We start from the raw sequence: 230,686 nt of genomic DNA, 5'->3' as shown, positions 1-230,686 counted from the left end.
GCGGGAATACAACGATCAGCCCTCCAATTTCCGCTATACCAAGACCCTGTCTGAGGTGCTGGAGGAATATGGAATTCCCGGTATCAGTGGGATTGACACCCGCATGCTCACCCGCATCATTCGAGACGAAGGCAGCCAAAAAGTGGGCATCTTCCCGGCGGATATGCCCTATGACAGTGCCTTGTGGCAGGTGAAGAATTACACTATTCCCACAGATATGGTATCTCGGGTCAGCTGCAAAAAGCGCTGGTATTCCCGCACCCCTAACCATAAGTACGATGTGGTAGCCATCGACTGCGGGATAAAGCTGAATATTATCCGCAAGCTGAACGAAAAAGGCTGCAATGTGACGGTCGTGCCTTATGATACCACAGCGGAGGAGATCCTGCGTATGCATCCGGACGGACTGTTCCTGTCTAACGGTCCCGGTAACCCGGAGGATGTGACCCCGGTGATCGAAGTGGTGCGGCAGCTGAAGGGCAAGCTGCCCATCTTCGGCATTTGTCTTGGGCACCAGATGATCAGCCTGGCGCTGGGAGCGAAGACCTTTAAGATGAAGTTTGGCCACCGGGGCGGTAACCACCCGGTGAAGCATTTGGAGAACGGCAAGATCGAGATCACCTCGCAGAACCATTCTTATGCGGTGGATGTGGCCTCCCTGGCCGGCACGGAGCTGGAGCTGACCCACATGAATCTGCTGGATCGCACAGCTGAAGGTGTGGCCTCCCCGGAGAACCGGCTGTTCTCCGTGCAGTACCACCCGGAGAGCGCACCCGGTCCCCAGGACAGTGCCTATTTGTTTGACCGGTTTATTGATTTGATGGAGGAGGCGCAGAACCATGCCTAAGCGTACAGATATTCATAAAGTATTGGTGATCGGCTCCGGTCCCATCGTTATTGGCCAGGCGGCGGAGTTTGACTATGCCGGCACCCAGGCCTGCCTTGCCCTGCGTGAGGAGGGCTATGAAGTCGTGCTCATCAACTCTAACCCGGCTACCATTATGACCGATACGGATATTGCCGATAAAGTCTATATGGAGCCACTGAATTTGGAATATGTGGCGCGTATTATTCGTCATGAGCGCCCGGACGCTATCTTGCCTTCCTTGGGCGGCCAAACCGGTCTGAACTTGGCGGTACAGCTGGCGAAAAAAGGCGTTTTGCAAGAGTGCGATGTAGAAATTCTCGGCACCAGCTTTGAGTCCATTGAGCGGGCTGAGGACCGAGAGCTGTTTAAGGAACTTTGCCAGGGACTGGGGGAGCCAGTGCTGCCCTCAGAGATCGCAGAGACCTTGGAGGACGGTCTGCGTGCTGCTGCAGAGATCGGTTATCCCGTTGTGCTGCGCCCGGCCTTTACCCTTGGCGGCACCGGCGGCGGCTTTGCGGATGATGAAGAAGAGTGCCGTGTGATGCTGAAAAATGCCTTGGCTCTGTCACCGGTGCACCAGGTGCTGGTGGAAAAGAGCATTAAGGGCTATAAAGAAGTAGAATATGAGGTGATGCGGGACGCCAACGATACCGCCATTACCATTTGTAATATGGAGAATATTGACCCGGTGGGTATCCATACCGGCGACTCTGTGGTGGTGGCTCCTTCTCAGACCCTCACCAACAAAGAGTACCAGATGCTCCGTGATTCAGCTTTGAAGATCATTCGGGAGCTGAAGATCGAGGGCGGGTGCAATGTACAGTTCGCGCTGGACCCTCACTCATTCCAGTATTATCTCATTGAGGTGAACCCCCGCGTCAGCCGTTCCTCTGCCTTGGCTTCCAAGGCCAGCGGTTATCCCATTGCCCGGGTCAGCGCCAAGATTGCCGTGGGTATGCATTTGGACGAGATTCCTATTGCCAACACCCCCGCTTCCTTTGAACCTACCCTGGACTATGTGGTCACCAAGATCGCCCGGTTCCCCTTTGACAAATTCGCCGATGCCAACAATACGCTGAACACCCAGATGAAGGCCACCGGCGAGGTGATGAGCGTAGGTCGCACCATGGAGGAGAGCCTGCTTAAGGCGGTGCGCTCCCTGGAGATTGGCGTTTGCCATCTGTATATGAAGAAGTTTGACGCTTACAGTCAAGAGGAGCTGCTGGACTATATCCACACCGGCACCGATGATCGGCTGTACGCCATTGCCCAGCTCATCCGGCTGCGCTGCGATTTGAACCGCATTTATAATGCCACGAAGATTGATATGTGGTTTTTGGAAAAGTTCAAGAACATTGTGGACTTTGAGGCGGTATTGCGAGCCAATCCCCGGGATGAACAGACCTTACGGGACGCCAAAAAAATGGGCGTGTCCGACAAATATATCGGCCAGCTGTGGGGTATGACGGAGGCGGAAGTCTTTAACCTGCGCAAGTCGATCAAGCTGTTCCCGGTGTATAAGATGATCGACACCTGTGCCTCTGAGTTTGACTCCTATGTGCCGTACTTCTACTCCACCTATGAGGAGGAGAATGAGTCCGTTGTATCAGATAAAAAGAAGATCGTAGTGCTTGGCTCCGGCCCCATTCGCATCGGTCAAGGCGTGGAATTTGACTACTCCACCGTGCACGCTATTTGGTCCATTCGGGACGCCGGGTACGAGGCAATTATCATTAATAACAACCCGGAGACCGTGTCTACCGACTACACCACCTCGGACAAGCTGTATTTTGAGCCGCTGACGGTGGAAGATGTGATGAATGTGATCGAGCTGGAGCAGCCCCTGGGCATTGTAGTGTCCCTTGGCGGTCAGACCGCCATTAACCTGGCGCCTCCGCTGGACGCGCTGGGTGTGCCCATCATCGGCACCGATGTGGCTGCCATTGACCGGGCAGAGAACCGGGACAGCTTTGAAAAGGTAATGGAAAAACAGGACATTCCCCAGCCTAAGGGCCTGGCGGTCACGGATATTGAAGAGGGCGTGCGCGTTGCCGCCTCCATCGGTTATCCTGTGCTGGTGCGCCCCTCCTTTGTATTGGGTGGTCGTGCCATGCAGATCGTTGCCAATGAGGAGAGCCTGCGCCACTACCTGCAAACGGCTGTGGAGATTAACACCGATCAGCCGGTGCTGGTGGATAAATACATTATGGGTAAAGAGCTGGAGGTGGACGCCATCTGTGACGGCACAGATGTGTTCATTCCCGGTATTATGGAGCATGTGGAGCGCACCGGCGTACATTCCGGCGACTCTATCAGCATCTACCCCACCTTCTCCGTCAGCCAGGCGGTCAAGGACAAGATTATTGATTATACCGTTAAACTGGGTACGGCCATCGGCATTGTGGGCCTTTACAATATCCAGTTTATTGCAGACAGCAACGACGATGTGTATGTGATCGAGGTGAATCCCCGTTCTTCCCGCACGGTGCCGTTCCTGTCCAAGGCCACTTCCGTGCCTATGGCGCACATTGCCACCCAGGTGATCCTGGGCCACAGCTTAAAAGAGCAGGGCATTACGGATGTGTATCCCACGGAGAAAAAGCGCTGGTATGTGAAGGCGCCTGCGTTCTCCTTTAGCAAGCTGAAAGGGATGGACACTTATCTGTCCCCGGAGATGAAGTCCACCGGCGAGGCGATCGGTTACGACAAGAGCCTGACCCGCGCTCTTTATAAAGCGTTACAATCCAGCGGGCTGCATGTGTCTAACTACGGCACGGTGCTGGTGACCATTGCGGATCAGGACAAGCCTACTGCGCTGCCGTTGATCCGTCGGTTCTACGACCTGGGCTTTAATATCGAAGCCACCGAGGGCACCGCCAAGTACCTGAAAGACCACGGCATTCGCACCCGGGTGCGGCAAAAGCTCACTGAGGATGACAGCGACGAAATCTTGATGGCACTGCGCCAGGGGCACATTGCCTATGTGATTAACACCATTGATATTAACCACGGCGACAGTCACTCGGACGGCTCTGAAATTCGCCGGGCTGCGGTGGAAAACAATGTGACCATGTTCACTTCGCTGGACACGGTAAAGGTGCTGCTGGATGTGCTGGAGGAGATCACTCTGGGCGTGTCTACCATCGACGCGGAGTAAGCGTATGTATAAACAAGGTATTTTTACAATAGAAGAAAATCGACCTCTGACCGCCAGCGTGTACCGTATGGTGCTGGCTGGGGACACCCGGTACATTACGGCGCCGGGCCAGTTTATCAACATTGCCTTGAAGGGCAAGTTCCTGCGCCGCCCCATCTCCGTCTGCGACTATGACAGCCGGACGGTGACCATCATCTATAAAGTTGTGGGGCAGGGGACGGCCCAAATGGCAAAGATGCAGCCGGGGGAGACGCTGGATGTGCTCACCGGCCTGGGCAACGGCTACACGATGGAGCCTGTGCACCACGCGCTGCTTATCGGCGGTGGTGTAGGTGTGCCGCCCCTTTACAATCTGTGCAAGTGCTTGCGGGCTGCCGGGCAGCAGGTGACGGTGATACTGGGCTTTAACACGGCGGACGAAGTGTTCTACGCTGAGGAATTCGCCGCACTGGGTGCGGAAGTGCGGATCACCACCGTGGACGGCAGTGTAGGCACCAAGGGCTTTGTGACGGACGCTTTCCCGGCGGATTATGATTACATTTATACCTGCGGTCCGCTGCCGATGCTGCGGGCGGTATATGACCGCTCTGCCACCTCCGGTCAGTTCTCCTTTGAGGAGCGCATGGGCTGCGGTTTTGGCGCTTGTATGGGCTGCTCCTGCAAGACAAAGTACGGCAACAAACGCATTTGCAAGGACGGACCGGTGCTGGTAAAGGAGGAGATCGTATGGTAGACCTGCGTGTGAATTTGTGCGGGCTGGAGCTGGACAATCCGGTGGTTCCTGCCTCCGGCACCTTCGGCTTCGGCAAGGAATTCAGCGAATTTTATGATATTAACATGTTAGGCTCTTTCTCCTTTAAGGGCACCACAAGGGATGCTCGTTTTGGCAATCCCACCCCCCGCATTGCAGAATGCACCGCCGGCATGATCAATGCCGTTGGTCTGCAAAATCCCGGGGTGCACCATGTGACCCAGCATGAACTGCCGGAGCTGAAAAAAATCTTTCACAAGCCGGTGATCGCCAACGTGAGCGGCTTCTCTGTGGAGGACTATGCCTATACCTGCCAGCTGCTGGACAAAGAGGAGCAGGTTGGGATTTTGGAAGTGAATGTATCCTGCCCCAATGTGCACGGCGGCGGTATGAGCTTTGGCACCGATCCGGCCTGTGCCGCAGAAGTGACCCGGGCGGTAAAGGCAGTGACCACCAAGCCGGTGTTCATTAAGCTGTCGCCCAATGTAACGGATATTGTAGCCATTGCCAAGGCTTGCGAAGAGGCCGGTGCGGATGGTATTTGTCTGATCAACACCCTGCTGGGTATGCGCATTGATCTGAACCGGCGTCGACCGGTGATTGCCAACACCATGGGCGGTTTTAGTGGCCCGGCGGTGTTTCCGGTGGCGGTGCGTATGGTGTACCAGGTGGCCAGTGCCTGCAACATTCCCGTGATGGGCTGCGGCGGCGTTACCAGTGCCCGGGATGTGGTGGAGATGATGATGGCCGGTGCCACGGCGGTACAGGTAGGCGCTGCCAATTTGGTAGACCCCTACGCTTGCAAAAAAATCATTGAGAATCTGCCGAATGTATGCGCAGACCTGGGGATTGATAAATTAAGTGATGTGATAGGAGTGGTAAAAAATGGGTAAAGATGTGATCGTGGCTTGCGATTTTGCAAGCGCAGAGGCAACCTTTGCGTTCCTGGACAAATTCACGGAGGAAAAACCCTTTGTGAAGATCGGTATGGAGCTGTATTACGCAGAGGGTCCGTCCATTGTGCGGGAACTGAAAAAGCGTGGACACAAGATCTTTTTGGATCTGAAGCTGCACGATATTCCCAATACGGTAAAGAAGTCCATGGCAGTGCTGAGCCGACTGGATGTGGATATGACCAATGTGCACGCTGCCGGTACAGTAGAGATGATGGAGGCCGCGCTGGAGGGTCTGACCCGGCCGGACGGCACGCGTCCGCTGCTGATCGCCGTGACCCAGCTGACCTCCACCAGTGAGGAGCGCATGCAAAAAGAACTGCTCATCAACGCTACTATCAACGACACCATTGTGCAGTACGCCAAGAATGCCAAGACCGCCGGTCTGGACGGCGTGGTGTGCTCGCCGCTGGAGGCGGGCATGGTGAAGGACGCCTGCGGCAAGGCCTTTATGACCGTGACCCCCGGCGTACGCTTTGCAGACGGCGACCTGGGCGACCAGGTGCGGGTGACCACCCCTGCCAAGGCAAAGGAGATCGGTTCCGACTACATTGTGGTGGGCCGCCCCATTACCGCTGCCGATGACCCGGTGGCTGCGTACAGACGCTGCTGCCGTGAATTTATAGATTAAGGAGTGTTATTATGACCATTACTAAGGAACAGATTGCAAAAGATTTGCTGTCCATTCGTGCTGTGTTCTTAAAGCCGGACGATCCCTTTACCTGGGCTTCCGGTATCCACAGCCCCATTTACTGCGACAACCGGCTGACTTTGTCCGCTCCTGCGGTACGGAAGGATGTGGAGGCCGGACTGGCTGAGATTGTAAAAGAGAAGTTCCCGGAAGCGGAGATGCTGATGGGCACCTCTACGGCGGGTATTGCCCACGCAGCCATTACCGCTACCATTTTGGACCTGCCCATGGGTTATGTGCGCTCCGGTCATAAGGACCACGGCCGCCAAAACCAAATTGAGGGCAAAATGGAGCCGGGCACGAAGGTCGTGGTGATTGAGGATCTGATCTCCACCGGCGGCTCTGTGCTGGAAGTGGTTGATGTGCTGCGCCAGGCCGGTGCTCAGGTGCTGGGTATTGCCTCCATCTTCACCTACGGTCTGCAAAAGGGCGTGGAGCGCCTGGCTGCTGCCGATGTGGTGAACTACAGCCTGTCTGACTTTGACACCCTGTCCAAGGTGGCTGCCGCCGAGGGTTATATCGCAGACAAGGATATTGCCAAGCTGACCGCGTTCCAGAAGAACCCCCAGGATCCGGCTTGGATGGAACTGTAAGCAAAGGAGTGGTCTTTATGCGCCATTGTTTAGATACAACGGACTTTACGGTAGAAGAGATTGACGATTTGATCCACTTGGCTACGGACATTATCGCCGACCCTAAGAAATACGCCCATGTGTGCGATGGCAAAAAATTGGCAACCCTGTTTTTTGAGCCGTCGACCCGCACCCGCCTGTCTTTTGAAGCGGCGATGATGGAGCTGGGCGGCAATGTGCTGGGCTTTGCAGCGGCCAATTCTTCCTCTGCCTCCAAGGGCGAGACGGTAGGGGACACGGTGAAGATCGTGTCCTGCTATGCGGATATTATCGCTATGCGTCACCCGCTGGAGGGTGCGCCCCGGGTTGCCAGCTTTAAGAGCGATGTGCCCATCATCAACGCCGGGGACGGCGGCCACAGCCACCCCACGCAGACCTTAACGGATTTGCTCACCATTTATCGGGAAAAGGGTCGTTTGGACCACCTGACCATCGGCCTTTGCGGGGATTTAAAATTTGGCCGCACGGTGCATTCCCTCATTAAGGCTATGTGCCGCTATACGGATGTGGAGTTTGTGCTGATTTCCCCCAAGGAGTTGGCAGTGCCGGATTATATCAAAACGGATGTGCTGGACGCCTCCGGTATGAAGTACACAGAGGTGGAGCACATGGAAGATGTGATGCCTCGGCTGGATGTGCTTTATATGACCCGTATTCAGAGAGAGCGCTTCTTTTCGGAAGACGAGTACCTGCGTCATAAGGACGCCTTTGTACTGGACCCGGAGAAGCTGGAAAGCGCAAAAAGCGATCTGACCATCATGCACCCGCTGCCTCGGGTCCATGAGATCACTGTGGATGTGGACGATGATCCGCGAGCCAAGTATTTTGAACAGGCCAAGAACGGCAAATACATGCGTATGGCGCTGATTATGACGCTGCTGAAGTGGGGAGGTGCACTGGAATGACCATTGATTCGATCCAAAACGGCTATGTACTGGACCATATCCCCGCGGGTATGGGTATGCGTATTTATAAGTTGTTGGGGCTGGACAAGACCGACGCCCAGGTGGCGCTGATCCAAAACGCCAAGTCCTCTAAAATGGGCAAAAAAGATGTGCTTAAGATCGCCACGGACAAGTTTGACTTGAACTTGGACGCGGTGGCGTACCTGGCGCCCCATACCACCGTGAATGTGATCTGCGGCGGAAAAGCGGCGGAGAAGCAGGCGCTGCGTCTGCCGGAAAAGCTGGTGAATATGGTGCATTGCCCCAATCCGGCGTGTATCAGCAACCACGAGCAGGTGGATGATGTGTTCACCCTGGTTGACCCGGACAAGGGCACCTACCGCTGCCTGTACTGCGAGACCGCAGCAAAATAAGAATAGACTATATAAAGAGAGCCACCGGCATTGCCGATGGCTCTTTTTTTGTTCTTATAAATCAGTCAATAAAGTTGGTGAGAATGGCTCGCTCCGTTTTGGGTGGCTCCACGCCAGCGGCGGCACCGGCGGCTTTGCATTTTAAGAAGTAGGCCATATTCCGTGCCAGTACCCGCATCACTTGCAGACCCTCCAGGTCTTTCATCACATCTTCCGGGGTAAAGCCGTGAACCATATTCCAGTACCGGGAGGAGATCACCGGCATTTGAGCAATGGTAAAGTACTTGTTCAGTTGGTCCAGGGTGGCGGTGGTGCCTGCCCGGCGGGCGCTGGCTACTGCTGCTGCGGGTTTTAAGTAAAAGGCTCTGCCTTTGCCGCAACCGTCGGAATAGAATACCCGGTCCATAAAGGCGGTCAGATTGCCGGTGGCCGCTGCGTAGTGTACCGGCGAGCCAAAGATGAACCCGTCCGCTGTCTTTGCCTTGGCTGCAAAGGCGTTCACCGGGTCGTCGTTAAAGGCACATTTGCCCAGCTTTACACAGCCGTGGCAGCCGATGCAGCCGCCGATGGGCTTGTTTCCGATCCAAAAGATCTCGCTGTCAATGCCTTCTTCTTGCAGTGTATGGGCGATCTCCGCCAGGGCTGTGTAGGTGCAGCCGTGTTGGTGGGGAGATCCGTTGACCAATAAGACTTTCATCCCTGTGCCTCCTTATCGAATTCGGTCAATGACCGTTTGCGCGTTCTTGTAAATTTCATCTGTATCTGTGTTTAAGAACCGGCCGTTTTCGTAGAGAATTCGTCCGTCTACCATAGTTAGGCGTACATTGGTTTTGGCACCGCTGTACACCAGGTTTTTGGTGATGTTGTTGATGGGCTGCATATTGGGCCGATGCAGGTCGATTACGGTTAGGTCCGCCAGCTTACCGGGGGCGATGCAGTCCGCCTCCGGCAGTCCCATACAAAGGGCGGAGCCTGCGGTGGCTGCTTTTAATATGGCGTTGGCGTCTGCCGCTGCGGCGTTCTTTTCCCGCAGTTTTTGCAGTACGCAGATCAGGTACATTTCCCGGAACATATCCAGTGCGTTGTTGCTGGAGGGACCGTCTGTGCCCACCGCCAGGGGAATGCCCATTTGCAACATTTTTTCCACCGGGGCAATGCCACTGGCCAGCTTGGCGTTGGAGCCGGCATTCAGCACTGCGTAAACGCCGTGTTGTTTGTAAATGTTCAGGTCTTCATTGCTGACCCACACACTGTGAAATGCACCGCCCCCGTAGTTCCACAGCCCCAGCTGCTCAAACAGCGCCGTAGGGGTCATGCCGTAGCGGCCGATGCAGTCCTGTACCTCGCTCTCCGTCTCACTGGCGTGCATATACACCGGCGCCTTGTACTTCTCTGCCAGCGCTGCAATGGCCTCCATAATGGAGCGGTTGGTGGTGTACTCTGCGTGGAACCCCAGCTGGTAGGACACCAGCGGGTGATAATTGTTGTAGGTGTTGTAGTATTCTTCCAGAAGTGCCGGGCTTTCCTTAAAATTATTGACCGCACCGCACATTACCGTGCGGAACCCGGCGTCCACCGCCGCTTTTGCCATGGCTTCCGGAAAGTAGTACATATCAAAGCAGGCGGAAATGCCGCTCTCCAAATATTCCAGGAATGCCAGTCGGGACAGATGATAAATATCCTCTGCGGTTAGCTTGGCTTCCAAGGGAAAGATTTTGTCATACAGCCAGCTTTGTAGGGGCAGATCGTCGCTAAAGGAGCGACCAAATGTCATGGCCGAGTGGGTGTGGGCATTCTTAAAGGCCGGCATCAGCAGATCGCCGTTCAGGTCAATCTCCCGGTCCGCTTTTGCCCCCGGGTTTGCCCCCAGGCACACAATACGGTTGCCGTCTACCCATACCTCTTGGTGCGAAATATTCATTTGGTCCTGTTGCAGTGTCAGTACAGGACCGTTATAGAATCGTATCATACTTCCTCCTGAAACAGGGCGCGCAGGCTCTCGGTGTACGGCGGGCGCAAAATGCCTTTGTCCGTAATAATGGCGGTGATCAGGTCATGGTCCGTAACATCGAAGGCAGGGTTGTAACATTTCGTTTGGGGTAGCGCCGTTGGGCGCTCAAAGTATAGCTCCTTGATCTCGTCCCCGGGGCGCTCCTCGATCTGAATATCTGCGCCGGTGGCACAGTGGGGATCCACTGTGGAGGTAGGCCCAAGCACATAAAAGGGAATACCGTAGTGCTTTGCCAGAATTGCCACCCCGGAAGTGCCGATCTTGTTGGCGGTGTCACCGTTCATGGCCACCCGGTCGCAGCCTACCAGCACCGCTTGGATCCAGCCGTTTTTCATCACCTGGCTGGCCATGTTGTCACAAATCAGGGTCACATCCACGCCGGCTTTTTCCAATTCATAGCTGGTGAGCCGCGCCCCTTGCAGCAGGGGACGGGTTTCGTCGGAGAACACCTTGAAGTTGTAGCCCTTTTCCTTGCCCAGCAGGATCGGTCCCAGTCCGGTGCCGTAGCGGCTTGTGGCCAGCTCGCCGGCGTTGCAGTGGGTCAGCAGACCATCGCCATCCCGGAGCAGGGACAAGCCGTAAGCGCTGATTTTGCGGCACATTTCTATGTCCTCAGCCTGCACCGCCAAGGCTTCTGCCACCGGGTCACCGCCATTTTCCATCACCTTTGCCAGCCGTGCAGTGGCCCAGCTCAGGTTCACAGCCGTGGGGCGGGCGCTGTCTAAGTAGGCTTTGCACGCCGCCGGGTCGTCCTTGCCAAACAATGCCATAGAGAATGCGGAGAAGATACCGATGGCCGGTGCGCCCCGTACTGCCAGCGTTTGTATGGCTTCAAAGGCCGCTTCCTTGCTGCCAATGGGCAGCCACTTTGCTTCATTGGGCAGCAGTCGCTGGTCGAGAATCTCCAGCTTTCCGTCTTGGTATTTCAAGTTTTCCATATTGTCACATCCGTTTCACAGTTTCAAGGATTAGGGATTGGAAATTCTCAGCCACCTTAGCGGCGGTTTCGCCCACCTCCTCGGAGGTTAAGGGACAATCCAGCAGACCGCTGGCCAGGTTGGTAATGCAGCTGATGCCGGCCACGCGCAATCCGCAGTGCCGGGCGGCCTGCGCCTCAATGGCGGTACTCATACCCACGGCGTCCGCACCCAGAGCGGCGCACATTTTGATCTCCGCCGGGGTTTCAAATGCCGGGCCTTGCAGTTGAATATAGACGCCGCTTTTCAGCGGAATATCCAGTGCCTTTGCTGTTTGGCGAAACAGGCGCTGCAAATCCTCGTCATACACATGGCACATATCCGGAAAGCGTACACCCAGCGCAGGGTCGTTCTCACCCCGCAGGGGAGAGGGGACCAAACTGGAAATGTGGTCCGTCAGTAGCATCAGGTCGCCGGCGTGCAGATCACGGCGAATACCGCCGCTGGCGTTGGTCAATAGGACGGTGTGAATGCCCATTTGGCGCATCAGGCGAATGGGCATCACCACCTGCTGGGGCGTATAGCCCTCATACAGGTGCACCCGGCCGTCCATGAGCACCACTTCTTTGTCGCCAATGGTGCCAAAGACAAATCGTCCTTTGTGTCCCGGCGCCGTAGAGACCGGAAAACCGGGTATATCGCTGTAAGGCAGAGCCTCTGCCCCTTCTATTCTGTCTGCAAGGGCACCCAGGCCGCTGCCCAGCACAATGCCGATTTGCGGCTTTCTGTCTCTTAGTACGCTTGCACTCAATGTGTCCATTATTTTCACCTCTCGGAATTTTTATGATTTCATTATAGTGTTTTTTCATCGCCAAATCAACAAAATCTATTGCATTGGCAGAAAGTTTTTGGTATCATTGAGTGGTAGTATTTTATTGTTGGAGGGACAATAGAGCGATGAAGAAGATCCTTTCCGTTTTGTTGTGTGTGACTCTGGTGGCAGTGGGCGTTTTTGCCTTTGCAGGGTGCACAAAAACATCAGATCTAAAGTATGATGTGGCGCTGATCACCGACGGTGGCAGTATCCACGATAAGGCCTATAACCAGTCCGCTTGGGACGGGGTGCAGACCTATGCCAATGAGAATTCCGCCAAGGCCGTCTATTACCAGCCGGCATTAGAGGAGAATCAAGAGCTGACCACCGATGTGGTGGAGCAGTATGTAAAACTGGCTGTGGACAAGGGCGCCAAGTACATTGTGTTGCCCGGCGAGACCTTTGCCGTGATCTGCTACGAGCTGGCCACCATGTATCCGGAGCTGCATTTTGTTTTGCTGGACGCTGTGCCCCATTCTGCCGGAGACAAGTCTGCGCGGCTGCTGCCCAATGTAATGAGCGCCAGCTTTGATGACCTGCAAAGCGGCTATTTGGCCGGCTTTTCTGCCGTGCTTCAGGGGAATACCAAGCTGGGTTACCTGGGCTCGGTGCAGAACGACCATTCCTCCAACTACGGTGCCGGATTTGTACAGGGCGCTGCCGCAGCGGCGGATACCCTGGGCGTACCGGTGCAGTTGGATTATGCGGATTATGACTCTCCGCTGCTAGATTATGACTACTCTGTGACTTTGACTCCGGTGTATAAGCCCATCAAAGAGGCAGACAAAACCTGCCACAAGGTGGTGGTGAAGAACGGCAACGGTAGCGGTACTTACAAAGAGGGCCAGAATGTGACCGTTTCCTGCGATCTGTTTAACGAGCAGGGGGAGAAGTTCGACCACTGGGAGGTTAAGAGCAACACCGAGGGTGTGAAGGACAAGAAAGTCAATGTGTCCAGCAAGAAAAAGACCGAGATTAACCTGATTGTGGAGAAGTGTGACTGTACCCTGACCGCCGTTTATACTAAGGCGGAGGGCAGCGTTGGCAGCGTGGCTGTTCTGAAAGCGGACAAATCCGCTACGGATAAAGTCTATGACAACACGGTCGGTGAAAAGGTGTGGGTCACCGCACCGGCAGCAGCCCAGGGTATGGTCTTTGATCACTGGGAGAGCACCGGCAACGCGGAGAATATTGAGAACGCTAAGGAAAAGTCCACCAATGTAACGGTGGAGGAGAACCCGGTGGTACTGACCCCGGTGTATGTGGCATCTACCGATCCTACATTTGCCGTAACGGTAGAGAACGGAACCGGCAGCGGCTACTATCTGCCCGGCGATACGGTACATATTACCGCTAACGTACCCAAGGACGGTTACTATTTTGACCACTGGACCAACAGCGATAAGGATGGCAATTCCGCCGGTCTGGCGCTGGAAAGTGAGTATTACTATGATACCACCTTTGAGATGGTGGATCGTTATGCCTCCATTGCAGAGAGCATGATTGACAAGGGCGACAAGGCGCTCTTTGCCGGCGGGTGCGATAAGTCCGCTTCTCTCTACACGGCGAAAAATGCTTTTGATCTCAGCGATGTGACTGTGATCGGCTCCGGTTTTAACGAAGAAGGCGCCGCCTATTCTGTGGTGAAGGAATACGGCACTGCAGCGGCTGCTTGCTTAAAGGACTTTAAGGGTGCGTCCATTTACAATGCCGGTTGCGCCAACAAGGCCATTACCTGCAACCTGCCGGACGGTGAGAAAAAGGAGGAGCTGCAAAAGAAGCTGGATGCTGTGTACACCCAGTTGGGCGACGGCACCATTCAGCCGATGGCCGCAGCGCCGGGCGCCGATGTGCGCAAGACTTTTGCCTCGAACTGTCTGACTCTGCACTACTGGATCTTGCAGTCCGTGAAGGTCAGCAAGTGATTTTGGAATAACAAACAAGAAAGAGCCTGCACCCGCCGGTGCAGGCCTTCTTTGTTTACTGGGGAATTGGTAAATCCCACCGGTTCGGAATTGACAAATCCCATCGGAATGAGTATAATTAGAGCATTACTCCGTAAAATAAGAGATATAGATTGGATGGTTTGATGGAAACAAAACAGAATCGAAGTACATTCTCCGGAAAAGTGGGATTTGTACTGGCAGCGGCAGGCTCGGCTGTAGGCTTGGGGAACCTGTGGCGCTTTCCCTATTTGGCAGCTAAGTACGGCGGCGGTATCTTCCTACTGGTGTATATTGTTTTGGCGGTGACCTTTGGCTTTACCCTGATGGTCACGGAGATCGCTATTGGTCGTAAAACTCGGCTTAGTCCTATGGAGGCCTTTGGCTCGCTGAACAAAAAGTGGAGCTGGATGGGCAAGCTGGTGACTTTGGTGCCGGTACTTATTCTGCCTTATTACTGCGTCATTGGCGGTTGGGTTACCAAGTACACCGCCACGATGATCTCCGGTGCAGTTCAGGACGCGGCCGGCGACAACTATTTTTCTACTTTCATTTCCGGTACAGGCGAGCCGCTTTTGTGGTTTTTGCTGTTTATGACCGCTACGGCGGTGATCGTATTTTTAGGCGTAGAAAAGGGAATCGAAAAGTTCAGCCGGGTATTGATGCCGGCGCTGTTGATTTTGACGATTCTGCTGTCTATCTTTGTAGTCACCCGTCCGGGCGCCGGCGCCGGCGTGGCTTATTATTTAAAGCCGGATTTCAGCAAGCTGAGCATGATGACTGTGCTGGCTGCTTTGGGGCAGTTGTTCTTTTCCATGTCCCTGGCTATGGGCATTATGATCACTTATGGTTCTTATTTGCGTAAGCAGGATCACATTGAGCAGTCCGTGCGCCAGATTGAAGTGTTTGATACTTTGGTGGCATTCCTGGCCGGTTTGATGATCGTACCGGCGGTGTTTGTGTATTCGGGAGGGGACGAAAGCGCCTTGGGCAAGGGCCCCAGCCTGATGTTTGTAACCCTGCCTAAGGTGTTTGCCGAGATGAAAATTGGCAGCTTGATCGGCGCCGGGTTCTTTATTCTGGTGCTGTTTGCGGCGCTGACCAGCTCCGTATCCGTGATGGAGGCCATTGTGTCCGGTTTGGACGATCGCTACCACTGGGGCCGCAAAAAGGCTACGGTGATCTGTTATATATATGCCGTGGCATTGGGCATTTGCTGCTCCTTGGGCTTTGGCAAGTGGTCCTCCTTTACGATTTTCGGTTTCTCCATTTTGGATTTCCTGGACTTTGTGTCTAACAGTCTGTTGATGCCTGTTGTGGGTATGCTCACCTGCATTATGGTTGGCTTTGTGCTGAAGCCCCAGCTGATCGTCAACGAAATTGAGCTGAACGGTCCCTTTAAGATGAAGAAGTTTTATTCCGCGATGGTTAAGTGGATCGCACCGCCTTGCCTGCTGGCCATTCTCATCAGTTCTATTTTAGATACGCTGGGTATCGTCAAACTGTAATAAAACATAATTTAAGCGCGTACAGAAATCTGTACGCGCTTTTTGCTGCCTTTCTTAGGCTTTAATATTCGATCTCTCCCTTATAGACGGTGTTGCAGTCGCCGGTAAGGGTAATACGGTCGTCGGTGTAGTTTACCAGCAGGTCGCCGCCACGCACCTTTACGGTAACATCAACGCCTTTTTTGCAGTAGTCGTTCTCCACCGCAGCTACAACGGCTGCGCAGGCGCCGGTGCCGCAGGCCGGGGTCTCGCCGTTGCCGCGCTCCCAAACCCGCATTTTAATGGTGCTCTCATTAACGACTCGCACAAATTCCGTGTTTACCCGTTCCGGGAATAGGGGACTGTTTTCAAATTGCGGACCGATCTGTTGTAAGTCCAGCTTGTCCACATTGTCTACAAATACCACGCAGTGGGGGTTACCGGTAGCCACGCAGGTGATGTTATATTCCTTGTTGCCGATGGTTACCGGATGACAGATGATTTTGTCGCCAGGCAGGTCAACCGGGATCTTGGCCGGGTTCAACTCTGCCTTGCCCATATCTACCGTTACAGAAGATACCTTGCCGTTGCGGGTAAACAGTTGCAGGTGCCGCACGCCGGAGGCGGTGGCAATGGTCATCTCGGTTTTAGGCACCATGCCGTTATCGTACAGGTACTTGCCCACGCAGCGAATGGAGTTGCCGGCCATACGGCCCTCGCTGCCGTCCATATTGAAAATGCGCATTCTGGCGTCGGCAATCACGCTCTTTTCAATCAGTACAATACCGTCTCCGCCGATGCCCTTGTGCCGGTCGGAGAATTCAATGGACAGACTCTCCGGACAGGTGATGATGCCGCACTGGTTGTTGAAGAAAATGTAGTCGTCGCCGCTGCCCTGCATTTTGGTGAATTTCAGCAGGCCCTTTTCGCTGCGCATGTGGTTGATGTCCACCAGCTCGGTGTTCATTTGATTGTAGCGAGAGGCGATAATATCTGCCAAGGCGTTGGCGGTGTCCAGGCTGGTCAGGGTGGCAATGCCCAGCTGATTGGCCCGGTTGTGCAGTTTAATATAGTCTGCAATGGACTTCTTATCGCTTTTGCCGGTGTAGACAATGTAGTCCAATTTGCCGCTCTCTACCAAGTCCATAATGGAGTTGTCCTGGCGCAGCTTGTTGACCACATGCACCTCAATACCCAGAGAGCGAATAGCCGCCGCCGTCTCCGGTGTTGCCCATAGCTCTGCGCCCAGGTCGTCCAGCTTTTTCGCCAGACCCACGATCTCAAACCGGTCTTGCTTGGTTACGGTGATGAGTACCCCGTGGCGACCCTGCTTTTGGCTTTCTACCTTATACCCGGCAGATACAAGCCCCTTAAACAGCGCTTCGTTCAAGTTTTTGCCTACGCCCAGCACCTCACCGGTGGATTTCATCTCCGGCCCTAACTGGGAGTTTACATCATTGAGTTTTTCAAAGCTGAATACCGGCACTTTTACCGCAAAGTACGGCGGCGTGCGATACAGCCCGGTGCCGTAGCCCAGGTCTTGCAGCTTTTCGCCTACCATAATTTTTGTTGCCAGTTCAACCATGGGCACGCCGGTGACTTTACTGATATAGGGAATGGTGCGGGAGGCTCTGGGGTTCACCTCGATTACATACAACTCGTTGCGATAAATCAGGTACTGAATGTTAACCAGTCCCTTGGTGCCCAGGGACAGCGCCAGCTTTTCGCTTACATCGCAGATCTTGTGGAGCATCACATCGTTCAGGTTGTAAGGGGGGTACACGGCAATGGAGTCGCCGGAGTGTACACCGGCCCGTTCAACATGCTCCATAATGCCGGGGATCAGCACATCTTTGCCATCGCTGATGCAGTCCACTTCCAACTCTGTGCCCATCATATACTTGTCTACCAGCACCGGGTTTTCGATCCCTTGTGCCAGAATCAGCTCCATATAGCGGCGCACATCATCATCCGTGTAGGCGATGGTCATATTTTGCCCGCCGATCACATAGCTGGGGCGCAGCAGCACCGGATAGCCCAGTTCGTTGGCTGCTACCAGTGCTTGGGGCATGGTCATCACGCTGGTGCCTTTGGGACGGAAAATGCCGAATTTTTCCAGCAATGCGTCAAACCGTTCCCGGTCCTCGGCAATGTCGATGGACTCGGCGCTGGTGCCCAAAATCGTAATACCTTTTTCGTCCAGGAATTTGGTTAGCTTAATGGCGGTTTGGCCGCCAAAGGCCACCACCACCCCAATGGGCTTTTCCACCTGAATGACTTGCATCACATCTTCCGGGCACAGCGGCTCAAAGTACAGCCGATCGCCGGTGTCAAAGTCAGTGGATACCGTCTCCGGATTGTTGTTAATAAGAATGACTTCATAGCCCAGTTCTTTCAGCGTCCACACACAGTGCACGGAGCTGTAATCAAACTCAATGCCTTGCCCAATGCGGATGGGGCCGGAGCCAAGTACAATGATCTTTTGCTTGCCGCTTTGGGGCAGGCTGCGGGCCTCGCAGTGGGCGTCATAGGTGGAATAGAAGTAGGGCGTCTCTGCAGCGAATTCCGCACCGCAGGTGTCTACCATTTTATAGACGCAGTCCTGATGATAGGGAATGGAGCCGCCGCTGATGCGCGCCAGGGCTTCATCGGTATAGCCGTAGTGCTTGCCCTGCATATACTGCTCCCGGGATAGGGGCAGCCCGGTGATTTCTTTTTCATAATCCGCCAGGTTTTTCAGCTTAGCCAGGAACCACTCGTCGATCATGGTGATTTGGTGAATTTCATCTACACTCACGCCCTTTTTCAGCGCAGCGAATACGGAGAACAGCCGCAGATCGTCCTGGTCGTGCAGCTTCTCGTGTATATCCAGTCCGTCCAGAGCCTTGTTATTCAGTGTGTCCAGCCCGATTTCTGCGCCGCGCACTGCCTTCATAATGGCGGCCTCAAAACAGGGTGCAATGCTCATCACTTCGCCGGTGGCTTTCATTTGGGTGCCCAGCTTGCGGGAGGCGTTGACGAACTTGTCAAAGGGCCACTTGGGTACCTTGACTACCACATAATCCAGGGTCGGCTCAAAGCAGGCACAGGTTTTGCCGGTTACATCGTTTTTAATCTCGTCCAGGGTATAACCCAAAGCGATCTTGGTGGTCACCTTGGCAATGGGATAGCCGGTAGCTTTGGACGCCAGGGCGGAGGAACGGCTGACCCGGGGATTGACCTCAATCACGCTGTACTCCATGCTCTCCGGGTTCAGGGCAAACTGACAGTTGCAGCCGCCCTCAATGCCCAGCTCGGTGATAATATCCAGAGATGCGGAACGGAGCATTTGGTACTCCTTGTCCGCCAGGGTCACAGCCGGGGCAATGACGATGGAGTCACCGGTGTGAACGCCCACCGGGTCAAAGTTCTCCATAGAGCACACGGCAATCACATTGCCGGCGCTGTCCCGCATCACTTCAAATTCAATTTCTTTCCAACCGGCAATGTACCGCTCCACCAGCACCTGGGTAATGGGGGAGAGCATCAGGCCGTTTTTGGCAATTACATCCAGCTGCTGCTCGTTATAAGCCACGCCACCGCCGGCACCGCCAAGGGTAAAGGCCGGACGAATAATCACCGGGTAGCCAATCTCTGCGGCAATCTGCCGTGCGTGCTCCGGGGTGGTGGCAATGTCGCTGGGGACCACAGGCTGGCCCAGCTTCATCATGGTGTCGCGGAACAGCTGCCGGTCCTCGGCTTTGTCAATGGCTTGGGCAGTTGTGCCCAGCAGGGTCACGCCCATTTTGTCCAAATAGCCGTCCTTTGCCAGCTGCATACTGATGGTCAGACCGGTTTGGCCGCCCAGACCGCCTAAGATGGAGTCCGGGTGCTCTTTTTCAATAATGCGCTTCACGGTCTCTTCCGTCAGCGGCTCTAAATAAATATGGTCCGCCAGCGCTTTGTCCGTCATAATGGTGGCCGGGTTGGAATTGACCAACACCACTTCCAGTCCGGCGTCTTTCAGCACCCGGCAGGCCTGGGCGCCGGCATAGTCGAACTCTGCCGCTTGGCCGATAACGATGGGGCCGGAGCCGATCACCAGTACCTTTTTGATATTCTTATTCAGCGGCATGGCTCTCGCCTCCCATCATCTGTAAAAATCGGTCAAACAAAAAGCGGGTGTCGTGGGGCCCGCTGCACGCCTCCGGATGGAACTGTACCGTAAAGGCGTTCTGGGCAGGGTAGTCGATCCCTTCGCAGGTGCCGTCGTTGGCGTTCACCCAGCGCAGGGTGCCGCCGCTGGCCTCAATGGTATCGTTCACCACCGCGTAGCCGTGGTTTTGACTGGAGATATAGGTGCGCCCGGTTTGCAGGTCTTTTACCGGTTGGTTCACGCCACGGTGACCGTATTTCAGCTTTTCCGTCTTGCAACCCATAGCCAGCGCCAGCAGTTGGTGCCCCAGGCAAATGCCAAAAATAGGCGCTTTGCCGATGAGCTTTTTCAGCTGAGCAATGGCAGCGGTGTTCCCTGCCGGATCTCCGGGACCGTTAGACAGCATAATGCCGTCCGGGTGCAGCGCTAAGATGTCCTCCGCCTTGGTGTCGTAGGGCATGACCGCCACATTGCAGCCTCGCTTGTTCAGCTCTCTTGCAATGTTGGCCTTGGCGCCGTAGTCCAGCAGCACCACATTGTGCTTGTGTTCGTCGGCAGACAGCAGTTGAGGCTTGGGAGCAGACACGCTTTTGACTGCGTCTGCGACCGCATAGTCCCGTACTTTGTTATAGTCCACCACACGGGGATCGTCACAGATCACGGCGTTCATTACACCGCTTTCCCGAATGGTCTTTGTGATCTCTCTGGTATCTACGCCGTAGACGCCGATAATGCCTTGGGATTTTAAGAAATCGTCCAGGGTTTCCCGGCAGCGGAAGTTGGAGGGTGCCTCGCAATACTCACGCACGATATAGGCGCTTACATAGCTTTTGGGGCTCTCCATATCTTCCGGGATAAAGCCGTAGTTACCGATGAGGGGAAAGGTTTGCAGCACGATCTGGCCGTAATAGCTGGGGTCCGTCAGGGTCTCGATATAACCGCCCATACCGGTGGTAAATACCAGTTCCCCCTGAATTTCGCCTCCGGCACCGAAACGATAGCCCTCAAAGGTTTGTCCGTTCTCCAGACAGAGATATACTTTCTGTTTCTTCATAGTTTAACCTAACAGCTTCACAAGCACGGCCTTTTGGGCGTGCAGGCGGTTTTCTGCCTCGTCAAAGATCTCATTGGCGTGGGCTTCAAACACTTTGGCGGTAATTTCTTCCTCTCGGTGTGCGGGCAGGCAGTGGAGCACCATAGCGTCCGGTTTGGCGGCGGCCATTACTTCGTCGTTGATCTGGTAGTTCTTAAAGATCTTTTCCCGCTCTGCTTTTTCTTCTTCCTGACCCATAGAGGCCCACACATCCGTGTAGACCACATCTGCGTCTTTGGCGCAGGCCAAAATATCATCGCTGCAAGTGAAGGTGCCGTTCTCCTTGGCCCAGGCCATGATCTGGGCGTCCGGTTGGTAGTCCTTGGGGCAGGCGATGGCGCACTCCATACCCATGGAGATGGCGCCTACGATTAGGGAGTTTGCCATATTGTTGCCGTCGCCGATAAAGCAGAATTTCAGCCCGTCAAAGCTCTTCTTATACTCGCGAATGGTCATCAGATCCGCCAGCACCTGGCAGGGGTGGCAGTAATCGGTCAGGCCGTTGATGATGGGAATGGAGCCGTACTCTGCCAGATCCTCCACCTCTTTTTGCGCAAAGGTGCGGATCATAATGCCGTCCAGATAGCGAGAGAGTACCCGAGCCGTGTCCTGTACCGGCTCGCCGCGGCCGATCTGCAAATCTCGGTTGGAAAGGAACAGTGCCTGGCCGCCCAACTGGTACATACCGGTCTCAAAGCTGACCCGGGTGCGGGTAGAGCTTTTTTGAAAGATCATACCCAGGGTCTTTCCCTTTAAGTGGTGGTGTTCAATGCCATGCTGGTTCTCATATTTCAGCTGGTCTGCCAAGTTGAGAATGTCCAGAATATCGCCTTTGTCCAGGTCCGCCAGTTTCAGTAAATGTTTCATGCTTCAAGCACTCCTTTCAGTATCTCCAGTCCCTCGTCCAGCTCCGCATCGCTGATGTTCAGCGCCGGCAGCAGACGAAGCTTTGTTTTTGCCGTTAAGATCAGCAGGCCGTTTGCCAGGCAAGCCTTGGCCACTTCTCCTGCGGGTTTGTCCGTTTCGATCCCCAGCATCAGCCCCATACCGCTGATGCTCTGGACGCCTTTCACTTTTGCCAGCGCCGTGCGGATCTTCTCGCTCTTGCGCTGTACTTCGCTTAGGAAGTCGTCGTCGATCCGCTCCACAATGGAGCAGGCACCGGCAGCCACCACCGGGTTGCCGCCAAAGGTAGAGCCGTGGGAGCCGGGGGTCATGGTGTCTTGCAGCTTTTCCCCAAACAGCACGGCGCCGATGGGAAGTCCGCCGCCCAGGCCTTTAGCCGTGGTTACAATGTCCGGCGTAATGCCGTATTGCTGGTAGGCAAAGTAAGTGCCGGTGCGCCCGTTGCCGGTCTGCACTTCATCTACCGCGATCAGAATGTCTTTTTCCTTTGCCAGCTTGGCAATGGCGTTTACGAATGACGGGTTCAGATTGTTCACGCCGCCTTCGCCCTGTACGCATTCAAACAGCACAGCGCACACATCGTCCGTGGCTGCCGCTTGCAGTGCCTCTATATCATTGGCCGGGCAATATTTGAACCCGGGTGTAAAGGGGTCAAACACCGTGTGAAAGCTGTCTTGCCCTGTGGCCGCCAGGGTGGTAATGGTGCGGCCGTGGAATGAGTTGACAAGGGTAATGATGGTGCTGCGCCCGGCGCCGTATTTGTCAAAGCTATACTTGCGGGCAAATTTGATGGCACCCTCGTTAGCCTCTGCCCCGGAGTTGCCGAAGAACACCTTTTTCATCCCGCTCTTTTCACACAGCAGCTGCGCCAGCTTGGCGCAGGGGGCGGTGTAGTAGAGATTGGAGGTGTGCTGCACCCGGTGCAGCTGTTCTTCCACAGCTTTGGTCCAGACCGGATCGTTGATGCCAAAGGCAGTTACCCCGATGCCGGATCCGAAGTCGATGTATTTTTTGCCGTCCTCGTCGTAGAGGGTAGAGCCTTGACCTTTCGTCAGCGCCACATCAAAGCGCCCGTAGGCGTGGGCTACATATTGATTATCCAGTTCTTTTGTGTTCATGGGTCTTCCTCTTTATCTGCTGCGGAACATGGTGCCCATACCTTCATCGGTAAGCAGCTCCATCAAGATGGAGTGGGGCACGCGGCCGTCGATTATAAATGCTTTTTTGACCCCGCGGCGCAGGGCCTCGGTCATGGAGTCGATCTTGGGGATCATGCCGCCGCCGATAATGCCGTCGGCAATCAGCGCCGGGGTGTCGCTGATATAGACTCTGTGTATCAGCGAGCTTTCGTCGTCTTTATCTCGCAACAGACCCACTACATCGGTCATGGAGATCAGTGCCTCTGCCTGCAAAGCCCCGGCCACTGCGGCAGCCACCGTGTCTGCATTGATGTTGTAGCAGTTGCCGTCTTCATCGTAGCCGATGGTGGAGATCACCGGGATGAAGTTCTTGGAAATGGCTTCTTCCACCACTTCCATATTGATGTCTGTGATCTCACCCACATAGCCATGGACGTCGTCTGCCGGCCTGCACTTTAGCATATTGCCGTCCAGCCCGCACAGGCCGATGGCATGGCCGCCCAGGTTGCCGATTTGGCACACCAGGCTTTTGTTCACCTTACCGGCCAGTACCATTTGCACCACTTCTGCCGTCTCTTTATCGGTAACCCGCAGACCGTCCACAAACTTGGAGTCCATGTGCATACGCTTCAGGGTCTTGTTGATCTCCGGACCGCCACCGTGCACCAGCACCACATGGATACCGATGGTGGACAGTAGTACCAGATCGTTCATGACGGTTTCTTTCAGTTCTTCATTGATCATGGCGTTGCCGCCGTATTTTACAACAATGACTTTCTTGCGGTACATCTGAATGTACGGCAAGGCTCTTGCCAGAATCTCCGCTTTTTGGTGATTTGCAATTTCCATTCTCTCACTCCGTTCGCTTATATTTCTTAGTAAAATCAGGTGCGGTAGTCGCCGTTGATTTTTACATAGTCGTAGGTCAGGTCGCAGCCCCAGGCGGTGGCTTTCTCGTCCCCCTGGTTCAGATCCACTAAAATATAGATCTCGTCCTCTGCCAGTACCTTGGCGGCCTCTTCCTCAGAGAAGTCCACACCGGCGCCGTTTTGGCACACGGTGACCGTACCGGCTGTGGATTTTAAGGCCACATCCACCTTGTCAATGTCGAATTCCGCCGGGGCGTAACCGATGGCGCACAGCACCCGACCCCAGTTGGCATCCTCGCCGAACATGGCACATTTGAACAGGGTAGAGCCGATCACTTCCTTGGCAACGATAATGGCGGTGTCCTTGGTGGGCGCGCCGGAGCACACGCATTCCAGCAGCTTGCTGGCGCCCTCGCCGTCCTTGGCCAGCATACGGGTCAGGTTGGCCATCACATCATAAAGGGCAGCCTTAAAGGTGTCCAGTGCCGGGCCGGGTGCGGTGATTTCCCCGTTGCCCGCCAGACCGGAGGCCATGATTTCTACCATATCGTTGGTGGAGGTATCGCCGTCAATGGACAGGCAATTGTAGGTGACTTTTACGATCTCACTTAGCGCCTGTTGCAGCATTTTTGCGCTGATGGCGCAGTCGGTGCTGATAAAGTTCAGGGTAGTGGCCATATTGGGGTGGATCATGCCGGAGCCTTTGGCCATACCGCCCAGGCGGCAGGTTTTGCCGTCCAGCTGGAACTCTACTGCATACTCTTTCTTCACTGTATCGGTGGTCATAATAGCGGTAGCCGCTTCTTCGTTTTTACCATAATCCAGTTCTTTCACCAGCGTAGGCACGGCAGTAATAATCGGCTCAATGGGCAGCACCTGGCCGATGACACCGGTGGAAGCCACCAGCACCTGTTCAGCAGGCAGACCCATTTCGTCTGCCACCAGCTGGCACATTTTGGCTGCTTTTTCTACGCCGTCTGCGTTGCAGGTGTTGGCGTTTTTTGAGTTGGCAATGATGGCTTTGGCCTTGTTACCGCTTTTTGCCAAGTGGTCTTTAGTTACAAGTATTGGTGCACCCTTCACTTTGTTTTGGGTATATACCGCAGCGGTGTTGCACAGCACATCACAGGCCACCAGGCAAATATCGTTTTTATGTACATAGTCCGGGTTTGGGTTTTCTACTGCCGGCTTTTTAATGCCGCAGTAGGTGCCGCTGGCTTTAAACCCTTTTGCGGCACAAATGCCGCCGTCAATCATGGTCATACTTTATTCTCCTATCGTCAGCCCGGTGACTTCATCCAGCCCCAGGGCAATGTTCATACACTGAATGGCAGCGCCGGATGCGCCCTTGCCCAGGTTATCGAACCGAGCAGTGAGTAGCAGCCTTTCGTCGTTGCCGTTGATCTCAATTTCCATGTCATCCCGACCGGCCATATTGTTGGCGCCGATCATACTTTCGCTGTAACCCAGGGGGCGTACCTTGACCACTCGGCTGTCGCCGTAGTGCTCTGCGTAGAACGCCTGCATATCTGCCGGGGTCATTCGCTTTTTCAGTAGGTTGGCAAACAGCGGCACGGATACGGTCATCCCGCAGGGATAGTCACAAATATGGGGGGCAAAAATGGGCGTGCGCGCCAAGTGGCTGATGGCGCCCATTTCTTTTAAGTGCTTGTGCTGCTGGGTCAGCGCGTACTGCCGGGGACTGTCCAGTTCAGGATCCCGATCTGCCGCTTCATATTGGGCAATGCCTTTGTTCCCTGCGCCGCTGTAACCGCTCATGGCGTAGCACACAATGGGATAGTCGGCGGGCAAAATGCCGCCGGACACCAGGGGATAGACCAAAGCGTTAAACCCGCTGGCGTAGCAGCCGGGCACCGCAATACGGTTGGAGCTTACGATCTTCTCTCGAAAGGCGGGTGCCAGCTCCGGAAAGCCGTAGGCCCAGTCCGGCAGGGTGCGGTGGGCAGTGGAGGTGTCAATCAACTTCACCTTAGGGTTGGTAACCAGTGCTGCCGCTTCAATGGCTGCCGGGTCCGGGAGACAGAGAAAGGTAATGTCCGAATCGTTTATGCACTTGGCTCGCTCTGCCGGGTCCTTTCGCTTGTCCTCGTCAATTTGAATCAGCTCCAGCTCCGGTCGGTTCTGGAACCGGGAAAAAATCTTCAGTCCGGTGGTGCCGGCTTTACCGTCAATGAATATTCTTGTCATTTTTATACAGTCCGTCCTTTTTTTAACTTCTATTTATTATACACGCATAGAAGACAATGTCAATAGAACGACGGAAAAAATATCATAAATATGCAAAAATAAGAATAAATATACATTATGTATTCAATTCCATAGACAAGGTGCTCTATAATCAAAAAAATATGGCCCTTTTTGGGGCCAATGGCTTGACAAATTACAGATTTTCTCTATTCTGTTAAACTGTCTTAGAGTGTGTAATTTTAGGCAAAGGAGGGTGAATATGCAAAAGGAAGTGATGGTGGCGCTGATCTCCTTGGCAGGTACCATTGCCGGCTCTTTTGGAGGCGTGCTCGCGTCGTCCAAACTGACGACCTATCGGTTGCGGCTGCTGGAAAATAAGGTGGACAAGCACAACCGCTTTGCAGAGCGGCTGCCGGTGGTGGAGGAAAAAATAAAGGTCCTCAACCATCGGGTGGAGGACCTGGAGCACGCCGAGGCGGCTCAATCTATGCGTTCAAAGTAAAGCAGGGTGTCTACCGGGCAGGGGAGGGTGACCGTTTCGTTTGAATAGATCTTGTCGCCCAGTCGCCATTTGCCGGTGGGTATGCGCACCTTGCGTCTGCGTTGCCCCTTTTTCAGTACCGGCGCCACTAAGATTCGGTCGCCCAGCAGGTATTGGTCGGTAATGCCGCCGTAGCCGCAGTGAGGATAGGCGTATTCCATGGCCCGCACCATGGGCGCTCCGGTTTGGCTGGCCGCTTTGGCACAGGCGATGATATAGTCGCCGTATTTGGCATGCAGGGCGCTCATTTCTCGGCAAATGCGACGGGTCTCTGGATTGCCCAGATCCCAAATGTTCAGGCTGTACTGCATCATGGGCATCAGCGCAGAGGCCTCGCAATAACGGGCAAACAACTCGTGATCCAACTTTTCTGCCGGGCCGCGAAAGTCAGTGATCTGCCCGCCGCCGATCATATCCGGGCAGCTGTAAGGATAACCGGACAGCCCCTGAATGAGCACATTGGGCAGCAGTGCGCCCAGTCCCAGGAAGTTCCAGCGGTGGCTTTTATCCGCCAGTCGCTGGGCAACGCCCATGCCGCCGCATTGGAAGCAGGCCCGTAGTTCATTAAAACGATAGTGCCGGGCAGACAACGCCCACAGCTTACTTTGACCGTTGGCGTCTACGCCCCCGTAGGTGCGGTCATCGTCCCGGTAATACATGGCGTCACCGGCGTCCTGCTTAAATCCGTCAATGCCCAGTTTATCGGTCAAATACCGGGTGCAGGCAAAGAACCAGTCCTGCGCAGCCGGGTTGGAGAAATCCAGCAGATAGTCGGCGCCGTTCCACCATTTCCGCTTGGCCGGTCGTCCGTTCTTGTCCAGCACCAGCAGGTTTTCGTCCTTCAGCTTTTGAAAGTCTGCTGCCTGATCGCTGACAAAGGGTGCGATCCACAAAATAACCTTGAAGCCTAAGGAGTGCAGTTCGTCTGTCATTTTTTTGGCGTCTGCGAATTTTGCCGGGTCAAAGCGCCAGTCTCCAAAGGCACGCTGCCAGCCGTCGTCAATGATCAGCTCACCGGCAGGCATACCGCAGTCCAGAATAGACTTGGCATAGTCCACAATGCCCTGTTGGGTCTGGTTGTGTTCAAACTGGATCCAGGTGCAATACTGGGGAATGCGGAACATTAACGCATCCGGGTAGGTGCCGTCCGGCGGCATAAAGTGATCCACCGCATAGTGATAAGCGCCGCGCAGGGTGTGGTCGTCTGCCTGGTACAGGCCGATCTTGGCTTTGCGGCCGGTGCAGGTGATGCGGCCGAAAATGAAGCGGGTCTGAAACCCGGCCTCCGACCATATAACCCGCCCCTTGTTGCTGACAAAGAGTGTGTTTGCCTGGCCGTATGAGCGCACCACCGTGGTGTCTACCAGCATCACTTTCTTGGCGTTGACCGGCATTAGGTAGCCGTAGTTGGTGTGGCCGCCGTACCAATATTCACCGGGCAGCATGGTCAGTTGCAGCTTGTGCATTGAATAAAATCCCCCAAAATATCGATTTTCCATAGCATACCATTCCGGCAGGGTTCTGTCAAATTCTGCCGGTGTGCATAGGATAAAATAAGAACTTGATCGGAGTGATAGAAATGAAAGTGACGAATATGACTGCCGGTACGCTTGTGCGTACCGTAATGCTGGTGGTGGCTCTGCTGAATTTGGTGCTGACCAGCTTTGGTAAAAACCCGCTGCCGTTCTCAGATGAACAGATCTATACCGGCCTGTCCGCTTTAGTAACGGTGGCAGCCGCCTTGGCTGCCTGGTGGAAGAACAACAGCTTTACCTGCTGTGCCCGCCAGGCTGATGAGGTGCTGCGGGTGTTGCAACGAGAGGGCGCCACAGAGGACGAGAGCGTGGCGGAGACCCTGGAACAGGAGGGTGACTGATGTCTGCACTTTATTATTGCCGGCAGACGACCACTGCCTGCAAGGGCATACCGTACCCCAGTAAGACCCATCCTTATCGGTACGGCACCTCCGGCTGCGTTTATACCAGCGGTTGTGGGGTGTGTGCTTCCTTAATGGCGCTGCGCAATTCCACCACTCGAGTGTTCAATACCCGGCAGTGGACCCATCGCTGCTTGGGTATGGGTGCCCGGGCGGCGGAAGGCACGGATATGGCCGTGGTGGCCCGGTATATGAAAGAAAAATACGGTCTGGACTACGCCATCACCACAGATATGGACCGGCTGGTGGCACATCTGAAACAGGGCTATAAGGCGATTATCAATGTAAGCGGCGGAGGCAAAATGCTCTTTTCCAACAGCGGGCACTATGTGCTGGCCGCAGGCATCGACAAAAACGGCAATTTAATTATTTTGGACCCGTATTGGTATGACGGCAAGTTCACTTTGACTGCCGCACGCCGCAAATACACGCGGGTGAAAAACGGCAGAGAGGTGTATGTTCGCCCGGCTGACTTGAAAGGCGATGTGCTTTCCCTGTGGTTGTTTACCCCAAAGCGCGATGTGCGCCTGGCGTATTCCACACAGGATATACATTACCGCAAGTCTGCGCCCACGGCACCCACCGTAAAACCCGGCACATATCATTTGACAGCTGTGCGGGGAATCTACAAGGGCGCAGGCGCTGCCAGTGGGCGAAAAACCGTGGGAAAATTGACGGAGAACGGCAAGGCCCACGCTACCGCGTCTAATCCTAAAGCAGACGCATATCTGAAGAAAGGTACCGCCGTTACCCTGACGGATATTCGTTTGCTGTCCACCGGCAATTTGTGGGGGCATTGCCCCTCCGGCTGGCTTTGTATTTGGGAGAAGCAGGGAAATAAGACTTTCATCAAGTAGGCACAAAGAAAAAGGTGTGCGCAGTTGCGCACACCTTTTTTGTTTTAGGCAAAAAAAGACGCTCAACGCAAATGCGTTGAACGCTTTTTGGAGCTGATAACCGGATTCGAACCGGTGACCTCGTCCTTACCAAGGACGTGCTCTGCCACCTGAGCCATATCAGCATATATTGGCGACCCGGAACGGGTTCGAACCGTCGACCTCCAGCGTGACAGGCTGGCGTTCTAACCAACTGAACTACCGGGCCAATTGGCTGTGTTGCGAGTTGTATTATAACCGCTACGAACGCACTTGTCAAGCACTTTTTGCAATTTTTTGAAAATATGGTGCTTTTGTTGAATCTTGATACCCTATGTAGTATAATAGAAACAGGTTCTGACTTGGAGGAACAAAGTATGCGATTGACTTCCGGTGCCTCGGACGGCACGAGAAATTATATAGTAGACGGTATTCGCTATGTGTGCGCCAATTTTAAGGAGCGGGCACCCGGTACCCATAGTGAGCGCAAAGCACAGTCTTTTCTGGCCGGTGAGCTGGAGCAGTGGGCGGACGATGTGCAGGTAGAGAATTTTGATGTGCACCCCCACGCCTTTATGGGTTGGATCCCGGCGGCCGGTGTGGTGGCTATGCTCTCCGTTCTGTTTTACTGGCTCACTTTTCGCGGCGCGGTGCACGGTGCTGCGCTGGCGGTGATTGCGCTGTTGCTTACCGTTTTGGCGGTAATTTGTTTGGTGGGGGAGTTTTTGCTGTATCGTGAATGCATTGATCCGCTGTTTCCAAAGAAAACCTCCCGCAATGTAATGGCGGTGCGCAAGCCCAGCGGAGAAGTCCGGCGGCGGATCATTTTTGGCGGACATACGGACGCAGCCAATGAGTGGACTTATTCTCTACACGGCGGGCTAAAGAGTCTGGCGCTGGTGATGGCAGGGTCTATCGGTGGGCTTCTGTTTGTGACTGTTTTTAACATGATTTGGCTTTGCAATGCCATTTTCGGCAGCGGTTACACCTCGGCCTTTTGGCTGGTGATGGGGGTGCTGGAGTTGGTGTTGGTGCCGTTTTTTGTTGCCATTCTCTTTTTTATTAACTGGCGTGTGGTGGTTGACGGTGCGAACGACAATTTAAGTGCGGATTTTATTGCTATGGGTGTTCTGCGAGAGATGGCGGAGCAAGATGTTCGATTTGAGCACACGGAGGTGTGTGCGCTGCTCACCGGCTCGGAAGAGGCAGGACTGCGGGGAGCCCTGGCCTATGCCAAGCGGCACAAGAGGGAGCTTCAGCAGGTGGAAACGGTATTTATCGCCATGGACACCATGCGAGAGATTGAACAGCTGCAGATCTACACCAGCGGCTGTACCGGTACCCAAAAGAATTCCAACGCCGTAGGCGAGCTGATTTATGAGGCCGGGGAGAACTGCGGTATTGAAATGCGAGAGACCGACTTATATCCCGGCGCCATTGACGCTGAGGGCTTTAGCCGCTATGGGTTGGAGGCTGCCGGCTTTTGCGGGGTGAACCACGACCCGCGCACATACTACCACACCCGGCTGGACACGCCGGATAATATCAGTGAGGCTTGTATCAATCTGTCACTGGATATTTGCCTGGAGGCCGCCGGTCTGTATGACCGCTCCGGCGGGCTGGACGCCTTCCGTGAGGAGGGCAAAAAACGCTTTAAGCGCGGCCACAATTAAGTCATTTTGCAGAGTGCCTGCCGTACCGGCACCGCTGCGAGTAATATAAGGGGGAACTGATTTATGCAAACCATTACACCAAACAGCAGTTTGGCCCAGGTGATTCAAAATCCACTGGGTCGGGATTTGCTGGAAAAAGTGCTGCTGAACTTCGGCTTTAAGCCGGAAGATTTTGAGCGCTCCGCATTGTCTAAGCTGAAAGTGAAAGCACTCAGCCCACTTACCGGCGGCGTGATCAAAAAGAGCACGGTGCAGATGTTCTGCGATCTGCTGAACAGCGAGAGCAACGCCATTATTGCGCCGGACGACAGCCCCATTACGCCACAGTGGTGGAAAGAGGCTGTGTTTTACCAAATTTATCCGCGCTCTTTTAAGGATTCCAACGGCGACGGTATCGGCGACATTAACGGCATTATCGAAAAGCTGGATTATCTTAAGGACCTGGGGGTGGACTGCATTTGGTGCAGCCCCATGTATAAAAGCCCCAATGACGATAATGGCTACGATATTTCCGACTACTACGATATTATGGACGACTTTGGCACCATGGCGGATTTTGACCGTCTGCTTAGTGAGGTCCATCAGCGTGGCATGCGGCTGATCATGGACCTGGTGGTGAACCATACTTCTGACGAGCACCCCTGGTTTGAGGCCGCCAAGCAGGACCGGCATAATAAGTACCATCAGTATTATATTTGGCGCCGGGACGACGGCAGCCACACCCCGCCTAACAACTGGGAAAGCCTGTTCTCCGGTTCTGCCTGGAATTATTATGAAGCGGTGGACAGTTGGGCTATGCACGCCTTTTCCAAAAAGCAGATGGACCTGAATTGGGAGAATCCGGCGGTACGCCACGATATTTATAAGATGATCAACTGGTGGCTGGACAAGGGCATTGACGGCTTCCGTATGGATGTGATCAACTTTATCTCCAAGTGGCCCAGTTTGCCGGACGGAGACCCGGTGGTGGGCAAGACGCTGGGCTTTTGCGGGGCGGAATTTTACTTCTACGGTCCCTGCCTGCACGAGTATTTGCATGAGATGAACCGCAACTGCTTTGGTCGCGGGGACAAGGAATATGTGACCGTTGGCGAGTGCGGCGGTTTAGGTATTGAGACGGCCAAACTGACAACGGCAGATACCCGCCAGGAGCTGTCTATGGTGTTTAACTTTGACCACTTGGATAATGCGGGGCATATGCGCTTTGACGAGTACCAGTATGATCTGCGCAAGGCGGTAAAGACCATACTCAAGTGGCAGGTGGAGTACACCAATCACTGCTGGCCTACGCTGCTGTTTGAAAATCACGACAATCCCCGGGTGACATCTAAAGTGGACCCAACGGATACATACACCTCGGAGATCGCCAAGCTGTGCGCCGTGCTGGAAATGACCTTAAAAGGCAGCCCCTTTATTTATCAGGGTCAGGAACTGGGTATGACCAACACCCATTTTGACAGTATGGATGACGTGCGGGATGTGGAGAGCATCAATTTTTATAATAAGCTGGTGGCCAAGGGCAAAAAGCCGGAGAAAGCGCTGCGGATCATTAACGGCGGCTCTCGGGACCACGGCCGAACCCCAATGCAGTGGACGTCAGAGCCGGGCGCCGGGTTTACCGACGGCACCCCTTGGATCGGAATCAACAAGAATGCCGTGCGCGTGAACGCTGCCGATGAGGCAAAGATGCCGGACAGCGTGCTCAATGACTTTAAGCGTCTGATTGCTCTGCGCCACGCCAATCCGGCGCTGGTGTACGGCGAGTTTACCCAATTGTGCCCGGAGGATAAGAATGTGGTTTGCTATAAGCGCACCTTGGACGGCAACACTTTCTTTGTGGAGCTGAATCTGACCGGTAAGCGGCAAAATCGTCCTTATGACCCGGTTGATTTCAAACGCTTGTATTCCAACTACCACGACCACCGGGATGTGCTGATGCCCTTTGAAGCCAATGTGTATTTGGCAGAGGGTGAGGCCAAGGCTTGATGCGGGACTGGCACATTCACCTGGAGCGGGGTCCGTACACCGTAGAGTGGGCGGAGCAGTTTGTCCGCCGGGCGGATAAACTGGGAATTCGCGAGATCTGCCTGTTAGAGCACTCGGTGCGCTTTTTTGAATTCCACCCCACCTTTGCACAGGCGCGGGCGTACAACGATTATCAGCGACATTGGTTTGACGAAAAAGTGCAGACCGCCCGCCATTTGGACGAATTCAAGCGATTCGGCGATAGACTGCGGGCAAAGAATTACCCGGTGAAGATCAAGCTGGGGCTGGAAATCTGTTATTTTCCCCAACACGCGGATGTGATCGAACAGGTAACCCGGGATGGCTATTTTGACCTGCTGCTGGGCAGCGTCCACTGGATCGACAACTGGACCTTTAACCAGCGGAAGAACCAGTGGCAGGGCAGGGATGTAAACGCCTTGTACCGCCGGTATTTTGAATTGCAAAACCAGGCGGCAGACAGCGGACTTTTTGATATTCTGGCCCACCCGGACCTGATCCGCTGTTTCGGATTTGCACTGGATTTCAACTTAAATGAGCAGTATAAAACCCTGTGCCAAAAGGTAAAGGCACAGGGTATGCTGCTGGAGATGAACGGCGCCAAGGGACCGGGTCTGCACCCGGATTTCTTGGCTGTCGCCAAGGCTTGCGGCGTGCAGTTCTCTGCCGGATCAGACGCGCATTGTCCGGAGGATGTGGGCAAAAATTTGCCTGCCATCTATCGCCGGCTGGCAGAGGGCTAAATGCCGTAGATCCCGCTTTGTTCGTCTAAGAACCAGGGGATTTTCGGCGGGTAAAAAGTAAATAACATAAACAGCGCACTGACTGCCAGGAGTAGGAAAACACCTGCGGTTTGTGCGCTTTTTCCTTGCAATTTGCCGTTGCGTGTCAGCACAGCGTCTATCCAAAAAGCGTTGCCTACGCCCAAGATAAAGGAAATAATATCCAGCGCCATAACATCCCTGCCGATGATCCCCTTATAGGTGAAGAAAAAGGCTGTGATCACTCCAATGCCGGTAATGGCGCCCACACAGTGCCGCGCCCAAGCGCCCGATTGCCCCTTGGTGCTGCGCAGGTTGATTAGGCACCACAGGAGAAAGGGAAACCATAAAAGTTTGAGATGCTCCCAGGGGCTTTCATTTACCGGGCACACCAGCGCCACCAGGCGGTTGTTTCCGGTCCATTGGTAGATAAAGTGCCACAAGGTGCCCACAACGCTCACAAAGGCAAAGCCGCACCATTGCAGCCCGGTTTTGTTTCTCATACAATCACCGATAGAAGTGTATGCAAATTTTGGGGTTATTATACTGTGGTGCCTTGATTGTTGTTGGGCGTTTTTGCGGTGCGGTGTGGGCACCGCACCCTACATTGCCAACAAATAGAGCGGGCGGATACTATCCGCCCCTACGGTCGATCGGATACAAAAATGCCCTCGTAGGGGCGGCAATCTGCCGCCCGCCATGTCCACCGGACTGTTTCTTCCAAATTTGTCTTCGCCAAATTTGGAGCAGCTTGTCGTTGGTTCGAGTCAATAAATAGTGAAAGAAAAGCCGATACGCAGAAGCGTATCGGCTTTTCTTTGGCTCCCCAAGTTGGACTCGAACCAACGACCCTGCGGTTAACAGCCGCATGCTCTACCAACTGAGCTATTGAGGAATATCAACACTCATAGTGTAGCAGAATTGGCAGGGCGTGTCAATAGAGAATTTGCGCTATTTTTCATTCTTTTTGCCTAACAGGCGGCGCTGCAAGGGCTGCATGATCCGATTATAAACAGGAATCAAAAGGCTAAAGATGACCAGCACCTCCACAAAGAGCAGCAAGGCGTACAGCCAATTATATGCCGTGGTGCCCACGGTCATCACTTTGCCCAGCAAACGGGGCAGGGGGTATGCCCAGAGGAAGAAGTGAAAAAGATAAATAAACAGTGTGTTCCGCCCCAAATACTCCAAATAGCGGCTTTGCAGGCAGTTTGACAATGCCGCAAAGAACAGACAGCCGCTAAGCGCACTCGCCACCATGGGCACCAGCTCGCCATAGTAAGAATATGCCATCACCAGCCCGTGGCCGTTGATGTGCAGATTGAGCAACCCAAAGCCAACGGATGGCACGATGAATAGTAAACCGGGGGCTTTTAATTTTAACACACTTTCTCGCAGCAAATACCCTACGGCCATAAAAAACACAGCCACCATGCCGTCTGTGTAGCGCCAAAACATCGCGGCGGAGTCACGGAAAAAGTGCGCATAGGTATATCCGGCAAGCAGAAAAATCAGCGCAGCCAGAAACAGCGGCGTGCGCTTGCCTTTTGTCCATTTCAGCAAGAAGTAGAACAGGATCTCCGCCACAAAAAAGCAGTAGATAAACCAAGCTCTGCCGGTGTATTCATTCATATTCGGCAGTCCGCTGACAGCGCCCAGCAAGAACGATTTGACCGGAAATGCAACGCCTCTTATCACTTGCTTGGCCACGCCTACAGCAGCGCAGCACACCAAATACAGCAAATAGGGCAGAAGCAGATAGACGCATTTCTTCTTTAGAAAAGCACCGAATTTAGGCTGTTTGGCGCTGAAAGTCAGCCCGGAGGCAAAGAAAAACAGCGGCATAAAGTAGGATCCGATCCAGCCGTTCACCACGGTTGGCAGTGCTTCCGTATGGTACAGGATCACCGAGCAAATGCCCAGTGCCTTGAGTATATCTACGCTGCCGATCCGCTTAGCCATCCCGGTTACCTGCCTTTCTGCTTCCACTATACCATAAACGGCTGCAATTTCCAAGTGGTACAAGTTGCTTTTTTGCCTTGCCGTAAGGTCGGGGGTGTGCTATACTACTTGCAAAGATCAAAAAGGGGGTGTCTGCTTGCAGAACCCATTGTCTATATTGCCTGCCCGGCTGCTGCCCTGGTTTGCTCAGAACGCCCGCCCGCTGCCTTGGCGGCAGGACCGCCGGCCGTACCATGTGTGGCTGTCGGAAATTATGCTGCAACAAACCCGGGTAGAGGCGGTTTGGAACTATTATTTGCGTTTTCTTGCCGCTTTGCCTACGGTGGAGGATTTGGCTGCCGCAGAGGAAGACAAACTGCTCAAATTGTGGGAAGGTCTAGGGTATTATAATCGCGCCCGTAATCTGCAAAAGTGCGCCCGGGTGATCGTCAATGACCTGCACGGTGCATTTCCTACGGATTATGACGGCTGGCTGGCGCTGCCGGGAATTGGGCCGTATACCGCCGGAGCGGTGGCGTCCATCTGCTTTGATTGCCCGGTGGCGGCGGTAGACGGCAATGTGCTGCGGGTGATTACCCGTTTTACGGAAAATGCGGCTCCCATTGACTTGCAGACCACAAAAGCCCGGATCAAAGCAGATCTGGAGCAGGTGTATCCGGCAGGGGCTTGCGGTACTTTCACGCAAGCGCTGATGGAATTGGGCGCCTGCGTTTGTACGCCAAAATCGCCGAAGTGTTCGGTTTGTCCCTTAGGCGATGTGTGTGCCGCCAATACTTCCGGTAGCCAGACGGATTTTCCGGTAAAGTTGCCTAAGCGGGCAAAGCGGCACCAAAACCGTACGGTGTTTTTTTTGACCTGCGGGGACAGAGTGGCCCTTTCCAAACGAGGCGATAAGGGGCTGCTGTCCGGTCTGTGGCAGTTGCCCGATACAGACGATTTTTTGAACGAGGGGTCCGCCATTGCTTACTTGCAAAATGTTGGTTTGGAGCCGCTGGAATTGCAAAAGATCGTACATGCAAACCATGTTTTTACGCATATTCACTGGGATATGCGCTGCTATTATATGACCGTGCGAGAGACCGCCGGGCGTTACACCTGGGTGCCGCTGGAGGAAGTGCGGCGGGACTATGCGCTGCCTACGGCTTATCGCCAATTTTTTGAGGTAGAAGATGACCACTGATTTTATACACGGCAGACCGATGAAGCAGATCGTTCTGTTTTCGCTGCCGATTATGCTCAGCTCCCTTTTGCAATACACCTATAATATGGTGGATAATATTATTGTTGGGCGCTATGTGTCTACAAACGCGCTGGCCGCCGTGGGCAATATTGCGCCCATCAACAGTTTTGCCATCGGCGCTGCATTCGGACTAACCGCCGGCTTTACCATACCGGTGGCGCAGTGCTTTGGTGCCGGGGATCAAGAGGAAACCAATCGCCAGGCCGGTAACGGTATCGGTTTGTCGCTGATTACAGGTGTGCTGTTTTCCGCGCTGGCGCTGCTGGTTCTGCACCCGATGCTGGGGTGGATCCATACCCCGAAAGAGATCTATGACCTGTCTGTGCAGTACGCGGCAATTATGTATCTGGGTGTGCCGGCACAGCTGCTTTACAATGTGTTTACCGGTATTGCCCGCAGCGTTGGGGACAGCAAAAAGCCCCTGTTGTTTTTGCTGATCAGCGTGGCTGTTAATCTGGTGCTGGACCTGCTTTTTGTGGCGCATTTCGGTTGGGGCGTGGCAGGCGCCGCTTGGGCAACTTTGATCTCTCAAATCGTGGCAGCTGTGTCTGCCGGGATTTATGTGTTCCGGGGCATACCGGTTTTGCAGCTGAAAGCGCGTATGCTGGTACCTACTGCTAAGCGTACCCGCCGCCAGCTGGCGCTGGGCATTCCGGTGTCCTTGCAGTTTACCATTACCAGTATCGGCTCTATGATTTTGCAAAGTGCTGTGAACGGCTTTGGCGCCAATGTGGTGGCGGCGTTTACTGCCGCCGGTCGTGCGGAAAGCATCACCAATATTCCTATGAGCAACCTGGCGGTGGCTGCGTCTACCTTTGTGGCCCAGAATTACGGTGCCGGGCAGTATCGGCGAATTCTCACCACCGTGCGCAAGGTGTTTGTGGTGGATCTGGGGTTGTCTGTTCTCTGCTCCCTGGTACTCTTTTTCGGTGGAGAGCAGATCGTGGGTCTGTTTATGACGGATTATAACAGCCAAATTGTGTACGCTGCAAAAGAATACCTGTTTGCCATCTCCCTGTGTTACAGCTTGGTCAGCGTACTGTTTGTGCTGCGTAATACCCTGCAGGGGCTGGGCTGTACCTACGCAAATGCAGTGGCAGGCGCCGGAGAGCTAATAGGCAGAATTGCCGTTTCGTATCTTTTCACACCGCTGTTTGGGTTCAAAGCTGTCTGTTTTGCCGGTCCTGTGGCCTGGCTACTTGCAGACCTACCCCTAATTGTGCTATACTGGAGGAAAGCCAAGCAAATGCGTAAGTTGTCAAATCAATAAGGGGGATTCATAATGACTTATTACATTGCTATGGGCATCGGCGTGGCCGTTTCGTTGGCCTTCGTCTTTGTCCGCTCCGGGGGGAACTCTGTTCGAAACCTGATTTTCAAATCCGTGTCCAGTCTGTTCTTTATGCTGTCGGCGGTGTTTGCTGTGATCGAGAATTACACCAATGCTGCCCAGTATGGCTCGCTGATCATTATGGGCGGTGCCTTGGGACTTGTGGGCGACATTCTGTTGGATTTGAAAGGGGTTTACAAAAAGGACGCCAATAATTATCTAAAAGGCGGCTTTATCTTCTTTCTGATCGGTCATGTGTTTTATACCGCGGCCTTGATCCATTTTACCAAGCTGGATTGGTGGAAGGTCCTGATCAGCGCAGGTATTGCCGTTGTCGTTGGCGTGGTTCAAATTGCCACAGCCAACATAATGCGGGTGCATTTTGGCAAGTATCGCCGCATTGTATTCTTTTATGTGTGCTTTTTGATCATGACCAATGTCACCGCTATTTTCGCCGCTTTTACTACCGGCGAAAAGTCCATGATCCTAATGGCCATCGGCGCAACGCTCTTTACCATTTCGGACGCGATTCTCAGCAATACCTATTTCGGTCGCGGGTTTGACGGTAGCATTTGGCTGTTCCTGAACCACTTTACCTACTACGCCGGACAGTATTTGATCGCTTCCTCTGTGTTCTTCTTTGGCAAATAATATCACTGCTTTTCGGCTCCTCTTGTGTGCAAGGGGAGCCGTTATTTTCTTTCATGGGGCGGGGGCTTGGTCACACTGTTAGGGTCGCCGAATTTGGTGTGGTTGTGACCCTCCGATTTTGCCAAACTTGCATTTTTTCTTCAAATGGCGTATAATGTTATCCGTTTGAGTAATCACTCAAAGGGGGAACTTTTATTTCTATTCAGAAAAAGAAATTAGCTGCGGCTGCCGTTAGCGCTTGCCTGATCCTGTGCAGCGCCGCGCCGGCATTGGCTTCGCCTGTTGCCGCTGCTACGGCGCAGACCCAGATTGCGCCCGGTCCTGCCTTGCCGGTGAACATTATGAACACCGAGCAGCAGACGAACGCGGTACACGCCAAAATCAAGGTCACCGACCTGACCGGCAAGCATGCCACCCTGTCCTGGGACAGCGGCAGTCCCTTTGCCATCTATAATGTGTACCAGTATGATTACATTCTCAAAAGCTGGAGCCTGCGTACGCAGGTGCGGGTAAATATGGTGGAATTGACGGACCTGACCCCGGCCATGTTCTATAAATTCAAGATCACTGTGCCCGGCAGCGACGGTCTCCAGGAGAGCACCGTGGGGGAGACGGATTTTTATACCCGACCCTCTGCCAGTAAAATGGCGTTATCCGTGCTGGGCGCCACCGAGGTGACCCTGAAATGGAGCACCAAGCATTCTCCTGCCTACTACGAACTGTACCGTGCGGAGAAGAACGGCAAGTACAAAAAAATCGCCAAAATCAGCGGCAAAAAGCGCACTTTTACCGATATAGATGTGTCGCCCAAGACCGTGTATTCTTACAAGATTCGCGGCGTGGTGGAAAACAGAGAAGCCAAGACCAAAAGCCGCTTTTCCGATCCGGTGACGGTGAAAACCACCAAGACCCTGAAGCTGCCGAAAGTCTCCGGCGCCTGTAAAACCTACGCTTATTATGATGCGGTAACAGATAAAACATCGCCTGCCTATGCGGTGCTGAATTCCGGCACCTACCGGGGCGTAACCTATAAGACCACCACTGACGAGACCACCGGTATTCGTATGGTAGGGGAATATTATTGCGCCGCCCTGGGCACCTTTTACGGCACCACCAAGGGCACCAAATATAAGGTCACCCTGGACACCGGCAAAACCTTTAAGATCATTTTGTGTGATACCAAATCCAACCGCCATACGGACAAAAAGCACCAGTACGCCAAGAAAAATAAGGATGTGGTGGAGTTCTATGTGGACCGCACCAAGATCCCCGCAGAGGTCAACGGCAATTATAACCGCTTGGAGCCGTTTCACGGCAAAATTCAGTCCATCGAGCTGTTGACGGAATGGGATAATGCGGAATCATAAAGGCATCAAAAAAGCACCCGATTGGGTGCTTTTTTTGTGGTTAAAATGATGTTTGAATTACAGAATTCTCTTGCGGCCGACATGTTTTAATCACCACTGTTTCATTAAATGTCTATTCGTTCAAAAAAAGCTTGTATTTTGTAAAAATGAGTTGACATTCCATTTATTAAAATATATAATACCCAATGGAAAAAGGAGGAGTGGGTGAATTATGCCCATTTCTCCTACTTTTATATCCTGCGGCGCAGGTGCGCTGCACAAAATGGAGCGTGAATCTTTATGGCAAAAAAATGGACAGCTGTGCTGATGGCCATTCTCATGGTGCTTACCGCATTTCCGGTGACCACCGCGATGGCAGCCGGCAGCAGCGAGGCAAGTAAGCCGGCAGACGGTACGACTCAGGGTCGTCCCTTTGTCAGCGATAATCCGTCTCATTGGTACCGTATTCCCAGTATGGTTACCCTGGATGACGGTACTGTCGTTGCAGCTGCTGACGCCCGTTGGGACGGCGGTATGGACGGCGGCGGTAACGATGTGATCACCGCGCGTTCTACGGATAACGGCGACACTTGGTCTTACACATGGGCCGGCTATTACGGCGATAACGGCAATGAGTTTAACAAGGCATCTACCAGTTATTGCGACAGCAATATTGCAACTGACGGCAAGACCCTGTATATGCTGTCTACCTTCTTTGCTTCCGGTGTTGCTATTAACGGCACTTCTGCGAACGCACAGCCTTCTAAGGACACCGGTTTGGACAGTCAGGGTCGTCTGCTGCTTGCTCGTAACGGCGGCGACTATGACTATTATGTGGGCGCGGTAGGTGCCGACGGCTATGCCAGCATTTACAGAACCAGCGACAGCACGGTTGTCAGCGGCTATAAGGTGAATGGCGAGTTTGAGCTGTTTAAGCATGACGCTTATGTTGGCTGCGTTTGGTATTCTAACTGTGAGTTCCAGGTCAAGAAGTGCCAGTACCTGTTTTTCCGTACTTCCACGGACGGCGGCAAAACCTGGAGCGCGCCCTCTCTGGTAAATGCCAGAAAGAGCGGCGAGAAGTTCTTGGGCGCTGGTCCCGGCCGTGCCGTTGTCACGGATGACGGCACCATTTGTATGCCGGTTTATGTTTACGGCGACAATGCTTGGGGCTCCGGCGACGCTTCTCAGGCAACCAGCTTTATTTACAGTAAAGACCATGGCAAGACTTGGAGCCGTACGGCGAACTTTACCAGCACGTCCTCTTTTGGCGGCAGCGGTTGGTCCAGTGAGGCGCAGCTTGTAGATTTAGGTAACGGCGTAGTACGCTGCTTCTACCGTAACGGTAAGAAAAAGATTATGTACTGCGACGCCACTTGGACCGGCTCTCTGTACAGATGGGGCGATGTGGTAGATACTGGTATTGACATTTGGGGTAACTGCCAGCTGTCTGCCATTATGTATCCCTATTTGATTGACGGCAAGCGTGCCATCTTGGTTTCTTCTCCCTCCTCAACAGAGGGTCGTAAAACCGGTGCCATCTTCACCTTGCTGCTGAATGACGACAATACTGTTTCTACCGAATATGCCAAAAAGACCATTACCGCAGAGGGCGCCATGTTTGCCTACTCCTGCTTGACGGTGCTGAAAGACGGCCGCGTGGCAGATTTGTACGAGACGGACGCCTGTGACTTTACCTATAAAGTTTTTGATATCCAATCCCTCACCGGTATGGATGCGGATGTTCCAACCACAACGGATATTCAGATGAATGTGGGTCAGAAGAAGACCTTAACCTTCTCCGAGCAGAATGTGAATAACTCTGCAAGCGATGTTGTGTCTTTGTCTGCTGCGAAGGAAGAACCCGGTGCCACTGCCAATAAGGCAACGGACGCCAATTACAGCGGCGATTCCGTTTCTGTAAAGCGTGCTTTGTACACCTTTACCTCTACCGGTACAGAGTACACCATTGCCCACGCAGGTATGTACTTAAGTGTGGGTACAAACGGTAAGGCCGGCTATCCCGGTGCGTCTACAGCTGCCAATGTTACATTGCGTGCAGTAGACGGCGGCTTCCAGCTGTTGCAGGACGGTCATTACGGCCTGTATTTTATGGAAAAAGATTCCAAGGGCAATGTGGTGAACCACTTTGAGCGTTGGGATTTTGAGGGTAAAGATAAGGATACCAAAACAGAGGAAGAAGTGCTGAAAGCCACCACCTTCCAGCTGTATCGCAGAATCCGCACCGGCGAGACCGGCAGCACGGAGTTGCCCGGCTACATTCAAGTGAATACTGTGGATGACGGCGAGGAATATTTGATTGTCTATCACGGTACGGACGGCTATTTCCTGCTGAATCCCTCTACCTCTACAACGAATATGTATGCCCATTGCTTAAAGGCAAACGGCGGCAGCACCATTGACGGTTACAATGTTACTGTTACCGCCAACGCAGTAGGTAATGCTGTGGTACAGGCAGGGCTGAATACTTATAATATAACGGTTGTGGACGGCGACTTGGCTGTGACCGGTGTGGTTAAGTATGACCCGGTGATTTATACCCACGGTGATGCTTCCCGTAAGGGGCAGCCGTATATGTATTGCGGCTCTTTGATTTCCGACGGTTCCCAGGCCGGCGAAAAAGAGACCCATTATACGGTTAATGACAGTCGTTATACCATTACCGGCATAAAGTGTGTGGAGGATTCCGCTGCGAATATTAACTATGCGCACGGTAAGCTCAGCGGCACTTTGCATATTGCAGATACTGCCGAGTATGCAAATTATAACAAAGGCGAAACGGTCACCATTGAGACCAATCTGACGGATACGGACGGCAATATTTGGACCCAGACGGATAAGCTGTATGTGGCTTCTAACCCGGTAGCGGGGCACTCTGTTGGTACACAGAATTTGTACACAAATGTAGTCGTTGCGTCTTCTGCTTTAGGCGCTATATATGTGGCAGAGGATTCTTATGGTAATACTGACAGAAAAAATTACACCGGCACAATGGGTATCGAAAATGCGTATAATATCGAAGATGCGAATGCTTTAACTTTTGAAGATAGCTGGGGATCAGCCCGCGGAAATTTGTATTCTACTAGTGCCGGTGATAAAATTGCCGGTCTGTCTGACAACTACAAGAAAGCCAGTGGAGATAATTGTCTTAAAGTGAAAGACAACTCAATGGTATCTGCGTACTACTATTATGATATGAGTAGTGATTCAAATGCAGGTATTACCCGGAATAATGCAGACGGCACCAGTTATTCCTTTAAGCTGGCCTATGTGCCTATGAAGAGTAGCGGTTCCCGTACAGACAGCAGCACGGTTTCTTTCCCGTCTGCAGATTCTCTGAACTATGTGACCGGTACCGGCTTCTCTGCCGATCGTATTTACTTTGACAATTACACCATGGGTGCCGGTGTTAAACAGTATCAGACCATAACCGGCACATCTTCCGTGCAGCCTAATCAGCAGGAAGAGCAGTCTGTGTTGGCTGAGACTCAGTCTTATTGCACGAATACTAAGAAATCCGGCCTGATTTCAAATACTGTTAAGAACTATTTAAACCTGGGTTTGACCCTACGTGTAAAGGTCTGCAACAAGAGCAACGAACGCACGCCATATAATGAAGCGGTGAGCAAGGTGCGTGTGTCCACGGACTACACCAAGGAGACTTGGGACAAGTACACCACTGCGCTGCTGAACACAGAGGCATACCTGAACAATTACACCCTGCTGACCACAGACGAGACCACCCAGGATGTGGGTACGGTTTTGGATTCTACTTATACCGGCCTGACCAAGCGTGCAGACTTTACGGAGCTGGAAAAGGTGGTAGAGCAGAACAAGGCGGCTTATGACAAGGGCTTTGCCGGCAATGTAACCGATACAGACCAGAATAAGTACACGGTGGACAGCTGGCAGAACTTTAAGAATGCCTATAAAGCCGGTACGGATTTGCTGGCGCAGTATCCGGAAAAGGGCAGAAATAATGTGGCAGGCTTTACCGTAGGTCCCGATTCTGCGGAAAAGACCACCCAAACCCAAATTGACGAAACCGCAACCCAGCTGAAAAACTCCGGCCTTGTGGTTGCCGCAGACGCCAGCGCCTATGAATCTGCCCGCAGCATCAGCGCCACCATCGACCGCACCGCGTTCCCGGACGGCGGTACCGCCATTACCAATACGGTAACCAACGGCAACGGTACCATTTATAAAGCCTACAACGGCAAGGATTATGTGAATGTACCTGCTGCCCAGCAGGGTACGGTAGACGGCTTTACTACGGATTTGCTGAGTAATATGAATGTAGGCGAATCCTCCGAAAGCGGCCGCACCTTTACCGTTGCCTGCACCGTCAACGGCAATGCCTTTGAAACGAAAGAGGGTAAAACGCTGTATTACTACGGCACCATTGCCCATTTGGATTTCTCTGCTTACAAGTCTCAGGATACCGTTTGCGTTGTGCATACGGCAAACGGCGATACAAAGATTGACCTTGCCAAGTGCAATTATCAGTTGTCGCTGCTGGTTCAGCAGGATACCACCATTACGGTGACCACTGCCACCAGACCCAATGTGATTGTTGCCGACTACTTTGGCACAATTTTGGGCGCATTTGAGGGCGCCACCAGTGTAACTGTAAAGGGCAACACCGTAACGGTGGGCGATACAGTGATTACCGCCAAGGATTCCCCCAAGTACACCTTTACCGGTTGGACTTGGAGCGAAGGCACCCATCAGGTTCCGGCGGGTCAGGTTGCGCAGATTGTGCAGAAAGGTACACGCACCGGCGTGGATGTGAACTACACCGTCAGCAACAGCGGCACGGCTGCCAACGCCTTGATTAACGGCGCTACCCAGTACACCGCACCGGGTATCAACAAACCCTTAGAGCTGACCTCTGACAACGCAGTGTACTGGACCCGTACCGTAAACGGTGTGGAGACTTTGGCTTCCTACGGGCAGAATGTTACCCTGTTCAGCGCCAATACGGATACCACTTACTCGGCATACGCCAGCTTAAATGATCTGCCCAAAAATTTGCAGGAGCAGGCAGAGAGCGGCACGCCGGCTTTGAATGGCGTAGGCTTCTTTGCAGACAAAAAGTTTACCATGTCCTGTGATTATTCTGCCGGTGCAGATGTGACCGTCTTGGAGGTGGGTGTGATTTACTCCGCCACTAAGAATGGAAAGGACACTCTTGTGAAGGGCGGCGACGGTGCGACAACGGTTGTGTCCCGCAATGTTGCCAACTGGACAGACAGTCCCAATTCCGGCACCTTTACCATGACCAAGAAGGGCAGCGATACGGGCAGCCATTATATGCGTATGTATGTGAGCTACCGTACTTCCCGTATGAACACCCAGGTACCCTTTGTGGTTTATGGTGATATTTATCAGTGCGTAAACGGCGTTGTTTCCGCAGTTAACTAAAGAAGGAGGACAATAGAATGAAAGCATACGATACTCCGACTTTAGATGTAGAGTGGTTCACCGCCCAAACAGCACTGAGCCAGAGCACCACGGACCCGGATAAGGAAAATCCCGGCACGGAGTTCTAATTTAAGCATAGAAAACACCCTCGACCATTTGGTCGAGGGTGTTGTTTTTGTTCGATACCGGGTTTAGCCGTTCACGACATTCTGCGGTTTGCCGTCTAAGTAAGCGGCAATATTCGCTTGCAGAATGCCAAGCAGTCTGGCGCGGGTCTCATAGGCTGCCCAGGCGATATGGGGGGTAATGCGGCAATTTTTTGCGTGCAGCAGGGGGTTGTCTGTTGCCGGCGGCTCGGTAGAGAGCACATCCAGCCCGGCGCCTGCCAGCTTGCCGCTGTTTAGGGCGTTTGCCAGCGCTTGCTCGTCCACCACCGGTCCGCGGCTGGTGTTGATAAAGATCGCGCCGTCTTTCATCTTGTCAAAGGCCGCCGCGTTCATCATACCCTGGGTGTCCGGTGTCAGGGGACAGTGGCAAGTGATGATGTCGCTGTTTGCCAGCACCGTATCCGCATCTGCAAATCGGGTGCTGTGCAGTCCGTCCAGGGGCTTTTCGTGTGGGGTGCACACCAGCACTTGCATACCGAATGTTTCTGCAATCTGCGCCACTCTGTGCCCGATGGCGCCAAACCCAAAGATACCCAAGGTTTTGCCGTCTAATTCCATCAGCGGTGTTTTCCAAAAACAAAAGTCCGGGCAACGGCACCATTCACCGTTTTCTACCGCCTGTGTATGCACTGCAACCTGGTTGGTAAAGGACAGGATAAAAGCAAACACCAGCTGCGCCACCGCATTGGTGGAGTAAGCGGGAATGTTGCACACGGTAATACCCAGTTCCTTGGCTGCCGCACAGTCCACCACATTGTAGCCGGTGGATTGCAGCCCAATGTATTCCAGCTCCGGGCGCAATGCTTCCAGTGTTGCACGGTCAAGGACGGTTTTGTTGATAATCAGCAAATTTGCACCTTTGGCGCGTTCTACCACTTGGTCAGCCGTTGTACGGTCATAGACCTTATAGTCGCCATAGTTGCCCATCCAGTCCCAGCTTTGGTCGCCGGGGTTGGTGGTATAGCCGTCTAAATTTACAATTTTCATAAAATCACGCCTTTCTGTCCAAATTATAACCCAGTCTGTCTTAAAATGCAACCTGTACTTGCGCCGGGCACGCCGGGCGGTTATAATAATAAGCAAGGACGTACCCGCATAGTATGTACGGGTGATTTTTGTGAAGCGTGTTTTTCCCGCTGCGCTGTGCGTGGCGTTTGTGTTTGTGACCTGCCTGTCTCTGCAAGTGCTGTTGCGGCAGTCTGTGCCCTCGGCGGTGCAGTACCCCAAGGCGCGCTACAATTTGGTCATCGACCCGGGCCACGGCGGCATGGATGTGGGCACGGTGGCGGCGGACGGCACGGCGGAGAAAGAGATCAACCTGGCCATTGCCCGGGATTTGTATGCTTTTGCGGTGATCAGCGGCATACCCGCCTCTATGACCCGCACCGGGGACTACCTGGTCTACAAGGCCGGAGACGACAAAAAACGCTCAGATTTGTATAACCGTTTTGACTATATTAACAGCGTGGATAACGCAGTGCTGGTTTCTATTCATCAAAACCATTTTGCCGATACCTCCCAGTGGGGGATGCAGATCTGGTACACGGTGAACGATCCGTTGAGCAAGGCACTGGCTGCTAATATTTTAGCTTATGACAAGCAGCACTTGCAGCCGGGGAATCGTCGGGAGAACAAGCCGTCGGACGACAGCTATTATCTGCTTTATAAAGCCAAAGCGCCCTCCGTGATGGTGGAGTGCGGCTTTATGAGCAATGTAAAAGAAAATAATCAGTTAAAACAGGATGTTTATCGGCGCCGCGTGGCCTTTTGCATTTTGGCTGGGCTTAGCGACACCATGAAAACAGGGGAGTTACCGTAATGGCAAAACAGAGGAGTATGTATATTTGCAGCGAATGCGGCTACGAGAGCGGCAAGTGGTACGGCAAGTGCCCTGGCTGTGGCGAGTGGAACACCATGAACGAGGAGACCCCGGCGGTCAAATCCACAGGCACCAAGCGCAGCAGCGGCGGTTATGTCTCGCGACCGTTAAAACGTTTGTCGGAAATTACGGAAGACGTGGAGCGGCGTATTTCCACCGGCATTCATGAGTTTGACCGGGTGCTGGGCGGCGGTATCGTAGAGGGCAGTCTGGTGCTCTTAGGTGGCGATCCGGGTATCGGTAAATCTACCATTTTGCTGCAAGCCTGTCAGCACTTGGGACAGCACCATACCATTCTCTATGTGAGTGGCGAGGAGTCTGCCAATCAGATCAAGCTGCGTGCCAATCGGCTGGGTGTGACTACGGACAGTCTATACATTTTGGCAGAGACGGATGTGGGCAGTATTGCCGAGACCATTCGCAGCGAAAAGCCGGATATTGTGATCATTGACTCCATTCAAACCATGGTGTACGATCAGGTGACTTCTTCTGCCGGATCCGTGACCCAGGTGCGGGAGTGCACCAATATTTTTATGCACACAGCCAAAACCTACGGTATCCCTATTTTTGTAGTAGGCCATGTGAACAAGGACGGCGCCATTGCCGGACCTAAGGTGCTGGAGCACATTGTGGATACGGTGCTGTACTTTGAGGGCGAGCGGAACTACTCTTACCGTATTCTCCGTGGGGTGAAGAACCGCTTCGGCTCCACCAATGAGATCGGTGTGTTTGAGATGACCCAAGAGGGGCTTTTGGAAGTGGAAAATCCCTCGTTGATGATGCTCTCCGGTCGTCCTAAGAACACCAGCGGCACCTGTGTGGCCTGTGTCATGGAAGGCTCTCGCCCCATTTTGGCTGAGGTACAGGGATTGGTAACAGCAACCGGCTTCGGCACGCCCCGGCGTATGAGTACCGGCTTTGATTTTAACCGTATGGCAATGCTCATTGCGGTATTGGAAAAGCGGGCGGGCTTTTTTTTCAACACCATGGATGCTTATATCAATGTGGTCAGCGGTCTGCGGTTGGACGAGCCGGCGGCGGATCTGTCTGTGGCAATGGCGCTGGTGTCCTCGCTGAAGGACGCGGTGATCGGCGACAAGGTGCTGGCCTTTGGCGAGATCGGTTTGGCAGGCGAAATTCGCGCTGTCAGCCATTGCGAACAGCGCGTGCAGGAGGCCGGTCGCCTGGGCTTCCAGCGCTGTGTGATCCCATTCCATAATTACAAATCCCTGTCCAAGGAACTAAAAAAAGAGTTGGATATTGTGCCGGTGCGCACCGTTCGCGACGCATTCAGTGCCTTGACGGTGAAAGACTGATAACGTTAAAAAAATTGCAGGAAATTTTATGTCAGAACAAGTTAGTTTTTCATTATCGCCAACAGTATTGGCTTTGATCTGTGTTTGTATTAAGTGCTTGACGATGAAAATGCTTATCGTTTTGGAACATACCGCGCTCAAAATGTAATGGCGGGAAAAGTGCAAAATATTAACAGTGTGTATTGGTTATAAAGTGTTTTCACCGGTACGGTGTATATCACTCCTATAATAAAATAAAAAAGACAGGAGAATAAAATTATGGCAAACATTTCATCCGGCATATTAGGTGACTCTAATTTGCTGAACTTAAAGGAGATCCCGGTTACGGATATGCGCTCGGAGGTAGCCAGTTTCTTTGTGAACGGCGAGCAGGCGGTGCAGTGCTTTAAGACGGTTCGGGATCAGGTGATTTTTACAAATAAGCGTATTTTTGTGGTCAATGTGCAAGGACTGACCGGTAAGAAAGTGTCTTACTTCTCTTATCCTTATGCTAAAATACAGTATTTTGGCGTGGAAACAGCAGGCGTTTTGGACATTGACAGCGAGTTAGTGCTGGTGTTTAATGACGGCAATCGATTGCAGTTTGACTTTAAGTCTAAGGTAGACATCCGCACTATTTGCGCGCTGATTTCTTCCTTTGTGTTGTAAATACGACAGAAACATACATAAACTAAAGAGGCACAGTCGACGAGGTCATCTCGACGACTGTGCCGTTTTGTTCTTTGTGCGCTGTTTTTACGCATTTGTCAGGTATTTTGCTTTTGTCAAGGGTAGGCTTATTGCCCGGCGGTTTGGGGCTGATTTTTGCCGGTGGCCACCGTGCCGTCGTCCATTTGGTGATCCAGCAGGATTTCCTCTTGGGTCAGCATAAAATAGCTTTGCCAGGCAGGGTCCAGCGGCGTGTTGCCGTCTGCATCGGCCCAGGTCAAATCTATATGGTAGGTGCCGCTTTCCAGTTTTACCAGGTTCCAGGCGTGGGCGGTGTCTTGGGACACGCCGCTGACCTGTGTGCACCACAAATTTGCCTTGCGGCAAAGGTATTCAAATCCGCTGGCATAGCCCTGACAAATGGACGACCCGCCCTCAATGGCGCCGTAGGCGGTGGCAGAGGGTTTGCCGCCGGCGGAGTCGTTGTCAAAAGTGGTGCGCAAGGAGATTACCGCTGCCAGGTAGCGGTACTTGTCGTAGGTGCTAAAGGTCTTTGGAATGGCGCTGACGATCAAATTGCATTCTTCTTCAAAGATCTGTATTTCCTCTTTTATCTGCTTGGTATCCGCTGCGGCGCCTGTTGCGTCGTAGGGCAAAAAGTAGCAGGCCCGCAGAGCCGTGGTGCGGTCGCCCTCTACGACTTCTTCTATATCAAAATAATTCTCATATTCCGGGTGGTCACGACACAGCGCGGATGCAGCCATCAAAACTGAAAATAAAAAAAGCCACTGTAACCGAAATTACAGTGGACTTGGTGGAGCATAGGGGATTCGAACCCCTGACCTCCACACTGCCAGTGTGGCGCGCTCCCAACTGCGCTAATGCCCCGTAGCTATCTTGCTTTGGTAGTATAGCATAGCGTATATGGGAAAGTCAAGAGAATTTTTACAAAAAATGCAAAAACACAGATTTTTCTCTTTTGCATAGAATGAGATAGGTTCGTAGGAGGGGTGACAGTGGCGAGTATCAGCCTTTGTATGATCGTGCGGGACGAGGAAGCGGTACTGGGACGGTGCCTGGAGAGCGTGGCACCGGCGGTGGATGAGATCATTGTGGTAGACACTGGCAGCATGGACGGCACCAAGGCGGTGGCGGCTGCCTATACCGATCGCATTTTTGACTTTGCCTGGGTAGATGATTTTGCAGCGGCACGCAATGCATCCTTTGCCAAGGCCACCGGGGATTATATCCTGTGGCTGGACGCAGACGATGTGCTGTTGCCGGAGGATCTGGACGCATTGCTGTGCCTGAAAAATCGGCTGGACCAGGTCCCGGCAGATGTGGTGATGATGCGCTACAACACCGGCTTTGACAGTCGTGGCAATCCCACTTTTTTCTTTGATCGAGAGCGGTTGGTGCGCCGTGCGGCGAGACCGGTTTGGCACGGTCGGGTACACGAATATATTCAGTGCCCGGGCACCAGAATTACAGTGAATATTGCCGTGACGCATCGATCAATCAAGACAGCGTACACCACCCGAAACCTACGAATCTATGAAAAGATGGCGGCGGCAGGGGAGTCGTTTACGCCCCGAGATCGATTCTACTACGGGCGGGAGTTATACTACCATCGGCAGTATGACCGTGCGGTACAGGAATTGCAGGCGTTTTTGGCGCCCGGCGACGGCTGGCTGCCGGATCAGTTGGAGGCCTGCAAGTTTCTGAGTGCAGCCCTGCACGTCCAAGGGGATCGGAAAGGTGCGTTTGCTGCATTGTGCCGGAGCTTTGCCTTGGGAGCACCTCGGTCGGACCTGGTATGCGGTTGCGGTGATTTGTTACTGGAACAAGGGGATTATCCGGCGGCGATTTGTTGGTACAAGTGGGCGCTGGAACTGCCCCAGGACCTGCATAGCGGCTTTGTAAACACGGATGACACCGGGTACTTGCCGTACCTGCGGCTTTGCGTTTGTTATGATCGTATGGGGGATTATGCAGCGGCTGCCCGCTGCAATGCCCAAGCCGCAGCGTACCGACCCGATGATGCCGCCGTGCAGCAGAACGCAGCCTATTTTGCCGCATTGCAGCACCCTGCCAACCTGCCGTCTATTGGAGAGGATAAGGAGCAAAACCGATGAATACAACGATTTATAAGAACCAACCTTGCTGCGACGCTTGCTGCAAGCCTGCCTGTTCCTGCTGTCCCACCGTTGTTGGGCCTACCGGTCCAACAGGGCCTACCGGTCCCACCGGCCCCACAGGTCCGGGTGTTGGCGCAACCGGCCCTACCGGCCCTATGGGTCCTACGGGCGCTACCGGTGCGGCAGGCAGTAACGGCCAAATGGGACCCACAGGTCCCACCGGCGCACCGGGTAGCAACGGGCAAATGGGTCCCACCGGTCCAACAGGTGCAACCGGAGCTGCTGGTTTTGCAGGCGCAACAGGACCTACCGGTGCCACGGGTGCTACCGGCGCCACAGGTGTTGCAGGTCCTACCGGTGCCACGGGTGCTACCGGCGCAACAGGCCCTGCCGGTACAGCGGGTGCAACAGGTCCTACAGGCGCAACAGGTCCCACCGGACCTACGGGTGCCACCGGTGCAACAGGTCCTACCGGACCTACGGGTGCCACGGGTGCTACCGGAACGGTGCTGCCCGGCGAATTGGTGACCAATGGCACTATGGAGCAGTTCACCGATACCGTTCCCACCGGCTGGACGGTGAACAACGATGCTTTGGCTGGGCAAGCCACTGCCGCCGGTCAGGTGCACAGCGGTTTGTCAGCGGTGCAACTGGCATCAGGTGCGCAAATGCGCCAGACGCAAGCAGCTGCCCCAGGCAGCTATTACCGGCTTTCCTTTTATGCCCAAGGGGTAGGGGATCAACCGGCAGTGACTGGCAGGATCATCTTTACAGACGCAGCCGGCGGCGAATCAAATGCGGCTGATGTGTCGGTGCGTTCTCAGGATATGGTTAAGACGGCGCCGAATTTTGGTTATTATCAGGTAATCAGTACGGTGGTGCCGGAGAATGTGACCACAGTGACAGTCTATCTGGAAGCAACCGGCGGCACGGATGACAGCGCAATTCTGGACGATGTATCTCTGACCGTGGTTTAACTGCGGGGGCTCGGTGTGCCTAGGCGCACCGGGCTTTTTCATTGCCAAAAAAGGCAAAAAAGTCTACTGCAAATGGTCTTCGGTCAAATCGGAAAAAACAAAATAAACGAAGGCAGTCGGAGACTGCTGCCTGTTTGTAAATCGGCTGCAATTTTTCGCCACAAGGCCGTCGGTATAACCGTTGGCCTTAATTTTTTAAAAATATTGCAATTTTTCTTTGTATTTTGCGAATCATCTGTTATAATAGGCACATTCCAAGGAGAGGATGTGGAGTAATGGGCGGATATTTTGCCGCAGTATCCAAAGAAGATTGCGTATTTGATTTGTTTTTCGGGGTGGACTACCACTCCCACCTGGGCACACGCCGGGCGGGAATGGCGGTGTATGACCCGGAAAACGGTTTTGACAAAGCCATACATAATATTGAAAACGCGCCGTTTCGTACGAAGTTCACCAAGGAGTCCCAGGAGATGCACGGCACCATGGGCATCGGCTGTATTTCTGATTTTGAAGCGCAGCCCATACTGGTGCGCTCCCATCACGGGACCTTTGCCATTACAACGGTAGGGAAGATCAATAATGCAGACGCTATTGTGGATGAGATTATCGGGACCAACGCCCATTTCTTTGAAATGCACAACGGCGAGATCAATCCCACGGAACTGGTGGCAGCGCTGATCGACCAAAAAGAGAATTTTGTAGAGGGTATTCGCTACGCGCAAGATGTGATCGACGGCTCTATGAGTATGCTGCTTTTGACCCCCAAAGGGGTGTATGCTGCCCGGGACAAGCTGGGGCGCACACCCATTGCGCTGGGCAAAAAGTCGGACGGTTACTGCGCCAGCTTTGAAAGCTTTGCCTATTTGAACTTGGGCTATACCGATGACAGAGAACTTGGCCCCGGCGAGATCGTGGTGCTAACGCCGGACGGTGTGCAGCAGTTGGTTGCACCGGGCAAAAAAATGAAAATTTGCACCTTCCTATGGGTGTATTACGGTTATCCGTCCTCGTCCTATCAAGGGATCAGCGTGGAAAAAATGCGTTACCACTGCGGCGAGCTGCTGGCAGGCCGAGACAACGCCAAGCCGGACATTGTGGCTGGTGTGCCGGACTCCGGCATTGCCCACGCCATCGGCTATGCCAACGCCTCCGGAATACCGTTTTCTCGTCCTTTTGTTAAGTACACGCCTACCTGGCCCCGCTCTTTTATGCCACCCAACCAGACTAAGCGCAATCTGATCGCTAAGATGAAGTTGATTCCGGTGCACGATTTGATTGAGGGCAAGAGCCTGCTGCTTATTGACGACTCCATTGTTCGCGGCACCCAACTGCGGGAAACCACGGAGTTTTTGTACGCCAGCGGCGCAAAAGAAGTGCATATCCGGCCGGCGTGCCCGCCGTTACTGTTTGGTTGTAAGTACCTGAACTTTTCTCGTTCCACCTCAGAGATGGAACTGATCACTCGTCGTGTGATCCTGGAACTGGAGGGCGGCGATCCCACAAAGGAAGTGCTGGCAGAATATGCCGACCCGGACAGCGAAAAATACGCCGCCATGGTGAAAAAAATCGGCGAAAAGCTGCACTTTACCAGCTTGCGCTATCATCGACTGGACGATATGATCGCTTCCGTAGGCATTCCTGCGGATCAGCTTTGCACCTACTGCTGGAACGGCAAAGAATAAATAGTGCAAAAGAAAAAGAACAGTTATCCTTGCGGATAGCTGTTCTTTTTTGCTATTGAAATAGATGCTATTTATAGATTTATATCAATAACCGGTTACTCTGCTTTCATGTTCGCAAAGCACTCGCTGCAATAAACCGGACGGTCTTCCCGCGGCTCAAAGGGAACCTTGCAGGCTGCGCCGCAGTTGGCGCAAACAGCGTCGTGCATTTCGCGGGGACCGCGAGCGGCGGCTTTTCTTGCGCTACGGCAAGCTTTGCAGCGCTGGGGCTCATTGACAAATCCCTTTTCAGCATAGAACTCCTGTTCACCGGCTGTAAAGACGAATTCGTTCCCACAATCCTTGCAGACTAATGTTTTGTCTTCGTACATTGGACCTTAACTACCTCTCATAAGATTTATTCAAAAAGAAGCGTCAACTTCTTACGAATACGCTGTAATGCGTTGTCTACCGCCTTTGGGCTTTTGTTCAGTCGTGTGGCAATATCCGCATATCGAAAACCGCTGATGTGCAGGCGCAGCACCTCATTTTCCATGGGAGATAACTGCTGCTCCAGCGCGCGGCTCAGGCGCGCCACACTCTCTGCGGCCAAAAAATCGTCCTCCGCGCTGACGGCTGTACCGGCATGGTCCAGATAGTCCTCCAAGGAAACCATATTATCCGTGGGAACATCTTTGCGCCGACTGAATTTTCGCAGCGCGGTTTGTATTGCATTTTCAATACAAGTGCCGGCAAAAGTGCGAAAAGCGGCGCCTCGTTTCGGTTGGTACGCACGCAGGGCGGCCAGCAGACCGATCATGCCCTCCTGGACCAGATCGTCCTTCTCCAGCGGAGAGTGAATGTACTTCATGGCAATCATCTCCACAGTGGGGCGCATGGCGTGGACCAGTGCATTTATGGCTTCTCCGCTGCCGCTTTGAGCGGCGGAAACCAGCGATTCAAAATCTGTTTTTTTTGTTGCTGACATAATTTTCCTGCCTTATGATTGATTATACAACGGTTATTGGTCATAGTCAACAATTTTTCATTCTGCAAGAAAAAATTATTATTTAACTTGGATAATAATGTGCAAAACGCGCAAAATGGTGATTAATTAAAAATGCTTATACATTAAAGCGGAACAGCACTACATCGCCGTCCTGCATCACATACTCCTTGCCCTCACTGCGGACCAAGCCTTTCTCTTTGGCAGCCGTCATACCGCCGCAGGCCACCAGATCGTCAAAGGAGACCACCTCGGCGCGAATGAAGCCCCGCTCAAAGTCTGTGTGGATCTTGCCGGCAGCCTGGGGCGCCTTGGTGCCTTTTTTGATGGTCCAGGCACGCACTTCCGGCTTACCGGCGGTCAGGTAGGAAATCAGACCCAAAAGGGAATAACTCTTCTTGATCAGCCGATCCAGCCCGCTTTTTTCCAGCCCCATATCACTAAGGAACATGGCCTTTTCGTCCTCGTCCAGTTGGGCGATCTCTGCCTCCATTTCAGCGCAGATGGGTAGTGTTTCTGCACCCTCTGCGGCAGCGATCTCCTCCACCGCTTTGTAGAACGGATTGCTCTCAATTCCGGCGTTAAAGTCGTCCTCGCCCATATTGCAGGCATAGATCACCGGCTTGATGGTCAGGAGGGATACTTCTTTCAGGTACTCTTGTTCCTCCTCACTGATCTCCACGCTGCGGGCGGTTTTGCCTTCTTCCATCTCCGCGGCCAGTCGCTCCAGAAACGCCACCTCCGGCGCCAGCGTCTTGTCGCCTTTCATGGCTTTTTTACGGCTGTCGATTCGTCGATTCAGAATATCCAGATCCGAGAGGATCAGCTCCAAATTGATGGTCTCAATGTCTCTTGCCGGATCCACAGAGCCGTCCACATGTGTGATGTCGTCATTCTCAAAGCAGCGCACCACATGGATAATGGCGTCTACCTCTCGGATATGGGAGAGAAATTTGTTGCCCAGACCCTCGCCCTTGGACGCACCCTTGACCAGCCCTGCAATGTCCACAAACTCAATGGTGGCCGGCGTGAATTTGTCCGGGTGGTACATTTCTGCCAGCTTGTCCAGCCGTTCGTCCGGCACGCTGACCATACCCACATTCGGCTCTATGGTGCAAAAGGGGTAGTTGGCGCTTTGGGCGCCTGCGTTTGTAATGGCGTTAAAAAGTGTACTTTTGCCAACATTTGGCAAGCCTACGATACCAAGTTTCATTCTTTTAGCTCCGATGTCTGAATTACACGTTTTTTAGTGCGAATATAAGTATATACCAATGCTGCTGTTTTTACAAGGATAAATTTTTCTTGACATAGTATCGCAAATATCCTAAAATATATATTAAATTTTTGTGATAGGAGAGGAATTTAATGGAACTCAATGGCTCTCAGATCGTTCTTGAAGTCTTGAAAGAACAGGGCGTAGATACCATCTTTGGTTATCCCGGCGGTACGATCCTGAATATTTTTGACGAGCTTTATAAATATGGCGACACCTTTAAGCATATTTTGACTGCCCATGAGCAGGGCGCCTCCCACGCGGCTGACGGTTATGCCCGCGCTACCGGCAAGGTGGGTGTGTGCTTTGCCACCTCCGGCCCCGGCTCCACCAATCTGGTGACCGGTATTGCCACGGCCTATATGGACTCTGTGCCGGTGGTTGCCATTACCTGCAACTATGCCACCTCCGGCTTGGGGCGAGACAGCTTCCAGGAGGTAGATATTTGCGGTATTACCATGCCCATTACCAAGCATAACTTCCAGGTAAAGTCTGTGGAGGAGCTGGCGCCCACGCTGCGCCGGGCGTTCCGCATTGCCCAGACCGGACGCAAAGGTCCTGTTCTGGTAGATATTCCCAAGGATATAACTTCTGCCACCTGTGCTTATGTGGCGGAACCGAAAGTGGAGATTGAGCCGTTTAAGATGCCCAAGCAGTCTTGCATAGATCGGGCGCTGGAATTACTGAGAAATGCCGAGAAACCGCTGATTTATGTTGGTGGCGGCGCCATTCTCTCCAAAGTGGGTGAAGATCTGATTACTTTTGCCGAGAAACTGGATGCACCGGTGGTGTCCTCTCTTATGGGTCTGGGTGCATTTCCGTACGGCCACCCGCTACACGTGGGGCTGATCGGTATGCACGGCCATTTTGAGGCCAATAAGGCGGCGCATGACTGCGATGTGCTCATCACTTGCGGCGCCCGTTTCTCTGACCGTGTGGCCGGCAACCGCAAGAAGTTTGCGCCTAACGCAGAGATCTTACATATTGACATTGACGCAGCGGAGATGGACAAAAACATCTTTTCCAACTACCACCTGCGTGGCGATTTGGCAGAAATTCTGCCCATGCTGACCCGTAATGTGGAGCAGATGGATCACAGCGACTGGAAAGCGGAGATCGAGGCCAGCCGCCATCCCTTTAAGCAGCTGCAGATCGGGGATTATGTAAATCCCCAGGTCTTAATTGAAAAAATTGATGAAAAGACCCCGGACGACACCATTGTGGTCACCGATGTGGGTCAGCACCAGCTGTGGGCGGCACAGTTCTATAAGTTCACCCGACCCCGCACCCTGCTGACCTCCGGCGGACTGGGCACCATGGGCTATTCCATGGGCGCTGCCTTTGGCGCGGCGATGGGCTGCCCGGATCAAACCGTGGTGATGTTTGCCGGTGATGGCGGCTTCCACATGAACCTGTCTGAGCTGGCCACCATGGCATCCTACAATATCCCGGTTAAGATGTTCATTATGAACAACACTGTGCTGGGTATGGTGCGCCAGTGGCAAAAGCTGTTTTATGACAACCGCTTTTCTGATACAGATCCCCACCGTGTTACGGATTTTGTGAAGGTGGCAGAAGCCTTTGGCGTAAAGGGGCTGCGTATCCATACCAATGATGATATTGACGCTGTGCTGGCAGAGGCGCTGGCTTATCCCGGTCCGGTGTTGGTGGACTGCCGTATTTCGCCGGACAGCAATGTGCTGCCGATGATTCCGCCCGGCGGCGCACACACGGACATTATCGAGCAGTTTAACTGATTGGAGGCAAGGAAGATGAAAGAGAAATTGGTTTTATCTGTTCTTGTGGATAACGAGAGCGGCGTGCTGCAACGGGTGGCCAGCCTGTTCTCCCGCCGTGCATACAACATCTCCTCTCTGACGGTAAGTGAGACGGAGGACCCGAACTTTTCCCGTATGACCATCGAGACCAACACGGAGCCGGAGAATTTTCGCCAGATCAAGCGCCAGCTGTTAAAGTTGGAGATCGTGGAGAAAGTATCTGAGCTGACTCCGGACAATTCCGTGTCCTCTGAGTTGCTGTTGGTGAAGGTGCACGCCCAGGGCATTCCGGAGAAAAACGCCCTTTTGGCATTCAACGCCGGTTATGGTGCTCGTGTGCTGGATATTTCTGCTGAGACGGTGACCCTGGAGTTCACCGGTGCGGGGGAGATGCTGGACGCCTTTATTCAGCGACTGGAGCAGCGCTTTAGTATTGTGGAAATGGCGCGTACCGGCGTGACCTCGCTGGAGCGCGGCGCCGGTTCCTTTACGGACGATATTTAAGGACGGTGACGATCATGGGAATGACAATGACGCAAAAGATCCTGGCGGCGCACGCCGGTTTGGATCATGTGGTAGCCGGTCAATTGATTGAGGCCAAGCTGGATATGGTACTGGGCAACGATGTGACCTCTCCGGTTGCCATCAATGAGATGAACAAATTTGGCAAGGACGGCGTGTTTGATAAGACCCGCATTGCCCTTGTAATGGATCACTTTACGCCCAACAAGGACATTCAGTCCGCGCAGAACTGCAAGCAGGTGCGTACTTTTGCCCGTGCCCATGGCATTACCCACTATTTTGATGTGGGCAACATGGGAATTGAGCACGCGTTGCTGCCGGAGCAGGGGATTGTGGCCTGTGGTGACTGCGTGATCGGCGCAGACAGCCACACCTGTACTTACGGTGCACTGGGTGCGTTCTCCACCGGCGTAGGCTCCACGGATATGGCTGCCGGTATGGTTACCGGTAAGGCTTGGTTTAAGGTTCCCTCCGCCATTAAGGTTGAGATCACCGGCAAAAAAGCACCCTTTATCAGCGGCAAAGATGTGGTACTGCACTTGATCGGTGAGATCGGTGTGGACGGCGCCCTCTACCAGTCTTTGGAATTTACCGGCGATGGTATTGCGGAGCTTTCTATGGACGATCGGCTGTGCATCAGCAATATGGCCATTGAGTGCGGCGCCAAAAACGGAATTTTCCCGGTAGATGATGTGACCTTGCAGTATGTGAACGGCCGCGCAGAGCGGGAATATACGATTTTTGAGGCAGACCCGGACGCAGAATACACCCGCACGGTAAAAATTGATTTGAGCACCTTAAAGCCCACCGTGGCATTTCCGCATCTGCCGGAGAATACCCATACCATTGATCAGGTGGACGGTGAAAAGATCGCGATTGACCAGGTGGTGATTGGCTCCTGCACCAATGGCAGAATGGAAGATATGCGCGCTGCCGCTGCAATTTTGAAAGGTCGCAAGGTGGCGCAGGATGTGCGCGTGATCGTGATCCCGGCCACCCAGCGCATTTACTTGCAGTGCATTGAGGAGGGCCTGACCCAGATCTTTATTGAGGCCGGTGCAGTCGTGTCTACACCTACCTGCGGTCCCTGCCTTGGCGGTCACATGGGTATTTTGGCTGCCGGTGAGCGAGCAGTTTCCACCTCAAACCGAAACTTTGTGGGCCGTATGGGTCACACGGAGTCTGAGATTTATTTGGCCTCTCCCGCTGTGGCTGCCGCCTCTGCGGTCAAGGGCTATATTGCCGACCCGGCTACGGTATAAGGAGGTACGGTATGATAGCAAAAGGTAAGGTACATAAGTTCGGCGACAATGTGGACACGGATGTAATCATTCCTGCCCGCTACCTGAACAAAAGTGACGAGGCCTGGCTGGCTTCTCATTGTATGGAAGATATTGACAAGGATTTTGTAAATAAGGTGCAGCCCGGTGACATCATGGTGGCCAAGGCAAACTTTGGTTGCGGCTCCTCCCGTGAACACGCCCCCATTGCCATTAAGGCCAGCGGCATCAGCTGCGTGATTGCCTCCACCTTTGCTCGTATTTTTTACCGCAATGCCATTAATATCGGCCTTGCGATCTTAGAGTGCGACCAGGCTGCCAACGAGATCAACCAAGGCGATGAAGTGCAGGTGGATTTTGACAGCGGCGTGATCACGGATCTGACTACCGGCAAGGTGTATCAGGCCCAGCCGTTTCCGCCGTTCATTCAGAACATTATCAAAAACGGCGGTTTGATGAAGTCCATTGGTTAATGATTGCAGCAAAGGGTTTAGTGATGAAGCAGTTTGTTTTGAACGAAGATAATTTAAGAAAAGGCTGGAGCGGCGCGTCGGAATTTTGGTTCTCCCGTCAGGATATGCAGGTGCACAGCATGGCGGAGTTGGCGGATTTGGATCACCCGGAGGATACCGGCACATCGGCGTATCTGCTGTCTTTGGGCTATATTCCGTACTTTTATGTAACGGACGGCGAAGTAATGCGCGCGTTTGTTCATTCTATCGGCAATGCCAAGATCAAGGCAGTGTTTGATCAAACGCCGGATGATGCCGTGGTTGAGACTTTTTGGAAATATTTTAATGCCTATAAGGAATTTTCCGAGAAGTTTGACGCGTTTCAGACCGAGTATGTGCGCAAAAAGGCTGCGGATTGGTGCTATGAAAACGGCATTGACTACACCTTTGGTACAAAGAATTAACAAAACAGCAAAACGCCCGACAGTTCCAAACTGCCGGGCGTTTTTCAATGTGAAAATCAGATGTACGAGTGCTCCATAGTCGCCACGACTCGCAGCCGGGGGTCACGCTGCTGCACGGCCGCTTGTACTTCCTTCAAAATTTGGCTGCGGTGCTTTTTGTGCTCTTTGGGCACCACAATGTCCATGATCAGGTTTATGTGGTCACTGCACTCCACCAGCCGAAAGTCATGAAAGCGCAGCTCAGGATCGTAGTCTTGGAGAATTTCCGCCATGAGTTTGCGGTATTTATCCACCGTGGCGTCATGAATTGCAATGGGATCCATGTGAATACAGATAACAATTTGCAGTTCTTTACTAATTTGGTGCTCCACACGGTCAATGGCGTTGTGCACCGCCATAATATCCTGATCTGCCGGTACTTCCGCATGTGCAGAGGCGATGACGCGCCCCGGGCCGTAGTCGTGAATAATTAAGTCGTGCACGCCTACAATCAGCGGTTCTGCCAGCATACGGCGCTCAATCTCATCCACCAGCTCTTTGCTGGGCGCCTGACCCAGCAGGGGACCCATAATGTCCTTTAAGGTGCTCACACCTCCGGCGAGGATAAATGCGGCGACCAGCAGCCCCATAATGCCGTCTGCCCGGTCAAAGGCGGTAAAGGCAGACAACAGCAGTGCCGCGCCGGCTGCGGCGGTGGAAATGCAGTCGTTCAGGCTGTCCTGGCGTACCGCTTTCAGATTGAGATTGTTGCTCTCTTTATACAGTACCTGATTAAAGTAAGCCATCCACAGCTTGACTCCAACGGACAGCACAAGCACCGCCACGGTCACGGCACTGAACCGCACCTCTTGGGGATGAATGATCTTTTCAATACTGCTTTTGCCCAACTCAAATCCCATTAGGAAAATAAAGAAATCGACGATTAGGGCACTGATGTATTCCATCCTGCCGTGGCCGAATGGGTGGTCGTTATCTACCGGCTTGCTTGCGATTTTTGCGCCGATTACGGTGACGATGTTGGAGGAAGCGTCTGACAGGTTATTGGCGGCGTCTGCGGTGATAGACACCGAGTGGCTCACCGTGCCGCAAATAAATTTCAGCACGCATAGGAGCAGATTGCAGAGAATGCCCACAATGCCGCTGAGTACGCCGTAGCGCTGCCGGTCTTTGGTGCTTTGCTTTGCATCCCGTGGAATGAATTTGTGTATCAAAAACTTGGTCATAGTCGAGGCCCTCTTTTTTGTGTTATTTTTAAGTTTATCACAATTACGACTTCAAAACAAGGGCAAAGTGTGGTAGAATAGGGGCGGTGATGAGATGAAGAAACTACTGATTATCGGCGGTTCGCCTCGGCCAAATGGGGTCAGCGAAGAATTGATCCGCCAGGTGAAGCCGTATTTTATCGACTGTAAGATCGTAGAATATAATACGTACAAGTTGGCGCCGGCGCCCTGTACCGACTGCCGCTTTTGCGAGCAGCATGCGGGCTGCGCCAACAAAGATCTGGATATTTTTTTTGAGGACTTTGAAGACGCGGACTATATTGCGTTCTTTACTCCGGTGTATAATAATTTTTTTCCGGCTCCGCTGAAGGCAGTGATCGACCGGTTCCAGCGGTATTACAGCGCCCGCTTCAAACGGGGCGCCAAGCCGCCTATTGCTAAGCCGAAAAGGGTAGGCGTGGTGATCGTAAGCGGCTCAAATGCGCGGCAGTGTGCCGACTATATGACTGCCACCTTGCGCCAGTCTTTTACGGTCCTTAATGGAGAAGTTACGGCACGGTACTATATTCCGGGCACGGACCGGGGGCAGTACACCTTTAACAACATTGAACTGCAAAAATTTATTCATCAGCTGCGGGGCGAGGGCGCCGGGCGATAAAGGAATAGGGGAGCGCTGCGGTGCTCCCTATCTTTCTGCGTGCATATATAATAATTTATATATTATATTGCAAGCCGTGCGTCTTTGTGTTATAATAATTTAAATTTATTATGGGATAGTGTCAGTATGCGTATTCTTGGTATTGACCCCGGGTATGCCATTATCGGCTGGGGCGTGCTTGACTATAAAGGCAATAAATTCTCTGTGGTGGACTACGGCGCCATCACCACGCAGGCCAAAACGCCGTTTCCTTTGCGGCTGCAAATCATCTACACGGATATGATCGGCCTGTTTGATACCTATCACCCGGAGGTGATGAGTATGGAGAAGTTGTTTTATAACAACAACGCCAAGACCGTGATTGATGTGGCGCAAGCCAGAGGGGTCATCACCCTGTCCGCCCAACAAAAAAATGTGCCCATCTTTGAATACACCCCCTTGCAGGTGAAACAGTCGGTGGTGGGCTATGGCCGGGCGGAGAAGAAGCAGGTACAGGAGATGACCCGCCTGATTTTGAATTTAGAGAAAATACCCAAGCCAGACGACACGGCTGACGCACTGGCTATGGCCATCTGTCACGGCCACGCCAGCGGCAGCCTGCTGGGGCGGTTGGGCAACCTGCGATAAGGAGTTACTTATGATTTACAGTTTGGACGGTACGCTCACTTATTTTGACCAGAATTTTGCGGTGGTCAGCTGCGGTGGTGTGGGGTTTAAGTGCTTCACCACGCTGACTACCTTACAGTCCCTGCCGGGCGTGGGCAAGCCGGTGCAGCTTTTCACTTACTTGTCTGTGCGGGAGGATGCACTGGATCTTTACGGCTTTGCCACCACGGCGGAACTGGATTGCTTTAAGCTGCTGATCTCCGTAAACGGCGTGGGACCTAAGGCGGCGCTGGCGATCTTGTCGGAGCTGTCGGCGGATCGATTGGCCGTTTGCATTGCCGGCGGGGACGCCAAGTCCCTGACGCGTGCGCCGGGTATCGGCAAAAAGATTGCCGAGCGCATTGTGCTGGAATTGAAAGATAAAATGGGCGTGCTGGATTTGGGCAGCAGCAGAGAGGTGCAGGCGGCAGCCGCTGCCAATACCGCCGGCTCTGTTGCGGCAGAGGCGGTGGAAGCGCTGGTGGCTCTGGGCTACGGTCAAAGCGACGCCGCTGTGGCCGTGGGTCAGATGGAACCCGGCCTGTCGGTGGACGAGATGATCCGCCGAGGGCTGCGCCAGCTGGCCGCCAATTTGTAAGCCTAAAACAGATTAGGAGTTGCCTATGGAAGATATGGATTTGGAAAATCGTATTGTGTCTACCGGCCTGACGGAGACGGATACGGATATAGAGAATTCCCTGCGTCCCAAGACCCTGGAGGACTATATTGGGCAAGATAAAGTGAAAGAGAACCTGGCCATTTACATTGAGGCGGCGCGCACCCGTGGCGAGGCGCTGGATCATGTGCTGCTGTACGGTCCGCCCGGATTGGGCAAGACCACGCTGGCGGGCATTATTGCCAATGAGATGGGCGTGAACATTCGCGTCACCAGCGGTCCGGCCATTGAGAAGCAGGGCGATCTGGCGGCACTGCTTACCAACCTGCAAGAGGGGGATGTGCTCTTTATTGACGAGATTCACCGTCTGAACCGCAGCGTTGAGGAAGTGCTGTATCCGGCTATGGAGGACCGTGCGCTGGATATTATCATCGGCAAAGGTCCGTCCGCCCGTTCCATTCGGTTGGATCTGCCCAACTTCACCTTAGTTGGCGCCACCACTCGTGCCGGGCAACTGTCGGCGCCACTGCGTGACCGCTTTGGCGTGATCTTGCGACTGGAGCTTTACACGGATGAGCAGCTTGCCACCATCGTTAAGCGCTCGGCGGGCATTTTGAATATTCCCATTGAACAGGACGGCGCCTTGCAGATCGCTTCCCGCTCCCGAGGCACCCCGCGTATCGCCAACCGTTTGCTTAAGCGCAGCCGTGACTTTGCCCAGGTAAAGTACGACGGTGTAATCAACGCTGAGGCGGCGGAGGATGCCCTCTCTCGTATGGAGATCGATCAGCTGGGACTGGACGGTATTGACCGTCGCTTGCTGACCACCATGATCAAAAATTATAACGGCGGACCTGTGGGACTGGAAACCATTGCCGCAGCCATCGGTGAAGAGGCAGTGACCATTGAGGATGTGTACGAGCCGTATTTAATGCAGATCGGCTTTCTCAGCCGCACCCCCCGTGGGCGCTGCGTGACCCCGGCGGCCTACCGGCATTTGGGATTCCAGCAGGACGGGCAGCAAACTTTACTTTAACCATCATAAATTGAAATTCAAACCGGTATAGACGGAAACACACAGTTCTTTTTAACAACAAAGGAGTATGGTATGGGCAGATTGTTTGGAACAGACGGCGTGCGTGGCATAGCCAATAAAGATTTAACCAACGAGCTGGCGCTCTCGATCGGCAAGGCGGCAGCCAAAGTTTTGGCCGGTGAGCTGGGCAGAAAACCCACGGTGCTCATCGGTAAAGACACCCGGGCGTCCGGCGATATGCTGGAGGCGGCACTCACCGCCGGGCTTTGCGCCGTGGGGGCGAATGTGCTCTCTGTGGGCGTAGTGCCTACCCCGGCTGTAGCCTACCTGATCGGCCGCTACGGCTGTGACGCCGGCGTGATGATCTCCGCTTCACACAACCCTTGCGAATACAACGGCATTAAGATCTTCCAGTCCACCGGCTACAAGCTGGATGACGCCATAGAAGAAGAAATTGAGGCTATTATTCTGGATGGTGCAGAAGAAATCCCGGAGAAGCTGGGCGGCGATGTGGGCAATCGGCTCTATTGCAAGACGGCCGTGGAGGATTATGTGCGCCATGTGGTGGAGACCGCCGATGTTCGCTTTGACGGGCTGAATATCGCTTTGGACTGCGCCAACGGCTCCGCTTCCGTTTGTGCCAAACAGATCTTTACCGCACTGGGTGCCCGGTGTTATATGCTTTCCGACACACCGGACGGTGTGAATATCAACGATCACTGCGGCTCCACCCACCCGGAGGAGCTGATGCAGTTTGTAACGGACAACGGGCTGGACTTAGGGTTGGCATTTGATGGCGACGCAGACCGTATGCTGGCGGTGGACGAAAACGGCCAATTGGTGGACGGCGACAAGGTGATCGCCATTTGCGCCAAGCGGATGCTGGACGAGGGCACTTTGGCTAAGAACACCGCCGTGGTAACGGTGATGAGCAATATGGGCTTCTTTAAGTTTTGCGAAGAGAACGGTATTGCCTGTGAAAAGACGGCAGTGGGTGACCGTTACGTGCTGGAGCGTATGCTGCAAAAGGGCTATAACATCGGCGGCGAGCAAAGCGGGCATGTGATTTTCCTGGATTATGCCACCACCGGTGACGGTGAGCTTAGCGGTGTGCAGCTACTTAAGACAGTGGTGAAAAGCGGCAAAAAGCTGTCTCAGCTGGCAAAGATTATGACCGTTTATCCGCAGGTGCTCATCAATGTGCAGGTGACACCGGAGGGCAAGCAAAAATATAACAACGACGAATATATTATCTCTGCCGTTCAACAGGCTGAGATGGATTTGATGGGCGACGGCCGCGTGCTGGTTCGGGTCAGCGGTACAGAGCCTTTGGTGCGGGTGATGTTAGAGGGCAAAGATCTGGAAAAGATCACCCGACTGGGCAATCGAATTGCAGATGTGGTACGGGAGAGATTGAGTTAATGCGTGTAGCCAGTGACTGGAAAGATTATGAACTGATAGACTGCTCTGCCGGCGAAAAGCTGGAGCGTTGGACCAGAGAAATCCTGATTCGTCCGGACCCCCAGGTGATTTGGAATGGCCCGCGGGAGAACCGCTTGTGGGCACAGCCGGGGGCACGCTATGTGCGCTCCCGCACCGGCGGTGGCAAGTGGCAGACCTTTAAGCGCATTCCTGCTGTGTGGCAGGTGCGCTATAAGGACTTGACTTTTAACATCAAGACCATGGGTTTTAAGCACACCGGCCTGTTCCCGGAACAGGCTGTGAATTGGGATCTGGTGCGTGGCATGATCGAGGGCGCTGACCGTCCGGTAAAGGTACTCAACCTGTTTGCCTATACCGGCGGTGCCACGGTTGCCTGCCTGAAATCCGGTGCAGAGGTAGTCCATGTGGACGCCTCCAAGGGTATGGTCCAGTGGGCCAAGGAGAACGCGGCCGCCTCCGGCGTGGCAGACGGCGCTGTGCGCTGGATCGTGGACGATTGTATCAAGTTTGTGCAGCGAGAAATTCGTCGGGGCAACCGGTACGACATTGTGATCCTGGACCCGCCCAGCTACGGCCGGGGGCCAAAAGGTGAGATCTGGCACCTGGAAGATAATTTATATGATTTTGTGACCCTGGTGCAGCAGGTGCTCAGTGAAAACGCGCTGGCTGTGGTGTTGAATTCTTATACCACCGGCCTGTCTGCCTCGGTAATGCAATATATTTTGGAAGATGTTTTGGTGCGTCAAATGGGCGGTTCTGTGTCTGCGGACGAGATTGGCCTGCCGGTGACAGAAACCGGCGGTGTGCTGCCCTGCGGTGCCACCGCTGTGTGGAAAGGCAAAGATGGCAATTCTTGAATTTAACGATGTAACATTTACATATCCTGCGGACCCGGACGCACCTAAGGACGCGCCTGCGCCCCGCCCGGTGCTCAGCCACCTGAACCTGCAGATTGAGAAGGGCTCCTTTGTGGCGGTGCTGGGGCATAACGGCTCCGGCAAATCCACATTAGCCAAGCTCTCTAACGGCATTTTGTTTCCCCAAAGCGGCCAAGTCATCGTAGACGGCACGCCGCTGACGCAAGACGAAGATGTGGTCTATAACGCGCGCCGCAAGGTGGGTATGGTGTTTCAAAACCCGGACAACCAAATCGTCTCCTCTATTGTAGAGGAGGATGTGGCCTTTGGGGTGGAGAATTTGGGCGTGGAGCCAAAGGAATGCCGCCGCCGGGTGGATGCTGCGCTAAAGACAGTTGGCATGTATGCGGAGCGGCTGAAATCGCCCTCCAAGCTTTCCGGCGGTCAAAAACAGCGGGTAGCCGTGGCAGGCATTATCGCCATGCGGCCTCTGTGTATTGTACTGGACGAACCCACGGCGATGCTGGATCCCAGCGGCCGCCGAGAAGTGCTGGACACCGTGAAGAAATTGAACAAAGAAGAGGGGATCACCATTCTGCTCATTACCCATTATATGGATGAAGCGGTGCAAGCCGATCGGGTGGTGGTGATGGACGACGGCGTGATCCGACTGGACGGCGCTCCCCGCGCGGTTTTTGCCCATGTAGATGAGCTGAAAGCCCTGGGCCTGGATGTGCCCCAGGCAACGGAACTGGCGGATCGGCTGGGCTTTGCCGAACACGCAGTTTTGAACACTGCAGAATGCGTGGATGTATTGATTTCCAACTTGGAGGAACAAAAACTTGGCTGTACTGACCTGTGAAAAACTCAATTACCGTTACAGTGTGGGTACGCCTTTTGAGACGGCGGCGCTGCAGGATGTGTCTTTCTCTGTGGAGGAGGGCGAGATTGTCGGCATTATTGGTCACACCGGCTCCGGAAAATCCACGCTCATCCAGCACCTAAACGGCCTGATAGAGCCCCAAAGCGGCAAAGTCTATGTGGACGGCGCGGATATTTGGAGTAAGCAAAACCGCAAGCAAATTCGCCGTGTACGCTTTCAAGTAGGGCTGTGTTTTCAGTACCCGGAGTACCAAATTTTTGAAGAAGATGTATATAAAGAGATCGCTTTCGGTCCCAAGCAAATGGGACTGGACAGCGAGGAAATTCGCCGCCGGGTGTTCCATTCTATGGAATTGGTGGGTCTGTCCCGTGATTTTGCGGAGCAATCGCCCTTTGATCTGTCCGGTGGGCAAAAGCGCCGTGTGGCCATTGCGTCCATTTTGGCAATGGAGCCAAAGGTTTTGATTTTAGACGAGCCTTGCGCCGGGTTGGACCCTCGTGGTAGGGATCAAATTTTAGATCTGATCCGTAGTTACCGGGACCGTACCGGGGCAACGGTGCTCTTCGTCTCCCACTCTATGGAAGATGTGGCGCGCATTTGCCGCCGCGTGCTGGTGATGCACCGGGGGCAGGTGGCCGCCTACGGCCCGGTTGCCGATGTGTACGCTAATGCGGAGGAACTGCGCCAAATGGGGCTGAATGTGCCCCAGGTAACGGATATTTTCTTAGAACTGCTGCGGCGTGGCGTACCGTGCCGCACGGATATTTTTACGGTTGACGACGGCGTGCGCGAATTTCAGCGCCTAAAGAGAGAGGGGGTTCGCCTGTGAATTCCAGTATGACCATTGGTCAGTATTTTCCCGGCAATTCCCCGGTGCACCGTATGGATGCGCGTATGAAGATCGTGCTCACCTTTTTGATGGTGGTGGCGGTGTTCTTGTGCAAGAACTTTTGGTCCCTGGGGCTGGCCATCGTCTTTATGATTCTGGCGGTGGGTCTGTCTAAGATACCGCCTAAAACCATCTTGAAGAGCATTAAGCCCTTGGTCGTGATTATTCTCATTACCGGCGTTATTAACCTGTTTTACGGCGAAGGCGAGCCGCTGGTGAGCCTTGGAAAGCTGAAGATCACTATGGATGGTGTGATGACTGCCGTTTTTATGGCTGTACGTATTATCGAGTTGGTGATTGTAGGCAGTCTGCTGACTTACACCACCTCGCCGACGGAATTGACGGACGCTCTTGAGCGGCTGCTTAAACCCCTAAAAGTGTTTAAGATTGATGTGCATGTGATCGCTATGACTATGACAATCGCCCTGCGGTTTATTCCCACTTTGATCGAGGAAATCGACAAAATTATGGCGGCGCAGAAATCTCGGGGCGCCGATATGGAGAGCGGGGGACTGATTCGCAGAGCCAAAGGATTGGTGCCCATCTTGATTCCTTTGTTCATCTCCTCTTTTCGCCGCGCCAATGAGCTGGCGGACGCTATGGAGTGCCGCTGCTATCGTGGCGGTGCCGGGCGTACCAAGATGAAAGAAATGCACCTGCATACCGGTGACTTTTTTGCGCTGGCGGCGGTGGTGCTGTATATTGCAGGCATTTTTGTGGTGAATCACTTTTTAGGTTCGGTACTTTAAGTTATGCGAAATTTGTTGTTAAACATTGGATATGACGGCGCAGATTACCACGGCTGGCAGGTACAAAAAAATGCCGTTACCGTGCAGGAAGTGTTCCAAAACGCAGTAGAAAAGGTGTTTGGCGCGCGGCTGCCGGTAAAGGGCTGCTCCCGCACAGACAGCGGTGTGCACGCAAATTGTTATTTTGTCAGTTTTCAAACAGAGCTGTCCATTGCCTGTGACGGTGTGGTGCGGGCGCTGAATACAGTGCTGCCCAAGGATATTGCGGTACTGGACTGCCGAGAGGTTCCTCTTGAATTTCACCCCCGGTACTACTGCCGAGAGAAAGAATATGTATATAAACTGTACAACGGTGCCATTCGGGATCCGTTTTTGCTGCGCTATGCGTACCAGTACCGCTACCCCATTCATTTGGAGCGTATGCAGCAGGGGGCCAAGGCGTTCCTGGGCACCCACGATTTTCGCGGCTTTTGCAGTGCACGCAGCGATGTGGAGGACACAGTGCGCACCATTACCGCCTTTACCGTAGAGCGGCAAGGGGATATGGTACTGTTTAAGGTGAGCGCAGACGGCTTCCTTTACAATATGGTGCGCATTCTCGTTGGCACGCTGCTTTTTGTCAGTGAGGGCAAGATTGACCCGGCGGATTTGCCGGCGATTATTGAAAGTGGGGAGCGCATTCGCGCCGGTAAGACGGCGCCGCCCCAGGGGCTGTACCTGAACCGGGTGGAGTACGACCCGGCAGACTTTAAAATGTAAACAGAAAGGCGGTGCTTTTGTGGAAGCGGAAGACCGGCAGGCGCTTCGGCGGGAACGCAAGCGCCTAAAAGATAAAAAAGTACGCAGGATCGTATGGATTGTGTTGGCTGTGTTGCTGGCGGCAATTGTGATCCTAAAGCTGTGCGAGGTGGATTTCGGCAGCCTGAGCGGCGGCAGCGGTACATCGTCCGTGCTCACCGGCAATTTTCCTTATGCACTGGATGGCTCCGATGGCGTTACGGTTCATAAGCAGGGCGCGAAACTGGCGGTGCTCACCGGCGGCTCCATAACAGTACTGAACCCATCAGACGGCAAGGAGGAATTCACCGCCGTGCACGGTTATGCCAATCCGATTACCGCTGCTTCTGACTCGTATCTGGTTACATACGATCAGGGCGGCTCCAAGCTGCGGCTGGATTACAGTGGTGAGAATTTGTATGAGATCGAGAGCAAGACCGGCCTGTTGTGCGCCGATGTGGCGGACGACGGCAAGGTGGTCTACGCCACGCAGTCTGCGGATAAACGCAGCGATGTTCAGGTGATCACCAAGACCCGCGGGGATAAGATGAAATACAGCCTGTCCTATGGCTTTGTGACCAACATTGCCATTCGGGACAACGGCAGTCAAGTCGCTTTTGTAGCCATGAACAGTAAGGATGCACGCTTGCAGCCAAAGCTCTATTTGATGCGTGTAAAGGACACGGAGCCTTATGCCAGCTTTGACCTGCCCGGCACCCAGGTGCTGGACATAGCCTATCGGGGCAGCAGCCTGTATGTGGTGGGCAGCAGCTTTGTGAGCGTGGTAAACGGAGATAAGCTGGAGACGGTGCTGAAAAACGGCGAAGTGCAAACGGTGGCCTATGATTATAGCGCCAGCGGCGATTTGGTGGTGGCGTACAGCTCTTATAGCAATGCCACGCAAAATACCGTAGCGCGGATCACCGCCGGCGGCAAGGTGCAAAAGCCCTTTACCGTGCAGGGCGCGATCAAGGATCTGTCTGCCTCCGGCAGTCGGGTAGCCGTGCTTTTTGCCGATAAAATCAAAATTTATAAGCTGTCAGACGGCAGTGTAGTACATACAGCGGATTGTACGGACGCAGTCCGGTCCATCACCATGATGTCCTCCAATGTGTTTGTGCAGCGCCAGTCTGTGATTGAGAAAGAAGAGACCAAGTCTTGAGTATTTTGGATTATATATTGATCGCCCTGGTGGTACTTATGGCGGTATGGGGCTTTCGACGGGGGCTGCTGTCCGGTTTGATCGGCACAGCCAAGTACGCTGTTGGTGTGCCGGTGTCCCTGTTCGTCAGCCATCAGTATTATCAAGTGGTGTATGACAAGCTGGTGGAGCCAAAGGCCCTTGCCAAGGTGCAGGAGAAAATCACCGGCGCCTCCGGCGTGGACACCTTTATGGCTGCCTTGCAGGACAAGATGCAGGCTCTGCCCCAGGCGTTGCAAAGGGATTTTGACTTCGCCGCGCTGAAAAAAGGCAGTGCCAAAACTGCTGCAGATTTTGTAATGCAGCAGTTGGTGGAACCGGCGGCTTGCCTGCTGGTAAAAATCGCATTATTTTTATTATCGTTCATAATTATTGCCTTGATTTGTTGGCTGCTTTCCGCTATGCTAAGGAAGAAGCAGGGTAAAAATACGATATTTACCCGGACCAACAGCCTATTGGGCGGTGCCTTTGGGCTGGTTAAGGGGTGTCTGTTTTTGGTGCTGGTCAGCGGCGTTTGGGCGTACCTGGCCGGTAACAACTGGCTGCCGAAAGATAACGGCGTATATGCGTTCTTTGCAGACAGCGCCATTTTAGAATATATGGAAACTTTGCTTCCCACACTATAGGAGGACCTGTTATGTCTACACTAAAAGAAAATGTGCACGACCTGTTTGACGGCTGGAATACCATTCCCAACTGGCTGTCCTTTATCCGCATTGCACTGATCCCGGTGTTTGCTGTGCTGTTTGTTCAGGGGCATCAACTGGTGGCGGTGATCGTGATGATTTGCGCTGCGCTAACCGACCTGTTCGACGGCAAGATTGCCCGCAAGTTTAATCAAGTGAGTAATCTGGGAAAGATCTTAGACCCCATTGCGGATAAGCTGTCCCAAATGGCGATTGTAATCGTGCTATTGTACACCTACTGGGAGAACCCCATTAAGTATCTGTTTTTCTTTTTTATTGTGAAAGAGGTGCTGATGTTGCTGGGCGGCGCGCTGCTGCTGTCCAAGGGTATGCGCCCCACCGCCGCAGAGATTTGGGGCAAGGTAGCCACCAATGTGTTTTACATTGCTATGATTATTATTTTAGCCTTTGGCGAGAACGGCGCTTTGTGTAATGTGACCCACTTTACGCTGCCGTCCGTGGTGACCTGGGTGCTGGTGGCACTGTCCGCCGTGTCTGCCTTGGTATCTCTCCTGGGCTATGTGCCGGGATTTTTGAAGCAGCTGAAAGAGAACAAGGCACAAAACACTGCCAAATAAGCAATATTCATCAGGAGATCGATTTATGAAACAACAGATGTGTGCCCGCTGCGGTGAACGCCCGGCGGTGATCTATATTCAAAAAATGGAGGGCGATGAGGTAAAGCCGGAGGGGCTTTGTATTCAGTGCGCCCGGGAGCTGAACATCGGCTCTATTAACCAGATGATTGATAAGCTGGGTATCTCTGACGAAGAACTGGAGCAGGCGTCTGAGCAGATGAGCCAGTTTATGGAGAATATGGGCGATTTTAACTTTGGCGATATGAGCGGGATGTTCAACGCGGAGAATATGGACGGCGCCCAGACCATGCCCTTTGCCAATCTTTTTGGCGACGCCGGAGAACTGGCTGTGGATGAGAATGAAAGCGGTCAAAAGCAGGGTAAGAAGCGTGGGAAAAAAGGCAACAAACGCCAAAAAGATGACGGCAAAAAGTACCTAAACACCTACTGCACCAACCTGACCGGCAAAGCCCGGGACGGTAAGCTGGACGCCATTATCGGCAGAGAACAGGAGATCTCCCGCACGGTACAAATCCTGTGCCGCCGTACCAAGAATAACCCCTGCCTGATCGGCGAGCCGGGCGTGGGTAAGACTGCCATTGCCGAGGGGCTGGCCATTCGCATTGCTAAGGGGCAGGTGCCTGCGCGCCTGGCAGACAAAGAGATCTATTTGCTGGACCTGACCGCACTGGTGGCCGGCACCCAGTTCCGTGGCCAGTTCGAGGGCCGGATCAAGGGCCTGGTGGACGAGGTGAAGGCCCAGGGCAATATTATTCTGTTCATTGACGAGGTGCACAATTTGGTGGGCACCGGCGACAGTGAGGGCACCATGAACGCGGCAAATATCCTGAAGCCTGCGCTCTCTCGCGGCGAAATTCAGGTGATCGGCGCTACCACCTTTACCGAGTATCGTAAGTTTATAGAGAAGGATGCGGCCCTGGAGCGCCGGTTCCAACCGGTGAAGATCGAGGAGCCATCCGTGGAAGACGCCTACAAAATGCTGCTGGGCATTAAGGGCTACTACGAGCAGTACCACAAGGTGCAAATTTCTGACACCTTGGTTTATAAAGCGGTGCTGATGAGCGAGCGGTATGTAACAGACCGTTACCTGCCGGATAAAGCCATTGACTTGCTGGATGAAAGCTGCACCTGCGCCAATTTGCGCAACCCGGCCATCAGCCAGGCGCAGATCCTGGAAGGTAAAAAACGGAATTTGCAGGAGAATATTGAAAATCTGTCTGAACCCACAGAGGAGGACCAGCAGATCGACTATGAGCTGATCTCCAAACTGAAAACCGAAGTGATGGCCATTGACGAAAAGCTGCCTGCTTTGCAGGAAAAGGCCAAAGACAATCAGGTGCTGGAGTCGGATATTGCCAGCGCGATCTCCATGTGGACAGGGATTCCTGCTGCAAAAATCGAGCAGGGGGATATTCAAAAACTGGCCGGTTTGGAGCCGGCGCTGAAAGCCCATATCATCGGCCAAGATGAAGCCATTGAAAAAGTTGCCGCAGCCGTGCGCCGAGGCCGCGTACAAATCAGTCCCCGCAAGCGGCCCCAGTCCTTTATTTTTGTGGGTCCCACCGGCGTAGGCAAGACGGAGCTGGTCAAGCAGTTGGCCGCCTATATGTTTGACACCCCGGACGCCCTGATCCGCCTGGATATGAGCGAGTATATGGAGAAGTTTTCTGTCTCTCGTATCATCGGCTCGCCTCCCGGCTATGTGGGCTATGACGATGCCGGGCAGTTGACAGAGAAAGTACGGCGCAAGCCTTACAGCGTGATTCTGTTTGACGAGATTGAAAAGGCCCATAAAGATGTGCTGAACATTTTGCTGCAAATTCTGGACGAGGGTCGGATCACAGATGCACAGGGCCGCACGGTGAATTTTGAAAATACCATTATTGTGATGACCTCTAATGCCGGATCGACCGACGCTGCCACTGTGGGCTTTGGCAAGTCCCAGGCGGATATGAACCGGGATGTGACCATGAAAGCCCTGGAGCGCTTCCTGCGTCCGGAATTCCTGGGTCGTGTGGACGAGGTGATCGTCTTTAACAAGCTGACCTTTGAGAACTTCCAGCGGATCGCCCGCTTGATGGTGGACGAACTGGTGCCCGGCATGCAGGACAAGGGCATTACCCTGACCTATGACGACAGTGTGCCGGTGTATTTGGCAAAGATCGCCTATGGTTCCAAGAAGAACGCCCGCGGTTTGCGTGACGCGGTGCGCCGCCAGGTGGAGGATCAGCTGGCAAGTGCATTGGTGTTCCATCAGGATCAGGACATACAGGCGATTGCTTTGACAGCAGGTGACGACGGCGTGCAGCTGCAAATCAATCCGTAAATGGAAACGGTAAGAGCAGAGAGTGTGACTTTCTGCTCTTTTTATATTGACAGGCAACCCACAGGGTTGTATCATTAAATCATAGAACATTTGTAGGAAATGGTGATATAGGATGAACAAAGAACGATTGGTGAAGACATTTATGGATCTGGTAGCACTGGATAGCCCCTCCTTTGACGAGCAGGCGGTTTGCCGTTACATTCAGGAACGATTAACTGCGCTAGGCGTGCAGGTGGCGGAAGACGACTCCGCCGCTGCCACCGGCAGTACCTGCGGCAACTTGCTGGCAACCATTCCCGGTGATCCATCGCTGGAGCCGGTGCTCTTTGCTGCCCATATGGATACGGTGGAGCCGTCCCAGGGCAAGCAGGCGGTCACAAATGAGAACGGGCGCATTACCTCCTGTGGTGATACGGTATTAGGTGCTGATGATTTTGCCGGTGTATCGGCAATCTTAGAGGGTGTGGCTTCTTTGTTAGAGAGCGGCGCAACCCATCCGACGCTGGAACTGCTGTTTACCACCGGAGAGGAGCATTTTTGCTTGGGTGCTAAGGCGTTTGATGCGGAGCGCCTGCAGTCCAAGACGGCGTATGTGATGGATTTGTCCGGCCCGGTAGGGGACTGTGCTGTGGCAGCGCCTACGCTGATTACTTTTTCCGCAGAGGTGGTGGGCAAGGCTGCCCACGCCGGTTTTGCGCCGGAGGACGGCGTGCACGCCATTCAGGTGGCTGCTGCCGCAGTTGCCAATCTTCCCAGTGGGCGATGGGGCGATGTGACGGTAAATGTGGGCACCATTACCGGCGGTCGCGCCACCAACATTGTGCCGGACAGTTGCACCGTCACCGGTGAAATTCGTGCCCTGTGCCACCAGGACGCCCTGGATCGACTCAACGAAATTCACAGCGAGTTTGTGGAGCAGGCACAGGCGGTGGACGCCAAACTGAATTTTAACCATACCATACATATTACCGGTTATCGAGTAGACACGGACGCACCTGTTGCCCAGCGGTTCAGACGAGCCTGCGAAGCTGTGGGAGTTGCGCCTCGGTTTACGGACACTTACGGCGGCAGTGACTGTAATATCCTGTCCGCGCACGGCATACAGGGTTTGGTGGTGGCTACGGCTATGAATAACTGCCACGCTGTGAACGAATACACCACTGTGGAGGAACTGTGCAAGGCAGGCCGGCTGGCGCAGGCATTAATGGAGAAGCAAGACTGATGAAGAGCCCTTTGCGTATAATCGCATTTTGCCCCAGTCTATGCTCAACGGAGAGGCGCAGACCTTGTATGCCTTTGCAGAGCAGGAGAGTAGGGAAGCGGTGGTGCTATATAATACGGAGACCATGCTCACTCCGGAGAACACCATTGAGTATATGATTTAAGTTCATTTGCTCGACGCAGCAGTCAGTTGATTAACTGGCATACCAACGGCTTCTTAACTGTGTATAATAGAAATAAAAAAGGAGACTCGCAGGAGTCTCTTTTTTGCTTTTAGATAGAATGTTCGCCCTGTCTATTGCAAGAGGCAAAGTCTTATGCTATAATAAAGTTTTAAGTTCACACACTTTTTAATGATTTTAGAAGGAGAGAAATGATGAAAAAGACTTTGTCCGTATGCCTGGCATTGCTAATGCTGCTTAGCTGCTTTGCCGTGCCTACCACCGCCTTTGCTGCAGCGCCCAAAAAGCCCACGGTGTCCTCCGTCAGCGCCGGTGCAGCTGCCTTTACCGTCAAGTGGAAGAAGGTCAGCGGCGTGACCGGATACCAGGTGCAGTACAGCACCTCCTCCAAATTCACTTCCAAAACCAGCAAAACCGCTACGGCCAAGAAAGATAAGACTACGGCCAAGACGGTCAGCGGTCTGAAAAGTAAAACCAAGTATTATGTGCGTGTGCGCACCTATAAAACCAGCGGTAAAAAGAAAAAGTACAGCAGTTGGAGCAGCGCCAAATCCGTTACCACCAAGGTGGCGAAAGTGAACTTTAAGTCTGTTTCTGCTGAGCGTTTGGGATTTACTGTCAAATGGAGTAAGGCGCCTTCTGTTTCCGGATACCGGGTGCAGTACAGCACCTCTTCTAAATTTGACAAAAAGGTGACCAAAGCGCTGAAGGTCACCAACGGCAACGCCACCTCTGCCACCATCACCGGCCTGAAAGCCGGCAAAAAGTATTATGTGCGGGTGCAGGCTTATGTGAATCAGGGTAAGAAGTCTTATTCCGGTGCGTACAGCCCCGCCAAGACGGTTACCACCGCCAAGGATCCGTTTAAGAAAGGCAAATACGCCGGTGTGCAGCTGAACACCACCGCGGACGCAGTACGGTACTACGTTAAGGCATATAATGCCACAAAGAAAGAGACCGCCAAGTATCAGAATAAAGAAACGGACGAAATCCTTACCTACTACAAACTGCTGGGCGTTAAGACTCTTGGCGCAGACAATGTGTACATTAACGGCAGCCGCAATAAGTTTATGGACAGTTATTTGGACTCCATGATCAGCGACACCAAAGTCGGTACCGGGCTGCCGCCCAGCACTTCTGTTAATAAGTCAGCAGATACGGACCTGAACGGCAAGTCTCTGATTACCTCCCGTCTGAGAGACACGGATGTCGCCAGCCTAAGCATTAAGGACAATAAAAACGGCACCGTCACCCTGACTATCAAGCCCAAATCGGTGCAAATGAGTTCTCCCGGTGCAGATGCCCAGGGCCGGTTCTTCAGCACCCTTGGCCCCATGTATGACACCTTTGACCAAATGCTCAAGCAAAATGGCGGCAAATGGACCACCGGTAATGCCAAAAAGAACTTGCATATGAATTACACCGGCGGCACCGGCACCATAACCATTAACACCTCCAGCGGCAAGATCACCAAGGCAACTTACAATATGAAGGTGAATGTTGATGTGCAGCATGTGACCATCTCCGGTATGAAGGACCAGCGTGTGCAACTGCGCGTAATCGTCAAAGACACATTTCCCATGAGCCAGGAGCTGTTCGACTCTTCCAACTTGGAGCGCCTATAAAACGATCAAGAAGCCACTGTCTGTAACAGACAGTGGCTTTTTTGCGCCGATCGGCTTACTTATTTTCTTGCTTTTGTGGGTCGGTACTGACGGAGTTTGCATAAATCCTGTGCATGCGCGCATCGTCAAAGTGTTCGTCCAGATAGCATTCAAAGGCATTACGAGGCGCTGCACCTTTGTCTCTTTGGTCCATACGCAGCGCAGCGGAGGCGGACAGAATGGCATCAAAAATAAAAAAGATGATAAATGCCCAAGTGAGCACTTTTCCAAGTTTTATAGGCAGTTTACCAATCAGCTTAGCCATAGGCGGGTAGATCAGCTTGATCCACGCAATACCCAGTATGCCCCAAAAGACGGAGTACAGTAGGCACACTCGACCATTGATATTCAGCGGTACATTGCTGTAATCCCAGGCAACGGACCCGAACACCAGCTCTTGCCCCAGAGAACAGATATATTCCGTAACCGTGCCTACCACAAAAGACACCAGAAAGATCTTCCACCACGGAGAATTTCGGAATTTATACAGCGCCATGGTAAGTACCACTGCACCCATACCATAGGCCACAGAAAGGGGACCGTACACCAAAGACTGTCGGCTTTCAATATAGCCGTGGCGTATGTAGCACCACAAGGTCTCTACTAAAAAGCCTACCACACAGGAGATCAAAAATACCCATACCAGTTTGCTAAAGCACAGACCGGGGGCAAAGGTTCGTCTTTCTTTTTTGTTTTCATTTTGTTCGTTCGACATAAAAATACACCTCTTCAAAAAGCTTACCAACTTTCGGAAGAGATGTAAATAGGCATTATATACGAACTGTCTAACAATGCTATACAAATAGTAACATTATAAATCCAGCTCCGCCCACACCTGGTGCAGCAGAGCAGCACCTTGATTTTTGCCGGCAATGGCTTGCAATGCCGCCGCGGAGTGGGTCCGATTGCGAAACAGTCCGCGACAAAATCGGTGTAGGTATGCAAAGGGAAGCAGACAGGGCTGCCGGATCAAATAAGGGAACTGGTAGGCCATATAATCCGCTTTTGGGAAGCAGTAGCGAAACAATGCGACCAAACGGGTAAAGGGTGTTTTGCTGCCATCTGCGGCCTTTTGCCGGGCCAGGAATACAGCACCGGTGTTGCCGTTGCCGTGACCGAACACGCCGCCGCCTAAAATCACGGCAGCGAACTTCTCTACCGTGTCCGTATCCAATGCCGGCACCGAACAGGGAAGGGGCGTATCCAGCCACTGCTTACACAGGGCAAGGATACAGCCAAAGGACCGCTCCAGTCCGCTGCGCTCGGCCAATTCCAGTACCTGTGGTGCAAGTGTCGGATCCTTGCGAAGGAGCAAGTCTGTGTCCAGCAGCATACGCACGCCGGCACCGCCGGTTTTGATGTGGTGCAGCAGGTGCAGCATGGTGTAATAAACGGCATATACCGGTTGCAGCACCCAGATATTTTTGGATTTATTGTATGCCACTTCCGGTGCAAAAGGGTTTGCCAGCAGGGCGCGAGAGCCGTCGTTAATGCTTTCCAACCGTGTGTGCAGTTCAAATTCAAATCCATGCAGGGTGAGCATCACCACATCGTCGTGGGTCACTTTTTTGGCAAAGCCACGCTGTTCCAAAGTCTGTACCGCTTCTCGCTGGTGCTCTGGCGTCAGCACAATATCCGTATCGCCGCAGGTGCGCAAGGAGGGATCCGGGTAGGCTGCCGCAGTGCAGGCGCCTTTCACCGTTAAGTAGGGGATGTGGGCGTCCGTTAGTGTTTGCTCCATCACCTGCACGGCCGCCATACGCTTTTCGTAAGCCATTAGGGTTTGACCCATCCCTTGGCGAAAGGCCACTGCAAGGGCTTTTGGAGGGCGATGATCGGTAGGAAGATCTGCCAAGATACGACCCACAAGACCGGTCACATTATGACTTTGCGCCAAGTTATACAGTGCCTGCCAGTCTACGGTGGGAAGGGCTTTTAATTTTTGTCCGCAAACATAATCCCGCAGCAGAGAGAGAAAGACCTGTTCTGTCTGGTTCATACCGTCCTCCAAAAAGAATAAGTCCCTATTCCGCAGAATAGGGACAAGAATTAGTGAATCATTTGGCTCATGTCATACAGCCCGGCGTCTTTTCCGCACATAAAGACGGCAGCATTCACAGCGCCTACGGCAAAGATCTCTTTGCTTCGTGCAGAGTGAGACAAAGTAATGATCTCGTCCCTGCCGGCAAAGATGATCTCATGTTCGCCTACAATGGTGCCGCCTCGTACAGCATGAATGCCGATCTCGTCCCGGGTGCGCTTTTCGCGCTTGGCGTGCCGGTCATATTCGTACTTCATGGGGTGATCGATCTCCTTGCACATGGCGTCTGCCAGCATCAATGCTGTGCCGCTGGGCGCGTCGATCTTCTGATTATGGTGCTTTTCCACAATTTCAATGTCAAAATCCGGTCCCAGTACATTGACCGCTTTCTGTGCTAAGGTCGCCAGCAGGTTAATGCCCATACTCATATTATAAGTGAAGAAGATGGGGCTCTTTTCAGCTGCGGCTTCAATCTTGGCCTTTTGCTCCGCCGTGTAGCCGGTGGTGGCGATTACCAAGGGCATAGACTTGGCGGCGGAATAGGTCAGCAGATCGTCTAAGAGGGCAGGGTTGGAGAAGTCGATAATCACATCCGCTTCTTCCTGCACCTCTGCAATCGTTTTATAGATAGGGAAGTCGGCCGCCTGGGTGTTAAAATCCACACCGGCTACTACCGTGCAGTCCTCCCGACCGGCTACAACGCTGCGGATCACATGACCCATTTTGCCGTTGGCGCCGGTAATAATTATTCTCGTCATAGCTTTGAACTTCCTGTGCTTTTTATTTGATCAGGCCGTACTTTTCCAGTGTTGCCTGCATCTTCTGCTGATTGGCCTCGCTCAAGGGTACCAGCGGCATACGGCAGGGACCGGCTGCGTAACCGATGCGGTTCACAGCGTCCTTAACCGGAATGGGATTCACATCGCAGAACAGGGTCTTTGCCAGCTCAAAATAGTGATCCATCAGTGCCTTGGAGCCGTCCACATCGCCGTCCAGGTACTTAGCCACAATGTCGTGGGTTTCCTGGGGGCATACATTAGACAGTACGCTGATTACACCTTTACCGCCGCGCTCCAGAATGTCTACAATCTGGTCGTCGTTGCCGCTCCAAATGTTCAGTGCGTCACCGCACAGCTCGTGTACTTTAGCTACCTGATCCAGGTTGCCGGATGCTTCTTTAATGCCGTTAATGCGGGGCAGCTTGGACAGCTCCAGCGCCGTCTCCGGCAGCAGGTTCAACCCGGTGCGGGACGGCACATTATAAAGCACAATGGGCTTATCCGTTGCATCGTGAATCGCAGTATAGTGGGCGATCAGACCGGCCTGGCTGGTCTTGTTGTAGTAGGGGGTCACCAAAAGCAGAGCGTCTGCGCCGTATTCGCAGGCTTCCTTGCTCATTTCAATGGCGCTGGCGGTGGAGTTGGAGCCTGTACCGGCGATCACCGGCACACGACCGTTCACATACTCGATGCACCACTTGATGCACTCCAGGTGCTCATCAACATCCAGGGTAGAGCTTTCGCCGGTGGTGCCGCAGATTACGATGGCGTCTGTACCGTTGTCAATCTGCCAGTCCACAAACCGGGCAAACTCGTCATAATTTACGCTGCCGTCCTCATGCATAGGGGTAATAATGGCAACGGCTGCGCCTGTAAAGATAGGATCCTTCTTCATATCAAAAATCTCCTTTTCGCTGTGTTATCAGTCCATATAACCCTCGGCTGCCAGCAATTCTGCCAGCAGCACTGCGCCGCCGGCAGCGCCGCGCAGAGTGTTGTGGGACAGACATACAAACTTGTAATCATACTGTGTATCCGGGCGCAGACGGCCGATGGACACGGCCATACCGTGCTCCAGCTCACGCTCGCTGTGAATCTGCGGGCGATCCGGCTCGGTAAAGTAGTGCAGGAACTGTTTGGGCGCGCTGGGCAGCTCCAGCTCCTGGGCACGACCGGCGTAGTTCTTCCACACCTCAATAATCTCTTCCTCAGAGGGTTTCTCACCTTCAAAGTCCATAAATACGGCGCCCAGGTGACCGTTGGTCACCGGCACGCGAATGCACTGCGCAGTAAAGGCCGGTGCATCTGCAGACACGATCTGGTCGCCCACAATGTGGCCCATCAGCTTCAGCGGCTCTTTCTCGCTCTTTTCTTCCTCACCGCCGATGTAAGGAATCACATTGTCGATCATCTCCGGCCAGCGCTCAAAGGTCTTGCCTGCACCGCTTATGGCCTGGTAGGTGCACACCAGCACCCGTTTAATGCCGTACTTCTGGTGCAGGGGGAAGATGGCGGGCACATAGCTCTGCAAAGAACAGTTGGACTTTACGGCGATAAAGCCGCGCTTGGTGCCCAAACGTTTACGCTGGGCGGGAATAATGTCAATATGCTGGGGATTCAGCTCCGGCACCACCATGGGCACATCCGGAGTGAACCGGTTGGCAGAGTTGTTAGATACCACCGGGCACTCGTGCTTGGCATACTGTTCCTCCAGCGCGCGAATCTCATCCTTTTTCATATCCACGGCGCAGAACACAAAGTCTACCATAGAGGTGATCTTTTCTATATCTGCCTGGGCGTCATACACCGGCAGGTCTGCCATGTTGGCGGGAATGGGTTTATCCATGCACCATCTGCTGCCCAGCGCCTCTTTGTAAGGCTTACCAGCAGAGCGTGCAGAGGCTGCCAGGCACACCACCTCAAACCAGGGGTGATTCTCCAGCAGCAGGGCGAAGCGCTGACCGACCATACCGGTTGCGCCGACGATACCGACTTTGTACTTTTTGTTCATTGTGACTCTCCTTAAAAAAATGCCTTGTAAAACGCAGCATTTTGCAATATAATATCTTACAGCGCCTGCGGTGGGTAAATACCGCTTGCTTTTAGATATAATATCACTTACTATATATATATGTCAAATACTTTTGCGGAGATAATTATGAAAACTTCTGATTTTTATTACGATTTGCCCCAGGAATTGATCGCGCAGACCCCGGTGGAGCCGCGAAACAGCTCGCGCCTGATGATCTTGCACAAGGACAGCGGCGAACTGGAGCATCGGATCTTTAAGGATTTGCCGGAATATCTGCGCCCCGGTGACTGCCTGATTCTCAACGATACCCGGGTCATTCCCGCCCGTATCTACGGCGTTAAGGAAGAGACCGGTGCGGTTGTTGAATTTCTGCTGCTGACTCAAAAGGAAAATAATGTGTGGGAGTGTCTGTGCAAGCCGGGCAAGCGCGCCAAGGTGGGTACCCGCTTTAACTTCGGCGAGGGCAAACTCTACGGCACGGTCATTGAGATACAAGAGGACGGCAACCGGCTGGTGCAATTCGACTGCCAGGGGAATATTTATGCGGTGCTGGACCAGATCGGTCAAATGCCTCTGCCGCCGTATATTAAGGAAAAGCTCCAAGATAAGGAGCGTTATCAAACGGTGTACAGCCGGGAGTTAGGTTCCGCTGCGGCGCCTACCGCCGGACTGCACTTTACCCCACAAATGCTAAAGGATATTCAGGCCATGGGCGTCAATATCGGCTATGTAACATTGCATGTTGGGCTGGGCACCTTCCGTCCGGTTAAGGTGGAAGATGTAACCAAGCACAAAATGCACACGGAGCACTACCACATGCCGGCAGAGACGGCGGAGCTGATCAACCGTACCAAGGCAAACGGCGGTCGGGTGATTGCTGTTGGTACCACCTCCTGCCGCACCATTGAGTCTGTGGCAACCAAGAACGGCTGTATTTGCGAGGATGACGATAACACCAGCATTTTTATTTATCCCGGGTATGAATTCAAGTGCATGGATGCACTGATCACCAACTTCCACCTGCCGGAGAGCACGCTGATCATGCTGGTTAGTGCTTTTGCCGGATTTGACCACATTATGCACGCTTACAATACCGCCGTGGCGGAGAAGTACCGCTTCTTCTCCTTTGGCGACGCAATGTTTATCTGCTGACGGAGAGAAAGTATGGCAAAATATACCTTATTAAAAAAAGAAGGCAACGCCCGCCGCGGCACCTTTGAAACGGTGCACGGCACGGTACAGACGCCGGCGTTTATGAATGTAGCTACCGCTGCGGCCATTAAAGGCGGTTTGTCCACCGAGGATCTGGAGCATATCGGTTGTCAGGTCATGCTGTGTAACACCTATCATCTGCATGTGCGCCCCGGGGACGATCTGGTGGCGGACATGGGCGGTCTGCACCACTTTACAGACTGGAAGCGGCCGATTTTAACAGACAGCGGCGGGTTCCAAGTATTTAGTCTGGCTAAGTTGAACCAGATTAAAGAAGAGGGCGTCACCTTCCATTCCCATGTAAACGGCAAGAAGATCTTTATGGGTCCGGAGGAGAGCATGCAGATCCAGTCCCATCTGGCATCTACGATCGCCATGGCTTTTGACGAGTGCGTGGAAAACCCGGCCACTTACAACTACGCAAAGCAGTCCTGCGCGCGCACGCTGCGCTGGCTGGAGCGCTGCAAGGCAGAGATGGAGCGATTGAATGCCTTGCCGGGCACCATTAACAAAGACCAGCTGCTGTTTGGGATCAACCAAGGCTGCACTTACGACGATCTGCGGGTATGGCACATGCAGGAGATCGCTAAACTGGACTGCGACGGCTACGCCATCGGCGGTCTGGCAGTAGGGGAGCCGGCCGAGGATATGTACCGCATTATCAGCGCCGTAGAGCCGTATATGCCGGCGGACAAACCCCGGTATTTAATGGGCGTCGGCACGCCCGGTAATATTTTAGAGGGCGTCAGCCGCGGCGTAGACCTGTTTGACTGCGTTATGCCCTCCCGCAACGCCCGCCACGGTCATCTGTTTACCAAGGACGGCATTATCAATTTGAACAACGCCAAGTATGCCCGGGACGACAAGCCGATTGATCCCAAGTGCGATTGCCCGGTGTGCCGCCGGTACAGTCGGGGTTACATTCGCCATCTGCTCAAGGCAGGGGAGATGCTTGGTATGCGCCTGGCAGTGATGCACAATTTGTATTTCTACAACAATTTAATGGTAGAAATCAGACAAGCGTTGGATAACGGCAGCTTTGCACAGTACAAATCTGAATATTGTGTGAAATTGGATACCAGAATATAGAAAAGGACTTGCAATTCGGTTAAAATTTTAATATAATAGTCGTACTATGTTCAGGAGGAATTAAAATGAACTTTATTTTGTTACAGGCCGCAGCCGGCGCCAGCGCTTCCGGTAAGGGCGGCGCCAGCCAGTACAGCTTTATCATCTTGATGCTGGTGATGGTGGTACTGATGTACTTTACCATGATCCGTCCCCAGAAAAAGCGCCAGAAGGAAGAGCAGGAGATGCGTTCTTCTTTGGAGATTGGCGATGAGATCATCACCATCGGCGGTATTGTGGGTAAAGTGGTCACCATTCGCGAGGAGGATCTGATCATTGAGACCGGTGCTGATCGCAACAAAATGCGGATCCAGCGCTGGGCTGTGAATACCAACAAGACCAAAGCCGAGCAGCACCAGAAGGAAGTGGAAGCTGCCAGAGAAGCTGCCAAGAATAAGAAGAACAAAAAGAATAAGGACGATGCTTTGACTGAGAAATCCGACACCGCCAAAGAGGCAGAGGAAAAAATCGAGAAATAAGCACACTTATAAAAAGGACTGCTCAAAGAGCAGTCCTTTTTTCGTTCTATTCCTTACTTGCGGCGCATACGGTATAGCGAGGGTGATGGTATGCCAAAAATTCAGGTAGGCAAAACAAAAACCGTATTGCTGCTTTATCTGCTTCGTGTTACGGCGGCCACCGTGTGCTGCTTTGGTGTTTGCTGCGCTTTAGGGGCACTGGTGGTGTACAAACTGGATCTGGACTTTAAGCTGATCGCGTATATCTGTGCGGCGATCGACTTTCTCTGTGCCTTTCTCATTGCAAAATGGGCGCTTCGCGGGGTGAAAAACAGCCGCTTGCCATTGGCATTGGCTGCCATTGTGCCTGCAATGGTCCTAATGGTGATACACTACTGTATGGCACCTTCCGGCGCTGGTTTATTGGTACTGCGCCTGCTGGGTATGCCGGTGTGCGCTGCGCTGGCAGTTGTCAGCAACAAGCGGGTGCACTTATGAGCGAGCCTCGGGAGAAGCGGGACCTGGCGGCGGCGTTTTCGGATGAGCTGCGCGCATTTCGCTGGGAGACCCATAGAACTTACATCTATTCCCTGGTATTTTACACCTGCGGGTTAGCGTTGGGCAGCGTACTGTACCGTCAAATTCGCTCCGACACAGTCAACGCACTGCTGAGAGTAGGGGAGAACCGCTTTTTACAGCTGTTTCTCAATGATTTTTGTTTGTATTTCAGTATATTTTTGGTAACGGTCTTTTTGGGCTTTTGTATGATCGGCTTTCCGCTAATTCATTTTGTGCCCATGACTTGCGGCTTTGCTTTTGGTATGCAGGTGTGCTACTATTATATGACTTTTCGCCTGAAAGGTGTGCTGTTTTGCGTGCTGATGGTGATTCCGGCGGCCTCTATTTTGCTGACGGTGGTCATGCTCACCATTAAAATCAGCACCGATATGTCCAAGTCCATCTTTCACCTGTCCGTCAAGCGAGACGATGCAACAGGGGAGTCCCCCGCTGAAATTCAGGTGCGGGATTATTTAAAAAAATATCTGATTTCCGCCGCTTTCGTGGCGTTGGCCGCCTTATGTAATGCAGGGCTGACCAGTTTGTTCAGTTCTGTGATCTCGATTTAGGCGCATTAAGATCGGCAAGGGGATTGGCCTCAATGGCGGCCTTGGCTGCGTCGTCGCTGATGTGGGTATAGATTTCCGTAGTACCCAGGTTTTCATGGCCCAGAATCTCTTTAAGCAGCAGCAGATCCACATGTCCATTTTGGTACATCAGTGTGGCTGCCGTATGGCGCAGCTTATGCACGGACAAGCCTCGATCGCCCAGCCCGGCCTTGTCCAAATAAGCGTACACCATGTGTTGTACCGTCTTGGGGCTGATCCGCTGGTTGCGGCTGCTTAGAAATAAAGCTTTGTCCTTTACACCGTCGTGCGGCCGCACCCGCATATAGGCCGTAACGGCGGTTTTGCAAGCATCGTTTAAGTACACGGTGCGCTCCTTGTTGCCTTTACCGGTGATCACCAATGTATCGTTTGATTTTATATCATTATAATCAATGGACACCAACTCGCTCAGTCGCATACCGCAGTTCAGAAGTAAGGTCAAAATGGCGTAATCCCGCTCTTTGTGTTTGCCGTCTACAACGGATAATAAATGGCGTGCTTCTTCCAAGGTCATGTACTTTGGAAGGGCTTTTTTTGTTTTCGGCGCGTCCAGCACTTTCATTGGATTTTCCTCCAGCAAGTGCCGGTTGTCCGTTAAATAGATAAAAAAGCGCCGTATGGCGATCACACGCCGCGCACGGGTGGCTTCCGCGTTGCCGCGTTGGTTCTTGCAGTAGATTAAGAACTGGTAGGCGTCGCTCAGTGTAATGGTCTTGATAAAGTCCATATTGATTTGTCGTAGATCCATTTGATCGTCCGGCGTGTCAGGCGGATACAGATTTTTTTCCTTGGCAAGGTAGCGAAAGAAGGTGCGCAAATCCGACGCATATTCGATCACCGATAATTCGCTATGACCTTTGATGGCCTCCAAATACAACAGATAGTCCTGTACGGGCATGGGTAATTGCCCAAATTCCGCTTTTTTCACTGTATCAACTCCCCTGAATTATACAAAATATTAATTTTGTATAATTATAGCATTATTTTCACCTATAGTCAACCCTACTTAAATATACCCTGCTCATAAAGAATGGTATTTGATTGAATACTGCCATCTGCTCCGGCGTAAACAAATTCCGTTGCGTTGCTATAAATTACTTTTGTATTTTCGTGAATATTCGAGTACATATCACGCCACTGACCTATATAGCCATCAGTTGTCAGCACCTCCGGCTTTTTCAAACCGCGCGACAAGTGGTAGCTATGTTTATGGTAAAGGTCAAACTCTTCTTTTGTTAGATATTTGCAGACATAAGCGCCAAGGTTTTTGATTGACCGAAGTGCTTTAATCTCTGTACGACCTTTACCCCAGCAGGCGTTAATCACATCAGCGCTGATAAAGTCATCTGTGAAAAGCACAGCGTGAATATGCAAGCACCCTTCATTGCCTTCTTTTAGTCCCCTTTTCTTTTGGTGCTCCGTAATGTAAACATAAGGGACTTTATATCCTTTTCGTCTTAAATTTTTAATAAATTGCTTCCAATCATATAAAACTTGATCTTGATCTAAAACTGTATCTTTATATGTAAGTGTCACAAACTTAGTATAATCTGTTGTATTGCACCATATCGCCCGGCGTAGATCAGCACGGGCACGGTATAAATTCCGATCTCTTTTTCCCTCCGAGGTCTCTCTATTCTTTTCTATATCATGCTCACGCGGTTCTACATTTAGGGGCTTCTGATACCTGTAATATTCTATCACATTACCGCTTATAACTATCTTTTCTATCCTGCGTTTAGGTACCTTCCGCTCCATAAAAAACACCCCCTATTTGGTTCTTATTTGAGCAATAGACAAGAGAAATAAAATAGACATCTTATAATCTAGTATAATCTTACTATATTATAAGACTTAAAGAGATTTGAACACTGGCGTATCGTTCCAGCTTTCCAGCTGCGGCTTTGGCTTTTCTCCAAATACAAAGTTGGAAATGAAGCTACCATAATAACTCTTACGCCAAAACAAGAAGTTTTTCAAAGGTACTTCACAGACATCCCAGGCTACTTTTCTCATACCTTTTTTAAACATACGGCCTTGCACCTCGGTTTGTTTATCTGCGACCTTACAGAGTGTTGTATGGCTTGATTCGATATGTGTAAAATGCCAAAAGAACTGGGTGAGATACCACACTTCATCAGCAGCACGCTTTACATTAAGGTCAAGACCATCATACGCTTGTGTAGCAGCGAATAAATGAATATCATTTTTACGGAGGAAGTTAAAGAACTGTTCATCTTGCATTGTCCAATCAGCATAGCCACGAGCAGGCCAAACGGTTTTAGCTTCATCAATTAAGAGTACACAGTGGTTAAAGTCGTGAGAGTATAGCCACTGTTTATCTATATCCAAGTAGGTATAGCCTTTCTTAGTGATATATGTAAGTGGGATTTGGTAACAATCTTTATAAGGGAATTGACAGAATACATCCAAGCCCTCTTTCTTAGCTGCTTCTACAATAAGAGCGAACAAAGTAGACTTACCTACTCCCCTATCGCCTGTAACGATCACACAATAAGGCTCTAAGCTATGTTTGGCGATTTTCTTATTAAACAAATTCACTTCTTGTAGTACCCCCTAAAAAATGATTGTAGAGCCGCAGAAAGGACGAGAAGCACACCCAAGGAAGTAAAAAGAAGTATAAAAGGGGAAAATACAAAAGCGGATTGAAAAAGGTAATTGAACAGCTGAAACAGCGTTTTAATAAATTCCATAAGTTAATCACTCCAAAAAAAATAAGGCGTGCCCCTACCACGCCTATATTTAAGATTTAACCGCGGCGGCGGCGCCGACCGCCCATACCGCGCACGCCCAGCTTACGAACGACTTTAACGCCGGCCATAATTAGGCCACCGCCAAATCCGCAGAGGACAGGCACGAACAGCAAAGGATTACTTGTGATCGTAGATACAGTCGTGGTAAACTGATCCATCAGCAGCTCAAAGACAGTAGTCATACTGCTGAAAATGTCACTTGTAGTAATCGCTGCGGTCAATGCAGCAGAAACAGGCATATATTAACTCCTTTCTAAATACTGATACGGTCCAACCCGGAGGCGGACAAGCCGCCCTCACGGGTTAAGACCGGCGGGACTTCATACCAAACTTACGAACAATGCGGATTGCAAGCGTAACAGCTGCAATCACCATACACAGCAGCACAGGATACAGCAGCAAATCGTTTGTAGAGATCGTGCTAACGATCCGAGCAAACAAGCTAAAGATCCAAGCAATAGCCGATTTAATGCCAGTGATCAGCGTATCAAGAGTAGCAAGACTCACGCCACCTGCGGCACCAGTATCAGCAAGAATAACAGGCATTGCATTTTCTCCTTTCTTTATAGTCTCTGTATGTCATGTGCTCAATCCACCTCAATATCCAACTCAGGGTGGTTACCGGGAGGAACAGGAGCGCCATTGACCCTTTTCGGTTTGTACGAAGCAGGAACGGCAGGCAAAGCAGAACCGCCGTGAAGCGCAGCCGGAGAACTACTATGATTTTGATACTGAGCAGCCACCGACTGGAAGAAATTTAGTGCTTCCTGCTGTTTACCAAACTTGTATTCTTGATAGTTTTTCAACTTATCTATGTTTTGGGAGAAGCGCGTAGACTGCTCCGTTTGCATAGCGTTTTTGATTTTTGTATGCGCCATCTGCTGTTGCAGATAGTCATGAGTATATGCGTGCTTCTTTTCTTGCAACTCCATAGCTTGATTATGCTTATAGTCTTGGTATTCCTTTAATGCTTTGAGGTCTACCCTACTCTGCCGAGGTCGGCCATAGCGCTGGAAGTGCTGCCGAAATGAAGAAGTATAATCTTCCAAGCGGTGGAAGTTACTGAACTCATCCCGGACATCAAAGACCCAATCAATGATCAAACACAAGGCACCGGCTGCGATCGGTGTAATGACGATCAGTCCGGCAATTATCGTATCTTCATTGAATTGGAACGGCAAATATAGCACACCACTAAGCACTTCAAACAGCCAGCCGATAGGCTCCATAATAGTATCATCAAATGTGTTATATAACATTATCTATACACCTTTCGGAGTACGAAACGAAGTACCACCAAAAGCAAGAACCCAGCAAAGCCAAGCAGGAACCAAGGGAACAACGGCCACTCATCAATAACAAGAGAAAACCAAGCTTCAGCTGTTATTGTTATAAATTCAATGGCTTTGTTAAAACATTCGGCAACCATTAGGTTCTACTCCGAATAAAGCCCAGAATTGTAGAAAGAAGCAAAGCACCCAAGGGCACGCAAATTAAAGCGAGAAAGTACCAATTTCCGGTCAAAAAAGTCCAGGCTTTGGTAAAAACAGAAGTAAACTCCGTAATAGCGTCAGCAGCGGAAGTTACTTCCATAGCAATCACAGACAAGGGCATATATTATCACCTCACTAACCCTTAAAAAAAGGACTGAAAAACACTTTTATCAATGTCAATATGACATACAGGCCAAAAACGACCAAGAAGAAAGAGAGTACATACACCACGCCATAAAGATAGCTGGGACACTCCCCTATCAATTTAGTAAAATACTCAATCACAAGAACTCCTCCAAGCAATATACATCAGCAGCAGGATTATAACGACAGTACAAGCCAGCCAGAGATAAGTAACAGGATCATAAGAAAACAAATCAATGATATTAGCACGATCATCTTTAAAGTCCTCAAACTTCACATTAGTATTATAGATTTTAGAGACATTAAGGTTTGTCCATTCATACCGTGTACTTGTCTCACGATAATACTGGGCTTCACCCATTGCATTTACCCTTGCATTATATTTTGCACCAGCTGCCGTATAGTAGGTGCCATTGATGGTACTACGCGATATATTAGCAGGGCTATAGCCACTGCCGTAAAAGCCAAAATAACCGTCTTTGTACTCACGCGCAAAGACAAGCGTCCCACGCCCAAGGGCACACTGAACCTCAATATACGCACCTCCCGACACCGGCACATAAGCCGGATATGTATTTCCGTATTCCTCTGCATAGGCTACTGACGGTATAGACAGTGCAAGCAGCAGAGATACGATAAAAACTAACTTCTTTTTCATTCTTTCTTACCTTTCAAAAAACTACCGATAATACCAAATATGGCTACAAGAACAAACCAAAACATAATAGGCATACCAAGAAGTTTTGCATTCCACAGTATAGAAAAGCCTTGACCAAACAGGCTTGCAAGATCTTCCATTAGCTTGCTTCTCCCCCCTCTCGACCGAGGACTTTATACAGAACACAAGCAACGACCAAAGCCACAGCAGGCACAGTAACCAAAGCGGGAAGTGAAGTAACTACGGAGATTAAAAACTTCCCTGCTTCCACCACGATCAATATTACGTTCCACAAGAGCAGTAAAATATCTTTAATGGCGGTAATAAGCCAGTCCGTAAAGACGATAATATAATCAATAATGTACTTCACCGACCTACCACCTTTCGCACCAGGACAAAGACGATACCAAAGACAATGAGTGCAGTAAATCCGGCACCGGTTACACCCACAACACCATTGACAAAGGAAGTACCAGCAGAGATATAGTTTGCTACATCACTGGCAGCGGAGCCGATAGTGTCAATAGTAGATTTTAGCTTCTCTTGGTAATCCTGGAGAGTGGCGAGAATATCAAGCAACTTATTGCTGATCGTCGGCTTTACATACTCACTCTCTCCGTTCTCATTACCCCACCATATCCTATTCCACAGCTTTTCAAAAAAGCCGGATATAGAATTACCAAGGTTTGTAAACCACTTGCCTACATTGGACATAAACTGCTTGATATTATCCAAGGTGTCTGACAGCCACTTATTGACACTATCAATCATAGACTGTACATTTTTAACAAGATTGGAAAACTGATTAGAAATCAATTTACCAAGATCATTAAAACCATTTACAATCTTATCACGAATTTCTTTAAGCCAAGTAAGCACATTGGTAAGGGCTTCTTTTACTGCGTTCCAAAAGCCTACTTCACCAGGCTCACATTCTACATTCCAATTAATAATACGAGCAGTAAATACATGAGAACTTCCACTTGATGAATCATAAGTCAGTTTTCCAGATATAAAGCCAAAATACCCTTCAACATCATTAGCAATCTTCACAGATAGCTTGAAGTTACGAGACCCGGACTTATCCATCAGCCGCGGAGTAATCAGCTGTTTACCCGCAGAATTGAAAATACAAAAGTACATATTGTACCCAGCATCATCATAATCATAAAGGGAAATTTGGGCTTTAACATTAATAGTATCGCCCGCATCTACCTTTTTAGAAGTCGTGCCACAAAACGCAATCGTAGATACCATAGCGCAGTTTTGTTGACGTCCCCATGTAATATCCGTAACAGGAATAGGATTATTATTATTACCGTCCCCACCAAAAGTCCAAGTCGAAGTTTTACTATTATATGCGTTATCATCACTTACACGGACATAAGTAGGACTAGCAGTAAATTGTGCCGCCTGGGCTTCTATCGGCTTTGCAAACAGAGCGGCAGGCATAAGAAAAGAAAGTGCCAGCAGGACGGAGAGGAAAGGGGTTACTTTCTGTTTCACTGCTGACACTTCCTTTACTATGGTGGTATATTACTTATCCGCGTTACGGATCAGCAAGCCGAATTTTGTTGAATGAATTTTTACCCGGATATTGACCGGATCAAACTTCTTTGTACCGGCAGGCGGGATATAGTCGTTGATTTGCACCACCGTATTATCCTCACACAAAACCTCACTATACGCGACCGTTTCGCCGGTCTTTCGGTTAAATGTACCCTGCTCCAGGAACTGTCCTTTAATCGTTGCTACCATTTTTACAACCTCCAAAATCGAATGAATTAAGAATTGATTGCCACTTTTCGGCATTATCTTGTAACTGTACTAACTCAAAGTCCCTATAACAATGAGTAAGCAAGCCATTATCACTCAGAAACTTAAAAGCCACTTCATGCGTAACCGAAAGGTCACTATACAAGTCAATGCACATATCAAGTGCAAGACGGTAACACTCCCTATCACGCAACGCCTTTACAGTTTCTATATCATACTGACTAAGGATAAAACCACCTCCTAAGCCGAACACCCGGGGAAGATAGGGGCTTCCCCGGAGGCGGCCATGTACTGGATCACTCCAGCAGTACGACACATCGTGTCGTTACAATTCATTATTAACAGACACGACATCAAATGTCAATAGAAAATTCAAAATAAACGACATACAGTGTCGTGGTGCACATTAAATCAATATGAGAGAATATATACGGTGATTAAAATGCTAAAGGAATACAGACAAAACAAAGGATACACACAAGAACAGACGGCAGAAATGATAGGCATTTCAGCAAGACAGTACCAACGAATAGAGAAAGACGAGGACAAGACCACATTAGAGACTATAAAAAAAGCAATATCCGTATTAGGGATACCAGATGATGAAATCATCAGGTATATGAGAAAACAGTGAAAGGAAGTGAATAATGAAGGCTTTAGCAATTTTTATATCAATGCTAATAGCTGCATTTTGCTACGCACGATTAAAATAACAACCGAATAATAAAAAAAGCACCCCCAGGAGGGGGTGCTTTTGTGTTATATAGCAGACCTGGTACGACAAGTAAAGGGTACGCAAAAACTCTTCCTTATGCCTTGTTGCAGACTTTTTGCTTTTCTCCCTTGACTTGCCGCACCCGGCCTACTTCCAACGGACTATGCAAGCGACGAGCGACAGCGCACGCACGCTTGCCAATTTCAAGTTCGCTACCTGGGACTGCAAGGAGGTGAAAAGAGTGTTCCGGGCAATAATAAAAGCCCTGCTGGCAGGCAGGGCAATCAAAAAGATCAGCTGGAAGTTTGAAATCCTATTCCGATAACGACCAACTGACACACGAGGGGCAGAGCCGCAAGGCTCTCCCCTTTTGTGCATTTTATGAGGGCAGAATATTAATTTTGTATAATTATAGCAAATTCAAAAGAAAAATGCAAGCCCCTGTTCTGAACAATATGAAAATCGCAAAAGGTACCACATCGGTGCCTTTTGCGATTTTCTTTTTTGAGTATGAATCTTCTGCCACCGACTGACCTTTCAAATGGAAAAGCGTTTTTCCTGTGGATAAGGCGTTTATATGCTGTTTTCTGTTTAGATCAAATTCTTTACAGCAGATATTCTTTTAGTGTCTGTATCTGCGGATCATCGGTTATAAAGCGATCTTCCTTCAGTTCTCCCTCCAGGAGCAAAGTGTTTACTCGCTTGCTATTGCGCACCTGCACACCATCATTTTCAATGGCAAGAATGTTTTGTAGACCGCCCAGTTCCTGTACCAGTGGGCGCAGATCTTTCGGCAGCCAAACGCAGCTGTGTTCCGCAATGCCGTAGCGTACCACGGTGTACCGGCTGACAAAATATGCCAGCACGCAAAATGTCACGCCCAAAAGATACGGCAGTGCGCCGCTGCTGTTGTGCAGGAGAAACTCCACGATTCCCCCATTCTGCAAAAATCCCCAGTGGAGACCCAGCAGCACAGACACCAAATAGCATCCGCCGGTCAGTCCGGCAAAGGCCAGCAGCAAAAACGGACTTTCCAGCGCCAAAAATAAGGTAAAAAGTTCCGTATGACCGCTGAGTACACACCCGGCGATGAACAGCGCCAGTGCGGCTTTGCTGCGCGTCTTGCCGCAGTCGGCCAGAGTTAATGCAAACCCGGGCAACAAGAACAGTTGCAGCCCTTTGCCGGACAAAAATAGCGCGGTTGCCAAACTATCCGGCTTGGCGGCAAAAATGTTCTTGGCGCCGGTTAAGATCTGGTCGTCCAACCACACGGCGCCACCGGCGCTGTGCAGATACACCGGCTGTTCAAACGCCCCGGACAACGGGCGCAAAAGTGTATTCAAGACGCCGAAGACTACGCCGGAAACGGCGGTACTACTCCCTAGCTTACCCAGCAGCCACAGGAGCGCATTCTCATAATAACCGTGCGCAGCACCCAAGAGACCGGCAAGCGCCAGCGTCATCACGGGCAGCAGCAATAGCCCTTGCTTCTCCCCTACTCTATCTACGCATAGCACCGTCGCCAGACCCAACAGGATCGGCCACAGTAATCCTGGTTCGCTGTTCGTAACAGCGGTAAACAAAGCAGTAAACAGGCCGTAACTCAGGGCGCTCCACACCCCGCACTTGGTGCGACTCCCTGGTAACAGATGATACGGCAAAGCAAAGGCAATTAAATAAGGCGCCATTTTTTCCGCCTGTCTGGCAAAGGTTGCAGCTATGCTGCTCCATGGATGATTCCATAAATCCTCGCTGATCTGCAGCAACTGGCAAAGGGCCAATAGGACAGCCACAACGCAGAACGCGCCCCATAGAGCTTGCAGCCATCGTCCGCTCTTTTCATAAAATCTCATACCCAAAGTATGGGCAAGGAAAAGGCGTTTCATTCAAGCAGCCCATAGAAAAAGCCGACCTGAATTCGTTCAAGTCGGCGTGAATCACCACATTCTGCCCTCTGTATGGGGGCAAGTACTGTCTTTCAGTGCTGCGCGAACCTCCACATAGCAGCCACATTTGCGACACATACCGGCGATCAGCTGGTCGCAATGACGGCATTGGCTTAGGCGACTGTTCCGCACAATCGGACTTGCCAGTTCTTCCGGTGGCACGGTTTCCAAATATGCTTGCACCTGTGTATAGGCTGCTCGTTCCCCTGCCTCATACAGCAGACAGCGTTTGCAAAGCTCCTCCATTATTTTTCGTTTATAACGAACTTTACTACACTGCAAGGGGGCAGTTCAGCTACAAAACCATCGGACAGCTTACGTACACCGTCAAAGGGACGCACCTGAACCGCGCCCGGGTTGGAAAAGTCATTTTTGTCGTGCATATCTCCGGTAAGAATTTCGGCATGTAAGGTAGAAACTTTGGTATCGGCGATCTGACACTTGATCTTGGCCTTTTTGGTGGCGCTGATGTTGGTGACCGTGGCGTAAATGGCGCCGTTCTCGTCCACAGAGGCGGACTCGATCATCTGGGGTGCACTGCACTCCTCGCACTCTACGGTATTGCTGTTGGTAAGGTAGGAGCCGATCAATGTGTTTTGTTGGTGGTCCTTATACATCTTAAACACATGGTATGTGGGGGTCAACACCATCTTGTCCCCTTCGGTTAGGATCACTGCTTGCAGTACATTCACCGTCTGCGCAATATTCGCCATCTGTACCCGGTCAGCGTGCTTGTTGAAAATATTCAAAGTCAGCGCAGCCACCATAGCGTCTCGCATGGTGTTTAGTTGGTACAGAAAGCCCGGATTGGTGCCCGGTTCCACATCAAACCAGGTACCCCATTCGTCTACGATCAGATCCACCCGCTTTTGGGGGTCCAGGGCATTCATAATCTCTGTATGGCGGCGAACCAGCTCCTCCATACGGTAGGCCTTGGCCACCGTACGGTCATAATCTTTCAAATTAAACTCTGTGGCAGAGCCTTTGTGATCCCAATTATAAGGTACGGTGTAGTAGTGGAGCGACAGACCGTCCGCCTGGCCGGGCACCTTGCGCATCACCTGCTCCGTCCATTTGAAGTCAAAAGCATTGGGACCGCAGGCCACACGGTAAATATGCTCACCGGCAGTATAATCCCGCACATAAGTGTTGTAGCGGCGGAACTCGTCCGCATAGTAATCGCCGTTCATGTGGCCGCCGCAGCCCCAGCTCTCGTTGCCAACGCCAAAGTAGCGCAGCTTCCAGGGCTTATCGGCACCATTCTTTTTCCGCAGGTCCGCCATAGGTGATACGCCGTCAAAGGTCATATATTCGACCCACTCGTTCATCTCCCGCACGGAGCCGGAGCCTACATTGCCGTTTACATAAGCGTCACACCCCAGCTGGCGGATGAGCTCAAAATACTCGTGGGTGCCAAAGGAGTTGTCCTCCACCACACCGCCCCAGTGGGTGTTGATCATCTTTTTACGATCCTTCTGTTCGCCGATACCGTCCGTCCAGTGGTACTCGTCGGCAAAGCAGCCGCCGGGCCAGCGCAGCACAGGAATGCCCATGTCTTTCAGCGCCGTGACCACATCGGTGCGCATACCGTTCACGTTGGGAATTTTAGAGTCTTTGCCTACAAAAATGCCGTCATAAATGCAGCGACCCAAATGCTCGCTGAAATGGCCGTAAATGTCCTTGCTGATGGTGGCGATCCGCTGGTTGGGATTGATCAAATACTTTTCCATAACTACCCCCGGAAGTGATAAGATTTTGTTACAAAGGAACGATAGCACACCCCCGCCCGCCTTGTCAATACTAAAGAAACAAATAAGACAAAAATTTGGAATTGACAAGTAAAAAATCTGTGCTATCCTATTGTGTAGGTGATATTATGCATACGAAAAAAATGATGAATTATGTAAAAACGGCCGGTGCAGACGCGTTGCTGCTGCTGGATGAAGCCAATATGCACTATGTGTGCGGCTTTTCCCCCAGCGAGGGCATGATTTTGGTGACGCCAACGGCTGTGTACCAGCTGGTAGACTCTCGCTATACGGAGACCGCCCGGCTCCACGCGGCGGACACCGACGTGCAGGTGACGGAGATTACCACCGGCTTTTGGGACGAACTGAACGCCCTGCTGGCAAAAATCGACTGCAAGATTTTGCTGTTTGAGGACCGTACCATTGCTTACCGGCAGTACACGCAGCTGCAAGGCATTTTCAGCGGCGAATTGCGCCCTGTCGGCAACGGTGTGATGGATCTGCGCAATGTAAAAGAGCCGTGGGAGATCGATCTAATGAAAACCGCCAACCGCATTGCGGAAAAGGCGTTTTTAGAGCTTCTTAACGATGTAAAGCCCGGCAAAACGGAAAAGGAACTGGCTGCCCGGTTTGACTATCTAATGGCGCTGGGCGGCTCGGACGGCGTCAGTTTTGACACCATTCTCCTGACCGGCGCCCATACCTCCATGCCACACGGTGTGCCGGAGAATCGGGAGGTGCAAAAGGGCGACTTTGTGCTGTTTGACTTTGGCGCCACCTACCGGGGCTACCATTCGGATATGACCCGCACAGTGGCCGTGGGCAGCGCCACTGCAGAAATGCAGGCGGCTTATGACCTGGTGCTCCGCGCGCAGCTGGCAGGTATTCAGGCGCTGCACGCCGGCGTGCCCTGCAAAGAGGTGTACCAAGCGGCCTACGATGTACTGGCAGCGGAGGATAAGGCGCAATATTTCCGCCACTCCCTGGGGCACGGCGTGGGGCTGGAAATACACGAAGGTTATAACGCCTCGCCCCGCAGCGGGGATGTGTACCAAACCGGCAATGTGACCTCTATGGAGCCTGGTATCTATTTGCCGGACAAATTCGGCATCCGCATTGAAGACGTGCTCTACCTGTCCCCCAACGGCCGAGAGAACTTATCCAATGTGACCAAAAAACTAATCGTGCTGTAAAGCAAGAAAACCCCGAACCGGAGTGGTTCGGGGTCATTTTTTATGTGATTTACAGGGACATTGCCAATTGGTAGGCGGCTTCTGTGGCGTTGTGGATTCGGCCGATTTTGTTGCTGTCGCCGATGTTATATACACGGCTGAAGCTGCTCTTAATGCTTTCATACAAGCCGTTCTCCGGGCGCACGCCCAAAGAGAGCACCACCAGGTCGCAAGGCACCATGGTTTTGCTGCCGGTGTCCACATTTTCCAGTTCAATGCTGTCCGGATGAACGGCTAGCAGTTTTTGTCCCACCATAAAGACAGTGCGTGCCGCCTGTAACTTAGGTAGCACATCGTCCACGTGCTGGAAGTATGCACCGGGTGCAATGCGGGGCGCCATTTCCACAATGGTCACATGATTGCCTTGGCTTACCAGCAGCTCGGAGGTTTCCAGTCCGGTCATGCCGGAGCCGATCACCGCCACCTTTTTGTCTTTCACTTTCACATTGCCGGTGAGAATATCCGTCACCGTACACACATTTTCGCCGCTGAAAGCCTTTGGGTGTACGGCGCTGCCGCCGGTGGCACAGATCACAGCGTAAGGATCATAAGCGGCAATGATTTCTTCTGTCGCTTCTACCTGGGTGCGAATTTCCGCACCCGCTGCCTGCGCGAGGGTAGTCAAATCCTCCGTGCACCAGGTCATGCGCTCCTTATGGGGCGGCTTGGCTGCCAACAGTACCTGACCGCCGGGGGTTTTGGCTTTTTCCAGTACGGTCACATCAAATCCCCGGCGAGCCAGCAGTTCCGCTGCCGTCAGACCCGCAGGTCCGGCACCGACAATAACCACCTTGCGCCCATTGCCGTTTTGTTCCAACATTGTGCGCTCTCGGCCTACAAACGGGTTCACGGAGCAATGACCGTGCTCGCCTTTATAGGCACCCTCCATCATACTCTCAAAGCAGTATAGGCAGTTGATACAGTGGCGAATTTCACCAGCCTTCCCCTGCTCTGCCTTGTCTGCCCAGTATGGATCAGCAATCAAGGGACGGCCAAGACCTACAAAGTCCTGAATACCTTGTGCAAGCTGTTCTTCCGCTTGCTCCGGGGTGCGAATCAAATTGGCGGCAATCACAGGAATGTTCACCACTTCTTTGACCGCTTGGGCCAGGTGCTTGCGCCAACCGCAAGGGAAAGTTACCGGCTCCAGCCAGTAATTGAATGTATCGTAGCACGCAGATGACACGTCAATGGCGTCAATGCGCTTGTCAGACAGAATTTTGGCCATTTGCAGGCCCTCTTCCAAGCCGTAGCCCTTGCCGGGCTGGCCGATGCGATCGTACATCTCATCTACCGACAGACGCACCACAATGGGGAAATCCCGCCCGCAGGTGATGCGAATGCCGTCAATGATCTCCGTCAAAAAACGCATTCTGTTCTCCAGAGAACCGCCGTATTCGTCCGTTCTCCGGTTGGTATTCGGTGACAGGAATTGCTGAATGAGATAGCCATGGGCGGCGTGGAGTTCCACACCGTCACAGCCGGCTTTCTTTACTCTTTGTGCAGCTTCAATAAACTGCATGATCAGCCGCTGCACACCCCGGTGGGACAGACCACGGTTGACGCTTTCGCTCATTTTGCTTTTTTCGCATCGGCTGGGTGCCACGGTGCGGGGCACAATGTCCTTATCCTGCAACTTCTTACCGGGAGGGATTACACTGCCGTACAGCAGCTTGGCATAAGCGGACCCGAGGAAGCGGTCGCCGGCTACGCAAATAGGCAGTGTGCCCACCATCAGCCCCAGATTTTGCCGCCCCGGGTGGTGCAGCTCCACCATCAATTTGGTGCCGTGACGGTGTACCCGTTGTGCCATGGTGCGCAGGGAGTCAATTTGGTAATCATGACTCATGCCCAGTTGACCGAAGGAGGACGCACCGGTCATATCGTTGACACGGGTAATCTCTGTAAAGATCAGTCCTACGCCGCCCTTGGCCCGCTCTTCGTAATAGTCCATCATGGTATCCGTGGCCCGACCGTCAAATTGACCGAAGCCAAGGCACATCGGCTCCATAATAATCCGGTTCTTTACCGTCACATTGCCGATTTTGGCGGGAGAAAACAATAAATCGTAGTTCATAAGCAAACCTCGCACTGCCATCGCAGACTTAATTCTTGTGTTTCTTTTTATCTTTTTCTCTGCCACCGTGGGCAGCCAGCATTTGGCGCTCCTCATAGCGGGCGTCCAGCCGATACCAAATATAGATCAGCACGCAAACGGCCACGGCCACCAACACCCAAAAGATAATGGTTACGGTCTTTTGAATGGCGACCACTTTCTCGGCGGCTTTGCCCAAAAATGCGATGAGCACCTGGCCGTTATTGCCGTTCTCTTTATAGGTGCCGCCGGGCAGATCCACTTCCTTGCCGCTTGCATCTTTATAGTAGCAGATGAACATTGGCTCGTTGGGTGCCTTCTTCTGGTCATAGTCCGGGTTGGTCTTAAGGTAAAAGGTCTTGCCGTAGTCCTCTATTTTATCCGGTGCCAACGCGATCACGACTTTATTGTAAAAGGCGTAGCTGTTTACATGGGTCACCACGTAACCGGCAATGCCTACCAGCAGTATCACTACGGCCACCACAACGCCGGCGATTATGCCTTTTTGTTTGCCACTGAGCTTCTTCTTTGCTTTTTTTTCTACGGTTGGGGTCAACTCTTGTTTGTCCTCTGCCATCATATCACTCCAGTTGTCGAATAGTCGAATAATCTCTTTTACATTATACCAAAACCGGCCTTGCCGGTCAAGGCAACAAAAAAGGAGCCGCAGGCTCGGCGATTTGCCGCAGCTGTGCCGCTCCTTTTGGTTTATTTCTTGTTCTTACGCTTTTCCGCTTTGGCAGCCAGCTTTCGCTTGGCTTCTTCCACCTTAGCTTTTTCTTCTTCCTGGGCTTTCTTGGCAGCCTGTACGCGCTCCAGTTCCCGTTTTTCTTCAGCCAGGCGCTCTTTTTCTTCTTTCGCAGCCACCCGCGCCAGGCGTTCGTTCTCCAACTGCTCGTCAGACTTGGCCGGCGCTTTAACAACGGCAATGTTCATGCCGGTGGCAACCAGCAGCAAAAGCAGCGCCACAAAGTAGCCCCAACCGATGGAACCGCTGGGTGCCAGAGCCGCGTTGCCGCCAAAGCTGAATGCACCCAGATCCGCGCCCCGCTGACCGCCAACGGTAAAGCAGATTACGGCGGCGACAGAAGCCGCAACAGACAGTACATCAAAAACAATGGTCGTCTTGGTCTTGGAATTCTTGCAGCGGATCAGTACCATAAAGAATGCGATCACAATAAATAAAGCGCTGAGTAAGAACAGGAAGTAGCCAATCACACCAAGGGTCACCGGACCGCCGTAGCCCTCCATACCCATAGTTGTGGTAAACAGTCCTACATCGCCAAAAAACGCCTTGAAAAAGTCAATCAGCGACTTGCTACCGTCAAAAGCGAGAATACTCAGCACAAAGCTGGAGCCGGTGCCTTTGATATTGGACCAGGGTAAAATGAAACCCACAGCCGGCAAAAAGGTCAGCACCAGGCGAGCAATGCGCAGCTTGGTGCCCCACATGGAATACGCCATACGGCTGAGGGTGCGGTTAAACACGCCGAAGGCTTTTTCCGCATTGCGGTTGTCCTCCTCCAGTCTGGCCTCCCAATCAAAATTAGGAATGCTCACACCGCAGGCGGAGCACTCCGCCTTAATGTTCCAAAAATGTAATTTTTTGCCGCAGTTGGGGCAGGTCGATGCCATAGTCTACATCCTTTCGGCGCCGTGGCGCTGGTTCTGTTATCAATGAAAACGAATATGGAAACGAATATCAGTCCGTTACAGCCATCATATTCACCAAAATATTTTATAATGTTTGGCGCCGGTTGTCAATAGAATTGCCGGCAAAAATCAAAAGCCAGGAGAAATGTTACACAACTTTTCTCATCGTGCATTATCTTGTTACTTTTGTACAGAAAAAAGTGTTGATTTGCTCTACTTATTATGCTAAAATTATATCGTTATGATTTTGTTGGGCTACGGCCCTGAAATGAGGGAATGTTTTGGCAGAAAAAGTTGAGTCTCAGCAGCTAAACGATTCTGAACTGGAAGAATTGGAAAGGCTGGCCTATACCAAAAAGCGCTACTTGTCACCGAAGGAGATCGCCGCCTTTGTGCTGGTGAACTTCGGTAAGAAGAACTTGGACCAGTTTACCAGTGCGTTCAAGGAATTCTTTATGATCCAGTTTTTAAAGCTGAACACCACCGCGTACGCAAACATCAACCTGTTTGCCTCCATTTATGATGCGGCGGACGATACCATCAGCGGACTGATCATTGACCGTACCCGTACCCGTTGGGGGCGTATTCGGCCGTTCTTGATCCTGTCCCTGCCTATGTGGCTCATCGGCGGCTATATGATGTTTACCGCTCCGGATCTGAATTCCACACAAAAGATCGTTTGGTCCGCCATAGGCATATTACTGTACGGTCTGGGTATGAGCTACTTCGGCGCCTACTGGCTGCTTGTTTATAACATAACGCCAAATAACGACGAGCGAAATAACTTAATTACCACCACCAAGTTTTTTGAGCTGTTCGGCACCTGGCTGCCCTCACTGGTTCCCGTGTTTGTACAGCTGCTGCCAAAGGTTAATAAGAACATTACCATGCAGGGCGTGTACTCCGGCTTCGCCTACTGTATGTTGATCCTTTGCGCCGGGTTCTCGGTGTTCGGGTTCTTCAATATGCGGGAGCGGGTGCCGCTGATGAGCCGCGAGGAGATGAACGAGACCTCTGTTCTCCAGTCCATTAAGGAGATCTTCTCCAACCGTCCCCTGTTTGCCATCATTCTGTCGGATTTCTTTAACAACTTTAAGGCCGTAGGCGGCTCCTCCGAGCAGTACTTCTGGCTAAACAATACCGGCGCCATTATGAACCAGACCATCTGCGGTCTATTTACCGGTATTCCCAACTACCTGATGGTGCCTATGGCTGCCAAACTGGTTAAGAGGCTGGGTGCTCGCGTAACGGCAATCTTGGCCGGTGTGTTTGGCGGTGTGGCTTACTTTACTCTGTTCTTTATCGGTTACCACCCCTTTGGCCAGACTTTCGGCGACCACAGAATTCTCAACTTCATTTGGGTGGTCTTCGGTCTGACCATTTGCGGCCTGCCCAATAAAGTCATTCAGGTGGTTAACCCCATTTTGACCGCAGAAGCTCTGGACTATATGGAATGGAAGCACGGTCTGCGTAACGAAGCGCTGGTAACCACCGTACAGGGCTACTTTCAGAAACTGGCAACTTCTATTACTTCTTGGATGTCCGGTATGGTACTGACCTGGATTAACTACATTCCCCTCACCGACTCCCTGGGCAACGCTGTGCCTCAAACGGATCCCGCTATTCTGTCCGGTATTTGGGCGGTGTTCTGTATCCTGCCCGGTTTGGCCCGTGGCCTTTACGGTCTGTCTTTCCTGTTCTACAACATTCACGGTGACCTGCAGCAGCAGATGATCGTGGAACTGGCGGAGAAGCGCGCTGCCCGTTTGGCAGAGCAGAACGAAAAAACTGCCGACTAAGTCTTACATACTATTTTATAGCGATAAAAACAGTACGGTTCTGCCGTACTGTTTTTTTATGCACACGCCGGACTGTTTTGGGCCGGTATACGAAATCTTATGCACTTATATCGCCTTTTTTGCATATTTTTGTCAAACATAAACAATTCTTAATAAACGGCGGCTATTTTGTTTGTTGACTTTTTCTTACAAGTATGGTAAAAATAGAATAAAGTATAAGAATTCTCGGCTTTGCCGGAATTCGGACCGGGAGTGGTTAATTTATGGAAAAGTTATTGTACCTTGTACCTGTGTGCGGTTTGGTGGCGCTGCTGTTCGCCCTGTTCACTGCACGCTATATCGGTAAGAAAGACGCCGGCACGGCAAAGATGAAAGAGATTGCCGACGCCATCGCCACCGGCGCTCGCGCCTTTTTGTTTGCCGAGTATCGAATTCTGATTGTTTTTGCCGTGGTACTGTTTGTAGTGATCGGCTTGGTGATCAACTGGCTCACCGCCGTTTGCTTTGTGCTGGGCGCTCTGTTCTCTACCCTGGCCGGGTTCTTTGGTATGACCGTGGCCACTAAAGCCAATGTGCGCACCGCCAATGCTGCGCGGGAGCGAGGCATGAATAAAGCACTAAAGATTGCCTTTAGCGGCGGTGCCGTGATGGGTTTGTCTGTGGTCGGCCTGGGCGTCATCGGCGTGGGTTTAATCTTCCTGTTCCTAAACAGTAAGTACGATCTGGTGAGCAATGCCTCTGCTCTGAATATTCTCACAGGCTTTAGTTTGGGTGCGTCTTCTATCGCTCTGTTTGCCCGTGTCGGCGGCGGTATTTATACCAAGGCTGCGGATGTAGGCGCCGATCTGGTGGGCAAAGTGGAGGCAGGTATTCCGGAGGACGATCCCCGCAACCCGGCAACCATTGCAGACAATGTGGGTGACAATGTGGGCGATGTAGCCGGTATGGGCGCCGATTTGTTTGAAAGCTATGTTGGCTCCATTATCTCTGCCATCACCTTGGCATTTGCGGCTACCACCGTCAGCAGTCGCCTGTATGCGGCGATCTTCCCGCTGGTGCTGTGCGGCGTGGGCATTCTCGGTTCCGTGATCGCCACATTCTTTGTACGCGCCAAGGACGGCACGGACCCGCAGCGCGCCTTGAACCGGGGCGAATATACGGCAACGGCGCTGGTGATCCTTGCCGCCGGGTTGCTGAGCCACTTTATGCTGGGCACCATGAACGGCTTTTGGTGTGTGCTGTGCGGCCTGATCGTGGGCACTGCCATCGGTAAGCTGACGGAAATTTATACTTCCGATCACTATAAATCCGTAAAAGAAATTGCAGAAAGCTCCAAAACCGGCGCTGCAACCAACATTATCAGCGGTATGAGCGTGGGCATGCGTTCCACCGCCATTCCGGTGCTGTTTATCGCTGTGGGTATACTGCTGTCTTACAAATTCTTAGGTCTTTACGGTATCGCACTTGCTGCCGTAGGTATGCTGTCTACCACCGGGATCACCGTGGCGGTGGACGCTTACGGTCCGATTGCGGACAATGCCGGCGGTATTGCCGAGATGAGTGAACTGGATGGCTCTGTGCGCAAGATCACCGATAAGCTGGACAGCGTAGGTAACACCACAGCCGCAGTAGGCAAAGGCTTTGCCATCGGTTCTGCCGCTTTGACGGCGCTGGCGCTGTTCGCCTCCTTTGCAGAAACTACGAATATCACCAGTGGCGGTATGAGCATTTTGGATGCCAAAGTTGTGGCAGGCTTGTTCTTGGGCGGTATGCTCCCCTTCCTGTTCTCTGCCTTTACCATGAGTTCCGTTGGCAAGGCTGCGAACAAGATGATCGAGGAAGTGCGCCGCCAATTCCGGGAGAAACCCGGCATCTTAAAGGGTACGGAGAAGCCGGACTACACCAAGTGCGTGTCCATCTCCACTACCGCAGCACTTAAAGAGATGATTCTGCCCGGCATTATGGCAGTGGTGGCTCCTTTACTGGTAGGCTTCCTGCTGGGTGTTGAGAGCCTGGGCGGTCTGCTGGCAGGTGCGCTGGTCAGCGGCGTTATGATGGCAATCTTTATGGCCAATAGTGGCGGTGCCTGGGACAATGCCAAAAAGTACATTGAGGGTCTGAAAGACGGCGGCAAAGGCTCTGAAGCCCATAAGGCTGCCGTGGTTGGCGACACCGTAGGCGATCCCTTTAAGGACACCTCCGGCCCGTCTATCAACATTCTTATTAAGCTGATGACCATTGTGTCTTTGGTGTTCTCCTCTGCCTTTATGGCAGTCAACGGCGGCGCAGGTCTGCTGAACTTCTAAAACCAAATCAGATACAAAAGACCCCGGAGTTTGTACTCCGGGGTTCATTTTATTTAGGCTTATTCGGTTTCATCATAACTGTCCAGGAACGAATGAAGCTGACCGTGCTGCTTGTAGCCGATCACTGTGTCAATATTCACATGCTCCACACTGCGGAAGATGTTGCTTTCCACCTGTGGACTTTCTGCATGCAGCATTTGGATCAGTTCCTTGGTACGCTTACGCTTGGAAGTATTGTCCGGGTTGCAAGAGGTGCAGGTGTCCGTAAACTTGCAGGCGCACTGGATAAAGTGCAGGCCGTTATAATCCCGCCAGTGTTCAATGCTGCTTTCCCGCACCAAGTACAGCGGGCGGATCAGTTCCATACCGGCAAAGTTGGTGCTGTGCAGCTTGGGCATCATGGTTTGCACCTGGCCTCCGTACAGCATGCCCATTAAAATCGTCTCGATTACATCGTCGTAATGGTGACCCAGGGCGATCTTGTTGCAGCCCAACTCCTTGGCCTTGTTATACAAATGCCCACGGCGCATACGGGCGCAGATATAGCAGGGCGACTTTTCAATATGCAAAACGGATGAGAAAATATCTGTCTCAAACACGGTAATGGGCAGTCCTAAGGTGCGGGCGTTGCGCTCAATCACCTCCCGGTTCTTGGGACTGTAACCCGGATCCATCACCAGATACACCACTTCAAAGGGAAAGCGACTGTGCTTTTGCAGTTCCTGGAACAGCAGCGCCATCAGCATACTGTCCTTGCCGCCGCTGATACAAACGGCCACCTTATCACCCGACTGCAACAGTCTGTATTCGTCCAAAGCAGCAGTAAAGCGGCTCCAAATTTCTTTATGAAACTTCTTGTGAATACTGTGCTGCACTTCTTTCGCTTTATCCGCCTCAAAGTGCAGGCTTTGCATCAGGTAGCCGTAGTAGCCGCCCTGTAAATTCATGGCCTGTACCCCACGGGTGCGCAGCTCCTCGGCCACCGCATCACTAAGGAGACCGCTTTTGCAGCAGATGATGACCGGCATGTCCTTCGGTAGGCTGTCCGCCGCTTCTAAGATCGCCGTCTGTTCTTTATGCTCTGCACCGGGAATGGCGCCGTAATCAAAGGAATAGCGGTCCCGCATATCATAAAGCAGGTAGCTGCCCGGTTCCAGCGCCAGCAGTTCCTCTATGGTGATTTGTTCTTTCATATACCCTCGTCCTGTCATAAAACTTCCCCGCTATTATACTACCAAATCTGCAGAAAGGCAACTGCGGTTTCACCGGGATAACAGACATTTGCGGATTATTTTGTCTGCTTATTTACAAATGAAAAGGTTTGTGCTACTATGAGGGCGTAAGGAAGTGAGAGGCAGCTGAAATTTTTATAACTTCAAACCCAATCTTACCGGCGCAGTACGGCCCAATCGGTTAGACCAGGATTGCCTGACCTGATTGCCGCCCGGGCGCTGGGTTGGACCTATTTTAATCTACTGCAAAAAATGATAGACACACGATGGAAATGTTAAGGAGAGTGATCAGCTTGAAAAAATCTGCATATAAACGTGCTTTGTGTGCCCTTTTCAGCGCTTTTTTGGTGCTAACCATGGTGTTCCCGGGTGAAGTGGCGCTGGCTGCTTCTGCACCCGGCAAAGTAGCCAGGTTCTCTATGACCGGCTGCTCTGCAAGCACCGTCAGCCTAAGCTGGAGTAAAGTGAAAGGTGCCAGCGGCTACCGCATTCGCCGGTATGACAGCAAGAGCAAAAAATGGAAAACGGTGCTCACCGCCACCAAAGGCAGCGCAATCAAAGGCACAGTCAAAAAGCTGTCCCCTGCCACTACCTATAAGCTTCAGATCCACGCCTACAAAAAGGCCGGAAAGAAAACATTATATTCCAAAAAAGCGAAAACCCTGACCGTCGCCACCAAGCCGGCAAAAGTTACCTTGCAGTCTGCAAAAGCAAGTGGTGCAAAAATAACCGTCAGCTGGAAAAAGGGCGCTGCCAGCGGCTACCAGGTGATCTACGCCCGCAATAAGCAGTTCAAAAACGGTGAGAGCATTTTGGTGGGCGGCAGCAACAAGGCGGCCACCTACTATGCGCCATACAGCGGCACTTATTATGTGCACCTGCGGCCTTATAAGAACTTAAACGGAAAGAAGTATTACGGCTCTTGGAGCAATACCAAGACTGTAAAAGCCAATATCCGCAAGCAGGCGTACCACACAGAGACGGTTTGGGCCAAACGGGGCAAGAACCGCATTTACGGTCAGGTCTATGTACCGGACGGCGTCGGTTATCACCGACCCACAGTCATTTTGTCCCATAGCTTTGGGCTGACCTACAAGTCCATGAACGCTTACTGTTCCATGCTGGCCAAGAACGGCTATGTGGCCTACTGCTTTGACTTTTGCGGCGGCAGCAAGAAGAGCAAGAGCAACGGTAAAACCACGGATATGACCGTCTTTACCGAAGTAAAGGACCTAGAGTCCGTATTAAGTAAGGCGCGGGCGCTCAAGCGGGTGGACAAGAACAAAATTTTTCTGTTGGGCACCAGTCAAGGCGGTTTGGTGTCGGCACTGACGGCTTCCAAGAACAGCAGCAAGGTGCGTGGACTGATCCTGATGTACCCGGGACTGAATATGGCGGACGAAATGACCAAGAACTACAAAGGCCATGTGCCCAAGACTGCCAACTTTCTGGTGATGACCGTGGGGCGCGATTATATTTCCACCCTGATCGATTATGATATTTACGGCAACATCAAAAACTTTAAAAAAGACGTGATGATCATTCACGGCACGGCAGACAGCCGCGTGCCCATCCGATACTCAGAAAAGGCAGTTAAGACCTACAAGTCTGCTACCCTGTATCGCATTAAAGGCGCAAATCACGGGTTTAACAGAGAGAATTACGCCATGGGTAAAAACTATGACAGCAAGGTCAATCCTCTGATTTTGTCTTACCTGAAAAACCATATCTAAAATATCGTTACAGAAAAAGCGGCAGCCGAACGGTTGCCGCTTTATTTCATTAAAGCATAAAACAACGCTCCGGAATACTCCGGAGCGCATATTTTTATTATGTAGGATTACTCGCCCTTCATTTCCAGCAGCTTTGCTTTACCCTCAAAGGAAGCCTTAGACAGAGCAATGGAATCAAAGATGGCAGCCTCAATATCATCGGGGGTGCAACCCAGTTCCTTGGTGTCATCCGTGGGAATGAACAGATCCATACCCATAATGTCAGCCAGACCTACGGGATCAATACCGGACTGTACATTGCGCTTTGCATATTCCTTGCGCATATGCAGACCAAAGGCCTGGAAAGTCCATTTCGGTACATCCACGATCTTACGATCCTGAATACCATCCATGGCACGGTAAACAATCTTCAGGAACTCTCTCCAGTGCATATTGTAGCAGGAGATGCCATAAGCACGGAAGCCCTGTACCTGCTCCGCAGCGCCAACGATGCACTCACCTACCTGACGCACGGTCAGCATAGCTGTACCGCCGGCCGGATACATAGTGAAAGGCAATTTCTCAAACCGCTGCAGCTGCTCGATCAAAATGACCCAAACAGGACGACGACCGGGCTGTGTACCAAAGATGTAAGGCAGCTCCAGCACGCCAACACCCATGTTCTCATCAGCATATTTTGCAGCCACTTTCTCCTGATCAATACGAGAGCGGATATAGGGGTGCTTTGCGCAAAGATCCATTTCCGGGTGCGTCTTAGCCAGCCAGGAGAAATAAGAACCCAGCACTACGCAACGCTTTACGCCGCACTTCTTGGCCATAGCCAGGCAACGATCCACAGGATCAATGTTGTACTTCTTATAAGCGTCATATACGGGAGCGGGGAACTCTACACGCTCGTCCACACCGGCAGCATAAACAAATGCATCCATGCCGGTCATAGCGGCTTCCAGCTGCTCATCGGACAGCTCCAGGAAGTTGCCGAACTCGATCTCCATCTCCTTGGGAATAGGTGCGCCTTCCGGCAGCGGGGGCAGTGCAATGGTCTTTACATGATGCCCTCTGTCGATAAAAATCTGTGCTGCGGCGGAGCCCAGCAAACCGGTACCGCCAAAAATCAATACGTTCATGAAAATCCCTCCGTTAAATTTTCTGAATAGATTATAACACCGGCTGTTATCAAGGTCAACAAAAACTTACACTTAACAGCCTTTTTTTGTGTAAATAGGCATTTATTGCAAAATCTGTACGGCATTGCCTTTTATCTTTCTTCACTTTCCGGGTTACCGGTAAGCAAAGAACGGCAAAAAGGCGAAGCCGAAACTTCGCCCTTGCAATTAAACTGCGTGGATCTTGTTGTCCATATCGTCGTGTTTGCCATCCAAGCCGTACTTTTTATCTCTTCTCTTCTGGAAGAACTTAACGGCAACCTGACCGAATTGTGCGTAGGAGAGAACATCCTCCTCCTGCTCATAATACTCGGCGATGTCTGCCTTAAAGTCGTCGATCTTATCATGGATCAGATCGGCCGGCCGACAGGTGATAATTTCTTCGTCACCCACGATCTTCTTCTGGAATTCAGGGTCAATGGGGCACGGTGTCTTGCCGTACTTGCCGGCAACCATGTCCTTAAACTCCTTGGTAACCATTTTGTAGCGCTCGCCGGTAATGACATTAAACACGGACTGCGTGCCCACGATCTGAGAGGTGGGGGTCACCAGCGGCGGATAACCGCTGTCTTTACGCACGCGCGGCACTTCGGCCAGCACTTCCTCCAGTTTGTCCTCCTTGCCAGCTTGTTTTAACTGGCCAAGCAGATTGGAAAGCATACCGCCGGGCACCTGGTACAGCAGAGTGTTGGCGTCCACGCCCAGCATTTTCGGGTTCAGCAGACCATCTGCCAGATATTTCTCTCGCAGGGGGACGAAAAAGTCACGCACCTCGGACAAAGCTTTCAGATCCAAGCCGGTGTCATACGGGGTGCCTTGCAGAGCCGCCACCATAGACTCGGTAGCCGGATGAGAAGTACCCATAGCCAAGGGGCTCATGGCAGTATCAATTACATCAACGCCGGCTTCAATGCCCTTTAAGTGGACCATGGAAGCCAAACCGGAAGTGTAATGGGAATGCAACTGAATGGGAATATTTACCGTCTCTTTCAGCGCCTTAACCAAATCATAGGTGCCGTAAGGGGTCAGCAAACCGGCCATATCCTTAATGCAGATAGAGTCTGCACCTGCGTCCTCCAGCTCCTTCGCGTAATGACAGTAGTATTCCGTGTCAAACACCGGACCGGTGGTGTAAGAAATTGCAGCCTGTACATGACCGCCGTATTTCTTGGCTGCGTTAATGGCAGTCTGCAAATTACGCACATCGTTGAGTGCGTCAAAAATACGCAGAATATCAATACCGTTATCAATACTCTTCTTTACAAAGTAATCCACCAGCTCGTCGGAATAATGCCGATAGCCCAGCATATTCTGCCCGCGGAAGAGCATTTGCAGCTTCGTATTGGGGCACTTTTTGCGGATCAAGCGCAGTCTGTCCCAGGGATCCTCATCCAAAAAGCGCAGGCAGGCGTCAAAAGTGGCACCGCCCCAGCACTCCAGAGAATGATAACCGATCTTGTCCATCTTCTCTAAAATGCCTTCAAATTCATCCGTGCGCATACGCGTGGCGATCAGGGACTGATGCGCGTCACGCAGCACGGTTTCCGTAATGCCGATTTTAGCCATTCTTGTACCTCTTTTTTATCAGTTGAGAGAAGCAAGGGTCTGACCGGCTTCTACGCTGTCACCCTTGTTTACATTAATGCTGGCGATCGTGCCGTCCTGAGGCGCCACAATCTCGTTTTCCATCTTCATAGCCTCCAGAACAAAGAGTACATCGCCGCTCTTAACGGCAGCGCCGGAAGCCACTTTAATATCCAGAATGGTACCGGGCATGGGAGACTCAACGGTCACAGCGCCGGTGACTGCGGTATCAGCGGCAGGAGCCGGTGCGGCAGCAGGAGCAGGCGCTGCTGCGGGAGCGGGAGCGGCAGCAGGTGCCGGAGCAGCTGCAACAGGCGCAGCTGCGGGAGCGGCGGAAGTCCCCTCCTCTACGGATACATTGTAAGCTGTACCGTTCACGGTAATGGTGTAGTTCTTCATAATATTGAAACCTCCAGATTATTTAACAGAATGTTTTCTCGGCAGCGTATTCTCACGCTTACCGGCCAAAATATCCAGTGCAGCCATTACCTTTGCACGGCTGTCAGCAGGTACGATCACATCGTCAATGGCCCCGCTGGCGGCTGCGGTATACGGAGACGCGAGAGTCTCTTTATATTCTTTCACCAGAGAACCACGATTCTCCCCTGCTGCTAAGCGGTCGCTGTACAGGAATGCAACGGCAGCTTCTGCGTCCAGCGGAGAAAGCACAGCAGTATCCCAAGCAAATGTCAAATCTGCATTGGCGCCCTTACCGGCCAGCGCAATATACGCACCGCCAATGCTTTTGCTGGTGATCAATGCGATCTTGGGGCAAGTGGCAGTGGCATAAGCCGTCTCCATACGGGTAGCTGCGGTAAGCATAGCGTTCTCTGCATCTTTTACAAAGCCGTCAGCGTCTGCCACAGTGAGAATGGGCAGATTGTAGGCGTCGCACAACTTTACGAAAGCCTCTGCCTTATAGGCGCAAGCGGGGCAAACCGCAGAACCGTCAAAAGCCACAAAGCCGACGGTGGTGCCGCCAACGGTTGCCAGTGCGGTTACGCAATGGGTGGCATAGCCGCCCTTCAGTTCTACCACGCTGCCGGCATCCGCCACAGCACAGATCACATCCATTGCAGACGCGCCGGTGTCCACAGCCACAGACGGTGCAGTAAAGTCATACACCGGTGCCGGGGACAGGTTGTTGCCCGGCAGCAGAGCCACCACATCTTTGGCGGCGGTCAGTGCGCCGTCCAGATCGTCTGCCAAAATATCCACCGTGCCCTGCTCGTAGCAGGTATCCGCGGTCACATCACTGGGGGTGGTTACATAGAAATCGGCGTCCTTTACGGCGATCACCACATCGGCCATATTGGCCATCAGGGCACTGGCACCCAAACAACTGCCGGCAACAATGGAAATCTGCGTGCAAACGCCGCTCATCGCCGTAGAAGCCTTCACCAGTTCGCCGTAAGCGGACAGTGCTTCAAAGCCCTCGTCCAGCTTTACGCCGTTGGAATCATAAATACCGATCACCGGACAACCCGTCTTAGTCGCCAGGTCATAGATCTTCTTCAATTTTGCGCATTGGGCCACACTGATAGCACCGCCGTTTACATTTACATTCTGTGCAAATGCGTAAACGGGACTGCCATTCACCGTGCCGAAACCGGCAGCAGCCTCCACATCGCCGGACGCGGATTTTGCGTAGCCGTCGATCTCAGTAAAAGCGCCGTCGTCAAACAGGGCAGTCAGCCGATCCACAGCCAGCTTGTCCTTCTCTGCAAGTTCGCTCACTTGTTGTTCCTCCTGTACACTCATTTGCGCTCCCGCTCATTACAAAAGCGCAGTTCGGCAAATGCCGACAGTATTCTCTGTCCAAACTTACCTATTGTAATTATACCACCGTTGCCCCGGAATAGCAATAGCATATTCCATACAAAAAGCGCAGAAATTCCGCTGTATTTCCAGCAGATTTGGCAAGGCAGATCACTTCTTTGTGTCCTCCGTTTGCAGCGCACCGGAGCGCATGAGTTTTTGCACCTCATTGTCCGTCAGCTCTCGCCACTTCCCTACCGGCAGCATACCCAGCTTTAAGGAGCCTACGGCAATACGCTTTAAGCGAATCACTTCCAGTTCCACTGCCTCGCACATACGCCGGATTTGGCGGTTGCGCCCCTCGTGAAGCACAAATTCCAGCACCGTACGGTTCTCCTCTGCGGTCAGGACGGTCACATCACAAGGGGCGGTCATACGGCCGTCCAGATCAATCCCTTCTCGCAGTTGCAGCAGCGCACTGTCGTCTACCTTGCCGCGAATGGTCACCCGGTATTTTTTACTGTACGCATGACAAGGGTGGGTCAGGGCATTGGCAAACGCACCGTCATTGGTGAGCAGCAGCAAACCCTCTGAGTCTTTGTCCAGCCTTCCTACCGGATACAGGCGGGCGTCAATATCCCGCACCAGATCCATCACCGTTTTACGGCCTAATTCGTCGGACACGGTGGTCACATAGCCCCGGGGCTTGTGCAGTAAAATATAGTAATTCCGCTGGGTTTTGCGCACTTTCTTCCCCCGCACGGTTACCAGATCTCTGCGCGGGTCGATCTTGTCGCCGATTTGGGCTACATGGCCATTGACCTTCACCTTACCGGCAGCGATCAGCTCCTCGCTCTTTCGGCGAGAAGCCACGCCGCACTCGGCCAGGTACTTTTGCAGTCGTTCTTCATTCTTCTGTGGCATAAATTTCAATATCCTCCTGTGCCCGCATAGGCACGATTATTTGATTAATACAAGCGTAGCCGATCACATCGCCCTTCTTCACCGGCGCATAAACAAAAGGATAGTAATAGAGCCGCACGGTATAAGTGGCGTTCAGCGCCGTTTGGCTGTACCGTAACTCGGCGGTCACATAGGACTCCCTGCCGCCCACTACCGGCACCTGCACACGGCGGTCCAGCTTGTAGGTGGTGTACTGCTTTTTACAGGTGTCCAGCAGCCGGCGGTGATCCACCCAGTCATCCGGATCGGATAGGGTTACGCAGATCAGCGTGTTCCCCTTATATTTGACAGCACTCACCAGGCACCGCCCTGCCCGTTCCGTATACCCGGTTTTTACGCCTACGCAACCATCCAGCGAAGTGAGCAGCCGATTGTGATTGTATACCGTTTTTGTTTTGCCGTTGATGGTCATTTTGGCTCTGGGCGCGGCGCAAATTTCGGCAAAGGTCTTATTCTGAAGGGCGTGAGCCGTCAGCAGCGCCATGTCGTAAGCGGTGGAATGATGATCGCCCCGATCCAGCCCGGAGGGGGTCACAAAGCGGGTGTGGTGCATACCCATTTCCTTGGCCGCACTGTTCATTCTGGCTGCAAACGCCTTGGTACTGCCGGAAAGAAAGATTGCAGCCGCATTGGCAGCGTCGTTGCCGCTGACCAACAGCATGCCTACCACCAGATCGTACAAAGTGATTCGATCCCCCACATGCAATCCCAAGGACGAGCCCTCTGTGTCTTCCAGCATAGCGGCTGTTATAGGCACCGTTCGCTGCAAGTCCCCGGCTGCACAAGCCAGGTAGGCGGTCATAATTTTGGTGGTCGAGGCCATGGGCCGTTCTTCATAGGCATTTTGTTCATACAGCACCGTGTGTCCGGCAGCATCCATCACCACGGCGCTTTGGGCGCTGGTGGACGCCAGCGCCGGCATCGGCACCAGCAAAAACAAACATAAGAGAACGGCAAAAATACGCTTTTTTACATACAAAAGAATCACCCACACAAATATATGCGGGTGATCCGTACATCATTATTCGGCCGCGGGGGTCTCCGCCTCGTCTGCTTTGCCGTCCTTGGCTTTCAGCAGCTCGGTGAGTTTGTCTACCAACTCCGGAATCATAGACACAGCACGATCCGCAGAGGAAGTGTAATTGTTGATCTGCATCATACGGCACTTGCCCTTTTCGATCACGATAAAGGCCACCGGGGTAATGGTGATGCCACCGCCGCCGCCACCGCCGAACAGCTCTTGATTCTGCTGCTTGGTGGGCAGATCCGTACCGCCGCTGGTAAAGCCGTAAGTCACTTTAGATACCGGAATAAGCGTGGTGTCGCCGGTGACCATCGGATCGCCGATGATGGTAGAAACATCTACCATTTCACGCATTTTTTCCAGCGTGTTTTCCATAATCTTGTTTACCGGAGTTTCTTTCATAATGCTTTCTCCTTACTTATCTTTAATAAAATTTTTTAAAAAGACGATACCGGCCCGCAGGAGCATACGCACCAAAAGACCGACGCTGAGACTGCCGATGAGCTGGAACTCGTACTCCGAGCGGGGTGCGATAAAATCCGGCTGTATGTAATCATCGTATTGGTCCACCTTCATGCCGTTTAAGATCATGCCCTTAACGGGATAATAGAACGAACAGAGGGTGCCGTACTTCTCAGCTATATCTGCGGCATCTGCGCCGCCGATAATCATTTTAACATATAATGAATAAATATGGAAGCCCCTAAATAAAGTTGTTACCGCAGAAGACGCAGTTTCCACTAAATTGCTGATCAACAGCAAGTAACCGATCACGCCGTCCTTGTCCCAAAGCTGCTGGAAGTAGTTGGGCTTTTTGGGCTTTTCTTCCGCTTTTGCGGGTGCCTTTTCGCTCTCCGATTTTTCCGGCACAGCCTGGGTCGCTTTCTCGTCTTCCGTAGGCGCATTTTCCGGCGTAGGCTCCGTGGTGTCTTCCTTGCTTTCTTTTTTCTCCTTGCCCTTTTTCTTAGCCTGATCGGCGGATTTTTCCGGGAACAGGATAAAGGAAAGAATCTGGGACAGCACAATGTCTTTCTTAATGAACAGCACTTGTACACTGGTATGCCAGCCGCCGTCATAGATCAAAGTTAAGGTGGCAGACAAAGACATCAGCAGTGCGATGAGCACCACCAGCACACCCACTATAATCAAAAAGATTTTCAAGTCCTCACCTCTCCCGCTCAGATCTCTTTTTCATCGTCATTATTGGCACTTTCCAGCGCGTCAGCCGCTGCAGCCAGCGGGTCGTCCTTGCCGCCCTCTTTCTCAAACAGGGAGGTTTGGCCGTTATCCTTGGCAATCTGCTCCACTTCCTCTGTGGATGGCAGATCCGGCAAATCGTCCAGGGAATTCAGGGAAAAGCAGCGCAAAAACCGATCTGTGGTGCCATACACCAACGGGCGGCCTGGCAGGTCCAGTCTCCCCTTCTCCTCGATCAAGCCTTTTTGCACCAAACCGGAGATGGGACCGGAGCAATCCACGCCGCGCACCTGCTCCACAAAGGAGCGAGTCACCGCTTTATTATACGCCACAATAGCCAAAACTTCAAATGCGGCCGGGCTGAGAGGCGTATTTTTTTTGATCTCCAGTAGGGCACGCACACCGTCCGCATAGGCTTCTCTGGTGCAGATTTGGTACTTGCCGTCTACGCGGATCAGCCGCAGTCCGCTGCCGCTCTCGTCGTATTTGGCCTCCAAATACCCAAGCATTTTGATCACATTTTCAATATCCAATTTTAGCACATCCGCCAGCTTTTCCGGCTCTACCGGATCTCCGGCAGCAAAAAGCATGGCCTCTAACTGGGCAATGGTGTTGTTCTTCTCACTCAACGGTATTTACCTCGTTTATGATTTGCACATCCGGGTCCTCCATGGTCCCGTCAATGGTGATCTTCTTGGTTTTAGCCAGTTCCAGCACCGCTAAAAAGGTAGCGACCATATCGCTGCGAGTTTGGGCGTCCTGAAAGAGGGACAAAAAGCGCACTTTCTTGCCGTTCCACAGCTTGCGCAGTACCGTCTGTACCTTAGACGCCACATTTACAAACTTGCGCGCCACAATCACCTTAAAGCTGTCCAACGGCGGCGGCAGCTTGCGCTGGGCGCGCCCGGCAGCGTTGATATACGCCTGCAAAAGCTCCTCCCCTTCGTGGAATCGCTCGTAGGCATAGTTTACATACCCCTCCTGAGGCGTGCGCACATAGCGGTCAAAACCGTCTGTGTGGGCGCTCAGTTCCTTTGCCATTAATTTGCAGTCCCGGTATTCAATCAGTTCGCCGGTCAACTCTTTTTTTAAGGTTTCTGCCTCCTCATGGCGGGGCAGTAGAGATACGGTCTTGATATAAATCAGGCGGGCAGCCATCTCCAGAAATTCGCCGGCGATGTCAAAATCCTCCTCCTGCATTTTTCGCACATAATCCAAATATTGATTTACAAGCTCAATAATAGGAATGTCGTTAATATTCAGTTTATGCTTAGAGATCAAGTGAAGGAGCAAATCCATCGGGCCCTCAAAAATCTCCAGTTTATAACTTGGTTGTTCCATATTACCTCAAAAAGATTAGCGCCGGGATAATGGAAATAAACTTCATCATCGCCGTACTTAAAGTGGAGATCACGCCGTCCAGCGCGCCAACAAACAGTAGAATCATCAGTGCGATCATGATATATTGCTCATAGCGCATATATTTGTTGTATGCCTTATAAGGCAGCACAGCCGCCAGCACCTTGGAACCGTCCAGAGGCGGAATGGGGATCAAATTAAAGACTGCCAAAGACACATTGATCCAGGCCGCAAAATAAAGAAAATACTCTACGGCACCCAAAAAGCCATCGGCACCGGGTGCTTTGCTGTAAATAGCGATATAAATAAAATTGAAGATAAAGCCCATCAGCAGATTGGCAATGGGTCCGGCCAGGGACACCAGCGCCATACCGCTTTTGGGATGCTTAAAACGATTGGGATTCACCGGCACCGGGCGAGCATAACCAATCCCAAAGAGAAAGATCATAATGGTGCCGATGGGGTTTAGGTGGGCCAAAGGATTAAAGGTCAACCGTCCCTCGTCCTTGGCGGTGGTATCTCCCAACTTATATGCCACCCACCCGTGTGCCAACTCGTGCACAGGTAAACAGCAAAACACCACAAAGCAGCTGGAAAGAATAGAAATCAGCGCCAGCAGGTACTCACCCTGGCGCAAATAAGAAAGAATAGAAAGCATAAGAGCACCCTTAAATTATAATGATAAGAATAGCATACCATTATCCCTACGCAATAGTCAAGAAAAATTACGCAACGGTGGCGATTAATATACGATCTTTGCCGTAAATGTCTTGCCTAACCTGCACATTTTTGCAGGTGGTAAACAGGTTTTGCACCGCCCTGCCCTGCTCGTCGCCGATCTCCAAAAGCAGCTGCGTGCCGCTGGCCAGTGTTGGCACGATCTTTTCAGCAATCAGGCGGTAAAAGTCCAGTCCGTCCGTGCCGCCATCCAGTGCCATCATCGGTTCCTTTAGCACCTCCGGCTGTAAGGTAGGCAGCACAGCAGCAGGAATGTACGGCGGGTTGGATACCAGCACCTGCGGTTTGGGCAGCGCAGTCAAATCGCCGCTGATATCAGCCAGTACAGGGCGTACATTGGCAACAGGCATGGCGTTCTTTTGCAGATAAGCGAAGGCGTCTGTCGACTTTTCCACACAGTAGACACTGGCACCGGGACAGGCCTTGGCGATGCTGATCCCAATGCAGCCGCTGCCGGCGCAAAGGTCCCATACAACAGGCGCCGACCCTGCATTTTTGACCTGTTCAATAGCCAACTGCGCCAGTTCTTCCGTTTCCGGCCGGGGGATCAGTACCCCTGGACCCACGGCAAAGGTGCTGTCTAAAAAGTCCCACTCCCCCAGCACATATTGCAACGGTGTGCCGCTTTTCAGTTGCCACAGGCCGTCCGCCAGCTTTTTTTGGCTCACCAGGTCGCCTAGGTGGCTGTGGTAGTCCCGGTTGGCGATCTTTGCCAAATGACACACCAGGCACTTGGCCTTGAATTCTTCTTCATCTACGCCGTTGGCGCCTAAAAAATACACACTATAATTATAGGCTTCCTGAACCGTCACTTGATTTCATCATCCTCCGGGTTATCGGTGATTACAGCCTTAAGTGCGGCGATGCCCACCTCCATCATAGAGTCGTCCGGCTCCCGAGTGGTCAGTCGCTGCATCCAAAGGCCCGGTGCACTGACAATCTTGACGAACAAATTATCGTGCTTACCGGCATAGCGGATAAATTCATAGCCAAGCCCCATTAAAATCGGCAAAAACACCAATTTCAGCAGCATCCACAGCACCCGCTGGGTAGCGATCACCGGAAAACACTTGGCTAAAACAGAATAAAAAATCACGCTGAAAATCAGCATTACAAAAATAAACGAGGTGCCGCACCGCGGGTGGAAGCGGGTCATTTTCTTCACATTCTCCACCGTCAAATCCAGCCCGGACTCATAACAGGCAATGCTTTTGTGCTCTGCACCGTGGTACATAAAAGTACGGCGAATGTCTTTCATTCGGCTGACAAGCGCAATATACACAACAAAAATGATAATTTTCGTTACGCCCTCAATTGTACCTTGGGCCGGAGTGAGCGTGCCGTCAAAGTGTTTGTTTAGCACATTAAACAGCAATACCGGCAGATAGAAGAAGATCAAAAATGCCAGTGCAAAGCCCAGCACGGACGCTACACCGGTGAGCACTTTCATCAGTTTGTCGCCCAACTTGTCCGTCAGCCAGCGCTCAAACTTGCTCATTTCTTCCTCCTCCACTTCCTCCATACCGGAGACCTCAGCGGAGTACATCAGGGTCTTGTATCCGATCACCATAGATTCAAAAAAGTTCACGGCGCCGCGTATCAGCGGCCAACCCAGAAACTTATATTTCTCTCGCAGACGGTGGAATTCGTGGTATTCGGTTAATATATCGCCGTCCGGCTTGCGCACGGCAGTAGCCATACCTTTGGGGCCTTGCATCATAATGCCCTCAATCAGTGCCTGGCCACCTACCGATGTTTTATGCGTTTTTTTCTCCTGCATTGGCGTTGTTTCCTCTCAATTCCATACTTTGATCCACTTCTCTGGTCTCTGCCGTTTGGGGCTGCTGCGCTAAGTCCTTTTTGCTGGGGGCACTGTTGATGGGCAGGTAAATGGTCACCAGCGTGCCGGTGCCCTCCTCACTGTCGATCTCCAGGGTGCCGCCGTGCAGCTCCACCAGTTCATTGGTGACAGCTAGTCCGATCCCGGATCCACGCACGGACATATTTGCCTTATAGAATTTTTCTTTCACATGGGGCAGATTTTCCTTGGAAATGCCGCACCCCTGATCCGCAACGGCGATTTTAACATAATCCTGACCGCCTTTTTTGGCAAATTCTGCCTTTACAAATATCTTAGCAGGCGCTCTGGAATACTTTAAAGCGTTATCCAAAATGTTCATGAACACTTGCTTTAACCGGTTGGCGTCTGCATTGGCCGGAGCCGGCAGATCGGGAATGCTGTATTTTAACTCAATCCCTTCGCGCATGGCGCGCTCACGGAAGGTGAAAACGGTTTCATCCAGCTCGGCAAAGATATCCGTAGGCGCCAGGCGCAGCTTCATGCGCCCGCTTTGCAGACGGCTAAAGTCCAGCAGCTCCTCTACAAATCCCTCCAGTCGCCCGGCCTCGTGGACGATCACTTGCAGTCCCTTGCGGGTGATCTCGTCCTCATTATCATTCTCTGCAAACGCCAGTGTTTCGCCCCAGCCTTTAATGGAAGTCAGCGGCGTGCGCAGCTCGTGAGAAATGGTAGAAATAAAGTCATTTTTCATTTTATCCGTTGCAGAAATATCCTCCGCCATTTGGTTGATGGAGTCCGACAGATCGCCGATTTCATCATTATATTTCTTCTCAATACGAACGGAGTAGTCCCCTTGCGAGATCTTCTTAGTGGTTTGGTTGATCTCCTGCACCGGGATAATAATGGAACGGATAAAGAACAGGTTGGAGTACAAAATCACCGCAAAGATCAGCACCAAAGCCAAAAAAATCAGCAGAACAATGGTGCTGATCTGACGGTCGATCATCTCCAAAGAACTGATGACCCGCACGGCGCCCATCGGCTCGCCGTCGCCGCTGTAAATAATGCGTGTGACTGCCATGCATTTTTCGCCGTTATCGGTAATGTGCCCTACATATCGTGCACGCCCTGTATCACCGGCCAGGGCCTCCTCATAGTCCGGCATACGCACCTTTTCTACCGCAAAACCGCTGGAGGAGGTCACTACGCCGCCGGCATTGTTAATGATCCAAATGGTGGTCTTGTCCCGGTAGCTGAAGCTGTCAATAAAATCCGCAGCTGATGCCTCTAAGGAACTGCCGCCGTCCAGTCGGCCGGAAAAGTAATTGGTGGCCGTGGTGGACGCACCGGAATTTAAGATACTTTCAACTGCATTATAATAGTATGCGCGAATGGTAAAAGCGGAAACCACAAAAACGATCACAAAGAAAAGGGCGATCACACCTAAAATATTGATCACCCACCGCTTTGTGATACCCTGCATCCGCAGTTCTTTCAGTCTCCCGGCTGTATGTAATTTTTTCAGCCATTTCTCTTCCATTGCGCAGTTCGTCCTCGTTGCTTAGTTATTTTTGGTGACCCACTTGTAACCCAGGCCCCAAATGGTGGTCAGGTATACCGGATTGGATGGATCATCCTCCACCTTCATGCGCAGGCGGCGAATGTTCACATCCACAATCTTGTCATCACCAAAGTAGTTGTTGCCCCATACGGTCTTAAGAATATCCGTGCGGGTCAGCGCAGCGTTGGGGTTCTTAAAGAAGTATTCAATGATTTGGAACTCTACCTGGGTCAGCTCAATGTTGGAGCCGTTCTTAGACAGGGTGCGATTGCGTAGGTTGAGCTCAAACTCGTCCAGCACAACCGTGTCCCCGGTGGTGTCGTTCTTGCGAAAGCCCCGGGTCATCTCCACCCGGCGATAAACGGCATCTACCCGCGCCATCAGCTCACTGGGAGAAAAGGGCTTGGTCACATAATCATCGGCGCCGAACATCAACCCGGTGATTTTGTCCATCTCCTGCGTCTTGGCGCTAAGCATAATGATGCCCAAGTCTGAGGATTTGGCGCGTAGCTGCTTGCACACAGCCAAACCGTCCACCTCCGGCATCATAATGTCCAGGATCGCCACATCAAAGCCGCTTTCATCCTTTGCAAACTTTTCCAGCGCCACGGCGCCGTTCTCCGCCTGTTCCACAGTATAACCGCTGCGGGTCAGATTGATGACAATAAATTCGCGAATGGACTCCTCGTCCTCTGCAACCAGTACTTTCTTCATACATCCTCCTGTTAAAAGGTAATGATCCAGTCTTTCAGTGTGTCTGCGGTTACGGCAAAAGCCGCCGAATTGCCGCACTTTGCCAAATATACATAACCGCCCTCTCGCAAGAGTTCGGTATAATCCTTATAGTTGCCCGGGTTGGCGTCATACTGTGTTTGAAGCACCGGCAACACTTCAAAGGCAGTCTTTTTGTCCGTCTTGGACTTCACCGTCAATGTGTGGCTCTTGTCAGCATAGCTGACAGTTACGGACTTAAATTGCTTATCCGGCAGCACCATTTGATAGCCGTCCTCCTGTACTGCCAGGGAGTACCCGGTGTGAACCAGCACGGAGCTTTTGTATTTGCACCAGTCTACGCCGCGCACCTGCGTCGGCAGACCTTTCAATTTGGCGTCCGTTGGAATTTCCAGCAAACCGTCGCCGTTCATATCCACACAAGGCACCATCACATCCCGGCCGGTATCCGCCGTCAGGCCTGTGTTGTAGCTGTAAAACGGGGAAACGATGGAGTCATAATAATCGCTCCAACAAATCAGCTCTGTGAGCATAGACGCCCCATCTGATTTTACCGCGTCCGCATACACAGCCGGCTTGCCGTCTGCTTTGCCCACCTGTAGCTTGCGATAGGCGCTCACATGCCCGTCCACGCGGGTCTCGCCTAACAAGGTCTGCTTGTCTCCTTTGTAGGAGTACAGCGCCGCGCTGGCGGAAAGGGACTTCATTTGATCCGCCGAGAAGAACAGAACCTCCTGCACGCCGTCATTGTTCAGATCTGCAGGAATATAAGCACTGTACTGCATCGGCTCGGCTAAAGCCGTCAATTTCGATTCCTGGCCCGAACCGGTCATTTTATACACAGACATCAAGTGGCTGGTAGAGTAGCTGATCATATTCCAAGAGATCAGAAATTCCGTTTTGCCGTCGCCGTTCACATCACAGAAATCCACGCTGTACACATCCGTGCCTTCGCCTTGAATATTGGCAATTACCTGCCAATTTTCCCCGCTTTGCTCCAACACGGCCATATCAATCTTGCCAAGAGCGTCATTGGGCTCATAAAATGCCAGAGCCTCCTTTTGACCGTCATCATCAAAGTCATAGAAAATATAAGAAGTGGTATACTTACCCGCCGCGGGGATCTTTACAGAATAGCCGCCTTTACAATAGGCATCCATAGCACTTTGGACGCTGGCGTCCGCCCCGGCAGGCGCCACAGGCGAAATCAGATCATCTATGGAAGACGCCAAATGAAATCCGCCGCAACCGGAAAACAGCAGAGCAATGCACAACATCGGAATTAAAATTTTAATCGCTTTCACTGCGCTGCCCTCCCGGCTTCTGATTTACTGGCCGATATGCGCCGCCGCACATCTCACCGAACTATTATAACAGAACTTGGTTACAAAATAAATACCAAAATATCAAAAAAATGACAAAACCGTGACATGAAAGCAACGAACCGCCTGCGCGATTTATGATCTGACTTTTCACGCCTGCTATAACGATCTTTGCATTCCTTCTTTCCAAATCCCCCGCCTTATCCTTGAATAATGGACACGGAATCAGTTAAAAATATTCTATTTACCTCATTCGGCGGATAAAATATCACAATTTGCAATATTTATATGGGAGATTTTGTCGAAACCATTGACAATTATTCACATTCTTACTACTATACAAGATGAGATTTTGTTTTATATTAATTCAAATGAAAGGATCGAGAAGAAATGGAATTGATCAACACGAAAGATCTGTACGAAAATGACGCATTTGTCATTATTGAAGCAGAATTTGAGGACAGCGAAACCAAAAAGCGAATGCAGGAAATTTCGCTGGGACTTAAAAACAACCAAGGGGATATTACAAAAATTCGTACCATTCACCGCAAGCAATTTTAATCGAAAAGGACCCGCGGCAGTCAAACGGCTGTCACCGGGTCCTTTTCTTATTCCTGATTGTACCGCGTTATTTTCACTTTCAATCCGCAGCGTTATGCGGCAAGGAACGGCAAGCCTTTTCCAGTGGCGGGAAATCCACAGGCGTGCCGGTAAAGGCGCGGTCCGTAATTTCCTTTTCCACATAAAATACGCCGTCGTATTCCGCAACAATCACAAATTCCGTTCCACAGATCGGTGCGTGATCATAGGCAAAATACAGCGTGTACCACCCACTGTTGGTATTTTTCTGAAAAGTCTTTGCCGCCGGGTCTTCTTCCTTTTTGGCGATGGGATTCTCATCATCTATATTGGAGCGTTCCTCCTCCTTCGCCTCTTGTGCGCGATATTTTTCCTCCTTCAACGCGGCGCAGTAAGCCACAACCGCCGGGTCATTGATAAATTGTTTTTTACTTTCTCCGCCACTTGGGCTCACCAGAACGGAAGTGATCTGATTTTGGCTCATTTGATCCATGCGCCGGGCGGAAAGCCGCGTATACAGAATATGATCCCGAAAGGCGGTACTGTACAAATAGTCGCCGTTTGGGTCATTCTTCAGTGTATAATAGGCACGAGAAAGCACCGGCCGCGGCTTGTAGCCGACCCGATGATCGGTTATAAAATTGCAGTATTCACCGGTGAGACCGTCCATACGATAGTAGGTACTGCCGTTGTATTCCACCCAGGTCACAGAGCCGCCTTGGCGGTGCTCCTTCACCTGATACCCGACAGCGTAGCACCAAATTGCCACACCTGCAACACACACGGCCATCACAGCAATAAAAACGATAAGTGATACTTTGCCGGTTTTGATTCTGGTTTTCATAGGCCCTCCCATATCATCGGGATCTACAATTCAATATTTATCACTATTTTCCTATATATTTTCAACAATGTTGTGCAGTTTGTGAATTATTTCCAATAAGTTATGTAAAATGTATTGACAATCTTGCTGAATATGTGTAAGATATACACAGAATGATTGCTTGATCAGTCATTCGACACCTAAAGAGGGAAATGAAAAGGAAAGAGCGGCGTACCGTGCGCGTTTATTCTCTTAGAACGCGCGCTCTGTACACCCGACCCACACCGTAACGGTGCGGGGAAGAGCAGGTCGTAAGGCCTGCTCTTTACTTTTGCATAATCAGCTTTTCCAAAACAAGAAGCCGTCCCCTGTTTTGCCCTGTTCTATAAATCACCTAATAATTCTACATGTTCGGCGTTTATATACCAACAACTACAACAACTATCGATTAAATAATTATATTGGAATTCTTCAAAAATCTTTTTTTGATTTTTTTCTATTAATTGAAATTCTTTTCTTTTGGCAACATCGTTTCCTATTATGTCTTCAATGGGAAAGAATTTAACGGTATCATCAAAAGTATTCGATTTACTTTGAATAAACATATATTTTGATACACCAGTAAATCTTAATACTACATTATTGTTTTCGGTGCTTAAAACAAAATCTGCGACACCATTTATAGCATCATAATTGCATTTTGCTATTTCTGTAAAATATAGAGAACCAAAATCAATATTGCTCAAAATGTTACCTCACTTCAATTTCAAAATCAAACCAACTAATTTTACTAAGTTACTGATAGTAATGGGTATATGAGTAAGAGAACGATTACCGGTACAATCCTGTGCTGTTACCGGAGTCGAAACAAGGAACCGTCCCCCTGTTCTAGAAACAATTATTTATATGTAAGGCAAGCGTAGATTAACACAGAAACTTTTATCTTTTGTTTATAAAAATTCTTATCATGAGATTCTGGATTGCAATTTAGAAGCAAATGCCTCAAAATTATTAGCATTCATAATAATACTGCATAACTCTTTGATGAAAGAATCCTCTGATATATTACGATTTTTTAAATTAGTTAATATTTTACGATATAGTGATTTACCATTATTATCATTGTCCTGCGCATAGTCTGCAAGTATATCATCGATAGATTCAACATTAAAAAAAGTATCGTTAATTTTTCTCTTGATACTTTTATAGTTTGAATCGGTGCATACATTATAAAGATATTTTTCGATACTATTGATTGGCAAGAACATTGGTTGTAGTTTGCGATATTCTTTTTTTATCTTTCCACTATTTTGGATATCACCATCAAGAATACTGAATAATTTTGTTCCAATTCCAAATGTATTAGTGGCATATGCCATCATCTGAAACTTCAAGACATTTTCCCACCCACCAATTGGAAGAACATTGATTAATTTTCCAGAATTGAGTGAATTCTGTTGTATGACTTTTTCGACAACATATTTTGCAAGCAAATCCTCGACAAGAATAACACAATCAAATCCTGAATGCATATATACATCTCGAATTGCATAACTCGGATAACAAGGCGAATAGAATTCAATTGTGTTTTTTTCATCAATCTCCATCATAAACAAATTATTAGCTGATATTTTTCGAATTACTTCTGGCGAGTGTGAAGTCAATACTACAGTAAGGTTATCATGTTCCTTAATGATATTGTTTAGCAAATCAATTAATCTTGATACCGCAACAGGGTGTAATGCTAACTCGATTTCATCAATCAACATTAATATCGGTTCATCTACAGGTAAACTTCTTCGAATCAATGCATTATAAATAAAATGTAATAGAGAAACTAATAGACATTCACCAGAACTCATCTTGTATTGACTTATAAGGTTGCCTTTAATTTCTTGAAAATATGGCGTGTTTTTAAGATTAACCTTCTGAGCTATTCTTTTATTTCTTATTCGTTTTAATGTTCCATAATGATTGAGATCACCGTGAAGAATAAAACTCATCTGTTGTTTTATATACGAATCTGCATCGACAATATCATTTGAAGAAATTGTTGAGTTTTTTACTAAATCATCAACCTTAAGCGAATCGTCAAATCTTGTTCCATAAAACAAACTCCCCTCATACATTCCATTGAAATGAATTCTTTGATTTCTATTACAATCAGTTTTCCACGAATTATCGCTGCTTTTCCATATTGTATGTTGCCCGCCATAAGAAAACTCGACAAATGAGTTTTCTCCATAATCAAATTCACTTAGGTTCTGCAAACTTGAAGAGAAAACACATTGGGCAATACAAGATAAAACAGTACTTTTCCCACATCCATTCGCACCAACTAAACCATAAATGCCTTTTTCAATAGGCAACACAAATTCACAATGGTTGATATTTTTAATGTTTTCAATATGTACTTTTAAATCCATGATAAAATCTCCTTATTCACGCTTATAAAAAAACAGGGGACGGTTCCCTGCTTTACACTTTTCTCATACACCCTATCTCCCAGATAGCAAAAGAAATACAGAGTTTGCGATTCTATTTTAACAGATAAATGGTATTGTGTAAAGTTAATTCGACAGAGCAGAAAAAAGGCCCCTCGCATCTTGCGAAGAGCCTTTGGTGCCGATGGCGGGGCCGAACCGGGTAATACAGAGAACCGTCCCCTGTTCTCAAAGAGTGGTATACATTTTGGTATACATTTTATCGTAAAGTAGGGTAAAATAGCGTAAAATACGCAAAAAAGTACCTATTGAATAAGGGCATAAAAAATCCCCTAAAACAGCCGAAAATCGGCGATTTTAAGGGAAATTTACTGGTGATCCATCGGAGATTCGAACTCCGGACACCTTGATTAAAAGTCAAGTGCTCTGCCAACTGAGCTAATGGATCGCATCCGCCCCCTAAGGGGCGCTGGCTGGGGAGGCGGGATTCGAACCCACGCGTGAGGGAGTCAAAGTCCCTTGCCTTACCACTTGGCGACACCCCAATGGTTACGGGCGTTATTCAAAAAAAATGGGGTGGGATATCGGATTCGAACCGATGACCTCCAGTGCCACAAACTGGCGCTCTAACCAACTGAACTAATCCCACCATATATTGGCGCGCTTGAAGGGACTCGAACCCCTGACCCACTGCTTAGAAGGCAGTTGCTCTATCCACCTGAGCTACAAGCGCAAATTGGAGCATCCCTTGCTGGAGCGGGTGATGGGAATCGAACCCACACGACCAGCTTGGAAGGCTGGGATTCTACCATTGAACTACACCCGCAGATGCAACGGTCATTATTATAGCCAAACAGGGGCGAACTGTCAAGGGATTTTGAAAAACTTTTTTCTTTTTCAATGCCCTTTTCCTAAGTGCGTATTTATTTTATACCATATTTTACACCAAGATGCAAGGGAAATCAGACAAAAGTCTTTTGTTTCTCCCTGAGATTCTCTCGCTAACGCTTCTCTTCCTCTCGCTTAGAATTTTCTAAAGTAAAAGAATGACATCTGTGTGTTGCCGTAAGCCTTTACTGATGTGCGATAAAGAAGTAATAGAAGTGTAAAAAATTTTGCCGTTCCTATCCGGCACTTGCGCATTGTGTCGGATAGGTCGGGCGGTTATTCGGGCAAGTCCACCTTGCCAACAAAAGAATAATAAATCTCAATGTCCTGTCTGCGGGTCTTGTTCTCGTCATAGCTGCACTCATGCACAACGATTTTCTCTACAAACTCCCGCAGCAGAGTAGGGGTAAGTTCTTCAAAGCTGGTATGCCGCCGGACAACATTCATAAACTTTTCTGCGTTCACGGTGGCTTCCTGTGCTTTGGAAAGCTCCGCTTGAATAGCAGCGGCTCTTTCTTTCAGCTCCCGTTGCTCTGCTTCATAGTCTGCCGACAGCTCTGTGAAACGCTCGTCTGATATGCGCCCGGTCACGCTGTCCTCATACAGCCGCTTGAAGATAGCGGATAACTCGGCTATGCGTTTCTCGGAGGCTTCCAGTTCCTTTTTCTTGGCGGCGTTCCTGCGTTTGCCCCCGTCCTCGTTCTGCTCAATCAAGAGTTTCATAAACCGGGCTTCATGCTTTGCCGCATAGCTGGTCACTTTCCGCAGATTGGAGAGTACACCAGCGGTCAAGAGGTCGGTGCGGATAAAGTGCGCCGTACAGTCATGGGTGCGTTTCTTGTAGTTGCCGCAGATATAACAGTCCTGCTTGCGCTTGTCCGTCTGGTATCGCTGCTGATACATCACGCTGCCGCAGTCCGCACAGAACAGTATGCCGGAGAACAAACCCACTTCATCATAGCGGTTTGGGCGTTTGCGCTGTTTGCGAAGCTCCTGCACCCGTTCCCATGTTTGGGTGTCTATGATAGGCTCGTGGTGGTTCTCGAAAATCACTTGCTTTTCCGGGGGATTTTCTACACTGTGCTTGACTTTGTAAGAAAGTTTTTCTGTCTTGAAATTTACCAGACAGCCTGTGTATTCCCGGTTTTCAAGGATATGCACTACGGTATTGGTCGCCCACTTGCACTCATAGCCGGGGTGGTAGCGGCGGGTGCTGCCCGTCCTGCGGTATTCAAGCGTTCCCGGCGTGGGGATTTGCTGCTCTGTGAGCATACGGGCTATCTTGGTCGGACCATTCCCGGCAAGACAGAGGTTGTATATCTGCTTGACTACGGGTGCAGCTTCCTCGTCAATAATGAAATTTTCATCCTCGTCCATGAGGTAGCCATACACAGGCTTGCTTGTGATGGGCTTGCCATTCATGCCTTTTGAGCGTTTTACTGCTTTGATTTTCTTGCTCGTATCTCTCACCAGCCATTCGTTAAAGATATTCCGCAGCGGGGCAAAGTCATTGTCGCCCTGTGCGCTGTCCACTCCGTCATTGATAGCGATGAAGCGGACACCTTTCTGTGGGAAAATCATTTCCGTGTACATTCCCACTTGCAGGTAGTTTCGCCCTAACCTCGACATATCCTTTACGATAACTGTCCCGACTTTTCCGGCTTCAATGTCCGCAAGCATGGCTTGAAAACCGGGTCTTTGAAAGTTCGCACCAGAATAACCGTCGTCCGTGTACCAGCGCAGATTGGAAAAGCCGTTCTGCTTTGCATAGGTTTCAAGGATACGCTTCTGATTGGAAATGGAATTGCTTTCGCCTTGCAGCTCGTCCTCATGGGATAGTCTTGGGTAAAGGGCGGTAATTGGTTGTTGGTTGGTCTGTCTTAACATAAAATCCTCCGTTTCCGACAGCCAGCCCCACTATTCCGTACCTTGATTGTACCACATGGGGCGGCTGTCTGTATAGCGGCAAAAGCGTCAAATCTGCTTCTTTATGGTCGGTCAAATCGCCGTTTTTTGTGTAGCAGCTTCCGCTTCCAGCACTTTCATCATCTTGTCGGCTGCGGTGTCGGTTGCGCCCTGCTTGAAGAAGCCGGAAACGGTAAGGACGGAGTTGCCCATGCGGATTTCCGTCACACAGTCCGGGCGGCGGTCTGTTTTGGTGGTGCTTGTCTGTTTCGTTTCTGTCATAGGCTCTCCTTTCGCTGCTTCATCAGTTGCTTTAAGCGTTCCAGCTTTTCCTGTGCGGTTTCCTTTCGGAAGTTGCTGCCCGTGAAGCGGACGGGGGCGCACATGGAAGTCAGCCTGTCATAGATACGGGCGTGGGGCGTGTCCTGCGGGTGCTGCAATTCCTCCAGCGTGAGGTTGGTCGTGGCGATCAGCGGCTTGCCGCTTCGGTAACGGCTGTCAATCACGCTGTAAACCTGTTCCAGCCCGTATTCTGTTCCTCGCTCCATACCGAAATCATCAAGTATCAGCAGAGGGTAGCTGCAAAGGCGGGAAATATATTCGTTCCTGCCCTCAAAGCTGGCGGCAAGGTCACCCAGTATCGTTGCAAAGTTTGTCATGCAGACGGCAACCTCTTTTTCCATAAGGGCGTTGGCGATACAGGCGGCAAGGTAGCTTTTTCCCGTCCCCACGCCGCCCCAAAACAGGTAGCCGATATTTTCAGCCTGCATGGTTTCCCAGCTCTCCACATAAAAGCGGGCGGTTTCGGTCTGCGGGTTTCTGCCGTTGTCATGCTCAAATGTCCAGTTCCGCATAGCAGGGTCGGTAAAGCCCCGGCGTTTCAAGTCCTCCACTTTTTCAAGGTGCTTCTGTCGGCTTTCGGCGGCTTGCTGCTTTTCACGGGCTGCCCGCTGGCAGTCGCACTCTGCCGGGTGGCGGTCACGCCCGAAACAAGTCTTTCCCTCTGCAAAATAGGCTTCTTTGGGCGTATGGCACTTACCGCAGTATAAAAGCCCGTCCTCGCCTGTGTAGTCCTCCGCTTCGGCGGTAGTGGCTGTAATGTCCGTAATCATAGCTTCAATTCCGTTTTTCATAAGCTCTCGCCCTCCTTGCATGAATAATCGGGTATGCCCTGTTTCGGGGCAGCCTTGCCTTTGGCAGCGTCCTCCTGCGCCCACTTGTAAATGGTGGCTGCATGGCTGTGGTACTGTTTCCCGGTGGAAGCGATATGGCAGGAAAGCCGGTCAATATAATACTCCCACTTGTCGGGCAACTCTGTTTTTAGCCCGGAAAGCTCTGTATCGGTCAGTATCACATTGTTGTATCTGCCATAAGCGGCGGGGGCGGGGTGTCCCGTTTCTCCCTCTCTCTCTTTTTCTATCTCTATCTCTTTCTCTAACTCTATCTCTATCTCTGGTGGACGAATGTCGGACAAATGTCCGCCTTTTGTCCGGGGCGGTAAAAGTGCCTTGTTTTCCAGTCTTGCAGCCCGTTTCCGCTCGGCTTCGGTAGAGGACTGTCCTATCATCAGCTCAATGTCGGTCATATAGAAAGCCCCGCTGTCAAGCTGCTCCACAAGCCCCAACTGCCGGAAAATCTCTAAAGCCCTCTCAACCGTCCCTATCTGGTGGCGGGTCAGTGTCGCTATCATCTGCGCTGTGTAGGGGATATGCTCGTCAAGCTGCAATTTCCCGCCGTTTTTCAGCGATTTTAAGTACAGCTTCAAGAGGATATTGGAGTATAAAATCCCGTCTTTCATATCTTCCAGCAGCACAATGGAGTCGCTGTCAAAAAAGTTCTCTTTCAGCTTGAGGTAGTAATACTTGCGGTTATCTGCCATTGTCCCTGTCCTCCTTTTTCCGGCGTTTGGAGTAGTAGTGGGGGCAGAGTATGATAACCGCCCGGAAGCTCTGCTTGCAGCTATGGGTACAGCCCCGGCAGAGGTCATTGTATGTGATACGATCGCAGGTGGAATTCCCGACTTTCACTTGCCGCAGGAAAAAAGACCATTCCAGCCGCCGTTTCTTGCTCATTCTTGGCATGGGTGCGCTCCTTTCTGCCGTTTCCGCTGGTGTGGCGGTATCGGCGGTAATTCTGTATCATCTCGGTATCATTTTCGGGTTTTTTCTGCCCTATAAGCCCGTTAAAAAATCCTTTGGTATTTGCGGATAGGGTACGGGGCAGCCCCCTTGTTCTGTATAGGTTCGGGTACATTTTGGGGCGGTTTTTATCGTTCCTGTTCCTGCCTTTTCACAGGCTTGCGCTCCCGGTGTAAAATCTGGTCGATATTGCCCTTGACAGTCTGTAAGCGGCGGTATTCCTCCCGTTTTGCCCGGTAATCGTTGTAGCCGCTGTTTTTCTCTTGGATAAGGGTTTCAATCTCTGCTTGCAGGGCTTTATAGCTCGGCAGCTTGGAAATGCCGTTTTCCCTGAAATAGCGGGCGGCTGCGTCTGCTATGATAAAGTCGCTTTCGTACTTCTGACGGTAGGCTGCTTTTGCTTTGGCGTTTTTCTGCTGTTTCAGCCCGTCCCGGACAGGGCGGGTCTTGGAATAGGCAAGCACCTGCCGTTGCAGCTCCTTTTTCCCGTTCAGCGTCTTTTCCATCTGCTTCAGCTCTGTAAGGCTTTCCCGCATGGCGGTATAGGCTGCAGAACAGGCTTCGTCCAGTTCCTCCGGGGAAGAAAAGCCGTACTGCTGATAGGCGGTAACGGTAGCTGCCATTTGCTTTAGGTTGTGCTTTGCCGCCCAGCGGTCATAGCCCACGCCCTTGCCCTCGGCTCGCTTGGCTTCCCGGTCAACCATGCGCTGCAAGGTGTTGTCTGCCGGGGTGGTTTTTGTGGTTTTTTCCCCTTGTGACAGCTTTTTAACCGCGGCAGGGTATTCGAGTATGGCTTTGCTCTGTTCGGCGGCTCTGTGGGCGTTCTGCGTAAGCAGGACAAGGACAGCAGCCTTGTCAAAATCGTCCCCCAGCTTCCGGGCTGTGATAGGCTTTGTCCTGTCCGGCGTGAGGTAGGAAAGCCGCCCCCGGCTCTCCTTGACGGTCACACCCTCCCGCAGCAAAAGGGAAGAAAATTCGTCAAAGCTGCCAGCTTGGGAAAGTGCCTGCCGTATCGTCCGGCGCAGCTTCGCCTTGTCCGTTTCAAACTTGGTGGGCTTGGTCGGCTGTCCTGCGGCTTCTCTGACAGCGTTCTCTTTATCAAGGGCAAGCTGTCCTTTCTTTGCCGCCCAGTATTCCCGTTCGGTTATCCGTTCCTTGCTGCCGCTTAGGAGGTCGATTTGGTAAAGCCCCTCCCGGTGGCACATCTCCATGACTTCACTCTTGAAATATTCCATAGCGGCGTTGGTGCAGCGGTGCTTGCAGCCCTCCCGTGTGTCGGCTGGTCTGTCCATGTAGGGCAGAAGCGGGACTTCATAAATCCGCAGGGAGTTGATGACGATATGCACATGGATATTGCCGCTGTGGTTATGCCCGTCCGGGTGGGTGCAGACTAAGGCTTGGTGTCCGGGGAAATGCTCTTTACAGAACTGCTCGCCCAGCTCCTGCGCCCGGTCTACGGTCAAGCCGTTGTCTGTCCCGTCCCGTGGGTCAAAGCTGATGATATAGTGGTGGCTTTTCACATCTTCCCGTTTTTGGTTTTTCTCATAGCGGAGATTAGCCCGCATACAGGCAACAGCGAAATCCTCGCCCCCACAGTTGAGGGAAGAAATGCGGTAATCCTCCCTCGGTATCAGCCGCCCGTTTTCATCAAGGGTGGGCTTCATGGTAAACTCGTCATGCTCAAATGTGAGATAGGCTTCCGCTGCGCCATAGTCCGCATTTTTAGAGCTGATATGTTTGAATGTTGCCAACAGCGTCACCCACTTTCTGCAAGACTTCAAACTTTAGGGCAGCAAGGTCGGAAACCGCCGCCCGTACCTCCCCGGCAAGCTGCGGGTAGGGGCTGTGCCACTCGTTCAGCGTCCGGGCTATCTGGTTTAAGTTGCCGCCGATCCTGCCGTATTCGGCGGTCAGCTTCCCGACAGCGGCAAGCAACTCGTCATTGACGGGGGAAACGGTTATGATGGGGCGTATGGCTGCCCCGGTTATGGCTTGCCGGATAAACTCGGCTTGGCTCATGTTGTAAGCAGAAAGCCTTTCCGCAAACTCGGCGTATTCTTCCTCGGTCATGCGTGTCTTGACTACCCGGCTGCGGTGCGGCGTGTTATATCGTTTTCGCATGGTAAAACCTCCTTCGGCTGTGCGTGGTGTCCTCTCACTAATAGGAGAAAAACAGGGTGTAAAGCGGAACTGTTTTTGAAAAATCCGAAAAATTATTTTGAGGGATTTTCCAGCGGCGTAAGCCGCATAAGCAGGGTTTGGGGAAGGCACTCCCCAACAAGATTCCCGCAGGGGCAAAATGAGCGATAAGCGAATTTTGGTACTGCGGTAGAATCTTGCTCTCCGTGACTGCAAACTTTCTCTCACTTCCGTCCGCCACTTTTTTGGAAAACTGCAACCACAAAAGTTTGTTTCTCTTTTTCTGCTACTACTAATCCTGTAAAGGGCATTCCTGCCCGCTTTCGCTAAAATGACACCGGACGCAGTGGTTTCTACCCGGTGTTGGAGAAATCCTTTCTCTTTGCCCTCTACTACGGGTAAATGCTCCAAATGCCAAACACCAGGGCAGAAAAATTCCCTCCTCGCTTACTACTACAACCGGCAGGGGGCAAAATGGCCGGGAGCGGAGCCGGACAACAAAAAAAGCAGTAAATCTTTTTCAAGACTTACTGCTTTCGCTGGCCGCGTCGGTGGCGGCTGGTATTCAGTTTTTATGACTTGTCCGGTGGTTCGTCAAGCCGGAACTTGAATTGACAGTCAATTAACCGCTGCTTTACATAGTCCTCCACCTCGGCGTTGACCTGCCCGTTCACTTTTGAGAAATAGCGGATATATCCGGCGTAGTGGAGCAGGACAGCGTTCACGGCTTCTGGGTCGCCCTCACGGGCTTTGAGGATTGTTTCATAGGGGAGAAGTCTACTCATACCGGCTCACCCCCATTTCTTCGCGTAGCCGCTGCAAGGCAAGCTGGATATGCCGCCCCGCTGTGCTGCGTGACCGGCCAATACACGCGCCGATCACGCGCTGCGGCTGGCGCAGAAAGTAATAGCGCAGGATTTCTTCCCGCGTCTGCTCCGGCAAAACAGAGATCGCGTCGGCAAGGGCGGCGTTGCAGAGCAGGACGGTCTGACCGCAGACGGTAAATGGGTATTCCTCGTCCGGCTCCGACGCGGCAAACTGGACAAACTTCTCGTTCATCAGATAGTCAAGGGAAACTTGCCGTTCCCATTGCCGTTTAAGCTTCAAAATCTTGTCCAAGGCGGCACAGCGGATAACAGTCTTGCAAAAGGCGTTGTACCTGCGCTGGATATATTCTTGATAGGCTATCTGGTCGGTCATGGAAATTCCCCTTTCTGAATAATAGTGCGGGGCGGTGGCACTTCTTGCTGTCGCCCCTTGATTGCCTACCAGCAAAGGCGGGCGGGGCTGTCAACGGCTGCGCATATGCGCCGTTCATCTTGACCGTTGACTGGCTCGGCTGGATTTGCTATTTACCCGACAAACTTGAATTTATTTTAAGCTATCACGTTTTACCTTCTTAAGCCTTACTATCATTACCATAGGAATTTCTTTGTTGGTTTTAAAACATTCTTCATAAAATCCATCAATGACAAATCCAGCTCTAAAACAAAGGTTAAAAATATCTTGTATGGAACGATGATAATAAATCTGCTCTTTCGGTTGCCCTTCAATCGCTATATCATAGTAACTGTGCGGTGTCATATATTTTTCAGTCAACGTGACAAAACAAGGGTGTTGCGTTGCAAAGACAAAAATTCCGCTTTCCTGCAACAGTTCATAAACAGCCATAAGAAGTGGTTCAATATCCGTAATATCCATAATTGCCATATTAGAAACTGCTTTCGTAAAGGCTCGATTTCTTTTTAATTCTAATATACTTTTTCTATCGGTCGCATCCGCCACACAAAATTCAATTTGTTTTGCATATTGTGATTGCCGTCTTTTAGCCAATTCTATCATTTTTTTGCTGTAATCAAAAGCGACAACCGAAGCGCCTCTTTGTGCAAGATACGAAGAATAATTTCCATTGCCACACGCAATATCCAAAATGTAATCCGCAGGATTAGGAGATAGAAGTTCCGTTACTTTGGGACGCACTACCTCTCTGTGAAATTCATTAGATTCGTCACCCATTGCATTATCCCAAAATTGTGCGTTCTCCTCCCAGATTTTTTTACTTTCCTCTGTTCCCATGTTCTCTCCCACTCCCCAAATTTGCTTTTTTGCTTCCATTAAATCTTCCTTACTATATTCCATTGTTACCCTCCATAACTTCTGATTGTTGCCGTCTTGACGATTATGTATCTTTACATTACCTTCTGAAACATATGGCGCACCTTGTCCAGGCGGCTGTTTGGACGGCGGGGCTGGATGACTGGCTTGCCGACAGCGGCCTGATACCCTTTCAGTTCTGTAAGGCATACGCTCTGCCCGTTGGTGTAAAAGGCCAGATCAGTACGGTATGCCTGTATACAGCGGGCGGGAATCTCGCCAGTAAAGACAACTTCATCCTTTTTTACCTGGACCGTTTCGATGGTGGCACAGTATTTCGGTGCATCATGATAAGCCCTGGAAAGATATTCCCGGGGCGCATAGAGGGTGAAGGAGAGATAAGGTTCCAGCAGTTGCGTCCCTGATTCCTTCAATGCCTGTTCCAATACAATCGGGGCCAATGAGCGGAAGTCCGCCGGCGTGCTGACCGGACTGTAATAAAGCCCGTATTCAAAGCAAATCTTACAGTCCGTTACGTTCCAGCCGAACAAGCCCTGCTCCAGCCCGTAACGGATACCATCCCTGACAGCGTTTTGAAAACTCTGGTTCAAGTATCCCAGCGAAACCCGGCTCTCGTATTGTACACCGGAGCCAAGCGGGAGTGGTGTAACAGACAGTCCGATGGATGCCCAAAACGGGTTGGGCGGCACCTCGATATGGATGGTGTGGCTGGCTGCTTTGAGCGGCCGCTCCATATAAATGACGGTGGGTTCCTTTACCACTGTTTCAAGCTTGTATTTTTCCGACAGCAAAGCGGAAACAACCTCCAACTGCACCCGGCCCAAAAAAGAAAGAATGATCTCATGGGTGATGGAATCCACCTCGCAGCGCAAAAGCGGGTCAGTATCCGCAAGTTGCGTAAGAGCGTCCAGCAGCCGTTCTCTTTGCGCTGCCGTTTTCGGCGCAATCGACGTCCGCAGCATGGGGAGGGGGTCCTCACGCCACCTTTTACGAGGGAGCCGGGTTGGGTCCCCTAATACATCGTTTAACCTCACGCTGTCGCTGGGAAGGATAACAATTTCACCCGGATAAGCGGTGTCTGTCCGAACAATTTCCCCTTTGGATGGAATACGCATCTCTGTGATTTTCAGCTTTTCTCTCCCGGCCAGGGCCACCGTATCCCGCAGGCGCAGCGTTCCGCTGTATAGCCGTAGATAGACACGCCGCTGGCCGCAATCTGTATACTCCACCTTGAAAACGCTGCCGCATAGGGCGGCGCTCCCCTGTTCCCCAATCGGTTGGAACAGCCCTGTCACCGCATCCATCAACGGTTGAATGCCAAGGCCCTTTTTGGCGCTGCCATAATAGACCGGGAACAGGGAGGCGTCTTGAACCCGCCGCTGTTCCTCCCGCACAAGTTTTTCCCGGCTGATTGGTTCTCCTGCGATATACTTTTCCAATAATTTATCGTTATTTTCGATGACCGCATCCCATGCTTCTATGTCGGTATTTTCCTCCAGGACTATTTCCGGGGACAGCGACACCGTCTGCTTGATGATAATATCGGCGGAGAGCTTATCCCGAACAGACTGAACCACGCTCTGCAAATCAACGCCAGCCTGGTCGATCTTGTTGATAAAGATAACGGTGGGAATGTTCATTTTCCGCAGGGCATGGAACAGAATACGGGTCTGGGCCTGCACGCCATCTTTAGCGGAGATCACCAAGATGGCCCCATCTAAAACAGCCAAAGAGCGGTACACCTCCGCCAAAAAATCCATGTGGCCGGGCGTATCCACAATGTTGACTTTACATCTGTGCCACTGGAAGGAAGTGACTGCCGCTTGAATGGTAATCCCACGCTGCCGCTCCAAAAACATGGTGTCCGTCCTCGTTGTCCCTTTTTCGACGCTCCCCGGTTCTGAAATGGCTCCGCTGGCATATAGCAGGCTCTCCGTCAAGGTCGTCTTTCCAGCGTCTACATGGGCAAGAATTCCAATATTGATTATTTTCATGTGATTGTCCTCCCTTTACTGCCCCGAAGGGCATAAAAATCCCCAGCAGTAAAATACTTTTACCACTGGGGATGATAATTTGCGGACATACACATATACAGCATACACCTGTTTGTGAGTGCTGTTTTTGGGGATATGTCAAAATTGATAAGGCAAAAGTATTCTTAAATTGGGTACAAAAAACTAAGCCCCTACAAAAGGGACTATCATAATCCTTTGTTCCCACTATTTGATTATAGTTTTATTTAAGAATACCTTGCCGCATATTTTTTACTCCTTTTCTGGAATTGAATTATTATATCACATCAGTTATTATATCACATCAGTTTTAGGAAAACAAGTATCTAAAAGAAATTTTTCTTCCCCTTATATGTAACAATCATACCGGCTTCCTAACGTTCAGAATGGTTTCTACTGTCTGCTGCGGTGTTTGGTTGGAATTGTCCAGCCAAAAGCCGATCCGTGGTGTTGTCTGCATAAATGTATCGTATAAGGTTTCAACCGTAAAGCCGGAATAGCCTGTTTTCTCCCTGTATCGTTCCCTTTCTTTTATTGTTTCCACATCTGGACAAAGAACGACAACCTCAACAGGGTATTTATGCAGATAATTTATCATTCGGTTTAATTCATCACCGTAGTAGTTATCTTGGATCACTACAGAAAAGCCGTTGTCAAAGTATGACCTTGCCGCATCAGCAGTCAATTTGTATCGAAGGTACAGCTGGCGGACTGCTTCCGCTGATGGGGTAGCTGACATATTTTCTCTGCCTGAAATAATCATTTTTCGGAACACATCACCACGAAGATGGACGCATTTTTCTATTGATTTTGCCAGTAAATCGGAAACTGTAGATTTTCCAGAAGCCATTAAGCCTGTAATGAGATAAATTTTTTGTTTCATTTCACTTCCTCCGGCACAAAAAATATGTACATGTAACTAATTCAACACATTTATAATTTGAATAGGGACATTATAGCATTTACTAAATACAAATTCAATGTATACGGAAAGAAAGATATAAGGAGTGGGAGGGATTCCGCCGTAGTCGGCATTGTAGGAAAATCCAAAAGTTTAGATTTTCCCACAATGCTTATCTTTTGGTCTTTGGTTCGGAATAGTGTAGTGCTGGCGGTCTATCTCTTGTTTTCGGTTGCTTGCTTCCTTACCGTACATGAGCATTTCATCCAGGATTCATTTGCTACACGGCGATTTTCTTTCATTGAATCTTTTTGTTTTTATTCTCTTTCTATTGACAGCGGATAAAGCCTATGGTAAAATCTAATCAGTTAGCGGTCGCTAACTGTTCCCTTGAAAAAGCAATGACACAAATTGAATTTCAAAATGTGACCAAAAACTGGATAGGATCACCTGGCTAACGGGCGTGGAATAATCCCCTATTTATCGTAAATACTTATAGCCGACGGGCAATACCGTCGGCTAAGATTTGAAAAAGCAGTTAGCGTTTACTAACCACAAAGGAGTATTTATGCTGGAGCAATACCTCATCAACCACTGCGCGCCCACTTTGGCGTCGCTGAAAACCGCCAATCTGTTCAACTGCACTGCGGAGAACCCAACAGCATTGCAAATGGCCGTTTCCCGCTGGCAGGCACTGCTGGCGCCAAAGGGTGTTGAACTACTGCTTTTGCGGGAAAGCGGCAATCGGGCGCTGGTATATGTGTACCGTCCGGATCGGCTGGCCTGCGATCTGCAACAGCCGGGGGTGGCCGCATTTCTCGCCCACTGCGGCTATACCGGCACGGCCCCGGCTGCCTGTCTTGATGTGTTAAGGCGCAAGCTGGCAATCAGCAGCGACTTTCCCCATGAGATTGGCCTGTTTTTAGGCTATCCTCTGGGCGATGTGATCGGCTTTATTGAGAACCACGGCCAAAACTGCCTTTGCTGCGGGGTTTGGAAAGTTTATACCAACCCGGAGGCTGCCGCCGGTGCCTTTCGTAAATTCAGCAAATGCACCCGCGTATATCGCCGTTTGTTCTTTGGCGGGCAGCGGAATGTGGAACAGCTTACAGTAAAAAGTGCTTAATATTTTTTTAGATACAGAAAGGAATTTATTATGAAAAAAATCGCAATCGTTTATTGGAGCGGCACAGGCAATACGGCTCAGATGGCAGAGGCTGTAGCAGAGGGCGCAGGCGCTGCCGGTGCGCAGGCAAACCTGTTCACCCCCTCTGACTTCTCCCCTGCCCAGGTCAAGGACTATGACGCCATTGCTTTTGGCTGCCCGGCCATGGGCGCAGAGCAGCTGGAGGACTTTGAATTTGAGCCGCTGTTTCTGCAATGCGCGCCGGAACTGAACGGTAAGGACATCGCCCTCTTTGGTTCCTACGGCTGGGGCGACGGCGAGTGGATGCAGACCTGGGAGGACCAGTGCAAAGACCTGGGTGCCCACCTGGTGAGCAACAGCGTCATTGCCAATGAGGCACCGGACGATACCGCCCTTGCTGCCTGCCGCAACCTGGGCGCCGCCCTGGCGTAACCACCTATAAATGCAAACCGACCCGGTACAGATCACTGTACCGGGTCGTGTTTATGGACATAACAAATGTCAAGGTCATTGTGTTGTGCCGTCCCATACTTTTCCTATGTAATTCCAAAAGTCAAAATGGATCTCTGGTGCCAAACCACGTGCCACTTTATAGGAATATCTGCCTTCAGAGTGGATGTACCAGTATGGCTCATAATACAGCTTATTGGTATGGTAAGCAATATAAAGAACTGCGACAACTATTATTTCCAGGATTGCTGCAACAACAAGAATTTTGTTATTTTTCACTTTATGTGTAAATAGTAGGTAAAATATAACAAGCATGGGAAACAGTATTCCGACCAATAAGTACGTCTGTCTATCCCAAGAATAATGTGGATCACATGCCCCCAGTCGATAGCTAATACAATCCTGAAGCACAATAAATAGAGATCCGATTAACAATAGATAACCACTTGCTTTTGTTTTATTCTTCATTCTATCTCCCCATTACTTAGCGTAACAAATATAGACGCGATTCGTATTACACATCGTCCGCTTTGTAAATTTCAATTTCGTGCTGAAAATACTGCTCTTGGAAATTAACTGCCTTTTCGATCTCGTCCGGTGGAAAAGTGACACCGGTTGGCGCAGCAATCCATTTGTCCTCCACATCATTCAGCCGATGAATGACCGCGATCACGCGCCCTTTGTATTTCTCCACCGGCTGGCTTACGCCCAGCAAATATACGTCCACTTCTTCCCCATCTGCACTGAAAATATGCGGCACATAGCCATAGTTCACCGGGTAAATCATATCCGTGTGCTTTGGGTGATGACTGCCAAGAGGACGATCAATCAGAATATCTACCGTTTTGCCAAGGAGCATATCGGATAAAGCACGGCGCAAAACAGACCGGATAAAGGATTGCTTGCCCTGCACATAGTCCTCTCTGCCGCTGTCCGTAGGCAGCTTGGCCGCCAGCGCCAACTTTAGGCGCTCATATTGCTCGGCTGCGTCCGGGTGGGTGCGCAGATAGTCCCGAAACAGAATGTAATTCTGCCAGTCCACGCTGCCGGTGCGCACAATATGGATAAAGTGGGTTTGCAAGTCTCCGGAACCGTCATAATAACTACCGCTGGCAAACAGCAGCTGCCCCCGCACCCCTGCCTGTGCATTAGGACGGTAATAGAACCCGGCGGCACGCAGTTGATTTTCATAGGCCAAGAGCGCGTCAAAATCATCCACCGCAACGGCAATATCAAGAATCGGCTTTGCCTGTATCGTGGGAATGGCCGTGCTGCCTACATGAGCCATCTCCACCGCAACCGGCCCAAGAATTTGGCGCAGCCGCGCCATGGTCGCCTGCGCCTCCGTCTCCCATGCCTTTTCGTGGGGATACAGCGCCACCGCCCCGCGTTTCAGTCCAAGCATTTGTAACCTCCTATCTTTTGTATGTCCCTATGCTCTATGTTTGTTCTGAAAAATAATATCGAAATCATTCCAAGAAATTTCACATTTTTCTTGACAGTACATTTCATATAGTGTATTATATACACAATCCGATTGGTTGGATGGTTGTTCGATACCGAAAAAAGAAATGAAAAAGGAAAGGGCAGTGTATCCGGCGCGTTTTATCTTATTCATTTATTCTCTCTCTTTCGCGCGCCGCATTCAAACACCCGCCGCATCGATCGGTGCAAGGGAAGAGCAGGTCTCACGGCCTGCTCTTTTCTTTTGCAAAACAAGGAACCGTCCCCTGTTCTATTCTTCATCTTCATTTGGCATAGCATAATCTTTAATTTCCTGCTTTGTAGCTCTGCGCCATTTTACAGATTGAGTCTGCTCGTATTTATCAATTCGAACTTTAATTTGCAATTTGTTATCCGCTAATGCCTTGTAGATTTCATCGTCTGTTAGATCTTGAGGCACCTGCAAAGTCACAATTTCTGAATTACCGCCACCACCAGGTAATAAGCTGTAAGAGCCTCCTGCTAACGAATCAAAGGCCTCTGAGACCGTATTGGGGTATTTCGTTATAAACTGTGCCGTAATATCGTCAATGTCATAGCTTGTATGATTTTCAACAAAAATCATGTAGGAAACTGGCTTACATCCAGAGTCGACTTCGTATCCATTATTTATATACCAATAGTTTGTACCTAAATATGCGCAAGAGGCTTCCAAGCCAGACAAATTTACACTTGTCAGCGGCTTATCTTCAGACTGCACATTATCCGCAAAAATGCCAACTCCGCCTAACAAAACAATCACTACTACACCGCATATAAGCGCACGGACAACTTTGTTCACACCATCGCCTCCCCTATTACTTCAATATGCAAATATAAATTATTGCGTTTTTATGGCCGCTAAAATAAGCTCTAAGTCCGTACTTCATATTTTTGCCATTTCGGGGGTTAGAGTGGCCAAAATACAGGAGACGGTCCCCTGTTCTATTGTTCCACATATTTGCCATGTATATTTATATTCGATCCCTCGACTTGCGGGGATTCATCATCTGTATATAGCACTGCACGGAAAAGAATTGTCTCGTTCTTTAACGCTTCGTCGATTTTTTGTTCAGTATCCAGTGACTTGTTCACAAAAATATACGCCTCTACCGAATCTGAAGTATGCGGATCAATGGTATATAAAGCAGGCGGATCAATATCAATGGCATATTCTTCATACATAATCTGACTGTCTTTATATGGAACAAAATTCAAGCAAGCCAAATTTCTGGAAGAGCCATTATTTATTGTGCAGACAATCTTGATCATATAATACCCGTCTTTTTCTAACTCCACCTTTGGAATACCGTCAGATGAATAGGCATTATTGCGCTTTTGCCAATCAAAATCACTGTCTTTGGCAATATCTTTATATTTTACGGTGGCCGTAACTAAATTTGCGTCATCATCTTTGTCTTTTTTTGCACAGGCTGTGAAGACCCCAACGATCAACAGAAAGACAAGAAATAACGATGTACTTCTTTTTAGCAAAACAATCACCCCTATCCTATACTAAAATGCATACATGTATCATTGAACCCTTAAAACTGGGGACGGTTCCCTGTTTTACACTTTTCTCATACGCCCTATGTCACATATAGCAAAATAAATACAGAGTTTACGGTTCTATTGTAACAGAAAGTCGACGCACTGTAAAGATAAATCGAAAACGGCAAAAAAAGGCTCCTCGCATTTTGCGAAGAGCCTTTGGTGCCGATGGCGGGGGTCGAACCCGCACGGTATCGCTACCACTGGATTTTGAGTCCAGCACGTCTGCCAATTCCATCACATCGGCGTATTCTATTGTATTAAGCCCGAAACGGGGGCTGTACCGGCCAGCTTGGTGCTGGTAACCGGACTTGAACCGGTACGGTGTTGCCACCGAGGGATTTTAAGTCCCTTGCGTCTGCCGATTTCGCCATACCAGCACATAGCCCTAATATAATAGAATATTCCGCCGAGAATGTCAAGGTATTATTGCAAATTTTCTTTGATTTTTTGGTAAATTTCAATCGCTTTGAACCGCACGGCATAACCGTCGCTGTTCTCAATCAAGCGCACCTCGTCCTCGTCCAGATACGCGGACAGATCCTCCTTGGTGCAAGCAGACAGGCACACTGCCGGAAACAGCACGCACCACCAGTTATGCCCTGCCCCTGCGCCAATCTCAATCTTAAGGGCGTTATAATACCCGGCGGGTAAAGTCACATTCTCATACACCCGCGTATTGAAATACTCCCGCACGACGCGGGCGGTGACTTGGTAATTGTAGCCCTCCTGCCGAATCCGCTGCCGAGCGATCTCCGTAATGCGCTGCAAGTTGTTCTCCGCCGCCAGTTGGGCTTCTGTTACCGATTGGCAATCGGAAAAGAAAGTGCACGCCTGCAGCACATCGTCCCGCACCAGCAGCTTTAAGTTCTGGTCCGCCTTGGTGTCGGAATTGGCCAAAATATGCAGGCGAAACACATCCTCGCTCACCCGCTCACCGGTCTCCACCAGCGGGGCAAAGCAGGCGGCAAACAAGCAAAAAGAGAGAAATAATGCGGAAAATAAGTATAGTTTTTTCATATCAGAAAACCTGCCTTTCAAAAAGAGTGTTGGCAGGTTTTGGTATTTTTATACAGGGGCAAACAGGCTGCCGGTCTGCGTTGGCGCATATTTGCCGCCGGACAGCTCTGTCAAAGCCGCTGCAAAGGCCGAGAGCCGTGTTTCCTCCATGGTATAAGCCAGGGTGACCGCAGCGCCAAAGTCCGCGTTTTGCACCCGCGCGCCGTGGTCGGCCAGCAGGTTGTTCACCCGCTCATAGTAGCTATAATCCACCGTCAGCTCCATGGCGGCGCAAGGCGCCATGGTCACCACACCGGCAGCTTCCAGCGCCAAAGAACAGGCGTGAGAATAGGCGCGCACCAGTCCACCGGCACCCAAAAGGATGCCGCCAAAATACCGGGTCACCACCACGCACACATCCTGCACTCCGCTTTTCAAGAGTACATCCAGCACCGGCATACCGGCAGTACCGCCTGGCTCACCGTCGTCCGAGGAACGCTGCACGCCGGAGCGCAGCACAAAGGCAGGCACATTATGGGTAGCGTCCCAATGCCGTTGGCGAATACCGGCGATAAAGGCGTTGGCCTCCTCTACCGTATGCACCGGCGAAGTGTAAGCGATAAAGCGAGATTTCTTCTCCACAAACTCATCTTCTGCCGGCTCTAATATGGTTTTATATGGCTTTTCCATATCATCACCTACGAAAAAAGGGCAACGCCCAAGCGTTGCCCGTCTTTACTTGATTAGCCCTTCTTAGCGAATCTCTTGTTGAATCTGTCTACACGGCCGCCGGTGTCCACCAGCTTCTGTTTGCCGGTATAGAACGGATGGCATTTGGAACAGATATCGACTTTCATATCGCCCTTTGTGCTCTTAGTCTCAAAAGTAGCGCCGCAGGCACACTTTACTGTGCAAGTATCGTAGTTGGGATGAATTGCGTCCTTCATTACTGTCACCTCTTTACCAATTAGTCATAATGCTTTGATATAGTACCACATCTTGTAGCAAAATGCAAGCATTTTTTTAATTTATTTATATTCGCAGGGCTTGGACAAACAAAACGAATACAAATACACCGCGTGCACCGGTTTTTGCAGGGTGCGAGCCACCGCGGTTTTGTAAAACATCAGCTGCTGCCGGTAGCGCGCCAGCAGTTCTTCTTCCGTTTTCACCCGGTCGGTTTTATAGTCCAGCAGCACCAAGCCCTCCGGCTCCTCAAATACACAGTCCGCAATGCCCTGTACAAAGACCGGATCATCTGCGTCCACCTGTTCCAGCGCGCGCACCGGCAGGAATGACGCCACTTTCAGCTCTCGGTAAACCGCCTTGGCGCCAAACACCCGGGCACCAAACGGGCCGGTAAAGAAAGCAGTCAGCTTTTGCCGATCCAAGGTGTGCGCCTCCTCCGGTCGCAAATACCCGGCACTTTGCACCCGGGCGATCTCCTGCTCTAAATCGGCGCGCGCGGCGGCATAGTCACAATACTGCATAAAGGTGTGCATGGCTGTACCCTTCTCGGCCGGAGTCAGACCGTCCGGCTGCAAAAAGGCCGGCACGGACCGGGCAACATACGCACCGGTAAACACAGCCTCATCCAGTGCGGAAGCGTTGCGCTTGCCACTGACTTTTGACAGTGCCGCATAAGGATAAGTATAATCCAGCTTTTCCCGGATCTGCTCAACGATGCGCGGATCCGCCGCCGTTTCCCTTTCTGCCGTCTGCACAGGCGCTTCCGTCTCCGGGGTGTGGAACACCACTTGCAGGGCAAAGTCAGCCGGGTGCACCGGCACATCCACCGTCGCCATCTCTCGAAGGGCGCCGCCGTCCGGGTGGCACAGCGCCGACATCAGGAGAAAATCGCTATCGTACAGCAATTTGGAGCACAAATGAGGCAAAGGCTTGCCCTGCTGCATATAGGCAGCCAGAGTCTTGACTCGGCTTTCCAAGCTACGTACGCTGGCAAAAGAGATAAACTGGCTTTTGGCGCGCGTCATGGCCACATACAGCACGCGCAAATTCTCGCTCATAGCAGCCAGGCGGCTCTCTCGCTTGACCACTTCCAGCGGCAGAGTTGGATAATCAAAATATCCCTCCTCCTGGTGGCACTTGGTTGCCAGTCCCAGCTGCGGGTGCAGCAGCATTTTGCCGGTCAGATCCTGCATATTGTACTTGCGCCCGGCGCCTGCCAAAATGCACACCGGGAATTCCAGCCCCTTGGAGTGGTGCACACTCATAATTTTGACTGCGTTCTCGTCTGTAACGATCACCGGCGCGCTGTCCGTTTTGCCGTCGCCGCGGATCATACTGTCCACATAGCGCAAGAACGCAGCCAGCCCCAGTCCGCCGTTTTGGTCGAAACGCCCGGCAATGGAAAGAAATGTCTCCACATTCTCCTGTCGCTGCTGGCCGTCGCCCAAGGCGCGAATATACGCAAACAGACTCTTGTCCCGAATCAGGCGGCGAATAAACGCCTCAACCGGCATGGTCACCGCCAGTTTTTTGTAAAAAGACAGATCCTTTCGCAGCGCAGCGCAACAAGAGCGACAACTGTTGTCCGGGTGGAACACGGCGGAATAGAACCGACCGTAACCGGCAGTCAGCTTGATCTCTGCCAGCTCATCTTCCGTAGCGCCGTAAATGGGCGAGGACAACACTGCCAGCAACGGAATATCCTGCATGGGGTTGTCAATCACCTGCAAATAAGACAACAGCAACTGAATTTCGCCATTCTCAAACAAGCCGGTGGCGTTGTCGCAGACCACCGGAATATGCAGATCTTGCAGCGCCTGGGCATAATTTCCGGCGTGGGCGCGCATGCTGCGCATTAAGATAGCAAAATCTCCATACCGCAGTGGTCGCCGGCTGTCTCCGTCCTGCACTGACTCGCCGCTTTGCACCTTCTTTGCAATCAGGCGCGCCACCGCCATGGGTTCGTCCATCACATGATCCTTGCCGGTGACAGCGTCTAAAATATGCAGTGCTGCGTGGGGTACAGAGTCCGGGGGCGTACTGTCAAAGGGGTTCAAATACTCGCTTTGAGTGTAGTCTAACTCCCCCACCCTGCGGGTCATAAACAAAGAGAATACTTGGTTCACATAAGCGCACACACCGGCGCGGCTGCGGAAGTTTTTATCCAGCGTAATGGCTGCCGGGAACACCGGGTGCAGCCGATTGTAAGGGGTGTAGCTGTCTTTCTTTGCCATAAAGATCTGGGGCATGGCCAGACGAAAGCGGTAAATGCTCTGCTTCACATCGCCCACCATGAACCGGTTGCCGCCATTGGATAGAAAGGCAAAAAGCCGATCCTGCGCCTCGTTGGTGTCCTGATACTCATCCACCAAAATCTCCGCATAGCGCCCTTGCAACTGGCGGCCCAGTGCCGTTGCCTGCACCGTACCGTCTGCGGCTTTTTCCATCAATAGATCAATAGCAAAATGCTCAATATCTGAGAAAGCGTAACCACCCAGCTCGTCCTTTTTCTCTCGCACTAGGCGCTCCACCGCCTGCACAACACGGAGCAGCGCCCGGTAGATTGGGTACAAATCGGCGGTATCCTGGGCGTAATCGGCACTGTCAGACACCAAAAAGGTTTTAATATCCTTGGTAATAATCGTTTTATAGATATCACGATTGGCAGCTAAAGCCGCCTTGACCTCCGGGTCGATATCCTTACGCACCCGTGGCATATTGGAGAACGCCACCGGGAAGCCCTGCTTCATAAAAGCGTCCCAGCCGCTGTGCAGCAGACTTTGCAAGTGAGCGATCAGTTGCCGATCATCGGCAAGCATCTCTGCATATTTATCGTAGGCCGGTTCAGGAGGCAGTTGCCCTGCCGACTGTTTCACAAGGGCAGCGGCAGTCTCCAGCATTTCCTCCACCTGGCGCTTGAGCACAGGATACCAAGGCGAATCCATCAGCGGCACTGCCGGATCGTAAGCGGCCACAGCTTGCTCTAACCAGTCAAAGGGAAAGGCTTGGGCATTCATAAACCGCATCAGTTCTTTAATCAGCCCAAACAGATCCCTGTCCTTGTCCGGGGTGGTGAATGCCTCTGTCAGATGCAGAAAGTCCGGATCGGCCTCTTCGTAGAATTCTGTTAGCACGGTATCAATGGCTTCTTCAAACAGACGGTCATTTTCATTCTCGTCCAGCAGGCGGAAATCCGCCGCCAGATTCAGGGAAAAAAAGTTCTCACGCACCAGCTTTAGGCAAAATGCGTCTATGGTGCAAATATCCGCACCGCTGAGCAGGGACAGCTGGCGCTTCGCGTTGGCATTTCCAGGATCAGCCGCCAAAATTTGGCGCAGCCGTACGGAAAGACGAGAACGCATTTCTGCCGCAGCCGCATTGGTAAAGGTAACGATCAGCAGCCGGTCAATGTCTACCGGGTGCCCCGGGTCGGTAATACACTTGCTGACCCGCTCAATCAGCACAGCCGTTTTGCCGCTGCCGGCAGCGGCACTCACTAAGATATTGCCGCCCCGTGCGTCAATGGCATCCTGCTGGGCATCTGTCCACTTAGGCATGGTTCTCCCCCTCCTTTTCCAGTTCTGCCAGCACGGCGCTGTCTGTTTGGTCGTCATAGGTACGCGGGGTTACGCTCTTTTTGAACGCGCAGACCGAGGCAAAATCGCAGTATTCGCAGGTTTTGTCATGGTCCTTAGCCTGTACCGGATGCTGGCCGATTTGACCGTTTTGCAGGGCGTTGCCCATATCCGCCACCAGCGCTTCGATCTTGCGCTGAAGCAGCCCCAGCTGTTCCAAGCTGGCAAGGGAGCCGCCCACGCCGCTTTTTTTCAGCCGTACAGGAATGTACTTGCCTGCCAGATCGTGCTCCATGGCCGCCGGAATGTCGCAATCCGGGTTGGTAATCACTATGCCGTTCATACCGAACGCCTTGTCCTCCTGACCGGCAATATCCTTTTCCGCGCTGCGTTTCGTCTCAACTGTCATCACACTGCGGGCAGCGTGCATATACAGTACCCCGGCAGGCACACCCGCATAGGGATTGCTGCCGTCGGCGCATACATTAAACAAATATAAGAACATTTGCAGGTTCAGCCCGTTAACAATATCAGCCAGACGAAAGGCCTTGGCGCCGGACTTGTAGTCCACCACGCGGACGAACTGCTGACCGTCCTGCTCCAATACATCCACCCGATCCACAGATCCACGAATGCGCAGGCTGCCGCCATCCTGGAGCGGGATCACCTTGGAATGCACCGCTCCGTCCACATCAATGGGCAGTTCAAAGGCCTTGGCCTCAAAATCGCTCTCGGCAAACTCCCCTGCCAAGCGGCACACCACATCCACCAGCATTTTGGACAGGCGGCGGAAATTATAACGAAAGCGGGAGGGCATATCCGACGGATCGCCCATCTCCTCCTTAAAATACTGTTCAATATAGCCGTCCACCAGCGCGGTAATCTGCTTTCTGTCATAGTCGGGCAGTTGCTTGGTGCCCACCTCAGACAGCAGCTTTTCCAGCACATAGTGGATCAGCGTGCCCCGCTCCATCGGATTGATCTCCGCCTTTTGGCGAGGCTGTGCCCCCAGCCCGAATTTGCAGAAGTAGCGGTAGGGGCAGTTGTAATAATCCTCAATGCGGGAGGCAGACAGCACCATATCCTTGCCAAACAGTTTGCGTGCAGTGGCAGTATCTTTGATCATCGGTGTACGGTTCTCCGCCAGCGCCTGTACCGCCGCATACTGCGGCTCGTCGCTGAAATAAGCACGCAGCGCCACGAAGAACGGATCCTGGCTATCATAAAGGCCGGACATCAGTTCAAAGGCATTTTGCGGCGTATCGACCAGATCCAGGCCGTTTGCCGGGTTCCATTTTTCTACATTCAGATGCGGAAACAGCGCCTGTATGCCGGTGACAATAGCCGACGGTGCGTCTGCCCGCCCGGTAGCGGTATAGGTAACAAACAGCCGCTCCCGAGGGGCGCTCACCGCCTTATAGGCAAAATACCTCTCCTGTAAATTCAAAATTTCGCCAAAGGAATACAGCTTAAAATCATGCGCCGCCAGTTGCTTGCGCTCATTGTCGCTGAGCAGGCCGCCACTGGTGACCGTTTGGGGGAATTCCCCTTCGTTGGCGCCCAGAATAAACAGCGCCCGCGGATTATTGAACCGCATACGATCCGCCTGGCCCACCTGCACATTGTCAAGCCCCATTGGGATCTCGCCCAGGTCCTCCGTATGGGTCACCAGCGCATAGAGGGCACAATAATCCTTCAACGCCATGGGCTTCTCCGGCAGCACCGTTGCCAGCTGGTCCAAAATGCGCATCAGCACATCCCAAGTGCGCCCCTGCTCCTCTGCCAGCGCAGACGCGCCGTCCTGAGCAAGTCCTGCCGCCAGCTGTTGCAAATGCTTATCCGCATGGTAGGCTTTTATGGCCTCAAACAAAGCGGTGCTGATTTGCCGCGGTGTGGCGCCGTGCACTTTCTTTTGGAACGCCAAGAGCGGCTCCATCAAGCTTTGCCGCAGGGCGTTGATCCGTTCCAACTGCACCCGGTCGCTGTCACTAAGCGCACCGGAAAAGCCCTTGGGTGATTTGTCAAACGGTCGCTTCCAGGCAGCACCATTGATGCCCCAGGTATACACATAATTTTCTGTACGGTGCAGATCCGGGCTGTCGGACACATCGGTCAGGCCGGTTTTGATCAGACTGAACAGATCGTCGCTACGCCAGCCGTAGATCACAGATCGCATCAGATACATAGGAAAGACCAAGATCGGCTGGGCGGTCACCGGCTGCCGTTCGTCTGCATAATACGGCACGCCGTATTTTTCAAAAGCTGACGCCAGCACCGGTGCATATTTTTCCCGGTCACGCATGGTTACAGCAATTTCCCCGGCGCGGTAGCCGCAGCGCAGCAAACCTTTTATCTGTAAGGCCAAATCATTACAGGCATCCGTCACGGTAGAAGCGGCATACAGGCGAATGTGCTCCGCCGGAATCTCCGTCTCCGGCGCTTGGTCGGCAAAAATATACTGCTCTACCCTACGCAGATCCGCATAATCCGTGCGGCAGTTTTCGCCCAACTGCAACGCGTTGGTAGGCACGCCCGCTTTATCGGCAATGCGCTGCAAAATGCCTGCCGTCTCATTCACATAGGCAAACAGGTCGTAGCCGTCTCCGGTACCAAAGGAGTCGCTGTCCAGTGCAATATAAACCGCCTTAGCCTCAGCAATAATCCGCTCCAAAATCTTATATTCCTGGGCTACAAAGCCATTAAATCCGTCTAAAAACACGGTTTGACCGGCAAAGTAGTTTTGATCCTTGATTTGGTCATACAAGCGAGTCAGTCGGTTCGCCGGATCCGCAAAACGGTCTCCAAGCAACGCCTCATACGCGGTCATAATACGCGAAAAGTCCCGCATTTTGCACCGCAGAATATCCGTATCCAGATCGTCCGCCGCCGCATATACCGCCGCACCGGACAGATTGCAGGACTTCATCTCGTCATAAATGCCGGTCATGGACTGCACAAAGGCCGCAGAACTGCCTTTCTTCTCAAACAACTCCAGATCCGGGCGCACTTGGTCAATGGCCGTTTTCATTAAAATGGCCTTGCCGCCCTTGGTCAGCGGTTTTCTGCCGTCGGCACCGTACAAACGGTCGCATTCATCACAAAGGCGCGAAAAGGAGAGACATCGAACGGCGTGCGCTCGTGCCTCCCCCAGTTGCTCCAGCAAACTGCACTCGCTGATAAACGAGTATTGCTCCGGTGTGATGAGAAGCACCTGTGTTTCTCCCCGGTCAATCATGTCTGCAATGCGATTTCTTATATATTCGGTTTTGCCATACCCGGATCTGCCAAAAACAAGTTGCAGCATACAGGTCTCCTTTTATTTTTTGAAGCCGGAAAGATCCAGCTTATCAAAGCGGGTCAGGAATTGCTCAATCTCATCGGCAACCTTTGCGGCAGTACCCGCCACATCGTTCTCAATGTTCAAGGGCAAGATCGGATCGTGCACAGACAGGCGCAGCAAAAACCAGCCGCCGGGTATGTTAATGCGCACACCCTCATAATTCTCCGGCTCCACGCTCCAATTCTCATGGTCGGCCGCGAATGCAGCCAGCTGCGCCATCACATCTTCCCCATAGTCGTGAAAGTCCTCCAAAAGAATGGGCACACGGATTTCCACACTCTCTGCCGGGCGGTGCAGGGCTGCGGTCAGGTTCTCAATGGTCTTACCCTCTCGCCGCAGTTTGGCTGCCTTAATAACAATCTTCGTTGCCAAATAGGCGCCATCGTCCAGGAAATAATTATCCTTTAGTGCTGCATGGCCACTGGTCTCAATAGCAAGGGCAGAGTCTACGCCGCTCTTATTCAGTTCAATACTCTTGTCGATTACATTCTTATAGCCGCGACGATAGCGCAGCTGCTTGCCCCCCAGGTCCTGCTCAATAAAGGTACGCAGACCGTCGGAGGTCAGGCTGTCGGTCACCACTGTAGTGCCCGGGTGATCCTCCAGCACAATGGCCGCCGCCAAGGCAACCAGCGTGTTACGGTTGATCTCCTGCCCGGTGGCGCCAATGCAGCCCATACGGTCCACATCCGTATCAAATATCAGACCCAGGTCGGCGCTGCTGTCCAGCACCATTTTGGAGGCGGCATCAATAGCGCCTTTATTCTCCGGGTTTGGAATATGATTGGGAAACATGCCGTCCGGCTCCAGAAATTGGCTGCCGCTTACATCGGCACCCAACGGCGCCAGCACCTGATCGGCGTAAAACCCGCCTACACCGTTACCGGCGTCCACCACAATGTGCAGACCCTCCAGCGGGTTGTCACCATTTTGCACGCCGTCCACGATCTGCCGGCGCAAAAGGGCGGCATAATCGTTCATAAAGGGCAGCACCACAGGTGCATTGTCGGTACCTGCCGGCACTTCCGCGACATAAGCCAGTTTCAAAATGGCGCTTACATCCTCTCCTTCCAAACCGCCGCCGGAAGTAAAGAACTTCAGCCCATTTCGGTCAAAGGGGTGATGGGACGCGGTGATCTCCAACGCCGTTTGCACCGGCTCATTTTCTACAATACTCATAAACATAGAGGGGGTAGTTGCCAGTCCGCAGTCAAACACCCTGCACCCGCAGGCACAAAAGGCCGCCATAGCCGCCGCTGCAATGCGGGGGGAAGAAATGCGGCAGTCCTGCCCTACGGCAATGCCAAAGGTATCTACCTGCTCCTTACGGCAGTACCACTTATAGAAACCCACGCAGATCTTCTGCACCGTCTCGTCTGTCAGCTGCACGCCGTGCTCCGCCGTTTCTACCGCCGTACCGCGCACATCTGTGCCGCTTTTCAGATGCAAGAATTCTTTTTTATTCATCATCAATCAATCCCTCCGACAGCATGTTTTCGTATGCTTCTATAAAGATTTTATATAACGGAAATGCCGCGGCAAATCCGGCTTTTAACTCGTCGATCAGCGCAGTAGAGCCAATATGCTCCAAGTTCCACCCGGTATAAGAGAACGACATGTCCTTTGCGTTCAAATAGGGCTGCAGCGCCTTGGGTGCATCCGGCACCCGGTCTTTTTTGTAGCTGTTATAGCAGGCAAAGTGCATACCTGCGTCTTCTGCCTGTTTAACTGCACGCGTCCACTTGCGTGGGTGGGCCAAAATCACCTTGCGCAGTTCGTCAAACTGGGCGGGCTTTTGCACAAAGAAACCCAGGCCCATGGTGTAGCACACCGGCGAAAACTCAAACCAAAAGAATGGTGCACAGGGGTACTGCTTCTTGTGTCGCCGCAGCATCAGCCACAGGTTCTCCCGATACATCATCTTGCTTTTGGAACGACGGGTGTCTCTGCGAATGCGAGAAACAGTGTACACAGGATCCGTGTACATTTTATCGTCCAGCTGTGTCATCATCTCCGCCAGATCCAACACAATCTGCCGCATGGGGATGGTGGCCAGCTGTTTTAATTCTTCCTTATGTTCTTCATAAAATGCCTTAGAATCGTTAAAGCGGTTCTCGCTGAGCAGCTCAATGGCTTTTGGGGTAATTCCGTTAAAATTGGTCATGCTTTAAGAGTCCTTTGCTTTGCATTTGCTGGGCTGCCAGTTCCGCACAGATCTTGGCGGAATGGAATTGCAGACCGCCTTGAATCCAAGCGTAATACGGCGGCCGAATTGGAGCATCTGCCGACAGTTCGATAGACGAACCCAGCGTAAACGCGCCGGCGGCCATCACCACCTGGCTGTCATAGCCGGGCATATCCCACGGCTCCGGCAGCACAAAGCTGTCAATCGGACTACCGCTTTGCACCCCCTGGCAAAATGCAACCAGACTGTCCGGGTTTTCAAGTCCCAGGCACTGCACAATGTCCTGCCGAGGTTCATCCCACTTGGGGGTCACATCGTAGCCAAAGGACTGGTACAGCGCCGCAATATACACAGCGGATTTCAGCGCCTCGCCTACGGTATGGGGAGCATAGAACAGGCCCATATACAGCTCCCGATTCATTCCCAGTGTGGCGCCCACTTCCCGCCCCAGTCCGGGCGTGGTCAGTCGAAAGGCGCACTTTTCTACCAAATCGTGGCGCCCGGCTATGTAACCGCCGGTGCGGGCCATACCGCCGCCGGCGTTTTTGATCAGCGACCCGGCGATCAGATCTGCCCCCACCTGGGTGGGCTCTTGCTTATTGACAAATTCACAGTAACAGTTGTCTACCATCACAATGCAGTTGGGGTTCTTCTCTTTGGCAATCTCTGCCACCTTTTGCGTCTCCTCTAAAGAGAGACTGGCACGCAACTCATACCCGCGGCTGCGCTGGATATACACCATGGTCACCGTATCGTCCACCGCTTTGGCAATGGCTTCATAGTCCAAATGTTCCTCTTTCAGCGGCACGCAGTCAAAAGCAATGCCATAGTCCTTCAGCGACCCCATATTTTCGCCGGTAAGCCCGATCACGCTGTGCAGGGTGTCATAGGGCATACCGCTGACGCACAGCATTTTGTCCCCCGGGCGCAGCACACCAAACAGCGCCACCGCCAGGGTGTGGGTGCCGCAGGTGAAATTGTGGCGCACAAGTGCGTCCTCCGCGCCGAACACCTGCGCCCATACTTTGTCCAGGGTCTCCCGACCCTCGTCGCCGTAGCCGTAGCCGGTGCTGCTGCCAAAGTGCCGCTCACTGATGCCGTTGTCCATAAAGGCCCGCAGCACCTTCAGCTGATTGTATTCCGTTACCTCGTCAATCTCCGCAAATCGTGGCGCCACCTGCTGCAACGCAGCGGCAGACGCAGACTCGATTTTCGGATCCAGTTGAAAAAAGGGGGTCATTGATATTGTCTCCATAATCCTTGATTAATAAATCCGTTTTGCAGGTAAAACTGTTCATTGCGCCCTTGCTCACGCATTAGGTAGACAGTGCCTTTGCAGTCTGCCACCAGCCGCCGCACCAGCATTGAGCCGTAGCCCATGCGGCGGAATTCCGGCTGGGTTCGCACGGCGGTGAGCACTGCGCCCTTATCCGTTACGGATGATAATATGCCGCTGGCCAGGATCATGCCGTCCATACGCAAGGTCAGCGCCTTGGCGCCGCCGTGGCGAATACGATGGCTCAGATCTACATACCAGCTTTCAAAATCCTGGCTATCGTAGTCAATAAAATTATATAGATCCATTAGTTTTGGATAGCTGTCAAACACAGCCATACCGCTTTGCACATCGTAGCGCCGCACGGACTGCATCATTGGCCCCTCTCTGTAAGGCCGATCCATGCAAAAGTCCGCCGTACAAAGCAGCGTACCATATCCCATGGCCGCAAAAAAGGCCGTCAATTCTTCCCGGTCCGCATTTTCCGTTAAGGACAAAGTGCAGTCCCGATCCAAATACGATAAAACCGCAGTCATTTGCCCGCTCTCCGTTCTTTGCACATAAAAGCGAGCGAAGTTGTAATCACAGCCGTAGCTTTCTGCCAGCGCCAGCACACGTACGGAAAACAAATCCGTTTGTTCATACTGCCGCAGCAGATCTAAATTCTGTTGATACTCAATCATATAATTTTGGCAAAAGGGCGGCCAATAGTGCACGGGTAGCGTCTATATCCGACTGCTGCACCACAGAGGCGCCGGAGTGGATATACCGGCAAGGCAGGCTCACAGCCAGCGCTGCACTTCCCTGTCCGGCCCGTTGCAGCGCGCCGGCATCGTTGCCGCCGGCAATGGCGGTTTTGGTCTGGCTGGGAATACCGTTCTCGTCGGCTGTTTCTCTGGCCATACGATATAGCGCCCGGTCATAAATGGTGGCGCCGTCCATAAAGCTGACCACCGGGCCATCACCAAGCACGCACACCCGCTTATCGCCGGTCACGCCGTCCAAGTCCGCTGCGGTGGTGGCTTCCAGCACCAACACACGATCCGGCTGGACCCGACTGCCGGTACAGGCAGCGCCCCGCAGGCCCACTTCTTCCTGCACCTGGAAGCAGAACCAAGTGTCTGCCTCCAGCTCCGATTGTAAAAGCTCGATCATCAGCATGCAGCCGATTCGGTCGTCCAGAGCTTTGGCACAAATTTTACCGTCGCCAAAGGCAACATACGACTCGCTGAAATAGGCAAAGCTGCCCACAGGCGCCATCATTTCCGCTGTTTGCTTATCAGCAGCGCCCACATCTATCAATAATTCATCAAAGGAAGGCACTTTCTCCCCTGCATCCTCATGGAGCAGATGAATGGGCACCGTGCCTACCATACCGTAGCCGCCGTTTTCCAGCGCCAAGCGGCGCCCCAGCACCACAGAAGGGTTAATCCCGCCTACCGGTGCAAATTGCAGGTAGCCCTCCTCGGTGGCGCCGGTGATGATAAAGCCCACCTCGTCCATGTGGGCAGAGAGCATGACCCGCTTTTCCGGGGTGCGCTTGCCTTTCTTAAAGGCGATAACAGAACCCATAGCGTCCACGGTGCAGGTGGTGCAATAGGGCTGGATCTGCTCTAAAATGTAGTCACGCACCGCCGCTTCATTGCCACTGGTGCCGTTCAAATCGCATAAGGTTTTAAGCACGGTGTTCACCTGCTTTCATTCGCACAAAAGCAGCCAGCAGCGCCGCCGTCTGCTCCACATCGGCGGTATCTACAACCTCTGCAGGGGTGTGCATATATTTTTCCGGGATAGACACCAGCGCGCAGCGTACACCGCTGCCGCAAATGCTAATGGCATCTGCATTGGTGCCGGTGCGCCCGGCCATCACTTCCGTTTGATAGGGTATCTGATTTTCCTTAGCAAGGTCCAGCAGTTCCTTGCTGAACTGCCGATCCAAAATCGGCGAAATACCGATCATCGGCCCCTTGCCCATCACACCGCAGTCCCGCGCCTTGCAGCCGGGTGTGTAGGCAAAAGACACATCTACGCTAACGCTGGCATCTACGCCACGGTCAAACAGCGCCGTCTTGGCACCGCGGGTGCCTACTTCCTCCTGGGCAGTGAATAACAAGGTTACCCGGCATGGCGCATCTTTCAGCTGCTCTGCCGCCAGCAGAACCGCCGCCACGCCGCTACGGTCATCCAGACAGTTGGCACTGACCCGGCTGCCGTTCAGCGGCGTAAAATGCTTCGCAAAGGTTACGCAGTCCCCTGCCGCTACCAAATCCTTGGCCGCCTGGGCGGTCAGCCCAAGATCAATGGAAAGCTCGTCAATGGGAGCTGCTTTCTTGCCGTCCTCCCCTTTTTGCAAATGGGGTGGCAAGGTGGAGATGACCCCTGGCAGATCCCGCTTGCCATGAACCACCACCCGTGCGCCGGGCAAAATCCGGGGGTCGATCCCACCGCACTTGGCAAAGTGCACATAGCCGTCGTCGCTAACACCTGTGACTACAAAGCAAATTTCGTCCCAGTGGGCCTCCAGCACCACATGGTAACCGCTGCCGAAGGTGCAGCTGATATTGTGCATGGCGTCCACCTGCACATCACCAAAGGCCGCCAACTTGGCAGTCAGCAGGTTCAGCACTTTCTCATCAGAAAAGGGCGTGCCGGTAACTGCCGTCAATTCCTGCAACAGCGCCGCTGTGTTTGTACTCAAAATGCGTTCACCAACCTTTTGAATTCCCGTCCGCGGTACTCAAATGTCTTAAACTGGTCAAAGGCGGGGCAAGCCGGGCAAAGAGACACAATATCTCCGGGCTGTGCTGCCTTGCGTGCCGCTTCTACCGCCTGTGCCAAATCTTTCACTTTTATAATTTGCAGCTGATCCGGATCATAATCCGGCGCAGCCAAAACGGCCTGTTCGATCTTATCCGCCGTTGCACCGTTCAAAATCAGAATTTTCACATGGGTCAACAGGTCAGGCACCATCACGGACAAATCGTTGCCCTTATCCGAGCCGCCTTGAATGGCAATGATTTTTTGATTAAAGGCACGCACACCGCTGATCACTCGACTGGGAGAAGTAGCGATGGAATCGTTATAATACTTTACCCCGTCCGCCTCACGGACAAACTCGATGCGGTGCTCCACGCCGCCAAAGGTGCGGGCCACCTCTCGGATCTGCTCCGGCTGCACCAGTCCCCACACCGCCGCGATGGCCGTGCAGTAATTGGCAATATTGTGCCGCCCGGGCAGACGAATATCGGAAGCGGCCATAATCTGCGTCACCGTACCGTCCTCTGCATAGACGATATTGTCGTTAACATCTAAGTATGCACCGGTATTGACCGGTTTTTCTAAAGAAAATTCCGCCAACTTGCCCCGCACATCGAAGCGCATATCGTGGTACACCCGGTGGCCGATGGAATAATCACAGTCTGCGTTCAGCACCGTACGTTGGGAGGGATCTTGATAAATCAAAACATTCCGCTTGGCGTCCACATATTCGTCCAGAGAGATATGGTGGTCCAAATGGGTGGATTCGATATTCGTCACCACCGCAATATCCGGCTGATGCACCAGATTGCCCATGGTCAGCAGCTGAAAGGAGGACAGCTCACAAACCGCATAATCAGAGGGGGTCAGATCCTCCAAATACGGCAGCATGGCTTTGCCGATATTACCGCCGATCACTGCGGAGAGACCGGCCTTTTTCAGCATTTCGTAAATCAAGGTGGTCGTTGTGGTCTTGCCGTTGGAGCCAGTAATACCAATGATCTTGGCCGGGCAGTAATGGAAGAATTCTTCCATCTCGCTGGTCACCGTTTGGCCCCGCTCAATACATTCACCGATCCAAGGATTTTGGAACGGCAAAATGCCGTTGCTGCGGAAAATGATGTCCATCTCCGGCAAAATGCGCAAATAATCCTTGCCTAAGGAGAACTGCACACCGCAGGCGCGCAGCTCCTCACAAGTCTTTTTTCCAATATAGCTCTCGTCCCTACTGTCACAGGCATACACTTGCAAGCCATGGCGTGCCAAAAACAGCGCAGACGGCGCGTTGGCCACCCCCATACCCACAAAAGCAATCTTCTTGCCCCGCAGGGACGCAATATATTCTTTTACCTTTTCTGTCATAGCTGTCTCCTTAATCGTGTGCGAAGAATGTGCCGTTCTTGAATTCTGCCAGAGTAAAGGTTTTCATCTTTTCCTCCAGCTTATCCTGAAACGGCAGGCGCTCGCCCTTATTTGCATCGGCAATGGGTAATTCGCAGCCCATTACATAATTTGCGATCATCTGCTGGCATTTGCTCACCCTGTTGCCCAAAAAGTACACCCGCCCGGTGTCCGCCTCTGCAATGGCATAGGCGATCTGCAACTGATCCCGCTTGCCATAGCAGGTAATGGATTTGCTCAGGTCAATGGCGTCTTCCCCGGCCGTGTCCGTTACAAACAAGATCACGCCGCTGCCCCTGCGCTTCATCTTCTGTACCGTCAGATCGGTAAATGCCGCATCGGAATAAGCCAAAATATCGCCCCGGGTCAGCGCTTCCGTCTCCACCACATAAAAGAATTCTTTTTTCTTCATGGCTCGAGCGTCAAAGGGCATCTCGCTGAGTTCCAAATCTCGCTCAACGGTGTAGCCGTACCGATCCAGGTCTGCCAGTACCGCTGCGGTCAGCGGCTGGATCTCCCGCTCCGGCCGATCGGACAAATAATACCCGGCATCTGCCAGTTCGTCCTCAATGCGGCTGAGATACCCGTCCACTTTACCGTACTTGGAGTAGTACATCAATAGCATGAACATAGAGGCGATCACCAGCGCGTCGCACACATAATTCATCACCAGTGCAGCCACGTGACTGGCCTTTGCTACCAACGGCTCCGCACCGATATACACCACCAGCACTGCAATAGCTGCGTACAGCAAAATGCGCATGGCTTTATATAACTTTTTCTGCTTTCTTCGAATTTCTCTCATTTCACCATTTCCATAAACTGCGCTTCGTCGATTACCGGTATTCCCAAAGCGTTTGCCTTATCCAGTTTGCTGCCGGCAGCCTCGCCTGCCAGTACATAAGAAGTCTTTTTAGAAACAGAGCCGCTGGCCTTGCCCCCAAAGGACTCGATCATGGCCGCCGCTTCGCTGCGCTTTAAGGTGGGCAGCGTACCGGTAAGCACAAAGGTCATCCCTGCAAAGCGGTGATCCTCCACCTTCGTCTTACTAACCATCTGCACGCCGGCGGCTTTCAGCTCCCCGATCAGCGCCTTGGCGCCGTCGGTAGCAAAGAAGTCCGCCACACTCTCCGCCATAATTTGGCCAAAGCCGTCAATAGCAGCGATCTCCTCCACAGTAGCCGTCATAATATTATCCATTTTTCCAAAGTGGGTCGCCAGCAGCTTGCCCGCCTTGGCACCGATATGACGAATGCCCAGGGCAAACAGCAACCGGGAAAGGTCGTTCTCTTTGGACTTCTCCACAGAGGCTAAAATATTCCCGGCGCTGGTCTCCTGAAACCCGTCCAGGGCGGCGATCTTCTCTTTCTCCAGCCGATAAATATCGCCGGCAGAGCGGAGCATACCCGCCTGCACAAAGGTCTCTATGATTGCCGGACCAAGCCCCTCAATGTCCATAGCGTCACGAGAGCAGAAGTGGATCAGATTGCGCAGCAGCTGTGCCGGGCACTCCGGGTTCACACAGCGAATCGCCGCCTCATCCTCCTCCCGGATCACCGCCGCGCCGCAAGAGGGGCACACGCTGGGAAAAGTATAGCAGGGATTACCGCCGTGTTTGGTCACGCACAGCACCTCCGGGATAATATCTCCGGCTTTTCGTACAGTAACCGTATCACCGATGGCAATGCCTTTTTCCGTAATAAAATCCTGATTATGCAGCGTGGCGCGACTGACGGTGGTGCCCGCCAGATGAACGCTGTCCAGCACAGCGGTAGGGGTCAGCACCCCGGTACGACCTACGGCGATCTCAATATCCAGCAGCTTTGTTTCTTTCTCCTCCGGCGGGTACTTGAAAGCAATGGCCCACTTGGGGAATTTTGCAGTAGAGCCAAGGGTCTGCCGCTGGTCAAAATCATCTACTTTAATGACAGCGCCGTCAATATCGTATTCCAAATCGCCCCGGCGTTCACCGATGGCGTGGATCTCATCCAGCACCTTGTCAAAATCCGCATAACAAGGGAAATCATCTACCGTGTGGAAGCCCAAATACTTGAGATAATCCAAGGACTCCTTGTGAGAATGCAGGGTCTTGCCCCGGATCTGCTGAATGTTGAATACAAAAATATCCAGTCCACGAGTAGCAGTCACGCTACTATCTTTTTGGCGCAGAGAACCGGCTGCCGCATTTCGTGGGTTCTTAAAGGGCTTTTCTCCGGCAATCTGCTGTCGATCCACCACCTGCTCAAAACTGCGGTGCGGCATATACACCTCGCCCCGCACCTCCAGGTACGGCAACGGATCCTTGATTTTCAGCGGAATGCTGCGGATCACCCGCAAATTGCCGCTCACATCTTCGCCCACATCGCCGTCGCCTCGGGTAGAACCACGCACAAACACACCGTCCCGGTATTCCAAACTTACGGACAGGCCGTCGATCTTCGGCTCCACCACATAGCGCGGGTGGTCCACACTTCCCTGCACCCGACGGTCAAAGTCTCGCAGCTCTGCGGTACTAAACGCATCCTGCAAGCTCTCCATACGCACAGTATGGGTCACCGGGGCGAAGGAATTGTCCGCCTTGCCGCCCACTTTTTGGGTGGGGCTGTCCGGGGAGACGTAGCGTGGATTGGCCTGCTCCAGCGACTCCAACCGGCGCATCATCATATCGTACTGATAGTCCTCAATCTCCGGCGCGTCTTCGTTATAATACTTATCCGAGTAGTAGCGCAGCTTTTGGCGCAAGTCCTCGATCTCCTGTAAAACAGTCACTGCATTTTCACCTGCTTATTATCTGTTTATAATCTTATTTATTATAGCAATTTTTGTCCGGGTATTCAACAATTATACGCCATTTTTTACCCGCAGTACAAAAAATAGGCACCTGCGCCGCCGATCCGGGGGCCACAGGTGCCAAAATGTGATTTTGTTCGGTTACAGGGTGAATTTGCGGAACACTTTTTTGCCCTTACGCACCACAGCGCCGGCTTCTAAATCCGCCTTGCTGACGGTGGCATACACATCACCCACTTTTTCGTCATTCAGGCTCACGCCGCCCTGGGTGATCAAGCGTCTGGCCTCACCCTTGGACTTGACCATACCGCCCAGCACCATCAGATCCATCAGGCCGATGCTGTCGTCAGTCAGGCTGTCTGCCTCCACCTGGGTGGTGGGCATATTTGCGCTGTTTGCGCCGCCGCTGAAGATGGCGCGTGCTGCTTCCTGGGCTTTCTTGGCTTCTTCCTCGCCGTGCACCAGGTTGGTCAACTCATAAGCCAGTACTTCCTTGGCGGAGTTCAGCTGCTGACCTTCCAATTTGGCATACTCGTTGATCTGCTCCATAGGCAGGAAGGTGAGCAGCTTCATGCACTTGATCACATCTGCGTCGTCCACATTGCGCCAGTACTGGTAAAACTCATAAGGAGAGGTCTTTTCAGGATCCAGCCAAACGGCACCCTTTTGGGTCTTGCCCATCTTCTTGCCCTCGGAATTCAGCAGCAAGGTAATGGTCATGGCAGAGGCGTCCTCCCCCAGCTTGCGGCGGATCAGCTCCGTACCGCCCAACATATTGGACCATTGATCGTCGCCGCCAAACTGCAAGTTGCAGCCATATTTCTGGAACAGAGTGTAGAAGTCATAACTCTGCATGATCATGTAGTTGAACTCCAGGAACGACAAGCCCTTTTCCATACGCTGCTTATAGCACTCTGCAGTGAGCATACGGTTCACGGAAAAGCAGGCACCCACTTCCCGCAGCACTTGCAGGTAGTTCAAATCCAGCAGCCAGTCGGCGTTGTTCACCATCAGGGCCTTGCCCTCGCTAAAGTCAATAAAGCGGCTCATCTGCTTTTTGAAGCAGGCACAGTTGTGGTCAATGGTCTCCTTGGTCATCATCTGGCGCATATCGCTGCGGCCGCTGGGGTCTCCGATCATAGCGGTGCCGCCACCGATCAAAGCGATGGGCTTGTTGCCGGCCATTTGCAGCCGCTTCATCAGGCACAGCGCCATAAAGTGACCCACATGCAGACTGTCTGCGGTAGGGTCAAAGCCAATATAAAACACGGCTTTACCGGTATTGACCAGGTCGCGCACCCGCGCCTCGTCTGTGACCTGGGCAATCAGCCCCCGTGCTTGCAAATCCTCATAAACTCCCATTTGTTTGTCCTCCAATATTCAGTCTATCTATTCGGTCACAGGCGAAAGGCGCATGTGCCGTTTTTTACTTTTTGTTCCATATTCACGCCCATTACGATTATCCCTCCCGGGCAGTACGCAGCATTTCCTCTGCCGTAGACAGCAGCGCCGGTGTAATTTCCAGTCCGCCCATAATGCGCGCCAGTTCTCTCGCTCGACCGTCAAAGTCCAGGCGCTGCACATGCGTATACGTGCGCTCCCCTTTCACCTGCTTTTGGATCAGGAAGTGCGCCCCGGCCAGAGATGCAATCTGTGCCGAGTGCGTCACACAAATCACTTGGGTGTCCTCAGCCACCGCTCGCAGCTTTAAGCCGATCTTTTGGCTGGCACGGCCGCTGACCCCAGTGTCAATCTCGTCAAAAATCAGGGTGCCCACCGTATCTTTGTGGGCCAAAATGGTCTTGATGGCAAGCATGATGCGGGACAATTCACCGCCACTGGCGATTTTAGCCAGGGGCTTGGGCGGCTCGCCCGGGTTCGTGGAAATCAAAAACTGCACCGTATCCTGCCCGATAGAGGACAGCTTACCTTTGCCAAAGTCCACCACAAAGCGAATACCCGGCATATCCAAATACGCCAGTTCTCTGCAAACTTCCTTTTCCAGCTTGGCAGCCACCTGCTTGCGTTCCTTGGTCAAATGCTCTGCCGCCGTTTGCACTTGCAGAAGCAAGTCGTCATAGGACTTACTGAGGGTCTCCAACTCCCGGTCGGCAAAGAGGATTTCCTCCCGCTGGGCGCGCATTTCATCCAGCTTGCCCAGCATTTCCTGCTCCGTAGCGCCGTATTTTAAGGACAGGCGGTACAATTGATCCAGCCGCTCCTCAATTTGGGCTTGCTCCTCCGGATCAGCGTCCAAGGCGTCCAGCTTCTGTTCTGCGTCGTCTTTGCAAGTCTCGGCGCTGTCACACAAAGCATACAGTTGCTCGCTGATGCTTTGCAAGGAAGCATAGGGTGCTGTCTTGGCTGCCAACGCCCGCAAATAGCCGCACACCCCGGAGAACTCCTCGTCTCCACCCATGGTATAAGCCACATCTTGCAAGGCGACGCGCACCGCCTCTGCCTCACTCAGCTCCGTGCGGCGGGCGTTCAGCCGCTCGGTCTCGCCGATCTGTATATCTGCGTCCTCCAGCTCTTTGATCTGGTAGTTCAGCAGATCCAGCTTATTTTCTTTGTCTTCTTCGTCCGCCGTCAGCGCCTTTAACCGCCGCCGCACAGACAAAAATTGGTGAAACACCGATTGATACGCCGTCAAGGTGCGGTCACTCTCTGCCAGCATATCCACAAAGTGCACATGTGCCTCCGGGTCCAGCAGCGTTTGGGAGTCGTGCTGACCGTGGATATTCACCAGTGCATTACCCACCGCGCGCAGCATAGTCACAGTACAGGGCGCACCGTTGATCTTGCAACTGCTTTTGCCCTCGGCAGAAATCCGTCGGTAAAGCACCAGCGAACCGTCCGCCTCCGGCTCCAGACCCAAATTGCCGATCACAGCCTGCACGGAAGGGTCCACCCCCTCAAAGAAGGCGCGTACCACTGCCTGGGGCGCACCGTGGCGCACCAGCTCCCGGGATGTACGCTCGCCAAGAATGGCGTTGATGGCGTCCACCACAATGGACTTACCTGCGCCGGTCTCACCTGTGAGTACATTCAGCCCGGTGTCAAACTGCACCGCTGCTTTTTCAATCACGGCAATATTCTCAATTTCCAGCACTTTAAGCATGGAGCATCTTCTCCAAATTTACGGTAAAGATCTGGGCTTCCCGCTCACTGCGGCAAAGCACAAAGATGGTATCATCCCCGGCGATGGTACCCACTACGCCGTCCCAGTCCATAGAGTCAATGGCGGCACAGGCAGCGTTTGCCATACCGGAAAAGCACTTGATACACACGGTGTTCATGGCGTACTGCACCTTTAAGATGGCCTCGTTGAAAATACCTGCTGTGCGGCCGAAATTTTCCTCCTTGGGGTGCTTGCCGGTGGAGTACACATACTTGCCGTCTGCACTGTGTGCCTTCACCAGCCGCAGCTCTTTAATATCCCTGGAAATGGTGGCCTGGGTGACTTCAAAGCCGGCCTCATGCAAATATTTTTGCAAATCCTCCTGGGTTTCCGTCTCGTATTTGGAGATGATCTCCAGGATCTTTGCCTGTCGTCTTTTTTTCATCCCAATCACCTTTCAATGATCTTTTTTCGCAAAATTTCGTAAAAATTGTCCGGCTTCACTTTAATAAGCCGCGCCACATAGGGAGATTTGGAAATGCGCACTACCGTGCGACCGTCAATCTGTACCGGGCGCTTGCCGTCCGCTGTAAAAATCGAGTTGTTGTCCACATCATTCTGTACCCTTACATACAGTGCCTTACTGCTGGGGAACACAATGCTGCGGTCAATCAGCGAATGGGGGCAAATGGAGGTGACCACAAAGCAATCCGTCTCCGGGCTGACCACCGGTCCGCCTGCCGCCATTGAGTACGCCGTGGAGCCGGTTGGGGTGGACACGATCACACCGTCCGCCCGCACATCCCACACCGGGCGCTCCTCACAGTGGATATTTACATCTATCAGCCGAGCGTAATCACCACGAGTAACCACCGCGTCATTCAGACAGTGAAACGTCTCTGTCGCCTGATTTTCACGGATAATATCCGCCTGGAGCATCATCCGTTTGTCTACCTTATATTTGCCGGTAACCACATTGCCCAGCAAGGACAGTTCGTTGGCCTCCAAGCCGCTCATAAAGCCCAGTCGTCCGCCGTTAATGCCCAGCACGCACTTGTCATAAAAAGCCGCTTTCTTGGCGATACGCAGGGTGGTACCGTCGCCGCCGATGGCGATCGCAAGATCACAGTCCTCCATCATCTTGTCCGGCTTACTGTATACCACATGATGCCCGGGCAGCTGACCGGCGCACTCCTGGGTTACATATACATGACATTTCAGCCGATCCAACTCGCTGAGCACATCACCGGTCAGACGGCGTACCGACTCATTTTCAATATAAGGAAAAACAGAAATAATCATACCAATGCCTCATGGGAGCGACCCACCAGCGCGGCCGGGTCTACCTCCGGCGCAACCACAGGCGCCTCAGACTTTTCCACATACAACAGGTATTCAATATTCCCCTCCGGCCCTTTTACCGGGGAAAATTCCAGACCGAGAACAGAAAAGCCGTTCTCGATAGCCATACCGATTACCCGTTCCACCACTTCCAGGTGGGTGGCGGCTTCCCGCACCACACCTTTTTTGCCCACTTTATCCCGACCGGCCTCAAACTGGGGCTTGATCAGGCACACCGCCTGCCCACAGGGGCGCAGCAGTAAATGCAAATTTGGAAAAATATGCTTTAAGGAAATGAAGGATACATCCACAGACGCAAAGTCAATGGCTTCCGGCACCTGTTCCTCTGTAATATGGCGGAAGTTGGTGCGCTCCAGGTTCACCACCCGATCGTCCGTGCGCAGGCTCCAGGCCAGCTGGCCATAGCCCACATCAACGGAATACACCCGCTTTGCGCCGTTTTGCAGCATACAGTCCGTAAACCCACCGGTGGACGCTCCCACATCCATACAGGTTTTGTCCGCTAAAGTAATGGGAAAGACCTGCATGGCCTTTTCCAGCTTCAACCCGCCGCGGCTCACATATTTCAGCGTTTTGCCCCGCACTTCCAGCTTGTCGCCTTCTTTTAATTCAAAACCGGCCTTGTCCACTTTTTGGTTGTTTACATAGACCTGACCGGCCATAATAATGGCCTTCGCCTTTTCTCTGCTGGGGGCGTAACCGCCCTCAAACACAGCCACATCAAGCCGGGTTTTCTTCTGCATGGTTGACCTCACTGACTATGGACGCCTTGTCCAGCCCAAACTTGCGGAGTTGGCTGTCCACAGACGCCTGTTTTACAAATGTATCCGGCACGGCCTTGTGGAAAAACCGGGCGCTTGTGCCTTTTTCTTCCAGCAAAGCGGCAAAGGTTTGCCCCACGCCGCCGCTGACCGTGGCTTCTTCATAGAACCAAATGACCTGCGCCTGGGCAGCGGCAGCCACCGCCTCCGGCGCAATGGGGCGAATCCGGTTCAGTTTAATAACAAAAGTATCGTCCAGCTCTCCTTTGGCTTGCAGACAGGTATCAAACAGCCGCCCGTATGTCACCAGGCAGCGCTTGGCGCCCGGATCGCCGAAGATACGAAACGGCTCTTTCTCGTACTGATAGCCTTCCGGCGGGGTTGGCTCTCCCCCTCTGGGGTAACGAATGGCCACAGCACCCGGGTCCACATAAATGGCCTGGTACAGCATGGAGCACAGCTCCGCATAATATGTAGGCGCATACACCGTCCAGCCGGGCACGGAATTGAGATAAGAGGTATCAAAAATTCCCTGGTGGCTCTCGCCGTCCTCACCGACAAAGCCGGCCCGATCCACTGCCAGGATCACCTTTAATCCTTGCATGGATACATCATGAATCAGCTGGTCATAAGCGCGTTGCAAAAAGGTGGAATACACCGCAAAAATCGGCACCATACCGCCTCGCGCCAAGCCGCCGGAAAAAGTAACTGCGTGCTGCTCCGCAATACCCACATCGAAAAAGCGCTGGGGATATTCGCTGGCAAAACGGGTTAATCCGGTGCCCGCAGCCATAGCCGCTGTTATGCAGCAAATACGGGCGTCCTTGGCGGCAAAGTCGCACACTGTATTACCGAATACGGAGGAAAAAGTCTCCCCTTTGCTCAGCGGCTCACCGGTGTTTACATCGAATTTGCCGATACCGTGGAACTGGGTGGGGTTCTTTTCAGCAGGGCGATAACCCATACCCTTCACCGTGTTAATGTGGATCAGCACCGAGTGCTTGTGCGCCTTAGCCACTGTCAAGGCATCCGTCAATGCGCGCAGGTCGTGGCCGTCAATGGGTCCGTAATAACGAAAGCCCATATCCTCAAACATGGTGGCCTTATAGATCCGCTTACGAATGGCAGAATTCATATTGGTGAAAAAACGACAAAGCTGGCTGCCCACCTTGGGAATGCGGGACAGAAAATGCTCTACTTTGCTCTTAAAGGTAAAATAGGCCCGGGAGGTGCGAATACTGGTCAGATTTTTTGCCAAAGCACCTACATTTTGGCTGATAGACATATTGTTATCGTTGAGAATAACGATCAAATTATCGTTCTCCGTGCCGGAGTTGTTCAGGGCCTCATAGGCCAGACCGCCGGTCATGGCGCCGTCGCCGATCACAGCAATCACCTTGCCCTTTTCGCCCCGCAGCGCTTTTGCCTTAGCCAAACCAATGGCTTGGGAAATGGCCGTAGAACTGTGGCCGGAGGAAAAAATATCGTGCTCGCTCTCGTCCGGTCGGGTAAAGCCGCTGATGCCGCCCTCGGTGCGCAGGGTAACAAAATCATCCTTGCGTCCGGTGAGGATCTTGTGGGTATAGCACTGGTGACCCACATCAAAGATAATGGGGTCGGACGGGCTGTTAAACACCCGGTGCAACGCCACGGTCAACTCCACCACGCCCAAATTGGAGGCCAAGTGCCCGCCGTTATGGGACACAGTCTGCACCAGCAAATCGCGGATCTCTGAACACAACTGTTCCAGCTCATCACGATTCATTTTTTTCAAGTCCTTAGGAGACTGAATGCTGTCTAAAAGAGACAAATAACTCAACTCTTTTCATGAGGCTATTGTACCATAGCCTGAATAAAAATGCAAGATTTGTATAATAATGCAAAAAATCAGTGATTCCGACTAATCAACGACTGGGCAAGTGCCTGTAAAAAGTCTGTATCGTCAAAGGCACGCAGGCTTTCCAGCGCTTTATCCGTCAGTAACGCCACATCTTGCTGCGCCTTTTCCAGCCCTACCTTAGTGGCATAGGTCACCTTGCCCTTGTCACTGTCCGAGCCAACAGGCTTGCCCAGCATTTCGCTGGTGCCGGTAATGTCCAAAATATCATCCTTGATTTGGAACGCAATGCCCAGATTATAGGCAAAATCAGAAGCAGCGGCAATTTGCGCCTGCGTAGCACCGGCTGCCAAGCAACCCAAAATGCAGGCGGCAGAGATCAGTGCGCCGGTTTTCAACTTATGCACCGTCAGCAGTTGCTGCAAGGAGGGGTCAGCGGCTTCATATTTCAAATCCAGAACCTGACCGCCGATCATTCCGCTGACGCCTGCATTGGCCGCCAGTAGACTAACCATTTGGCACTTCGCATCCGCAGAAAGTTCACAGTCGGCTATGATCTCAAAAGCGTGGGTCAGCAGCGCGTCACCGGCCAGCAGAGCAATATTCTCCGGATATGCCTTGTGACAGCTGGGTCTGCCACGGCGCAGATCGTCATCGTCCATACAGGGCAGATCATCATGGATCAAGCTGTAAGTGTGTACATATTCCAGAGCGCAGGCCGGCTCCAAAACGGCGTGCCGGTCACCGCCACAGGCTTTGCAAAACTCCAGTGCCAGCACCGGGCGCAGCCGTTTGCCGCCGTTCATCAAGCTGTAACGCATGGCTTCCACCACCTCACCCTGGTCAAATACCGTGGGAGGCAAAAGCTGCTGTAAAGCATTCTCGATCAGCCGTTGATCATTGGCAAGAGTATTTTGAAATGCATCGTTTGTCATTTTTCGTCACCAGCCAATTCCGTAATTTTTTGCTGCGCCTGCTGCAAGATCTGTTTGCAGTAGGCTGCCAGTTTGGCACTCTCCTCATAAAGGGCAATACTCTCCTCCAAGGGCACCGAACCGTTCTCTAAGCGGGCGCTGATGTTCTCCAGGCGCTGCATTGCTTCAGCGTAAGTCAAGTTTTCTTCATTCATCTTCTCTTTCCTCCAAAACCTGCACCGGCACACTTCCGTCTGCAAATTGCAGGCGCAATGCAGTACCCGGTGATAATTCTTCTTTTTTGGTCACCGGTGAACCGTCTGTATGGCGCACCAGTGTATAACCTCGGCGCAACACCGCCAGCGGGCTGTAAGCTTCAATTTGTTCCAGCACGCGTTCCAAACGGGTGTTCTCCCGCTCTAAGCGGAGCTGGATTTGTTGCCGGTTACCGTTCATCAAGGCTTGTAACCGTTCCCGTTGAGTCGAAATATATGTCCCGGCGCTGCCTCTGCGCGCCAAGCAACTGTCCAGTCGCTGATTTTCCCGTTCCACAAGACTGCGCAACGCGCGGGAAGCAATGGTTTCAAGCTGCGCAATGCGGCGCAGCTCTTCCTCCCGATCCGGCACAGCCAACTCCGCCGCCGCGCTGGGGGTAGGTGCCCGCATATCCGCCACAAAATCCGTAATCGTAAAATCCGTCTCATGCCCAACGGCAGAGATGATGGGTGTTTTGCAAGTATAGACGGCATTGATCACCGTCTCCGTATTAAATGCCCACAGATCCTCCATAGACCCGCCGCCACGGCCAACGATCAGTACATCCAGCCCCATTTGGTCCAGCTGTTCAATAGACCGGGCAATGCTTTCCGGCGCGCCGTCGCCCTGCACCACGGTGGGGGCGATCACCAGTTCCGCCGCAGGAAAGCGCCGAGCGGTAATCTGCTTAATATCCGCCACTGCCGCACCGTAAGCAGAGGTGGCTACGCCAATCCGCCGGGGGTACTTGGGTATCGGTTGCTTGTGACTCTCATCAAACAGCCCGGCAGCCGCCAAACGAGACTTTAACTGCTCAAAGGCCACAGCCAGTGCACCGGCGCCCTGGGGTTGCATATCGTCCACATACAGCTGACACACGCCGTCTCTTTCATACACGCTCACCCGACCTCGGCAAATCACCCGCATACCGTTCTCCGGCGCAAATCGCAGGTGTGCGCCCTGGGCGGCAAACAGCACGCATTTCAGCTGCGCTTTTTCGTCCCGCAGGGTAAAGTAGCAGTGTCCGCTGGTGGGATAGCGCTTAAAGTTGGAGATCTCACCGCTTACATAAAGATTTTGCAGCGGTGCGTCCCCTTCCAGCAGTGCGCGCAAATAAAAATTCAGTTTAGAAACAGAAAGTACAGTCATCATTCCAGTTCTTTGCTGCACAGAGCAGCATACACGGCCACACCGGCCGCATTATCACAACTCAGCGACGGCGGGGCAAACACGCCGCCAAAGGCTGTTTCCAGTTCTCGGCGCAAGATGGTGTTTGACATCACGCCACCGGCAAACAGCAGCGGCAGCCGGCCATATTCGGCAAACACAGCCTGCACCATACCTTGTAAGGCAGCAGATACGCTGGAGAGCACAAACCGGGCAATATCGGCCGGTGCATCCCCTGCCTGCAAGCGCTTGTCCACTTGATTTTCCACCCCGGACAAAGAGCAATTCGCTCCCTGCATCGAGGGCTTGATTTTATAACTTACCCTGCTTTGCAGCGCCAGCTGTTCCAGCGCCGGACCACAAGGGAATTGCAGACCCAGCCGCACCCCGGTACGGTCAATCAGCTGCCCGGCCTTTAAGTCCGAACTGGCCGCCACGCAGCGGGCGGAAATCAATTCTTCCTTGTGCGGTTCCACAAGAAGGGCTTCCGTTGTACCGCCGGACACATGAAAGGCCACAAAGGGCGCACGGATCATCTCCAGCGCACCGGCACCGTACAGTGCCGCCAAAATGTGCCCCACTTGGTGAGAGGTGGTATAAAGAGGGCAACCGGCAGCCTTAGCGGCAGCAGTCGCCGCGCTGATCCCTGCCAAAAAGCAAGGCATATAGCTGCCCTCCACATTCCGCGGTCGGGTGCTGACACCAACGGCGGTCACCCCATCCATTGGCGGCAGTTTATCAAACAGCAACGGCAAATTGCGCGTATGCTGAAACAGGGCGTCGCTCTGGCGCAGGCCCCGCTCTCCCGGGCGCACCTCCAAAAGCTGCTTTTGCTGGGTGAGCGCTTCACCGTCCAGCACAGCGGCAGAGGTGGTGTAATTGCTGGTGTCTATTCCCAGAATCATTTCGCTTTACTCCGAGACACAGCACCCAGCACGCCGTTGATAAAGCTGGCGTCTTCCTGACTGCCGTACTTCTTTGCCAACTCCACAGCCTCATTGATCGCCACGCTGTCCGGCAGATCGTCCACAAACTCCATTTCGTAGAGCGCCAGGCGCAGCACAGTCAGGCTCACCTTGGGCAGACGGTTCAGCTTCCACTTTTTGGAATAGCTTGCCAGGGTCTCGTCCAGCTTGTCCAAATTGGCAAGCACGCCGGTGTAAAGTTCTTTTGCATAATCGCTTACCGTGCCGATATTTTCGTCATAGATGGCCACCAGGTCGTCCTGGGGCAAAAACAGGTACTCAAACAGCAGGATAAACGCCTGCTCGCGCTGTTCGTTCCGTTTCATAAACTTCCTCCAAAAGAAAAAACCGACAAGAAACGCCGCCTTGTCGGTAAAATCCGTTTTTACTCTTCAGTTTCACAAGGTTCCGTTTCACTCTCCGGCTGGTCAAATTCCAGTCCGGCGATGATCACATTGACTTTAGACACCAGCTTACCGGTCATATTCTGCACAGACTCCTTGACCGCCTGCTGTACCTCTTCCGCCACTTGGCGGATCTTTTTACCGGGCAGCATGTTCACATAAATGCTGATGTTCAAATCCTCACCGTCTGCCAAAACACGCACCGGGCTCATTACCTTCAGGCTGCCCTTCTTAATGGTATTGACCACATCCACCGGGCGATTAGAGAACCCGGCAATGCCGTCCACATCTTTGGCTGCATTGGTGGCGATGGCTGAGATCACTTCTTCGGAAATGACCAGTTCACCCATGGAAGTGCTTGTATTGATCTCCATGTAAAAAACGCTCCTTTGTTGCCAGCGGATATGCCGCTGCAAATGTGCGTTTATTATAACATAAGTAAAAGCAACTTACAAGACAGTTTTGGAATTTATTTAGACTGAATGATGGTCACATTTTTATAATCACAGCCAACCTGTTCCACGGCGATCTCCTTAATCTGCAAGATCAGTGCGTCAGACAGGTCATTGCTGTCTACGATCACATCGACTTTTTTGCCATCTGTGCTCACGATCGCCAGACACTGCCCCACGCCCTTGGCGGTCACCAGTGTTTCAATTTTGTTTTCCGCATTGATGCCGTCGGAGATCTTAGCAATCTTCTGTGCCGCTTCTTTATGGGCTGCCGCGCTTTTATCCGCGGTATCCACGATTTTTTGCAGCTTTTCCAGCGCAGCGTCCCGACTGCTTTGCCGATCCAGCTTGGCCTGGGTAAAGTAGCTGTTCTCCGTAGCAGCCTCAGTGGTAGCATCCACAAAGGTGGCCTCCCCCAGGGTCTTCGTGCGCTGGGCGCTGACTGTACTGATTTTTGTGGAAATATCGCTGTTCTCCCAGTACCAGTTGCCCACTACGCCGACAGCCAAAATCAGCACCATACAACCCAGGCTTACCCGCGCCCGGTGCAGCTTTCGCTTTTTCAGCTGTTCCTCCGTGAGCACCTCTTGCATTTCAGCCCCCGGTTCCTTTTGCTTTTTCTCTTTCATATTCGGTCACCTATTCCCCTTTCAGTTTTGAGACGGATATTCGATTTGTGGGTATGCCAAAGAGAGAAGCGACTGTGGTGGTGATCTTCTCTCGAACAGCCGGATCGTCGCCGCCGGTGCACACCACCGCCACCCCCTGCACATTGGGCAGGTAGGCGCTGAGCAGCAGCGGGCTTTCGCCGCTGTCCTGGTCATAAAGCACATAGTCCTCCTTGCTGCTGCCGCTGTCTGCATCTCGCTTGCTTTCGCTGTTGGTGGCGTACACATTCTCGTCGCTTTTCTCCAACGTGATCATCACCTTGCAGGTGCCCACCCCGTCCATACTGGCAACGGTTTTTTGCAGCCGCCCCTCCAGATCCGCCACATAGGCGTCGTAATCCCTGGCGGTGGTGGTCTCACTTTTACTCTTGCTGCCTGCGGTTCCATTGCCGGAGAGCAGTACCAGCGCAATCCCCAGCACTGCCAGAAGAATGAACACCTTGCGCTGTCCCTGCGGCGCCTTTAGCAGTTCTTTCCACTTCTCTGTCATTTCTACTCCCCCAGTCCTTTTACCACCGGCTGCAATCCCAGCTGTGCCTTAAGAAGCGCCGCCACTGCCTGGCGATCCATGTCGCCGGGCACGGAGACCACCAGCTTTTGAATGTAGATCTCTTGCTCTTTGATCCGTACCGAAGCCTGCACACTGCAATCCTTGTACCCGGCAGCAATCAGGGTCTGTTTAACACGGCTCTCGATTTGGCTTTCATACACGCTGTTTGCGTCTGCCGCCTGCGCTGTGACATCGGAAAAATAAGCGGAAAAATCCGCCTTCTCGCCGCCGGTGATGGGCAGCAGAAACCCGGCGATGATAAAAAGCGACAGTACAGTTTTATAAAATCGCCCCATACTGCCCCTCGGCGATACCAGTGATAGGATAACTGCCCCGATGAGGGTCAAACAAATGTTCAGGGTCCACTGCTTTACCACATCCATTACCCGGCAGCCCCCTTTGCAGCGATCAGTATGCCGATGGAGATCACCGTGGTGACCATGGAGAGAATGAGCACCACATTCATCAGCAAAAAGGCGTCGCCAAAGGCCCGCAGCATTTTGCACACGGTGCGGTCGTCAAAGATCTCGCTCACCGCCACGGACACGGCAATGCTAACACGCCAGCCGATCACATTTATAAGCGCCGGCAAAAACAGGGCAATGACCCCAATAATGCCCACAACGCCTACCGTGCTCTTCACCAGCCCGGCGTAGCTTTGTATAGACAGCAGTCCCTCGCTGATTGCGCTGCCGATTACCGGCACTACGGAATTGATGGCAAAGCGCAGAGAACGCAGTCCCAGCGCGTCCGCCCGGGAGGCCACCGCCGTCTTCACGGACAGCACCGTCACAAATGCCCCGGCGCAAAAGGAGATCAGTGAGATCAAGCCCTTACGCACCACACGCAACGCACCGTCAATATTCAGCGAACTGCGCACGCCGGAGCACAGACTCAGTGCCAAAAAGCAGTTGATCAGGGGCACAAACAGCTTGGCTGACAGAATATTCAGCCCCTGCGCCAGCCCCAGCAGCAGCGTGTTGGTGGACACCCCGGTCAGGCTGCTGCCGGACACGGTTAGAATGACCAAAAATGCCGGGAAGAACGCAAACACAAAGTCCGCGCAAATGCCGATGGTGGCACAGCAAAGGGACACAGTGTCCGCACACTGGGCAGCGATCAGCGCCGCGATGACCAAGGCGGAGGCAGTGGAATAAACAGAGCTGTTTTGCCCCAGCAGTCCGCTGCCGGAAAAGCCGGTTAAAAAGGCGGACAGCAGCGTGAAGCTGAGCACAGACAGCAGTGCCCGCAGCGGCGTTTGGATATTTTGGCGCACCAGCCGCCCCAGCACCTGCACGCAGGACTTAGCGTCCAGCGCCGTCACCGTCTCAAAGTCAAAATCCTCCAGTCCCAGCTGCTCCAGCACGCTGTTTGCGTCGTCCCCCAGCTTTTCAAACGCTGACAGGTCATACCCGGACAGCGCCTGGCGATAACCGTCGCCGGAGAGCGCCGACTGGGCGGCAAAGCACACCCCGGGCAACGCCAGCAAAAGTAAAAATGTCAATACAAATCGCTTCATTTTACAAGTCCCGTCACAATTCCGATCACCGTTTGAAACAGCGGTAGCAGTAGGGACAGTACCAGAATTTTGGCTGCTGTCTCCGTTTGAGAAGCTAATGCGGACGCGCCGTTGTCCCGGCACACATCGCACACCACCTGGGTCACGATGGAAATCCCCAGGATCTTGAACATCAGATCAATATACGCCCCGGTGTCCCCTGCCGCGGTCTTTAAGTCGCCCAATACGCCAAAGGCGCTGCCGGCCAACTTAGACACCGTGTAAAACAGCAGTCCGGCACCGGCCACAGTGACCAGCAAAGCAAAGGTGGGGTTCTCTTTTCTCAGCAGCACCGTCAGCAGCAGGCAAACGGCGGCGATCCCTGCGATCTGGATCATAGGTCAAACATAGATTTTATACCGGAGAAAAGCGCGCTGATCTTCGGCACCAACATCATCAAAACCACAATCACCCCGGCCAGGGTGGTGAGCATGGCCTGGTCCTCCCGTCCGCTGCGCACCAAGAGGGTGTTCAGCACCGCCACGATCATACCGATGGCCGCAATTTTGAATATAAAATCCACGCTCATTTGTACCTCCTGATCTTTTTAGGCCAGCAGCAGGGCGGCAATCAGCCCGCCGGACAGGCCAAAGGCCACATACAACTGTTTTTGTCGCTTGCACCGCGCAGCGTATTCCTCTGCCCGGCCTTTGGCAAAGGCAATGTAGCCGTCGGTGAGCCGCAACTGGTTTTGCAGATCGCTTTTGCCCAGCCTTTGCAAAAAGGCTGCCAACTCTTGGTCATCCCGGGCAGTCAGCCCGGTAGCGACCGTCACGGTCTTGGCCGGGTCACAGCCCTGCAAAAAACCAAAGGGCGCAAAGCGGGGGTCCGACGCCAACCGGGCAAAAATAGCCCCCGTATCCGTCATACTGTAATCCAGCAGAAGCCGCACCTGTTCCCCCAAGCGGCAAAGCAGCTGCGCCCGCTCACAGCGCCGCCCCACTTCAACTGCCAGTGAAATACCGATCGCCCCGCAAAAAAGTACGATCATCCACAGTCCAAGGATCTTCATCGCCGCCACCTCGCAAATCCACCACGGAAAAGGTATCTCCGTATTCTTCCAGCAGCACCACATAATCAAATTCGCCGGTTAGATACAGCTTTTTGATAATGGACTTGTGCACCAAATCCTCCGCATCCCGAATATGTACGGATACGGCAAAAGCCACCCCGGAGGAGAACCCGGCCTTAATGGCGTCCACCTCGGCATCGTCGGCGATCTCGTCACAAACGATCAACTCCGGCGACAAGGTACGCACGGCAATCTCTATTCCTTTTTTCTTGCCAAAACCGGTCAGCACATCCGTGTTCACCCCAGGAGAAAAGCCGCCGAATTCGCCCCGCTCGTCTACGATACTCACCTTTCTATACCGTCCGCCGAACCCGCCGGACAGCGCTCTTGCCAGATCCCGCAGTACAGTGGTCTTACCGCCCCCCGGCGGCGCTGCCACAATGATACTGGGCAGCCTGCCTACAAAGAGCGTGTTCAGCACCCCACGGGCGCAGCCTCGCTCCTCTCGGGCAATACGAATGTTCAGGGACTGCACATCCCGAATGGCGGTCACGGTGCCGTCTTTTTCCACTGCCGTGGCGGCAACACCTACCCGGTTGCCGTTGGGTGCGGTCACAAAGCCCTCCACCAGTGTGCCCATGTGCGTATGTACCGAGTAGGCGCAAACCGCAGCAAACAGCGCGTCAAAGGCGGGGTCCGTGACATCCAGCGCCCGGGCCGAGCAGTGATTGATCAGCTTACCACCATCGGTAAGAAAGCAAGTCCGACTGCCCAACATAACCACCAGCGGCCGCCCACGGCGCACCCGCAGTTCCGTAATTTCTTCCTTGGTCTGCGCAGGCAGCGCCAGCAACAGATCTCCCAGCGGCTGGGCCAGCAGCCGCGCCGCGTCGTCAAAATTGTTCATAGGTCACCCCGCATTTCATTTCTGTAAAAAGATATGCCCCACACAGGGCTTGTATGCCTACTTAGTTTATTTCAGTTGCAGTCCGCCCATAATTATGATAAAATAGGCAGAGTTATGTTAAAATCTAATTCGCACAAAAAGCAAGAGGTGCATTTTATGGACATTACCGCAAACAACAAACATCGCTTTGCTACAAAGTGGATGAATACGGAAACGGTGAATTACACCGCCGCCTACACGCTGTGCCTGTTGGTGCTTTTTGCCGTCAAGCAGCTGTGCAAGGTGGCGTTTGGCTTGGGGGCCGGTGCGGCTGTTGGGATCGGTGCCGGTGCGGCTGCGTTGCTGTCCTTTGTACTGGAGAAGAAATTTGTCTTTCCCCGGGGTATGGCAACCGTTCCCAAACAGATCGGCGGCTTTCTCTTTCGCTGCGCCGTGGACTTTGGGTTCTATAAGATCTTGTATTTTCTCTTTGCCACGCTGCTAAAGCGAGAAGCCCCCTTTGTATGGCTGGCTACGGTAACGGTGGTCTACATTTTTAACTACCTGTTTGACCGCCTGCTGGTGTTTGACTGCCGGGACAAGGCAGCGACTAAAAGCGGCGGCCGGCTGTACAAGTTGTTTTTTGCCAACCGCTTTTTAGCGGTATCCGCCTTTGTGGCGCTGCTGGGCATTCTCTTTATTTTCATTGTGTACAGTGTGTTTCCGTTTGGGGACGGCACGGTCATGCGTATGGACCTGTATCACCAGTACGGTCCGCTGTTTGCAGAGCTGTATGACCGGGTAGTAGAGGGCAAAAGCCTGCTGTACTCCTGGGAGAGCGGCGGCGGCAGCAGCTTCCTCGGCAACTATTTCAATTATCTTTCCAGCCCCTTTACAGTGCTGATCTTTCTATTTGACAAGGCGGATATTTCCTTTGCCATCACCGCTTTGGTGATCGTCAAGTGTATGGCCTCTGCCGTCACTTTTACTTATTACTTAAAGGCGTCACAAAAGCGCCACTCTTATGTGAGTGCCGCCTTTGGTGTGTTCTACGCCTTTTGCGCCTACTTTTTAGCGTATTACTGGAATATTATGTGGATCGACGGCATGATTCTGCTGCCACTGATCGTACTGGGCATTGAGCAATTGGTCCATAACGGCAAGGGCGCTCTTTACACAGGCGCGCTGGCAGTGCTGCTGCTGTCCAATTACTATATGGGCTATATGGCGTGCATTTTCTCTGTTCTGTACTTCTTGGCCTACTTCCTGATGACCGCCAAACCCCGACCGGAAAAGAGCGGCGAAAAGCTCACCACTCGGGAGAAGTACAGCGCCAAAAATCTCATGCGTCACCCGTTTCTCAATCGGTGCGTGCGCTTTGCCGGGTTCTCTTTGCTGGCCGGCGGGCTGTGCGCTGTGACCCTGCTACCCACCTATTTCCTGCTGCGGGGCAGCTCCGCTACCTCAGACAGCTTCCCCACCACTTTTGAGTCATACTTTACCATTTTTGACTTTTTAACCTCCCACCTGTCTGCCCTGGAGACCACCATTCGCTCCAGCGGCGACGATGTGCTGCCCAATATCTACTGCGGCGTGCTGCCGCTGCTGCTGGTGCCCTTGTACCTCATTAACAGGCGCATTTCTCTGCGGGAGAAGGCGGTGTATATTGTACTGCTTCTGTTTCTCCTGTTCAGCTTTGACAATAATGCGATGAATTTCATTTGGCACGCCTTCCACTTCCCCAACGACCTGCCCTTCCGCTTCTCTTATATGTACTGTTTCCTGGTGCTGGTGATGGCGTTCCGCGGTCTGTGCCGTATGCGGGACATTGCCTATAAGGACATTGTATTCGTGGGTCTGGGCTGGCTGCTGTATGTGATCGTGGCCCAGAAGTTTATGACTACCAAGATGAGCGAGATCTCCATTTATGTGACCATCGCCTTTCTTATTCTCTGGTGCGGGCTGCTGCTGTGCCTGCAAAAGCCCGGGTTCAAAAAGAGCGTGCTGGCCTTTGCGGTGATCGCCATGTGCTTTAGCGAGGTGATCGTCTCCGACTGCTCCTCCATTCTCATTACCCAGGGCAACAGCGACTACAAGAGCAACTACGCTGCTTATCGGGAGTCCATAGAAGCCATCAACAAAAAGGACAACGACTTTTACCGCACGGAGCTAACTTATCTGGAACGGCGCATGGACCCCAGCTATTACGGCTACAATGGCATTTCCACCTTTTCCTCCATGGCGTATGAGGACTACTCCCAGCTGCAATACAACCTGGGTATGTTTGGCAATCGGATCAACAGCTACACCTACAATCCACAGACCCCGGTGTACAATATGATGTTCAATATCAAATATCTGATCGCCACGCCCACCAATCCCACCCCCACCGATCGGTATTTTACGGAAGTGTACCGCAACAAGGACAAATCCGCCGCCGTGTATGAGAACGACTGCTTCCTGCCCATTGCCTATGCAGCCAAAACCCATTTGAAAGATTGGGCAGCGGATGAGGGCGATCCCTTTAAGGTGCAGGGCGACTACTTCCGCCTGGCGACAGGGCTGGACGGGGTATTTGTACCCTGCGGCTATACGGACTGCAGCTACGACAATCTCTCCGGTGACACATGCTCGGAGAACGGCACGTTTTGGTTCAACAAGTCAAGCAGCGACGAGCAATACGGCACGGTGGAAGTAACCATCAGTCCCCTACGAGACGGCAATGTGTATATCTACCTGACCTCGCCGGAAATCAAGACGGCAGAATTCAGTGGTGACGGCATAAAGAATACCCTGTCCCAAAATATTGAAGAGCCGTACATTATGGATCTAGGCTATCACAAAAAGGGCGAGGAAATTAAAGTATCCCTGGACGCCGGGAGTATGAGCGCCACGGAGAGCTACGCCTCTATTTACGCATACAGCGTGGACGAGACCGTATTTGCCAAAGGCTATCGCCTGTTGGCAGACAGCGCTCTGCAAGTCACCGACTGGGGCGAGACCCACATTACCGGCACCATCGCCGTTCGCGAGAACAGCTACCTGTGCACCTCCATTCCCTATGACACCGGGTGGAGCGTATACATTGACGGCAAAAAAGCGGAAACCTTTAAGCTGGGTGAAGCCCTGCTGACGACCACCGTCAAGCCCGGTAAGCATACGGTGGAGCTGCGCTATACCCCCAAGGGGTTGTCAATCGGTGCGGTCGTCAGCGGCACCTGTGTTGCAGGCGTGGCCGGCTACCTGATTCTTGTTCATATTCGCCGCAAAAAACAACAAAGCGCCGGTTAATTCTGTCAATTCTCTGAAATTTTTCATTTTCCGGTTTACTTTCGCCGATGGTTGTTGTATTATAATGGCGTAAAAATTTAGGAGGAGCTGTTAATATGCCCAGAAAAACCGCTGAAAATGTAGAAACAATCCCCGTAGGCCCCCTTGGAATCATCGCCATGCCCGGCTGCGAAGCCCTGTGCGACAAGATCGACAAATACCTTGTCAAGTGGCGCGCAAACCAGGCCAGCGAGCATCAGCAGAACATTGCGTTCTATGGCTACCAGCGCGACACCTACAAAGTGAATGTGTCATTACCCCGCTTTGGCTCCGGTGAAGCCAAGGGCGTAGTGAACGAGAGTGTGCGTGGCTTTGATCTGTATATCATTACTGATGTATTCAATTACAGCTGCACATATAATATGTACGGGATGGAAGTACCCATGTCCCCTGACGACCACTATGCAGACTTAAAGCGCGTCATCTCCGCCATCTCCGGCAAGGCAAAGCGCATTACCATTTTGATGCCCATGCTGTATGAGGGTCGCCAGCATAAGAGAAGCAGCCGTGAGTCCTTAGACTGCGCACTGGCACTGCAAGAGCTGGTCAATCTGGGCGTGGACAACATTATGACCTTTGACGCCCACGATAAGCGTGTACAAAACGCCATTCCTAACGGCTCCTTTGAGAACATCATGCCCACTTATCAGATGATCAAGTCTTTGGTGAACAGCGTAGAGGATTTGCATGTGGACAAGGATCACCTGATGGTCATTTCTCCGGATGAGGGCGCCCTGCACCGCTGCATTTATTTTGCAACCCAGTTGGGTGTAAATCTGGGCATGTTCTATAAGCGCCGGGACTACACCCGCGTGGTCAATGGTCGAAACCCCATTGTGGAGCACCAGTACCTGGGCGACTCCGTAGAGGGCAAAGACATTATTATCGTAGACGATATGATTTCCTCCGGCGAATCTATGCTGGAAGTTTGCTCCAAGCTGAAGGGCTTGAAGGCCGGCCGCATTTTCGTTTGCACCACCTTTGGTCTGTTCTGCAACGGTCTGGAAGTGTTTGACGAGGCATATAAGAACGGTACTTTCTATCGTGTATTCACCACCAACGGTGTGTATCAGACCCCGGAGCTGCTGAGCCGCGACTGGTACGAGAGCGTGGATCTGTCCAAATACACCGCGTATTTCCTGGACACCTTGAACCACGATATGTCCGTATCCTCTTTGTTGGACTGCTCCGACAAGATCGAGAAAATCCTCATCAAAAAGGGCTTAAAGGAAGAGAAATAATATGAGCGAGAAAAAAGAAAAGAGTACCAAGCTGACCGCTGTGCAAAAGAAGCTGATCATCGGCATTGTTTGTGCCCTGCTGGGACTATTGCTCATCGGCGGCGGCATTTACTGCGGCGTAACGGATCAAAATCCCAAGGAAGCCGTCGTTGGTCTCTTTACGCCCCGTGATCAGGCCATTTGTGCCAACTGGGACAGCCAGGATAAGCCCGGTGTGCTGGCCTTTGTGTTTTACTCCGACGGCACCTGCGACCGCTATATATCCACTTGGAACTTTGACTGCGAGTACACCATCAAGGGAAACAAGCTGACCATTGAGGACGCAGATACAAAAAAGACATTGGTATATCGCTTTTCCATTGTGGGCAAGGTGCTGACCCTTACCCTCCTGGAGGAGGACGGCAAGGAAGCAGAAGAGCAGCAGGTCACCAAGTTTGATCAGGTTGACGAGTTGCACATGAAGAGCCTGAACGATATGATCAATGACGCCAAAGAAAAGCAGGCGGAAAAGCAGAGTGAATCCGCTGCCGACCAGCAGTAAAGATCCATTTTTACACAAAAAGCACTTGCAAATTGCAAGTGCTTTTCTATTATCGGTTTGCATACATAGCAACTCCTCTGCATAGGCATTAGCAAGGAGATGACAAGCTATGTATGCAAAGCAGTCTGCCCGTTGCCAACGACTGGCCCGGTATATTGTAGACACCAAGTCCACCGTACGCAGCACCGCCAAGGTATTTGGGGTGAGCAAATCCACCGTACATATGGATGTGACCCGGCGTCTGGAACACATTGACCCGGAGCTACACGCTGCCGTAAAAGCTGTACTGGATGAAAACAAGGCAGAGCGCCACATTCGCGGCGGTAATGCCACGCGAAAAAAATACCAGCAGTTGAAAAAGGATTGAAAAAATCCCCCGCAAGTGGTACTATTAAAGAAAAACGCGCGGAGGTACACTTGCAATGAAGATCGGATTTATCGGCTGCGGCAATATGGGCGGCGCCATTCTGCAAGGGATTTTACAAGGCGGCACACCGGCTGCCGATATTTATGTTGCGGACCACAATTTGGAGACGCTGCGGCAAAGGCTGGGTCATACCGGCGTGCAGATCTGCCGGAGCAATACGGAAGTGGCGGCGCTTTGTGACACTGTCTTTTTGGCGGTCAAACCGAATGTGTTGTCTGCTGTTTTAGCAGAGATCGGTCCGGTTTTGGCAGAGCGCACGGCCCTGCCCCTTCTGATCTCCATTGCGGCAGGCAAAAGCACAGCCTATCTGGAGGATCAGCTGGCAGTCCCCTGCCCGGTAGTACGCGTCATGCCCAATATTAATGCGCTGGTGGGTGAAGCCGTTAGCGCCGTTTGTGCCGGCAAAAACGCCACCGCAGATCAGGCCAAAACCGTATGCGACCTGATGGCCTGCACCGGTAAGGTACTGGAGTTAGACGAGACAATGTTCCCTTTGTTCGGTGTACTGGGCGGCTGCTCCCCTGCTTTTGTTTATATGTTTATTGACGCCCTTGCCAGAGCCGGGGTGAAGCACGGTATGCGCAAGGACCAGGCGCTGCAAATTGCCACCCAAAGCGTGCTGGGCAGCGCCAAGATGATCGCCGAGAGCAGCGAACACCCCTGGGAGCTGATAGACCGGGTGTGCTCCCCCGGCGGCACTACCATTGAGGGTGTGCTGTCCCTAAAGGCAGACGGGCTGGAAACCGCCGTGCAAAACGCCGTAGACGCTGCGGTGGAGAAAGACAGCAAGTTATAAAAAAAACGCCCGGTGCTTTGATGCACCGGGCATTTCTGTACAAAGAGAAGCCGTCGGAGATCCGACGGCTTTCATTATGACTGTTCTTTTGTTTACAGGCATGCTTTGATTTTGTCCACCATATCCAGCTGCTCCCAAGGCACATTCAGCTCCTCGCGGCCCATGTGGCCATAGGCAGCCACCTGACGGTAAATGGGGCGACGCAGATTCAGCCGCTCAATGATTGCGGAGGGACGCAGGTCAAACACCTTGTTGATAACATCACAGATTACATCATCGCTGACCTTACCGGTGCCCTGGGTATCCACCATCACGGACACAGGCTTGGCCACGCCGATGGCGTAAGCCAGTTCAACCTCACACTTGTCTGCCAAACCGGCAGCCACCAGGTTTTTGGCCACCCAGCGGGCAGCATAAGCCGCGCTGCGATCCACCTTTGTCGGGTCCTTACCACTGAAGGCACCGCCGCCGTGGCGGGCATAGCCACCGTATGTATCCACAATGATCTTGCGCCCGGTCAGGCCGCTGTCGCCGTGAGGACCGCCCACAACAAAGCGCCCTGTGGGGTTCACATAAAATACAGTGTCTTCGTCCATCAATTCCGCAGGCACAGTGGTCTTGATCACTTTTTCAATAATATCCTGCCGCAGAGTCTCCAATTCCACATCGGCGCTGTGCTGGCTGGATACAACCACGGCGGTCACCTTTACAGGCTTGCCGTCGTCATACTCCACGGTCACCTGGGTCTTGCCGTCTGCGTACAGATACGGCAGGGTGCCGTCCTCCCGCACCTGGGTCAGCTTCACAGCCAGTTTATTGGCCAAACTGATGGGCAGAGGCATCAGCTCCGGGGTCTCGTTGCAGGCATAGCCGAACATCATGCCCTGGTCACCGGCACCGTTCAGATTATAGACATCCTCCTCATCGTTCTTTAACTCAAAGGATTTGTCTACGCCCATAGCAATATCCGGGCTCTGCTTATCCAGCGCAGTCAGAATGGCACAGGTGTTGCCGTTAAAGCCTTTTTTGTCGTCATCATAACCGATGTCGCAAATGATCTTGCGGGCAATGGCGGGAATGTCCACCTGTGCATTGGTGGTGATCTCGCCCATGATCAGAACCTGACCGGTGGTACAAGTGGTCTCGCAGGCCACACGGCTCATGGGATCCTGCTCCAGCATGGCGTCCAGAATACCGTCTGAAATCTGGTCGCAGATTTTGTCCGGGTGACCCTTCGTCACAGACTCACTGGTAAATAAGTGTTTTGACATATCTCTTTCCTCCTTAGGAAAATAAAAAGGCATACACCGAGTGTATGCGTCATGCTCCTCATCACTCGGATTTGAACCGCAGGTTTTAGCACCTTACCAAAGCAGGTTGCTGTGGTGTCTACGGGCCTGTTCCCTCGACCACTCTCGATAAAGTATATTGAGTTTAGAGATACTATACTCCATTCCCTTAAAAAAGTCAATACCCGGCAGTCGCTTTTTATCAAATTTTAAAAGAAGACGTTTATGGTCATATTGCACAAAAAAGCGCGCCATTTTTTGGCATTGAAAGAAAAGGTTGTGGTGTTTGGGCGTTGCTTTTTGTTTATATTTTGTTTATAATATTAGTCGTAATTGTCCATGTGTTAAGGAGGTTAAACAAATGGCAAAAAAGACAGTCTTTATTACCGGCGGTACCGGTAACATGGGTTGGGCCGCTGTGCAGGAAATGCTCAAGAAGCCCAGCGAGATCAACATCAAAATGCTGGCTCGTAAAAGCCCGAAAAACGAAGAGAAGCTCAAAGGCCTGATGGCTAAACCCAACGTAAAAGTGGTTTGGGGCGATCTTTGTGATTATGACGCTATCCTGGAAGGCGTAACCGGCGCAGACTATGTGCTGCACATCGGCGGTATGGTATCTCCCACCGCTGACTGGAAACCTTACAGAACGCAGAAAACCAATATCGGCGCTGCGCAGAACATCTGCAAGGCCGTGCTGGCACAGCCCAATGCAGACGATATTAAAGTTTGCTATATCGGCACCGTTGCTGAGACCGGCGACCGTAACTATCCCATCCACTGGGGCCGTTGCGGCGATCCGCTGAAGATCTCCATCTATGACCACTATGCCGTATCTAAGGCAGTGGCTGAGCGCACCTTTGTTGAGAGCGGCATTAAGAATTGGGTTGTTATGCGCCAGAGCGGCATTCTCTATCCCAACATTTTGAAGAATATGGATCCCATTATGTTCCACGTACCGATCAACGGCGTGCTGGAGTGGTGCACCGTGGAGGACAGCGGTCGTCTGATGTGCAATCTGGTGACTGAGGACGCTGCCGGTCATTTGGGTGCCGACTTCTGGAACCACTTCTACAACATCGGCTCCGGTAAGGAGTACCGTATCTCCAACTATGAGTTTGAACACCTGCTGCTGGGCACCCTGGGTCTTGCCGGCCCGGAGAAGCTGTTTGACCCCAACTGGTTCATTCTTAAGAACTTCCACGGTCAGTTCTATGCTGACGGCGACAAGCTGGAGGAGTACCTGCACTTCCGTGAGAACCTGCCCATCCAGGATTACTTCAACCGCCTGGCCGATCATGTAGAGTTCTACTTCAAGATTCCGCGCTACCTGCCTAAGAACCTGGTTGCCGCTTGCGCAAAGCCCTTCATGAAGAAGATCGCTTCCACCAAGGATTTCGGTACTTTAGACTGGGTAGCAACCAAGAACCAGACCCGTCTGTCCGCTTACTACGGCAGTTACGAGGATTGGGCTAAGATCCCCACCAAGTGGGAAGATGTTGAGATCATCAAGTTCAACAAGGACTCCAGCGACGCAGAAAACTACAAGCTGGATCACGGCTATGACGAAAGCAAGCCCGAGTCCGAGCTGGATATTGAAGATATGAAGCAGGCTGCTAAGTTCCGCGGCGGTGAGTGCCTGAGCACTTCTATGAAGAAGGGCGACCTGGCCACCAAGCTGAAGTGGAAATGCGGCTACTGCGGTGCCGAGTTTGAGGCCAGCCCCGCACTGATCCTGCTGGGCGGTCACTGGTGCCCCGAGTGCTTCATCCCCCAGAAGAAGTGGGATTACGACAACATTGCAAAGACCAATCCTTTCTTTGCCCAGGTTTGGTATCCCAACCACACCAAGGACGAGTGCAATGTGTACAACTTCGACGACCTGTTCCAGGTGAACGGCGTGAAGTGGGACGACATCAAGCACTAAGCCTACATAACCAAAAACAGCGCTCCGAGCCATCGGAGCGCTTGTTTTATGTGTGGATAAGAAAAAGCCGTCGGTGTGCTCCGGCGGCTTTGGTTTTATATCCGATTTTATGCCAGCTGATCCGTCTCCGGGAACTGGGAATTGTACAGATGGTAATAGAAGCCTTTATCCGCCAGCAATGAGGCGTGGGTGCCCTGCTCAATAATGGTGCCGTCCTTCATCACCAAAATCAAATCGGCGCCTTTAATGGTGGACAATCGATGCGCAACAATAAAGGAAGTGCGCCCCTCCATCAGGGTCAGAAATGCCTGCTGAATTCTCATTTCCGTGGTGGTATCAATAGAGGAAGTCGCCTCATCCAGGATCAGCACAGACGGATTGCACAGCATAATGCGGGCGATACAAAGCAGCTGCTTTTGCCCTTGAGACAGGCTGCCGCCGTCCTCACCGATCTTGGTATAATACCCCTCCGGCAGACGCTGAATAAAGCTGTGGGCGTGTGCTTTTTTGGCTGCCGCCACGACTTCATCATAAGAAGCGCCGGGATTGCCCATGCGGATATTCTCCAAAATAGAGCCGCACTTGAGCCAAGTATCTTGCAGCACCATACCAAAATTCTTGCGCAGCGCCTTGCGGCCAATCTGCTGCACCGGGGTGCCATCTATGGTAATTTGACCGTCCTGCACATCGTAAAAGCGCATAAGCAGGTTGATCAGCGTGGTCTTGCCGCAGCCGGTAGGACCAACGATTGCTACACGCATACCCGGCTTAACATTCACAGACAGATCCTCAATCAACTTGCGATCCGGCAGATAAGAGAAGCGAATATGCTGCAATTCCACTTTGCCGTCCAAATGCGAAGGTTGCAATGCACCCTCCGGATCTGCCGGCACCGGCTCCTCCTCAATGAATTCCATGATACGCGCAGCACAGGCCAGTGCGTTTTGGAACTCCGTAACCACAGAGCTAATGTCATTAAAAGGCTTAGTATATTGATTAGCGTAAGATAGGAAGCAGGACAGCATACCCACAGAGATATTGCCCTGAATGGCGATCATGGCGCCAAACAGCGCCACCGCCGCATATACAATACTGTTCACAAAGCGGGTGGCCGGGTTCGTTATAGAAGAAAAGAAGGTGGCTCGCATGGAATATTTAGCCAAGCGATCATTGATCTCATCAAACTGCTTTTGATTGTCTGCCTCTTTAGAATAGGCGGTCACCACTTTTTGGTTGGTGATCATCTCGTCAATAAAGCCCGTCTGCTCTCCGCGAACGGCACTTTGCTTTTGAAACATAGCGTACGTCTTCTTCGCAATAAACCGAGCAATAAAGAAGGACAGCGGCGTGACAACGACCACCACCAGGGTGATCCACACATTAATAGACAGCATAAAAGCCAGGGTGCCGATAATCGTCACTACACCGGTAAACAGCTGGGAAAAGCCCATCAGCAGTCCGTCGGCAAACTGGTCCGCATCGCTGATGACCCGAGAGACCACATCCCCCTGGGAGTGGCTGTCCAGATAAGAGAACGGCAACACCAGCAATTTATCAAACGCCCGGGCGCGCATATCTCGCACCACATTATAGGTGATCTTATTGTTGAGTATATTCATCACCCACTGCATGAGGCCAACGCATAGCAGCATCACCACCACAGTGATCAGATGGCGGGCAACGACGGTAAAGTCTACCTGCCCCGAACCGATGATGGCATCAATGGCGTAGCCGATACGAATGGGTACATATAGGGTCAGCACCACCGACCCGCCGGCCAGCAGCACGGACAAAAACAGCAGGTACTTATAGTGACCGATATAGCCAAAAATTTTCTTTAAGGTAGAGGTGTTCTTTTTCATGCTTCCGTCACCTCCTCACTGAATTGTGAACGATAAATTTCACAATATGCCGGGCAATTCGCCAAAAGTTCCTTGTGGGTCCCGTCACCTACCAGGCGCCCATCCTCCAACACCAAAATCCGATCGGCACACATCACGGAGCTGGCCCGCTGGGAGACGATAAACAGTGTAGGCTTATAAGGCAGCGCCAAAATGGCCTTTCGCATGGCGGCCTCTGTTGCATAATCCAGTGCAGAGGACGAGTCGTCCAGCACCAAAATTTGCGGTTTGCGAACCAGGGCGCGGGCCACAGACAGCCGCTGCTTTTGCCCGCCGGAGAAGTTGGCACCGTTTTGCTCCACAGGCGCGTCCAAACCGCCTTTATCCGCCACAATGTCCAGCACCTGCGCCGTGCTTAGAGCGGTGCGCAAATCATCATCAGAAGCGCTGTCGTCGCCCCACAGCAAATTGCTGCGTACCGTGCCTTGGAACAGCACCGCCTTTTGCTGCACATAGCCGATGCGGTCACGCAGCTCCCGGTCATCATAAGCGCAAACATTCTTGCCAAAGACAGACACCCGCCCGTCCTTAACATCATAAAAATGCGGGATCAGGGACACCAGGCTGCTTTTGCCGCTGCCGGTGCCGCCGATAATACCCACCACGCTACCCCGAGGCACGGTAAAGGAAATGTGCTCCAAGGACGGCTCGCCGGCGTTCTTGTACTGCAAGGTCACATCGTCAAAGGCGACAGCCACGTCGCTGTCCCCTGCCTTATCATCCTCGGTATGCTTCAAAGTAGGCTCCAGCTGTAACACACCTTGAATACGAGAGGCACAGGCCAGCGCCTTGGTAATGGTAATGATCATATTCGCCAGCTTCACCAGTTCAACCAAAATCTGGCTCATATAGTTATAAAGCGCCACGACTTGACCCTGCGTCAGGTCACCCAAACTCACCCGCATGGCGCCGGTGTGAATCAGCACCACAATTCCAATGTTAATAAGGATATAAGTCAGCGGGTTTAACAGCGCGGAAAGGCGCCCCACGCTGCGCTGCAAATGAGAAAGCATCTCATTGCGCTTATTAAATCCGGCCTGTTCCGCGTCTTCCGCCGCAAAGGCGCGGATCACACGGGCACCGGCATAGTTTTCTCTGGTTGTCAGGGTCACGCCGTCCAGCTGGCGCTGCACATTTTTATACCCGGGCATGGTCAGTCCCATAATGCCAAATACCACCAAAGACAGCGCGGCAATCACCACAACGAAGATCAACGCGCAGCGCACATCAATGGTAAACGCCATCACCGTAGCACCCAGTACAATAAAGGGCGAACGCAAAAACAGACGCAGCGCCAGGTTCACGCCGTTTTGCGTTTGGGTCACATCGTTGGTCATTCGGGTGATCAACGAGGAACGACCTAAGGTATCCAGCTCCGAAAAGCTTAAACTTTGGATTTTCCCAAACAGGCTACTGCGCAGCTCCTTGCCAAAGCCGGTAGCCGCCCGAGCAGCAAAAAACTGGGCAGTGATCGCCATCACCATACCCACCACGGCAAAGCCCACCAACAAAGCGCAGTTTTGGTAGATCACGGTCTTGTTGCCCGGCCGAATACCGCTATCAATGATCCGCGCCACCACCAGCGGCACAATCAGTTCAAAAGTCGCTTCCAGCAGCTTAAACAGCGGCGCAAAGAAAGACTCTTTCTTGTAATGCTTCAAATAGAACAACAAGTCTTTCAGTGTTCTCACCCTCCCGTCTGCCCACCCAGGCAGCGTATATCTTTAACAAGTTGGTACTTATTATAGATATTATTTGCCTTTCTGTCAATAAAACTTGACAAACGCGTTCAAGATGCTATGATTATAAAAAATGTGAGGTGATCTTAATGGAAAACAAGCCGGTAACGGCCATTATCGTAGGTGCCGGGCACCGCTCCATGGTGTACAGCAAACTGGCGCTGACCAACCCGGAGTTGCTGAAGATTGTCGGCGTAGCAGATCCGGACCCCATTCGGCGCAAAAAGTGCCGCGAGCTTTACGGATTTGGCGAGGATATGTGCTTTGAAAATGCAAATGCGCTGGCTGCCAAGGGCAAACTGGCAGACACCGTCATTAACGGCACCATGGACGAGGTACATATAGAGACCTCTGTGCCCCTGCTGAACGCCGGGTATGATATGCTGCTGGAAAAGCCGTTTGCCGTGAACGAAGAAGAAATGCGCACCCTGGTGGACTGCGCGCGGCAGAACCACAGCAAAGTGATGATCTGCCATGTACTGCGGTACACACCGTTCTACTATGGCATTAAAGAGCGCATTGCCGCCGGTGAAATCGGTGATATTATCAATATTCAAACCCTGGAGCATGTGTCTTACCACCACCTAAGCACCTCTTATGTGCGGGGCAAGTGGGCCAATAGTCAGAAGTGCCACACCAGTATGCTGCTGGCCAAGTGCTGCCACGATCTGGACATTATGATGTGGATGATGGCAGAGACCAAGCCCACCGCGGTTAGCTCCTTTGGCGGCAAGTTCCAGTTTAAGCCGGAGAACGCCCCGGCAGACGCCGGCACGCGGTGTATGGTGGACTGCCCGCTGGTAGATACCTGCCGCTACTCTTGCAAACGGTTGTACATTGACCACCCGGACCGCTGGTCCTTCTATGTGTGGGACAAGCTGGAGGGCATTGAGAACCCCACCATTGAAGACAAGATCCATCTGCTCAAGGGTGACTCCCCTTACGGTCGCTGCATTTACAAGTGCGACAACGATGTAGTGGACCACCAGAGCGTGATGGTACAGTTCGCCAGCGGCGCCACCGGCACTCACAATATGGTAGGCGGTTCCTCCGCCCCCCTGCGCCGTATTCACATCATCGGCACCAAGGGCGAGATCTACGGCAACTTTGAGGAGTCCAAGTTCTATGTATCCAAAATCGACCCCTCCCCGGACGCCCACAACGGCGAGTGCCAAATTGAGGAAGTGGATCTGAATGTGAAGGGCGATATGGTTGGCGCTTATGGCGGCCACGGCGGCGGCGACGAGCGACTGGCGGCGGACTTTGTGCAGTTCGTCCGCAGCGAAAAGCCCAGCCTGGCATGCACCTCTATTTTCGACTCTGTTGCCGGTCACCTGTGTGTGTATCTGGCAGACGAAAGTCGCACCCACGGCGGCCAGCCGGTAGCGGTACACCTGGACTAAAACAAAGCACATAAAAAACCGTCGGTCATAACGACCGGCGGTTATCTTTTTGCGCTGATTTTTTAATACTCAACTTTTAAGCCCTCTTCGGCTTCAGCTACCTTGAGCATAATGGCGCACTCAATGCGCTTGCGGTGCAGCTGGCAACCAAAGTCATACACACCGTTCACACTGCCGGTGGTATGGTACGCATTGGCTGCGCACCCGCCGCTGCAATACAGCTTTGCAAAGCAATCCTTGCATTCCTTGTGGCTGTACACGTTGCAGTGCTCAAACTGCTCCAGCACCTGGGGTCGGGTCACGCCATCGTACACATTGCCAAGTAGGAAGTCCGTGTCTCCAACAAACTGATGACAGGGGTACAAATCGCCGGTGGGGGTCACGGCCATATACTCCGTGCCCACGCCGCAGCCGCTAACCCGCTTGACAATACAAGGGCCGCCGTCCAGGTCGATCATATAGTGATAAAAAGTAAAGCCGTCGCCCTTGCGATAACGGTGCAGCATTTCCTTGGCCAATATCTCGTATTGCTCCAAAAGCACAGGCAGGTCGCTCTCCTGCAAGGCATAGTCCTCCTTAGGATCGCACACCACCGGCTCAATAGACAGCTCTTTAAATCCCAGATCCGCCATGTGCAGCACATCAGCGGCAAAGTCCGTATTGAAGTGGGTATAGGTGCCCCGCATATAGTAGTCCTTTTGCCCTCTGGAGTCTGCAAACCGCTTGAATTTATCCAAGATCAGATCATAACTGCCCTTGCCGTTGCGGCCCACCCGCAGCCGGTCATGGGTAACCTTGCGCCCGTCCAAAGACAGCACCACATTGCCCATCTCCCGGTTGGAAAAGTCGATCACATCATCATTGATCAGCAAGCCATTGGTGGTAAGGGTAAAGCGAAAGTTCTTATTATGGAGCTTCTCCTGCTCCCGGCCATAGGCCACCAGCCGCTTGCACACCTCCCAGTTCAGCAGCGGCTCGCCGCCAAAGAAGTCCACTTCCAAATTCCGGCGGCCGGGACTGTTGGCAATGAGATAATCCAGCGCCTGCTTGCCCACTTCATAGGACATGATCTCACGCTGGCCGTCGTACTCTCCCGTGCCGGCAAAGCAGTATTTGCAAGCCAGGTTGCAATCGTGGGCAACATGCAGGCAAATGGCCTTCAGTACCCCCTGGCGGCGTTTGAACTGGTCGGCGACCGCCTCAAAGGTATCTTCGGCAAACAGCCGTCCGTCGGCGATCAGCGCCTCAATGTCTTTGAAACAAAGATCAATATCCGCGTTCGTTACATCCGGCTGATCCTTGTATTTTTCTAAAATAAAACGGCGGATCTCCTCTTTATCATGATCCTGGTACATAGTGATCATATCGTAGGCCACCGGGTCCACAGAATGGACGCAGCCACTGTTTTGATCCAGAATAATGTTGTATCCGTTTAGTTTGTATGCGTGTATCATAGTCTACTCCAAACAAAAAAGGCGGGACCCGGGCAATCGCCCATCCCGCCCTAATTGCAAAATTCTTATTTCTTCAGCTGCTCGCACTTCTGGTTGGCAACGGAGCAAGAGGTCTTGCTGGCAGACTGACAAGAAGTCTGGCACTCGCCGCAGCCGCCCTTTTGAGCGGAAGCACAAAGATTTCTGGAACTTAAAGTTTTAATTCTTTTCATAAAAAGCACCTCATTTCAATATGTTGGTTCTATTTTACAATACTTTCAGTTCTTTGTCAATACGCAGCAGCAAATGCGCTCTGCCCCGCCGCCGGCAGTTCCGTGGAGCACCGTGCCACTGTTTTTCGCTGCCTGAATTGCTTGTAAAAACACCGCAGTGATCTCTTCACCGGGCACGATCATCGGCACCCCGGGCGGATAGGCAAACACCGTCTCGCAGGCGATACGCCCCACTGCCTGTTGGTATGGTAACGGCTCCCCGGCGGGCACCTGCCAGCTTTGCAGGTGCCGGGGCGGCAAGGGCAGCGGCGCCACCGGCCAGTCGCCCGGCGACAGGGTACGGTCAATCTCCGTCAGGGCACGGGCCAACAAATGAAATCCGGCGGCGGTGTCCCCCACCGTTGCCATACAGATCACATGGATACGGTCGCTCATCTCCGGCTCGATCCCACGCGCCCGCAGCCGGTGTGCCAAGGCGTTGCCGTCTATATTGCAATGCAGGGTGGAAATATTGATCTTGGTAGGATCGTCCGCTCGGATCAATCGCAGGTGTTGCAAAGGCAGTTTATATAGCATTTGCAGTCCCGCTTGCAGCGTCTCAAATACAGCCGGATCCGCCACCAACTCGGCCATTTTTGCCGCGCTGTTCATCAGCACATAGCTGGGCGAGCTGGTCTCGTACATATCCATATACCGCTTGATCTTCGGCGCCAAAGAGGAGTCATATACCTGCACACCGGCGGTTTGGGTCAACGCCGGCAGGGTCTTGTGATAAGAGCAGATCACCGCGTCTCCCTCCATACGGCCGGGCAGCCAAGGGGCCAGTCCAAGGTGGGCACCGTGGGCAGCGTCTACCACCAGCGGCACCGAGCAGTGCAGACGAGAAATATAGCCCTCGTATGTAGGCGAGGTCACCACCACCGCTGCCACCTCCGGATGGGCAGCCAATGCCTCATCCAGCGCCGCCTGGGTCACACGGGTATAAAAACCGGTGGTCGGGTCAAAATCAGCCTCTACATAGTGCACCTGCAGTCGGTTCAAAAAGCAGGCATTATACACCGCCTTGTGGCAGTTGCGGGCAATGAGAATTTCGTCCCCCGGCTTGCACAGGGCGGATATGGTCGCCAAAATGCAGCAGGTAGAACCGTTAACAGAGAGAAAAGATGCCCCCGCACCATACAGCGATGCCAAATCCGCTTGCAGCCGGGCCAACACCCCGGTGGGGGCGTGCAGGTCATCGTAGCCGTCTATTTCCGTAATATCAATTTCCGCACCCGGCAAACCAAAATCCGGGTTGCGCTTGTGTCCGGGCATATGGAACGGATAGCGCTCTAAGTGCGCCAGCGCTCGATCAAGCCGCATAAGCTGTCACCTTTTCTTTTTGATAAATCGCAATGTTCAGCAGCACCACACCGGTGAGCACAGGCATCGCCTCGATCAGGCCGGTCTCTTTATAGATCAGCAGCAAAATCAGATCACCGATCATCAGTGCCGCCCAAAATACCGTGGCGCACTGCCAAAATCGCCCTTTTTTGAATGAAAACAAAAAACACAGAAAGATCGCCACCCCACTGAGTACGGAAAAAGCCAGCGATCCAATACAGTGCAGCAGCCACAGGGTGTGCCGCTCAAAGTCAAAGGGACAGCACACCGTCAGCGCCATACCCGCACCGGCAGGCAGCACCAGACCGTGGCACAGCCCTCTGCGCTTTTGCTTATTATACATGGTATAGAGCAAAAGGTAAAGCACCCCGTAAGTGCCCGCGCCCCACAGGGCAAACAGCACCGGGTGGTCCAGTCCGATGGTGGAGAGCGCCCCGGCGTTGGTGCGCGGGTCCGCAAAGTGCATATACCCTAATGTAAAACCACAGTATAACGCGGAAATCAGCGAAATCCAAATTTTTTTCATAAAAACCTCAAAAAAATCAAAATTTCTTATTGACATTTTACTCCCCTCGTGGTATTATGTCAATGCTGTTTCGGACAGCACCGCAGATCAAGCCTTTCGGCTCTGCCTCGCCCGCTCTTGGCGTGTAAAAATTTAGAGCAAATTGAATATGCGGATGTGGCGGAATTGGCAGACGCGCTAGATTCAGGTTCTAGTGAATGCAAGTTCATGTGGGTTCAAGTCCCGTCATCCGCACCATGAGCCTTTTGCGAAAGCGAAAGGCTCATTTTTTATGTACTCCCCTCTTTTTTTCATAAAAACAGAGCAGATCCTATGATCTGCTCTGTATATTTAATATTCGTCATGCTACACAGCATTACAAAACAAGGAACTGTCCCATGGTCTATGCGTGTGATTGCTTATTGCCCCCAAATTTTGCCTGCACCGGCGTTGATCATATAATCTCGCAGAGCCTCTACAAACGCCTCTGGATCGTCCACATAGAATACGAATATTTCTTCCTCATAAATCTCTGCTGTGATCCGTATATAGCGCTCTCCGGAACCGCCCATATCAAGCCAACCATCGTCTTTTGAATTGAATATAGATTTCGGCGGTCGCTTACCCTTGCAGATCTGAATTTTCTGAATACAGGCATACGGCACCTTGGGATTTGATTTTTCTCTATGCCGAGAATCCGGAACGCCGTGAACATCAAACTGCATATAGTCGTTATACAGCGTAACCCCTTTCGGTAATTCATAATAGCGATAGGTCGCAACGATCACAGCCACGGCAACAATGATACCGAAAACGAGTTTTACCGGCATTGTTACCGGTATGCGCAAAGCCGGTAAAACAATTAGCGTTAAAAGAAGGTACGCATTTATACCCAATACAATATAAATAAAGGCGATACCCTTGTTGATTAGTTTTTTGCATTTTGATTCTTCTGAAAAGAGAAAGAACTTAGCTTTTTTTCTCATCATACCCCCACAAATGACCATTAAAACAAGGGACGGTTCCCTGTTCTATCACTTGTTTGCATACTGCTCCACCTTTGCCATAATTTCCGCGCAGCAATCCTCTGCGTCTTGGACTGAGAAAATGTATTTCTTGCCATCGCGCAGTTGCAGCACCACATTATAGTTAAAGTCGCCATAAGGCACCAATTCAGAAAACATATCCTTAGTCCAATAGATACTGCTGTACTGCACATAGGCGTTCTCGATCATATAGTACGGTACAGCGATCTTGTTCTTCCAGTTCAAAGCAGTAATGGTATAGCGGGCAAGCACCACTTGGTCGTCGTACAAAAAGCATCCCTTGGGCATGACCAGCGGCAAAAGCGAATAAACAACCGACAAAATCAAAACAGCTTTTGTTATGTAATCTAAAACAGGATCCTGTAACAGGAAATCCGCCAGGCCAATGCGGCCCAATATACCCAGGCCTAATCGACACAGCAGAAAAACAATGGCGAAATTATCTGCCGCACAAAGAAACGGCAACAAAAACTGTAAAGTCCGATTTACAGCTTTGAATTTGTATTTTTTCATTTTCTTCTCTCCTGCTTTTCTATGCAGACAAGATCCGCCTTCACTGATTTCAGTATAACACAAGGCGCATACCGTTGCAAGATAAGATAAAAAGACAAAAAGACTCTTTACAAACACGGGCAAAACGGTTATAATAATTGCACCGATAGGAAATGAAGGCGTAGCTCAGTTGGTTAGAGTACTTGCTTGACATGCAAGGGGTCGGTGGTTCAAGTCCACTCGTCTTCACCATTTGACTTTGCAGAAATGCAAAGTCTTTTTTTCTTAAAAACAATGTGTTTATCTGTTCTGTGACAAGAAACAGTCACCTGTTCTACCCTGTTCTAAAGCAAGTAAATTGCAGGAGAATATAAAAATGAAAAAGGACGAATATTTAATAACAGACCCACCCCTAAAAGCGTTAACTGTTTTTGCAATGCCTATGATTTTAGGCAGCTTCTTTCAACAAGTGTACAATATGGCTGATTCAATCATCGTCGGTCAATTTGTCGGCTCCTCTGCACTTGCGGCCGTCGGTGCTTGTGCTGCGCTGACAAATGTTTTTATTTGCATAGCACTCGGTGCAGGCGTAGGGGCAGGTGTACTGGTCAGCCGTAATTTTGGAGCCCAAAATTACGGCAAGATGAAAACAATCGTTTCTACTTCGTTAATCAGTTTTTTGCTGTTAAGCATATTTCTTGGTATTTTCGGTGTTTGCAGTGCACACTGGATGATGCGCACACTGCAAACACCTGCGGATATCATGGAGGAAGCCGTGCTGTATTTGCGCATCTATTTTGCAGGCTTCCCGTTTTTATTTATGTATAACATTCTGTCTACCATGTTTACATCCATCGGCGAATCAAAAATTCCGTTATGGCTTTTAATATTTTCGTCGGTTTTGAACATCATCATGGACCTTTGGATGGTGGGCGGTCTTAAATTGGGCGTGTTTGGCGCAGCTCTTGCCACACTCATTGCGCAGGGCATCTCTGCCGTTCTATCTCTTTTGATATTTCTTTATCGTATGCGAAAATACGCAAGTCCCTTTCATTGGTTTGACAAAAGCGAACTGCGTTCCATGCTAAAAATCGCCGTTCCATCTGTTCTGCAACAATCCACCGTGTCTATCGGTATGATGATTGTGCAAGCGGTTGTAAATCCATTCGGTACGCAAGCACTGGCCGGCTATGCGGCAACGATGAGAGTGGAGAATGTTTTTTCGCTGATATTTGTATCTATCGGGAATGCTGTGTCCCCTTTTGTTGCCCAAAATCTCGGCGCAGGCAAAATTGACCGTATTAAAAAAGGTTACCGTGCCGCTTTGCTGTTAGATGTATGCTTTGCCGTATTTGCATTTATCATTATTGAAACTATGCATACGCAAATTTCTTCGCTTTTCTTAGGCAAAGACGGAACGGCTTTCGCGTATCAGGTATCCGGCGATTATATGCGCTGGATCGGCTACTTTTTCATATTTATGGGTATCAAAATGGCAACAGACGGTGTTCTTCGCGGACTTGGGAATATGCCCCCGTTTTTAATTGCAAATATGGTTAACCTTGCCATTCGCCTGTCCGTAGCATTGATTTGTGCACCGCGTTTTGGTATTGCCTTTGTCTGGCTTGCTGTACCGGCAGGCTGGCTTGCAAACTTTGTCATTTCTTATGTGGCACTAAGAAAATCCTGGCCTAAGGATACTTTGGCTTAAAATTCTTATTTTATCAAAACAGGTGCGCTCTAAACAGCATAAATAAAGGAAAAAAGCACCGAAAATTCGGTGCTTTTTTTGGCAGGGGCTTTATAATCAACTCAATGCGTAAACAGTCCACCGGACTGTTTACTGTCAAAAGTGCAAGCACTTTTGAATTTCGTAGTTCAAGTCCTTCTGCTTTAACAACAAAATAAAAAGACACCCGCAGGTGTCTTTTTGTTTTGGCAGGGGCAGAAGGACTTGAACCCTCGGCACGCGGTTTTGGAGACCGCTGCTCTACCAACTGAGCTATACCCCTATATCCATGGTGGGCCATCAGGGACTCGAACCCCGGACCAACCGGTTATGAGCCGGTGGCTCTGACCAACTGAGCTAATGGCCCGTAACCAATCAAGATGACTTACATATAATACCACTCAAAGCAACAATAGTCAATACTTTTTTGCCGTACACCGTAAATTCTTTTCGCTGCAAAAACGGTGCAAAAAGCAATTTCTACGAATACGCCTTGCATTTTGGCCAACCTTGCGCTATAATACCACCGTCAGTTCGCAAAATCCTGACCAGGCGACGGCAACCGGCCGTTGTCTTCTAAAAACAAAACTAAGGAGCAAAATCGAATGAAGAACAAAAAAGTACTGTTCATTGCCCAAACCGCAGGCATTGCCGCCATGTACGCGGCGCTGACCTACGCCCAAAATCTGCTGCTGCCGGGCACCACCTCCGCGGCGGTGCAATTCCGTGTGTCGGAAGCGCTGAATGTGTTGGCGCTATTTACCCCTGCCGCTATTCCGGGGCTGACCCTGGGCTGCGTGCTGTCCAACCTGGTGAATATCGGCGCCGGGCTGCCGCTGGATATGATCTTCGGTTCCCTGGCTACACTGGGTGCCACCAGTTGTATGTACGCCCTGCGGCAGGTAAAAATCAAAAATTATCCCCTCCTGTCCCTGCTGATGCCGGCTCTGTGGAACGGTGTGATTGTCGGCTGGGAGATTGAGGTATTCTTCATTGACGGCAAGTTCAACTGGATCAGCTTTTTGACCCAAGGGGGCTTAGTAGCCTTGGGTGAGTTAGGGGTCATGCTGGTGCTGGGCACGCTGCTGTATGTGGTGATCGTCAAGCGAAAGCTGGACCAAAAGCTGTTTACCAAATAAAACCGAACAGAACTGACAAGAGCCTATCCATTACAGATAGGCTCTCTTTTATGCGATTTTACGCCTTGGTCCAGGTAACGCCCTGAGGGGTGTCTTTTAAGAGAATACCCCGCTCTTTCAGTTCGTCCCGAATACGGTCCGCGGTGGCAAAGTCCTTATTCTTCCGGGCTTTCTGCCGCTGAGCGATCAGCGACTCGATCTCTGCGTCCACATCGTTGGACTTACGATTATAGAGAATACCCAACACGCCGCACAGCTCGTCAAACAGATCGGCTGCCGCTTGGCACACGGCGGGAGAAACGGTCTTGTCCAAAATACGGGTGTTAATGTCATACACCAGCTCAAACACAGCGGAAATACCGTCTGCAGTATTCAAATCATCATCCATGGCGGTAATAAACGCATCTCGATGAGCGGCAATATCCGCCAGCAGCTGCGGATCGTCCGGGGTATCGACAGAAGCGTTTTTCAGGGCAAAGTCCAGACTGTCCCGGCAAGTGTACAGCCGCTCCAAAGCAGACTTGCACTGCTCAATGATCTCCAAATTATAGTTAATGGGCGTGCGGTAGTGGGCAGAGATCAAAAAGTAGCGGATCACCTCATAACCGTAGGCATCGGCAATCTCCCGCACAGTCTTAAAGTTACCCAGAGACTTGCTCATCTTCACATTGTCCACATTGATATAGCCGTTGTGCATCCAGTAGTTGGCAAAGGTGCAACCATTGGCGCACTCACTCTGGGCAATCTCATTTTCATGGTGGGGAAAGATCAGGTCCTGACCGCCGCAGTGCAGGTCAATGGTGGGACCTAAGTACCGGCGGTTCATCGCTGAGCACTCAATATGCCAGCCGGGTCTGCCCTGCCCCCAGGGAGACTCCCAGTACGGCTCGCCCGGCTTGGCTGCTTTCCACAGCGCAAAGTCCAGCGGATCCTCTTTTTGCTCGCCTACGGCAATGCGAGCGCCGCTCTCCAGGTCTTCAATAGGCTGGTGAGACAGCTTGCCGTAACCCTGGTCCTTGCGGGTACGGAAATACACATCGCCGTTGACTGCGTAGGCGTAGCCTTTTTCCTCTAAGGTGCGGATAATATCAATGATCTCGTCAATGTTTTCCGTGGCTCTGGGGTGCACGGAAGCCTCCCGCACATTGAGGCCCTTGGCGTCCGTCCAAAACTCCTTAATATAAGTCTCGGAGATCTCCTGATAGGTCTTGCCCTCCTCGTTGGCACGCTTAATGATCTTGTCGTCAATGTCCGTAAAATTCTGCACAAACTTAACGCCGTAGCCCCGATACTCCAGGTAGCGGCGCAGCACATCAAACACGCACAGCGGCCGAGCGTTGCCGATATGGATAAAATTATACACCGTAGGCCCGCAGGCATAAATTTTCACTTCCTGAGGGTCCATGGGTTTGAACACCTCTTTTTGTCTGGTCAGTGTGTTAAAAATCTTCATTTGATCTGCTCCTTTAATTTTTCAATCTCTGCCTGCAAGGCATTGATTTTGGCTTCATTCTGTTGAATGGCATTCATCACCGGATCCGGCAGATTGATCTGGTCCAGATCGTCTACCCGCTCGCCGTCAATGCGCACCACCTCGCCGGGCACGCCAACCACGGTACAATTGGGTTCCACATCCTTGACCACTACCGCGCCTGCGGCCACCTTGGCATTTCGGCCAATGGTAATGGGGCCCAACACCTTAGCACCGGAGCCGATCATCACGCCGTTCTCAATGGTGGGGTGGCGCTTGCCCAGGTCCTTGCCGGTACCACCCAGGGTCACCCCCTGGTAGATCATCACATCGTCGCCCACTTCCGTGGTCTCACCGATCACAATCCCATTGCCGTGGTCAATACACACCCGCCGACCGATCTTGGCGCCCGGATGAATCTCGATCCCGGTCTTATGCGCCGTGCGCTGGCTGATATAACGGGCGATAAACGGCATTTTGTGATTTAAGAACCACTGCGCCTTGCGGTGACTGCGCAGGGCCTTAAAACCCGGGTACAGCAACACGATCTCAATCGGAGAGCGGGCTGCCGGGTCGTGCTCCATAAAGCACTGAATATCCTCTTTATATCGTTCAAACATAGAAACCTCCAAAAAAATATGCCCCTGTCTATTTGACAGAGGCAATAAAACGATACTGCGGTTCCACTCTTGTTTATACTCAAGCTAACGCTTTGGCCGGTAACGGGGCAAACCGTTGCGGCATACTCATTTCCGCCGCACTGCTCCCGGGTGCATTTCGCTGCCGCTTAGCATACGCGCCTTTCAGCATTCGGCGCGCTCTCTTTCTGCCAGGGGTGCAGGTACTTCTCCCTTTCTGCGCATTTACATGTAGGTTATTATCATTATAGCAAAAAAATGCAATTTTGCAACACTTATTTTGTGCGGATCAGGTGCCAGCCGTCTTTGGCATAGACAATACCGGACAGCACCGTTACCACAGCCACTACCCAAAAGGCAATGGTGCAGTACACATTCAGCCAGGGTGTAGAGGTGGTAATATCCGCCGCGCCCTCACCGATGGCAAGCAGCAGATAGGTCAGACCGGTAGTGGACATTTGCAAGAAGGTCTTTGCCTTGCCAAACTGATTGGCAGCGATCACCTCGCCCTCCGCAGCGGCAGCCATCCGAATACCGGCTACCAAGAATTCCCGGGCCATCATCAGCATAATCACCAGCTCTGTGTGCCAGCCCATATTCACAAATACAAGGTAAGCAGCCAGCACTAATGACTTATCGGACAGCGGATCCATCAGTTTCCCGAAGTCCGTAACCAGTCCCTGCTTGCGGGCAATAATACCGTCTGCCTTATCGCTCATACAGGCGATAAAGTAGATCACCAGCGCCACGCTCCAGTGGTACGGAAATTGGATCAAAGACGCCGCCAGCAAAAACGGAATGCAGGCAAAGCGAAATACAGTGATTTTATTGGGCAGGTTCATCTACATACTCTCCTAACAGGTCATATTCTTCCGTGCCGGTTACACGCACCTGCACAAAGCTGCCGGTCTCCAGCGGCACAGCGGAATGGATCCAAATGTTGCTGTCGATCTCCGGCGAGTCAAAATAGCACCGTCCGGCGTAGGTGTTCTCCTTACTGTCCGGGCCGTCGATCACGGCGGTGTAGGTCTCCCCTACCCGGCGCGGGTTCACTGCAGCGGTCACATCAAACTGCACATCCATCAGCGCGTCCGCCCGGGCGGTCTTTTCCTCCTCCGGCACTTGGTTCGGAAATTCGGCAGCGGGGGTGTCCTCCTCAGGGCTGTACGCAAAGCAGCCCATTTTGTCAAATTCCATTTCCTTTACAAACCGACACAGTTCTTCAAACTGTGCCTGGGTCTCACCGGGGAAGCCTACCATAAAGGTGGTACGCAGCGCCAAACCGGGAATACGCCGGCGCATATTGGAAATCAGCTGCCGCAAGGAGTCATAATTGCCATAGCGGTTCATGGCGCGCAGCACATCGCCGTTGCAATGCTGCAAGGGAATATCAATATAGGGGCAAATTTTGTTCTCATTGGCGATTACATCGATCAGTTCATCGGTGATCCGATCCGGGTAGCAATAGTACAGCCGAATCCAGCGGATCCCGTCAATCTGTACCAGCCGACGCAGCAGCTCTGCCAGGCAATACTTGCCGTACAGATCCTTGCCATACAGGGTGGTATCCTGGGCAATTAAGATCAATTCCTTGACTCCCCGCTTGGCCAGGCTCTCCGCCTCCATCACCACGCTCTCCATAGGACGAGAGCGGAACGGTCCGCGAATACCGGGAATGGCGCAATAGGAGCAGCAGTTTGAGCAGCCGTCACTGATCTTCAAATAAGCCCAGTGAGCGGGCGTGGAAAGCATTCTTTCACCCTCCAAAGGCAGCAACTCTTTGCAAGGAAAAAAGTTAGTCTGAACGCCACACAGCGCCTTTTGGCACACCTTAACAATATCCGCATTGGCACCGATACCAATGACAGCGTCCACCTCCGGAATCTCCTCCATCACCTGGTCCTGGTAGCGCTCAGCCAGGCAGCCTGTGACCACAATGGCAGAGATCACGCCGGCGGCCTTATACTGGGCCACCTCCAAGATGGTCTCAATGGCCTCTCGCTTAGCGTCCTCAATAAAGCCACAGGTGTTAACGATCATCAAGTCGCTGTCTTCCATGCGCTGCACGATTTGAAATCCGTTTTCACTTAATTTTTCTAATAACAATTCGCCGTCGACCTGGTTCTTTGGGCAGCCCAATGAGATCATGCCGACTTTATAAGTATTCTTCATCTTCCAGTTGTTCCAAGGCGGCCTGAATATCGTGATAGCCGAACCCGCGCCGTGCCAGCGCAGCCATCACCTTTTGCCGTCCGTCTTCTTGCTGTAATTTTCTGCTGTATTTGCGCAGGATCAAGTCCTTTGCAGTTTGCACATTGTCCGGCGCCTGCTCTGCAAGGGCACGGTCAATAATCTCACGGTCAATCCCCCGCTTTTGGCACTCCTGCCGTGCGTGGTATGCCGAGCATTTTTTATCCTCAATCAGGTGGCGCACCAGTCGTCGCGCATATTTCTCGTCGTCCAGATAACCGGCATCCAGCATTTGTGCCACCGCTTTGTCCGCAGCGTCCGAGTCTGCGGTGCGCAATAGTTTGTCCCGCAGTTCCTTAGCGGAATGATCCCGGTGAGACAGCAGCTCCACTGCTTTGTTCAGCGCCTTGCGCTCGTTGATCTGCTGCACCAAAAGCTGCCAGTCGTCCTCGCTGATCTCCGTACCATCCGGCAGGTAATGCTCTGCCCAAAAGGTGGTGCTGGTGGTGATTTGGTATTCATCATCCAACAGCAGGTGCACCTTGGTGCCTCGCCCGAGTTGATGGGTCAGGCGCATTACTCGTCGTCATCCTCTACGGCAATGTCCAACTTGGCGCGGGCTGCCGCACGGGTCTGGCGGGCAGCGTTCTCCTCTGCCGGTTCCGGCTCCGTATCCGCCTTGGGTGCTGCTTTCGGCTGATATTTTTTGTCAGAAGCAGCCTGCACCTCGGCGATCTTTTCTTTAATCTCCTGCTCCAGCTGGGCCGCAAACGCCGGCTCGTCCTTGATCAGCTGCTTTACATTGTCACGACCCTGTCCAAGTCGGCGATCACCGTAAGAGAACCAGGAGCCGCCTTTCTTGATTACGCCGTACTCTACGCCCAGATCCAGGATCTCGCCCTCTTTGCTGATGCCGGTGCCGTACATAATATCAAACTCCGCACAACGGAACGGCGGAGCCACCTTGTTCTTTACAATCTTCACTTTCGTGCGAGAACCAATGAACTGATTGTCGGAATTCTTCAGCTGCTCGCCCTTACGCACATCAATACGCATAGAGGCGTAGAACTTCAGTGCTCGACCGCCGGTGGTCACCTCCGGGTTGCCGTACACCACACCCACCTTCTCACGCAACTGGTTGATAAAAATGATCAGGGTGTTGGATTTGTTGATTGCACCGGCCAATTTACGCATCGCCTGGCTCATCAGACGGGCGTGCAAGCCCACATGGGAGTCGCCCATATCGTCGTCAATTTCCGTTCTGGGCACCAGTGCCGCCACAGAGTCCACAACAATAATGTCAATGGCACCGGAGCGTGCCAACTGCTCGGCAATCTCCAGCGCTTGCTCACCGTAGTCCGGCTGGGCTACCAAAAGAGAGTCCACATCCACGCCCAGGTTAGCGGCATAAATAGGATCCAGCGCATGCTCCGCATCAATAAACGCAGCCTGGCCGCCGGCCTTTTGCGCCTCTGCCACACAGTGAAGCGCCAGGGTGGTCTTACCACTGGACTCCGGGCCGTAGATCTCTACGATACGGCCCTTGGGCAGGCCGTTAATACCGGTGGCAATGTCCAAGGACAGAGAGCCGGTGGAGATAGCAGCCACATTCAGGTGCTTGTTCTCACCCAGGCGCATAATGGCACCTGCGCCGTACTGCTTTTCAATTTGCTTGAGCGCATTTTCCAGCGCCGTCTGCTTGTCTGTTGCTTTGTCGGTTTTGTCCAGTTTCTTACTTTTTTTATCCGCAGCCATATGTATTCCTCCGTCAAAATCATCTCTCTTATTATATTATATATAAAAAATAAAATCAACATTTAGTTTTTGCTGACCGTAAAATCGGTCTTTTTTGAAAATTTAGGCAAAAAGTGCTTGCATTTTGCAGGGATATGTGCTATTATAGCGGCGTTGTAATTTAGTAAGGAGGTGTTCGCACATGGCAAAATGTGAATACTGCGGGAAAGAAATGTCCTTTGGCATCAAGGTTTCTCATTCACACAGACGGTCCAACAGAACCTGGAAACCCAACATTAAGAAAGTTAAGGCTATTGTAAACGGCTCTCCGAAAAGAGTTTATGTTTGCACCAGATGTCTTCGTTCCGGTAAGGTCGAAAGAGCGTAATGAGATAAAACCGCTGCACTGTTCAGCGGTTTCTTTTTTTACTCTGCTACAAAAGCGCAGCTGACACACAATTGTGTCAGCTGCGCTTTTTCTTTTACTTATTCTTTTTTATTTTTACTGCCAACGGTAATCTTGCTTTCCGTACCGTTTAATATCCGCTTGATGTTCTCCCGGTGGGCAACCAGCACAATGGCCGCAAACACCACGGAGATCAGCGTAATGGGAACGGACTTATAAAACAGACCCATCAGCACCGGGTACAGGATTGCCATTAAGATGGAACCCAGCGATACCCATTTGGTAATTAGGACGGCCACAAAAAACACCGCCAGCAGGATCAGGGCGATCCGCCAGTCGATCATAAACACCATACCGCCGCAGGTAGCCACACCCTTGCCGCCCTTAAACCGGAAAAAGCAAGGAAAGATATGACCCAGCACGCAGAACAGCCCGGCAAAGGACTTGATGAAAATCGGCTGCTGCGCATATAGTTCATTCCCCACCAGCAGACGCACCAGCAAAATGGCCACAGCTACCTTAGCCATATCGCCTAAAATCGTTGCAACTGCCGGCAGTTTGCCGTAATTTCGCAGCATATTGGTAGAACCGGCGTTACCGCTGCCGTGGGTGCGCACATCTTCCTTTTGGAACTTGCGAGAAAGAATGATACCAAAATTCAGGCTTCCCAGTAAATAAGACAGAACCGCACCCAGGATCAGACGAAAAATCATTTTTTGCCCTCTCCCCTCTCGCGAATAATAAAGCGCACCGGCGTACCCTCCAGACCAAACACCTCACGGATTTGGTTCTCCAGATACCGCTGGTAAGAGAAATGGAACAGTTGGGCGTTGTTCACAAAAAACACAAAGGTTGGCGGGCACACAGACGCCTGGGTCATATAATAGATCTTCAGCCGCTTGCCCTTATCCGTAGGCGGCTGCACCCGGGCGGTGGCAGCGCCGAGAATTTCGTTCAATTTGCCGGTGGAAATGCGCATGGTGCTCTGAGCATACACATAAGCGATCTGCTCAAACAGGCGATCCACACGCTGGCCGGTCTTGGCAGAGATAAACACAAAGGGCGCAAACTTCATAAAGGCAAAGTCTACTGCCAGCTTCTCTTTATACTCCCGCATCGTATTGCCGTCTTTTTCCACAGCGTCCCACTTGTTAACCAACACAATACAGCCCTTGCCTTGGTCCAGAGCTATACCGGCCACCTTGGAGTCCTGCTCCGTGAAGCCTTCGGTAGCATCGATCATAATCACGCACACATTGGCTCGCTCCACAGCAGTACGGGCGCGGATAATGCTGTATTTTTCAATGGCGTCTGTCACCTTGCTCTTGCGCCGAATGCCTGCGGTGTCAATAAAGGTGAACTTGCCGTATTGATTTTCAATACGGGTGTCCGTAGCGTCCCGTGTGGTGCCTGCAATATCGGACACAATGGCTCGCTCCTGGCCGCTGATCCGGTTGATCAATGAGGACTTGCCCACATTGGGCTTGCCGATGACCGCCACCTTGATGGTATCGTCTTCCTCTTCCTCCTCACTCTCCGGTGGAAAGTAAGCGATCACCGCATCCAACAGATCGCCGGTGCCGTGACCGTGCACGGCCGATACAGCAATCGGGTCACCCATACCCAAATTATAAAATTCGTAGAACTCCGGATCCGGGGCACCGACACTGTCGCACTTATTGACGCACAGAATCACCGGCTTGCCGCTTTTTTGCAGCATATTGGCCACATCCTGATCGGTAGCCACCACGCCGCTGCGCAAATCCGTCACCAGCACAATCACATCCGCCGTGGCAATAGCAATGTTGGCCTGGGCGCGCATTTGAGAGAGGATCACATCATCCGCCCGCGGCTCAATACCGCCGGTATCCACCAGCAGAAAGCGGTGACCCAACCACTCACAGTCGCCGTAAATGCGGTCCCGGGTCACGCCGGGCTTGTCGTCCACAATGGACAGACGGGCGCCTACCAATTTATTAAAAAGTGTGGATTTGCCCACGTTGGGGCGGCCCACAATGGCAACAACAGGTCTCGCCATAACAGACCCTCCTTTCAAGCAAATAGCAAGAAAGGCGGACATAAGCCCCGCAGCCTGTTCGGCTGTGACCAAGTCCGCCTTTGTGTTGAAGTTTTTGGCTTACGCCTCGTCCTTGCTGACAACTGCCTTGCCGTTGTAGTAACCGCAGTTGGCGCACACTTTGTGCGGCACGGTGTAGCCGGCGCAGTTGGGGCACTTAACGAGAGTAGGCGCATTCAGCTTCCAAACGCTGGAACGTCTTTTGTTCTTTCTTGCCTTTGAAGTTTTTCTCTTAGGTACTGCCATTTGAATTGCCTCCTTTATAATCCTTGATGCAAAATAATCACTTAATCCAGCAGCTGCAAAAGGGCTTCCAATCTGGGATCCACATCCTTTTGGCAGTCGCAGGGTCCGTCATTCAAATTCTTGCCGCACTTGCAGCAAAGACCCTTACAGTCCGGCTTGCACAGCATTTTGGTGGGAAAGAACAATAATAGCTCTTCCCGCAAAAGGTCGCTGAGATCCAGCGCGCTGTCCTGTACCAAAACATATTCGTCGTCCGCATCCTCCCGGTTTTGGAGATCCTCTACCAAGATCTTGTGTAAGGACAACAACATGGGCTTTTGAATGGGCTCGGCGCAGCGGTCGCACACGCCGTCAAACACAAAGGACAGATCCAGATCTAAATAACATACATCCGCCTTTGCATACGCCTGTCCGGTCACGCGCACCGGCTGGCGCAGCGGGCAATACGAACCGTATTGCAAATCGTGGAAGTCCAGCTGCTCCTCAATGGCAATACGCTGTGTATCGCCGCCGAAAAGTGCCTTCAGGTCTAACTTCACAAAACCACCTCACGATCGCACTTTAAGTATTATATATACAAGACGCCGCTTTGTCAATAGTTATTTTTGCGGCGGAAAAAATAAAGAGCCTGAAAAAGGCTCTTTATTTGTGCATTTTTGCTTACAGCTCTTCGCAGTAGTCAAACACTTCCACCGGCAGATCCTCTTTGTCACAGCTGATGGTGAAGTAGAAATCCACATCCTGTGCCTCGCTCAACTCGGACAGCATATCAAAGAACTGTACCAGCTTCTGATACTCTCTGCCAACGATCTTAAAGGTGGCGTCGATCAAAATATCCGTCACGTCGTAGTTGCCGGCGCAGATACCGGCCAAAAAGCCGTAAAACGCCTTACAACCGCTGACACGGTATGTATCGGTCTCCAGCAGGCGAGCCTTAGAGGACACATCGTAAGTGAGCTTGGGCTCCTTTTCAATGCACACCACATTGCCGTCAGACTTCTCTACGCAGGTGTTCACCAGGTCAATGAGTTTTTTGGTTTTGCCTGAGCCTTTGTTGCCGATAATGAGCTTAATCATTTATTATTCCTCCAATAGGATTTATTTGCAACTCTATTTTAGCATAACCCCAACTGTTTTTCAAGGTTTTCTTTTTCACTTTCATAACCGGGTTTGCCAAGGAGTGCAAACATATTCTTTTTGTAGCTCTCTACGCCGGGCTGATTAAAGGGATTGACCCCCAGCATATAGCCGGAAACGGCGCATACTTTCTCAAAGAAATAGATCATATAGCCCATGTTTTCTGCGTCCAGGGCGTCGATTTCCAGAACGAAGTTGCCAACGCCGCCGGCGGTGTGGGCCAGCAGAGTGCCCTGGCGGGCCTTTTCATTCACATAACTCATTTCCTTACCGGCCAGGAAGTTCAAGCCGTCAATATTGCCTTCTTCCTCACCGATCATATAATCGCTCTGGGGGCGGGCAAACTGCATCACGGTCTCAAACATCAGCTTGCTGCCGCTTTCCTGGATATACTGACCTACGGAGTGCAGGTCGGTGGAAAACACGCAGGATACCGGGAACAGACCCTTGCCGTCCTTGCCCTCGCTCTCTGCAAACAGCTGCTTGAGCCATTCGTTGAACAGTGTCATTGCCGGCTCATAAGACACAAAGCACTCCAGACTCTTGCCCTTGTTGTAGAAGCAATTTCTGGCGGCGGCATATTTCAGCACATCATTTGTGTCTACCGTTTGGCCGCACAGAGTATCCTCTGCGGTCTTGGCCCCGGTCATCAAAGCATCAATATCAATACCGGCCACAGCGATGGGCAACAGACCCACGGCGGTGAGCACGCTGTAACGGCCGCCCACATTATCCGGCACCACAAAGGTCTCATAGCCCTCTGCATCTGCCAACGCCTTTAAGGTACCCTTAGACTGGTCGGTGGTGCAGAAAATGCGCTTTGCCGCCTCCTCTGCGCTGTACTTCTTGTTGACCATCTCCCGGAACACACGAAAAGCGATAGCCGGCTCCGTGGTGGTACCACTCTTGCTGATCACATTCACGCAAATATCCTTGCCCTCACAAAGAGCCACGGTTTCATTCAGCATCTCCGGGCTGATGGAGTTGCCGATAAAGAAGATCTGCGGGGTATCTTTAGCCAGCAGGTTGTAATTGGGGGACTTCAGTGCCTCAATCACAGCACGGGCGCCAAGATAAGAACCGCCGATACCGATCACGATCAGTACATCCGCATTCTTCTGAATGTAAGAAGCCGCCTTTTTAATGCGAGCAAACTCCTCTTTGTCATAATCGGTGGGCAGATGTACCCAACCCAAAAAGTCGTTACCGGCACCGGTACCGTCCATCAGGGTCTTTTGCGCAGCCGCAGCCTGGGGCTCCAGCGCCTGAATATCCGCCTTGCTGACAAAAGTTTCAGCAAAATTACTGTTAAATTTAACTGCCATCATTTTATCTCCATTCTTCTTGGAATTTCAAATCCTCATTTTACAACAACAAGGCAGATTTTTCAACACTTATTTTCAAAATGTCCTTAAAAAGCGGACAAAAACCGACCAAAAGGCGGTTTTGTCGATATTTATCCCGGCATACACCGGCAGTTCCGCCACCATTTTTCCGTCCAGTTTGACTTTCACGGTGCCCACTCTGGTGTTCTTGCGCACAGGCGCATCCACCGTCCTTTTTAACTTATATTCATAAGTGGGATCACCGCTGCCTTTGGCACAAAGCAACTGCTGTTTTGCAGGCACGGCAGGGTTCAGGATCTTTTGGACGCCGTTTTTCACGGTAATTTGGGTAATTTTCTTCGGGTCTGCCGCCAGGGTCACCAGGCGATAATCCGCAAAGCCGCTGTCCAGCAGAGCCGTAGCAGCGGAAAAGCGCTGCTCGCTGGTCTTGGCGCCCAGCACCACGGCGATCAGCTGCATACCGTCCCGCCGGGCAGTCGCGCACAGGCAAAAACCCGCCTTCTCTGTGGTGCCGGTTTTCAGCCCGGTAATGCCGTCATAAGTGTTAACCAATTTATTGGTATTATTCAGTTCCGTTTTGCCGTCCCGCAGACTGTCGAGCCACACGGTAGTATACTTGGTGATCCAGTTGTGGCGCAGCACTTCCCGGGCAATCACTGCCAGATCGTAAGCAGAAGAAAAATGATTTTTGGCCGTATCATCCAGCCCTGTGCAGTTCTCAAAATGGGTATCTTGTAGCCCCAATTCCTTGGCACGGGCATTCATACACTGCACAAAGGCGCCGTCCGACCCGGCTACGAACTCTGCCAGCGCCGTACAGGCATCATTGGCGGAAGCGATCACCACCGCCTTCAGCAGTTCCTCCACTGTCATCTGCTCCCCCACTTCCAACCAGATTTGGGAGCCGCCCTTGGAGGCTGCGTTGGCACTGCCGGTGACTGTATCCGTCAGTTTAATCTTGCCGGTGTCCAAGGCTTCCGCCACCAGCAGCATGGTCATCAGCTTAGTGACCGACGCCGGGGAGCGCCTGTCGTGGGCATTCTTCTCAAAGAGCACAGCCCCTGTATCTGCGCTCACCAGCACGGCACTTGGTGCCTCTACCGTCTTTTCATCCACAGCGGCAAAGCAGGGCGCAGGCACCGCCAACGCCAGCATCAAAGCCAGCAAAAATGTTCCGATTCTTTTCATCAAACCACCTCATTGTTTGCGCTAAAAATCTTGCTCCCCCACCGGCTTTATGCTATAATGTCGTGGATTGGAGCGTAATAGATATGAAAGCTGCTTTTTACACCCTTGGCTGCAAAGTCAACCAGTATGAAAGTGAATATATGGCCGAGCTGCTGCGCAGCGCCGGTTTTGAGATTGTGTCCCCGGATCAGGAAGCGGACTACTACATCGTCAACTCTTGTACGGTAACCGCCACTGCGGACCAAAAGACCCGCCAAAGCGTGCGCCGCTTTAAGCGCCGTCACCCGGGCGCAACGGTGATTCTCACCGGCTGTATGCCCCAGGCGTTCCCGGAGGAAGCCAAAGCCCAGCTGGACGCAGACATTGTATTCTCTAACAAGAGCGACGGTGATATTTTTTCCATCATCAACCGGTATCATACAGAAAAAAGCCGCATTGTGGACATTAATGCCCACCAAACCGGCGACCCCTTTGCCCCCTGCGCCATCAGCGGCTTTGGGCAGCGCGTGCGCGCCTTTGTAAAAATTGAGGACGGCTGTGACCGGTTTTGCTCCTACTGTATTATCCCCAAATCCAGGGGGCGTGTGCGCTCCAAGGCGCCGGCGGACCTGGAAAAAGAAGTACAGGACCTGGCTGCCCACGGCATTAAAGAGATCGTACTGGTGGGCATCAACCTGTCCGCCTACGGCAAGGGGCAGGACTTTGACCTGCTGGACGCGGTTGCCATTTGCGACCGCACCCCCGGCATTGCCCGGGTGCGCCTGGGCTCTTTGGAGCCGGACCACATCACCGACCGCATGATTGTCGGGCTGGCAAAGATAGAAAAATTCTGTCCCCAGTTCCACATCTCCCTGCAAAGCGGCTGCACCAAAACCTTAAAATCCATGAACCGCCACTACACGGCGGAAGAATATGCAGACCTGTGCCGCAAGCTGCGTGCCGCATTCCCGGGTGCCACTTTGACCACGGACATGATGACCGGCTTTCATGAAGAAACAGAAGCCGATTTTGAAGAGAGCCTGGCCTTTGCAAAGAAGATCGGGTTTGAAAAGGTACATGTATTTCCCTACTCTCAGCGAGAGGGCACAGCCGCCTCTAAACGGGGCGACAGCGTACCTCGGCAGGAGAAGGAACGCCGCGCAAAAAAGTTGATTGCAGAGACAGACAAGCTGCGTGAGGCCTATTTTGACGGTCTGGTGGGTCAAAAAGCGCAGGTGCTGGTGGAGCAGCAACAACCGAACGGTACCTACACCGGCTACACCCGCAATTATGTACCGGTGACCATCCACCGCCGGGATCTGCACATCGGCGATCTGGTGGATGTGACCATTACCGGAGTAGAAAACGCCGATCACTGCATAGCAGAGTAAAGGCCGCTGACCTCCTCCCCTACGCTGTCGTCGGATAGATAGCCGTAGGAGAACACATAAAAGCCCTTTACCGCCGGAATTTGGCGGATAAACTGAATTTGGCGAAAGATCATATTCTTATTTTCCCGGAATTCGCCTTTGCCCCGCCCGGCATAGGCGTCTGCCTTGCCGCATTTATACAGCGGCAGGCCGATATAAAGATCACAGGCGGTGACCAGATCCCGCCAGTCTTTTACCGTTTTCATAAACGGCAGGGTATCGTTAAGAAAGCCGAAGTACACCTGGGGACACAGATAATCGCAGTAACCCTTTTGGGTTGCCCAGGTCTCCACATCGGCGTACAAACTGTCCCGATCATTGGCAATACCCGCCGCCGGGCTGATGCCAAAAGTACAGCTTTGATTTTCTTCTTTCACAGCTTTATAAACAGCACGGATCAGGTCATTCACCCGGCTGCGCCGCCAGTCACCTAATGACAAGTTGCCGCCGTCTGCGCAGTAGACAGCATACTGCTTAGCGTCAATTTTCTTATCGGTATCCGGGTAAAAGTAATCATCAAAATGGATACCGTCTACCGGGTAGTTTTTCACAATTTCCCGCACGCCGGCCACAATGCGTTTTTGCACCGCTTTGGCCGCCGGGTTAAAGTAGATTTTTTGATTCACGATCACCACATTGCCGTTTTTCTCCTTATACCACTTTTTAGCAATGTTATCGTCGCTGAGTTTTTCGATCTTATCCTGCTGACTCACCCGGTAAGGGTTGAACCAGGCTTCGATTTTCAGTTGATTTTCGTGTGCCGCCTTGCACAGCAGTTCCAATGGGTCGTATTTTAGTTCCCCGCCCGCTTTGCCAAAGCAGTAGACGCTGACCGGAAAGTATTTGGACTGATAAAAGGCGTCTGCGCAGGGGTGCACCTGCACGGTGACCGCCGTAAAGCCCCGCCTTTGCAACTGAGCGAAAGCCTTTGATGCGGCGCTGTAAAAGTCGCCGCCGGTATCGTATTTGCCGGTAAAGGCCTGGAGCTCGTAGTAAGTGATCCACACGCTTCGCACGGTCAGTTCTCCGGCAGCCGCCGTGTCCGGCGCCGGTGTGGTCTCGATTTGCGCCGGTTTGTTCACCGTGCATCCGCACAGCAGTACCAGGCAGAAAAGAGAGAGGAATACTTTCTTCATACTTGACACTTTCTAAAAATATTGTAAAATAAGCATAGGTGATGTTATGGAATACAGATTAGGTACAGATAATCGCATTAAAGCCCGCGGCGAGACGGTGGAGCTCACCTGTCCCCAGTGCGGCAAAAAAGGGCATTTTGGCGTGTTTTCCAACTTTGAGCGCCGCATTGCCGTAAAGCTGCCGCTGCCCCTGGAATGCCAAACGGTATACTTTTTGGTGTGTCCCAACTGCGCCGCCGTCTTTGGTGTAGACGAGCAAAAGGGCGATGATTTCAAAAAGGGTTCTCCCCTGTCCATCGGCAACTTTGACCTAAAGGACTTAAAACCCTTTAAGCCGGAAAAGCAAGCGTGAGCCTGTACCAGTTCGCCCTGCTTTGGTTGGTGGGCACCAACCTGCTGGCCATCGTGCTGACCGTCAGCGACAAGGTCCGCGCCAAAAAAGGCAAATGGCGCGTACCGGAGGATACGCTGCTGTTCGTAGCGCTTTTAGGCGGCGCTGTAGGTGAGTACATTACCATGCGCCTGATCCGCCACAAGACCCGGCATAAGAAATTCATGATCACCCTGCCGGTATTCATTCTGCTGCAAGCAGCGCTGGCCTTGGTGCTGGAAGCCAAATTTTATTTTTATTGATGGTAAAAACGGAGCCAAACGGCTCCGTTTTTTTGTTTTTCTTTGTTAAAGAATAATACAGATCAGCCCGCTGCACCCCTCGTTGATCACCCGCTCGATGGTCTCTCTGAACTTGTTGCGGGCGTCCTCCGGCATACGGTAAAGCTTGTTATTCAGCCCCTCGTTCACCAGATCCAACAGCGGCTTGCCAAACAAATTGGTGTTCCAAATAGCTGCCGGGTCCTGTTCAAACTCTTTGAGCAGGTACATGACCAACTCCTGAGACTGGCTTTCGCTGCCCACAATGGGTGCTACTTCTGTGTACGTATTGCAGCGGATCATATGAATGGAAGGCGCCTGTGCCCGAAGCTTTACACCGTAGCGGCCACCCTGTTTCATAATTTCCGGTTCATCCAGATGCATCTCATCCATAGCGGGCATTACAATACCGTATCCGCTATTCTCCACATCCGCCAGCGCCTGCTCAAACCGTGCAAACCGCTGCTTGACGGTCACCAGCTGCAAGATCTGCTCCATCAACTGGCGTTCGTTGGCAATGGTCAGGCCGCATTTCTCAGACAATACCTGATAAAAGTAACTGTGGTCCACCTGCACATCCAGCTGCACATCGCCGGTAGACAGATCCAGTCGCCGCACCTGTACGCTTTCAATCCTCGAGACCTTTGCCAAGGCGGCAATAAAAGACTTCACACTGTCAATGGTGGACAAACTGTGGCAGTCCTGTTGTACCGCAGCGAACAGCTCCGTTTTCCAAGGATCCTGATCGTCCAGGCACTTGATCCACCCGGGCATCAGCAGTTGCACGGAGCTGATGGGAAATTCATACAGCACCTTTTGCAGCACCGCATGGAATGCCTCGGCGTCCATTTCCATGCAATTCTCTGCCAACACCGGCACGCCGTATTTCTCCGTTAGTTCTGCTGCCAAAGCGACCGTTCCCGAGGCTGTGGGCGTCTCCGAATTGAGCAGCACCACAAAGGGCTTGCCGTAGGATTTCAGCTCCTCGATCACCCGTTCCTCTGCCTCTTCATACTCCGCTCTGGGAATAGAAGTAATGGTGCCGTCCGTCGTAACGACCAAACCAATGGTGGAGTGCTCGGTAATCACTTTTTTCGTGCCGATCTCCGCCGCCATGTTAAAAGGTATTTCTTCCTCATACCAGGGCGTGCGCACCATCCGGGGCTGCTCCTCCTCAATATAGCCCACGGCACTGGGCACAATGTAGCCTACGCAGTCCACAAGTCGCACACGGAAGGAAGTGTGATCCGTCAAATGCAGGGTCACCGCTTCCTCCGGCACGAATTTTGGCTCCGTGGTCATAATGGTACGCCCGGCAGCGGACTGGGGTAATTCGTCCGTGGCCCGTTCCCGCTGGTACTCTCCGTCAATATTGGGGATCACCATGGTGTCCATAAACCGCTTGATAAAAGTGGATTTGCCTGTGCGCACCGGTCCCACCACGCCGATATAAATATCACCCTGCGTTCGGAGAGCGATATCGCTGTAAATCTGTTGATTCATATGCTCACACTCCCGGAATCAAAAGAATGGTTTGTTGGCGAAGTACATCTTCTGTCAGTTGATTTTCCTGCTGAATCAGCTCGGTGCGGGAGCGGAATTTTTTGGCAATGTCCCACAGGCTCTCATCCTTGGCGGCAAAGTACAGTGTCAGCACCGGTGACTCACCGGCAGTGCAGGGTTGCAGCTCCACATCGGTCACCGTCTGCATCTCCGCCTGGGTGTACAGGCAAGCACTGTACTCTATATTCACCCGCAGTTCAATACGGTTAGCCGACTGTAAGATATAATCAAAGGATTGCAGCCCGGCGCCTACAAATCCGGCGCACTTGCCATCTGTCAACGCCAGTTGCAGCCGGGTCACGCCGTCCTTACAGCACAGATTGCCACTCACATCGTAGTAGGCCACACCGTAGCCCACCTCCACCAGCAGCAGGCCGTTTTGCACCCGTGCCTCCTGCATGGCAAGGGATAAATCCAGGATTTCGGCGATCTCCGTATCCTCAAAACTCAGGTCGGCGGACAATGTCTTGCTGTCATAGAAGAATTGCGGATCCCGCAGCAGCGGAACCGTGCCGGTCTGTACCCGGGCGTCATAGGCAATGGCATAGGCATCTGTCACCAGTTGGGTATCGCTGACCAGGGCGGCCGTGTAGGACACACAAAAGGCTCCGGCGATCTCCAATCGGCGCAAGTCGTTATTTTCGTCCGGTACCGGCTTTACAAACAGAGAACCGATCTTCACTTGTGCAAAGGCATGGCTGTCCTCGGTCATACCGGCCACATCCACGATTTTACTGCTGTGCACGGTAAAGCAGCATTTCTCCGTGTTATGTTCTGTGTTTTCATATACCACGCACAACTCAGCTCGGCACTTCACCAGCATTTTGCCGGCAATAGTGCGCACCTCGTCAATCACCGCAAAGGCACCGGTGTGGATCAACACAGAGATATTGGTGTTGTGCTGGCCGATGGCGAACTTCTCATCAAAGTCGCAGGAGAACAGTCCGGCGTCCAGCACCTCCAGGCACTGGGCGTCTGCTTGGCGCAAAATGGCACCACAACAGTCAGTCAGCTGGCTCTGTTCCATATAGGCAAAGACCTCTGTGTGGACTTGCAGCCCGGAGTGCACCTCTAACTTGCGCTGATTGATCAGCCGATAGTTGGTAAAGTCCGTACAAGTGTGCACCTGGGCAAAGGCAAAGGCGTCCGTCACCGGTGCGTCAATGTTTTTAATGAACCGCTCCTCAAATGCGGCGGACAAACAGCACCCGGAAGTGGAGATATACACCAATGAAATGCGGCTGCGTCCGGTCACCCTTAAGCTGCCGGAGGCATATTCATAGTCCGTCACCGCATGGCTGCACACGCACCGTACCACCCGCTCCACATCTTCACAGTATTGGGGTAGACTCTCCTGGTATTCCACTTCAAACTTTGCTTCTCCCGTGCCCAAACAAACCGTGCGCTTGCTGTCGGCAAAGGTCTTTTCCGTTTCCATTGCAACATCTCCTTACAGTTACTGGTAATATCTATGCGCCCGCACCCCCGTCTATGCACACCAAAGAAAAATGTTACAACAGAGAAAACCCGCAGCACCTTTTCAGGTCCCGCGGGTTTTATTTTAGTACGATGATAGAAAGCCTGTCGCCTTTACAATTTTTTCTGTCTCCGACCGATAGTGACCGGCAATGTAGTTCTCCCGATCATACGGCTGAACCGCTTGGAGTTTTTCTCCTGTTTTTCTGCCTTCGATCGTGTCAATGTTTCCTGCCGCGTCTATTTTGACGATTAACTGGGTGTTTGCATCATCTTCAATGGTAATGCAAAATCGCTTTAACCCGGTACGCACAATGCTGTACCCACACTCTTGCGATTGGGTATCGTCCATTTCTTTGGCAACGGTCACTTCACGCACACTGCCATTCTGTGGATTTTCCTCATCTTGCTTATAGAAATCATAGACCATATCCACAGATTTTCCATTGCGAGTGCAAAACGCCGTAGAGATCACGCGCTCTGAAACTCTGGCGCCGGTTTTTTGGAACCATATGCCACACCCGATCACCAATACAAGTATAAGAACAGCACACACTGCACCTTTTATCCGCTTGTTGAATTTTGCCTTGCGGGCATTTTCCTGCATTCTAACAGATGAATAACCGCAATGCAAACAAGTTGTTGTCTCAGGCAAAATATACTTACCGCAATTAGGACAATACATTTTTGTACTCCAAACACTTCAATTACTTATCGGATTCTAAACAGACAACCAGCTTTCCAAGGAAGAAAAAGAATGCCAATACACCAATCGCAATCAGTACATAGGCAAAACCATTCTGCACCGCAATGGCTGTATCTGCGGCTGCATTTTGAATGCCGGTAAACGCATCTCCACCGTATGTAATATGTTCCACCGTAATACCGCCGATTTTGCCAGACTTCAGCACAAATCCGAATATTATCGTGATCACACTTGCCAGCACCCCCATAAAATGGCAGCCACTCTCCGGCGTCTTAAACGACCGATCTTCTGGCGTGTTTTTCGTCGAATTCGACTCCGACACGGCTGGTGGTTCCGTCTGTGACTGCTCTTGGCTCGGCGCCGTCTCTACGACGGGCGCACCACATTTGGCACATACTTTTTCATTTTCCTGCAACTCATTTCCGCATTTTTCACAAAACATTTTGTTATTCCTTTCTTTAAACTTGAATAAATATCATAGGTCTAATATCGCATTTTTCTGTAGGTTTTACAGGCAAAAAATCAGAGGTACCGAATTGAGCCATACCGTCTGAACCAAGATTGGATGCATAGACAGAGCGCGTCAGCCAATCATCAAGATAAACATCCGACTTTTCCGTAATGAAATAGACTTCTTTGTTTTTTAAATTTGACCGACCGATATAGGCTTCCGCTTCTGTCTGACTGGGGATCGTCACATAATCAGAAGTATTCCAAGTATAATAGTAATAGACGGAGGTAGGAAAGGCATAATATGGGGTACAGGTAATGGGCACGATATATTTCTTTTCAGAGCTTGTAAAGGAAGCGGAATAGAATTCACTGTTTAGATAGGTGCGGAGAGAGCAATCGGACCAGTCTTGTCCGCCATCATTGTCAAAAGGCTGCTGAAACAATGCATATTTACTGATCATGATCAATTGCTTAGACTGGCCGTTTTTGCTAATTGACAACACTTGCCAAATAATAGGCTTATCATTATATTTACCCATTGATAGCAAATCCCCGACCCTTGCCGCCTTTGCGTTCTTTTTGTTTATAGGCTTTGCTTTAAGATCCGCCTGCACAATTCGATTTTGAATTTTGCAATTTTTGATACCGGCTGCAGCCTTTTTCTTTTGCGTAGGATTTAAGAAGCACAGTTTATTCATCTTTGAATAATAAACAGCGGCTGTCGTATAATCCGCCCGGTCAAGCGCTGTATTTGCCCGATTTTGCAAAATTTGAGGACAGACTGTCTGCAACAGTACAATGCTTATGACCACCAGGAAAACAGCTCCAAAAAGGATTACTGTTCGCAAATGCTTTTTATTCACAGTTCTTACACAATCCACTTTTTGAGCTCCCAATAGACCCCACTTCCCTTCTTTCTATCATGGTACAAAGTCTATTTATAGCCTAACTGTATCATATATAGCCCATTTTGTCAATAGCTATTATCTATAATGAAGTTAATTGGATTGTAAGGAGATCATTATGGATACTTATACTGCCGTAAAGTGGCGCCTGCTCCAACTCTGTGAGGAACATAATATGACCATCAACAAATTAGCCACAGAAGCTGCCGTTCCACCATCAACGATCAAAAATATTCTATACGGAAAAAGCGTCAATCCGGGTATCGTGACCCTGAAAATGCTTTGCGATGGGCTGGACATTTCCCTTTATGATTTTTTTGATACAGAGATATTTCGTAACCTGCCTCAACATATAGAATAATGCATAAAAAGGAAAAGACTTCGTTACCATGTGATAACGAAGTCTTTTTTCTATGTTAGATTTAGGTTTCCGGCTTTACTTTTTTGATCTTAAAAACGACGCGCAGCAGCGGCGCCAGCACCTTTGGGCGATCCAGTACGATCACTTGCATAATGGCCCTCCTTTTAGCGTTTACAGCAGATAATGCCCAGGACGATTACGGCGATGGCCAAAATGCGGGTGACCCAAATGGTGGGGCAGCAACAGGCGATCACCAGTCCCGCACCGAATGCGATCCACAAAAAATCACGCCTACACATCTTTTTCACACCGAACACCCCACAACTGCTGTATTTACACCATACTATGCACGCAATTGCAGATCGTTACTGAGCACCGTCAGCAGTCGGCCCTCCCGGAAGGAAATGGAACATTCCCCGCCCCGCACCTCATTACTTTGGCACATGGAGGTGGCCGGGTGCAGGTCATAGTCCGTCAGTTCCCACTCGGCGCCCCGAATGGTCAGGCCCCGGCACACACCGCCAAAGGCAAACAGGGAGAAATAACCGTAGCCCGCCCCGCTAAAGGAAAAAGGACCGTCAGAGATAAAAAGCTTTTCATTCGGGGTAATAATTTCCGCCTGCACACCGCGGTCCAGGCAATAGGCCAAGTTCGCCACATTGGAGAAAGAATGGTCAAAGCGGTTGCCAATAGCGCCCACCAGAATCAGGTGGGTATAGCCGCGCTCCAAGGCGATCTTTATGGCCGCCAGCGTGTCCGTATCGTCCTTATGCGCGGGCATCACGATCAGTTCCTTGGTGTGCTCCGGCACCGGTGAAGAATCAAAGTCCCCAACCACAATATCCGGCTCTGCACCCAAGCGACGGCACTTTTGATACCCGCTGTCCGCTGCCACCACAAAAGCGCCAGGCAACAACGGCTTTATGTAGGCGATATCCGCCTCCGGCGCGCCGCTGACAATCAGGCAGCGCTTTATTTCCGTTCCCATTTTTTAATATCCTTTACCTGATTATAAAATTCAACATAACTGTTGTGACGACTTTCGCTGATCTCGCCCCGCTCCACGGCGGCGCACACGGCACAACCCTTATCTGCCACATGCGTGCAGCTATTAAAGCGGCAATCCCCCAAATAAGGGCGAAAATCCGGAAAGCAACCGGGCAATTCGTCCTTGTCGATCTCCGCGTCCCGCTCCAGTTCCAGTGCAGAAAAACCGGGGGTATCTGCTACCCAACCACCGGCCACCGGGTACAGCTCGCAGTGCCGGGTGGTGTGGCGACCGCGCCCCAGCTTCTTGCTGGTCTCGCCGGTTTCCAGCGCCAAGTCCGGGCACAGACGGTTCAACAGCGTGGACTTGCCCACGCCACTGTTGCCGGTAAACGCACACAACTTGCCGGAGATCAGCGCCGGCAATTCGTCTGCCCCTGCGCCGGTGCGGGCATTACACAGCACCACTGGGTAACCGGCTGTTTTGTAAATGTCGGCGTACTGCTGCCCGTTCTCTGCCAAATCCGCCTTGGTGAGCACGATCACACAATCAATGCCCTTTTGCGCCGCCAGCACCGTCAGCTTGTCGATCTGCACGGTACGGATCTCCGGATCTACCAAAGACGACACAATAAAGAGCCGATCTAAATTGGCCAGCGGCGGCCGGCGCAATTCATTTTTGCGGGGCAAAATAGTGTCAATGGTATTCTCCCCTTGCGCGTTCACGGTAATCTCCACCTGATCCCCAACCAACGGGGTGATCCGCTGCTTGCGAAAGGCGCCCCGCGCCTTGCACTCATATAATCCATCGGCGGTTTCTACATAATAGAAACCGCCGATCCCTTTGTGAATTCTGCCTGTTACTGCCATATCAGTCCGTCCCGTCGGGTACTGTGGTGTCCGTCTTGTCGTTAAAGTTCATACGCACCGTTTTGGCCTTGTCTGCTTTTACAGTCTGGCGCTGAGACACCTCGCCCAGTTCCACCTCGATCTCCACCCGGGCGCCGTAAGACACTTGCAGGTTAAAGGTACGCTGGCCGCCGTCCAGGCTCTCGCTCTTGGTAAATTGCAGTTCCCCGTCCACATAGATGTTCAGGGTGCTGTGCTTGCCGGTATCCGGCACCGTTACCTGCAACTTCACCGTCTGCTCCGCCGGGTCGGTAGACACCACGCCGGTGGACACCACCAGCTTGATGGCAGCCGACGGCTCCGCCGCCTCACCCTGACCGGGGGTCTGGCTGATCACCGTATCCTTGGGCAGATTGCTGTCTTCGGTAGAAATCTGCACATTCTCAAACCCGCTCTTCTCCAAAAAGCTGCGAGCATCGCTTTGGTTCAGTCCACGCACATCCGGCACAGTCAGCAGCACCTTTTGGGTCGTGCTGGGGCCGGAGCTGATATAAATGGTCACCGTTTGGTCCGCAGCCACCAAATCCCCTGCCTTGGGGCTGGTATATACGCACTGGCCCTCTTTTACCGTCTCGCTGGAGATGGTCGTTACGGTGTAGTTGTTCAGTCCCTCGGAGGCTAACTCTTTCTTGGCCATATCCTCACCAAGGCCGTAGCAGTTGGGCACCTGAATGCCACCGGGCGTCTGGGCCACCACAAGGGTCACTGTGCTGCCCTTCATCACCCGCTCACCGGCTGCCGGCTTTTGCTCCAGCACCGTGCCCGGGTCAGCATCCTCGCTCTCCTTGCTCTCCTGTACAAAAACATAATCGTACTGGTTGGAGCTGACGATGGTGTCATAGGACTGACCCACAAAGTTCTCCAACTTCATAGACTTGGTGTTCAGCGAACCGGTAAGGCCCATCACCAACAGTACAATGGCTGCTGCAAGCACCAGCATACCGGCGATCACAGCGCCGACGATCTTGCCCTTGCGCTTGGGGTCTTCCTCCACCACCGGCTGTTCCGGCTCGGATCGCAGATCCGGCTGGGGCTTCTCCGTGTGATCCACCGTCTTGATCACATATTTAGTGGGCTCCTCGTCCACAAAATAGGAATAGTCAAATGTGGTGGCCGGGTTCTTGATGACCTCCTCCACATCAAAGAGCATTTCCGTTGCGGACTGGTAGCGATTGGCCGGGTTCTTCTCCATAGCGTGGGCACAGATCTGCTCCACGCCCCGGGGAATATCCGGGTTAATGTCAATGAGCCGCTTGGCGTCCGCCTGCACCTGCATTAGGGCCACGGACACGGCGCTGTCTGCATCAAAAGGCACACGACCGGCCAGCATCTCATAGAGTACCACGCCAAGAGAATAAATATCCGCCCGTTCGTCAGTAAACTCGCCCTTAGCCTGCTCCGGACTGATATAATGCACAGAGCCAATGGCATTTTCCGTTAAAGTTTTGGTCTCGCTGCGGGAGAAGCGGGCAATACCAAAGTCTGTCACCTTAATATGGCCGTCAGCCAGCAGCATAATATTTTGAGACTTAATGTCCCGGTGCACAATGCCCTTGTCATGGGCGTGCTGCAACGCGCGCAAAATCTGCGTAGTAAAGTACAGGGCGTCATTCCAGGTGATGGCCCCCTGCTTTTGTATATATTCCTTTAAGGTAATGCCGTCCACATACTCCATCACAATGTACTGGAGCTTCTCGCCAAAGCTCACATCGTACACCTTTACGATATTGGGGTGGGACATAACGGCAATGGCCTTGGACTCGTTCTTGAACCTGCGCACAAAGTCGTCATTTTGCAAAAACTCGTCCTTTAGGATCTTCACCGCCACAATGCGGTCATCCACATTGTCATAGGCTTTATAAACAACGGACATACCGCCTACGCCGATGATCTCCTGCACTTCATATCTGCCGTCTAAGCGTTTTCCTACATAATTATCCATTATATTTGTTCACTCCGCTTAATTGCTGATGGCAACAACGGTAATATTATCACCGCCGCCGTTCTTGTTGGCCTGCTGCACCAGTCGATCCGCATAGGCATAATACTGACCGTCACTGATGGCGCTGACCATCTCGTCATTGTCCACATAGTTGGAAAGACCGTCCGTACACAGGAGTAGCACCTGGCCGTCGCTAAAGTCGATCTGGTCAAAGTCAATCTTAATGGCACTGTCTACCCCGATGGCACGGGTGATGATATTCTTATTGGGGTGGTGCTTTGCCTCGTCCGGGGTGATCTTGCCGCTCTCCAGCAGATCCTGCACCATACTGTGATCCGTAGTCACCTGCTGCAAGCCATCGGCAGAAAAGAGATACGCGCGGCTGTCCCCGGCATGGGCGATAAACGCCTGGCCGCCACGAATGACGGCACACACCACCGTGGTGCCCATACCCCGAAGATCCGCCTTTTCCTGTGCCAGATCATACACTTCCACATTGGCGGCAGACAGCGCCGACTCCAGCATATTGCAAATGGAGCTGTCCCGCATATTGGGGTAGTAAGACGCATTGATCTTGCTGCTGATCACCTGCACCGCCAGTGAGCTGGCAATATTGCCGCCGGCTGCGCCGCCCATACCGTCGCACACCACGGCAAAGGCCGTGCCATCCGGCATTTCGCCCACAAAATAGGCGTCCTGGTTGGACTCACGAATCCGCCCCCGGTCGGTTTTAGCAACCATGTTCAATCTGATCACCTCGTTTCTTTAATCTGCGAAGCTGCCCGCAAGAGGCATTGATATCATGACCTAAAGTTCTTCTTATTGTAGCATTTATTCCCTGTTTTTTCAATATGCTTTGAAAGTTTTGAATGTCTTTTTGACTGGATCGCACATTGCCTCGCTCCGCCACATCGTTCACCGGAATCAGGTTCACATGGCAAAGCATCCCCCGCAGCCGCGCCGCCAATTCCATGGCATGGGCCGGTCGGTCGTTTACATTGTGGATCAAAGTATATTCAAAAGACACCCGGCGCGAGGTTTTCTCCGCATAAGCTGCCATAGCCCGCAAGGTAGCATCCACGCCCCACCGGGCATTCACCGGCATGGTGCGGGAGCGGATTTCATCATTGGGCGCGTGCAGGGAAAGCGTCAAGGTCACCGGCAAATCC

219 protein-coding genes, 15 tRNA genes, 2 pseudogenes, 1 riboswitch and 1 other annotated feature (2 of these 238 only partly in view) are annotated in these 230,686 nt (G+C 52.0%); of the genes and pseudogenes, 76 read left to right on the top strand and 160 right to left on the bottom strand.

Annotated elements, in window-relative coordinates:
* The 8 genes in view from carA to OGM59_04345 are tightly spaced (at most 17 nt apart) and all read left to right on the top strand, a layout consistent with a single transcriptional unit that may run on beyond the window.
* A protein-coding gene (gene carA / locus OGM59_04380; protein UYI91700.1) for a glutamine-hydrolyzing carbamoyl-phosphate synthase small subunit crosses the window boundary here: on the top strand, nt 1–847 show its 3' portion. Its footprint begins 248 nt before the window's first position; the window shows 847 of its 1,095 coding nt (coding positions 249–1,095); the start codon falls outside the window, past its left edge; its stop codon occupies nt 845–847.
* Complete coding sequence (gene carB / locus OGM59_04375) at nt 840–4,025, top strand: carbamoyl-phosphate synthase large subunit (protein ID UYI91699.1); 3,186 nt, start codon at nt 840–842, stop codon at nt 4,023–4,025. The genes carA and carB (OGM59_04375) overlap by 8 nt, the downstream gene beginning before the upstream one ends.
* A gap of 4 nt (nt 4,026–4,029) precedes the next feature.
* Nucleotides 4,030–4,758, top strand: coding sequence for a dihydroorotate dehydrogenase electron transfer subunit (locus OGM59_04370; protein UYI91698.1), 729 nt, complete (start codon nt 4,030–4,032; stop codon nt 4,756–4,758).
* A complete protein-coding gene (locus tag OGM59_04365; GenBank protein ID UYI91697.1) occupies nt 4,752–5,669 on the top strand; it encodes a dihydroorotate dehydrogenase in 918 nt (305 codons plus the stop codon). Before OGM59_04370 ends, OGM59_04365 begins: the two co-directional genes overlap by 7 nt.
* Nucleotides 5,662–6,360 (top strand): orotidine-5'-phosphate decarboxylase, encoded by a 699-nt coding sequence (pyrF, locus tag OGM59_04360; GenBank protein ID UYI91696.1) that lies wholly within the window; start codon nt 5,662–5,664, stop codon nt 6,358–6,360. The genes OGM59_04365 and pyrF overlap by 8 nt, the downstream gene beginning before the upstream one ends.
* An 11-nt stretch (nt 6,361–6,371) precedes the next feature.
* Nucleotides 6,372–7,013, top strand: coding sequence for an orotate phosphoribosyltransferase (gene pyrE, locus OGM59_04355; GenBank protein UYI91695.1), 642 nt, complete (start codon nt 6,372–6,374; stop codon nt 7,011–7,013).
* A 17-nt stretch (nt 7,014–7,030) separates the two neighbouring features.
* On the top strand, nt 7,031–7,957 hold the full coding sequence (gene pyrB / locus OGM59_04350; protein UYI91694.1) for an aspartate carbamoyltransferase: 927 nt from the start codon (nt 7,031–7,033) through the stop codon (nt 7,955–7,957).
* The gene (locus OGM59_04345) at nt 7,954–8,370 is read left to right on the top strand and encodes an aspartate carbamoyltransferase regulatory subunit (protein ID UYI91693.1); all 417 of its coding nucleotides are present in this window, start codon (nt 7,954–7,956) and stop codon (nt 8,368–8,370) included. The genes pyrB and OGM59_04345 overlap by 4 nt, the downstream gene beginning before the upstream one ends.
* 61 nt (nt 8,371–8,431) lie before the next feature.
* On the opposite strand, the gene OGM59_04340 is transcribed toward OGM59_04345, so the two are convergent.
* The 4 genes from OGM59_04340 to OGM59_04325 are packed head-to-tail and all read right to left on the bottom strand — an operon-like array spanning nt 8,432 to nt 12,118.
* Nucleotides 8,432–9,067, bottom strand: a complete 636-nt coding sequence (locus OGM59_04340) for a flavodoxin family protein (GenBank protein ID UYI91692.1) — start codon at nt 9,065–9,067, stop codon at nt 8,432–8,434.
* 12 nt (nt 9,068–9,079) lie between these two features.
* Nucleotides 9,080–10,339: an amidohydrolase gene (locus OGM59_04335; protein UYI91691.1), complete on the bottom strand. Its 1,260-nt coding sequence runs from the start codon at nt 10,337–10,339 to the stop codon at nt 9,080–9,082.
* Nucleotides 10,336–11,319: an S-methyl-5-thioribose-1-phosphate isomerase gene (mtnA, locus tag OGM59_04330; protein ID UYI91690.1), complete on the bottom strand. Its 984-nt coding sequence runs from the start codon at nt 11,317–11,319 to the stop codon at nt 10,336–10,338. The genes OGM59_04335 and mtnA overlap by 4 nt, the downstream gene beginning before the upstream one ends.
* Nucleotides 11,320–11,323: 4 nt before the next feature.
* Nucleotides 11,324–12,118: a purine-nucleoside phosphorylase gene (locus OGM59_04325; GenBank protein ID UYI91689.1), complete on the bottom strand. Its 795-nt coding sequence runs from the start codon at nt 12,116–12,118 to the stop codon at nt 11,324–11,326.
* Between the two features lie 137 nt (nt 12,119–12,255).
* Between OGM59_04325 and OGM59_04320 the strand changes: the two genes are divergently transcribed.
* Nucleotides 12,256–14,097 carry a BMP family ABC transporter substrate-binding protein gene (locus OGM59_04320; protein ID UYI91688.1) on the top strand — a complete coding sequence of 614 codons (1,842 nt, stop codon included), beginning with the start codon at nt 12,256–12,258 and terminating at the stop codon, nt 14,095–14,097.
* Nucleotides 14,098–14,261: 164 nt separating this feature from the next.
* Nucleotides 14,262–15,623, top strand: a complete 1,362-nt coding sequence (locus OGM59_04315) for a sodium-dependent transporter (GenBank protein ID UYI91687.1) — start codon at nt 14,262–14,264, stop codon at nt 15,621–15,623.
* Between the two features lie 61 nt (nt 15,624–15,684).
* On the opposite strand, the gene carB (OGM59_04310) is transcribed toward OGM59_04315, so the two are convergent.
* The 7 genes from carB (OGM59_04310) to argC are packed head-to-tail and all read right to left on the bottom strand — an operon-like array spanning nt 15,685 to nt 25,952.
* Entirely contained in the window at nt 15,685–19,716 is a 4,032-nt protein-coding gene (carB, locus tag OGM59_04310) for a carbamoyl-phosphate synthase large subunit (protein ID UYI91686.1), read from the bottom strand.
* Nucleotides 19,703–20,791 (bottom strand): carbamoyl phosphate synthase small subunit, encoded by a 1,089-nt coding sequence (locus OGM59_04305; GenBank protein ID UYI91685.1) that lies wholly within the window; start codon nt 20,789–20,791, stop codon nt 19,703–19,705. Before OGM59_04305 ends, carB (OGM59_04310) begins: the two co-directional genes overlap by 14 nt.
* Nucleotides 20,792–20,794: 3 nt before the next feature.
* Nucleotides 20,795–21,697, bottom strand: coding sequence for an ornithine carbamoyltransferase (gene argF, locus OGM59_04300; GenBank protein ID UYI91684.1), 903 nt, complete (start codon nt 21,695–21,697; stop codon nt 20,795–20,797).
* The gene (locus tag OGM59_04295; GenBank protein UYI91683.1) at nt 21,694–22,854 is read right to left on the bottom strand and encodes an aspartate aminotransferase family protein; all 1,161 of its coding nucleotides are present in this window, start codon (nt 22,852–22,854) and stop codon (nt 21,694–21,696) included. Before OGM59_04295 ends, argF begins: the two co-directional genes overlap by 4 nt.
* Nucleotides 22,855–22,866: 12 nt before the next feature.
* Nucleotides 22,867–23,724: an acetylglutamate kinase gene (gene argB / locus OGM59_04290; GenBank protein ID UYI91682.1), complete on the bottom strand. Its 858-nt coding sequence runs from the start codon at nt 23,722–23,724 to the stop codon at nt 22,867–22,869.
* Between the two features lie 35 nt (nt 23,725–23,759).
* Nucleotides 23,760–25,007: a bifunctional glutamate N-acetyltransferase/amino-acid acetyltransferase ArgJ gene (argJ, locus tag OGM59_04285; GenBank protein ID UYI91681.1), complete on the bottom strand. Its 1,248-nt coding sequence runs from the start codon at nt 25,005–25,007 to the stop codon at nt 23,760–23,762.
* A gap of 3 nt (nt 25,008–25,010) precedes the next feature.
* Nucleotides 25,011–25,952 carry an N-acetyl-gamma-glutamyl-phosphate reductase gene (gene argC, locus OGM59_04280; protein UYI91680.1) on the bottom strand — a complete coding sequence of 314 codons (942 nt, stop codon included), beginning with the start codon at nt 25,950–25,952 and terminating at the stop codon, nt 25,011–25,013.
* A 259-nt stretch (nt 25,953–26,211) separates the two neighbouring features.
* On the opposite strand from argC, the gene OGM59_04275 reads away from it, so the two are divergent.
* Nucleotides 26,212–26,454: a hypothetical protein gene (locus tag OGM59_04275; protein ID UYI91679.1), complete on the top strand. Its 243-nt coding sequence runs from the start codon at nt 26,212–26,214 to the stop codon at nt 26,452–26,454.
* Here OGM59_04275 and OGM59_04270 read toward each other — a convergent pair.
* Complete coding sequence (locus OGM59_04270; protein UYI91678.1) at nt 26,433–27,959, bottom strand: glycoside hydrolase family 31 protein; 1,527 nt, start codon at nt 27,957–27,959, stop codon at nt 26,433–26,435. The two genes, OGM59_04275 and OGM59_04270, sit on opposite strands and share 22 nt — an antisense overlap.
* A 113-nt stretch (nt 27,960–28,072) precedes the next feature.
* Between OGM59_04270 and OGM59_04265 the strand changes: the two genes are divergently transcribed.
* Together OGM59_04265 and OGM59_04260 are read left to right on the top strand one after the other, a co-directional pair.
* Nucleotides 28,073–28,369, top strand: a complete 297-nt coding sequence (locus OGM59_04265) for a phage holin (protein UYI91677.1) — start codon at nt 28,073–28,075, stop codon at nt 28,367–28,369.
* Nucleotides 28,369–29,286, top strand: a complete 918-nt coding sequence (locus OGM59_04260; GenBank protein UYI91676.1) for a C39 family peptidase — start codon at nt 28,369–28,371, stop codon at nt 29,284–29,286. The genes OGM59_04265 and OGM59_04260 overlap by 1 nt, the downstream gene beginning before the upstream one ends.
* Before the next feature lie 88 nt (nt 29,287–29,374).
* Here the strand turns inward: OGM59_04260 and OGM59_04255 are convergent.
* Together OGM59_04255 and OGM59_04250 are read right to left on the bottom strand one after the other, a co-directional pair.
* Nucleotides 29,375–29,450, bottom strand: a tRNA-Thr gene (locus OGM59_04255).
* A 6-nt stretch (nt 29,451–29,456) separates the two neighbouring features.
* Nucleotides 29,457–29,533 (bottom strand) — tRNA-Asp (locus OGM59_04250).
* Between the two features lie 148 nt (nt 29,534–29,681).
* On the opposite strand from OGM59_04250, the gene OGM59_04245 reads away from it, so the two are divergent.
* The 3 genes from OGM59_04245 (at nt 29,682) to OGM59_04235 (ending at nt 33,724) form a co-directional block, all read left to right on the top strand.
* Nucleotides 29,682–30,977 (top strand): M28 family peptidase, encoded by a 1,296-nt coding sequence (locus OGM59_04245; protein UYI91675.1) that lies wholly within the window; start codon nt 29,682–29,684, stop codon nt 30,975–30,977.
* Between the two features lie 63 nt (nt 30,978–31,040).
* Nucleotides 31,041–32,963, top strand: a complete 1,923-nt coding sequence (locus OGM59_04240) for an alpha-glucosidase (GenBank protein UYI91674.1) — start codon at nt 31,041–31,043, stop codon at nt 32,961–32,963.
* Nucleotides 32,963–33,724, top strand: a complete 762-nt coding sequence (locus OGM59_04235; GenBank protein UYI91754.1) for a histidinol-phosphatase — start codon at nt 32,963–32,965, stop codon at nt 33,722–33,724. The genes OGM59_04240 and OGM59_04235 overlap by 1 nt, the downstream gene beginning before the upstream one ends.
* On the opposite strand, the gene OGM59_04230 is transcribed toward OGM59_04235, so the two are convergent.
* The 3 genes from OGM59_04230 to OGM59_04220 all read right to left on the bottom strand — a co-directional run bounded on the left by OGM59_04230 (nt 33,721) and on the right by OGM59_04220 (nt 35,704).
* Nucleotides 33,721–34,245 carry a DUF6512 family protein gene (locus tag OGM59_04230; protein ID UYI91673.1) on the bottom strand — a complete coding sequence of 175 codons (525 nt, stop codon included), beginning with the start codon at nt 34,243–34,245 and terminating at the stop codon, nt 33,721–33,723. The two genes, OGM59_04235 and OGM59_04230, sit on opposite strands and share 4 nt — an antisense overlap.
* Nucleotides 34,246–34,561: 316 nt before the next feature.
* A tRNA-Asn gene (locus tag OGM59_04225) sits at nt 34,562–34,637 on the bottom strand.
* 56 nt (nt 34,638–34,693) lie between these two features.
* Nucleotides 34,694–35,704, bottom strand: a complete 1,011-nt coding sequence (locus OGM59_04220; GenBank protein ID UYI91672.1) for an acyltransferase — start codon at nt 35,702–35,704, stop codon at nt 34,694–34,696.
* 136 nt (nt 35,705–35,840) lie between these two features.
* Between OGM59_04220 and mutY the strand changes: the two genes are divergently transcribed.
* From mutY to OGM59_04195, 5 genes are all read left to right on the top strand, one after another.
* Nucleotides 35,841–36,884, top strand: a complete 1,044-nt coding sequence (gene mutY, locus OGM59_04215; protein UYI91671.1) for an A/G-specific adenine glycosylase — start codon at nt 35,841–35,843, stop codon at nt 36,882–36,884.
* Nucleotides 36,874–38,214, top strand: a complete 1,341-nt coding sequence (locus OGM59_04210) for an MATE family efflux transporter (GenBank protein UYI91670.1) — start codon at nt 36,874–36,876, stop codon at nt 38,212–38,214. The genes mutY and OGM59_04210 overlap by 11 nt, the downstream gene beginning before the upstream one ends.
* 12 nt (nt 38,215–38,226) lie before the next feature.
* Nucleotides 38,227–38,925: a lysoplasmalogenase gene (locus OGM59_04205; GenBank protein UYI91669.1), complete on the top strand. Its 699-nt coding sequence runs from the start codon at nt 38,227–38,229 to the stop codon at nt 38,923–38,925.
* Between the two features lie 269 nt (nt 38,926–39,194).
* The gene (locus OGM59_04200) at nt 39,195–40,292 is read left to right on the top strand and encodes a fibronectin type III domain-containing protein (GenBank protein UYI91668.1); all 1,098 of its coding nucleotides are present in this window, start codon (nt 39,195–39,197) and stop codon (nt 40,290–40,292) included.
* 279 nt (nt 40,293–40,571) lie between these two features.
* The gene (locus OGM59_04195; GenBank protein ID UYI91667.1) at nt 40,572–45,716 is read left to right on the top strand and encodes a glycoside hydrolase; all 5,145 of its coding nucleotides are present in this window, start codon (nt 40,572–40,574) and stop codon (nt 45,714–45,716) included.
* Nucleotides 45,717–45,907: 191 nt separating this feature from the next.
* On the opposite strand, the gene OGM59_04190 is transcribed toward OGM59_04195, so the two are convergent.
* Nucleotides 45,908–46,870 (bottom strand): D-2-hydroxyacid dehydrogenase, encoded by a 963-nt coding sequence (locus OGM59_04190; protein ID UYI91666.1) that lies wholly within the window; start codon nt 46,868–46,870, stop codon nt 45,908–45,910.
* A gap of 130 nt (nt 46,871–47,000) precedes the next feature.
* On the opposite strand from OGM59_04190, the gene OGM59_04185 reads away from it, so the two are divergent.
* The 3 genes from OGM59_04185 (at nt 47,001) to OGM59_04175 (ending at nt 49,726) form a co-directional block, all read left to right on the top strand.
* Nucleotides 47,001–47,702 (top strand): N-acetylmuramoyl-L-alanine amidase, encoded by a 702-nt coding sequence (locus tag OGM59_04185; GenBank protein ID UYI91665.1) that lies wholly within the window; start codon nt 47,001–47,003, stop codon nt 47,700–47,702.
* On the top strand, nt 47,702–49,078 hold the full coding sequence (radA, locus tag OGM59_04180) for a DNA repair protein RadA (GenBank protein ID UYI91664.1): 1,377 nt from the start codon (nt 47,702–47,704) through the stop codon (nt 49,076–49,078). The genes OGM59_04185 and radA overlap by 1 nt, the downstream gene beginning before the upstream one ends.
* 258 nt (nt 49,079–49,336) lie before the next feature.
* Entirely contained in the window at nt 49,337–49,726 is a 390-nt protein-coding gene (locus OGM59_04175) for a PH domain-containing protein (GenBank protein UYI91663.1), read from the top strand.
* A gap of 128 nt (nt 49,727–49,854) precedes the next feature.
* Here OGM59_04175 and OGM59_04170 read toward each other — a convergent pair whose 3' ends face one another.
* Both OGM59_04170 and OGM59_04165 read right to left on the bottom strand, forming a co-directional pair.
* Nucleotides 49,855–50,490, bottom strand: coding sequence for a hypothetical protein (locus OGM59_04170; protein ID UYI91662.1), 636 nt, complete (start codon nt 50,488–50,490; stop codon nt 49,855–49,857).
* Between the two features lie 48 nt (nt 50,491–50,538).
* Nucleotides 50,539–50,614, bottom strand: a tRNA-Ala gene (locus OGM59_04165).
* Between the two features lie 128 nt (nt 50,615–50,742).
* Between OGM59_04165 and OGM59_04160 the strand changes: the two genes are divergently transcribed.
* From OGM59_04160 to OGM59_04150, 3 genes and pseudogenes are all read left to right on the top strand, one after another.
* A complete protein-coding gene (locus tag OGM59_04160) occupies nt 50,743–51,861 on the top strand; it encodes a glycosyltransferase family 2 protein (protein ID UYI91661.1) in 1,119 nt (372 codons plus the stop codon).
* An 8-nt stretch (nt 51,862–51,869) separates the two neighbouring features.
* Nucleotides 51,870–52,367: pseudogene (locus OGM59_04155) on the top strand (spore surface glycoprotein BclB).
* 749 nt (nt 52,368–53,116) lie between these two features.
* A complete protein-coding gene (locus OGM59_04150) occupies nt 53,117–54,523 on the top strand; it encodes an amidophosphoribosyltransferase (protein UYI91660.1) in 1,407 nt (468 codons plus the stop codon).
* Between the two features lie 95 nt (nt 54,524–54,618).
* On the opposite strand, the gene OGM59_04145 is transcribed toward OGM59_04150, so the two are convergent.
* The 3 genes from OGM59_04145 to ychF form a co-directional block, all read right to left on the bottom strand.
* Nucleotides 54,619–54,894, bottom strand: coding sequence for a zinc-ribbon domain containing protein (locus OGM59_04145; protein ID UYI91659.1), 276 nt, complete (start codon nt 54,892–54,894; stop codon nt 54,619–54,621).
* A 26-nt stretch (nt 54,895–54,920) separates the two neighbouring features.
* On the bottom strand, nt 54,921–55,490 hold the full coding sequence (locus OGM59_04140; GenBank protein ID UYI91658.1) for a sigma-70 family RNA polymerase sigma factor: 570 nt from the start codon (nt 55,488–55,490) through the stop codon (nt 54,921–54,923).
* Between the two features lie 136 nt (nt 55,491–55,626).
* Nucleotides 55,627–56,721, bottom strand: a complete 1,095-nt coding sequence (gene ychF / locus OGM59_04135) for a redox-regulated ATPase YchF (protein UYI91657.1) — start codon at nt 56,719–56,721, stop codon at nt 55,627–55,629.
* Nucleotides 56,722–56,873: 152 nt separating this feature from the next.
* Here ychF and ilvB point away from each other — a divergent pair, with 152 nt between their 5' ends.
* The 5 genes from ilvB to OGM59_04110 are packed head-to-tail and all read left to right on the top strand — an operon-like array spanning nt 56,874 to nt 61,277.
* Complete coding sequence (gene ilvB / locus OGM59_04130; protein UYI91656.1) at nt 56,874–58,538, top strand: biosynthetic-type acetolactate synthase large subunit; 1,665 nt, start codon at nt 56,874–56,876, stop codon at nt 58,536–58,538.
* 15 nt (nt 58,539–58,553) lie between these two features.
* On the top strand, nt 58,554–59,063 hold the full coding sequence (ilvN, locus tag OGM59_04125; protein UYI91655.1) for an acetolactate synthase small subunit: 510 nt from the start codon (nt 58,554–58,556) through the stop codon (nt 59,061–59,063).
* A gap of 14 nt (nt 59,064–59,077) precedes the next feature.
* Entirely contained in the window at nt 59,078–60,343 is a 1,266-nt protein-coding gene (gene leuC, locus OGM59_04120; GenBank protein UYI91654.1) for a 3-isopropylmalate dehydratase large subunit, read from the top strand.
* 11 nt (nt 60,344–60,354) lie between these two features.
* Complete coding sequence (gene leuD, locus OGM59_04115) at nt 60,355–60,834, top strand: 3-isopropylmalate dehydratase small subunit (protein ID UYI91653.1); 480 nt, start codon at nt 60,355–60,357, stop codon at nt 60,832–60,834.
* Entirely contained in the window at nt 60,834–61,277 is a 444-nt protein-coding gene (locus OGM59_04110) for a hypothetical protein (GenBank protein UYI91652.1), read from the top strand. Before leuD ends, OGM59_04110 begins: the two co-directional genes overlap by 1 nt.
* Nucleotides 61,278–61,333: 56 nt before the next feature.
* On the opposite strand, the gene OGM59_04105 is transcribed toward OGM59_04110, so the two are convergent.
* Nucleotides 61,334–62,500 carry a cation diffusion facilitator family transporter gene (locus tag OGM59_04105; GenBank protein UYI91651.1) on the bottom strand — a complete coding sequence of 389 codons (1,167 nt, stop codon included), beginning with the start codon at nt 62,498–62,500 and terminating at the stop codon, nt 61,334–61,336.
* Between the two features lie 94 nt (nt 62,501–62,594).
* Between OGM59_04105 and OGM59_04100 the strand changes: the two genes are divergently transcribed.
* From OGM59_04100 to OGM59_04025, 16 genes are all read left to right on the top strand, one after another.
* Entirely contained in the window at nt 62,595–63,158 is a 564-nt protein-coding gene (locus OGM59_04100) for a flavodoxin family protein (protein ID UYI91650.1), read from the top strand.
* 126 nt (nt 63,159–63,284) lie between these two features.
* Nucleotides 63,285–63,785, top strand: a complete 501-nt coding sequence (gene ruvC, locus OGM59_04095; GenBank protein UYI91649.1) for a crossover junction endodeoxyribonuclease RuvC — start codon at nt 63,285–63,287, stop codon at nt 63,783–63,785.
* A 10-nt stretch (nt 63,786–63,795) separates the two neighbouring features.
* Nucleotides 63,796–64,401, top strand: a complete 606-nt coding sequence (gene ruvA / locus OGM59_04090; protein UYI91648.1) for a Holliday junction branch migration protein RuvA — start codon at nt 63,796–63,798, stop codon at nt 64,399–64,401.
* Between the two features lie 25 nt (nt 64,402–64,426).
* A complete protein-coding gene (gene ruvB, locus OGM59_04085; GenBank protein ID UYI91647.1) occupies nt 64,427–65,455 on the top strand; it encodes a Holliday junction branch migration DNA helicase RuvB in 1,029 nt (342 codons plus the stop codon).
* Between the two features lie 72 nt (nt 65,456–65,527).
* Nucleotides 65,528–66,877, top strand: a complete 1,350-nt coding sequence (gene glmM / locus OGM59_04080; GenBank protein UYI91646.1) for a phosphoglucosamine mutase — start codon at nt 65,528–65,530, stop codon at nt 66,875–66,877.
* On the top strand, nt 66,877–67,755 hold the full coding sequence (locus OGM59_04075; protein UYI91645.1) for a class I SAM-dependent methyltransferase: 879 nt from the start codon (nt 66,877–66,879) through the stop codon (nt 67,753–67,755). The genes glmM and OGM59_04075 overlap by 1 nt, the downstream gene beginning before the upstream one ends.
* Entirely contained in the window at nt 67,742–68,617 is an 876-nt protein-coding gene (locus OGM59_04070) for an energy-coupling factor transporter ATPase (protein UYI91644.1), read from the top strand. The genes OGM59_04075 and OGM59_04070 overlap by 14 nt, the downstream gene beginning before the upstream one ends.
* Nucleotides 68,598–69,467 carry an energy-coupling factor transporter ATPase gene (locus OGM59_04065; protein UYI91643.1) on the top strand — a complete coding sequence of 290 codons (870 nt, stop codon included), beginning with the start codon at nt 68,598–68,600 and terminating at the stop codon, nt 69,465–69,467. Before OGM59_04070 ends, OGM59_04065 begins: the two co-directional genes overlap by 20 nt.
* Nucleotides 69,464–70,276, top strand: a complete 813-nt coding sequence (locus OGM59_04060) for an energy-coupling factor transporter transmembrane protein EcfT (GenBank protein ID UYI91642.1) — start codon at nt 69,464–69,466, stop codon at nt 70,274–70,276. Before OGM59_04065 ends, OGM59_04060 begins: the two co-directional genes overlap by 4 nt.
* A 3-nt stretch (nt 70,277–70,279) precedes the next feature.
* Nucleotides 70,280–71,035 (top strand): tRNA pseudouridine(38-40) synthase TruA, encoded by a 756-nt coding sequence (gene truA, locus OGM59_04055; protein UYI91641.1) that lies wholly within the window; start codon nt 70,280–70,282, stop codon nt 71,033–71,035.
* Nucleotides 71,036–71,054: 19 nt separating this feature from the next.
* Nucleotides 71,055–72,215: a DUF5711 family protein gene (locus tag OGM59_04050; GenBank protein UYI91640.1), complete on the top strand. Its 1,161-nt coding sequence runs from the start codon at nt 71,055–71,057 to the stop codon at nt 72,213–72,215.
* Nucleotides 72,212–72,880: a CvpA family protein gene (locus OGM59_04045; protein UYI91639.1), complete on the top strand. Its 669-nt coding sequence runs from the start codon at nt 72,212–72,214 to the stop codon at nt 72,878–72,880. Before OGM59_04050 ends, OGM59_04045 begins: the two co-directional genes overlap by 4 nt.
* Before the next feature lie 11 nt (nt 72,881–72,891).
* Nucleotides 72,892–73,518 carry a CDP-alcohol phosphatidyltransferase family protein gene (locus tag OGM59_04040; protein UYI91638.1) on the top strand — a complete coding sequence of 209 codons (627 nt, stop codon included), beginning with the start codon at nt 72,892–72,894 and terminating at the stop codon, nt 73,516–73,518.
* Between the two features lie 25 nt (nt 73,519–73,543).
* On the top strand, nt 73,544–75,865 hold the full coding sequence (locus OGM59_04035; protein UYI91637.1) for an ATP-dependent Clp protease ATP-binding subunit: 2,322 nt from the start codon (nt 73,544–73,546) through the stop codon (nt 75,863–75,865).
* A gap of 112 nt (nt 75,866–75,977) precedes the next feature.
* Entirely contained in the window at nt 75,978–77,087 is a 1,110-nt protein-coding gene (locus OGM59_04030) for a M20/M25/M40 family metallo-hydrolase (GenBank protein UYI91636.1), read from the top strand.
* 375 nt (nt 77,088–77,462) lie between these two features.
* A complete protein-coding gene (locus OGM59_04025; protein ID UYI91635.1) occupies nt 77,463–78,893 on the top strand; it encodes a fibronectin type III domain-containing protein in 1,431 nt (476 codons plus the stop codon).
* Nucleotides 78,894–78,948: 55 nt separating this feature from the next.
* On the opposite strand, the gene OGM59_04020 is transcribed toward OGM59_04025, so the two are convergent.
* The 5 genes from OGM59_04020 to asd all read right to left on the bottom strand — a co-directional run bounded on the left by OGM59_04020 (nt 78,949) and on the right by asd (nt 83,763).
* A complete protein-coding gene (locus OGM59_04020; protein UYI91634.1) occupies nt 78,949–79,647 on the bottom strand; it encodes a putative ABC transporter permease in 699 nt (232 codons plus the stop codon).
* Between the two features lie 96 nt (nt 79,648–79,743).
* A complete protein-coding gene (locus OGM59_04015; GenBank protein ID UYI91633.1) occupies nt 79,744–80,931 on the bottom strand; it encodes a nucleotidyltransferase family protein in 1,188 nt (395 codons plus the stop codon).
* A gap of 50 nt (nt 80,932–80,981) precedes the next feature.
* Complete coding sequence (dapB, locus tag OGM59_04010) at nt 80,982–81,731, bottom strand: 4-hydroxy-tetrahydrodipicolinate reductase (protein ID UYI91632.1); 750 nt, start codon at nt 81,729–81,731, stop codon at nt 80,982–80,984.
* 22 nt (nt 81,732–81,753) lie between these two features.
* Nucleotides 81,754–82,647: a 4-hydroxy-tetrahydrodipicolinate synthase gene (gene dapA, locus OGM59_04005; GenBank protein UYI91631.1), complete on the bottom strand. Its 894-nt coding sequence runs from the start codon at nt 82,645–82,647 to the stop codon at nt 81,754–81,756.
* 27 nt (nt 82,648–82,674) lie between these two features.
* The gene (gene asd / locus OGM59_04000; GenBank protein ID UYI91630.1) at nt 82,675–83,763 is read right to left on the bottom strand and encodes an aspartate-semialdehyde dehydrogenase; all 1,089 of its coding nucleotides are present in this window, start codon (nt 83,761–83,763) and stop codon (nt 82,675–82,677) included.
* Nucleotides 83,764–83,910: 147 nt separating this feature from the next.
* On the opposite strand from asd, the gene queA reads away from it, so the two are divergent.
* From queA to OGM59_03975, 5 genes are all read left to right on the top strand, one after another.
* Complete coding sequence (queA, locus tag OGM59_03995; protein ID UYI91629.1) at nt 83,911–84,936, top strand: tRNA preQ1(34) S-adenosylmethionine ribosyltransferase-isomerase QueA; 1,026 nt, start codon at nt 83,911–83,913, stop codon at nt 84,934–84,936.
* A gap of 12 nt (nt 84,937–84,948) precedes the next feature.
* Nucleotides 84,949–86,085: a tRNA guanosine(34) transglycosylase Tgt gene (tgt, locus tag OGM59_03990; protein ID UYI91628.1), complete on the top strand. Its 1,137-nt coding sequence runs from the start codon at nt 84,949–84,951 to the stop codon at nt 86,083–86,085.
* Between the two features lie 65 nt (nt 86,086–86,150).
* On the top strand, nt 86,151–86,603 hold the full coding sequence (gene yajC / locus OGM59_03985; GenBank protein UYI91627.1) for a preprotein translocase subunit YajC: 453 nt from the start codon (nt 86,151–86,153) through the stop codon (nt 86,601–86,603).
* 90 nt (nt 86,604–86,693) lie between these two features.
* Nucleotides 86,694–87,080 carry a hypothetical protein gene (locus OGM59_03980; GenBank protein ID UYI91626.1) on the top strand — a complete coding sequence of 129 codons (387 nt, stop codon included), beginning with the start codon at nt 86,694–86,696 and terminating at the stop codon, nt 87,078–87,080.
* Nucleotides 87,077–87,709 carry a stage II sporulation protein M gene (locus OGM59_03975; GenBank protein ID UYI91625.1) on the top strand — a complete coding sequence of 211 codons (633 nt, stop codon included), beginning with the start codon at nt 87,077–87,079 and terminating at the stop codon, nt 87,707–87,709. Before OGM59_03980 ends, OGM59_03975 begins: the two co-directional genes overlap by 4 nt.
* On the opposite strand, the gene OGM59_03970 is transcribed toward OGM59_03975, so the two are convergent.
* The 14 genes from OGM59_03970 to OGM59_03905 form a co-directional block, all read right to left on the bottom strand.
* The gene (locus OGM59_03970; protein ID UYI91624.1) at nt 87,687–88,676 is read right to left on the bottom strand and encodes a tyrosine-type recombinase/integrase; all 990 of its coding nucleotides are present in this window, start codon (nt 88,674–88,676) and stop codon (nt 87,687–87,689) included. The two genes, OGM59_03975 and OGM59_03970, sit on opposite strands and share 23 nt — an antisense overlap.
* 74 nt (nt 88,677–88,750) lie before the next feature.
* Nucleotides 88,751–89,506, bottom strand: coding sequence for a hypothetical protein (locus OGM59_03965; GenBank protein ID UYI91623.1), 756 nt, complete (start codon nt 89,504–89,506; stop codon nt 88,751–88,753).
* 96 nt (nt 89,507–89,602) lie between these two features.
* On the bottom strand, nt 89,603–90,310 hold the full coding sequence (locus OGM59_03960) for an ATP-binding protein (protein UYI91622.1): 708 nt from the start codon (nt 90,308–90,310) through the stop codon (nt 89,603–89,605).
* Nucleotides 90,311–90,518: 208 nt separating this feature from the next.
* On the bottom strand, nt 90,519–90,704 hold the full coding sequence (locus OGM59_03955) for a hypothetical protein (protein ID UYI91621.1): 186 nt from the start codon (nt 90,702–90,704) through the stop codon (nt 90,519–90,521).
* A gap of 121 nt (nt 90,705–90,825) precedes the next feature.
* A complete protein-coding gene (locus tag OGM59_03950; GenBank protein UYI91620.1) occupies nt 90,826–91,068 on the bottom strand; it encodes a hypothetical protein in 243 nt (80 codons plus the stop codon).
* A gap of 41 nt (nt 91,069–91,109) precedes the next feature.
* A complete protein-coding gene (locus OGM59_03945; GenBank protein UYI91619.1) occupies nt 91,110–91,781 on the bottom strand; it encodes a hypothetical protein in 672 nt (223 codons plus the stop codon).
* Nucleotides 91,782–92,292: 511 nt separating this feature from the next.
* Nucleotides 92,293–92,817, bottom strand: coding sequence for a hypothetical protein (locus OGM59_03940; protein UYI91618.1), 525 nt, complete (start codon nt 92,815–92,817; stop codon nt 92,293–92,295).
* Entirely contained in the window at nt 92,814–92,957 is a 144-nt protein-coding gene (locus OGM59_03935; protein ID UYI91617.1) for a hypothetical protein, read from the bottom strand. Before OGM59_03935 ends, OGM59_03940 begins: the two co-directional genes overlap by 4 nt.
* The gene (locus OGM59_03930) at nt 92,957–93,187 is read right to left on the bottom strand and encodes a hypothetical protein (protein ID UYI91616.1); all 231 of its coding nucleotides are present in this window, start codon (nt 93,185–93,187) and stop codon (nt 92,957–92,959) included. The genes OGM59_03935 and OGM59_03930 overlap by 1 nt, the downstream gene beginning before the upstream one ends.
* Nucleotides 93,184–94,323, bottom strand: coding sequence for a hypothetical protein (locus tag OGM59_03925; GenBank protein ID UYI91615.1), 1,140 nt, complete (start codon nt 94,321–94,323; stop codon nt 93,184–93,186). The genes OGM59_03930 and OGM59_03925 overlap by 4 nt, the downstream gene beginning before the upstream one ends.
* A gap of 30 nt (nt 94,324–94,353) precedes the next feature.
* Nucleotides 94,354–94,575, bottom strand: coding sequence for a hypothetical protein (locus tag OGM59_03920; GenBank protein ID UYI91614.1), 222 nt, complete (start codon nt 94,573–94,575; stop codon nt 94,354–94,356).
* A gap of 1,338 nt (nt 94,576–95,913) precedes the next feature.
* Nucleotides 95,914–96,996 carry a hypothetical protein gene (locus OGM59_03915; protein ID UYI91613.1) on the bottom strand — a complete coding sequence of 361 codons (1,083 nt, stop codon included), beginning with the start codon at nt 96,994–96,996 and terminating at the stop codon, nt 95,914–95,916.
* Nucleotides 96,997–97,245: 249 nt separating this feature from the next.
* Nucleotides 97,246–97,500 carry a DUF6171 family protein gene (locus OGM59_03910; protein ID UYI91612.1) on the bottom strand — a complete coding sequence of 85 codons (255 nt, stop codon included), beginning with the start codon at nt 97,498–97,500 and terminating at the stop codon, nt 97,246–97,248.
* The gene (locus OGM59_03905) at nt 97,500–98,984 is read right to left on the bottom strand and encodes an alpha-N-arabinofuranosidase (GenBank protein ID UYI91611.1); all 1,485 of its coding nucleotides are present in this window, start codon (nt 98,982–98,984) and stop codon (nt 97,500–97,502) included. The genes OGM59_03910 and OGM59_03905 overlap by 1 nt, the downstream gene beginning before the upstream one ends.
* A gap of 146 nt (nt 98,985–99,130) precedes the next feature.
* Between OGM59_03905 and OGM59_03900 the strand changes: the two genes are divergently transcribed.
* Nucleotides 99,131–100,195 carry an aminopeptidase P family protein gene (locus OGM59_03900; protein UYI91610.1) on the top strand — a complete coding sequence of 355 codons (1,065 nt, stop codon included), beginning with the start codon at nt 99,131–99,133 and terminating at the stop codon, nt 100,193–100,195.
* Between the two features lie 49 nt (nt 100,196–100,244).
* On the opposite strand, the gene OGM59_03895 is transcribed toward OGM59_03900, so the two are convergent.
* The 3 genes from OGM59_03895 to OGM59_03885 form a co-directional block, all read right to left on the bottom strand.
* Nucleotides 100,245–102,311: an FAD-dependent oxidoreductase gene (locus OGM59_03895; GenBank protein ID UYI91609.1), complete on the bottom strand. Its 2,067-nt coding sequence runs from the start codon at nt 102,309–102,311 to the stop codon at nt 100,245–100,247.
* A gap of 28 nt (nt 102,312–102,339) precedes the next feature.
* A complete protein-coding gene (locus OGM59_03890) occupies nt 102,340–102,906 on the bottom strand; it encodes a hypothetical protein (protein UYI91608.1) in 567 nt (188 codons plus the stop codon).
* A 131-nt stretch (nt 102,907–103,037) separates the two neighbouring features.
* On the bottom strand, nt 103,038–103,964 hold the full coding sequence (locus tag OGM59_03885; protein UYI91607.1) for a hypothetical protein: 927 nt from the start codon (nt 103,962–103,964) through the stop codon (nt 103,038–103,040).
* Between the two features lie 299 nt (nt 103,965–104,263).
* Between OGM59_03885 and OGM59_03880 the strand changes: the two genes are divergently transcribed.
* Nucleotides 104,264–105,781 carry an MFS transporter gene (locus OGM59_03880; GenBank protein ID UYI91606.1) on the top strand — a complete coding sequence of 506 codons (1,518 nt, stop codon included), beginning with the start codon at nt 104,264–104,266 and terminating at the stop codon, nt 105,779–105,781.
* Nucleotides 105,782–106,044: 263 nt separating this feature from the next.
* Nucleotides 106,045–108,087 carry a sodium-translocating pyrophosphatase gene (locus OGM59_03875; GenBank protein UYI91605.1) on the top strand — a complete coding sequence of 681 codons (2,043 nt, stop codon included), beginning with the start codon at nt 106,045–106,047 and terminating at the stop codon, nt 108,085–108,087.
* 59 nt (nt 108,088–108,146) lie between these two features.
* Here OGM59_03875 and OGM59_03870 read toward each other — a convergent pair whose 3' ends face one another.
* Nucleotides 108,147–109,280, bottom strand: coding sequence for a rhodanese-like domain-containing protein (locus OGM59_03870; protein ID UYI91604.1), 1,134 nt, complete (start codon nt 109,278–109,280; stop codon nt 108,147–108,149).
* 332 nt (nt 109,281–109,612) lie between these two features.
* On the opposite strand from OGM59_03870, the gene OGM59_03865 reads away from it, so the two are divergent.
* The gene (locus OGM59_03865; GenBank protein UYI91603.1) at nt 109,613–111,052 is read left to right on the top strand and encodes an alpha/beta fold hydrolase; all 1,440 of its coding nucleotides are present in this window, start codon (nt 109,613–109,615) and stop codon (nt 111,050–111,052) included.
* A 107-nt stretch (nt 111,053–111,159) separates the two neighbouring features.
* Here OGM59_03865 and OGM59_03860 read toward each other — a convergent pair whose 3' ends face one another.
* The 16 genes from OGM59_03860 to OGM59_03785 all read right to left on the bottom strand — a co-directional run bounded on the left by OGM59_03860 (nt 111,160) and on the right by OGM59_03785 (nt 126,239).
* Complete coding sequence (locus OGM59_03860; GenBank protein UYI91602.1) at nt 111,160–112,179, bottom strand: NAD-dependent epimerase/dehydratase family protein; 1,020 nt, start codon at nt 112,177–112,179, stop codon at nt 111,160–111,162.
* A gap of 207 nt (nt 112,180–112,386) precedes the next feature.
* Entirely contained in the window at nt 112,387–113,784 is a 1,398-nt protein-coding gene (locus tag OGM59_03855) for an oxaloacetate decarboxylase subunit alpha (protein ID UYI91601.1), read from the bottom strand.
* A gap of 18 nt (nt 113,785–113,802) precedes the next feature.
* A complete protein-coding gene (locus OGM59_03850) occupies nt 113,803–114,201 on the bottom strand; it encodes a biotin/lipoyl-binding protein (protein ID UYI91600.1) in 399 nt (132 codons plus the stop codon).
* An 18-nt stretch (nt 114,202–114,219) separates the two neighbouring features.
* On the bottom strand, nt 114,220–115,539 hold the full coding sequence (locus OGM59_03845; GenBank protein UYI91599.1) for a carboxyl transferase: 1,320 nt from the start codon (nt 115,537–115,539) through the stop codon (nt 114,220–114,222).
* A gap of 192 nt (nt 115,540–115,731) precedes the next feature.
* The gene (locus OGM59_03840; GenBank protein UYI91598.1) at nt 115,732–116,484 is read right to left on the bottom strand and encodes an rRNA pseudouridine synthase; all 753 of its coding nucleotides are present in this window, start codon (nt 116,482–116,484) and stop codon (nt 115,732–115,734) included.
* Nucleotides 116,468–117,502: a D-alanyl-D-alanine carboxypeptidase gene (locus OGM59_03835; GenBank protein UYI91597.1), complete on the bottom strand. Its 1,035-nt coding sequence runs from the start codon at nt 117,500–117,502 to the stop codon at nt 116,468–116,470. Before OGM59_03835 ends, OGM59_03840 begins: the two co-directional genes overlap by 17 nt.
* A gap of 42 nt (nt 117,503–117,544) precedes the next feature.
* Nucleotides 117,545–117,949, bottom strand: a complete 405-nt coding sequence (gene ytfJ, locus OGM59_03830) for a GerW family sporulation protein (protein UYI91596.1) — start codon at nt 117,947–117,949, stop codon at nt 117,545–117,547.
* Nucleotides 117,950–117,961: 12 nt separating this feature from the next.
* Entirely contained in the window at nt 117,962–118,708 is a 747-nt protein-coding gene (locus OGM59_03825; GenBank protein ID UYI91595.1) for a DUF2953 domain-containing protein, read from the bottom strand.
* A 17-nt stretch (nt 118,709–118,725) separates the two neighbouring features.
* On the bottom strand, nt 118,726–119,373 hold the full coding sequence (scpB, locus tag OGM59_03820; GenBank protein ID UYI91594.1) for an SMC-Scp complex subunit ScpB: 648 nt from the start codon (nt 119,371–119,373) through the stop codon (nt 118,726–118,728).
* The gene (locus tag OGM59_03815; GenBank protein UYI91593.1) at nt 119,366–120,085 is read right to left on the bottom strand and encodes a segregation/condensation protein A; all 720 of its coding nucleotides are present in this window, start codon (nt 120,083–120,085) and stop codon (nt 119,366–119,368) included. Before OGM59_03815 ends, scpB begins: the two co-directional genes overlap by 8 nt.
* Nucleotide 120,086: 1 nt before the next feature.
* Complete coding sequence (locus OGM59_03810) at nt 120,087–120,761, bottom strand: site-2 protease family protein (GenBank protein UYI91592.1); 675 nt, start codon at nt 120,759–120,761, stop codon at nt 120,087–120,089.
* A 67-nt stretch (nt 120,762–120,828) separates the two neighbouring features.
* Nucleotides 120,829–121,623 carry a peptide chain release factor N(5)-glutamine methyltransferase gene (prmC, locus tag OGM59_03805; GenBank protein ID UYI91591.1) on the bottom strand — a complete coding sequence of 265 codons (795 nt, stop codon included), beginning with the start codon at nt 121,621–121,623 and terminating at the stop codon, nt 120,829–120,831.
* 26 nt (nt 121,624–121,649) lie between these two features.
* A complete protein-coding gene (locus OGM59_03800; GenBank protein ID UYI91590.1) occupies nt 121,650–122,621 on the bottom strand; it encodes a DUF1385 domain-containing protein in 972 nt (323 codons plus the stop codon).
* Nucleotides 122,599–124,182, bottom strand: coding sequence for a HAMP domain-containing histidine kinase (locus OGM59_03795; protein UYI91589.1), 1,584 nt, complete (start codon nt 124,180–124,182; stop codon nt 122,599–122,601). Before OGM59_03795 ends, OGM59_03800 begins: the two co-directional genes overlap by 23 nt.
* A gap of 21 nt (nt 124,183–124,203) precedes the next feature.
* Complete coding sequence (locus tag OGM59_03790; GenBank protein ID UYI91588.1) at nt 124,204–124,917, bottom strand: response regulator transcription factor; 714 nt, start codon at nt 124,915–124,917, stop codon at nt 124,204–124,206.
* A gap of 11 nt (nt 124,918–124,928) precedes the next feature.
* A complete protein-coding gene (locus tag OGM59_03785; protein ID UYI91587.1) occupies nt 124,929–126,239 on the bottom strand; it encodes a VCBS repeat-containing protein in 1,311 nt (436 codons plus the stop codon).
* Nucleotides 126,240–126,647: 408 nt separating this feature from the next.
* On the opposite strand from OGM59_03785, the gene OGM59_03780 reads away from it, so the two are divergent.
* Nucleotides 126,648–126,818, top strand: a complete 171-nt coding sequence (locus OGM59_03780) for a hypothetical protein (GenBank protein ID UYI91586.1) — start codon at nt 126,648–126,650, stop codon at nt 126,816–126,818.
* A 79-nt stretch (nt 126,819–126,897) separates the two neighbouring features.
* On the opposite strand, the gene OGM59_03775 is transcribed toward OGM59_03780, so the two are convergent.
* The 20 genes from OGM59_03775 to OGM59_03680 form a co-directional block, all read right to left on the bottom strand.
* Nucleotides 126,898–127,680 (bottom strand): hypothetical protein, encoded by a 783-nt coding sequence (locus OGM59_03775; protein ID UYI91585.1) that lies wholly within the window; start codon nt 127,678–127,680, stop codon nt 126,898–126,900.
* A 362-nt stretch (nt 127,681–128,042) separates the two neighbouring features.
* A complete protein-coding gene (locus OGM59_03770; protein ID UYI91584.1) occupies nt 128,043–128,405 on the bottom strand; it encodes a hypothetical protein in 363 nt (120 codons plus the stop codon).
* A 219-nt stretch (nt 128,406–128,624) separates the two neighbouring features.
* Complete coding sequence (locus OGM59_03765; GenBank protein ID UYI91583.1) at nt 128,625–130,085, bottom strand: ATP-binding protein; 1,461 nt, start codon at nt 130,083–130,085, stop codon at nt 128,625–128,627.
* A 390-nt stretch (nt 130,086–130,475) separates the two neighbouring features.
* A tRNA-Lys gene (locus OGM59_03760) sits at nt 130,476–130,551 on the bottom strand.
* A gap of 22 nt (nt 130,552–130,573) precedes the next feature.
* Nucleotides 130,574–130,648 (bottom strand) — tRNA-Gln (locus OGM59_03755).
* Nucleotides 130,649–130,675: 27 nt separating this feature from the next.
* Nucleotides 130,676–130,752, bottom strand: a tRNA-His gene (locus OGM59_03750).
* Between the two features lie 7 nt (nt 130,753–130,759).
* A tRNA-Arg gene (locus tag OGM59_03745) sits at nt 130,760–130,836 on the bottom strand.
* A gap of 19 nt (nt 130,837–130,855) precedes the next feature.
* Nucleotides 130,856–130,929: transfer RNA gene (locus tag OGM59_03740), tRNA-Gly, on the bottom strand.
* Nucleotides 130,930–131,267: 338 nt separating this feature from the next.
* Nucleotides 131,268–132,878, bottom strand: coding sequence for a recombinase family protein (locus OGM59_03735; GenBank protein ID UYI91582.1), 1,611 nt, complete (start codon nt 132,876–132,878; stop codon nt 131,268–131,270).
* A gap of 111 nt (nt 132,879–132,989) precedes the next feature.
* Nucleotides 132,990–133,178, bottom strand: coding sequence for a transposon-encoded TnpW family protein (locus OGM59_03730; GenBank protein UYI91581.1), 189 nt, complete (start codon nt 133,176–133,178; stop codon nt 132,990–132,992).
* Nucleotides 133,175–134,029, bottom strand: a complete 855-nt coding sequence (locus OGM59_03725) for an ATP-binding protein (protein UYI91580.1) — start codon at nt 134,027–134,029, stop codon at nt 133,175–133,177. The genes OGM59_03730 and OGM59_03725 overlap by 4 nt, the downstream gene beginning before the upstream one ends.
* Nucleotides 134,026–134,775 carry a phage replisome organizer N-terminal domain-containing protein gene (locus OGM59_03720; GenBank protein UYI91579.1) on the bottom strand — a complete coding sequence of 250 codons (750 nt, stop codon included), beginning with the start codon at nt 134,773–134,775 and terminating at the stop codon, nt 134,026–134,028. Before OGM59_03720 ends, OGM59_03725 begins: the two co-directional genes overlap by 4 nt.
* Nucleotides 134,765–134,977 (bottom strand): hypothetical protein, encoded by a 213-nt coding sequence (locus OGM59_03715; protein UYI91578.1) that lies wholly within the window; start codon nt 134,975–134,977, stop codon nt 134,765–134,767. The genes OGM59_03720 and OGM59_03715 overlap by 11 nt, the downstream gene beginning before the upstream one ends.
* Nucleotides 134,978–135,162: 185 nt before the next feature.
* A complete protein-coding gene (locus OGM59_03710) occupies nt 135,163–136,785 on the bottom strand; it encodes a relaxase/mobilization nuclease domain-containing protein (protein UYI91577.1) in 1,623 nt (540 codons plus the stop codon).
* Nucleotides 136,757–137,155: a plasmid mobilization relaxosome protein MobC gene (gene mobC, locus OGM59_03705; protein UYI91576.1), complete on the bottom strand. Its 399-nt coding sequence runs from the start codon at nt 137,153–137,155 to the stop codon at nt 136,757–136,759. The genes OGM59_03710 and mobC overlap by 29 nt, the downstream gene beginning before the upstream one ends.
* Nucleotides 137,156–137,745: 590 nt before the next feature.
* Nucleotides 137,746–137,958 (bottom strand): helix-turn-helix domain-containing protein, encoded by a 213-nt coding sequence (locus OGM59_03700; GenBank protein ID UYI91575.1) that lies wholly within the window; start codon nt 137,956–137,958, stop codon nt 137,746–137,748.
* Complete coding sequence (locus OGM59_03695) at nt 137,951–138,373, bottom strand: sigma-70 family RNA polymerase sigma factor (protein ID UYI91574.1); 423 nt, start codon at nt 138,371–138,373, stop codon at nt 137,951–137,953. Before OGM59_03695 ends, OGM59_03700 begins: the two co-directional genes overlap by 8 nt.
* Nucleotides 138,374–138,544: 171 nt before the next feature.
* A complete protein-coding gene (locus OGM59_03690) occupies nt 138,545–139,312 on the bottom strand; it encodes a class I SAM-dependent methyltransferase (GenBank protein UYI91573.1) in 768 nt (255 codons plus the stop codon).
* A gap of 50 nt (nt 139,313–139,362) precedes the next feature.
* Entirely contained in the window at nt 139,363–141,282 is a 1,920-nt protein-coding gene (gene tet(W), locus OGM59_03685) for a tetracycline resistance ribosomal protection protein Tet(W) (GenBank protein ID UYI91572.1), read from the bottom strand.
* 379 nt (nt 141,283–141,661) lie between these two features.
* Entirely contained in the window at nt 141,662–142,183 is a 522-nt protein-coding gene (locus OGM59_03680; protein ID UYI91571.1) for an ATP-binding protein, read from the bottom strand.
* Nucleotides 142,184–142,769: 586 nt separating this feature from the next.
* Between OGM59_03680 and OGM59_03675 the strand changes: the two genes are divergently transcribed.
* Both OGM59_03675 and OGM59_03670 read left to right on the top strand, forming a co-directional pair.
* Nucleotides 142,770–143,327, top strand: coding sequence for a DUF3793 family protein (locus OGM59_03675; GenBank protein UYI91570.1), 558 nt, complete (start codon nt 142,770–142,772; stop codon nt 143,325–143,327).
* A gap of 30 nt (nt 143,328–143,357) precedes the next feature.
* Nucleotides 143,358–143,780, top strand: a complete 423-nt coding sequence (locus tag OGM59_03670) for a flavodoxin (GenBank protein ID UYI91569.1) — start codon at nt 143,358–143,360, stop codon at nt 143,778–143,780.
* A 75-nt stretch (nt 143,781–143,855) separates the two neighbouring features.
* On the opposite strand, the gene OGM59_03665 is transcribed toward OGM59_03670, so the two are convergent.
* The 41 genes and pseudogenes from OGM59_03665 to OGM59_03465 all read right to left on the bottom strand — a co-directional run bounded on the left by OGM59_03665 (nt 143,856) and on the right by OGM59_03465 (nt 182,056).
* Nucleotides 143,856–144,266: a hypothetical protein gene (locus OGM59_03665; GenBank protein UYI91568.1), complete on the bottom strand. Its 411-nt coding sequence runs from the start codon at nt 144,264–144,266 to the stop codon at nt 143,856–143,858.
* Between the two features lie 46 nt (nt 144,267–144,312).
* The gene (locus OGM59_03660) at nt 144,313–144,657 is read right to left on the bottom strand and encodes an inorganic diphosphatase (GenBank protein ID UYI91753.1); all 345 of its coding nucleotides are present in this window, start codon (nt 144,655–144,657) and stop codon (nt 144,313–144,315) included.
* A 72-nt stretch (nt 144,658–144,729) separates the two neighbouring features.
* Nucleotides 144,730–145,128 (bottom strand): annotated as a pseudogene (locus OGM59_03655) (GrpB family protein).
* 405 nt (nt 145,129–145,533) lie between these two features.
* Complete coding sequence (locus OGM59_03650; protein UYI91567.1) at nt 145,534–146,082, bottom strand: hypothetical protein; 549 nt, start codon at nt 146,080–146,082, stop codon at nt 145,534–145,536.
* A 143-nt stretch (nt 146,083–146,225) separates the two neighbouring features.
* Nucleotides 146,226–146,774, bottom strand: a complete 549-nt coding sequence (locus OGM59_03645; GenBank protein ID UYI91566.1) for a hypothetical protein — start codon at nt 146,772–146,774, stop codon at nt 146,226–146,228.
* Nucleotides 146,775–146,991: 217 nt separating this feature from the next.
* Nucleotides 146,992–147,078, bottom strand: a tRNA-Leu gene (locus OGM59_03640).
* A 46-nt stretch (nt 147,079–147,124) separates the two neighbouring features.
* Nucleotides 147,125–147,211 (bottom strand) — tRNA-Leu (locus OGM59_03635).
* A 46-nt stretch (nt 147,212–147,257) separates the two neighbouring features.
* On the bottom strand, nt 147,258–147,851 hold the full coding sequence (locus OGM59_03630) for a stage II sporulation protein R (protein ID UYI91565.1): 594 nt from the start codon (nt 147,849–147,851) through the stop codon (nt 147,258–147,260).
* A gap of 48 nt (nt 147,852–147,899) precedes the next feature.
* Nucleotides 147,900–148,520 carry a YigZ family protein gene (locus tag OGM59_03625; protein ID UYI91564.1) on the bottom strand — a complete coding sequence of 207 codons (621 nt, stop codon included), beginning with the start codon at nt 148,518–148,520 and terminating at the stop codon, nt 147,900–147,902.
* Nucleotides 148,521–148,573: 53 nt separating this feature from the next.
* The gene (gene rpmE, locus OGM59_03620) at nt 148,574–148,777 is read right to left on the bottom strand and encodes a 50S ribosomal protein L31 (GenBank protein UYI91563.1); all 204 of its coding nucleotides are present in this window, start codon (nt 148,775–148,777) and stop codon (nt 148,574–148,576) included.
* Between the two features lie 81 nt (nt 148,778–148,858).
* Complete coding sequence (addA, locus tag OGM59_03615; GenBank protein UYI91562.1) at nt 148,859–152,356, bottom strand: helicase-exonuclease AddAB subunit AddA; 3,498 nt, start codon at nt 152,354–152,356, stop codon at nt 148,859–148,861.
* On the bottom strand, nt 152,349–155,678 hold the full coding sequence (locus OGM59_03610; GenBank protein ID UYI91561.1) for a PD-(D/E)XK nuclease family protein: 3,330 nt from the start codon (nt 155,676–155,678) through the stop codon (nt 152,349–152,351). The genes addA and OGM59_03610 overlap by 8 nt, the downstream gene beginning before the upstream one ends.
* A gap of 12 nt (nt 155,679–155,690) precedes the next feature.
* Nucleotides 155,691–157,184, bottom strand: coding sequence for a phosphomannomutase/phosphoglucomutase (locus OGM59_03605; GenBank protein ID UYI91560.1), 1,494 nt, complete (start codon nt 157,182–157,184; stop codon nt 155,691–155,693).
* Complete coding sequence (locus tag OGM59_03600; GenBank protein UYI91559.1) at nt 157,174–157,878, bottom strand: DUF2461 domain-containing protein; 705 nt, start codon at nt 157,876–157,878, stop codon at nt 157,174–157,176. Before OGM59_03600 ends, OGM59_03605 begins: the two co-directional genes overlap by 11 nt.
* Nucleotides 157,865–159,139 carry a methionine gamma-lyase family protein gene (locus OGM59_03595; GenBank protein ID UYI91558.1) on the bottom strand — a complete coding sequence of 425 codons (1,275 nt, stop codon included), beginning with the start codon at nt 159,137–159,139 and terminating at the stop codon, nt 157,865–157,867. The genes OGM59_03600 and OGM59_03595 overlap by 14 nt, the downstream gene beginning before the upstream one ends.
* Nucleotides 159,136–159,858: a GNAT family N-acetyltransferase gene (locus OGM59_03590; GenBank protein ID UYI91557.1), complete on the bottom strand. Its 723-nt coding sequence runs from the start codon at nt 159,856–159,858 to the stop codon at nt 159,136–159,138. Before OGM59_03590 ends, OGM59_03595 begins: the two co-directional genes overlap by 4 nt.
* Entirely contained in the window at nt 159,851–160,858 is a 1,008-nt protein-coding gene (locus tag OGM59_03585) for a M42 family peptidase (GenBank protein UYI91556.1), read from the bottom strand. The genes OGM59_03590 and OGM59_03585 overlap by 8 nt, the downstream gene beginning before the upstream one ends.
* Nucleotides 160,851–161,873, bottom strand: a complete 1,023-nt coding sequence (locus OGM59_03580) for a M20/M25/M40 family metallo-hydrolase (GenBank protein ID UYI91555.1) — start codon at nt 161,871–161,873, stop codon at nt 160,851–160,853. Before OGM59_03580 ends, OGM59_03585 begins: the two co-directional genes overlap by 8 nt.
* Nucleotides 161,870–163,294: a UDP-N-acetylmuramoyl-L-alanine--D-glutamate ligase gene (gene murD / locus OGM59_03575; protein ID UYI91554.1), complete on the bottom strand. Its 1,425-nt coding sequence runs from the start codon at nt 163,292–163,294 to the stop codon at nt 161,870–161,872. The genes OGM59_03580 and murD overlap by 4 nt, the downstream gene beginning before the upstream one ends.
* A gap of 10 nt (nt 163,295–163,304) precedes the next feature.
* Entirely contained in the window at nt 163,305–164,138 is an 834-nt protein-coding gene (locus OGM59_03570) for a hypothetical protein (protein ID UYI91553.1), read from the bottom strand.
* On the bottom strand, nt 164,135–166,102 hold the full coding sequence (gene ligA, locus OGM59_03565) for an NAD-dependent DNA ligase LigA (GenBank protein ID UYI91552.1): 1,968 nt from the start codon (nt 166,100–166,102) through the stop codon (nt 164,135–164,137). The genes OGM59_03570 and ligA overlap by 4 nt, the downstream gene beginning before the upstream one ends.
* 162 nt (nt 166,103–166,264) lie before the next feature.
* On the bottom strand, nt 166,265–167,485 hold the full coding sequence (tyrS, locus tag OGM59_03560; protein UYI91551.1) for a tyrosine--tRNA ligase: 1,221 nt from the start codon (nt 167,483–167,485) through the stop codon (nt 166,265–166,267).
* A gap of 97 nt (nt 167,486–167,582) precedes the next feature.
* Complete coding sequence (recN, locus tag OGM59_03555) at nt 167,583–169,244, bottom strand: DNA repair protein RecN (GenBank protein UYI91550.1); 1,662 nt, start codon at nt 169,242–169,244, stop codon at nt 167,583–167,585.
* Nucleotides 169,237–169,689, bottom strand: a complete 453-nt coding sequence (argR, locus tag OGM59_03550) for an arginine repressor (protein ID UYI91549.1) — start codon at nt 169,687–169,689, stop codon at nt 169,237–169,239. Before argR ends, recN begins: the two co-directional genes overlap by 8 nt.
* Nucleotides 169,690–169,694: 5 nt before the next feature.
* The gene (locus tag OGM59_03545; protein ID UYI91548.1) at nt 169,695–170,546 is read right to left on the bottom strand and encodes an NAD(+)/NADH kinase; all 852 of its coding nucleotides are present in this window, start codon (nt 170,544–170,546) and stop codon (nt 169,695–169,697) included.
* Nucleotides 170,543–171,349 (bottom strand): TlyA family RNA methyltransferase, encoded by an 807-nt coding sequence (locus OGM59_03540; protein UYI91547.1) that lies wholly within the window; start codon nt 171,347–171,349, stop codon nt 170,543–170,545. Before OGM59_03540 ends, OGM59_03545 begins: the two co-directional genes overlap by 4 nt.
* Nucleotides 171,327–173,132 (bottom strand): 1-deoxy-D-xylulose-5-phosphate synthase, encoded by a 1,806-nt coding sequence (dxs, locus tag OGM59_03535; GenBank protein UYI91546.1) that lies wholly within the window; start codon nt 173,130–173,132, stop codon nt 171,327–171,329. The genes OGM59_03540 and dxs overlap by 23 nt, the downstream gene beginning before the upstream one ends.
* Nucleotides 173,133–173,254: 122 nt before the next feature.
* A complete protein-coding gene (locus OGM59_03530) occupies nt 173,255–174,139 on the bottom strand; it encodes a polyprenyl synthetase family protein (GenBank protein ID UYI91545.1) in 885 nt (294 codons plus the stop codon).
* Entirely contained in the window at nt 174,136–174,333 is a 198-nt protein-coding gene (gene xseB, locus OGM59_03525; protein UYI91544.1) for an exodeoxyribonuclease VII small subunit, read from the bottom strand. The genes OGM59_03530 and xseB overlap by 4 nt, the downstream gene beginning before the upstream one ends.
* A complete protein-coding gene (xseA, locus tag OGM59_03520) occupies nt 174,326–175,525 on the bottom strand; it encodes an exodeoxyribonuclease VII large subunit (GenBank protein UYI91543.1) in 1,200 nt (399 codons plus the stop codon). Before xseA ends, xseB begins: the two co-directional genes overlap by 8 nt.
* Nucleotides 175,522–176,445, bottom strand: coding sequence for a peptidase M22 (locus OGM59_03515; protein UYI91542.1), 924 nt, complete (start codon nt 176,443–176,445; stop codon nt 175,522–175,524). The genes xseA and OGM59_03515 overlap by 4 nt, the downstream gene beginning before the upstream one ends.
* On the bottom strand, nt 176,442–176,831 hold the full coding sequence (gene nusB, locus OGM59_03510) for a transcription antitermination factor NusB (GenBank protein ID UYI91541.1): 390 nt from the start codon (nt 176,829–176,831) through the stop codon (nt 176,442–176,444). The genes OGM59_03515 and nusB overlap by 4 nt, the downstream gene beginning before the upstream one ends.
* Nucleotides 176,832–176,890: 59 nt before the next feature.
* The gene (locus tag OGM59_03505) at nt 176,891–177,283 is read right to left on the bottom strand and encodes an Asp23/Gls24 family envelope stress response protein (protein ID UYI91540.1); all 393 of its coding nucleotides are present in this window, start codon (nt 177,281–177,283) and stop codon (nt 176,891–176,893) included.
* Between the two features lie 95 nt (nt 177,284–177,378).
* Nucleotides 177,379–177,990 carry a SpoIIIAH-like family protein gene (locus OGM59_03500; protein ID UYI91539.1) on the bottom strand — a complete coding sequence of 204 codons (612 nt, stop codon included), beginning with the start codon at nt 177,988–177,990 and terminating at the stop codon, nt 177,379–177,381.
* A gap of 10 nt (nt 177,991–178,000) precedes the next feature.
* Entirely contained in the window at nt 178,001–178,519 is a 519-nt protein-coding gene (locus OGM59_03495) for a hypothetical protein (GenBank protein ID UYI91538.1), read from the bottom strand.
* 2 nt (nt 178,520–178,521) lie between these two features.
* Nucleotides 178,522–178,962 carry a hypothetical protein gene (locus tag OGM59_03490; protein UYI91537.1) on the bottom strand — a complete coding sequence of 147 codons (441 nt, stop codon included), beginning with the start codon at nt 178,960–178,962 and terminating at the stop codon, nt 178,522–178,524.
* The gene (locus OGM59_03485; protein ID UYI91536.1) at nt 178,962–180,098 is read right to left on the bottom strand and encodes a stage III sporulation protein AE; all 1,137 of its coding nucleotides are present in this window, start codon (nt 180,096–180,098) and stop codon (nt 178,962–178,964) included. The genes OGM59_03490 and OGM59_03485 overlap by 1 nt, the downstream gene beginning before the upstream one ends.
* Nucleotides 180,095–180,475: a stage III sporulation AC/AD family protein gene (locus tag OGM59_03480; GenBank protein ID UYI91535.1), complete on the bottom strand. Its 381-nt coding sequence runs from the start codon at nt 180,473–180,475 to the stop codon at nt 180,095–180,097. Before OGM59_03480 ends, OGM59_03485 begins: the two co-directional genes overlap by 4 nt.
* Nucleotides 180,472–180,666 (bottom strand): stage III sporulation protein AC, encoded by a 195-nt coding sequence (spoIIIAC, locus tag OGM59_03475; protein UYI91534.1) that lies wholly within the window; start codon nt 180,664–180,666, stop codon nt 180,472–180,474. The genes OGM59_03480 and spoIIIAC overlap by 4 nt, the downstream gene beginning before the upstream one ends.
* A gap of 18 nt (nt 180,667–180,684) precedes the next feature.
* Entirely contained in the window at nt 180,685–181,149 is a 465-nt protein-coding gene (locus tag OGM59_03470) for a stage III sporulation protein AB (protein UYI91533.1), read from the bottom strand.
* Nucleotides 181,082–182,056 (bottom strand): hypothetical protein, encoded by a 975-nt coding sequence (locus OGM59_03465; protein UYI91532.1) that lies wholly within the window; start codon nt 182,054–182,056, stop codon nt 181,082–181,084. Before OGM59_03465 ends, OGM59_03470 begins: the two co-directional genes overlap by 68 nt.
* 156 nt (nt 182,057–182,212) lie before the next feature.
* Between OGM59_03465 and OGM59_03460 the strand changes: the two genes are divergently transcribed.
* The 5 genes from OGM59_03460 to proC all read left to right on the top strand — a co-directional run bounded on the left by OGM59_03460 (nt 182,213) and on the right by proC (nt 188,370).
* Nucleotides 182,213–185,326 carry a YfhO family protein gene (locus tag OGM59_03460; protein ID UYI91531.1) on the top strand — a complete coding sequence of 1,038 codons (3,114 nt, stop codon included), beginning with the start codon at nt 182,213–182,215 and terminating at the stop codon, nt 185,324–185,326.
* A gap of 95 nt (nt 185,327–185,421) precedes the next feature.
* Nucleotides 185,422–186,606 carry a ribose-phosphate pyrophosphokinase gene (locus tag OGM59_03455; GenBank protein UYI91530.1) on the top strand — a complete coding sequence of 395 codons (1,185 nt, stop codon included), beginning with the start codon at nt 185,422–185,424 and terminating at the stop codon, nt 186,604–186,606.
* A gap of 1 nt (nt 186,607) precedes the next feature.
* Entirely contained in the window at nt 186,608–187,147 is a 540-nt protein-coding gene (locus OGM59_03450; protein ID UYI91529.1) for a DUF5640 domain-containing protein, read from the top strand.
* A 109-nt stretch (nt 187,148–187,256) separates the two neighbouring features.
* On the top strand, nt 187,257–187,514 hold the full coding sequence (gene spoIIID / locus OGM59_03445; GenBank protein UYI91528.1) for a sporulation transcriptional regulator SpoIIID: 258 nt from the start codon (nt 187,257–187,259) through the stop codon (nt 187,512–187,514).
* A 55-nt stretch (nt 187,515–187,569) separates the two neighbouring features.
* Nucleotides 187,570–188,370, top strand: coding sequence for a pyrroline-5-carboxylate reductase (gene proC / locus OGM59_03440; GenBank protein UYI91527.1), 801 nt, complete (start codon nt 187,570–187,572; stop codon nt 188,368–188,370).
* A 92-nt stretch (nt 188,371–188,462) separates the two neighbouring features.
* On the opposite strand, the gene metK is transcribed toward proC, so the two are convergent.
* Nucleotides 188,463–189,641, bottom strand: a complete 1,179-nt coding sequence (metK, locus tag OGM59_03435; GenBank protein UYI91526.1) for a methionine adenosyltransferase — start codon at nt 189,639–189,641, stop codon at nt 188,463–188,465.
* 55 nt (nt 189,642–189,696) lie between these two features.
* Nucleotides 189,697–189,795, bottom strand: a riboswitch (SAM riboswitch).
* A 225-nt stretch (nt 189,796–190,020) separates the two neighbouring features.
* Here metK and OGM59_03430 point away from each other — a divergent pair.
* Entirely contained in the window at nt 190,021–191,583 is a 1,563-nt protein-coding gene (locus tag OGM59_03430) for an NAD(P)-dependent oxidoreductase (GenBank protein ID UYI91525.1), read from the top strand.
* Between the two features lie 107 nt (nt 191,584–191,690).
* Here the strand turns inward: OGM59_03430 and OGM59_03425 are convergent, their stop codons facing one another.
* Entirely contained in the window at nt 191,691–193,445 is a 1,755-nt protein-coding gene (locus tag OGM59_03425) for an ABC transporter ATP-binding protein/permease (GenBank protein UYI91524.1), read from the bottom strand.
* Nucleotides 193,442–195,166 (bottom strand): ABC transporter ATP-binding protein/permease, encoded by a 1,725-nt coding sequence (locus OGM59_03420; GenBank protein UYI91752.1) that lies wholly within the window; start codon nt 195,164–195,166, stop codon nt 193,442–193,444. The genes OGM59_03425 and OGM59_03420 overlap by 4 nt, the downstream gene beginning before the upstream one ends.
* A gap of 146 nt (nt 195,167–195,312) precedes the next feature.
* Between OGM59_03420 and OGM59_03415 the strand changes: the two genes are divergently transcribed.
* Entirely contained in the window at nt 195,313–196,626 is a 1,314-nt protein-coding gene (locus OGM59_03415) for a Gfo/Idh/MocA family oxidoreductase (protein UYI91523.1), read from the top strand.
* A gap of 62 nt (nt 196,627–196,688) precedes the next feature.
* Here the strand turns inward: OGM59_03415 and scfB are convergent, their stop codons facing one another.
* From scfB to OGM59_03395, 4 genes are all read right to left on the bottom strand, one after another.
* Entirely contained in the window at nt 196,689–198,080 is a 1,392-nt protein-coding gene (scfB, locus tag OGM59_03410) for a thioether cross-link-forming SCIFF peptide maturase (GenBank protein ID UYI91522.1), read from the bottom strand.
* A 65-nt stretch (nt 198,081–198,145) separates the two neighbouring features.
* Nucleotides 198,146–198,292: a six-cysteine ranthipeptide SCIFF gene (gene scfA, locus OGM59_03405; GenBank protein ID UYI91521.1), complete on the bottom strand. Its 147-nt coding sequence runs from the start codon at nt 198,290–198,292 to the stop codon at nt 198,146–198,148.
* Nucleotides 198,293–198,337: 45 nt separating this feature from the next.
* Complete coding sequence (locus OGM59_03400) at nt 198,338–199,654, bottom strand: aminotransferase class I/II-fold pyridoxal phosphate-dependent enzyme (GenBank protein UYI91520.1); 1,317 nt, start codon at nt 199,652–199,654, stop codon at nt 198,338–198,340.
* On the bottom strand, nt 199,644–200,201 hold the full coding sequence (locus OGM59_03395) for a hypothetical protein (GenBank protein UYI91519.1): 558 nt from the start codon (nt 200,199–200,201) through the stop codon (nt 199,644–199,646). Before OGM59_03395 ends, OGM59_03400 begins: the two co-directional genes overlap by 11 nt.
* A 150-nt stretch (nt 200,202–200,351) precedes the next feature.
* Here OGM59_03395 and OGM59_03390 point away from each other — a divergent pair.
* Nucleotides 200,352–200,438: transfer RNA gene (locus OGM59_03390), tRNA-Leu, on the top strand.
* Between the two features lie 161 nt (nt 200,439–200,599).
* Here OGM59_03390 and OGM59_03385 read toward each other — a convergent pair.
* The gene (locus tag OGM59_03385; GenBank protein ID UYI91518.1) at nt 200,600–201,169 is read right to left on the bottom strand and encodes a hypothetical protein; all 570 of its coding nucleotides are present in this window, start codon (nt 201,167–201,169) and stop codon (nt 200,600–200,602) included.
* A gap of 45 nt (nt 201,170–201,214) precedes the next feature.
* Nucleotides 201,215–201,739, bottom strand: a complete 525-nt coding sequence (locus tag OGM59_03380) for a hypothetical protein (protein ID UYI91517.1) — start codon at nt 201,737–201,739, stop codon at nt 201,215–201,217.
* Nucleotides 201,740–201,893: 154 nt separating this feature from the next.
* Here OGM59_03380 and OGM59_03375 point away from each other — a divergent pair.
* Both OGM59_03375 and OGM59_03370 read left to right on the top strand, forming a co-directional pair.
* Nucleotides 201,894–201,970 (top strand) — tRNA-Val (locus OGM59_03375).
* 124 nt (nt 201,971–202,094) lie between these two features.
* Nucleotides 202,095–203,429, top strand: a complete 1,335-nt coding sequence (locus OGM59_03370; GenBank protein UYI91516.1) for an MATE family efflux transporter — start codon at nt 202,095–202,097, stop codon at nt 203,427–203,429.
* 225 nt (nt 203,430–203,654) lie between these two features.
* Here OGM59_03370 and OGM59_03365 read toward each other — a convergent pair.
* Nucleotides 203,655–203,730: transfer RNA gene (locus tag OGM59_03365), tRNA-Trp, on the bottom strand.
* Between the two features lie 7 nt (nt 203,731–203,737).
* Nucleotides 203,738–203,814 (bottom strand) — tRNA-Ile (locus OGM59_03360).
* A gap of 238 nt (nt 203,815–204,052) precedes the next feature.
* Here OGM59_03360 and OGM59_03355 point away from each other — a divergent pair.
* Entirely contained in the window at nt 204,053–204,586 is a 534-nt protein-coding gene (locus OGM59_03355; protein ID UYI91515.1) for a QueT transporter family protein, read from the top strand.
* Nucleotides 204,587–204,644: 58 nt separating this feature from the next.
* Here the strand turns inward: OGM59_03355 and cysS are convergent, their stop codons facing one another.
* The 6 genes from cysS to recA all read right to left on the bottom strand — a co-directional run bounded on the left by cysS (nt 204,645) and on the right by recA (nt 210,640).
* A complete protein-coding gene (gene cysS, locus OGM59_03350) occupies nt 204,645–206,039 on the bottom strand; it encodes a cysteine--tRNA ligase (protein ID UYI91514.1) in 1,395 nt (464 codons plus the stop codon).
* Nucleotides 206,036–206,677 (bottom strand): serine O-acetyltransferase, encoded by a 642-nt coding sequence (cysE, locus tag OGM59_03345; protein UYI91513.1) that lies wholly within the window; start codon nt 206,675–206,677, stop codon nt 206,036–206,038. The genes cysS and cysE overlap by 4 nt, the downstream gene beginning before the upstream one ends.
* A 34-nt stretch (nt 206,678–206,711) precedes the next feature.
* Nucleotides 206,712–206,924: a binding site (T-box leader), on the bottom strand.
* Between the two features lie 46 nt (nt 206,925–206,970).
* Nucleotides 206,971–207,537 carry a CDP-diacylglycerol--glycerol-3-phosphate 3-phosphatidyltransferase gene (gene pgsA / locus OGM59_03340; protein ID UYI91512.1) on the bottom strand — a complete coding sequence of 189 codons (567 nt, stop codon included), beginning with the start codon at nt 207,535–207,537 and terminating at the stop codon, nt 206,971–206,973.
* Nucleotides 207,521–208,867: a 30S ribosomal protein S12 methylthiotransferase RimO gene (gene rimO, locus OGM59_03335; GenBank protein ID UYI91511.1), complete on the bottom strand. Its 1,347-nt coding sequence runs from the start codon at nt 208,865–208,867 to the stop codon at nt 207,521–207,523. The genes pgsA and rimO overlap by 17 nt, the downstream gene beginning before the upstream one ends.
* Nucleotides 208,851–209,462 (bottom strand): recombination regulator RecX, encoded by a 612-nt coding sequence (locus OGM59_03330; GenBank protein UYI91510.1) that lies wholly within the window; start codon nt 209,460–209,462, stop codon nt 208,851–208,853. Before OGM59_03330 ends, rimO begins: the two co-directional genes overlap by 17 nt.
* Nucleotides 209,462–210,640 carry a recombinase RecA gene (gene recA, locus OGM59_03325; GenBank protein ID UYI91509.1) on the bottom strand — a complete coding sequence of 393 codons (1,179 nt, stop codon included), beginning with the start codon at nt 210,638–210,640 and terminating at the stop codon, nt 209,462–209,464. The genes OGM59_03330 and recA overlap by 1 nt, the downstream gene beginning before the upstream one ends.
* Nucleotides 210,641–210,821: 181 nt before the next feature.
* Here recA and rpmB point away from each other — a divergent pair, with 181 nt between their 5' ends.
* Nucleotides 210,822–211,007 carry a 50S ribosomal protein L28 gene (rpmB, locus tag OGM59_03320; protein UYI91508.1) on the top strand — a complete coding sequence of 62 codons (186 nt, stop codon included), beginning with the start codon at nt 210,822–210,824 and terminating at the stop codon, nt 211,005–211,007.
* Nucleotides 211,008–211,105: 98 nt separating this feature from the next.
* On the opposite strand, the gene plsY is transcribed toward rpmB, so the two are convergent.
* The 7 genes from plsY to OGM59_03285 all read right to left on the bottom strand — a co-directional run bounded on the left by plsY (nt 211,106) and on the right by OGM59_03285 (nt 217,019).
* On the bottom strand, nt 211,106–211,738 hold the full coding sequence (gene plsY / locus OGM59_03315) for a glycerol-3-phosphate 1-O-acyltransferase PlsY (GenBank protein ID UYI91507.1): 633 nt from the start codon (nt 211,736–211,738) through the stop codon (nt 211,106–211,108).
* Nucleotides 211,735–213,063 (bottom strand): ribosome biogenesis GTPase Der, encoded by a 1,329-nt coding sequence (gene der / locus OGM59_03310; protein ID UYI91506.1) that lies wholly within the window; start codon nt 213,061–213,063, stop codon nt 211,735–211,737. Before der ends, plsY begins: the two co-directional genes overlap by 4 nt.
* A 99-nt stretch (nt 213,064–213,162) precedes the next feature.
* Nucleotides 213,163–213,348 (bottom strand): 50S ribosomal protein L32, encoded by a 186-nt coding sequence (rpmF, locus tag OGM59_03305; protein UYI91505.1) that lies wholly within the window; start codon nt 213,346–213,348, stop codon nt 213,163–213,165.
* A gap of 41 nt (nt 213,349–213,389) precedes the next feature.
* Nucleotides 213,390–213,887, bottom strand: coding sequence for a DUF177 domain-containing protein (locus OGM59_03300; GenBank protein ID UYI91504.1), 498 nt, complete (start codon nt 213,885–213,887; stop codon nt 213,390–213,392).
* Nucleotides 213,888–214,008: 121 nt separating this feature from the next.
* Nucleotides 214,009–214,425: a hypothetical protein gene (locus OGM59_03295; GenBank protein ID UYI91503.1), complete on the bottom strand. Its 417-nt coding sequence runs from the start codon at nt 214,423–214,425 to the stop codon at nt 214,009–214,011.
* A 38-nt stretch (nt 214,426–214,463) separates the two neighbouring features.
* On the bottom strand, nt 214,464–215,810 hold the full coding sequence (locus OGM59_03290; GenBank protein UYI91751.1) for a glucose-6-phosphate isomerase: 1,347 nt from the start codon (nt 215,808–215,810) through the stop codon (nt 214,464–214,466).
* A gap of 75 nt (nt 215,811–215,885) precedes the next feature.
* The gene (locus OGM59_03285) at nt 215,886–217,019 is read right to left on the bottom strand and encodes a D-alanyl-D-alanine carboxypeptidase (protein UYI91502.1); all 1,134 of its coding nucleotides are present in this window, start codon (nt 217,017–217,019) and stop codon (nt 215,886–215,888) included.
* Between the two features lie 83 nt (nt 217,020–217,102).
* On the opposite strand from OGM59_03285, the gene mtaB reads away from it, so the two are divergent.
* Entirely contained in the window at nt 217,103–218,389 is a 1,287-nt protein-coding gene (gene mtaB, locus OGM59_03280) for a tRNA (N(6)-L-threonylcarbamoyladenosine(37)-C(2))-methylthiotransferase MtaB (GenBank protein UYI91501.1), read from the top strand.
* On the opposite strand, the gene OGM59_03275 is transcribed toward mtaB, so the two are convergent.
* Entirely contained in the window at nt 218,371–219,564 is a 1,194-nt protein-coding gene (locus OGM59_03275) for a family 10 glycosylhydrolase (GenBank protein UYI91500.1), read from the bottom strand. The genes mtaB and OGM59_03275 overlap by 19 nt on opposite strands.
* Nucleotides 219,565–219,610: 46 nt before the next feature.
* On the opposite strand from OGM59_03275, the gene OGM59_03270 reads away from it, so the two are divergent.
* The gene (locus OGM59_03270) at nt 219,611–219,916 is read left to right on the top strand and encodes a hypothetical protein (protein UYI91499.1); all 306 of its coding nucleotides are present in this window, start codon (nt 219,611–219,613) and stop codon (nt 219,914–219,916) included.
* On the top strand, nt 219,913–220,197 hold the full coding sequence (locus tag OGM59_03265; GenBank protein ID UYI91498.1) for a DUF1294 domain-containing protein: 285 nt from the start codon (nt 219,913–219,915) through the stop codon (nt 220,195–220,197). The genes OGM59_03270 and OGM59_03265 overlap by 4 nt, the downstream gene beginning before the upstream one ends.
* 45 nt (nt 220,198–220,242) lie before the next feature.
* On the opposite strand, the gene spoIVA is transcribed toward OGM59_03265, so the two are convergent.
* The 5 genes from spoIVA to OGM59_03240 form a co-directional block, all read right to left on the bottom strand.
* A complete protein-coding gene (gene spoIVA / locus OGM59_03260) occupies nt 220,243–221,718 on the bottom strand; it encodes a stage IV sporulation protein A (protein UYI91497.1) in 1,476 nt (491 codons plus the stop codon).
* Between the two features lie 4 nt (nt 221,719–221,722).
* Nucleotides 221,723–223,216, bottom strand: a complete 1,494-nt coding sequence (locus OGM59_03255; protein ID UYI91496.1) for a DUF3794 domain-containing protein — start codon at nt 223,214–223,216, stop codon at nt 221,723–221,725.
* 123 nt (nt 223,217–223,339) lie between these two features.
* On the bottom strand, nt 223,340–223,939 hold the full coding sequence (locus OGM59_03250) for a zinc-ribbon domain-containing protein (protein ID UYI91495.1): 600 nt from the start codon (nt 223,937–223,939) through the stop codon (nt 223,340–223,342).
* Between the two features lie 22 nt (nt 223,940–223,961).
* Nucleotides 223,962–224,402 carry a zinc-ribbon domain-containing protein gene (locus OGM59_03245; GenBank protein ID UYI91494.1) on the bottom strand — a complete coding sequence of 147 codons (441 nt, stop codon included), beginning with the start codon at nt 224,400–224,402 and terminating at the stop codon, nt 223,962–223,964.
* Nucleotides 224,403–224,418: 16 nt separating this feature from the next.
* Complete coding sequence (locus OGM59_03240) at nt 224,419–225,294, bottom strand: DUF6273 domain-containing protein (GenBank protein ID UYI91493.1); 876 nt, start codon at nt 225,292–225,294, stop codon at nt 224,419–224,421.
* A 142-nt stretch (nt 225,295–225,436) separates the two neighbouring features.
* Here OGM59_03240 and OGM59_03235 point away from each other — a divergent pair, with 142 nt between their 5' ends.
* The gene (locus tag OGM59_03235) at nt 225,437–225,679 is read left to right on the top strand and encodes a helix-turn-helix transcriptional regulator (GenBank protein UYI91492.1); all 243 of its coding nucleotides are present in this window, start codon (nt 225,437–225,439) and stop codon (nt 225,677–225,679) included.
* A 164-nt stretch (nt 225,680–225,843) separates the two neighbouring features.
* Here the strand turns inward: OGM59_03235 and OGM59_03230 are convergent, their stop codons facing one another.
* The 6 genes in view from OGM59_03230 to rlmN are tightly spaced (at most 35 nt apart) and all read right to left on the bottom strand, a layout consistent with a single transcriptional unit that may run on beyond the window.
* Nucleotides 225,844–225,987, bottom strand: a complete 144-nt coding sequence (locus OGM59_03230; GenBank protein ID UYI91491.1) for a hypothetical protein — start codon at nt 225,985–225,987, stop codon at nt 225,844–225,846.
* A gap of 35 nt (nt 225,988–226,022) precedes the next feature.
* A complete protein-coding gene (locus tag OGM59_03225; GenBank protein UYI91490.1) occupies nt 226,023–226,667 on the bottom strand; it encodes a thiamine diphosphokinase in 645 nt (214 codons plus the stop codon).
* Nucleotides 226,652–227,536 (bottom strand): ribosome small subunit-dependent GTPase A, encoded by an 885-nt coding sequence (gene rsgA, locus OGM59_03220; GenBank protein ID UYI91489.1) that lies wholly within the window; start codon nt 227,534–227,536, stop codon nt 226,652–226,654. The genes OGM59_03225 and rsgA overlap by 16 nt, the downstream gene beginning before the upstream one ends.
* A gap of 1 nt (nt 227,537) precedes the next feature.
* Nucleotides 227,538–229,517 carry a Stk1 family PASTA domain-containing Ser/Thr kinase gene (gene pknB / locus OGM59_03215; GenBank protein ID UYI91488.1) on the bottom strand — a complete coding sequence of 660 codons (1,980 nt, stop codon included), beginning with the start codon at nt 229,515–229,517 and terminating at the stop codon, nt 227,538–227,540.
* 18 nt (nt 229,518–229,535) lie between these two features.
* Nucleotides 229,536–230,258 carry a Stp1/IreP family PP2C-type Ser/Thr phosphatase gene (locus tag OGM59_03210; GenBank protein ID UYI91487.1) on the bottom strand — a complete coding sequence of 241 codons (723 nt, stop codon included), beginning with the start codon at nt 230,256–230,258 and terminating at the stop codon, nt 229,536–229,538.
* On the bottom strand, nt 230,248–230,686 hold the 3' portion of the coding sequence (gene rlmN, locus OGM59_03205; protein UYI91486.1) for a 23S rRNA (adenine(2503)-C(2))-methyltransferase RlmN. 614 nt of this gene lie beyond the right edge of the window; only the last 439 of its 1,053 coding nucleotides appear in the window; its start codon lies off the right edge, out of view — the gene reads right to left on this strand; its stop codon occupies nt 230,248–230,250. Before rlmN ends, OGM59_03210 begins: the two co-directional genes overlap by 11 nt.

It is taken from the genome of Oscillospiraceae bacterium (assembly GCA_025757685.1).
In the GTDB taxonomy this organism is placed as follows: domain Bacteria; phylum Bacillota; class Clostridia; order Oscillospirales; family Acutalibacteraceae; genus CAG-217.
The sequence above is the reverse complement of the archived record's forward strand: the minus strand, read 5'-3'. Positions and strand labels throughout refer to the sequence as shown.

Bases quoted from the DNA above. Each gene is read 5' to 3' on its own strand.
- carB (UYI91699.1), top strand. From the start codon at position 840: ATGCCTAAGCGTACAGATATTCATAAAGTATTGGTGATCGGCTCCGGT.
- OGM59_04370 (UYI91698.1), top strand. From the start codon at position 4,030: ATGTATAAACAAGGTATTTTTACAATAGAAGAAAATCGACCTCTGACC.
- OGM59_04365 (UYI91697.1), top strand. From the start codon at position 4,752: ATGGTAGACCTGCGTGTGAATTTGTGCGGGCTGGAGCTGGACAATCCG.
- pyrF (UYI91696.1), top strand. From the start codon at position 5,662: ATGGGTAAAGATGTGATCGTGGCTTGCGATTTTGCAAGCGCAGAGGCA.
- pyrE (UYI91695.1), top strand. From the start codon at position 6,372: ATGACCATTACTAAGGAACAGATTGCAAAAGATTTGCTGTCCATTCGT.
- pyrB (UYI91694.1), top strand. From the start codon at position 7,031: ATGCGCCATTGTTTAGATACAACGGACTTTACGGTAGAAGAGATTGAC.
- OGM59_04345 (UYI91693.1), top strand. From the start codon at position 7,954: ATGACCATTGATTCGATCCAAAACGGCTATGTACTGGACCATATCCCC.
- OGM59_04340 (UYI91692.1), bottom strand. From the start codon at position 9,067: ATGAAAGTCTTATTGGTCAACGGATCTCCCCACCAACACGGCTGCACC.
- OGM59_04335 (UYI91691.1), bottom strand. From the start codon at position 10,339: ATGATACGATTCTATAACGGTCCTGTACTGACACTGCAACAGGACCAA.
- mtnA (UYI91690.1), bottom strand. From the start codon at position 11,319: ATGGAAAACTTGAAATACCAAGACGGAAAGCTGGAGATTCTCGACCAG.
- OGM59_04325 (UYI91689.1), bottom strand. From the start codon at position 12,118: ATGGACACATTGAGTGCAAGCGTACTAAGAGACAGAAAGCCGCAAATC.
- OGM59_04320 (UYI91688.1), top strand. From the start codon at position 12,256: ATGAAGAAGATCCTTTCCGTTTTGTTGTGTGTGACTCTGGTGGCAGTG.
- OGM59_04315 (UYI91687.1), top strand. From the start codon at position 14,262: ATGGAAACAAAACAGAATCGAAGTACATTCTCCGGAAAAGTGGGATTT.
- carB (UYI91686.1), bottom strand. From the start codon at position 19,716: ATGCCGCTGAATAAGAATATCAAAAAGGTACTGGTGATCGGCTCCGGC.
- OGM59_04305 (UYI91685.1), bottom strand. From the start codon at position 20,791: ATGAAGAAACAGAAAGTATATCTCTGTCTGGAGAACGGACAAACCTTT.
- argF (UYI91684.1), bottom strand. From the start codon at position 21,697: ATGAAACATTTACTGAAACTGGCGGACCTGGACAAAGGCGATATTCTG.
- OGM59_04295 (UYI91683.1), bottom strand. From the start codon at position 22,854: ATGAACACAAAAGAACTGGATAATCAATATGTAGCCCACGCCTACGGG.
- argB (UYI91682.1), bottom strand. From the start codon at position 23,724: ATGGAAATTGCAAATCACCAAAAAGCGGAGATTCTGGCAAGAGCCTTG.
- argJ (UYI91681.1), bottom strand. From the start codon at position 25,007: ATGACCATGATTGACGGCGGCATTTGTGCCGCAAAAGGGTTTAAAGCC.
- argC (UYI91680.1), bottom strand. From the start codon at position 25,952: ATGACAAGAATATTCATTGACGGTAAAGCCGGCACCACCGGACTGAAG.
- OGM59_04275 (UYI91679.1), top strand. From the start codon at position 26,212: ATGCAAAAGGAAGTGATGGTGGCGCTGATCTCCTTGGCAGGTACCATT.
- OGM59_04270 (UYI91678.1), bottom strand. From the start codon at position 27,959: ATGCACAAGCTGCAACTGACCATGCTGCCCGGTGAATATTGGTACGGC.
- OGM59_04265 (UYI91677.1), top strand. From the start codon at position 28,073: ATGAAAGTGACGAATATGACTGCCGGTACGCTTGTGCGTACCGTAATG.
- OGM59_04260 (UYI91676.1), top strand. From the start codon at position 28,369: ATGTCTGCACTTTATTATTGCCGGCAGACGACCACTGCCTGCAAGGGC.
- OGM59_04245 (UYI91675.1), top strand. From the start codon at position 29,682: ATGCGATTGACTTCCGGTGCCTCGGACGGCACGAGAAATTATATAGTA.
- OGM59_04240 (UYI91674.1), top strand. From the start codon at position 31,041: ATGCAAACCATTACACCAAACAGCAGTTTGGCCCAGGTGATTCAAAAT.
- OGM59_04235 (UYI91754.1), top strand. From the start codon at position 32,963: ATGCGGGACTGGCACATTCACCTGGAGCGGGGTCCGTACACCGTAGAG.
- OGM59_04230 (UYI91673.1), bottom strand. From the start codon at position 34,245: ATGAGAAACAAAACCGGGCTGCAATGGTGCGGCTTTGCCTTTGTGAGC.
- OGM59_04220 (UYI91672.1), bottom strand. From the start codon at position 35,704: ATGGCTAAGCGGATCGGCAGCGTAGATATACTCAAGGCACTGGGCATT.
- OGM59_04210 (UYI91670.1), top strand. From the start codon at position 36,874: ATGACCACTGATTTTATACACGGCAGACCGATGAAGCAGATCGTTCTG.
- OGM59_04205 (UYI91669.1), top strand. From the start codon at position 38,227: ATGACTTATTACATTGCTATGGGCATCGGCGTGGCCGTTTCGTTGGCC.
- OGM59_04195 (UYI91667.1), top strand. From the start codon at position 40,572: ATGGCAAAAAAATGGACAGCTGTGCTGATGGCCATTCTCATGGTGCTT.
- OGM59_04190 (UYI91666.1), bottom strand. From the start codon at position 46,870: ATGAAAATTGTAAATTTAGACGGCTATACCACCAACCCCGGCGACCAA.
- radA (UYI91664.1), top strand. From the start codon at position 47,702: ATGGCAAAACAGAGGAGTATGTATATTTGCAGCGAATGCGGCTACGAG.
- OGM59_04175 (UYI91663.1), top strand. From the start codon at position 49,337: ATGGCAAACATTTCATCCGGCATATTAGGTGACTCTAATTTGCTGAAC.
- OGM59_04170 (UYI91662.1), bottom strand. From the start codon at position 50,490: ATGGCTGCATCCGCGCTGTGTCGTGACCACCCGGAATATGAGAATTAT.
- OGM59_04150 (UYI91660.1), top strand. From the start codon at position 53,117: ATGGGCGGATATTTTGCCGCAGTATCCAAAGAAGATTGCGTATTTGAT.
- OGM59_04145 (UYI91659.1), bottom strand. From the start codon at position 54,894: ATGTACGAAGACAAAACATTAGTCTGCAAGGATTGTGGGAACGAATTC.
- OGM59_04140 (UYI91658.1), bottom strand. From the start codon at position 55,490: ATGTCAGCAACAAAAAAAACAGATTTTGAATCGCTGGTTTCCGCCGCT.
- ychF (UYI91657.1), bottom strand. From the start codon at position 56,721: ATGAAACTTGGTATCGTAGGCTTGCCAAATGTTGGCAAAAGTACACTT.
- ilvB (UYI91656.1), top strand. From the start codon at position 56,874: ATGGAACTCAATGGCTCTCAGATCGTTCTTGAAGTCTTGAAAGAACAG.
- ilvN (UYI91655.1), top strand. From the start codon at position 58,554: ATGAAAGAGAAATTGGTTTTATCTGTTCTTGTGGATAACGAGAGCGGC.
- leuC (UYI91654.1), top strand. From the start codon at position 59,078: ATGGGAATGACAATGACGCAAAAGATCCTGGCGGCGCACGCCGGTTTG.
- leuD (UYI91653.1), top strand. From the start codon at position 60,355: ATGATAGCAAAAGGTAAGGTACATAAGTTCGGCGACAATGTGGACACG.
- OGM59_04110 (UYI91652.1), top strand. From the start codon at position 60,834: ATGATTGCAGCAAAGGGTTTAGTGATGAAGCAGTTTGTTTTGAACGAA.
- OGM59_04105 (UYI91651.1), bottom strand. From the start codon at position 62,500: ATGACCAAGTTTTTGATACACAAATTCATTCCACGGGATGCAAAGCAA.
- OGM59_04100 (UYI91650.1), top strand. From the start codon at position 62,595: ATGAAGAAACTACTGATTATCGGCGGTTCGCCTCGGCCAAATGGGGTC.
- ruvC (UYI91649.1), top strand. From the start codon at position 63,285: ATGCGTATTCTTGGTATTGACCCCGGGTATGCCATTATCGGCTGGGGC.
- ruvA (UYI91648.1), top strand. From the start codon at position 63,796: ATGATTTACAGTTTGGACGGTACGCTCACTTATTTTGACCAGAATTTT.
- ruvB (UYI91647.1), top strand. From the start codon at position 64,427: ATGGAAGATATGGATTTGGAAAATCGTATTGTGTCTACCGGCCTGACG.
- glmM (UYI91646.1), top strand. From the start codon at position 65,528: ATGGGCAGATTGTTTGGAACAGACGGCGTGCGTGGCATAGCCAATAAA.
- OGM59_04075 (UYI91645.1), top strand. From the start codon at position 66,877: ATGCGTGTAGCCAGTGACTGGAAAGATTATGAACTGATAGACTGCTCT.
- OGM59_04070 (UYI91644.1), top strand. From the start codon at position 67,742: ATGGCAATTCTTGAATTTAACGATGTAACATTTACATATCCTGCGGAC.
- truA (UYI91641.1), top strand. From the start codon at position 70,280: ATGCGAAATTTGTTGTTAAACATTGGATATGACGGCGCAGATTACCAC.
- OGM59_04040 (UYI91638.1), top strand. From the start codon at position 72,892: ATGTCTACACTAAAAGAAAATGTGCACGACCTGTTTGACGGCTGGAAT.
- OGM59_04035 (UYI91637.1), top strand. From the start codon at position 73,544: ATGAAACAACAGATGTGTGCCCGCTGCGGTGAACGCCCGGCGGTGATC.
- OGM59_04030 (UYI91636.1), top strand. From the start codon at position 75,978: ATGAACAAAGAACGATTGGTGAAGACATTTATGGATCTGGTAGCACTG.
- OGM59_04025 (UYI91635.1), top strand. From the start codon at position 77,463: ATGAAAAAGACTTTGTCCGTATGCCTGGCATTGCTAATGCTGCTTAGC.
- OGM59_04020 (UYI91634.1), bottom strand. From the start codon at position 79,647: ATGTCGAACGAACAAAATGAAAACAAAAAAGAAAGACGAACCTTTGCC.
- OGM59_04015 (UYI91633.1), bottom strand. From the start codon at position 80,931: ATGAACCAGACAGAACAGGTCTTTCTCTCTCTGCTGCGGGATTATGTT.
- dapB (UYI91632.1), bottom strand. From the start codon at position 81,731: ATGACGAGAATAATTATTACCGGCGCCAACGGCAAAATGGGTCATGTG.
- dapA (UYI91631.1), bottom strand. From the start codon at position 82,647: ATGAAGAAGGATCCTATCTTTACAGGCGCAGCCGTTGCCATTATTACC.
- asd (UYI91630.1), bottom strand. From the start codon at position 83,763: ATGAACAAAAAGTACAAAGTCGGTATCGTCGGCGCAACCGGTATGGTC.
- queA (UYI91629.1), top strand. From the start codon at position 83,911: ATGAAAACTTCTGATTTTTATTACGATTTGCCCCAGGAATTGATCGCG.
- tgt (UYI91628.1), top strand. From the start codon at position 84,949: ATGGCAAAATATACCTTATTAAAAAAAGAAGGCAACGCCCGCCGCGGC.
- yajC (UYI91627.1), top strand. From the start codon at position 86,151: ATGAACTTTATTTTGTTACAGGCCGCAGCCGGCGCCAGCGCTTCCGGT.
- OGM59_03980 (UYI91626.1), top strand. From the start codon at position 86,694: ATGCCAAAAATTCAGGTAGGCAAAACAAAAACCGTATTGCTGCTTTAT.
- OGM59_03975 (UYI91625.1), top strand. From the start codon at position 87,077: ATGAGCGAGCCTCGGGAGAAGCGGGACCTGGCGGCGGCGTTTTCGGAT.
- OGM59_03965 (UYI91623.1), bottom strand. From the start codon at position 89,506: ATGGAGCGGAAGGTACCTAAACGCAGGATAGAAAAGATAGTTATAAGC.
- OGM59_03955 (UYI91621.1), bottom strand. From the start codon at position 90,704: ATGACTACTGTCTTTGAGCTGCTGATGGATCAGTTTACCACGACTGTA.
- OGM59_03950 (UYI91620.1), bottom strand. From the start codon at position 91,068: ATGCCTGTTATTCTTGCTGATACTGGTGCCGCAGGTGGCGTGAGTCTT.
- OGM59_03945 (UYI91619.1), bottom strand. From the start codon at position 91,781: ATGTTATATAACACATTTGATGATACTATTATGGAGCCTATCGGCTGG.
- OGM59_03940 (UYI91618.1), bottom strand. From the start codon at position 92,817: ATGAAAAAGAAGTTAGTTTTTATCGTATCTCTGCTGCTTGCACTGTCT.
- OGM59_03935 (UYI91617.1), bottom strand. From the start codon at position 92,957: ATGGAAGATCTTGCAAGCCTGTTTGGTCAAGGCTTTTCTATACTGTGG.
- OGM59_03920 (UYI91614.1), bottom strand. From the start codon at position 94,575: ATGGTAGCAACGATTAAAGGACAGTTCCTGGAGCAGGGTACATTTAAC.
- OGM59_03915 (UYI91613.1), bottom strand. From the start codon at position 96,996: ATGGCGCCTTATTTAATTGCCTTTGCTTTGCCGTATCATCTGTTACCA.
- OGM59_03910 (UYI91612.1), bottom strand. From the start codon at position 97,500: ATGGAGGAGCTTTGCAAACGCTGTCTGCTGTATGAGGCAGGGGAACGA.
- OGM59_03905 (UYI91611.1), bottom strand. From the start codon at position 98,984: ATGGAAAAGTATTTGATCAATCCCAACCAGCGGATCGCCACCATCAGC.
- OGM59_03900 (UYI91610.1), top strand. From the start codon at position 99,131: ATGCATACGAAAAAAATGATGAATTATGTAAAAACGGCCGGTGCAGAC.
- OGM59_03895 (UYI91609.1), bottom strand. From the start codon at position 102,311: ATGAACTACGATTTATTGTTTTCTCCCGCCAAAATCGGCAATGTGACG.
- OGM59_03890 (UYI91608.1), bottom strand. From the start codon at position 102,906: ATGGCAGAGGACAAACAAGAGTTGACCCCAACCGTAGAAAAAAAAGCA.
- OGM59_03885 (UYI91607.1), bottom strand. From the start codon at position 103,964: ATGGCATCGACCTGCCCCAACTGCGGCAAAAAATTACATTTTTGGAAC.
- OGM59_03875 (UYI91605.1), top strand. From the start codon at position 106,045: ATGGAAAAGTTATTGTACCTTGTACCTGTGTGCGGTTTGGTGGCGCTG.
- OGM59_03870 (UYI91604.1), bottom strand. From the start codon at position 109,280: ATGAAAGAACAAATCACCATAGAGGAACTGCTGGCGCTGGAACCGGGC.
- OGM59_03860 (UYI91602.1), bottom strand. From the start codon at position 112,179: ATGAACGTATTGATTTTTGGCGGTACCGGTTTGCTGGGCTCCGCCGCA.
- OGM59_03855 (UYI91601.1), bottom strand. From the start codon at position 113,784: ATGGCTAAAATCGGCATTACGGAAACCGTGCTGCGTGACGCGCATCAG.
- OGM59_03850 (UYI91600.1), bottom strand. From the start codon at position 114,201: ATGAAGAACTACACCATTACCGTGAACGGTACAGCTTACAATGTATCC.
- OGM59_03840 (UYI91598.1), bottom strand. From the start codon at position 116,484: ATGCCACAGAAGAATGAAGAACGACTGCAAAAGTACCTGGCCGAGTGC.
- ytfJ (UYI91596.1), bottom strand. From the start codon at position 117,949: ATGAAAGAAACTCCGGTAAACAAGATTATGGAAAACACGCTGGAAAAA.
- OGM59_03815 (UYI91593.1), bottom strand. From the start codon at position 120,085: ATGGAACAACCAAGTTATAAACTGGAGATTTTTGAGGGCCCGATGGAT.
- OGM59_03810 (UYI91592.1), bottom strand. From the start codon at position 120,761: ATGCTTTCTATTCTTTCTTATTTGCGCCAGGGTGAGTACCTGCTGGCG.
- OGM59_03800 (UYI91590.1), bottom strand. From the start codon at position 122,621: ATGCAGGAGAAAAAAACGCATAAAACATCGGTAGGTGGCCAGGCACTG.
- OGM59_03795 (UYI91589.1), bottom strand. From the start codon at position 124,182: ATGGAAGAGAAATGGCTGAAAAAATTACATACAGCCGGGAGACTGAAA.
- OGM59_03790 (UYI91588.1), bottom strand. From the start codon at position 124,917: ATGAAGAAAGTACTGGTTGCAGAGGACGAGGAGTCCATTCGCGAATTT.
- OGM59_03780 (UYI91586.1), top strand. From the start codon at position 126,648: ATGGAATTGATCAACACGAAAGATCTGTACGAAAATGACGCATTTGTC.
- OGM59_03775 (UYI91585.1), bottom strand. From the start codon at position 127,680: ATGAAAACCAGAATCAAAACCGGCAAAGTATCACTTATCGTTTTTATT.
- OGM59_03765 (UYI91583.1), bottom strand. From the start codon at position 130,085: ATGGATTTAAAAGTACATATTGAAAACATTAAAAATATCAACCATTGT.
- OGM59_03735 (UYI91582.1), bottom strand. From the start codon at position 132,878: ATGTTAAGACAGACCAACCAACAACCAATTACCGCCCTTTACCCAAGA.
- OGM59_03730 (UYI91581.1), bottom strand. From the start codon at position 133,178: ATGACAGAAACGAAACAGACAAGCACCACCAAAACAGACCGCCGCCCG.
- OGM59_03725 (UYI91580.1), bottom strand. From the start codon at position 134,029: ATGAAAAACGGAATTGAAGCTATGATTACGGACATTACAGCCACTACC.
- OGM59_03720 (UYI91579.1), bottom strand. From the start codon at position 134,775: ATGGCAGATAACCGCAAGTATTACTACCTCAAGCTGAAAGAGAACTTT.
- OGM59_03715 (UYI91578.1), bottom strand. From the start codon at position 134,977: ATGCCAAGAATGAGCAAGAAACGGCGGCTGGAATGGTCTTTTTTCCTG.
- mobC (UYI91576.1), bottom strand. From the start codon at position 137,155: ATGCGAAAACGATATAACACGCCGCACCGCAGCCGGGTAGTCAAGACA.
- OGM59_03700 (UYI91575.1), bottom strand. From the start codon at position 137,958: ATGAGTAGACTTCTCCCCTATGAAACAATCCTCAAAGCCCGTGAGGGC.
- OGM59_03695 (UYI91574.1), bottom strand. From the start codon at position 138,373: ATGACCGACCAGATAGCCTATCAAGAATATATCCAGCGCAGGTACAAC.
- OGM59_03690 (UYI91573.1), bottom strand. From the start codon at position 139,312: ATGGAATATAGTAAGGAAGATTTAATGGAAGCAAAAAAGCAAATTTGG.
- OGM59_03680 (UYI91571.1), bottom strand. From the start codon at position 142,183: ATGAAACAAAAAATTTATCTCATTACAGGCTTAATGGCTTCTGGAAAA.
- OGM59_03675 (UYI91570.1), top strand. From the start codon at position 142,770: ATGCTGGAGCAATACCTCATCAACCACTGCGCGCCCACTTTGGCGTCG.
- OGM59_03670 (UYI91569.1), top strand. From the start codon at position 143,358: ATGAAAAAAATCGCAATCGTTTATTGGAGCGGCACAGGCAATACGGCT.
- OGM59_03665 (UYI91568.1), bottom strand. From the start codon at position 144,266: ATGAAGAATAAAACAAAAGCAAGTGGTTATCTATTGTTAATCGGATCT.
- OGM59_03660 (UYI91753.1), bottom strand. From the start codon at position 144,657: ATGCTCCTTGGCAAAACGGTAGATATTCTGATTGATCGTCCTCTTGGC.
- OGM59_03630 (UYI91565.1), bottom strand. From the start codon at position 147,851: ATGAAAAAACTATACTTATTTTCCGCATTATTTCTCTCTTTTTGCTTG.
- OGM59_03625 (UYI91564.1), bottom strand. From the start codon at position 148,520: ATGGAAAAGCCATATAAAACCATATTAGAGCCGGCAGAAGATGAGTTT.
- rpmE (UYI91563.1), bottom strand. From the start codon at position 148,777: ATGAAGGACGCAATTCATCCCAACTACGATACTTGCACAGTAAAGTGT.
- addA (UYI91562.1), bottom strand. From the start codon at position 152,356: ATGCCTAAGTGGACAGATGCCCAGCAGGATGCCATTGACGCACGGGGC.
- OGM59_03610 (UYI91561.1), bottom strand. From the start codon at position 155,678: ATGCTGCAACTTGTTTTTGGCAGATCCGGGTATGGCAAAACCGAATAT.
- OGM59_03605 (UYI91560.1), bottom strand. From the start codon at position 157,184: ATGATGAATAAAAAAGAATTCTTGCATCTGAAAAGCGGCACAGATGTG.
- OGM59_03600 (UYI91559.1), bottom strand. From the start codon at position 157,878: ATGACCAATTTTAACGGAATTACCCCAAAAGCCATTGAGCTGCTCAGC.
- OGM59_03595 (UYI91558.1), bottom strand. From the start codon at position 159,139: ATGACCCCCTTTTTTCAACTGGATCCGAAAATCGAGTCTGCGTCTGCC.
- OGM59_03590 (UYI91557.1), bottom strand. From the start codon at position 159,858: ATGATTGAGTATCAACAGAATTTAGATCTGCTGCGGCAGTATGAACAA.
- murD (UYI91554.1), bottom strand. From the start codon at position 163,294: ATGACAGAAAAGGTAAAAGAATATATTGCGTCCCTGCGGGGCAAGAAG.
- OGM59_03570 (UYI91553.1), bottom strand. From the start codon at position 164,138: ATGAGAGAAATTCGAAGAAAGCAGAAAAAGTTATATAAAGCCATGCGC.
- tyrS (UYI91551.1), bottom strand. From the start codon at position 167,485: ATGGGAGTTTATGAGGATTTGCAAGCACGGGGGCTGATTGCCCAGGTC.
- recN (UYI91550.1), bottom strand. From the start codon at position 169,244: ATGCTTAAAGTGCTGGAAATTGAGAATATTGCCGTGATTGAAAAAGCA.
- argR (UYI91549.1), bottom strand. From the start codon at position 169,689: ATGAAAAAAAGACGACAGGCAAAGATCCTGGAGATCATCTCCAAATAC.
- OGM59_03545 (UYI91548.1), bottom strand. From the start codon at position 170,546: ATGATTATTTCTGTTTTTCCTTATATTGAAAATGAGTCGGTACGCCGT.
- OGM59_03540 (UYI91547.1), bottom strand. From the start codon at position 171,349: ATGCAGAAGAAAACCCGGCTTGATGTGGCTGTGTTTGAGGGCGGTTAC.
- dxs (UYI91546.1), bottom strand. From the start codon at position 173,132: ATGAATCGTGATGAGCTGGAACAGTTGTGTTCAGAGATCCGCGATTTG.
- OGM59_03530 (UYI91545.1), bottom strand. From the start codon at position 174,139: ATGACAAACGATGCATTTCAAAATACTCTTGCCAATGATCAACGGCTG.
- xseB (UYI91544.1), bottom strand. From the start codon at position 174,333: ATGAATGAAGAAAACTTGACTTACGCTGAAGCAATGCAGCGCCTGGAG.
- xseA (UYI91543.1), bottom strand. From the start codon at position 175,525: ATGATGACTGTACTTTCTGTTTCTAAACTGAATTTTTATTTGCGCGCA.
- OGM59_03515 (UYI91542.1), bottom strand. From the start codon at position 176,445: ATGATTCTGGGAATAGACACCAGCAATTACACCACCTCTGCCGCTGTG.
- nusB (UYI91541.1), bottom strand. From the start codon at position 176,831: ATGAAACGGAACGAACAGCGCGAGCAGGCGTTTATCCTGCTGTTTGAG.
- OGM59_03505 (UYI91540.1), bottom strand. From the start codon at position 177,283: ATGGAGATCAATACAAGCACTTCCATGGGTGAACTGGTCATTTCCGAA.
- OGM59_03500 (UYI91539.1), bottom strand. From the start codon at position 177,990: ATGAAAGAGAAAAAGCAAAAGGAACCGGGGGCTGAAATGCAAGAGGTG.
- OGM59_03495 (UYI91538.1), bottom strand. From the start codon at position 178,519: ATGACAGAGAAGTGGAAAGAACTGCTAAAGGCGCCGCAGGGACAGCGC.
- OGM59_03490 (UYI91537.1), bottom strand. From the start codon at position 178,962: ATGGATGTGGTAAAGCAGTGGACCCTGAACATTTGTTTGACCCTCATC.
- OGM59_03485 (UYI91536.1), bottom strand. From the start codon at position 180,098: ATGAAGCGATTTGTATTGACATTTTTACTTTTGCTGGCGTTGCCCGGG.
- OGM59_03480 (UYI91535.1), bottom strand. From the start codon at position 180,475: ATGATCCAGATCGCAGGGATCGCCGCCGTTTGCCTGCTGCTGACGGTG.
- spoIIIAC (UYI91534.1), bottom strand. From the start codon at position 180,666: ATGAGCGTGGATTTTATATTCAAAATTGCGGCCATCGGTATGATCGTG.
- OGM59_03470 (UYI91533.1), bottom strand. From the start codon at position 181,149: ATGAAGATCCTTGGACTGTGGATGATCGTACTTTTTTGCGGGGCGATC.
- OGM59_03465 (UYI91532.1), bottom strand. From the start codon at position 182,056: ATGAACAATTTTGACGACGCGGCGCGGCTGCTGGCCCAGCCGCTGGGA.
- OGM59_03460 (UYI91531.1), top strand. From the start codon at position 182,213: ATGGACATTACCGCAAACAACAAACATCGCTTTGCTACAAAGTGGATG.
- OGM59_03455 (UYI91530.1), top strand. From the start codon at position 185,422: ATGCCCAGAAAAACCGCTGAAAATGTAGAAACAATCCCCGTAGGCCCC.
- OGM59_03450 (UYI91529.1), top strand. From the start codon at position 186,608: ATGAGCGAGAAAAAAGAAAAGAGTACCAAGCTGACCGCTGTGCAAAAG.
- spoIIID (UYI91528.1), top strand. From the start codon at position 187,257: ATGTATGCAAAGCAGTCTGCCCGTTGCCAACGACTGGCCCGGTATATT.
- proC (UYI91527.1), top strand. From the start codon at position 187,570: ATGAAGATCGGATTTATCGGCTGCGGCAATATGGGCGGCGCCATTCTG.
- metK (UYI91526.1), bottom strand. From the start codon at position 189,641: ATGTCAAAACACTTATTTACCAGTGAGTCTGTGACGAAGGGTCACCCG.
- OGM59_03430 (UYI91525.1), top strand. From the start codon at position 190,021: ATGGCAAAAAAGACAGTCTTTATTACCGGCGGTACCGGTAACATGGGT.
- OGM59_03425 (UYI91524.1), bottom strand. From the start codon at position 193,445: ATGAAAAAGAACACCTCTACCTTAAAGAAAATTTTTGGCTATATCGGT.
- OGM59_03415 (UYI91523.1), top strand. From the start codon at position 195,313: ATGGAAAACAAGCCGGTAACGGCCATTATCGTAGGTGCCGGGCACCGC.
- scfB (UYI91522.1), bottom strand. From the start codon at position 198,080: ATGATACACGCATACAAACTAAACGGATACAACATTATTCTGGATCAA.
- scfA (UYI91521.1), bottom strand. From the start codon at position 198,292: ATGAAAAGAATTAAAACTTTAAGTTCCAGAAATCTTTGTGCTTCCGCT.
- OGM59_03400 (UYI91520.1), bottom strand. From the start codon at position 199,654: ATGCGGCTTGATCGAGCGCTGGCGCACTTAGAGCGCTATCCGTTCCAT.
- OGM59_03395 (UYI91519.1), bottom strand. From the start codon at position 200,201: ATGAAAAAAATTTGGATTTCGCTGATTTCCGCGTTATACTGTGGTTTT.
- OGM59_03385 (UYI91518.1), bottom strand. From the start codon at position 201,169: ATGATGAGAAAAAAAGCTAAGTTCTTTCTCTTTTCAGAAGAATCAAAA.
- OGM59_03380 (UYI91517.1), bottom strand. From the start codon at position 201,739: ATGAAAAAATACAAATTCAAAGCTGTAAATCGGACTTTACAGTTTTTG.
- OGM59_03370 (UYI91516.1), top strand. From the start codon at position 202,095: ATGAAAAAGGACGAATATTTAATAACAGACCCACCCCTAAAAGCGTTA.
- OGM59_03355 (UYI91515.1), top strand. From the start codon at position 204,053: ATGAAGAACAAAAAAGTACTGTTCATTGCCCAAACCGCAGGCATTGCC.
- cysS (UYI91514.1), bottom strand. From the start codon at position 206,039: ATGAAGATTTTTAACACACTGACCAGACAAAAAGAGGTGTTCAAACCC.
- cysE (UYI91513.1), bottom strand. From the start codon at position 206,677: ATGTTTGAACGATATAAAGAGGATATTCAGTGCTTTATGGAGCACGAC.
- pgsA (UYI91512.1), bottom strand. From the start codon at position 207,537: ATGAACCTGCCCAATAAAATCACTGTATTTCGCTTTGCCTGCATTCCG.
- rimO (UYI91511.1), bottom strand. From the start codon at position 208,867: ATGAAGAATACTTATAAAGTCGGCATGATCTCATTGGGCTGCCCAAAG.
- OGM59_03330 (UYI91510.1), bottom strand. From the start codon at position 209,462: ATGCGCCTGACCCATCAACTCGGGCGAGGCACCAAGGTGCACCTGCTG.
- recA (UYI91509.1), bottom strand. From the start codon at position 210,640: ATGGCTGCGGATAAAAAAAGTAAGAAACTGGACAAAACCGACAAAGCA.
- rpmB (UYI91508.1), top strand. From the start codon at position 210,822: ATGGCAAAATGTGAATACTGCGGGAAAGAAATGTCCTTTGGCATCAAG.
- plsY (UYI91507.1), bottom strand. From the start codon at position 211,738: ATGATTTTTCGTCTGATCCTGGGTGCGGTTCTGTCTTATTTACTGGGA.
- der (UYI91506.1), bottom strand. From the start codon at position 213,063: ATGGCGAGACCTGTTGTTGCCATTGTGGGCCGCCCCAACGTGGGCAAA.
- rpmF (UYI91505.1), bottom strand. From the start codon at position 213,348: ATGGCAGTACCTAAGAGAAAAACTTCAAAGGCAAGAAAGAACAAAAGA.
- OGM59_03295 (UYI91503.1), bottom strand. From the start codon at position 214,425: ATGATTAAGCTCATTATCGGCAACAAAGGCTCAGGCAAAACCAAAAAA.
- OGM59_03290 (UYI91751.1), bottom strand. From the start codon at position 215,810: ATGGCAGTTAAATTTAACAGTAATTTTGCTGAAACTTTTGTCAGCAAG.
- OGM59_03285 (UYI91502.1), bottom strand. From the start codon at position 217,019: ATGAAAAGAATCGGAACATTTTTGCTGGCTTTGATGCTGGCGTTGGCG.
- mtaB (UYI91501.1), top strand. From the start codon at position 217,103: ATGAAAGCTGCTTTTTACACCCTTGGCTGCAAAGTCAACCAGTATGAA.
- OGM59_03275 (UYI91500.1), bottom strand. From the start codon at position 219,564: ATGAAGAAAGTATTCCTCTCTCTTTTCTGCCTGGTACTGCTGTGCGGA.
- OGM59_03270 (UYI91499.1), top strand. From the start codon at position 219,611: ATGGAATACAGATTAGGTACAGATAATCGCATTAAAGCCCGCGGCGAG.
- spoIVA (UYI91497.1), bottom strand. From the start codon at position 221,718: ATGAATCAACAGATTTACAGCGATATCGCTCTCCGAACGCAGGGTGAT.
- OGM59_03255 (UYI91496.1), bottom strand. From the start codon at position 223,216: ATGGAAACGGAAAAGACCTTTGCCGACAGCAAGCGCACGGTTTGTTTG.
- OGM59_03250 (UYI91495.1), bottom strand. From the start codon at position 223,939: ATGTATTGTCCTAATTGCGGTAAGTATATTTTGCCTGAGACAACAACT.
- OGM59_03245 (UYI91494.1), bottom strand. From the start codon at position 224,402: ATGTTTTGTGAAAAATGCGGAAATGAGTTGCAGGAAAATGAAAAAGTA.
- OGM59_03235 (UYI91492.1), top strand. From the start codon at position 225,437: ATGGATACTTATACTGCCGTAAAGTGGCGCCTGCTCCAACTCTGTGAG.
- OGM59_03225 (UYI91490.1), bottom strand. From the start codon at position 226,667: ATGGGAACGGAAATAAAGCGCTGCCTGATTGTCAGCGGCGCGCCGGAG.
- rsgA (UYI91489.1), bottom strand. From the start codon at position 227,536: ATGGCAGTAACAGGCAGAATTCACAAAGGGATCGGCGGTTTCTATTAT.
- pknB (UYI91488.1), bottom strand. From the start codon at position 229,517: ATGGATAATTATGTAGGAAAACGCTTAGACGGCAGATATGAAGTGCAG.
- OGM59_03210 (UYI91487.1), bottom strand. From the start codon at position 230,258: ATGGTTGCTAAAACCGACCGGGGGCGGATTCGTGAGTCCAACCAGGAC.